Annotated in this window: 220 protein-coding genes, 10 tRNA genes, 1 other RNA gene, 1 pseudogene and 1 riboswitch (1 of these 233 running past the window's edge); of the genes and pseudogenes, 132 read left to right on the top strand and 100 right to left on the bottom strand. The window is 48.4% G+C overall.

Annotated features, from left to right (window positions below; genetic code table 11):
• Positions 1-379 precede the first annotated feature (379 nt).
• From AOA63_RS19790 to AOA63_RS11630, 4 genes are all read right to left on the bottom strand, one after another.
• Positions 380-673 (bottom strand): hypothetical protein, encoded by a 294-nt coding sequence (locus AOA63_RS19790; RefSeq protein WP_053959854.1) that lies wholly within the window; start codon positions 671-673, stop codon positions 380-382.
• Positions 670-1269, bottom strand: a complete 600-nt coding sequence (locus tag AOA63_RS11635; protein WP_278277068.1) for a CoA transferase — start codon at positions 1267-1269, stop codon at positions 670-672. Before AOA63_RS11635 ends, AOA63_RS19790 begins: the two co-directional genes overlap by 4 nt.
• A gap of 110 nt (positions 1270-1379) precedes the next feature.
• Positions 1380-1499 (bottom strand): CoA transferase, encoded by a 120-nt coding sequence (locus tag AOA63_RS20370; protein ID WP_139061578.1) that lies wholly within the window; start codon positions 1497-1499, stop codon positions 1380-1382.
• Positions 1481-2260, bottom strand: a complete 780-nt coding sequence (locus tag AOA63_RS11630; protein ID WP_053959852.1) for an IclR family transcriptional regulator — start codon at positions 2258-2260, stop codon at positions 1481-1483. Before AOA63_RS11630 ends, AOA63_RS20370 begins: the two co-directional genes overlap by 19 nt.
• A gap of 193 nt (positions 2261-2453) precedes the next feature.
• Between AOA63_RS11630 and AOA63_RS11625 the strand changes: the two genes are divergently transcribed.
• Positions 2454-3683 carry an MFS transporter gene (locus AOA63_RS11625; protein ID WP_053959851.1) on the top strand — a complete coding sequence of 410 codons (1230 nt, stop codon included), beginning with the start codon at positions 2454-2456 and terminating at the stop codon, positions 3681-3683.
• A gap of 855 nt (positions 3684-4538) precedes the next feature.
• Here AOA63_RS11625 and AOA63_RS19785 read toward each other — a convergent pair.
• From AOA63_RS19785 to AOA63_RS11605, 5 genes are all read right to left on the bottom strand, one after another.
• On the bottom strand, positions 4539-4703 hold the full coding sequence (locus tag AOA63_RS19785; protein WP_171822697.1) for a hypothetical protein: 165 nt from the start codon (positions 4701-4703) through the stop codon (positions 4539-4541).
• A gap of 52 nt (positions 4704-4755) precedes the next feature.
• Entirely contained in the window at positions 4756-4953 is a 198-nt protein-coding gene (locus AOA63_RS19360) for a CrcB family protein (RefSeq protein WP_053959850.1), read from the bottom strand.
• 4 nt (positions 4954-4957) lie between these two features.
• Positions 4958-5401, bottom strand: coding sequence for a fluoride efflux transporter CrcB (gene crcB, locus AOA63_RS11615; RefSeq protein ID WP_053959849.1), 444 nt, complete (start codon positions 5399-5401; stop codon positions 4958-4960).
• 91 nt (positions 5402-5492) lie between these two features.
• On the bottom strand, positions 5493-6656 hold the full coding sequence (gene fmdA, locus AOA63_RS11610; RefSeq protein WP_053959848.1) for a formamidase: 1164 nt from the start codon (positions 6654-6656) through the stop codon (positions 5493-5495).
• Positions 6657-6711: 55 nt separating this feature from the next.
• Positions 6712-8364, bottom strand: a complete 1653-nt coding sequence (locus AOA63_RS11605) for a purine-cytosine permease family protein (protein ID WP_053959847.1) — start codon at positions 8362-8364, stop codon at positions 6712-6714.
• 1318 nt (positions 8365-9682) lie between these two features.
• Between AOA63_RS11605 and oxlT the strand changes: the two genes are divergently transcribed.
• The 3 genes from oxlT (at position 9683) to AOA63_RS11585 (ending at position 13868) form a co-directional block, all read left to right on the top strand.
• Positions 9683-10960 carry an oxalate/formate MFS antiporter gene (gene oxlT / locus AOA63_RS11600; RefSeq protein WP_053959846.1) on the top strand — a complete coding sequence of 426 codons (1278 nt, stop codon included), beginning with the start codon at positions 9683-9685 and terminating at the stop codon, positions 10958-10960.
• Positions 10961-11083: 123 nt separating this feature from the next.
• A complete protein-coding gene (locus AOA63_RS11595) occupies positions 11084-12748 on the top strand; it encodes an IS1634 family transposase (protein WP_171822752.1) in 1665 nt (554 codons plus the stop codon).
• A gap of 373 nt (positions 12749-13121) precedes the next feature.
• On the top strand, positions 13122-13868 hold the full coding sequence (locus AOA63_RS11585) for a hypothetical protein (RefSeq protein ID WP_053959843.1): 747 nt from the start codon (positions 13122-13124) through the stop codon (positions 13866-13868).
• Between the two features lie 364 nt (positions 13869-14232).
• Here the strand turns inward: AOA63_RS11585 and AOA63_RS11580 are convergent, their stop codons facing one another.
• From AOA63_RS11580 to AOA63_RS11570, 3 genes are all read right to left on the bottom strand, one after another.
• Entirely contained in the window at positions 14233-14817 is a 585-nt protein-coding gene (locus AOA63_RS11580; RefSeq protein ID WP_053959842.1) for a hypothetical protein, read from the bottom strand.
• Positions 14818-14960: 143 nt separating this feature from the next.
• Entirely contained in the window at positions 14961-16112 is a 1152-nt protein-coding gene (locus tag AOA63_RS11575; RefSeq protein ID WP_053959841.1) for a ubiquinone/menaquinone biosynthesis methyltransferase, read from the bottom strand.
• A gap of 670 nt (positions 16113-16782) precedes the next feature.
• Positions 16783-17550, bottom strand: coding sequence for a helix-turn-helix transcriptional regulator (locus tag AOA63_RS11570; RefSeq protein WP_053959840.1), 768 nt, complete (start codon positions 17548-17550; stop codon positions 16783-16785).
• A gap of 823 nt (positions 17551-18373) precedes the next feature.
• Between AOA63_RS11570 and AOA63_RS11565 the strand changes: the two genes are divergently transcribed.
• The 4 genes from AOA63_RS11565 to AOA63_RS11550 all read left to right on the top strand — a co-directional run bounded on the left by AOA63_RS11565 (position 18374) and on the right by AOA63_RS11550 (position 22580).
• A complete protein-coding gene (locus AOA63_RS11565) occupies positions 18374-19387 on the top strand; it encodes a LacI family DNA-binding transcriptional regulator (RefSeq protein WP_053959839.1) in 1014 nt (337 codons plus the stop codon).
• Between the two features lie 104 nt (positions 19388-19491).
• Positions 19492-20772 carry an ABC transporter substrate-binding protein gene (locus AOA63_RS11560; RefSeq protein WP_053959838.1) on the top strand — a complete coding sequence of 427 codons (1281 nt, stop codon included), beginning with the start codon at positions 19492-19494 and terminating at the stop codon, positions 20770-20772.
• A 31-nt stretch (positions 20773-20803) separates the two neighbouring features.
• Positions 20804-21682, top strand: a complete 879-nt coding sequence (locus AOA63_RS11555; protein ID WP_053959837.1) for a carbohydrate ABC transporter permease — start codon at positions 20804-20806, stop codon at positions 21680-21682.
• A 31-nt stretch (positions 21683-21713) separates the two neighbouring features.
• Positions 21714-22580: a carbohydrate ABC transporter permease gene (locus tag AOA63_RS11550; RefSeq protein WP_053959836.1), complete on the top strand. Its 867-nt coding sequence runs from the start codon at positions 21714-21716 to the stop codon at positions 22578-22580.
• Here the strand turns inward: AOA63_RS11550 and AOA63_RS11545 are convergent.
• A complete protein-coding gene (locus AOA63_RS11545) occupies positions 22570-23523 on the bottom strand; it encodes a family 43 glycosylhydrolase (RefSeq protein ID WP_082343922.1) in 954 nt (317 codons plus the stop codon). The two genes, AOA63_RS11550 and AOA63_RS11545, sit on opposite strands and share 11 nt — an antisense overlap.
• Before the next feature lie 93 nt (positions 23524-23616).
• On the opposite strand from AOA63_RS11545, the gene AOA63_RS11540 reads away from it, so the two are divergent.
• Complete coding sequence (locus AOA63_RS11540; RefSeq protein ID WP_053959834.1) at positions 23617-24543, top strand: ribokinase; 927 nt, start codon at positions 23617-23619, stop codon at positions 24541-24543.
• Positions 24544-25007: 464 nt separating this feature from the next.
• Positions 25008-25430, top strand: a complete 423-nt coding sequence (locus AOA63_RS11535) for an OsmC family protein (RefSeq protein ID WP_242848383.1) — start codon at positions 25008-25010, stop codon at positions 25428-25430.
• 595 nt (positions 25431-26025) lie between these two features.
• Here AOA63_RS11535 and AOA63_RS11530 read toward each other — a convergent pair.
• From AOA63_RS11530 to AOA63_RS11515, 4 genes are all read right to left on the bottom strand, one after another.
• Positions 26026-27840, bottom strand: a complete 1815-nt coding sequence (locus AOA63_RS11530) for a flagellar assembly protein A (RefSeq protein ID WP_053959832.1) — start codon at positions 27838-27840, stop codon at positions 26026-26028.
• 235 nt (positions 27841-28075) lie between these two features.
• Positions 28076-29749, bottom strand: coding sequence for a sensor domain-containing protein (locus tag AOA63_RS11525; RefSeq protein WP_053959831.1), 1674 nt, complete (start codon positions 29747-29749; stop codon positions 28076-28078).
• A 204-nt stretch (positions 29750-29953) separates the two neighbouring features.
• Positions 29954-31174, bottom strand: a complete 1221-nt coding sequence (locus AOA63_RS11520) for a diguanylate cyclase domain-containing protein (RefSeq protein ID WP_053959830.1) — start codon at positions 31172-31174, stop codon at positions 29954-29956.
• A complete protein-coding gene (locus tag AOA63_RS11515) occupies positions 31171-31905 on the bottom strand; it encodes a response regulator transcription factor (protein ID WP_053959829.1) in 735 nt (244 codons plus the stop codon). Before AOA63_RS11515 ends, AOA63_RS11520 begins: the two co-directional genes overlap by 4 nt.
• A gap of 651 nt (positions 31906-32556) precedes the next feature.
• Between AOA63_RS11515 and AOA63_RS11505 the strand changes: the two genes are divergently transcribed.
• Positions 32557-33600: a hypothetical protein gene (locus AOA63_RS11505; RefSeq protein ID WP_053959827.1), complete on the top strand. Its 1044-nt coding sequence runs from the start codon at positions 32557-32559 to the stop codon at positions 33598-33600.
• Between the two features lie 133 nt (positions 33601-33733).
• Here AOA63_RS11505 and AOA63_RS19355 read toward each other — a convergent pair whose 3' ends face one another.
• The 4 genes from AOA63_RS19355 to AOA63_RS11490 are packed head-to-tail and all read right to left on the bottom strand — an operon-like array spanning position 33734 to position 37406.
• Entirely contained in the window at positions 33734-34360 is a 627-nt protein-coding gene (locus AOA63_RS19355; protein ID WP_053959826.1) for a response regulator transcription factor, read from the bottom strand.
• The gene (locus AOA63_RS19000; protein ID WP_206742826.1) at positions 34299-35459 is read right to left on the bottom strand and encodes a sensor histidine kinase; all 1161 of its coding nucleotides are present in this window, start codon (positions 35457-35459) and stop codon (positions 34299-34301) included. Before AOA63_RS19000 ends, AOA63_RS19355 begins: the two co-directional genes overlap by 62 nt.
• A 1-nt stretch (position 35460) precedes the next feature.
• Positions 35461-36510, bottom strand: coding sequence for an ABC transporter permease (locus AOA63_RS11495; RefSeq protein ID WP_053959825.1), 1050 nt, complete (start codon positions 36508-36510; stop codon positions 35461-35463).
• Positions 36507-37406, bottom strand: coding sequence for an ABC transporter ATP-binding protein (locus AOA63_RS11490; protein ID WP_053959824.1), 900 nt, complete (start codon positions 37404-37406; stop codon positions 36507-36509). Before AOA63_RS11490 ends, AOA63_RS11495 begins: the two co-directional genes overlap by 4 nt.
• A gap of 199 nt (positions 37407-37605) precedes the next feature.
• On the opposite strand from AOA63_RS11490, the gene AOA63_RS11485 reads away from it, so the two are divergent.
• Positions 37606-39618 carry a GGDEF domain-containing protein gene (locus AOA63_RS11485; RefSeq protein WP_053959823.1) on the top strand — a complete coding sequence of 671 codons (2013 nt, stop codon included), beginning with the start codon at positions 37606-37608 and terminating at the stop codon, positions 39616-39618.
• Positions 39619-39635: 17 nt separating this feature from the next.
• Here the strand turns inward: AOA63_RS11485 and AOA63_RS11480 are convergent, their stop codons facing one another.
• Entirely contained in the window at positions 39636-40355 is a 720-nt protein-coding gene (locus AOA63_RS11480; protein ID WP_053959822.1) for an EAL domain-containing protein, read from the bottom strand.
• A 306-nt stretch (positions 40356-40661) separates the two neighbouring features.
• Between AOA63_RS11480 and AOA63_RS11475 the strand changes: the two genes are divergently transcribed.
• The 7 genes from AOA63_RS11475 (at position 40662) to AOA63_RS11445 (ending at position 46376) form a co-directional block, all read left to right on the top strand.
• Positions 40662-41105 (top strand): hypothetical protein, encoded by a 444-nt coding sequence (locus AOA63_RS11475; protein WP_053959821.1) that lies wholly within the window; start codon positions 40662-40664, stop codon positions 41103-41105.
• 389 nt (positions 41106-41494) lie between these two features.
• A complete protein-coding gene (locus AOA63_RS11470; protein WP_053959820.1) occupies positions 41495-42124 on the top strand; it encodes a hypothetical protein in 630 nt (209 codons plus the stop codon).
• A gap of 114 nt (positions 42125-42238) precedes the next feature.
• On the top strand, positions 42239-42565 hold the full coding sequence (locus AOA63_RS11465) for a hypothetical protein (protein ID WP_053959819.1): 327 nt from the start codon (positions 42239-42241) through the stop codon (positions 42563-42565).
• Positions 42566-42739: 174 nt separating this feature from the next.
• Positions 42740-43318, top strand: coding sequence for a signal peptidase I (locus tag AOA63_RS11460; RefSeq protein WP_053959818.1), 579 nt, complete (start codon positions 42740-42742; stop codon positions 43316-43318).
• Entirely contained in the window at positions 43315-44175 is an 861-nt protein-coding gene (locus AOA63_RS19350) for a hypothetical protein (RefSeq protein WP_139061576.1), read from the top strand. The genes AOA63_RS11460 and AOA63_RS19350 overlap by 4 nt, the downstream gene beginning before the upstream one ends.
• Positions 44176-44228: 53 nt before the next feature.
• Complete coding sequence (locus AOA63_RS11450; RefSeq protein ID WP_171822695.1) at positions 44229-44669, top strand: hypothetical protein; 441 nt, start codon at positions 44229-44231, stop codon at positions 44667-44669.
• A 276-nt stretch (positions 44670-44945) separates the two neighbouring features.
• Positions 44946-46376: a helix-turn-helix domain-containing protein gene (locus tag AOA63_RS11445; protein ID WP_053959815.1), complete on the top strand. Its 1431-nt coding sequence runs from the start codon at positions 44946-44948 to the stop codon at positions 46374-46376.
• A 167-nt stretch (positions 46377-46543) separates the two neighbouring features.
• On the opposite strand, the gene AOA63_RS11440 is transcribed toward AOA63_RS11445, so the two are convergent.
• The gene (locus AOA63_RS11440; RefSeq protein ID WP_053959814.1) at positions 46544-47581 is read right to left on the bottom strand and encodes a ketopantoate reductase family protein; all 1038 of its coding nucleotides are present in this window, start codon (positions 47579-47581) and stop codon (positions 46544-46546) included.
• A gap of 704 nt (positions 47582-48285) precedes the next feature.
• Between AOA63_RS11440 and AOA63_RS11430 the strand changes: the two genes are divergently transcribed.
• The gene (locus AOA63_RS11430) at positions 48286-48720 is read left to right on the top strand and encodes a Fur family transcriptional regulator (protein WP_053959812.1); all 435 of its coding nucleotides are present in this window, start codon (positions 48286-48288) and stop codon (positions 48718-48720) included.
• A gap of 50 nt (positions 48721-48770) precedes the next feature.
• On the opposite strand, the gene AOA63_RS11425 is transcribed toward AOA63_RS11430, so the two are convergent.
• The 16 genes from AOA63_RS11425 to bioF all read right to left on the bottom strand — a co-directional run bounded on the left by AOA63_RS11425 (position 48771) and on the right by bioF (position 69677).
• Positions 48771-49865, bottom strand: coding sequence for an XdhC family protein (locus tag AOA63_RS11425; RefSeq protein ID WP_053959811.1), 1095 nt, complete (start codon positions 49863-49865; stop codon positions 48771-48773).
• Between the two features lie 61 nt (positions 49866-49926).
• Entirely contained in the window at positions 49927-50790 is an 864-nt protein-coding gene (locus AOA63_RS11420; protein ID WP_053959810.1) for an FAD binding domain-containing protein, read from the bottom strand.
• 38 nt (positions 50791-50828) lie between these two features.
• Complete coding sequence (locus tag AOA63_RS11415) at positions 50829-51287, bottom strand: CoxG family protein (protein ID WP_053959809.1); 459 nt, start codon at positions 51285-51287, stop codon at positions 50829-50831.
• Entirely contained in the window at positions 51284-54091 is a 2808-nt protein-coding gene (locus AOA63_RS11410; RefSeq protein WP_242848382.1) for a molybdopterin-dependent oxidoreductase, read from the bottom strand. The genes AOA63_RS11415 and AOA63_RS11410 overlap by 4 nt, the downstream gene beginning before the upstream one ends.
• Positions 54092-54172: 81 nt before the next feature.
• Entirely contained in the window at positions 54173-56119 is a 1947-nt protein-coding gene (locus AOA63_RS11405) for an AAA family ATPase (protein ID WP_053959807.1), read from the bottom strand.
• A 41-nt stretch (positions 56120-56160) separates the two neighbouring features.
• Positions 56161-58458 carry a xanthine dehydrogenase family protein molybdopterin-binding subunit gene (locus AOA63_RS11400; RefSeq protein WP_053959806.1) on the bottom strand — a complete coding sequence of 766 codons (2298 nt, stop codon included), beginning with the start codon at positions 58456-58458 and terminating at the stop codon, positions 56161-56163.
• Positions 58440-58958 carry a (2Fe-2S)-binding protein gene (locus tag AOA63_RS11395; protein WP_242848322.1) on the bottom strand — a complete coding sequence of 173 codons (519 nt, stop codon included), beginning with the start codon at positions 58956-58958 and terminating at the stop codon, positions 58440-58442. Before AOA63_RS11395 ends, AOA63_RS11400 begins: the two co-directional genes overlap by 19 nt.
• Positions 58940-59830 carry an FAD binding domain-containing protein gene (locus AOA63_RS11390; RefSeq protein ID WP_242848321.1) on the bottom strand — a complete coding sequence of 297 codons (891 nt, stop codon included), beginning with the start codon at positions 59828-59830 and terminating at the stop codon, positions 58940-58942. The genes AOA63_RS11395 and AOA63_RS11390 overlap by 19 nt, the downstream gene beginning before the upstream one ends.
• A 12-nt stretch (positions 59831-59842) precedes the next feature.
• Positions 59843-61459: a thiamine pyrophosphate-binding protein gene (locus AOA63_RS11385; protein WP_053959804.1), complete on the bottom strand. Its 1617-nt coding sequence runs from the start codon at positions 61457-61459 to the stop codon at positions 59843-59845.
• Positions 61452-62615, bottom strand: coding sequence for a DUF1116 domain-containing protein (locus AOA63_RS11380; protein ID WP_053959803.1), 1164 nt, complete (start codon positions 62613-62615; stop codon positions 61452-61454). Before AOA63_RS11380 ends, AOA63_RS11385 begins: the two co-directional genes overlap by 8 nt.
• Positions 62616-62622: 7 nt before the next feature.
• Positions 62623-63816, bottom strand: a complete 1194-nt coding sequence (locus tag AOA63_RS11375) for an amidohydrolase/deacetylase family metallohydrolase (protein ID WP_053959802.1) — start codon at positions 63814-63816, stop codon at positions 62623-62625.
• Complete coding sequence (locus AOA63_RS11370; RefSeq protein ID WP_053959801.1) at positions 63816-65291, bottom strand: purine-cytosine permease family protein; 1476 nt, start codon at positions 65289-65291, stop codon at positions 63816-63818. Before AOA63_RS11370 ends, AOA63_RS11375 begins: the two co-directional genes overlap by 1 nt.
• A gap of 495 nt (positions 65292-65786) precedes the next feature.
• Positions 65787-66386 (bottom strand): hypothetical protein, encoded by a 600-nt coding sequence (locus tag AOA63_RS11360; protein ID WP_053959799.1) that lies wholly within the window; start codon positions 66384-66386, stop codon positions 65787-65789.
• Between the two features lie 574 nt (positions 66387-66960).
• Positions 66961-67686: a TenA family transcriptional regulator gene (locus AOA63_RS11355; RefSeq protein ID WP_053959798.1), complete on the bottom strand. Its 726-nt coding sequence runs from the start codon at positions 67684-67686 to the stop codon at positions 66961-66963.
• Positions 67687-67716: 30 nt separating this feature from the next.
• Positions 67717-68463, bottom strand: coding sequence for a 6-carboxyhexanoate--CoA ligase (locus AOA63_RS11350; RefSeq protein WP_053959797.1), 747 nt, complete (start codon positions 68461-68463; stop codon positions 67717-67719).
• Between the two features lie 11 nt (positions 68464-68474).
• Positions 68475-69677, bottom strand: a complete 1203-nt coding sequence (gene bioF, locus AOA63_RS11345) for an 8-amino-7-oxononanoate synthase (RefSeq protein ID WP_053959796.1) — start codon at positions 69675-69677, stop codon at positions 68475-68477.
• A 357-nt stretch (positions 69678-70034) separates the two neighbouring features.
• Here bioF and AOA63_RS11340 point away from each other — a divergent pair, with 357 nt between their 5' ends.
• From AOA63_RS11340 to AOA63_RS11310, 7 genes are all read left to right on the top strand, one after another.
• Positions 70035-70442 carry a metal-sensitive transcriptional regulator gene (locus tag AOA63_RS11340; protein ID WP_020375256.1) on the top strand — a complete coding sequence of 136 codons (408 nt, stop codon included), beginning with the start codon at positions 70035-70037 and terminating at the stop codon, positions 70440-70442.
• Positions 70423-72867, top strand: coding sequence for a heavy metal translocating P-type ATPase (locus AOA63_RS11335; protein WP_053959795.1), 2445 nt, complete (start codon positions 70423-70425; stop codon positions 72865-72867). The genes AOA63_RS11340 and AOA63_RS11335 overlap by 20 nt, the downstream gene beginning before the upstream one ends.
• Positions 72852-73013, top strand: coding sequence for a YHS domain-containing protein (locus tag AOA63_RS18995; protein WP_020375254.1), 162 nt, complete (start codon positions 72852-72854; stop codon positions 73011-73013). The genes AOA63_RS11335 and AOA63_RS18995 overlap by 16 nt, the downstream gene beginning before the upstream one ends.
• 113 nt (positions 73014-73126) lie before the next feature.
• Positions 73127-73576 carry a hypothetical protein gene (locus tag AOA63_RS11330; protein WP_053959794.1) on the top strand — a complete coding sequence of 150 codons (450 nt, stop codon included), beginning with the start codon at positions 73127-73129 and terminating at the stop codon, positions 73574-73576.
• Between the two features lie 87 nt (positions 73577-73663).
• The gene (locus AOA63_RS11325) at positions 73664-74512 is read left to right on the top strand and encodes a DUF4396 domain-containing protein (protein WP_053959793.1); all 849 of its coding nucleotides are present in this window, start codon (positions 73664-73666) and stop codon (positions 74510-74512) included.
• A 732-nt stretch (positions 74513-75244) separates the two neighbouring features.
• Complete coding sequence (locus AOA63_RS11315) at positions 75245-75478, top strand: heavy-metal-associated domain-containing protein (RefSeq protein WP_053959791.1); 234 nt, start codon at positions 75245-75247, stop codon at positions 75476-75478.
• Positions 75475-77763 carry a heavy metal translocating P-type ATPase gene (locus tag AOA63_RS11310; protein WP_053959790.1) on the top strand — a complete coding sequence of 763 codons (2289 nt, stop codon included), beginning with the start codon at positions 75475-75477 and terminating at the stop codon, positions 77761-77763. Before AOA63_RS11315 ends, AOA63_RS11310 begins: the two co-directional genes overlap by 4 nt.
• Positions 77764-77851: 88 nt before the next feature.
• Here the strand turns inward: AOA63_RS11310 and AOA63_RS11305 are convergent, their stop codons facing one another.
• From AOA63_RS11305 to AOA63_RS11295, 3 genes are all read right to left on the bottom strand, one after another.
• Complete coding sequence (locus AOA63_RS11305; protein ID WP_053959789.1) at positions 77852-78289, bottom strand: heavy metal-responsive transcriptional regulator; 438 nt, start codon at positions 78287-78289, stop codon at positions 77852-77854.
• 82 nt (positions 78290-78371) lie between these two features.
• Positions 78372-78611, bottom strand: a complete 240-nt coding sequence (locus AOA63_RS11300; protein WP_053959788.1) for a hypothetical protein — start codon at positions 78609-78611, stop codon at positions 78372-78374.
• An 18-nt stretch (positions 78612-78629) separates the two neighbouring features.
• Positions 78630-79163 carry a glycine/sarcosine/betaine reductase selenoprotein B family protein gene (locus AOA63_RS11295; protein ID WP_053959787.1) on the bottom strand — a complete coding sequence of 178 codons (534 nt, stop codon included), beginning with the start codon at positions 79161-79163 and terminating at the stop codon, positions 78630-78632.
• 390 nt (positions 79164-79553) lie between these two features.
• On the opposite strand from AOA63_RS11295, the gene AOA63_RS11290 reads away from it, so the two are divergent.
• The 4 genes from AOA63_RS11290 (at position 79554) to AOA63_RS11270 (ending at position 83521) form a co-directional block, all read left to right on the top strand.
• Positions 79554-80021 (top strand): hypothetical protein, encoded by a 468-nt coding sequence (locus AOA63_RS11290; protein WP_053959786.1) that lies wholly within the window; start codon positions 79554-79556, stop codon positions 80019-80021.
• A gap of 242 nt (positions 80022-80263) precedes the next feature.
• Positions 80264-80635, top strand: coding sequence for an ArsR/SmtB family transcription factor (locus AOA63_RS11285; protein ID WP_053959785.1), 372 nt, complete (start codon positions 80264-80266; stop codon positions 80633-80635).
• 268 nt (positions 80636-80903) lie between these two features.
• Positions 80904-81545, top strand: coding sequence for a response regulator transcription factor (locus AOA63_RS11280; protein WP_053959784.1), 642 nt, complete (start codon positions 80904-80906; stop codon positions 81543-81545).
• Between the two features lie 419 nt (positions 81546-81964).
• Positions 81965-83521 (top strand): AMP-binding protein, encoded by a 1557-nt coding sequence (locus AOA63_RS11270; protein ID WP_053959782.1) that lies wholly within the window; start codon positions 81965-81967, stop codon positions 83519-83521.
• Positions 83522-83524: 3 nt separating this feature from the next.
• Here the strand turns inward: AOA63_RS11270 and arsC are convergent, their stop codons facing one another.
• Together arsC and AOA63_RS11260 are read right to left on the bottom strand one after the other, a co-directional pair.
• On the bottom strand, positions 83525-83953 hold the full coding sequence (gene arsC / locus AOA63_RS11265) for an arsenate reductase (thioredoxin) (protein WP_431607694.1): 429 nt from the start codon (positions 83951-83953) through the stop codon (positions 83525-83527).
• A 40-nt stretch (positions 83954-83993) separates the two neighbouring features.
• Complete coding sequence (locus tag AOA63_RS11260; RefSeq protein ID WP_431607701.1) at positions 83994-84866, bottom strand: hypothetical protein; 873 nt, start codon at positions 84864-84866, stop codon at positions 83994-83996.
• 480 nt (positions 84867-85346) lie between these two features.
• Between AOA63_RS11260 and AOA63_RS11255 the strand changes: the two genes are divergently transcribed.
• The gene (locus tag AOA63_RS11255; RefSeq protein ID WP_053959779.1) at positions 85347-88373 is read left to right on the top strand and encodes a PQQ-binding-like beta-propeller repeat protein; all 3027 of its coding nucleotides are present in this window, start codon (positions 85347-85349) and stop codon (positions 88371-88373) included.
• 104 nt (positions 88374-88477) lie between these two features.
• Here AOA63_RS11255 and AOA63_RS11250 read toward each other — a convergent pair whose 3' ends face one another.
• Positions 88478-88816, bottom strand: a complete 339-nt coding sequence (locus AOA63_RS11250) for a hypothetical protein (RefSeq protein ID WP_053959778.1) — start codon at positions 88814-88816, stop codon at positions 88478-88480.
• 105 nt (positions 88817-88921) lie between these two features.
• On the opposite strand from AOA63_RS11250, the gene AOA63_RS11245 reads away from it, so the two are divergent.
• The gene (locus tag AOA63_RS11245) at positions 88922-89590 is read left to right on the top strand and encodes a response regulator transcription factor (RefSeq protein WP_053959777.1); all 669 of its coding nucleotides are present in this window, start codon (positions 88922-88924) and stop codon (positions 89588-89590) included.
• Positions 89587-90885, top strand: a complete 1299-nt coding sequence (locus AOA63_RS11240; protein WP_053959776.1) for a sensor histidine kinase — start codon at positions 89587-89589, stop codon at positions 90883-90885. Before AOA63_RS11245 ends, AOA63_RS11240 begins: the two co-directional genes overlap by 4 nt.
• 19 nt (positions 90886-90904) lie before the next feature.
• On the opposite strand, the gene AOA63_RS11235 is transcribed toward AOA63_RS11240, so the two are convergent.
• The gene (locus AOA63_RS11235) at positions 90905-91363 is read right to left on the bottom strand and encodes a GtrA family protein (protein WP_139061572.1); all 459 of its coding nucleotides are present in this window, start codon (positions 91361-91363) and stop codon (positions 90905-90907) included.
• Between the two features lie 321 nt (positions 91364-91684).
• Between AOA63_RS11235 and AOA63_RS11225 the strand changes: the two genes are divergently transcribed.
• The 4 genes from AOA63_RS11225 (at position 91685) to AOA63_RS11210 (ending at position 99215) form a co-directional block, all read left to right on the top strand.
• Positions 91685-93337: a hypothetical protein gene (locus AOA63_RS11225; RefSeq protein ID WP_053959773.1), complete on the top strand. Its 1653-nt coding sequence runs from the start codon at positions 91685-91687 to the stop codon at positions 93335-93337.
• A gap of 37 nt (positions 93338-93374) precedes the next feature.
• Positions 93375-93590: a hypothetical protein gene (locus tag AOA63_RS11220; protein ID WP_053959772.1), complete on the top strand. Its 216-nt coding sequence runs from the start codon at positions 93375-93377 to the stop codon at positions 93588-93590.
• Positions 93591-93851: 261 nt separating this feature from the next.
• A riboswitch (cyclic di-GMP riboswitch) is annotated at positions 93852-93936 on the top strand.
• Positions 93937-94024: 88 nt separating this feature from the next.
• A complete protein-coding gene (locus AOA63_RS11215) occupies positions 94025-96694 on the top strand; it encodes an IPT/TIG domain-containing protein (protein ID WP_053959771.1) in 2670 nt (889 codons plus the stop codon).
• A 316-nt stretch (positions 96695-97010) separates the two neighbouring features.
• Complete coding sequence (locus AOA63_RS11210) at positions 97011-99215, top strand: glycosyltransferase (RefSeq protein WP_053959770.1); 2205 nt, start codon at positions 97011-97013, stop codon at positions 99213-99215.
• 51 nt (positions 99216-99266) lie between these two features.
• Here the strand turns inward: AOA63_RS11210 and AOA63_RS11205 are convergent, their stop codons facing one another.
• The 8 genes from AOA63_RS11205 to AOA63_RS11170 form a co-directional block, all read right to left on the bottom strand.
• The gene (locus AOA63_RS11205; RefSeq protein ID WP_053959769.1) at positions 99267-100970 is read right to left on the bottom strand and encodes a glycoside hydrolase family 13 protein; all 1704 of its coding nucleotides are present in this window, start codon (positions 100968-100970) and stop codon (positions 99267-99269) included.
• 61 nt (positions 100971-101031) lie between these two features.
• Positions 101032-102045 (bottom strand): LacI family DNA-binding transcriptional regulator, encoded by a 1014-nt coding sequence (locus AOA63_RS11200; RefSeq protein WP_053959768.1) that lies wholly within the window; start codon positions 102043-102045, stop codon positions 101032-101034.
• A 66-nt stretch (positions 102046-102111) separates the two neighbouring features.
• Entirely contained in the window at positions 102112-103005 is an 894-nt protein-coding gene (locus AOA63_RS11195) for a sugar ABC transporter permease (protein ID WP_053959767.1), read from the bottom strand.
• Entirely contained in the window at positions 103002-103982 is a 981-nt protein-coding gene (locus tag AOA63_RS11190) for a carbohydrate ABC transporter permease (protein WP_082343911.1), read from the bottom strand. Before AOA63_RS11190 ends, AOA63_RS11195 begins: the two co-directional genes overlap by 4 nt.
• Positions 103983-104066: 84 nt before the next feature.
• Positions 104067-105317, bottom strand: coding sequence for a maltose ABC transporter substrate-binding protein (locus tag AOA63_RS11185; RefSeq protein WP_053959766.1), 1251 nt, complete (start codon positions 105315-105317; stop codon positions 104067-104069).
• A gap of 158 nt (positions 105318-105475) precedes the next feature.
• Positions 105476-106771, bottom strand: coding sequence for a hypothetical protein (locus AOA63_RS11180; protein WP_053959765.1), 1296 nt, complete (start codon positions 106769-106771; stop codon positions 105476-105478).
• Between the two features lie 83 nt (positions 106772-106854).
• Positions 106855-107934 (bottom strand): class D sortase, encoded by a 1080-nt coding sequence (locus tag AOA63_RS11175; protein WP_053959764.1) that lies wholly within the window; start codon positions 107932-107934, stop codon positions 106855-106857.
• Position 107935: 1 nt separating this feature from the next.
• The gene (locus tag AOA63_RS11170) at positions 107936-109009 is read right to left on the bottom strand and encodes a hypothetical protein (RefSeq protein ID WP_053959763.1); all 1074 of its coding nucleotides are present in this window, start codon (positions 109007-109009) and stop codon (positions 107936-107938) included.
• A 967-nt stretch (positions 109010-109976) separates the two neighbouring features.
• On the opposite strand from AOA63_RS11170, the gene AOA63_RS11165 reads away from it, so the two are divergent.
• Positions 109977-110717 (top strand): hypothetical protein, encoded by a 741-nt coding sequence (locus AOA63_RS11165; RefSeq protein ID WP_053959762.1) that lies wholly within the window; start codon positions 109977-109979, stop codon positions 110715-110717.
• A gap of 19 nt (positions 110718-110736) precedes the next feature.
• Here the strand turns inward: AOA63_RS11165 and AOA63_RS11160 are convergent, their stop codons facing one another.
• Positions 110737-111309, bottom strand: coding sequence for a GNAT family N-acetyltransferase (locus tag AOA63_RS11160; RefSeq protein WP_053959761.1), 573 nt, complete (start codon positions 111307-111309; stop codon positions 110737-110739).
• Between the two features lie 51 nt (positions 111310-111360).
• Positions 111361-112098, bottom strand: a complete 738-nt coding sequence (locus AOA63_RS11155; RefSeq protein WP_242848380.1) for an RNA-guided endonuclease InsQ/TnpB family protein — start codon at positions 112096-112098, stop codon at positions 111361-111363.
• Between the two features lie 97 nt (positions 112099-112195).
• On the opposite strand from AOA63_RS11155, the gene tnpA reads away from it, so the two are divergent.
• The 3 genes from tnpA (at position 112196) to tnpC (ending at position 114576) form a co-directional block, all read left to right on the top strand.
• Positions 112196-112510: an IS66 family insertion sequence element accessory protein TnpA gene (gene tnpA, locus AOA63_RS11150; RefSeq protein ID WP_053959759.1), complete on the top strand. Its 315-nt coding sequence runs from the start codon at positions 112196-112198 to the stop codon at positions 112508-112510.
• Positions 112501-112857, top strand: a complete 357-nt coding sequence (gene tnpB / locus AOA63_RS11145; protein WP_053959758.1) for an IS66 family insertion sequence element accessory protein TnpB — start codon at positions 112501-112503, stop codon at positions 112855-112857. Before tnpA ends, tnpB begins: the two co-directional genes overlap by 10 nt.
• 63 nt (positions 112858-112920) lie before the next feature.
• Positions 112921-114576 (top strand): IS66 family transposase, encoded by a 1656-nt coding sequence (gene tnpC / locus AOA63_RS11140; protein WP_139061571.1) that lies wholly within the window; start codon positions 112921-112923, stop codon positions 114574-114576.
• Here the strand turns inward: tnpC and AOA63_RS11135 are convergent.
• Entirely contained in the window at positions 114569-115303 is a 735-nt protein-coding gene (locus tag AOA63_RS11135) for a helix-turn-helix domain-containing protein (RefSeq protein WP_082343909.1), read from the bottom strand. The genes tnpC and AOA63_RS11135 overlap by 8 nt on opposite strands.
• Positions 115304-115369: 66 nt before the next feature.
• On the opposite strand from AOA63_RS11135, the gene AOA63_RS18990 reads away from it, so the two are divergent.
• Positions 115370-115618: a transposase gene (locus tag AOA63_RS18990; RefSeq protein WP_171822694.1), complete on the top strand. Its 249-nt coding sequence runs from the start codon at positions 115370-115372 to the stop codon at positions 115616-115618.
• On the opposite strand, the gene AOA63_RS11130 is transcribed toward AOA63_RS18990, so the two are convergent.
• Positions 115593-115967 (bottom strand): hypothetical protein, encoded by a 375-nt coding sequence (locus AOA63_RS11130; RefSeq protein WP_053959756.1) that lies wholly within the window; start codon positions 115965-115967, stop codon positions 115593-115595. The genes AOA63_RS18990 and AOA63_RS11130 overlap by 26 nt on opposite strands.
• 237 nt (positions 115968-116204) lie before the next feature.
• Here AOA63_RS11130 and AOA63_RS11125 point away from each other — a divergent pair, with 237 nt between their 5' ends.
• Together AOA63_RS11125 and AOA63_RS11120 are read left to right on the top strand one after the other, a co-directional pair.
• The gene (locus AOA63_RS11125; protein ID WP_053959755.1) at positions 116205-117023 is read left to right on the top strand and encodes an undecaprenyl-diphosphate phosphatase; all 819 of its coding nucleotides are present in this window, start codon (positions 116205-116207) and stop codon (positions 117021-117023) included.
• Positions 117024-117149: 126 nt separating this feature from the next.
• The gene (locus AOA63_RS11120; protein ID WP_242848320.1) at positions 117150-119018 is read left to right on the top strand and encodes an ABC transporter ATP-binding protein; all 1869 of its coding nucleotides are present in this window, start codon (positions 117150-117152) and stop codon (positions 119016-119018) included.
• Between the two features lie 15 nt (positions 119019-119033).
• On the opposite strand, the gene rmuC is transcribed toward AOA63_RS11120, so the two are convergent.
• Positions 119034-120524 carry a DNA recombination protein RmuC gene (gene rmuC / locus AOA63_RS11115; protein WP_053959753.1) on the bottom strand — a complete coding sequence of 497 codons (1491 nt, stop codon included), beginning with the start codon at positions 120522-120524 and terminating at the stop codon, positions 119034-119036.
• Between the two features lie 1352 nt (positions 120525-121876).
• On the opposite strand from rmuC, the gene AOA63_RS11100 reads away from it, so the two are divergent.
• The 10 genes from AOA63_RS11100 to AOA63_RS11050 all read left to right on the top strand — a co-directional run bounded on the left by AOA63_RS11100 (position 121877) and on the right by AOA63_RS11050 (position 127819).
• Positions 121877-122305, top strand: a complete 429-nt coding sequence (locus AOA63_RS11100) for a hypothetical protein (protein ID WP_053959750.1) — start codon at positions 121877-121879, stop codon at positions 122303-122305.
• A gap of 878 nt (positions 122306-123183) precedes the next feature.
• Entirely contained in the window at positions 123184-123483 is a 300-nt protein-coding gene (locus AOA63_RS11090; RefSeq protein ID WP_053959748.1) for a hypothetical protein, read from the top strand.
• Between the two features lie 9 nt (positions 123484-123492).
• Positions 123493-124284, top strand: a complete 792-nt coding sequence (locus AOA63_RS11085) for a hypothetical protein (protein ID WP_053959747.1) — start codon at positions 123493-123495, stop codon at positions 124282-124284.
• On the top strand, positions 124281-124499 hold the full coding sequence (locus tag AOA63_RS11080) for a hypothetical protein (protein WP_053959746.1): 219 nt from the start codon (positions 124281-124283) through the stop codon (positions 124497-124499). Before AOA63_RS11085 ends, AOA63_RS11080 begins: the two co-directional genes overlap by 4 nt.
• Before the next feature lie 25 nt (positions 124500-124524).
• Entirely contained in the window at positions 124525-125358 is an 834-nt protein-coding gene (locus tag AOA63_RS11075; protein WP_053959745.1) for an FtsK/SpoIIIE domain-containing protein, read from the top strand.
• Positions 125359-125364: 6 nt separating this feature from the next.
• A complete protein-coding gene (locus AOA63_RS11070) occupies positions 125365-125553 on the top strand; it encodes a hypothetical protein (RefSeq protein ID WP_139061569.1) in 189 nt (62 codons plus the stop codon).
• 20 nt (positions 125554-125573) lie between these two features.
• On the top strand, positions 125574-126146 hold the full coding sequence (locus AOA63_RS11065) for a hypothetical protein (protein ID WP_053959743.1): 573 nt from the start codon (positions 125574-125576) through the stop codon (positions 126144-126146).
• A 131-nt stretch (positions 126147-126277) separates the two neighbouring features.
• The gene (locus tag AOA63_RS20045; RefSeq protein ID WP_053959742.1) at positions 126278-126520 is read left to right on the top strand and encodes a hypothetical protein; all 243 of its coding nucleotides are present in this window, start codon (positions 126278-126280) and stop codon (positions 126518-126520) included.
• A gap of 83 nt (positions 126521-126603) precedes the next feature.
• Complete coding sequence (locus tag AOA63_RS11055; protein WP_082343907.1) at positions 126604-127194, top strand: recombinase family protein; 591 nt, start codon at positions 126604-126606, stop codon at positions 127192-127194.
• A 229-nt stretch (positions 127195-127423) separates the two neighbouring features.
• Entirely contained in the window at positions 127424-127819 is a 396-nt protein-coding gene (locus AOA63_RS11050) for a YjdF family protein (RefSeq protein ID WP_197648391.1), read from the top strand.
• Positions 127820-128122: 303 nt separating this feature from the next.
• Here AOA63_RS11050 and AOA63_RS11045 read toward each other — a convergent pair whose 3' ends face one another.
• The gene (locus tag AOA63_RS11045; RefSeq protein ID WP_053959739.1) at positions 128123-128824 is read right to left on the bottom strand and encodes a hypothetical protein; all 702 of its coding nucleotides are present in this window, start codon (positions 128822-128824) and stop codon (positions 128123-128125) included.
• A gap of 117 nt (positions 128825-128941) precedes the next feature.
• On the bottom strand, positions 128942-129673 hold the full coding sequence (locus AOA63_RS11040) for a G1 family glutamic endopeptidase (protein WP_053959738.1): 732 nt from the start codon (positions 129671-129673) through the stop codon (positions 128942-128944).
• Positions 129674-130978: 1305 nt separating this feature from the next.
• Here AOA63_RS11040 and AOA63_RS20595 point away from each other — a divergent pair.
• On the top strand, positions 130979-131185 hold the full coding sequence (locus tag AOA63_RS20595; protein WP_053959737.1) for a helix-turn-helix domain-containing protein: 207 nt from the start codon (positions 130979-130981) through the stop codon (positions 131183-131185).
• Complete coding sequence (locus tag AOA63_RS11030; RefSeq protein WP_053959736.1) at positions 131186-132373, top strand: tyrosine-type recombinase/integrase; 1188 nt, start codon at positions 131186-131188, stop codon at positions 132371-132373. It begins immediately after the preceding gene.
• A gap of 118 nt (positions 132374-132491) precedes the next feature.
• Here AOA63_RS11030 and AOA63_RS11025 read toward each other — a convergent pair.
• From AOA63_RS11025 to dnaA, 14 genes are all read right to left on the bottom strand, one after another.
• Positions 132492-132567, bottom strand: a tRNA-Arg gene (locus AOA63_RS11025).
• Positions 132568-132606: 39 nt separating this feature from the next.
• Positions 132607-132700, bottom strand: a tRNA-Ser gene (locus AOA63_RS11020).
• 79 nt (positions 132701-132779) lie between these two features.
• Positions 132780-132863, bottom strand: a tRNA-Ser gene (locus AOA63_RS11015).
• A gap of 78 nt (positions 132864-132941) precedes the next feature.
• Positions 132942-134204, bottom strand: a complete 1263-nt coding sequence (gene serS, locus AOA63_RS11010; RefSeq protein WP_053959735.1) for a serine--tRNA ligase — start codon at positions 134202-134204, stop codon at positions 132942-132944.
• A 62-nt stretch (positions 134205-134266) separates the two neighbouring features.
• Entirely contained in the window at positions 134267-135316 is a 1050-nt protein-coding gene (mtnA, locus tag AOA63_RS11005) for an S-methyl-5-thioribose-1-phosphate isomerase (RefSeq protein ID WP_171822691.1), read from the bottom strand.
• A 354-nt stretch (positions 135317-135670) separates the two neighbouring features.
• The gene (gene pdxT / locus AOA63_RS11000) at positions 135671-136264 is read right to left on the bottom strand and encodes a pyridoxal 5'-phosphate synthase glutaminase subunit PdxT (RefSeq protein WP_053959734.1); all 594 of its coding nucleotides are present in this window, start codon (positions 136262-136264) and stop codon (positions 135671-135673) included.
• The gene (gene pdxS / locus AOA63_RS10995; protein WP_020375208.1) at positions 136265-137155 is read right to left on the bottom strand and encodes a pyridoxal 5'-phosphate synthase lyase subunit PdxS; all 891 of its coding nucleotides are present in this window, start codon (positions 137153-137155) and stop codon (positions 136265-136267) included.
• Between the two features lie 66 nt (positions 137156-137221).
• Entirely contained in the window at positions 137222-139666 is a 2445-nt protein-coding gene (gene gyrA, locus AOA63_RS10990; RefSeq protein ID WP_053959733.1) for a DNA gyrase subunit A, read from the bottom strand.
• Between the two features lie 16 nt (positions 139667-139682).
• Positions 139683-141602 (bottom strand): DNA topoisomerase (ATP-hydrolyzing) subunit B, encoded by a 1920-nt coding sequence (gyrB, locus tag AOA63_RS10985; RefSeq protein WP_053959732.1) that lies wholly within the window; start codon positions 141600-141602, stop codon positions 139683-139685.
• A gap of 44 nt (positions 141603-141646) precedes the next feature.
• Entirely contained in the window at positions 141647-141925 is a 279-nt protein-coding gene (gene remB, locus AOA63_RS10980; RefSeq protein ID WP_053959731.1) for an extracellular matrix regulator RemB, read from the bottom strand.
• Positions 141926-141957: 32 nt separating this feature from the next.
• Positions 141958-142479, bottom strand: coding sequence for a DUF721 domain-containing protein (locus tag AOA63_RS10975; protein ID WP_053959730.1), 522 nt, complete (start codon positions 142477-142479; stop codon positions 141958-141960).
• Positions 142476-143579 carry a DNA replication/repair protein RecF gene (recF, locus tag AOA63_RS10970; protein WP_053959729.1) on the bottom strand — a complete coding sequence of 368 codons (1104 nt, stop codon included), beginning with the start codon at positions 143577-143579 and terminating at the stop codon, positions 142476-142478. Before recF ends, AOA63_RS10975 begins: the two co-directional genes overlap by 4 nt.
• Before the next feature lies 1 nt (position 143580).
• Entirely contained in the window at positions 143581-144690 is a 1110-nt protein-coding gene (gene dnaN / locus AOA63_RS10965) for a DNA polymerase III subunit beta (protein ID WP_053959728.1), read from the bottom strand.
• Positions 144691-144975: 285 nt separating this feature from the next.
• Positions 144976-146367 (bottom strand): chromosomal replication initiator protein DnaA, encoded by a 1392-nt coding sequence (dnaA, locus tag AOA63_RS10960; RefSeq protein WP_053959727.1) that lies wholly within the window; start codon positions 146365-146367, stop codon positions 144976-144978.
• Between the two features lie 247 nt (positions 146368-146614).
• Between dnaA and rpmH the strand changes: the two genes are divergently transcribed.
• From rpmH to AOA63_RS10925, 9 genes are all read left to right on the top strand, one after another.
• Complete coding sequence (rpmH, locus tag AOA63_RS18985) at positions 146615-146749, top strand: 50S ribosomal protein L34 (RefSeq protein ID WP_076006773.1); 135 nt, start codon at positions 146615-146617, stop codon at positions 146747-146749.
• 4 nt (positions 146750-146753) lie between these two features.
• Positions 146754-147098 (top strand): ribonuclease P protein component, encoded by a 345-nt coding sequence (gene rnpA / locus AOA63_RS10955; protein ID WP_053959726.1) that lies wholly within the window; start codon positions 146754-146756, stop codon positions 147096-147098.
• Positions 147099-147123: 25 nt separating this feature from the next.
• On the top strand, positions 147124-147333 hold the full coding sequence (gene yidD, locus AOA63_RS18980; protein WP_082343906.1) for a membrane protein insertion efficiency factor YidD: 210 nt from the start codon (positions 147124-147126) through the stop codon (positions 147331-147333).
• 19 nt (positions 147334-147352) lie between these two features.
• The gene (locus AOA63_RS10950; RefSeq protein ID WP_053959725.1) at positions 147353-148027 is read left to right on the top strand and encodes a YidC/Oxa1 family membrane protein insertase; all 675 of its coding nucleotides are present in this window, start codon (positions 147353-147355) and stop codon (positions 148025-148027) included.
• 72 nt (positions 148028-148099) lie between these two features.
• Positions 148100-148813, top strand: coding sequence for a 16S rRNA (guanine(527)-N(7))-methyltransferase RsmG (rsmG, locus tag AOA63_RS10945; RefSeq protein WP_053959724.1), 714 nt, complete (start codon positions 148100-148102; stop codon positions 148811-148813).
• 166 nt (positions 148814-148979) lie between these two features.
• The gene (locus AOA63_RS10940; RefSeq protein WP_053959723.1) at positions 148980-149741 is read left to right on the top strand and encodes a ParA family protein; all 762 of its coding nucleotides are present in this window, start codon (positions 148980-148982) and stop codon (positions 149739-149741) included.
• Positions 149734-150627: a ParB/RepB/Spo0J family partition protein gene (locus AOA63_RS10935; RefSeq protein ID WP_053959722.1), complete on the top strand. Its 894-nt coding sequence runs from the start codon at positions 149734-149736 to the stop codon at positions 150625-150627. The genes AOA63_RS10940 and AOA63_RS10935 overlap by 8 nt, the downstream gene beginning before the upstream one ends.
• 73 nt (positions 150628-150700) lie before the next feature.
• The gene (locus AOA63_RS10930) at positions 150701-151402 is read left to right on the top strand and encodes a DUF554 domain-containing protein (RefSeq protein WP_053959721.1); all 702 of its coding nucleotides are present in this window, start codon (positions 150701-150703) and stop codon (positions 151400-151402) included.
• A gap of 14 nt (positions 151403-151416) precedes the next feature.
• Positions 151417-151953, top strand: a complete 537-nt coding sequence (locus AOA63_RS10925; RefSeq protein WP_082343905.1) for a DUF4446 family protein — start codon at positions 151417-151419, stop codon at positions 151951-151953.
• Here AOA63_RS10925 and yyaC read toward each other — a convergent pair.
• Positions 151945-152511 (bottom strand): spore protease YyaC, encoded by a 567-nt coding sequence (yyaC, locus tag AOA63_RS10920; protein ID WP_082343904.1) that lies wholly within the window; start codon positions 152509-152511, stop codon positions 151945-151947. The two genes, AOA63_RS10925 and yyaC, sit on opposite strands and share 9 nt — an antisense overlap.
• Positions 152512-152584: 73 nt before the next feature.
• Between yyaC and AOA63_RS10915 the strand changes: the two genes are divergently transcribed.
• From AOA63_RS10915 to AOA63_RS10845, 15 genes are all read left to right on the top strand, one after another.
• Positions 152585-153574, top strand: coding sequence for a YkvI family membrane protein (locus AOA63_RS10915; RefSeq protein WP_053959720.1), 990 nt, complete (start codon positions 152585-152587; stop codon positions 153572-153574).
• Positions 153571-154167, top strand: a complete 597-nt coding sequence (locus AOA63_RS10910) for a tetratricopeptide repeat protein (RefSeq protein WP_053959719.1) — start codon at positions 153571-153573, stop codon at positions 154165-154167. The genes AOA63_RS10915 and AOA63_RS10910 overlap by 4 nt, the downstream gene beginning before the upstream one ends.
• A complete protein-coding gene (locus AOA63_RS10905) occupies positions 154164-154526 on the top strand; it encodes a hypothetical protein (protein ID WP_053959718.1) in 363 nt (120 codons plus the stop codon). The genes AOA63_RS10910 and AOA63_RS10905 overlap by 4 nt, the downstream gene beginning before the upstream one ends.
• Positions 154527-154552: 26 nt before the next feature.
• On the top strand, positions 154553-155119 hold the full coding sequence (locus AOA63_RS10900; RefSeq protein ID WP_053959717.1) for a CvpA family protein: 567 nt from the start codon (positions 154553-154555) through the stop codon (positions 155117-155119).
• Positions 155119-155922 carry a mechanosensitive ion channel family protein gene (locus tag AOA63_RS10895; RefSeq protein ID WP_053959716.1) on the top strand — a complete coding sequence of 268 codons (804 nt, stop codon included), beginning with the start codon at positions 155119-155121 and terminating at the stop codon, positions 155920-155922. The genes AOA63_RS10900 and AOA63_RS10895 overlap by 1 nt, the downstream gene beginning before the upstream one ends.
• Positions 155897-156112: a DUF951 domain-containing protein gene (locus AOA63_RS10890; RefSeq protein WP_053959715.1), complete on the top strand. Its 216-nt coding sequence runs from the start codon at positions 155897-155899 to the stop codon at positions 156110-156112. Before AOA63_RS10895 ends, AOA63_RS10890 begins: the two co-directional genes overlap by 26 nt.
• Positions 156113-156211: 99 nt before the next feature.
• Entirely contained in the window at positions 156212-157264 is a 1053-nt protein-coding gene (locus AOA63_RS10885; RefSeq protein WP_053959714.1) for a D-alanine--D-alanine ligase family protein, read from the top strand.
• A gap of 303 nt (positions 157265-157567) precedes the next feature.
• On the top strand, positions 157568-157861 hold the full coding sequence (rpsF, locus tag AOA63_RS10880; protein WP_020375185.1) for a 30S ribosomal protein S6: 294 nt from the start codon (positions 157568-157570) through the stop codon (positions 157859-157861).
• Between the two features lie 15 nt (positions 157862-157876).
• Positions 157877-158281, top strand: coding sequence for a single-stranded DNA-binding protein (locus AOA63_RS10875; protein ID WP_053959713.1), 405 nt, complete (start codon positions 157877-157879; stop codon positions 158279-158281).
• Positions 158282-158362: 81 nt separating this feature from the next.
• Complete coding sequence (rpsR, locus tag AOA63_RS10870; protein WP_020375183.1) at positions 158363-158593, top strand: 30S ribosomal protein S18; 231 nt, start codon at positions 158363-158365, stop codon at positions 158591-158593.
• Positions 158594-158832: 239 nt separating this feature from the next.
• Positions 158833-159810 carry a hypothetical protein gene (locus AOA63_RS10865; RefSeq protein WP_053959712.1) on the top strand — a complete coding sequence of 326 codons (978 nt, stop codon included), beginning with the start codon at positions 158833-158835 and terminating at the stop codon, positions 159808-159810.
• On the top strand, positions 159810-160250 hold the full coding sequence (gene rplI, locus AOA63_RS10860) for a 50S ribosomal protein L9 (RefSeq protein WP_053959711.1): 441 nt from the start codon (positions 159810-159812) through the stop codon (positions 160248-160250). Before AOA63_RS10865 ends, rplI begins: the two co-directional genes overlap by 1 nt.
• Positions 160251-160277: 27 nt before the next feature.
• Entirely contained in the window at positions 160278-162161 is a 1884-nt protein-coding gene (lonC, locus tag AOA63_RS10855; RefSeq protein WP_053959710.1) for a Lon family ATP-dependent protease, read from the top strand.
• On the top strand, positions 162158-163486 hold the full coding sequence (gene dnaB / locus AOA63_RS10850; RefSeq protein ID WP_053959709.1) for a replicative DNA helicase: 1329 nt from the start codon (positions 162158-162160) through the stop codon (positions 163484-163486). The genes lonC and dnaB overlap by 4 nt, the downstream gene beginning before the upstream one ends.
• A gap of 30 nt (positions 163487-163516) precedes the next feature.
• The gene (locus AOA63_RS10845) at positions 163517-164800 is read left to right on the top strand and encodes an adenylosuccinate synthase (RefSeq protein ID WP_053959708.1); all 1284 of its coding nucleotides are present in this window, start codon (positions 163517-163519) and stop codon (positions 164798-164800) included.
• Positions 164801-165097: 297 nt separating this feature from the next.
• On the opposite strand, the gene AOA63_RS10840 is transcribed toward AOA63_RS10845, so the two are convergent.
• Positions 165098-165778, bottom strand: coding sequence for a hypothetical protein (locus AOA63_RS10840; protein ID WP_053959707.1), 681 nt, complete (start codon positions 165776-165778; stop codon positions 165098-165100).
• Between the two features lie 232 nt (positions 165779-166010).
• Between AOA63_RS10840 and AOA63_RS10835 the strand changes: the two genes are divergently transcribed.
• Together AOA63_RS10835 and AOA63_RS10830 are read left to right on the top strand one after the other, a co-directional pair.
• Positions 166011-166086 (top strand) — tRNA-Gly (locus tag AOA63_RS10835).
• Positions 166087-166142: 56 nt separating this feature from the next.
• The gene (locus tag AOA63_RS10830; protein ID WP_053959706.1) at positions 166143-166784 is read left to right on the top strand and encodes a class II aldolase/adducin family protein; all 642 of its coding nucleotides are present in this window, start codon (positions 166143-166145) and stop codon (positions 166782-166784) included.
• Positions 166785-167210: 426 nt separating this feature from the next.
• Here the strand turns inward: AOA63_RS10830 and AOA63_RS10825 are convergent, their stop codons facing one another.
• Positions 167211-167642, bottom strand: coding sequence for a hypothetical protein (locus tag AOA63_RS10825; protein ID WP_053959705.1), 432 nt, complete (start codon positions 167640-167642; stop codon positions 167211-167213).
• 439 nt (positions 167643-168081) lie between these two features.
• Here AOA63_RS10825 and AOA63_RS19980 point away from each other — a divergent pair, with 439 nt between their 5' ends.
• Complete coding sequence (locus tag AOA63_RS19980) at positions 168082-168243, top strand: hypothetical protein (RefSeq protein ID WP_197648389.1); 162 nt, start codon at positions 168082-168084, stop codon at positions 168241-168243.
• A 133-nt stretch (positions 168244-168376) separates the two neighbouring features.
• On the opposite strand, the gene AOA63_RS19775 is transcribed toward AOA63_RS19980, so the two are convergent.
• Positions 168377-168592, bottom strand: coding sequence for a hypothetical protein (locus AOA63_RS19775; protein WP_053959704.1), 216 nt, complete (start codon positions 168590-168592; stop codon positions 168377-168379).
• Positions 168593-168773: 181 nt separating this feature from the next.
• Between AOA63_RS19775 and AOA63_RS10815 the strand changes: the two genes are divergently transcribed.
• The 4 genes from AOA63_RS10815 (at position 168774) to AOA63_RS10800 (ending at position 171157) form a co-directional block, all read left to right on the top strand.
• Positions 168774-169169: a hypothetical protein gene (locus tag AOA63_RS10815; protein ID WP_053959703.1), complete on the top strand. Its 396-nt coding sequence runs from the start codon at positions 168774-168776 to the stop codon at positions 169167-169169.
• Positions 169166-169903, top strand: a complete 738-nt coding sequence (locus AOA63_RS10810; RefSeq protein ID WP_053959702.1) for a L,D-transpeptidase family protein — start codon at positions 169166-169168, stop codon at positions 169901-169903. The genes AOA63_RS10815 and AOA63_RS10810 overlap by 4 nt, the downstream gene beginning before the upstream one ends.
• Positions 169904-169952: 49 nt before the next feature.
• Positions 169953-170028: transfer RNA gene (locus tag AOA63_RS10805), tRNA-Thr, on the top strand.
• Positions 170029-170056: 28 nt separating this feature from the next.
• Positions 170057-171157, top strand: coding sequence for a glycerate kinase (locus tag AOA63_RS10800; RefSeq protein ID WP_053959701.1), 1101 nt, complete (start codon positions 170057-170059; stop codon positions 171155-171157).
• A gap of 1 nt (position 171158) precedes the next feature.
• Here AOA63_RS10800 and AOA63_RS10795 read toward each other — a convergent pair whose 3' ends face one another.
• The 3 genes from AOA63_RS10795 to AOA63_RS10785 all read right to left on the bottom strand — a co-directional run bounded on the left by AOA63_RS10795 (position 171159) and on the right by AOA63_RS10785 (position 173486).
• Positions 171159-172124: an MBL fold metallo-hydrolase gene (locus tag AOA63_RS10795; RefSeq protein ID WP_053959700.1), complete on the bottom strand. Its 966-nt coding sequence runs from the start codon at positions 172122-172124 to the stop codon at positions 171159-171161.
• Positions 172125-172528: 404 nt separating this feature from the next.
• A complete protein-coding gene (locus tag AOA63_RS10790) occupies positions 172529-173134 on the bottom strand; it encodes a DUF1700 domain-containing protein (RefSeq protein ID WP_053959699.1) in 606 nt (201 codons plus the stop codon).
• Positions 173112-173486 (bottom strand): PadR family transcriptional regulator, encoded by a 375-nt coding sequence (locus AOA63_RS10785; RefSeq protein ID WP_053960677.1) that lies wholly within the window; start codon positions 173484-173486, stop codon positions 173112-173114. Before AOA63_RS10785 ends, AOA63_RS10790 begins: the two co-directional genes overlap by 23 nt.
• Before the next feature lie 359 nt (positions 173487-173845).
• On the opposite strand from AOA63_RS10785, the gene AOA63_RS10780 reads away from it, so the two are divergent.
• From AOA63_RS10780 to AOA63_RS10770, 3 genes are all read left to right on the top strand, one after another.
• Positions 173846-174091 carry a hypothetical protein gene (locus AOA63_RS10780; protein ID WP_053959698.1) on the top strand — a complete coding sequence of 82 codons (246 nt, stop codon included), beginning with the start codon at positions 173846-173848 and terminating at the stop codon, positions 174089-174091.
• Between the two features lie 543 nt (positions 174092-174634).
• Positions 174635-175690 (top strand): TSUP family transporter, encoded by a 1056-nt coding sequence (locus AOA63_RS10775; protein WP_053959697.1) that lies wholly within the window; start codon positions 174635-174637, stop codon positions 175688-175690.
• 212 nt (positions 175691-175902) lie between these two features.
• Complete coding sequence (locus AOA63_RS10770) at positions 175903-176913, top strand: S1C family serine protease (protein WP_053959696.1); 1011 nt, start codon at positions 175903-175905, stop codon at positions 176911-176913.
• Here the strand turns inward: AOA63_RS10770 and AOA63_RS20590 are convergent.
• The 5 genes from AOA63_RS20590 to AOA63_RS10745 form a co-directional block, all read right to left on the bottom strand.
• Positions 176885-177088, bottom strand: a complete 204-nt coding sequence (locus tag AOA63_RS20590) for a transposase (RefSeq protein WP_431607700.1) — start codon at positions 177086-177088, stop codon at positions 176885-176887. The genes AOA63_RS10770 and AOA63_RS20590 overlap by 29 nt on opposite strands.
• 540 nt (positions 177089-177628) lie before the next feature.
• Positions 177629-180028, bottom strand: a complete 2400-nt coding sequence (locus tag AOA63_RS10760; protein ID WP_053959694.1) for a DEAD/DEAH box helicase family protein — start codon at positions 180026-180028, stop codon at positions 177629-177631.
• Between the two features lie 5 nt (positions 180029-180033).
• Positions 180034-180252, bottom strand: a complete 219-nt coding sequence (locus AOA63_RS10755; RefSeq protein WP_139061566.1) for a hypothetical protein — start codon at positions 180250-180252, stop codon at positions 180034-180036.
• A 324-nt stretch (positions 180253-180576) separates the two neighbouring features.
• Positions 180577-181956 (bottom strand): MFS transporter, encoded by a 1380-nt coding sequence (locus tag AOA63_RS10750; RefSeq protein ID WP_053959692.1) that lies wholly within the window; start codon positions 181954-181956, stop codon positions 180577-180579.
• Positions 181957-182226: 270 nt separating this feature from the next.
• A complete protein-coding gene (locus AOA63_RS10745) occupies positions 182227-182559 on the bottom strand; it encodes a hypothetical protein (protein ID WP_053959691.1) in 333 nt (110 codons plus the stop codon).
• 280 nt (positions 182560-182839) lie between these two features.
• On the opposite strand from AOA63_RS10745, the gene AOA63_RS10740 reads away from it, so the two are divergent.
• The 12 genes from AOA63_RS10740 (at position 182840) to lipB (ending at position 194881) form a co-directional block, all read left to right on the top strand.
• Entirely contained in the window at positions 182840-183313 is a 474-nt protein-coding gene (locus AOA63_RS10740; protein WP_242848378.1) for a 23S rRNA (pseudouridine(1915)-N(3))-methyltransferase RlmH, read from the top strand.
• A gap of 89 nt (positions 183314-183402) precedes the next feature.
• On the top strand, positions 183403-184443 hold the full coding sequence (locus AOA63_RS10735; protein ID WP_053959689.1) for an NADH:flavin oxidoreductase/NADH oxidase: 1041 nt from the start codon (positions 183403-183405) through the stop codon (positions 184441-184443).
• Between the two features lie 9 nt (positions 184444-184452).
• On the top strand, positions 184453-184815 hold the full coding sequence (locus AOA63_RS10730) for a nucleotide pyrophosphohydrolase (RefSeq protein ID WP_053959688.1): 363 nt from the start codon (positions 184453-184455) through the stop codon (positions 184813-184815).
• A gap of 3 nt (positions 184816-184818) precedes the next feature.
• Positions 184819-185565, top strand: coding sequence for a PIG-L deacetylase family protein (locus AOA63_RS10725; protein WP_053959687.1), 747 nt, complete (start codon positions 184819-184821; stop codon positions 185563-185565).
• A gap of 95 nt (positions 185566-185660) precedes the next feature.
• Complete coding sequence (locus tag AOA63_RS10720) at positions 185661-187259, top strand: gamma-glutamyltransferase family protein (RefSeq protein WP_053959686.1); 1599 nt, start codon at positions 185661-185663, stop codon at positions 187257-187259.
• A gap of 42 nt (positions 187260-187301) precedes the next feature.
• The gene (gene lpdA / locus AOA63_RS10715) at positions 187302-188708 is read left to right on the top strand and encodes a dihydrolipoyl dehydrogenase (RefSeq protein WP_053959685.1); all 1407 of its coding nucleotides are present in this window, start codon (positions 187302-187304) and stop codon (positions 188706-188708) included.
• Positions 188709-188752: 44 nt separating this feature from the next.
• A complete protein-coding gene (locus AOA63_RS10710; protein ID WP_053959684.1) occupies positions 188753-189760 on the top strand; it encodes a thiamine pyrophosphate-dependent dehydrogenase E1 component subunit alpha in 1008 nt (335 codons plus the stop codon).
• Between the two features lie 45 nt (positions 189761-189805).
• Entirely contained in the window at positions 189806-190783 is a 978-nt protein-coding gene (locus AOA63_RS10705; protein ID WP_278276977.1) for a thiamine pyrophosphate-dependent dehydrogenase E1 component subunit alpha, read from the top strand.
• 99 nt (positions 190784-190882) lie between these two features.
• Positions 190883-191866 (top strand): alpha-ketoacid dehydrogenase subunit beta, encoded by a 984-nt coding sequence (locus tag AOA63_RS10700; protein ID WP_053960675.1) that lies wholly within the window; start codon positions 190883-190885, stop codon positions 191864-191866.
• Between the two features lie 42 nt (positions 191867-191908).
• Entirely contained in the window at positions 191909-193246 is a 1338-nt protein-coding gene (locus AOA63_RS10695; protein ID WP_053959683.1) for a dihydrolipoamide acetyltransferase family protein, read from the top strand.
• A gap of 55 nt (positions 193247-193301) precedes the next feature.
• Positions 193302-194198: a lipoyl synthase gene (lipA, locus tag AOA63_RS10690; protein WP_053959682.1), complete on the top strand. Its 897-nt coding sequence runs from the start codon at positions 193302-193304 to the stop codon at positions 194196-194198.
• Complete coding sequence (lipB, locus tag AOA63_RS10685) at positions 194195-194881, top strand: lipoyl(octanoyl) transferase LipB (protein ID WP_053959681.1); 687 nt, start codon at positions 194195-194197, stop codon at positions 194879-194881. Before lipA ends, lipB begins: the two co-directional genes overlap by 4 nt.
• 108 nt (positions 194882-194989) lie before the next feature.
• Here lipB and AOA63_RS10680 read toward each other — a convergent pair.
• Positions 194990-195414, bottom strand: a pseudogene (locus AOA63_RS10680) (DUF4277 domain-containing protein); the annotation flags it as partial.
• Between the two features lie 119 nt (positions 195415-195533).
• On the opposite strand from AOA63_RS10680, the gene AOA63_RS10675 reads away from it, so the two are divergent.
• Positions 195534-196565 carry an MFS transporter gene (locus tag AOA63_RS10675; protein WP_053959679.1) on the top strand — a complete coding sequence of 344 codons (1032 nt, stop codon included), beginning with the start codon at positions 195534-195536 and terminating at the stop codon, positions 196563-196565.
• A gap of 1032 nt (positions 196566-197597) precedes the next feature.
• Here the strand turns inward: AOA63_RS10675 and AOA63_RS19975 are convergent.
• Positions 197598-197735 carry a hypothetical protein gene (locus AOA63_RS19975; protein ID WP_197648388.1) on the bottom strand — a complete coding sequence of 46 codons (138 nt, stop codon included), beginning with the start codon at positions 197733-197735 and terminating at the stop codon, positions 197598-197600.
• 291 nt (positions 197736-198026) lie between these two features.
• On the opposite strand from AOA63_RS19975, the gene AOA63_RS10665 reads away from it, so the two are divergent.
• From AOA63_RS10665 to gltX, 12 genes are all read left to right on the top strand, one after another.
• Positions 198027-198102, top strand: a tRNA-Arg gene (locus AOA63_RS10665).
• The gene (tadA, locus tag AOA63_RS10660) at positions 198070-198573 is read left to right on the top strand and encodes a tRNA adenosine(34) deaminase TadA (RefSeq protein ID WP_347474784.1); all 504 of its coding nucleotides are present in this window, start codon (positions 198070-198072) and stop codon (positions 198571-198573) included. The genes AOA63_RS10665 and tadA overlap by 33 nt, the downstream gene beginning before the upstream one ends.
• Positions 198574-198604: 31 nt before the next feature.
• Positions 198605-198698, top strand: a tRNA-Ser gene (locus AOA63_RS10655).
• A gap of 15 nt (positions 198699-198713) precedes the next feature.
• Positions 198714-198807 (top strand) — tRNA-Ser (locus tag AOA63_RS10650).
• A 53-nt stretch (positions 198808-198860) separates the two neighbouring features.
• An RNA gene (gene ffs, locus AOA63_RS18960) (signal recognition particle sRNA small type) lies at positions 198861-198960 on the top strand.
• A gap of 46 nt (positions 198961-199006) precedes the next feature.
• Positions 199007-200671, top strand: coding sequence for a DNA polymerase III subunit gamma/tau (gene dnaX / locus AOA63_RS10645; RefSeq protein WP_053959677.1), 1665 nt, complete (start codon positions 199007-199009; stop codon positions 200669-200671).
• A gap of 1 nt (position 200672) precedes the next feature.
• Positions 200673-201002 (top strand): YbaB/EbfC family nucleoid-associated protein, encoded by a 330-nt coding sequence (locus tag AOA63_RS10640; RefSeq protein WP_053959676.1) that lies wholly within the window; start codon positions 200673-200675, stop codon positions 201000-201002.
• A gap of 2 nt (positions 201003-201004) precedes the next feature.
• Positions 201005-201601 (top strand): recombination mediator RecR, encoded by a 597-nt coding sequence (gene recR / locus AOA63_RS10635; protein ID WP_053959675.1) that lies wholly within the window; start codon positions 201005-201007, stop codon positions 201599-201601.
• 55 nt (positions 201602-201656) lie between these two features.
• Entirely contained in the window at positions 201657-201947 is a 291-nt protein-coding gene (locus AOA63_RS10630; protein WP_053959674.1) for a hypothetical protein, read from the top strand.
• Positions 201948-202005: 58 nt separating this feature from the next.
• Complete coding sequence (locus tag AOA63_RS19770) at positions 202006-202203, top strand: hypothetical protein (protein WP_053959673.1); 198 nt, start codon at positions 202006-202008, stop codon at positions 202201-202203.
• 151 nt (positions 202204-202354) lie between these two features.
• Complete coding sequence (locus AOA63_RS19765) at positions 202355-202633, top strand: pro-sigmaK processing inhibitor BofA family protein (RefSeq protein ID WP_053959672.1); 279 nt, start codon at positions 202355-202357, stop codon at positions 202631-202633.
• Positions 202634-202723: 90 nt separating this feature from the next.
• Entirely contained in the window at positions 202724-204181 is a 1458-nt protein-coding gene (gene gltX, locus AOA63_RS10615; RefSeq protein ID WP_053959671.1) for a glutamate--tRNA ligase, read from the top strand.
• Here the strand turns inward: gltX and selD are convergent.
• Positions 204165-205187 (bottom strand): selenide, water dikinase SelD, encoded by a 1023-nt coding sequence (selD, locus tag AOA63_RS10610; RefSeq protein ID WP_082344055.1) that lies wholly within the window; start codon positions 205185-205187, stop codon positions 204165-204167. The two genes, gltX and selD, sit on opposite strands and share 17 nt — an antisense overlap.
• Before the next feature lie 243 nt (positions 205188-205430).
• On the opposite strand from selD, the gene AOA63_RS10605 reads away from it, so the two are divergent.
• The 3 genes from AOA63_RS10605 (at position 205431) to AOA63_RS10595 (ending at position 209828) form a co-directional block, all read left to right on the top strand.
• Entirely contained in the window at positions 205431-206963 is a 1533-nt protein-coding gene (locus AOA63_RS10605) for a peptidoglycan-binding protein (RefSeq protein WP_053959669.1), read from the top strand.
• Between the two features lie 159 nt (positions 206964-207122).
• Positions 207123-208292 (top strand): class I SAM-dependent rRNA methyltransferase, encoded by a 1170-nt coding sequence (locus tag AOA63_RS10600; protein WP_171822690.1) that lies wholly within the window; start codon positions 207123-207125, stop codon positions 208290-208292.
• Positions 208293-208421: 129 nt separating this feature from the next.
• Complete coding sequence (locus AOA63_RS10595; RefSeq protein WP_053959667.1) at positions 208422-209828, top strand: MFS transporter; 1407 nt, start codon at positions 208422-208424, stop codon at positions 209826-209828.
• Positions 209829-209944: 116 nt separating this feature from the next.
• Here AOA63_RS10595 and erpA read toward each other — a convergent pair whose 3' ends face one another.
• Together erpA and AOA63_RS10585 are read right to left on the bottom strand one after the other, a co-directional pair.
• Complete coding sequence (gene erpA / locus AOA63_RS10590; RefSeq protein ID WP_242848318.1) at positions 209945-210427, bottom strand: iron-sulfur cluster insertion protein ErpA; 483 nt, start codon at positions 210425-210427, stop codon at positions 209945-209947.
• Positions 210428-210506: 79 nt separating this feature from the next.
• The gene (locus AOA63_RS10585) at positions 210507-210974 is read right to left on the bottom strand and encodes a MarR family winged helix-turn-helix transcriptional regulator (protein ID WP_053959665.1); all 468 of its coding nucleotides are present in this window, start codon (positions 210972-210974) and stop codon (positions 210507-210509) included.
• A gap of 338 nt (positions 210975-211312) precedes the next feature.
• On the opposite strand from AOA63_RS10585, the gene AOA63_RS10580 reads away from it, so the two are divergent.
• The 3 genes from AOA63_RS10580 to AOA63_RS10570 are packed head-to-tail and all read left to right on the top strand — an operon-like array spanning position 211313 to position 214931.
• Positions 211313-212494, top strand: coding sequence for a 3-hydroxyacyl-CoA dehydrogenase (locus tag AOA63_RS10580; protein ID WP_242848317.1), 1182 nt, complete (start codon positions 211313-211315; stop codon positions 212492-212494).
• A gap of 26 nt (positions 212495-212520) precedes the next feature.
• Positions 212521-213273, top strand: a complete 753-nt coding sequence (locus AOA63_RS10575; protein ID WP_053959664.1) for an enoyl-CoA hydratase/isomerase family protein — start codon at positions 212521-212523, stop codon at positions 213271-213273.
• A gap of 2 nt (positions 213274-213275) precedes the next feature.
• Complete coding sequence (locus AOA63_RS10570) at positions 213276-214931, top strand: long-chain-fatty-acid--CoA ligase (RefSeq protein ID WP_053959663.1); 1656 nt, start codon at positions 213276-213278, stop codon at positions 214929-214931.
• On the opposite strand, the gene AOA63_RS10565 is transcribed toward AOA63_RS10570, so the two are convergent.
• Both AOA63_RS10565 and AOA63_RS10560 read right to left on the bottom strand, forming a co-directional pair.
• Positions 214881-215222: a hypothetical protein gene (locus tag AOA63_RS10565; protein ID WP_053959662.1), complete on the bottom strand. Its 342-nt coding sequence runs from the start codon at positions 215220-215222 to the stop codon at positions 214881-214883. The two genes, AOA63_RS10570 and AOA63_RS10565, sit on opposite strands and share 51 nt — an antisense overlap.
• Entirely contained in the window at positions 215219-216547 is a 1329-nt protein-coding gene (locus AOA63_RS10560; protein WP_053959661.1) for a hypothetical protein, read from the bottom strand. The genes AOA63_RS10565 and AOA63_RS10560 overlap by 4 nt, the downstream gene beginning before the upstream one ends.
• Positions 216548-216998: 451 nt before the next feature.
• Here AOA63_RS10560 and AOA63_RS10555 point away from each other — a divergent pair, with 451 nt between their 5' ends.
• Positions 216999-217679, top strand: a complete 681-nt coding sequence (locus AOA63_RS10555) for a response regulator transcription factor (RefSeq protein ID WP_053959660.1) — start codon at positions 216999-217001, stop codon at positions 217677-217679.
• On the top strand, positions 217676-218977 hold the full coding sequence (locus AOA63_RS10550; RefSeq protein WP_053959659.1) for a sensor histidine kinase: 1302 nt from the start codon (positions 217676-217678) through the stop codon (positions 218975-218977). The genes AOA63_RS10555 and AOA63_RS10550 overlap by 4 nt, the downstream gene beginning before the upstream one ends.
• Positions 218978-219009: 32 nt before the next feature.
• Here the strand turns inward: AOA63_RS10550 and AOA63_RS10545 are convergent, their stop codons facing one another.
• Genes AOA63_RS10545 through AOA63_RS10535 form a run of 3 tightly spaced genes read right to left on the bottom strand, consistent with a single transcriptional unit; the run spans position 219010 to position 221311 of the window.
• Entirely contained in the window at positions 219010-219867 is an 858-nt protein-coding gene (locus AOA63_RS10545) for an RnfABCDGE type electron transport complex subunit D (protein WP_053959658.1), read from the bottom strand.
• Entirely contained in the window at positions 219864-220808 is a 945-nt protein-coding gene (locus tag AOA63_RS10540; RefSeq protein WP_053959657.1) for an FAD:protein FMN transferase, read from the bottom strand. Before AOA63_RS10540 ends, AOA63_RS10545 begins: the two co-directional genes overlap by 4 nt.
• 8 nt (positions 220809-220816) lie before the next feature.
• Positions 220817-221311: an FMN-binding protein gene (locus AOA63_RS10535; RefSeq protein WP_053959656.1), complete on the bottom strand. Its 495-nt coding sequence runs from the start codon at positions 221309-221311 to the stop codon at positions 220817-220819.
• 301 nt (positions 221312-221612) lie between these two features.
• Here AOA63_RS10535 and rpoE point away from each other — a divergent pair, with 301 nt between their 5' ends.
• The 3 genes from rpoE to AOA63_RS10520 all read left to right on the top strand — a co-directional run bounded on the left by rpoE (position 221613) and on the right by AOA63_RS10520 (position 224450).
• Positions 221613-221903, top strand: coding sequence for a DNA-directed RNA polymerase subunit delta (gene rpoE, locus AOA63_RS10530; RefSeq protein ID WP_020372956.1), 291 nt, complete (start codon positions 221613-221615; stop codon positions 221901-221903).
• A gap of 81 nt (positions 221904-221984) precedes the next feature.
• A complete protein-coding gene (locus AOA63_RS10525; protein WP_347474803.1) occupies positions 221985-223643 on the top strand; it encodes a CTP synthase in 1659 nt (552 codons plus the stop codon).
• 90 nt (positions 223644-223733) lie between these two features.
• Complete coding sequence (locus AOA63_RS10520; protein ID WP_053959654.1) at positions 223734-224450, top strand: PspA/IM30 family protein; 717 nt, start codon at positions 223734-223736, stop codon at positions 224448-224450.
• A 256-nt stretch (positions 224451-224706) separates the two neighbouring features.
• Here the strand turns inward: AOA63_RS10520 and pspAB are convergent, their stop codons facing one another.
• Both pspAB and htpX read right to left on the bottom strand, forming a co-directional pair.
• Positions 224707-225267: a PspA-associated protein PspAB gene (pspAB, locus tag AOA63_RS10515; RefSeq protein WP_242848316.1), complete on the bottom strand. Its 561-nt coding sequence runs from the start codon at positions 225265-225267 to the stop codon at positions 224707-224709.
• Positions 225268-225294: 27 nt separating this feature from the next.
• Complete coding sequence (gene htpX / locus AOA63_RS10510; protein ID WP_028961955.1) at positions 225295-226200, bottom strand: zinc metalloprotease HtpX; 906 nt, start codon at positions 226198-226200, stop codon at positions 225295-225297.
• Between the two features lie 155 nt (positions 226201-226355).
• On the opposite strand from htpX, the gene AOA63_RS10505 reads away from it, so the two are divergent.
• The 5 genes from AOA63_RS10505 to AOA63_RS10485 all read left to right on the top strand — a co-directional run bounded on the left by AOA63_RS10505 (position 226356) and on the right by AOA63_RS10485 (position 229626).
• Positions 226356-226429: transfer RNA gene (locus AOA63_RS10505), tRNA-Gln, on the top strand.
• 7 nt (positions 226430-226436) lie between these two features.
• Positions 226437-226512 (top strand) — tRNA-Glu (locus AOA63_RS10500).
• A 93-nt stretch (positions 226513-226605) separates the two neighbouring features.
• The gene (locus AOA63_RS10495; protein ID WP_053959652.1) at positions 226606-227028 is read left to right on the top strand and encodes an acyl-CoA thioesterase; all 423 of its coding nucleotides are present in this window, start codon (positions 226606-226608) and stop codon (positions 227026-227028) included.
• 13 nt (positions 227029-227041) lie between these two features.
• A complete protein-coding gene (gene pruA, locus AOA63_RS10490) occupies positions 227042-228592 on the top strand; it encodes an L-glutamate gamma-semialdehyde dehydrogenase (protein WP_053959651.1) in 1551 nt (516 codons plus the stop codon).
• A gap of 176 nt (positions 228593-228768) precedes the next feature.
• Positions 228769-229626: an amidohydrolase family protein gene (locus AOA63_RS10485; RefSeq protein WP_053959650.1), complete on the top strand. Its 858-nt coding sequence runs from the start codon at positions 228769-228771 to the stop codon at positions 229624-229626.
• Between the two features lie 58 nt (positions 229627-229684).
• Here AOA63_RS10485 and AOA63_RS10480 read toward each other — a convergent pair whose 3' ends face one another.
• Positions 229685-230686 carry the 3' portion of an ABC-F family ATP-binding cassette domain-containing protein gene (locus AOA63_RS10480; protein WP_053959649.1) on the bottom strand. The gene runs 588 nt beyond the window's last position, so the window shows 1002 of its 1590 coding nt (coding positions 589-1590); its start codon lies off the right edge, out of view — the gene reads right to left on this strand; its stop codon occupies positions 229685-229687.

The following is a 230686-nucleotide window of genomic DNA, read 5'->3' as shown; positions in this document are numbered from 1 at the left end:
AAATGGATTTGTCATCGTCATGCATATGGCTAGCGAAGAGATATTTACCTTACGCGGTTTTTCCGAATAAATGGGAATGCTATTCCCTTTCATCATACATGAATTGAAGAATCTTCCGCCTGTATTCTTCAAATATCCCAAAAGTCCTATCGCTAGCCATAAACTCTCCGGCTGCCTAATGCCTGCTGTTAAAGTGGGATCGCCGGGATCGTTCGCACCCGAACACTACTGAACTAAAAAAGATAAGGGGATAATGATTGACTCGTGGCAGCGACATGACAACTTGACTTTCGCATCTTCCTTATACACCGTTTTTAGATGTCAATCTATCCGCAAACCCTTGACAGGTCCCATTTTTTCGCCATTCCATTTTGGCGATTTAGGCGGACTTCTTGAAGGCTTGTAATTGATCGCCCAAAAATGACTCCGCAACCATCGCTTTCAGAGCAGCATATGGCGAACGTTGGAATTGAGCCAGGTCGACCGCACCGGATTCGGTGATCGTGATCAAGACGACATTTAAGAGTTCTTCGAACAAGGCCCACAGCCGTTGCGCCAAGTTTTTCTCAGTCAACTCGGCGACAATTCCTTCAAACAGTACTCCGAAGGATTGGTAGGACTCGACGCGACGGAAATATGCCAGAAAGGTGTAGGGAACACAGCACACGGTCACGTGCGCAATTTGAGCATCGTAATCCCGTGATAGGCACTGGTTGAGTTATAAGTGCTGCTACATTTCTTTAAAAACACTTCAATCGTCCAGCGCGTGGCATAGATTTCCATCATGGTCACGAAGGACAGCGAGCAGGATGTCCGTGGATAAAAATGCGTGCCACTCGCCCCGCATTGGTTTGCTATCCGGGATCGTGAAGATACTCTATATGACCAATAACAAAACGTGAAATTACCGCATCGCTGTTGGCCCCAATGGCGAGGAATGGATCCACCCACCATGTTCTCGGTCATCGAGTCCTCGGTCAACGCGACCTGGTCTCCGAGACTGACACCCACGCGCAAGGGTTCGCCCTCTTCGTAGCCTGTGACGGCTCGCAAACCGCCTATCGACTCCGCAATATTGTTGAATTCCTGTCGATTACGATAGGGCCCGGTTTGTCCATACCCCGATGAACTTACCATAATGAGGTTGGGATTCACGGTTTTTAATGCCGCATACCCGATTCCCCATTTGGCCAAGCGTCCCGGACGAAAATTTTCTACCACGAGATCCATCGTTTTGACCTGCTCACGCACTAAGTCGTCATCCTGCAGTGATTTAAATCAACGACAAGCAATTCTTTGTTGCGTAACTGGACAAGAGACCAATGAGATGTTCCCTTTTCGGGGTGAAACCTCCCCCATTGCCGTAAGAGATCTCCCGTTTATGCTTCGACCTTAATGATGCGTACACCAAAATCGTCCATAATGCGAGTGGCAAACGGTGCCGCGATCAGGGATCCGAGCTCCAAGACAGTGATTCCGGTCAATGGTCCGGCGTCCATAGTGCATTCCCTCCTTGCACGGCCAGAGACAGCGCCTGTTCTATTTGCTGCGCGGCATCTTGGGCAATCTTGATGAACTCGCCAAGAGCGAGGGGACCGAAGCGGTGCACTGGTCCGGATAGACTCATGCAGACCCTGGGCAGGCCGGGCACTAAAGCCGCCACGGACGCCAGCCCAGGTTCCCGCTCCTCAATGGAAACGGCATAGCCCAACTGGTAGATGGCGTTCAGTTCATCCTCGCTTACAGGGGCGATCGCGACCTGAGGAAAGCGGGCACGCGTCGCAGCGATGGCCTGTTCCCGTTCGGCGGGTGGCATTGCGCTTAAGAGAAGCTTGCCCGCTGACCCCACTCCCAGGGGAAACACCTGGTCAGGCATGGGAACATGGCGTACTTCTTGCGGACCATCCACGACGACCCAACAGACCCGTCTGTCCCGCAAACCGACAAAAATGCTAGCCGTTTCACGGCTCTTGTCCGCCATCTCACGTAGAATTGGCGGACCGAGCAACTTGAGCCAGCGGTAGGGATCAAACGGGCTATGCCATTTTGCAATCCGTGGTCCAATTGCGTATCCCTGCTGGCTTCTCATCACGATGCTCTCGTGCTCCAAGGTTTGCAGCAAGCGATGGACGGTGGTTTTGGGCAATCCTGTCACTTCAGTAAGGTATGCCAAACTTGCAGGAGACTGCTGGGCCAAGACATCTAATAATGCGCTCACCCGCAAAATGACGTGAACCGAACTCTGCTGTGTTGTTGACAACGGCTGCTCATCCTATCTCTATGTCGTTGATAAACTCAGAATATAATCATTAATCGGTATTGCTTGACGATATCCTATTCTTAGAGTATAACCGAAATTGCATAAGCGTTCCATAATTTGTACCATGATATTCCGCAATACGGAACACACACAGTGAAGGCCATAAACGGAGAGTTCATAAAGGGGGTTGCCCGTGAACAAGAAATGGACCATGCTCATTCTGATCTGGCTCATGATGTTTGTCGCTTACCTGGATCGCATTAACATTTCGGTCGCCGGCCCGATGATGATGAAGGGTCTGCACATGAGTCCCGCCCTTTTTGGTGTGGTGTTATCGGCATTTACGTTTGGGTATGCAATTTTGCAAATACCCGGCGGGTGGTTAGCAGATCGATTTGGCGCCCGAACCTTGTTGGTAGTCGCTCTTGTCTGGTGGTCCGTCTTTACCGGACTCACAGGGCTTGCCATTGGAGCGACCATGCTCATCGTAACTCGGGTGTTGTTTGGAGTGGGTGAAGGCCTGGAAAATGGGGCCCAATTTAAACTTATAGGAGATTTTTTTACCTCGAAAGAACGCAGTTGGGCTAACGGACTCTTCTTGACAGCCATCGCGCTCGGCCCCGCTTTTGTCGCCCCGGTCTCTACCTGGTTGCTAGGCACCGTGGGCTGGCGAGCCTTGTTCTTATTGTTTACGATTCCCGGCATCATTATGGCGGTGCTCATCTACTTTCTTATTCCTGTAAAGCCGCCAGGCGGAGTGGTTCATACCCCCGTTCGCGTGAAGTCTGGCCGACACCTTAATTGGAAGACGGTTTTGGAGCAGCCAGGCATTTGGTTAGTCTTCTTGGCTTATCTGTTCTTTAACGTAGCGTTTTGGGGATTTTTGGGATGGATGCCCAGCTATCTCTCGCTCAGTCGCCACATCGATTTGTCAGCATTAGGATTTGATGCCTCCGTTCCCTATGTCCTGGGATTCTTCGGTCTGGTCATTATCGGGTGGATTGGCACTCGCATTGGCCGATACAAGTCAAGCCTCGTCGCCATTAGCTATTTAGTCTCTGGCATCTTTCTGTATATGGCATATAACGCCCATACCATCGGCGGCACCGTCTTTGCCTTATCCGCCGCGGCCTTCTTCCTGTTCGGCGGGTTTGGTCCTATCTGGGCTATCCCTTTGGACCTCATTCCCGACAGCCTGCGCGGCACATTTACCGGTTTTGTCAACTTCGGGGGCCAAATCGGAGGCTTTTTTGCACCGATTGTTGTGGGTATCATCGTGACTGCCACGCATTCTTTCACCGGCGGGTTTCTCTTTATGATCGGCGGACTTATCGCGTCGGCCATTTGCCTGCTGATTTTGCAGAGTCTCAGCAAAGGACTAGCCGATTCAGCGGAAGTCAGCCCTTTATCCTCAGTCTCTTAATCCGAGAAGTCTACGGGATCACCAGGCGGAATCGGATCACACCGATTCCGCACTTGTCTTGATGAGATGAGAAAATCGATGCCGTATCTTGTGGTAAGGTTGTGGGACAAGGCACATGTCGCCAGTGCGACCATCTTTCGGCACAAATGGTACAATGCATCAAACTTTTTCACCGGAATTCAAACAACAGATTGTCTAAGAAGCTCAACACACGCTAAATGCCACACCAGTCGCTCGTCGCCATCAGCTTATAGTCCGTCGATGGCGCGTTGCTGGGGTGCGTGAGGTGGTAAAAGCCGCGCACTATCCCCGCGATGTCATGACCCTGGTGAATGAGAATGAACGCTTAAAAAAATTACTGAGTGAAAAAATCTGCAGATTGCTATGCCGTGATCTCTCAACATCGACACGGGACATTCAAGGAACGGCTACCGGACTCATGGTTCTTGATCCTGAACTCGTGAGAATGACACAAAGGCACCATAGTAGTCACATTAAGAATTTACGCTGTAACATGGAACTTGGTAACCGAAGTCGTCCCATCACTTTGAGAAGATCGTCAGCGAGCTGATATTAACAACAATCATTCCAATAAGGGGTAGCATACCTTTGAGGAAGAAATGAAGGGATCGTCTATAGCCCCCTGTTATGGAAAGGTTAGGCGATATATTCATATTAGCATCGCGGATATACCAGTGCTGAGTTTATACGTAATGTAAGATGGATGGGGCTAAGAGGCAGATAGGATACAGAGATTATCGAGAGTGTGTTGTAATACGTAGTTGAAGTCGACCAAAACAGCGAGCAACAGGTTAGTGAATTCTGCCCCAACTCTGACATCACTTTCGTTCCAGTTCATACCTCATCCTCAGTATCTTCTAATTGAGTTTGCGATACCGCGATGCGAGCTACTTCGCGAATCACCACCAAGCCCGCAAACGCAGCCGCCAAGCCGGTGAAAAGCGTCCCGGTCAAATACAGCACCGCCAAGCCTTTCGTGCCCTGCCATAACATATACACCCCTAACATAAACGTCGAAAACGTCGTAAATCCCCCCCAAGACGCCCACGCCTCAAAACAAACGCCATTGATTGGCTAAGACACCCAGTTCCGCACTGAGGGCCATGATGATCCCAATGAAGAAGCTGCCCAAGACATTAATGAGAAAGAAATTGACGGGCAGTTGATGATACGTTCCGATTGGCTCCAGACCCGTCCGCGCTAAGGCGCCGAGACCACCGCCTAGGCCTACCCATATCCAATTTTTCATGGGCTTAAACCCTCCCCAGCAGGAGACCGATTTCGACGCCCGCCAGCCCGAGACCGACATTGAACAAAACATTCAAAAACGCCAAACCCAGTAATTTTTCTTCGATAAGCCGCCAGGTTTCATAGCTAAAGGTTGAAAACGTGGTAAAGGCGGCAGTAAAGCCCACATCCAAGAAATTAAAGACGGCTCCTGAGGAAAACCGGGACACAATGAGCCCAATGAAGAGACAACCCAGCGTATTAATGACTAACGTGCCATACGGAAAGCCCCCGCTCGTGCGCTGTCCAACCCATTGTCCAACCTGAAATCGCGCCACCGCTCCCAAAAATCCGCCGATAAAAATAATGACCTCGTTCAGCGCAGCTCCCTTCTCTTGTTGGTAATCTTCTAGGTGACTATAGTAAGCACGAAGAAGTTGTTTTCTGACGGCAACACGAGCATCTTGCAAGCAAAGAGTCGATTTCGGCTCCGTAATAGAGACCGAAATCGACTTTTAAGAAGCTTTTGCCGTGAACATGTTATTTGTCGAACTTTTACTATTACCGAGGTCGAATATCTTGTTCAAAGATTTCAAGGGGAATGCCGAGCGACACACAGGCATTGGGAATATCCACCACACCACCAATACGTCCTTCAATAGGGGCTGCACCGAGCAATAAATAGGCTTGTTCACGCGTGTAACCGAAATTGGTGAGATAATCGATAGCATGCAAAGCAGCCTGACGATAAGCAATGGTGGCATCTAAATAATAATTCCGGCCATTTTCAACAGAAATTCCTTCAAATGTTAGATACTGTGAATAATGAGGTTCCACCGGTCCGGGTTGGAAGAGAGGACTGGTAATGCCGTATCGATTCATTCCGTCCTTGATGATGTCTACACCGAGATCAATCCAACCCGACATTTCGATAGCCCCACAAAACGTGATTTCTCCATCGCCTTGCGAAAAGTGCAAGTCCCCTACAGACAACAACGCGTCACGGACATAGACGGGAAAATAAATGCGAGTTCCCCGAGACAAATTTTTAATATCGACATTCCCTCCGTGTTCGCGCGGCGGAATCGTACGCGCAGCTTCTCGAGCCACACGATCACGCTGAGCACCTTTGAGTGTTCCCAAAAGTGCATTTTCGGCTAGAGGCAAGAGTCCTAAGGGAGGAACGCGATTAGGATCGGTCGCGACAAGTTCTTGTTCTCGTTTGTTCCACTCTTCAAGTAATGCGTGGGATGGCGCACATCCAATGAGTCCAGGATGGGAGATGCCAGCAAATTTTACTCCTGGTAAATGTCTAGAAGTTGCATAGATTCCATGGAAATCCCAAATCGCCTTGCGTGCTTCAGGAAAGATATCTGTCAGAAAACCTCCGCCATTCTCCTTCGCAAAAATACCCGTATATCCCCAGCCTTCAAGTGATCCAATGTCGAGGATGTCCACCACAAGAAGATCCCCAGGTTCAGCACCTTTGATGGCAAAGGGGCCACTTAGCATGTGGGTTCGGGAAAGATCAACCGTGGCCACATCCTCAGGACTGTCAGTATTGTGAATTTGTCCATCGGTCCATTCCATACATTCCACCCGAAAATCTTCACCGGGTTTAACTCCAATTTCCGCTGGAATATCCGGATGCCACCTGTTATGACCGGGTAGATCTTGTTCAGTCATTGATTTCTTCGGATCAACATGAAATAAGACTTTCGCCACGGTTTCATCAATCCTTTCCAAATAAAGATCATGAAATAAAGAGATCCTTCGTCGTTTAGACGCGAGGGCTCATATTTTCCTGCATAGCGGGGGCGATGTGAATATAGCTCCCGGGAACTTTGCAGCGGTCATGACAGTCGGCTTCCAAACTGCAACATAACGAACACACGGTGCCTGCGTGATGGGGACAGTCCACCATATCGTGCGCTTCAAAGCGAAAGTCACACACGGCACAGGCCACGCCGTCGGGACTCTCGGGAATCGTGGGGCTGGTGCGGGCAATGTAATATTTGCCGTGCGTGAGAAGGGCAATAATCGGGGACAGGACGAAGGCGAGCCCGAGCGATAAGAAGGGGGAGAACGCGCTCAGGACTTTGCCAAAGAGGCCAAAGTAGGCCGCAATCGACACGGCGGAGGCGATGACCATGGATCCGAATCCCACCGGATTAAAATTATACAAGTGGCCCCGTTTAAATTCGATATAGCTCGGACTCAGCTTCAACAGCGGCTTATTAATCACCAAATCCGCCACGACGGCACCAATCCACGCCACCGCCACATTGGAATAAAACCCTAAAATACTGCCCAAAAAGCCAAAGACACCGAGTTCCATCAAGGTCAGGGCAATCCCCACATTCAGCACCAGCCAGACCACGCGGCCAGGATGGACATGAAAAATCCGCGAAAAGAAGTTGGACCACGACAGGGATCCCGAATAGGCATTGGTGACATTAATTTTGATTTGCGAAAGGAGGACGAAAAAGGTCCCAAGGGTTAACGCCATGGCGACATTGGGAATCCACAAATGCAACGCATGCAAATACATTTGAATCGGTTCATCGGCTTTGACCGGGCCCACTTGCGGAGCAATATACGACGCGAGTACCGATCCCCCAATTTGTTTGGCCGCGCCTAACACGACCCACCCCGGCCCGGCCAGAATGACCGCCCACCACCACGCCCGCCGATTTTGCGCGGTCAGATTCGGCATAAAGCGGAGGTAATCGACTTGTTCGCCAATTTGTGCAATCAAGGACAACACGACCCCGGCGGCAGACCCGAAGAGCAAGGCATTGAAGCCGGCACGGCCCGCGCTCCCTGCAAAATGGGTCCAGTGGACAAAGGCGTGGGGATCTTTGGTGGCGAGGACAATCAGCGGCAGAATTAAGAGCGCTAACCAGACGGGTTGGGTCCACACTTGCAGCTTCGACAAAAAGGTCATGCCGTAGATGACTAGGGGAATAATGAGCAAAGACGCGATCACATAACTCACTGCTAAGGGAATGCCAAAGTAGGCCGTAATCGCCTGCGACATGACCGAGCCTTCCAACGAGAAGTAAATAAAGGTAAACGAGGCATACACCAGCGAGGTTAAGGTCGATCCATAGTAGCCAAACCCCGCGCCGCGCGTGAGCAAATCCATATCAATGTTATCGCGGGCCGCATAATAGGCGATGGGAATCCCCGTGAGAAAAATGATTACCGCCACAACCAGAATCGCCGTCAAGGCGTTGGTAAAGCCATAACTTAAGGTAATAGAGCCGCCAATCGCAAAGTCGGCTAAGTAGGCAATCCCACCTAAGGCGGAACTGGCCACGGCAAATTCACTCCAGCGGCGAAAGGACTGGGGCGCATACCGCAACGCATAATCTTCCATCACGGGGTTATTCACCAGCGCATTAAATCGTCGTTTGGATGGCTTACTCACATGGGCACCTCCTATAGAGAAGAATGTGAAATTTCCTTGAATCAATATGAAATTATACTGGAAGTTTCTGTAAAATACTTTGGCAAAATAACCAATAATTGTTATCTATTCCGATATTTGGGTGCATAGAAACTAATAACGAGATGTGAATATTCTCTAACTTTATCCTAATAATTAGCCACTCGTTACACGTGATCGGGACCTGTTAGCCGCCATATGCTAACGAAGGGTGAAGTCGTGGATAGCTGTCGAGCCGCCACACCGTTTAGTAAACACAGGTTTGATGCTCACTTTTACTGGCCATTGGCCAACAGTCAAACCGTACATTTGTGACGGGTAAAATACGCATGGAAGCATGATTTTCAATGGTGAGGCCGCAATGGACAATGTCCACTTAGAGGCCGTGAATACTAAGGGGATTTCTAAGGTTTCGCAGATTTCCCATCAAAATGTGGCCAGGTATGTCCATCTATGGATTAGTTGGATGCAAATTCTGTGAGTCTGTCAGACGATAGCGGAATACCAGTATTGTTTCGCCATTGTATATGCAGTGTAATACTTTAGGGTCCCCCAACTTGTCTAGTTTTTCGGCACACACTGTAATCCATTGTCTCATCGCAAAGACAATTATCGATAGTTCCAAACCGATACCATTAACTAGATATAAATCCCGCGGGGGATAACAACTGTTTTATCATGCCGTATCAAGCATGTGTGAGACTCTATTCACCCTTAAAATTATATTAATCTCTATTACCGGGAAAAATGGGCGCCGATCTTTGATTACAATAATCTAACCGTAAACCATAGAGTCTTCGCTCGACAGATCCTTTTACCCCGATGCACATCTCTCAACCAACTCACACAGCGGGGTAGTATGAGTTTAACGTAGCTCTTACCGCATAACTTGCCTAACAGTTCTTTGTAGATCAAACAACCAGGCATTCACTTCAAGCAATAACTTCTCTCCTTGCGACTATTTCCCCGCACGTTCACATTGCGCAAAAACAGGCAAATTCTATTGGTTAGGCAAGATTATGATGATCATTTCTTTTGTCATCTTCCTAATATATTCTCTTCGCTCTGTACAACTGGCCTGATAGCACGTTTGTATTTTTATATAGATTCCGGTCACAAGTTTGTTTGCTCAAATAAACCGCCAACACGGCGGCTTTGTTATTATTTATAATCAATAAACTAAATTTCTAACATAAATTCAGTTAATTCCTTACGTTGTTTTGATATTTTTCCGCTATTTCTATCCATCGGTATATCCTGTAGTGAATAAATCGGCCTTTTTCCAAAGGAGGACTGTGAGATGACACAAATAACGTCCCCATCATTTTCTGCCAAATCCACACAATGGAGACAGCTCGTCCTGGGAATTATTTTGATGATGAGTATTTCGAGTTCTCAATATGTCTGGACACTATTTGTCGATCCGATTCAAAAACATCTAGGTGGGAGTCTCGCCGCAATTCAGGTAACATTTTCGATCTTCGTTGTGCTTCAGACATGGTTTTCTCCATTCCAAGCTTTTTTGATCGAACGTTTTGGACCTCGTCTTCTCATGACCATAGGCTCACTCTTAATTGGAGCGAGTTGGTTCTTTTCTGCTACCGTCTCCAGTATTACTCAACTTTATTTGACATACGGTGTGTTAGGAGGAATTGGTTCTGGCATTATTTATGTCGGTGTCATTGGTTTAATGGTTCGTTGGTTCCCCCACCGCCGTGGACTCGCTACCGGTCTGGCAGCCGCGGGATACGGGGCGGGTGCTATTTTGACGACTTTCCCGATCGCACACATGATCAAGACGTCCGGTTATTCCCACGCCTTATTCCTGTTCGGAATAATCCAAGGTGCAGTGGGATTGATTGCCGCACAAGGACTTGTTAAACCCCCCTCCTATCAACCTAAGGCAACATCCATTGCAAATCGAACGAAATCTTATCGTCCTTCCGAAATGTTGCGAACGGCACCATTTTGGTTATTGTTTATCATGATGTCCATGATGTCTACAAGTGGATTGATGATTGTTTCTGAAGTGGGTCCTATAGCCAAGGATTATGGTGTCAGTCATGCTTTGGTTTTGGGTGTTGCAGCACTTCCTCTATCTCTCACGCTATCCCGATTCACGAATGGTCTTACCCGACCATTTTTCGGGTGGTTATCCGACTCCATTGGTCGAGAGAATACGATGTTTATCGCGTTCTCATTGGAAGCTCTATCCATCGTTCTATTAATCTCCTTTGTTACAAATCCCGCATTATTTGTGGTTTTAACCGGCCTAGCCTTCTTTGGCTGGGGAGAAATCTTCTCATTATTCCCTTCAACACTGACCGATTTTTATGGTAGTGAGCATGCCACACTCAACTATGGGTTACTCTACATGGCTCAAGGTGTGGGCGCGTTATTAGGCGGTCCATTGTCCGCATCCCTAGAAAGTGCCACAGGTAGTTGGACACCTGTCTTTGTTATCGTTGCTTTAATGGACGTGTTGACAGCGATTTTAGCTATTACGGTTCTTAAGCAACTGCATAAACGTTGGACGCCCCTAGCAGAAAATTTATCCAAAGAATCTTTGGCTGAATAAACAGGAAGAAAATCCCCTATCTTACTTTCCGCACGTGGCAGGAACAAAAAAAATTATTTTTTTGGGCTGATCGCAAAGGAGATTGGGTATCGCATGGCGAAGTAATCTCTTATGAACACACCCATGCCGACACCCGTTGTTGTGGGGGCTGGACCGGTCATCCGAGCCCTCTGTGAAGAAATTGGATTCGTCGAGGCCATAAATCAGACCGTTGCGTGGGATTCGCAGCGTTGCCACCTGTCGCCCGGCGAACGGATTTTCGCGCTCGTCGTCAATTTGCTCACCGCTCGTCGACCTCTGTATCGCGTCCACGAGCAATTTCAGTTAACCGATGTGCCCTTGTTGTTTGGATCCGGCCGCACCGCGGCCGATTTTACGGATGATGCCCTCGGACGGGCTCTGGATAAAGTCGCCGCCGCTGGTGGCGCCACCGTCTTCAGTGCCGTTGCAACGCGAGCGCTCTTGCACGACCACGTGTGGACGCCCGATAGTCCGGTGTTTGTCCACTGGGATAGTACGACCCGCTCGGTCTATGGCACGTATCCGGACACCGGATCCGAGACCGGAGTGCATCCCACCTATGGCCATTCCAAGGATCATCGTCCCGATCTGCGTCAAATTCTCCTGACGCTGTTGGGGACCCGAGAAGGCATTCCGGTGGTGGGCACGGTGCAAGACGGGAATCTGAGTGATAAAACCCTCAATGCCGAGATGATTGCGGCCTTAGACGATTACTTTTCGCCTCACCAACTGCAACAACTTGTCTACGTGGCCGATTCCGCTCTCATCACAGGTCCTAACTTAAAGGCAATGGCTGACCGTTCACTCCGCTTTCTCTCGCGTTGTCCGGAGACATTTCGAGCCGCGCACGATGCGAAGACGGCCGCCTTGGCGGCCAACGCCTGGGTTCCCCTCGGCAAAATCGGGGAGCGTGCCGATGCGGCCACCTACGCGGCCGCCGAACAGACCGGCGAAATTGAGGGCCGATCCTATCGGCTCGTGGTTTATCGATCCGATCATCTGGCTGAGCGGAAAGTTCACACCATCGCCCGCCAGATCGAACGGGCCCATAACCAGTTAACCCAGGCGGCGACTCGCCTCGCGGAGACCGTGTTTGCCTGTGCTCATGATGCCGAAGCGGCCGTGGCCGCTTGGCGGGCTACCGCCCAATGGCATCATGTCGAGGCGACGGTTGTCGCGGAAACACAGGTCCCCAAACGCACTACCCGCGGGCGTCCCCGCCACGATGCCCCCGAACCGGCTACCACCACAGTATACCGGGTCCATCCCACCATTGGGGCAGTCGATGCGCAACGCGTGCAGGCGGCACAGGACCGGGCGGCGACGTTTGTCTTAATCACCAATCTGCCGGCCTCCTCCTTTGATGCCCGCCGATTGCTCGAAGAATACAAAGGTCAGACGGTCATCGAACACCGTTTTCGCTTTTTAAAAGACCCGGCCTTTGTGGATGCGCTCTATGTGCAAAAGCCGGAACGGGTGGAAGCCTTAGGTTATGTGCTCTTGCTCGCCGCGTTAGTGCTCAGTCTCATCGAACGTCGGGCCCGGCAGGCCCCGCCCCTTCCCACGCCGACTCGCGGTCTGTTGGCGCGGCCCACCGGGCAGGAGGTGTTACATCATCTGCGCGGACTGATTGTTGTGCCGCTGGATGCCCAGACCCGTCAACTCTTTGTCCCGGCGGTTCATACCCAGTCGGTGGCGGCCATTTTGGCCGCATTGGGTTTTACGGATACGATTTACACGCAGGTGCCCCCTAGACCCTCGGGATAAATTCCACGGCTTTCACCCATCACGTGCGGAAGAGGAGCCCTATAGTGGTCTCTCTTCAACTAACCGTAATTGTTCTGTCATCCCCCAGGCCGCAAAGTGCATCTGGGGGATAATACGCCTCAAATATTTCAGACAACGGTAACCTCTGACTCAGATCAAACATCATTTTCCCGAGAATCTTTCCCACCTCAATATGTTTCATTATCTTTCTAAACATTTGTGGAAGGGAATGTGAGCGGATAGTGATGGAAATGCTCCCAAGAACGTTCAACGAACACTCAGCCTCACGTGACGAATTTTTGCGCTGTTTACATCATATTTGGGAGGAGTTTGCGATAAAGTGAGATTAAATACATGAAATGAGGAATATAAAATGTTAAGCAAAGCCATTGCTATTTGGCAACAAGCCCTTCAGCAAGCGGGAACTTGGACCGCATTAGTATGGACCGCTGCGTTTTCCCTTCTTTTATTTCTCGTTTTGGCCCTCATTGGTGCCGGAGGCATTTTCTCGCTCCTAATCCATCCCGTGTATATGAATAATCCAAGCGGATTGTCTTACAATATGGCACGATTTGCTGGAAGTTTTCTAATTATTGACCTCATCCTATTAGCTGCGGGACCTTTTTTAACGGCGGCCATTTACGGACTTTATGGGCAAGCGGTTCGCGGCGAGCGTGTATCTTGGGAAACATTTTGGATAATGGGACGCCGCTTATATGGACGGGGTTGGGGATTCGTTCTTTATGTTATCTTGTATTTTCTCGCTTTAATGATGTTTGCGGGAATAATTGTGATGCTTTTACACCGCATCGGCGTCATTCTCGTGCTCCTGGCCTTCGTACTATCAATGCCCTGGGTTCTTCGCATGACGGGGGGATTATTTGTTGATCAGCTGACATGGAGTCAAAGCTTGGCTGCCAGTTTTCGCTCTTCTCATTATGGAACCTTATTACTGGGGATTATCCTAACCGGCATTGTCTATGTACTCGCCATGGGACTTGTTTTCTTTGTCATCCATATCCTCGGATTTGTGGGTAGTATATTGATGTTTCTTATTGATCTGATCTTATCCGTAGTGGGCCCCGTTTGGTTACTGTCACTTTATGTCGCCGCTCAATAGTATTGGAACAAGGTCTAAACAGAACACACTATAAAATTTGCTGTGACATCCATCATGTGTTAATTACGATTTATTGAAGTGAACGAAATCTCTTGGGGCATTTAATTTATATGATAAATCATAGGGTCTGGTAGCGCTGCCAATACACCATTGAGCGCAGGATCTTTCTTGATCCACAAACATATACAAACATATAATGTAGACAGCCTACCAGACCTTCTAGCAAGCAAATTTCTCTCTCTGTTCAAGTTACGCTCATAACACTATTGCCATATTAGAAAGTATGGCCAAAGAAAGAATACTATATGTCCTCAGTTTTCCTGTCCCCGGTATCGCATCGGTAATTTTTCAAGAATGTTAAATATCACCTTGAGGCTAATTTGAACATTCGGGGATCCTTCATCCGATGTAACATGGCACCTAGGGTCAGATGCTTGGGATCATCCAGTGCTTCACGCCAGGAATCCGCCGTCACGTCCATCATTGCCAATGTTAACGGCATTATATCGGATTCCATCATGCGCAATAAACTCTGACCCGTTTCTTGAGCTAATGAAGCCATACGTTCAACTGTCCCAGGACCTATAGATTCTTTAAATGCCTTGATAAGATTCACGACATCCATCAGGGCTTCCCAAGTTCCATCAGATTGCCACATCACCAGTTGACTAAATGCCGCAATTAATACTTGTTGATGATCAAAGACATAGGTCAAGGTTTTTAAGGTCTCCGCGTCCGTAATGCGTGACAGCAGTGGACCCATGTCAGCCAATAACGTACCCATGCGCTCAGCCATAGGCCCCGTCGCTGAACTTTGAATAGCGGTTAGAAGCGCCATCCATTGCGTGAGAGCTTCCCATGTTCCATCTTGATGCCACAGGCCAAGCTGCCTAACCAGCTCTTTAAGAGCGTCCTCTCGGTGTAAGGCCTCTTGTAACAATTCTTTCATCTCTGTACAATCATTGTTGTGATGTCAAATTAAACTCGCTGAAATCTTCCGAAAAAACCACGGATAACATGAGCTGGCATCTTGAACCTTCATTAATCTCGACCAACTAATCCGTGGATGACAGAATTTTCATTTTTCTCTGGCTATCTTGTGGCGAAATCCGTAGGAACCATTAAAACCGGAATAGTGGAATGCAGGCTAACATACCGGGAAACACTTTCCTGCCAATAATCGGAGGCAATTTTTCGTTGTTTATTACCAATCACTATCATATTAACGTGATTTCTTTGACAAAATTCCACCAATGTAGGCCCAGGCCGTCCTTCAACCATCGTAGTTTCAACCTGAAATTTTCCCGGCGTCAGAAGATCCTTTGCCATCGAGTGCTGATGATGCCAAAATTGGCGATCAGTCTTTTGAATCTGCTCGGGATAGAGAGATTCCGGAATGACCGTAACAAGATGAATAAGAGTACCGTCCCTAATAAATTCATTAATCCACCGTGCTGCCCGTAATGATGTGACCGAGCCATCCATTGCCCAGACAATGGTTGAACTAACTATAGAAGTCTTGGGGGCGGAAGGTCTTGGCGCTTTGCTTCCGGTTAACATCACGACCAAATCTCCCAACCATTGGCGAGCGGATACCTGAATGAAACCCCTTTGTGTCATCTCACTACGTAATTCCTCAACCGTTGGCGCATGCTGCAATGAAACACGCAACCATTGATAAGGGATTAAAGCAGGATGAGATATAGTTGCTGTAACGGCATCAAGACCTTGCCGCGCCAGAATGCCTAACTGAGTAAGAGGTTGCACCATTTCCAAAATGGTCAATTCGCCTCCATACTTCAAAACTCGCATCATCTCCTGCAATCCTCGTATCCAATCGACCATATTACGTAAGGAGAATTGGGCTGTAACACGATCGAACGTATTATCTTCAAAAGGCAAATGTTCAGCAGATCCCAATATCCATTCAATAGATGCAGCATCCGGATCGATCATCGTTGACTTTGCCACCGTTAACATGCCCTCAGAAGGATCAAGTCCAACCACCTGCCCTTGTGTTCCCAATTTCTTAGCAATAAGCCGTGTGGTAGTTCCTGTCCCGCAACCAACATCTAATACTTTGAGTCCAGAAGACAAATGCATGTCTTCGATGGCAAAATGATGCCATGCTCGAATCCCACCGACAGACAAAAGATTACTCCAACGGTCATAATGCATCGCAATGTTATTAAATAATTCGGGAGTCTCAGCCTGTGGTTGTTGCGACTTTCTATCACTAGGCATAATATTTCCCCTTTGCACTGAGTATTCTATTCAAATTCCATCATCTGTCATAACTATATAAACCAAGATATTGCCCCTAACAGGGCTAAATGGCTCTTCTCCAATGACCACATGACCTGATATAAGGTGACATCATGGATCAGTGATGAACGAAATTCGCTAAATCCACATCGAGCAAGTAGCGGACGCCATTATATAATTCAGAGCTATGATGCTTCAAAAAAATCAGTCTTTGTATGTTAGAAAACCTATGATTACCACAATGACGATGAATTCGCTCGCCATTTGTTTCGTGTTGTCCAGTTAACCTTTATATGGAATAAAGAAATCGAGCCCTCGTAGTCTCGTCTTAGACGTCTCCCAAATTTAGCGCGTTGACTTATGCTCTCCCTCTGTCTTTAGTCGCCATGATGTCCCTTATCTCACAACGTCGTTATTGGGCAGATTGTGCTTACACTGTTAGAATTTCAGTGGTCTCATATCGCTGACGTGGAGCATAATCAGAAACATTCTGCCCCATAGACATAAGAACCCCAAACATCATAACGATGCTGCGGTTATGAATGTTGGATACGATTCGACGAGCTGCAATTGCATTCTGGCGTTTCGGTGTTAAACCATCTGTAGGTCGTTTCTATAGTGGCATGGTATTTTGGGGGTCAGGTATTCATTAGGAGGATGATTCCCGCGGCGTCTTCTTGGTTTCACACTTTTTATCAACTAATAACATCTCAGTCTCTTGGGACTTGTTGGTTGACTCTAAACCCATGTCCAATAGGATGTTAAAGCTACTATATCTGTCATACATTGCAATAGCACTCGCTCGGTTATTTACGCCCAAATATCTAAAAATGTGATGAATCCGATGTTTTGTCTGTGATAGAGAAATTCCGCAATGTTTTGCAATTTGGGGATTAGAATAGCCTCGTACTATCAAGGACCATATTTTGTAATCCAGCAGAGATAATGCATTTCTTCGGGAATATCCTGTTGCTTGCAATTCCGCCACTATATCTTTGGCCATCTCTATGTCAATACTTCCTACGTGATAATACGCCAGACGAATCATACTTACGATCACCGACGCCCGCATGGAACAGGTTAATCCCACTACCCCATAATCAAGCATCCTGATTATACCATTCCCATAGAACGGTTCTTTGCTGACTACCACCATCGCCGTGTTCGGAAACTTTTGATGGAATGTCATGAGTAAATCGCCAAGAATAGTCCATGGCAACATGATTACGGCAACGTCAACAGCATCACGGGGGAACATATTCAATATCTCATCACTGTCCCGCACCACCCACTGACAACAACTCGTCATGTCACTGTGAGCGTTAATTACGCGGCATAATCCTTCCTTCTCCAATTCACAGGACACTAATAAGGCAACTCGGATGCGATTATTCTTGGTTTCGGTCATAGTCATCATAGTGTCCCTCCAGTATGAGGGTTTAAGTGATCCTCATTTAAGGCATCTTCATTCGGCTTTTTATCAAAAAGTTCATACCGAGCCATACAAATTATTGTTTCATCCTCATCAACACTGGAGACAGTCAAGAGCGTCTTGCGAAAATACTAATCTCGTTAACGCTCCACTTTGTTCTCTATTAAGAATAACCAATGGCGATGATTCCAGGCAGGACCACATGGTCCACTTTATAAAGGACCCCTTTGCGTCCCTAACAGTCAGGTTACCTCCGAATCCGCGTCAAGTCAGATCCCATTATCTATGACCCCGATCTACAAACTATCAACAAATGTGAGGGAGAACCCTTTTTATTTGGCTATATACCTATGCCGGCGTGACCCTGTTGAGGAGATACGGATAGCTGGTGTGCGAGGGGATGCGGTGTGCTGCTCAACGGCTCGGATGCCACTCCCCAAAGGCCCATCACCCGCTTATATTTCGTCTTCAAAAAGCACAAAATGTCCGTGAAAGGCTAATCGGTCAATCATGGCAGTATGACTATTTATTCTTGATAACTTTTACTACCACAGTGCTCTATAACAGTCCGCACTTTCGTGTTAAACCGAATCATGCTTAAGCCGTCACAATGAGCATTGTTAACTTTAAATTATGCACTCTATACATTTCGTCCAAGTTGACGAATAGTTAGATACTTCACTGTTTGTATGATATTCTTTTTATTTTGATAATCTTTTGCAAAATTATTGACTTACCACTATATTACATCTATTCTAAAGGTAATCGTTTACGTGTAAACGATTACCTTAGTGATGGGGGAAATTTCATGGCAACCATTCGTGACGTAGCCAAACGTGCTGGTGTATCTACTGCAACGGTATCCCATGTCATCAATGGAACCCGTCCGGTTGCGGAAAAGACGCGTAATCATGTTTTACAGGTCATGAAAGAATTGAACTTTGTCCCATCCGCCTTAGGTCGTGGACTCCGAAAAAATACCTTACGAACTATTGGATTTATTGCAGCTGACATGGCTAACCCATTCTTTGCGCAAGTATTTCGTGGCGTTGAAACTGTTGCTCGCGAAGCGCATTACACCGTCATTGTTAGTCACTCCGATGAAGATGCCAACCATGAAGAAGAAGCGATTCAAAACTTGGTAGCCAAAGGAGTTGACGGCATATTACTGGCCCCGGTTCGGACCGAAAACGATGATACGACCTTCTATGCGCAAATACCGGTACCAGTCGTCACTTTTGACCGACAATTGACGCATCTAGCATTACCTGCCGTCACCACCGATAGCCAACAGGCGGTGGTTGAAGCCGTCGAGTTCTTTAAAAAGCAGGGGCATAAACGTTTTGGTTTTATTACTGGACGACAAGGATTGTCCACAACGAAAAATCGATTAGAAGGCTTTCTCAAAGCGACCCAACACGCTGAACGATGTATCTTTCAAGGAGATTCCCGTTACGACGGAGGGGTTAAAGCAGCTCACTGGTTAGTGCAGCATCCACACATGCCCACGGTTGTGGTTATTAGCAATAATTTAATGGCGATGGGCCTTGTCTATACCATGCAGCATAATTATCCTAACCAGTTAGCAAGTCTCACTCTCGTAGCCTTAGATGATGAACCATGGACATCGTTCATTCAGCCACCACTGTCTGTGATATCACAACCAACATATGACATTGGACGCACGGCAGCTGAATTGTTACTCAAACAGATTACTGGTATTGATGTGCCTTCATGTACCACGCTGTCGTGCACATTTATTCCCCGTCTGCCATCGCAGCGAAACATTGAGGGCACATCCCAAGGATACATCCAAGACTAGCAGACAAGACATTGCAGGCAGAATGTTCTGATGAAATCGAGCCCGTCCATCGACGTATGTCCCGATTGAAAGAGATTATTGAGGAAAAATTGGAGGGATAGATTATGCATGCATCCATGCGCTGGATTTCCGCCTTATGTCTTACCTCAGTTGGCACATTGGCTTTGGCCGGATGCGGAACCAGTCAAAGCACTACCGCGAGTGGCCCCGTGTCATTGACGTTTGAAGAAGGAATTCAGTCACCACAGACCCAGGCCTATGTTCAACAAGAAATTCATGTCTTTGAAAAGCAACATCCAAACATACACATCACGATGCAAAACTATGGGGCTGCAGATTCGGAAATTCCCAAGATCGAAAGTGCTGTTGCTGCGCACAACCCGCCTAATTTACTTTGGATTGCCCCAGCTTATACTGGACAGTTCGCCTCTTCCAACGCCATTGTCGAAGCCCAAAAATACTTTCACAGTGAGAAATTCAATTCTTCCACGATATTTCCGGGACTTCTTAAGACAGGCGTTTACAAAGGCAAAGTATGGACAATGCCTTTTGATGCCAATGATTTGGCCGTGTACTACAATAAAAAGTTATTCAAGCAAGCTGGAATCAAGACGCCTCCAGCAACATGGCAACAATTCCTGACAGATGCCAAAAAGTTGACACACGATGGTACGTACGGCTTTGAAATGCCGATTGGCAATCAGGAGTGGACTGTATGGATATGGGAAACATTACTGTGGCAAGCAGGCGGGCATCTACTTAATAGCACACGGACAAAAGTAACCTTTGACTCTCCGGCCGGGGTGAAAGCACTCAATTACTGGGTCACGCTCATGAAGGATCATGTCGCCACATTTGGTCCTTTAAATCAAGCATATCAACTAGGTGACTTCGAATCCGGAAAAGTGGCGATGATGATCAATGGCCCATGGAATTACAGCGCTCTCCAGCAACAACATCAAGTTGATTATGGAGCATTCCCTCTACCCAAAGACAAAATTGCTGCCACCAATATCGGGGGGGAAAGTTTGTTCATTTTCAATACGACCCCTGCACAAAACAAGGCTGCTTTTCTCTTTGCCAAATTTGTCACGTCACCGCAATTTCAAATCGGATATGATACCGGCAGTGGATATTTACCCGTGTCAATTCCCGCTGAACAATCCACTCAGTATCAACAGTATTTGAAAAAGAATCCGTTTATTCAAGTCTTTGCCAAGGAAATGAGTGTGGGAAAGGCTCGCCCACCGATTCCCGCTTATTCTCAGATATCTGCTGATATCGGCAATGCCATTGAAAACGCGCTCTACGGAAAAATGTCAGCTTCCCAGGCCCTTCACCAAGCAGCAATTGCAGCGCAACAGGCACTAAATAATAACGGTTAACACAGATACGATTTGGTAGGGGGATACGTTCATGGTTGGTCAGCGGCATTTGTGGTGGTGGGCCATGTTATTCCTATTGCCTGCTGTCATCTTAACTCTGGTCTTTTTCTATTACCCGATGGGCTATATTGTCTGGCTTAGCACACATCACTGGAATGGACTATCAACAATCAAACCTTTCTCGGGATTTAGCGAATATACACATCTTTTTCAAGAATCGATTTTTGGACAAGTCATTCGCAACACCGTGATTTTTGTCGTTGGTACAGTCATTCCCAGTATCGTCATCGGTCTTGGCCTGGCTTTATTGGTTAATCGCCCTCTACCATTTCGTTCACTGCTACGGGGCATAAGTTTTGCACCATATCTAGTGTCTTTCGTTTCAGCAGGTCTGGCATGGGTATGGATGGGTAGTTCTAATGGCTTATTTAATCACTTGTTGGGCTTCCTCGGACTGCATCCGGGTAACCTAGTGAGCAATCCAACCTATGCTATGCCTTATGTTATTGCTATGTACACGTGGAAAATGGCAGGATATAACATGGTTTTGTACTTGGCCGGCCTTCAAACCATTCCGCGAGAAATTTATGAAGCGGGTGCAATAGATGGATTAAAGGATGGTTGGACACAATTTCGTATGATTACCTGGCCTCTTCTTCGAGAAACGACATTTTTCGTCATCATAATCAATTTGATATTCAGTTTCCGGGCTTTTTCCGCCATTTATGTCATGACCGGCGGCGGTCCCATCCACGCTACCACAACGTTAGTTTATTACATCTGGCGACTGGCTTTTGTCCACAATTCATGGGGACAAGCCGCTGCCGCGTCCACATTATTGCTAGTTATTGTGTTGTTGTTAACGGTTGGTATGGTCCGCTACTTCACCACAGACGCGACCCCACACTGAATTTGCGTGATCGCTAGGAGGTTTTTGGCACATGATGCGCTTACATCCAATTTCCACGGCTCCTCATCAGAACACCCAAATCCATAAACAAGCATTATGGCGGTATCTTCCGTGGATGATCGCCGCAGCAGTTGTTTTCGGTTTCCCTTTCTATTGGATTATTGTTGGATCGCTCAGTTCTAACACCGCCATAAGCACGGGTTCGATTCCATTGTTCCCATTGCATCCTGACTGGATGAATTATTTGCATGCATGGAAATACACAAATTTCGGCCGTCAATTCCTCAACACCTTAATAATGGCTTTGAGCGTAACCATTGCGCAAGTTCTAACTTCATCGATGGCTGGATTCGCTTTAGCCCACATGAAATTTCCCGGGCGGCAAACCATTTTTATTGGCTTTATTGCCACTCTTATTGTGCCTTTTCAAGTCATAGCCCTTCCCATTTTTGTTCTCATGGCCGATCTTCATTGGATTAATACCTTCGGTGCTTTGATTGTGCCTACGGCAGTCAATGCTTTTGGGATCTTTCTCTATCGTCAGTTTTTCTTAACCATCCCAGAATCCTTTCAAGAGGCCGCAATGCTTGATGGAGCTACCCCGTGGCAAGTATTGTGGCATGTTTATTTGCCGCTTGCGAAGCCTGCTACTGTAACTCTGTCACTACTAACATTTATTGCTGAATGGAATTCCTTTTATTTACCTTTCTTGTTTACAGAAACGAAGTCCATGTATACGGTGCAACTGGGATTAGTAGCCTTTCAAGGAGAATTTTCCACTATTTACAATTTGTTAATGGCCGCTACAGTGTTTATCAGTATTCCTGTTTTCATCCTCTATATTTTGGGACAGCGGGCGATTGTGGAAGGGATCGCAACAACCGGCACTAAAGGTTAATTATTTGCAAGGTATGGTTTGCAGTCTGAATCAAACCTTTGGGATTATCTACACCATACGGAAAAGGATGTTGGGGATATCCTTCTTCCTCACCCATGCGCCATCCCAACAAACCCCACTGGGTTCCCAAGTTAACCGGGCGTAATGCATACCACTTTTCGACAACGATAGGTGGTTTGACAACGACGAAAGGGCCAGTAATGTTTTGGCTACGAAAACATAAAGTGCCGGTAATAGGTCGGCCAAAGGGACTGGACGGATGGAACCATTCAGCTTTGACGGACACAAACAGATACCAGGCATCCTCCCACCAAATAATTGTCGGAACTTCTAAGTGCTGAAACCAACCTGGGCTTAACAGAGGCGGCATTAATGTCCAGTGATATAAATCCTCAGACACAGCGTAGCCAATAGCACCTTGATAGCCTAAAGGACGTGAACGATCATGACACGCAATTAAGAGATAGAACAGCTGGGAATGTGGGTCATATACAACAAAAGGATCCCGCCATGTAAAAGATTCGGGTGTCTCTTCAGAGCCAGTCATATACCACTTAGAATGCGGATAAAGAATGGGCGATTGACCAAATCGAGTCCAAATATCCAGATTATCGGAAACGGCTAGCCCAATATTCTGCGTTCTGGTTCGCGCATCTCGTCCCGTATAAAACATAAACCATTTATCTTGATATCCCATCACGCTCCCTGTCCACAACGACAGATCGTCCCATTGTCCCGCTCGCCCTTTGTGTAACGCATCTTGACGCCGTTGCCAATGAATTAGATCCGAAGAAACCGCATGGCCAATACTAGCCAAATCATGACGGATATATGCGTGTCCAGCTCGAGGTGCTTGTAAAAAATAAAGGTGGTACTGGTGCTTGTCGTGCACCGCCCAAAAATCCCAAATTCGATGGTGAGGATCAAACAACATGACATTCATTCCTTTTTTGCCAAAGGTGTTTTAATCATATCGCGACTACCAGCTCGAAGCTAGTAGATACAAGAAAATTCTAAAGAAATGTGGGGAGTATGCATGTCGACACCTAAAATTGTTGTTATAGGCAGTATTGTGGTAGATTTGCCCTTAAGCCTGCCTCGAGATCCTGTTTTGGGCGAAACATTATTGGTCGATTCTATCGGATTAACTCTCGGCGGAAAAGCCATTAACCAAGGACTCCAAGCGGCTTTATGCGACGAGCCCGTCATCATTATCGGCAAAGTTGGTGAAGATATTTTAGGGCATTGGGTTATTGACCAAATGATCCAAAAAGGATTAGACACCCAAGGGATATTGCATAGCGGAATCACATCATGCGCCGTTCCAGTGATTTTGCCAAATGCTCAGTATATTTTACAAGTTCCCGGCGCTAATAGGTTCGTGACACCTGAAGATATTCTTCTGACTCAAGACTTATGGGAAAACGCTGAGATCTTACTGCTTCAAGGAGAAATCCCCATCGAGGCATCTTTAACCGCTGCGCAAATAGCTAAAAACCGACATATGTTAGTCATTTGCGATCCGGCTCCCGCAACAGCCATCACCGATGAGTTGTTAAAATGGGTTGATGTCCTGACGCCCAATGTGCAAGAACTTGCAGTATTATCTCACCTTGATGGCGCAACAATCGAAGAACAGGCCGAGCAAGTTTGGGTTAACCATTCCCATTTTCGTGCTCTCATTGTCACACTGGGTGATGAGGGAGTATTTATTCAAACTCATGACATTCCTGGCCAAAAAATCCCTGCGCCCACAATTACTGCTCTCGATCCGACAGCTGCCGGAGATGCATTCAATGGTGCCCTAGCACACAGCATTAGACACGGACTATCATGGGACAAGGCTTGCGAAGTCGGCTGTTGTGCAGGAGCTTTAGCAGCAAGCCAAAAAGGCGCTTCTATCAGCCTGCCTCCATTAGCTACAATATCAGAAATGTGGGCTCAATTTTATGCCAATCGATAGACATTCGCTTATCCATCCTGTTCCATGATCAATCGTACGAGAAGTTTCGCAATTAAAATACCCTATAGCAATAAATTTTGTGACAATTCGATCGCAGATCGACGGAGTTACCTATGATGTTCTCCGCGTAACGGCCGTATCATAATCCTCCTTATGCGACCAGTGAAATTGTTTTCAATGAGAAAGATATTGGATTAATTTAACGATTCTCATGATTGGTTATATGAGTTTCAGGATAAGCCATGCGCACCATGGCAATTTCACGTCTCGTTAATACGATAAAACTCTTCCCTTTTAACCACACTATGTGTTAGTTAAAATATTTTTCTCCCATTGCACCATTAATTCCACAACTTTATGACGTCATCGTTCATTTCTAAAAAATATATTGACATCACTGGTTAAAAAATCAATGATTCCTATTAGGTTGATATGAATTATAGGAGTTGAATGCTTTGGCCACGATGACATTTGAAATCCAGACCCATGGAAAGGGTGCAACCGGCTTTCACCGTACTAATACCGCAGAATTTTGGTCTGTTGAACAACGCATGGGCGGCGAAGCCGAAAAACCGAATCCCCTGGAATTGCTATTAGGTTCCCTTACCGGGTGCATGAATGTTGTTCTCCAAATGGTTGCGCACGAAAAGGGATGGACGGATGTGAATTCAGAATTTCATGCGCGCGGCGAACTTGATCCTCGTGGATTACGCGGGGATGCACCTGTGCCGCCATACTTTCACACGGTGACACTAGATATCGCCATCACAGGAATTCCCGAAGCCGAATTGGATTTTGTTCGCAGGGAAGTCGGTAGACGCTGCCCCGTTCACCGCCTTATCGAGCAAGCGGGCATTCCGATTCATGAGTCCTGGCATGTTCGATAACCACCGCTATTCGTGGTCACAAAATCGCCGGACAGGCTAAATTCCTCGCCTGACAACGCTATGCTCGGGTTTATAAAGCAAAAGCCCTCATCTTGATTGCAAAACTTTAGGGTCTCTGTGAAAACGCCTATCATCAACAGATACGGCGTTTTTGTCATGATTGTCATTTGAAACATTTACGGTAGCGTTGCTTTTTAATAACGATTTTGCTTTCAATTGTAAGATTTTCATGAACATCTTCCTCTTCTCACACCACAGACAGTAGCCAAATTCCATCTCCACTAACGTGACAAATCCAGGCATATGACGCGTGGCGATTATCGTGCCGATTAAGCCTCAGGGTCCTCTGCATCCGCCTTGCGGGAATGGCTTAATATGGTTCAGCGTTCGGAAGCGGAAAATATTCACTTCCTCGTTCGGGAAAGTGTTTAACACCACGAAAGATAACAAAGAGACAGTCCCAAATATAGGCCGGTTTATCAACGGCATATCTGTCCACGTAGTCCCAATGCAGGCAAAGGATAAGCTAGGGACCGATCAACGATTCGGATCCCCTAAAGAATCAAACCACTACATTAGCCTACATTAGCCTGCATTAGCCTTGATCGATCACAACATCAGTCATCGCAGTCGTAAAGTCTTCCGTATACGTTCCAATTTGCACCACAGTTTGAGGATGTATCAGGTGACTGCGCACAAAACCACGGGGATTGATAACGGAAACGAAGGTGTCAATGCTTTCTTCTGAGCCCAAAGTGCGTGCCGTTACGCTCTCTTGGGCCGTCACATTCCCTCCAATCATTTGGCCAGTGATATCCACCAAATCGCCCGATTCAATATCGCATAACCGGGCCTCTTGCAGGGTAACAGAACCGGCACTGCGAATCATGGTGTGAATGGCAACTTTCAAAAACACTCCAGATAAGAAGTTTCCTTGCTCTCCATGCTTGACTGTATCAATAAAGTGCTCAATGCCTTGATGAATGCGCTCGAGCAAAGTTACGTCTTCGATGTGAAATAGTTGCTCTCGTCCGATTACTGGCAAAATATCTTCCACCAACAGGCGAAGATCGGGATTTTTCCGGTAAGGAGAACGTGTCTTCATTTTTTCTAACCACTGAACTAATGAACGCCATTCCGGAAATTTGGTTTGAACCAGCCAGGCAAAAATTTTGCCTGGTACGACGTGGCTATCTGGCATCCGTTCACACACTTGGTGATAACCATGTTCCAATATCCAAAGCACTTCATTCAATCGCCGCAACTGCTCAAGGACTTCGGGATAAGAAACGTCTTGATACCCGGAATAAATCACAGCCCCTTGCGTTTCTCCAAAAATCCAAATCTGTTCTTTAGCCACAATTTCCGCGTCCATGACCGATCCCGTGATAATGATATGACCAGACGCGACTGCGGTTACTTTTCCTTGAACGTCCCCTTCAATGACCAAATCTCCATCGTAAGCCAGGGTCGTTCGCACAGGTCCTGTAAAAATTTTTTCCGGGATGACTTGCACATGGCCGGGTTCCCACCGAACCCGCCCACTACGCGTCGCCACCAGATGCATGCCCCGTTCCATCATTTCAACGCCGTCCCCAAGCTTAAAGACATTGGGAGGGGGAGCAGTGGGAAGAATCGGTGTGCCCCACACCGTGATTCCGGGATGAGAGGCTTCACCCGGCACTAAAATTCCGATTATCTCGCCGATTTCTACAAACCCTGGGCGGTCTACCGCAATGCCCTGGTAATACCGAATCTTGGTTTCCACGGGAAGGGGTTGATAGGATTCACTGGTTCCAGAAACAGGTGGGATCCCATGGGCCACCCTCACCGATCCCGACTCCTGGCGAGTGACGAAATCTACGAGAGTTTCGTGATCCACCCGGTCTGGATGAACACCTAAACGGTGTAACTTCTCAAGCACTTCTTCCACCGTAATAGGATCAGGCGCCTCCCATTCAGTTTTCACCGGAATCACCAAGCGGGTGGCAGGTTCCGTGGATTCAATAGTGCGGGTTTTCCCCATACGATATTCGACCGTCAACACAGCGATCATGCCCTCGTCATCAATATGGATGTCGAAACGGGAAAGAGGCGGCTCTGGAATCGTGGCAATCACAATGTGATCAGACGCTTCCACCACAACTTCATTCTCTTCAGCCAAATTGCCGTTTATTTCAACCGTAATCCCACTGTCGGCGGGGGGAACAATGATGATGGGATAGAGTCCATGGAGAGCATGAGGATTTTGCACATGAACTTGACCACCTGAATCAATCCAAATGCGTCCCGATGCTTCATGACGCCCTGGCAACAATGCGGCAAGATGACCTACTTGATGCAATGATGTCTGAACCCCGCGGAACAGATTTTTCACCGTGTCCCGAATGCGCTCAATCCATGTTGCCACATCATCCACCTCATTATTGATCCGTGCTGCTTTAATTTCCTTCTAACCATCAATCGCCTTTTGTCCATTGTGACTATGATCCCCATGAGAAAGCAAAGCCGTATCCGCTTTTCCAATTTTTTCTCGCTCTGGTCATTTTTCCGGTGCATACGCTGAACATGTGTTAGCCTTCACCGGATCGATTTTCAGCGCTCCTTTCCAATTTATGTATTCAGTCTTCTTGGTTGGTCATCTCTCATTGCACTTGTGTTCGCCGCGCGGCATTTTCCCACAACGGTTCTAAGTCCTGAGCAGGTTTCGGGGGACTAACGAAATACCCTTGAGCCACATCACATCCTTCATTCCGTAAGAAGTCGAGTTGTTCGGCGGTCTCTACTCCTTCGGCAATTACATACAAGTTAAGAACCTTGGCCATTTTGAGGATAGCAATCACAATCGCGGCATCCGTTGCACTATCAGGAAGCTGTTGAATAAAGCTGAGATCGATTTTTAAGCCATCCAGGGGAAGATTTTTAAGGTAAGCCAACGAAGAAAATCCCGTCCCGAAATCGTCCAAGACCACATTGATCCCCACATTTTTCAGTTCTCGCAATAAGGAGCGGGTATGGTCAATATCTTGCATGGCCGTTCCTTCGGTAATTTCGAGCTCAATCCATTGCGGATTTAATCCACTGATGGCTAAGGCTTCTTCAACAGCGGCCATCAATGTATTGTCTGAAAACTGTTGGGCAGACACGTTCACAGCGATTTTTACCGGATTTAATCCCGCATCTTGCCACATTTTGTTTTGAACACAGGCAGTTTTCATTACCCAGGTACCAAAAGCGCTTATCAATCCACTTTGTTCCATAACCGGAATGAATTGACCAGGAGGAATTATTCCCCAGCCGGGCTTGTCCCAGCGGGCTAGCGCTTCCATCCCTACCAGTGTTTTCGTCTGAATGTCAATTTGGGGTTGGTAAAACAGGCGAAATTCGTGGTTTTCTAAAGCCTTGGGTATCTGATTGCGCAAGGTCAACCGGAGCATATGACCCGCATGATATTGTGCGTCAAACGAGCAAATCGTGCTTCCCACAACCTCTTTAGCCTGGCACAAGGCCGCTACCGCATGACGGAATAGGGCCTCGATATTGACGCCATCTTCAGGATAACGGACAACGCCCATGGAAACCGTTAACGTCAGGACATCGTTGTCAACGAAATAAGGACGAGTCACGGCGTTGAGGACCGCGTGAGCGACACTTAATGCGTCACGGTCATAAGGAGACCAGAGGGCAAATTCATCGTCCGCTATTCGGGCTATAAGGATGTCCCCGGGGACACTCTGTCGAAGCCGTTCCGCAAACATTTTCAAGATGATGTCACCTACCGAAAAGCCGCGGTCCTTGTTAATATCCATAAAATGGGTAATATCCAACCATAATAAAGTCCCCTGGACGGTAGCAGATAATCCGTCTTGAATTTTTTGTTGGAAGGCATGGCGAGTCATAAACCCTGTCAAGGCATCTCGCTTATCCTCGTCCTCGTCCGGTTGTTGCAGACCTAGCTGACGAGGCTCCGAGAGGTCCTTCCGTTCTCTGACCAAAACAAGCAGCAACAACGCATCAATTCCCCAAAATGGTGTGGCATGGACTTCCAACCTCTTGAACGTTCCGATTTTGTGGCGGAACACTCCCTCAGAAATATCCAGGCGACGTTCCTCCAAGACACGTTGTATATGCGCATCAATTTGGTTTTTGTCACTGACAACAAGGTCGTAGATGGTGAATTCCTTCAGTTCGTCCCAGCGATAACCTAACATCATCAAGAGGGCAGGATTAGTAAAGATTAGACGCTTTGACTGCAGATCCACTAAAGAGACCCCATCGGTCATGTTCATGAGTATCGTCATTATAAAATCTTCCATCATTGTCGAACTCCTTATCCTGTTGCTCTGGGGAGTGTTATTTCAAGACCTCTTCAAGTTTCCATCGTCATCGTGCGCATCAATCCATAGCCGATAATCTGACCTTGTGACCTTCCTCATGCGTTAAGTGGTTCATCGGCATTGCCTGCAGGAAACTGTATAGCCGAACGATCTGGCGGATCAACTAAAGAGAAAGACGGAAAGACTTTAGGGAGACAGCGTCGATAACGAAGAAGAAAGGGGAACATGCTCTAAGGCATCCCACAAAGTACGATCGGCATGCATAAACAAATCCTCGGGAACATTCCCGTGATCCGGTGCCATAGCCATTCCAGCAAGCAATGATCCGAAACCCATATCGGCATCGTTCCGAATTTGTTGTTGCATCATCTTAATCCGTTCCGATATTACTCGGCGATTTGCCTCAAACAGCACTAAATAAAATCGGCCCATTCCGTCGTACGCCACAATATCTGAACGCCGAATCCGAGACTGCAAATACTCTGCGAGACGCCGGATACTCAAATAGGTTCGGCCTGGTTCCGCATCCATGACACTAACACTTCGGGGATCCTCCGTCAGGGCAATGATCCCTAGCCGGGTTTGTTGACGTTGGTTCCGCATAATTTCTTCTTCCAACCGTTCTCGCAAGTAGGCCAACGAATAGAGATCCGTGTAGGGATCCCAAATACTTGATTCTCGTCGTTGATTCACCCGCGCCAATATTCCAAGAATCTGAGCCGTCACGAAGTCGGGGCGTTCAAACGCGGTGATGAGTCCATCAACATGCCGCAACAAATTTATGGGCAGTTCACTCATCTCTGAACGAAAATAGAGATATAATGCGATACCGTCTAATCGGCGGTCATCACGCAAAACGGCACATAATGACTCCAGCTCGCGAAGAGGGCTTCCCGCATGTACCTGCAAAAGAATCATATGAGGGCGGATGATGCGTGCTGTACGCAGCACCTGCGTCGGCGAAAAAGGCATCGTAAATACCGAAATGGCGTGCTGGCGCAAGGCCTTTTCCCACTTAGGTGCCGGCTTATTGTCGACAATGACGACACGATCTCCCCAAGCCATATCTCCGGGAGATTCCAAAGCGCTCGGGGTTTCTCCTGCCATTTGACGGGTTGTTGCCTCAAGAACATAATCGAGACGTTGTTGAAATTCCTCTCCTCCCATGGATCCTTGCCGGACTGTCTCTTCAACCCATTCAAAAAATCCGCGGGCTGCCGGAACGATCTCGGAATAATCGAGAGCAACGCCCGTTCCCGCCAACTGAAATAAATAAAACCACAACGTCCGGACTTCGCGTTCCGTCATGGGGCCCAATGTCCAAAGATTTTTTAGTCGAGTTAAGTGCTGGAGCAATATGCGCGCACGCGCATGAAAGCGATTCGAGTCCCATAATTTGTCATTCATGATGAGATCACCTCCTGGGATGTCACAAAACGTACCCGTAAGACGTCGGAGCGGTACCGATATCCTGTACCGATGACTGTTTCGATTGGGTTGATAGAAAAATGATCTTGAAGCTTTTTTCGCAAACGGGCAATCGCCACGTCAACCGTGCGCACTTCCAAATCTAATGATTCCAAGCCCCAGACCTGATCTAAGAGGCTTTCTCGCGTCAAAATAATCTTGGGGGCCTTAAATAGCACTTCCAATAACTTGGTTTCCCGCGCTGAAAGGGTCAATTCATGTCCTTTAAATGAAACAATTTGTTGGTCAAGATAAATCACGAACTCCTCGGCGTCGCCTACCGGGTCGATTGTATGAGGGCGTTCTCGGGCTAGCCGGTAAATCCGTGAAAGCAAGCGACCAATAGCCACGGGTTTGGTCAGATAATCACTCGCACCCATTCTAAAAGCGGCCACTTCATCCCATTCGTCAAACATATCGGCAATCATGACAATCGGCGTGGCAGAATGTCGTCGCATTTCCTGGCATACCACTAATCCATGGGAATCAGAAACGCGGCGTTCTAAGATGACGACATCAATCCCGCCTTGGCGCAGTTCGCGAATACCGTCATGTCCTGTCGCGACATTAATGACGGTCAGTCCAAAATGCTCCAATGCGGCAGACCACGTCAGCCGGTCCCGTTCGGCTTCGGCCACAACCAAAATGTTGATACTTTGTTGTCCCGCCATGTCAACATTCTCCTAACATTCTTGCTCCATCAAAATAACAGGGAATGATTTCCTGCTTACTACTGGGGAATTACACGCATTTGACAACTCTAACTCGCTAATAAAAGGATAAGACTCATAAATGCATTAACCATTCATGAAATCGTCGAATCCTGTCACCTATAGGGTATACGATAGGGCGGTGTCATCGTCCATCGCCGACACAAATCACATGACTTTTGACCCATGGCTGAGTACAGGCATCGCGTGAAGAATAGGAATATCTTAGGACACGGGCAATAAGGAGCCGGGAGCTCCCGCGGATCACAGCGTGGTTGCAGTCAAGTCATAGCTGTCTACCGTATGTATTCTCATAGAAAGTTCGGGAAAAGGGTATTGGCCAAAAGATCGCAACACTCATGGCTTAGCCCATAGGTTTTCTGTGTTCTTTAAGAGCGGCGCTGTGTTGTAACATGCCGTGAAGCGTTGTCATAACGGTGTAATATTCCTGACACACGACCCGATTATGTTGATGATGATCCTGAAGATTAAGTTGCAAGCAAAAATTATGGAGAGAAAGTTGTTGATAGCATCACAACTCACGGATAAAGCGAAAAACCTCATGATTCCAAGGATTTGTCTAGTCAATGTCACACACGATAGGGATGTCTCATGACCACATATCCTCAAGATTTGCAGACCTTGCTGCTCGAATCAATTGAACGGGCGGAAGAAGCGTTAGACCGGATGAAAGCCGAACTCACCAAAGTGACCAAGAAAAGTGACGAGGCGTTTGACCTCAACGCATACATCCACGACAATCCCACTGCTTTGAATTTATGGGATATCTGGTGTCATCATCTTTTAGAACGCTATTGTGAAGAGGCGGCCGAAACATGTGATGCCTATATGAACACCGATAAGGAAACCGACACTCTGCGACATTCTTTAACGCCCGAAGATCTCCAACAACAAAAAAACCATCACCGGGATTATTTGCGCCACCTGCTATCGTCCCCCTTTCCCTCGTCACCAGAACAGGCTGTAGGCTTTCAGCGAGGCAAAAGGCTTTTTCTCGAAGGATGGCCGGTGAATCTCATGCTAAAATACTTTCAGTTCGAATGGCAGACATTGCAGCGCGTATTGCCCAATACGTCATGGGAACATCAAGGGCTCCGGACCTTGATTACGGACCGGTTAATCAAAGGTTTACATCTTCAGTGGCAAGCCTATCAGGAAATGGAATCATTTCGTTGGACCCTGGTCGAAAATGCCCTCGCAATATCTCATCCATCTTTTAAACCGCTGCACGTCCCTACAATGATTCGAGAAAGGCTTGGCCATCTCTGTCAGAAGGAACAACTCCTCGGTATTGTTCTCATGGATTATCGAAACAACGATCCCAAAGGGCAAGTCCTTGCCGGTGACTTTCCTCAGGTTCCTTCGGAGATTGTGGACATCACTGCCCTCATTCACCGCATACGCAACCAAGGACAGCCCCTTATCCTTAATGGTTTATTGCCTTATCAAGACACTTCTTCCGCATTCCCATCTCGCGCCGTGCGTTCTTTAGGCATATGGACACTACCTTCCCATGGAGCTTTGGGGTCCCCCGCCCTTCTCGTCTATAGTCTCTGGCCAGGGTATTTTATCAACGAAAAGACACAGAAGTTTTGGCACATGTTAAGTCTGATCCTGAGTCATTATGTCTTTTGAGGTCCTTTGCACCCATTCGAAAACGCATCCGTCTGTGAGAGTCTACTGCGGATGTTACGCGTGCCTCATTACCTGCCGGGGAGTGCCGACAAGCTTTCGGAATTAAGTTTTGTACATCGAAGAAGTATTTCGGTTAAATGATGCCTTTTTCCCGGGCAATGGCAATCGCCTCGACGCGATTTTTAGCCGACAGCTTACTGAAGATTTCGGTCCAAAGATTCTTCACCGAGCCTTCGGCTAAAAATAAAGCGGCAGCAATTTGCCGATTTGTCGCCCCATTTTGTGCAAGTTGCAATACCTTTCGCTCCCTTTCGGTCAAGGTCTCTTCCTGAAATAAGTCCGCCAGGCGTGCTTGCATACTGGGCGTAATCCACGTCTTTCCTTGCAAAACGGCTTCAATGGCCCGGACCACTTCATCGGTTGGTGTATCCTTTAATACGTAACCGGAAGCGCCGGCCGCCAGTCCCTGGCGTAAATACTCGTCTTTGGCAAAGGTCGTCAGTAATAAACAGCGCACGCCCGGACAGGTACGGCGGATTTCGCGGGTCGCCCAAATTCCGTCTCCATGAGGCATTTGAATATCTAAGAGGACCACATCTGGTCCCATGGTTCGGGCCAGTTCCACCCCTTCTTGTCCGGATGCTGCATAGCCAAGGACCTCAATAGCTGGCTGCATGGACAGTAAAGCCACGAGAGCTTCACGCACCAGAGATTGGTCTTCGATAATCATAATCCGCATCACAGATTTGTTTGCACACATCGTTTGAGACCTCCACAAGTTGCCCGGTGACCACCAATGATGTGCCCTGTCCGGGACGGCTCTGAATTTCGACTGTACCATTCCATTTCGCTGCCCGATTTTTTATCCCTTGGAGTCCGTGCCCTTCAGCTTGAATAAACCCTGTCCCATTATCCTCAATAACCAAAGTCCATCCGTTGTTATCGCCCTTTAATTGGATTCGAACTGTGCTGGCGTGGGCATGGCGCAAAATATTCGTAATCCCTTCCCGTAAAATCATATCCCAGTCCGTCAACAGCCCGGGACTCGCTGTCACCGGTGGATTCCAATCGAGTGTGGTCTGAATCTGCGCCCGCTTTAGTTCGTTGACCATGTCGAAAACCGGCGTATAGCTTGGCAACGTCTCGACGACCTGCCGCACTTCATCAAGAGATCGGCGAGCGATCCCTAATAATGAATCTGTTTCTTCCCGGCTCGCTGTCCATTGGGCGCGTTTCAAATGTTCCCGGATTAGCTCGGCCTTAAGCACAATCAGAGTGAGAGAATGCCCTAAGATATCATGCAAGTTTTGCGCAATCCGTTCCCGCTCTTGTAATTTAATGAGCTCTTTTTCTTGCTCCTGGGCATGTTGAAGGGCTTGGTACGCCTTTTGTAATGCGCGTGTTTGGCGTGTACTTTGGCTATTGGCCCACATCGCGAAAATAAACACCAGGCCGAAGACCACATCGAACATGACAGCATTGCGCGTGGGATAGCCTACGGCGCAATATGTCGCGACAATTCCCAAATACCCATCAACAATAGCCAGTACCTTATTGGACCAGACACTAAAACCCAAGTCAGTGGCTATCACAAAGGGAGCAAATACGCCCGCGCCTGATATCTTATAGGCTACAAAAGAGGCCATAATCACTTCCGCCAATAACCACCAGCTTGTCAGCGGCTCATGGTCCCACACTTCTAAAAAAGGCGCGATGGCTATCGCCATACTGAGTAGCAAGGTCACGACCCCCACCGGCCAAAAATGCACAGGACCCGTAATCAGCGCGGCAGACAGCGGGAGTAACACAACGGCAAAACGCATAACCCGCCAGAAGGTCAAATTGTCTTTCACCATCATCCTAAACATGGGGCGTTTCCCACCGGAAAAACTTCACAGCCAAGGCCCCTCCTATGAATCCCGTTAATGCAAGTGCCATCAGATCACTTCCTAAGTGGCTCAAAGGCGTCCCATAAAGCACCACCCCACGTAAAGCATGTGTCAGAAATCGCAGCGGCAAGATATTGGCCAATGGCCTGACAAAGGAGGGCAGCTGGCTTACGGGATAAAAGACACCCGCTAAGAACATCATCGGCAAGCTGACGATATTCGTCAATGCCGAAGCCAGTTCCATGGTACTGGCAATGCCCGCAATAAAGAAACCCACACTCATAAACGCCAATTCGCCCAAAATCAAAAAGGGAATCATCGCCCAAAGATTGCCGACGGGCTTAAATTGATACAATAACTCGGCCACACCCAGGATTAAAAACGCTTGTGCCATCGCTATAATCAATTGCGTTGTCATTCGGGCGGCAATAAAGATCGATGTGGATAAAGGCGTGCCGCGGATACGCCGCAATATTCCTTGACTGCGGTAGGTAATGAGAGAAGTACCCGCAAACAAGCCCGTATTCATTAAGGTCATACCTAAAATCCCCGGTGCTAAAAAGTCGATGTACGATGTGCCCTGAACATAGATGTGATGAACTGTTGCCTGAAATATTAAAGGCGCGTGTAAAGCCTCGAGATTCATACGGGTAATAACCCCTTGTAAAATGGATAAAGCCGTCTCGGATGTCGGTGCATTAGTCCTGACTAATGTAAGATGACGACCGGAAATCTCTACGAAGAGGGCAATTTTCCCAGATTTCAATGCCGTTAAGCCGCTTGTCTGAGACATGATACTGACCTTCATGCCCGGCACATGATGTAAAGCCTGAATCAAAGCTTGCTGGGCTATTCCGTGTCCTGTCACACCAACATGTGCGGAAAAGGCGGGACTTTGCCCGAAGGCCGTGCCCAGTAAAATCATAAACACGATGGGAAATGCAAACGTCCAAAATAGCGCATCCCGCGCTCTTAATAACATAAGCATATTAGCCCGGACTAATGCCCCGTAGGCTTTCATACCGCAAGTCTCCTTCCTGTCAACCGCAAGAATACATCCTCTAGGGTTGCTTCATGAATACTGAGCCGGTGAATGGTGCCACCATGCTGCCGAATCGCCTCGAGTAAAGTCCCTAACTGATCCGCAGCGTTAACGACATGCGCTACAAATTGATTATGATCGTGGTGAAAGTTCCAGGGAGCTTGTAATAAAAAATCGAGATCTTCCCCTTCCAAGATCACGGTTTGTTCCGGGGAATAATCCCGGAGCAATTGCTCAACGGTTCCTTGCACCAAAATCTGGCCATGGTCCATAATCACCACAGTATCGGCTAAATAGGACGCTTCCTCCATATAATGCGTGGTTAATAGCACCGTCCGTCCTTCTTGCTGCATAGACTCTATAAGAGCCCAAATATCGCGGCGCGCAGCCGGATCCAGTCCTGTCGTCGGTTCATCTAAAAAGACCAGTTCGGGATTATTAATCAATGCTAACGCCAAGGCCACACGCTGCTTTTGCCTACCGGATAGTTGGGAAACCCGTTGATGACGTTTTTCAAACAACCCCACATATTTCAACAAAGCATCCACAGGCCGGTGATAAGAAAAAAATGCCCCAAACAAGCGCAGCGTTTCCTCGACAGACAGGCGATCAAAAAATGATGTATTTTGTAAACTGATTCCAATGCGGTTTTTAACCTGGCGAGCATTTTTCCGCACGTCTTCACCTAATACGTAAATCTCGCCAGCATCCGCTGGGATTAACCCCTCTAAAATTTCTAGCAGAGTGGTTTTGCCTGCGCCATTGGGTCCTAAAATGGCCACGATTTGGCCTGGGGGAATGGATAGGGAAACATGATTTAAAGCGGTGACAGATTCATATTGTTTGACCACACCGGTGACTTCAATAATGTTCATGAGTGTGCTAAGCCTCCTTATCGTCAACGCTAACGGATTGTTTAATGCAATCATGACGGAAGGGCGGAACCAGCACGAGAACCGAAGGTCATCACTTGTTGTGACTTTCGTCACCGGACTCAAAATTGCCGATAAACTCCATCACAAAACCCACATATCCCATATGAGGAATCAGCGGACAAACAGTATAATAAGCGCTATGAAAACTAATCGTGCGCTATCAACCAAAACACCTATCGCAACTCGAAAGTCTCGAACGTCTACTGGATCCGGGGATGACCCGATTCGGCAATTTGTTTTGGACCTTTATAGCCATTTGCAAGAACATCGTGAGGTCCGAAATTTATGGAACCGGGCCAGTGAGGCTCAAAAGACAGATCTTCTGCAAGTTCACATGCATTATGTGAGAGCCGTGATCCAGGGTTCTGCTGGGAAATCCCGAATAATGCGAGCCAGGCAACTCGCCTTGTCTTATGAACGTCTGGGATTTCCCCGGTGGTGTCTGTCGCAAGCTGCTGCCCGGTTAACCCAGTGGCTCAGCAAACAACCAAGCACCATGCAGAGCGTACTGGAAATACTGCCCTCGCTCATGGATGATTTGTCGCGTCAATATGCCGTACTGTCGCAATGGCAAGATCAGGAATGGAAAATTCTTATGGACGTTACCACATTACTGGAGCGGCATGAGGCCTCCATTGGACTACCTGAGGTCCTGACGTTGTTTACCCAATCCCAAACCATCAGGGGAATCTGGCTGGGATCATGGTCTGAAACTGAAAACCGTCTGTCTACCCAACATCTTATGGGAATCAAAGACCTATCGCTCGATGAGTTGCGAAAATGGTTAACCGATTTGCGTAACCAAGGCCAATGGACCATTGGCCGGGGTATTGCCTGTGACAAAGAAACCCGGGCTTGTCATACCCGCAATATTCCGCTTTCTCCACGCTGGTGGCAATCGGCTTTTGTTCTGCCATTACATACAGATTCACTCGATACCTATACGATTTGCATCTTTTTTAGCCCGATTCCGCGCTATTTTATCCAGCAGCCTCAAAAAGAGACCTGGCAACAACTTGCCCATAAAATCCACTTAGTGATGACCTCTACTCGTCATACGCCCGTCCCGGGCGAACCCACATTACCCGCCGAACGCCTTTATCACGCGTTACTCAATGCGGTGCAAGCCTTATTTCGTCCCCGCAGTGACTTGGCCTTATTGCAAGCCGTCTGTGATCACCTCATTGCCAGTGGCCTTTTTCTTGCGGCGTGGATTGCCCGTCCCGACGCCGCAGGAACCTTTCAACTAGTGGCCGCCGCAGGCTGGGGAACTGAACAATTGCCTCATTATCCCGTCCGTGTTGACGATGAAGAACCGTTAATTGCTAAGGTGTGGAAGCACGGCAGCATCCAACTCCATCAACACCATCATCAATTGCCCGGCAATAATGAATGGCACGCTTTTTTGCAGACCCAAGGCTGGGCAGCAGGAGCTGCCGTCCCTATTGACCGAGGCAAAGAGCGGTATGCGGTATTGTCCTTAACCACATCGAAGCCGCATGTGTTTAATGAAACCGTGGTAGAGCTTATTGTACAAATTGGCCGCCTGATTACCCTGAGTTTGGATGCTTGGGATAACACTCGTAAAATCCAACAAGAAAAACAACATCATCAATGGTTAGCGCAGCATGACACGTTAACCCAGTTATTCAACCGTTCGGCTGTCTATGACCAGTTGCCAACATTATTAGCACGGGCTTCGGACTCCAACTGGGTCGGGATTGCTCTACTCGATCTCGATAATTTTAAAACTATTAACGATACCTGGGGACATGCGGCAGGCGATGCGGTATTGCAGGTCGTGGGACAACGCCTACAAAAGAGCCTTCGTTCCACCGATCTCGTGGCGCGCTGGGGTGGCGATGAGTTTTTAATGGTGTTGACCGATATTCATTCCTATACGGAACTCCATCAGCGTCTCAATCGTTTCAAATCGACCGTTCTTTCCGCGGTTCAAGTCCCGCCACTCCCGTCTCCTTTTCTCCTCGAAGGAAGTCTTGGCATAACACTTTATCCATTAGACGCTGGCCACCCCGATGTCAATCGGCTCATTTCGCATGCCGATGAGGCCCTCTACATCGCTAAACAACATAAAAGAGAACACCGTCCGTGGTGGCAAATCCACCAATCTGCGTCACCAACAACACAATAACTCGGAACAAGAACGAATTAGGAGAAACGCGGCAAAGTTAATTTCGTGAAATCTTGTGCTTCCCAGAATGCCGCCTCTTCGGGACGCCCAAGAGCAAATCCCTGAACTGCATGCACCCCCTCCTCTTCAAGGGTGTGAATCCATTCGCGAGCTTCAATCCCTTCGGCAATAATCAATGCGGAATGCATTTTCGCCCATGTGATCCACTGTCTAAGAGCCTGCGGCAAACCATGAGCCCATTCATGCACAATGGTCAAACTGAGTTTAACGATTTGCGGTCGTAAGATGTCTAAGCGTTGTTTGGTCGAAAATTGTGTACCAGCATCATCCAGTGCGAGCACGTGTCCATGCTGTTTGAGCCAGGAAATGGCCTCCATGCTGTCTTTGGTGAGAGGATGCGTTTCTGTAATTTCCCACACAATCCGGTCATTTTCGGTATACCGGGTCCATAAAGGGATTTGCGCTGTGGATAACGCACTGATATTGACGAATAACTTACCCGGTAAACGGCGGGCACGCTCAATTGCCTGCGTAATCGCAATAGCATCTAAGGTCTCGAGTTCTTTCGCGTTGGTTGCAGCTGAAAAAACTTGATCGGGAGGACATCCATTCCAAAACCGGGTGAGAGCCTCGAATCCTAACCACTGGCCATCCACATTCCAGATGGGCTGAAAAACTGAGCGAACCCTTTGTGTGACTAAGGCATGATTTAATGCGTCACGGGCACAAGAAGTCATGATACGTCCTCCACAAAATTCGACATCCAATACTATAAAATGTTATTCGCCCATTCGACCAAAAATCCTTTTATACGACAATTAATTCTTGTGCTAAGAAATGGTATACCGTAAAAACTGGTCAACGCCACGATGACATCATTTCTGGTCCAATTCTCATTGCAAACGGCTCTAATATCTAGTCCTTGCAAAATCTCGGCAACAAAAACAGGAAATCTCCACGTGCCGTCGAATTTAATCATTTGTTACCAAGGGGTAGACATATCGTCCGAGAAAACCAAGGAGGGTTTAAAGGAGGGTTTATGGATGAAAAAATCACTGGGAATCATGACCGCAGGAGCCATGGTCAGTGTGCTCGCTTTATCTGGAGCCGCTTTTGCGCAAAAGCATCACGACGCCCCCGATCATGCTAAGCATATGGAAACCATTCACGGAGTCTTTGAATCCGGCAGCTTTACGGGATCGGAAATTACCGTCAAAACATCCTCAGGAAAAATGGTAACCATTGATTTAACCGGTTCCACACGCATCTCATTAGAAGCGCAAGGATCAGTCAGTGCCATAATGACCGCTTTACAAAACCATCAACTGCGAATTACTGCGGAAGTCAAACCCGGAACAAATGCCTTGATCGCCAGTAAAATTGAGGCTCATCTCAATGTCGAAAAAGATTCTCACCATAAAGATCAGAAAGATCATCAAGACCATAAAGACGCTGGCAAAAAAGAGACCCATAACAAAGATCATTAAGAAGCCACTTGCTTAATCATAAGTACCGACTATCTACATCTCTAACCCCACAATTGTCACGGGGATTAGAGATGATTTTGTTTTGACGTGCGTCCTTCGTCCTTCATTATAGTCTTTAGCATATTCACTATGAGACGAACACTGAGCCGCGAGCGGTCTGTTTAGTGGCTGCAGGAAAAACATCGTAAGAGACCTAGATTTCTTCATCTCACCCTCCAGGGTGAATCCGGGTATTGCCTAGAAATTCACCGTCCGCGGTGATAGCCCCGTCCCCATTTCTCCTCTACCCTAAAAGTGCGAATCGAATCCTCCTGCATCATATTTGGGATTATTCGCAGGTAATCTTCCTTGTTAACTAGTGAGTAGATCAGAAAAAAGGAGTTGTAATCATGACAGCCAAAACCAAATTGATTGGGGCGGAGGCCGCGATTGCCGCCATGCTCGCCGCCATGGGTGCTTCCAGTTTTGCGCAGTTTAGTTCGACCGCGACGAGTTCGCCCCAAAATTTTATGGCAGGTACCGTAAAAATCGCCTTTAGCCCGGCAGCCTTAAAATACATGGAAAGTGAGCACGCCACGGGCCCAAATAGCATCGATTTGAACATTGACAGTCCCACGAACATGGCTCCGGGTGATACCTGGTCGGCTCCGTTGACAGTGACAAACACTGGCAGTCTGACGGAACTGTTTACGATCGGTTCGAGCGTGGTTTCTGGGGCATTGTTTAGCCCACCTACCCCCGCCACGGTCAAATATACCCTCGCTGGACCGGGACCCCAAACTTCACTACTCTCAAATGATTACATCGTCTTAGCACCCGGCAAATCGGTCACGGTAATGGTCAATGTTCAGCTTCCTTATATGGCGGGCAACGGCTACCAGGCATCCCAGGGTTCTTTTACCATCCAGGCTAAAGCTATACAAGCCGACAACACAACACTCCAACCCGGGCAGCAACTGATTAATCCCAATTCACCGCCTCAAAATCCACCAGCTCCGGGTACTCCTCCTCAGCCATAAAAAAGCCATCCTATTTTTGGGAAGAAAATAGAATGGCCGAGAGATTTTTTATCGCTAAAAATATTGTAATGGCTAGTTTATGAAGAAACAAGGGCTAAAAAGGGGCTAGGGGTCATGCCAACCAAACACGAAAAACGCATTCTTTTCTCACCGTGGCTTGGGTGGCAGCGGTCCCGCTCCGCCCTCAAATTCGGGTTCGTATCAGGATATTGGGGCATTTGGCTAATTCTCACACACCGACTGGCCATGAAACACCCACAAACTCTGATATTCATTGGGATTTTGTCCGTTATTTGGGGTTATGAGATGTACCGGGAAATAAAACATTTCAATCACGTCGTCATTACTCCATTAACTGGAATTGTGTGGAGTGCGTGGATTCTTCTCGCCTTACTGTTTCTTGTATATAGCTTCACACATAAACCGTTACATTCCATGTAATGAGGGAGAACCCATCCCTATGTAAATGTCTGTGTCCCATTTTCTCGCATTTTTATCAGGGAGATCTCTTTCTTCCGATATCAGTTTCTTTCACTGTTAATTGCACCAAATTAATACGCGTGAGCTTATTGGGCCACCTTAGATAAACTTATAAATTTAAAGGAGGCAAAAAATATGCAAGCTCTTGAACCATCAAAATCACGGCGCCATCATAAATCATCACGAGCCAATACGTGGTGGCGCAAGTGGGCATCGTGGTCCCTTATCGGTGTGTTTCTGACGATATTTGCCTTCTTTTTGGTTCTCGATCTCGGGGACATGGGAGTCCCATCTCTGCCCGTGACCTATATTGTGCGCTCAGGCAGCATGGCCCCTGCGTTTAATACCGGATCCTTAATCGTGGACACAAGGTTTACTGCCCATATGCCCTTAAAACCGGGAGAGATCGTAACCTTCGCGAATCCTATTCAACAAGGTGTGCTATTAACGCATCAAATCACCGGAATCATCCACAAAAATGACAAGGTTTTCATCAAAACCAAAGGGGAAGCCAATAAGTATCCCGATGCTTTTCTCACTCCGGAAACCAACATTGTTGGGGTTTATCATTTTGCCATTCCGGACTTAGGCTATGTGATTGTGTTCATTAAGACCCGCTGGCTCTGGCTTCTTGAGATGTTAGCCGGATGGACAGCGATTTCGGTCGTCTTGACCAAGGTTGTTCGTCCCGCGCGAAAGGACATCCAATCATGAAATGGGGAACGGCACTAGGCACTTTGGGTCTGCTTGCTGCGGCAACCTGCGTTGCTCTGCCGCTTTTGAGCACTTATGCATCATTTACCGCACAAGCCTCGACGCCAAGTTTTGATTTTCAGGCCCTATCCATGTCCACAGCTCTACCGCTGAGTGGCCATAGCGGAACTATTTCGCGCCATGGCAGTATCGAATACGGAACCTTAGCCAATCACACAACCCAAATTCTTGGATGCACGGTGGATATCTCCCTCATGTTATCCACAGCTTTTCACCAACCCAAGACAAATACGCCCGGAAAGTCGCCCAAAAATTCTTCCAAGGTCCCGGTCCCAAAGACGCCTGCTCCCTCGTTTGAACCGATGCATTGGAGTATCCCTTTGACCTTAGGCCCAGGTGCTGCCGATACCTTGTCATTCAATGCGCCAACAAACCTCATTCCCGGGCGGTATGAAGCCGTAATCACCGTATATTTAGGAGGATTTAGCGAGCAAACGGCTGATACCTTAATAGTTCCTTTACCGCCATTACCATCCAAGACTTCTGATCAATCCGCTTCATCATCTTCATCTTCATCATCGTCATCGAGCGCATCCTCGTCTTCCTCAGCGTCATCGTCTTCATCACTACCACCATCTTCGTCACCCGCCCCGGCCCCATCCCAAAAAGCCCCAGGGCATTCACCATCGACAACCACGACAAATTCCCAGGTTCCGTCAAAATCTGGGGCTTCTTCGGCACCGGGATCCTCATCTCTTACGTCACCCAAGGCAGCAAGCTCTTCATCCTCGCCGTCCTCATCATCTGCCCCGGTACTGACCATGCCGAGTAGTTCAGCATCTGTCCCATCATCCTAAAAACATCGGAAGTCATGCCGAGCAGCTAATGAAAAGGGAGGTGATGAAATACAATGAAAAATTTCTCTCTGACCCACTTCGGCACGAGAAGACGCCGCCATTCCAGCACAAGTCCTTTAATGCTAAAAATTCTAATTGGAAGTATTCTGATTACAAGCTTGATAATAAGCTCGTTACAGAGTTGGCGGTCGTCTTTCCCTTTGTTCTTTGAACCCGGAACCATTAACTTAGTCGTGAAAAGTCCCCAAATGATCAAGTCCATGACCACTCATAACGGAACGATTGTGATGACGTTGCGTGTATCTTCCGCCCCATTAATGGCCCATGTGCAGTTAATCAATCCGACGGACATTAATGAATTGGTTAGCATCCATGGCACGCATTATGGGAATACACTACGCATTGACCGCCACCAACAAAAATGGATAACGATTCCATTAGGAAACAACCATCACCATCTCGTCATCCGCATTCAATACCAGTTAAGTGCTTGATTTAAATGTCATGAGATTGCCACAAGACTCACTTCCCAGGGTTCTTATCAATATGAAATCCCCATGTCCCGGTCCTAACATGTCTCGGGACATGGCGGGGTTTTCTTCACTTTTACGACCTATATCGATATAGGTCGTAAGAGCCAAGAGCGCCAGCCTATCTTAAGATAGGCCGCACGACGGATAACCAGGAATTCCTGATTATGGCAATATAAATGAACAATCCTAGAAAAAAGTCATCAGGTGAAAATGCAGGGTTAGAAAGGATGGTACATCGTGCCAAGCCCCTTTGCTTCTCTCGCGATGTATTGGAAGAAAGTATGGCAAGACCACCGCCGTTTTTTGCTCTATTCCTTTGCCTTAACGGCCTGGATCAGCGTAACGGTGGCGGCCTTTACCAAAATTTCGGCCCCTTCTTTATATACCGGAATTCCCTTCGCCATCACCGCTGCTTTCTTATTCCTGTACCGCCACCGTCCCTTGTCCCAGATCGCACGTTTTCTCGTCTCCCGCAAATATTTGATAACATGGAATCTCGTTCTTATAGGTGGCCTTTGGCAAGCTCAACATTTATGGTGGCAGACTCTCTTAGGCATACTGACGGTTCCCATCATTAGCCAATGGTTTGACCAGTTACTCGTGCGCGCTGATGGACACATGGGAGTCTTGGCTGCCACCTGGGCATTCGGCGCACTATTTGGCCGTGCCTTGAGCCTGCCTGAAGCCGCCCTTTGGCAATTAACCCATATGATGTGGCTACCCCTAATAGCCGCTGTGGTAATGACAGCCCTCTATCATCCCGTGATGTTGGCATCTCCTCCTGATATGGCGAGCACATCGCGAGAAAACGCAGGACGCGTTTACGTCATGCCTTTTGCAGTTGTGGGGGTCGTCTTAATTATTTCTCAAGCTTTTTCTGAAATTCTGGACCATTCTATCTGGACAAGCCAGGCTCATGTTTACGGGCTAAGTGTCCTCATCATCATGACAGCCTTATTCATTTTTCCGCTGGTATCAGAACCTATCAATGCCCTCTTACTCTATTTCAGTATTACTCTCATTGGGGTTGCCATTATGCTCCTTGAAGCCAAGTCCGCAATTTGGCTCAGTTTCCCGTTTTTCCGGTTGGCCAGGGAATTTATCATCTTTTGGTGGACAGCAGAACTCATCCGGCTTCAGCGCACGCAGGGAAAACATATTCCGCTGATTCTTAGCGTATCAGTTTTGTTAGCCGTGATCGGTCGAGAAATTGGGGTTTGGTGGATCAATTCCTCGGGACAATTTCCGATCGAAGAAATTTCCGGAATTGCCCTGTTTATGGTCATACCCACCACCATTCATTTTGTCTTTGGAAGACCCTCTACTAGAAAATCCGTGGCCGAACCCTTTCAGGAATCCCCGGCCCCTGAGACCTTAAGTGGGACCTCCACGATGAACATGCCGTCTTCGTTGTCAGAAAAGCACCTTGAAATGTGGGCCGAGTCTTTGTCTGTCCATCTTACTCCACAAGAACTCCGCATTTGTCACTGCCTGTTATCCGGACTAAGCCATCCCCAAATAGCCGAGCGATTATATATTTCTCCCAACACATTAAAAACTCATTTACGCAACATTTATCGCAAAACTGCCGTCAAGAACCGTTTCGAGCTCGTCACCTTAATGACCCAGGGCAGCCGTGCCACGCGTCCTCATTCAGTCCCGCAATAACAAGCACAACAACCCTGGTGTTTGTCGGTGCAGGACCCTTACCATTTCGGCGCCTATGATCTTGCCAAGATCCTCTATGGCAATATTAAATAATTTCTCCCTTAAAACGAATTTTTATCGGGATATCATATCTATTTAAGAGGAAATGAATCGGATGAAAGTGTTGATTAGAAGGATTCTTGCGTAAGTAATTCTTTAAAAAAACGAAGATTTCGCGAGAAAGTTGGCAGGCTGTGGGTTTTTTCGGCCTGCCTGACGAGTTTGACCACCAGGTGATTAAAGGGCGTGGGAATCCCCTTTTCCTTTCCCAGACGGGTGATCACACCATTGATATAACTAATCTCCGTGGGGCGATTCTTCTCCAAATCTTGTAATATGCTGGATTTGACGGCCCGGCCTGGACTTATCACACGCCGTAACATTTCCATGTACGGGATGACATCCTTGGTCTGATAAATTTCGCATGATTCAACGTCGAAGCGGAACAGTGGCGCAAACTGCACTGAACAAGCGTGCCCCACCTTGAGGGTTTCATTGGAGAGAAACACCGCGCTCCGAAGCGCCACATCATTATCAATAACCTCTCCAAATGTAGCACCTAGAGCCGCGGACAACCCGCCGAATGTCACATTCAGCCATAATTTGGACCATTTGGTTCCCACGAGGTTTTGTGAAATATGGGTGCCGCCTACATGGGCGAGAATGGACTGGACAACATGAATCCTATCTGTGATCTGGCCATTTAATTCGCCAATTTGAAACGCATATTGCTTTAGATGCTCTAAAGAGGTCGTTAACCGTGACACACCGGGCAGGGTGCCGGTGGCGCCAAATTCGATACTGCCGCCGATAACCCGTTCAGGGCCAACAATAGCTGCAATATCAGCCTCCGGGATACCATTTTGCAATGAGCACACGATGCTTTGGGGTCCTAAATACCCTAGAAGATGTTTTAATACCTCATGATTTTGCCCTTGTTTGGTGAAAAACAAAACCAGATCGTAGGTTCCTTTCATCTGATCGGGCGTTAATGCCCGGACAGGAACGGTCCATTCAGTAGCCCCAGTAATTCTTGCCCCAAATTGATTTAATGCCTCAACCTGTGCCCGATTCCGCGTAATGAGGTCGACATCCAAGCCCTGGGCACTAAGATATGCGCCGACAATAGTCCCAATAGATCCTGCGCCCATCACCGCAATTCTCATCGCGCATTTCTCCCGTCCATCAAAATCAGGCACCATGAGTTATTCGAAAAATCCATCCGCTTAATGCTCCCTGTCCCTTGTTATCCTCGTTCTGTCGAGAAAAAGGAGCATCCTTTGTCTTGAACGCTTTGGTCTAACTCTAAAAATCGTGCAAGCCGTCATGAGGATTCGCAATCAATCCGCCATGATTTTTAACTAATAATGGAAAGGGCATTTCGCATTTATTATACTCATTCTGCCGTTGTCTCGTGATCTTGCGGAGTCAGATCCTGTCCCCCAAAGGCATTGTGTGGTATTAGGTGACGGTATTATGAACACGATCTATAAATTTTTCCTCATATCACTTGCATCATGAACCAGGAAACACCCCACATCGATGATCAGATCATACCCACCGATAACGGTTCTTTTACCCCATGCACACCAACAAGGATCAGAAATCCATAGAGGATTTCTTGCCCAGGCTCTTCACCTTCCTGCCCGTTATGGTATGAATAAAGGCAAAGTGTGCTATCATAAGGGGGATAAAATTGTGCTAAACATTTTTACGGAAAGTGAGAATGTGGCGGAAATGACCGGAGATATTTTATGAGGGTATTAAAGATGGCTGATATCGGCGTCTTCTTTAATACCTTCGCTGCTTTCTTACTGCATTACTCCCCTTTAACCACTTATGTTAGTCACGACGAAAGAAGGTGAGGCCCATGAAAGAAATCATCACGGCGGAATCGTTGCTTCGTGAGCGGGGTTTACGGGTCACGCCACAACGTCAAGGGATTTTGCAAATCTTTTTAAATGATCCCGGCTATCATTGGAGTGCTGACCAAATCCGTGACCGCCTTCTTGGACAAATGCCAGGGCTTGCCCGCGGTACCACCTATAAAGTCTTGAACGAGCTGGTCAATGCCGGCATCTGTGAAGAATTAGCAACTCAAGACGGCATGGCCTTATATGGCCTGCGTCTTAAACCGCATCACCACTTTTTTTGTGCTGTGTGCCATCAATGGTCCGATATTGAAATCACGGGCATTAATTCCTTGACAATTCAAGGCCATTCTCCCGCTGCCACCATCGACCAAATCGATGTGGTCATCCGCGGTGTCTGCATTAAGTGTCACGCTCAAAATTCTCAGGCGTAGACGAAAGTTGCTACCCTTCAGTTGTGCTGATTCCCCATATGTTTTTCCCGTTACACTTCTAAGCGTCTGGAAAGGGGACGATCATCACCGCCGTGAATCTTCTTGCGTCCGGACAAAGGCAAACCATTACTCTTCGAGCGCGCTATCATGAGTTGGCTTACAATGCTCACCGCCACTTCCCTTGGTGTCTCGGCTCCCAAATCGAGCCCCACCGGCGCATAAAGGGGTCCATCAGATAGGACATGACCAATATGCACTAACATCTCGCAAGTTCGGTCATAGGGCCCTAATACCCCGACAAACTGCGGACTCGAGTGCAAAGCCACATGCAAAGCCTCTTCATCAAGAGCCTGATGATGATTCATGATTAACCAAAATTGCTTTTCTTTCATCTGCCCCATTAATTCTCGAGGACGCTTCACAAGCCGCGTCAAAGAACCGACATCCTTCGTGTTCCACTGCGATTTCGGATCTATCATCGTGATCTCAAAACCCACCTGGTCCGCTAACTCCGCCACACATCCTGCGTCATAGCCGGCGCCACAAATCACCAAGGACGCGTCCTCCCCTAAGGGGTCAATCACGTACTCACAAGGCGGGTCAGATAGAGAGAGAACTTTAGGATCCTGAAGCAAAGCTCTTGCCTGCTCGACAATATCCTTTGGAAGAAAATCTCCCCAAACACGCTCGTTTGATACCGCGGATAGATTCATCCGGGTTTTTTCATAGATTAGGGCAAAGGGTTGACGATCGTGAACCACCTGAAGAATATCTTGCCAAAAGGCATTGGCGTCGATGGGCAACAACAGCACGTCAATCACACCTTTGCAACCAATGCCAAGGCCCCAGGGATCATCATTGGCCAAATCATACACCACGATCTTCGGAGTCTTGGAGGTCATCACCTCTTTAGACCATTGCCATAAATCACCTTCCAGGCATCCGCCGCTTAACGTACCGACCATCTTGCCCGCTTTGTCCATCATCATTTTTGCCCCGGGTCTTTGGTAGCTCGAACCCTTCACCCGAAGAATCATGGCCAAAACCGCTGCGTGTCCGTGTTGCCACGAGTCTTCAATGGCCTCAAAGACTTTCTGTGTTTCTTTCCATCTGGAACCTGAAGAGGAATGAGCGATTAATGACATCTGCGTAGACTCCTTTTCGCAATGACAATAGAACCGTGGTCCGGATTGTCCGGGCTAGGCATCATAAGCCTTGAGCCAAAGAAAACGACAACAGCTGCTTTTTAACCAGCGCTTCAATGACCCACTGGCGGTAGTCACTGGAAACCTCAGCATCGGAAAGCGGATCACAAGCATTTTTCACATAGTCAGCAATATCCCTGATGACAGGTTCCCTCAAGATTTGGCCGCTCACGCGTTTAGAAATCCCAGGGATTTGAATCGGCACCACCGAGACCCCACTTAAGGCGATTCGTAAATCCGTTATCTGATGGGAGGGTGTCATTTGAAGCCGCACAGCCATGCCGACAACCGCTAAATCCCCATCATCACGTAACGTATATTTGTCATATGCACTCAACGTACCAAAAGGCATGGGCGGAATGATAAAACCCGTAATGAGTTCTCCCTCTTGAATATCCGTGGTCAGGTAATCCAAAAAGAAATCGTGGATCGCAACAAGCCTGACTGCTCCCCCGCTTCCGGTTAGTTCCACCCGGGCATCTGACACCATCAGAGCAGCAGGGGGATCCGCTCCCGGTTCCCCGTGTGCTATATTTCCGCCCCACGTTCCGAGATTGCGAATTTGTACCGATGCCACTTTTCTGGCTGTGTCCGCTAGTAAAGGGGCATAGCGTCCAATCATTGGATGGGTCGCAATCTCATGATGGGTCAGCATACTGCCAATAAATAAGGAGCCGTCCTCGCGCACCGTGACCCGGTGCAATTCCTTAACGCGTTTTAAACTAATTATCGCCTCAGGCTCAATAACCTTTTGTCGCATCATAGCCAAAAGTGACTGGCCGCCCGCCATGAATTTGCTGTTTGGGCCCAGTCGTGATTGCCATGCTAAAACCTCGTCCACAGTGTCTGGCTGAATAAATTGCACATATCATCCCTCCCTTAGGGCGATTTTTCTCAGATTGGCTAGGTTGACGGTTCTGTCACAAGCCCTTTCAGATTCTTGGCAAAATCTTTCATCAGACTCTTGGCTTTGGGTTGAATCATGCCCCAACCAAGAGATGCCACTTTCCCCCGCACATCGACTTCTGTATCCACGATGATGAGACTCCCATTGCTATCTTCTTTAAGTTGAATGGTCAAGTTCATCGTGGTAGACGATGCCATCTTCGGATCACGGGCTGCACTTTCCATCTTCAAGATTTTGTTTGATGCATCGATGACCTTTACCACCAGTTGCCCGACAAAATTCATAGTCACTGGGCCCACCTTGACCATCATGGCCATGCGATAACGGTTGTCGTCTTCCCCTGTGAATTCCTTGAGTCCGGGCAAACAATAGGCAACCTGTTCAAAGTCTTTGGTTAACATCTCCCACAAGGTATCAATCCCTAAGGGCACAGAAATTTGATCAACAATGTTCATGAGATGCTCTCCTTTGGTTGGAATTCACTTTGAGATTTGAGTGCGCGCAAAATCTTCTCAGGCGTTATCGGTAAATCGGTAATGCGAACCCCTATGGCATCATAAACCGCGTTAGCCACAGCCGGGGCTGTGGGGACCATTCCCATTTCGGCAAGCCCTTTCGACCCATAAAGACCATGGGGATCGTCAGTTTCGACCCATAATGTGTGAATGGGAGGAACGGTCATGACCGTGGGAATCTTGTATTGGCCAAACCGGGTCGAAAGGGGTTGTCCATCGACCACCTTAAAATCTTCATACAAGGCGTAACCGAGTCCTTGCATAATACCCCCTTGCACTTGCCCTTCAGCACCCAAACGATTGATAATGCGCCCGGCATCCGTTGCAGCCACGACCTTTAAAATCGTGATTTTACCGGTATCCGGATCCACTTGCAGGATGACTCCATGGGTGCCAAAGGAATAACTCATGGCAAAATCTCCGACACCGGTTTCCGGATCCGGTAAAGAACAAGGCGCATCAAAGTGCGCACTCGCCATCACGTGGGTGCCTCCGCCATCGCGAAATAGCATGGTGTGCACCAATTCCCCTAAATCAATGCCGTGTTCTTCGTCAGAAGTTGCATACACCTTCTTATTGCGAAATATGACATCCTGGGGTGAACAGCCAAGACGGCTCGCGGCTTCTTCCGCCAGTTGCGTTTTAATCTTGCGGCAGGCTTTTTGCACGGCACGCCCTCCCAAGGTGGTTGCCCGGGATCCGAAAGTGCCGAGGTCAGGAGGTGTCATTTCCGAATCACTTAAAGTAATTTCAATATCATCGAGATCAATGCCCAGTTCTTCAGCCGCCACTTGCGATAACGTCGTAGCGCACCCTGTTCCCATTTCCACAACGCCCGCTAAAATGTTGACCGAACCATCATCATTCACCTTAACCGTAGCTCCGCAAAAATCGGCATTGGCTTCGGGGTGAAACTTCCCGCTGGTAAAATGCGTACCAACCGCAAAACCGATTCCCACATAGGGCGGTTTCTTGATTTGATTATCCGCAGCATTCTTCGGATCATATCCCAGTTCTCGAACCACCAGTTCCAAAGATTCCCGAGCACCATTGGTGCGCAATACCGGTCCTGAAATTGCCCTATCGCCGGCTTGGGTTAAATTGATCCGGCGAAACGTTAACGGGTCCATCCCTAAACGCGCAGCAATCATGTCAGCCTGGCTTTCAGCGGCAAAGGTAAATTGCGGGCTGCCAAATCCCCGGAAAGCGCCGCCAATAGGAGTATTGGTATAGACCACATACCCGTCATAACGGTAATGAGGAATTTTATAAACGGCCCCGCCTAACATCGATTGAGTTAGGGACACGCCCGGTCCATAACTGGTATACGCCCCGTTATCCACAATCACCTTGGCTTGTCTAGCGGTAATGCGCCCATCTTTTTTAACTCCGGTCTTGAGATAAATGATTTCTTTATGGCGGGTCCGGCTGGCGATAAATTCTTCATCCCGGTCATGCGCCATTTTGACGGGTTTTCCCGTCATTTTGGACAGGATTAAAGCACAAACATGAATCGCATGGACCTCACTTTTACTGCCAAATCCGCCGCCGACATAAGGCGCAATCACCCGAATTTTACTGCTAGGAAGGTCAAAAATATTGGCCAGATGGTAACGCATGAAATAGGTCGTTTGGGTCGAATCATACAATGTGATTTTTCCTGAGGACTTCCAATCGGCAATACACACATGGGGTTCTAAACAGGTATGGGCTTGCTTCGACGTGACAAAACGGTCTTCAAAAATAAAATCGGCCTCGTTAAAACCTTGCTGAACATCTCCGCCGATCACTTGATTATGGGCTACAATATTGCGTTCCACATCATGAATCAAAGGCGCATTTTCGGCTAAAGCTTCTTCAGGATCGGTCACATAAGGCAATTCCTCATATTCCACTTCGATTAAAGACAAGGCTTTTCTGGCTGTTTCTTCATCGGTGGCACATACTGCTGCCACCCCGTCGCCCACATAACGTACTTTATCTACCGCCAGCCCGGTTTCGTCTGCCACAAAAGCCCCAAATCCTTTAGACGGCATATCTTTTCCCGTAATCACAGCCATCACGCCATCTAAGGCTAAACAGGCTTCGGTATGGATGGACAGGATACGGCCGTGGGGGATGGGACTGCGCAATATCGCTCCATAGAGCATGCCCGGCAATGTCATGTCGATAACATAAGAGGCTTGTCCACTAACTTTTTCTCGTCCATCCACTCGCAGCACCGGATGCCCCACCACCCTTCTGCCCGCTTCTTCTAAGGCCATCTCTGAACCGTTATGCCGAAAGGGGGATGACGTCTTCGCGGCCGCGGCCTTAATCGCTTCCACAATTTTGACATATCCCGTACAACGGCATAAATTCCCTTTAATGGCCTCTTTGATCTCGTCTTCCGTGGGTTCAGGCTGGTGAGACAACAACGCCTTGGCAGACATAATCATGCCAGGCGTGCACATTCCGCACTGGCTGGCGCCATATTCGATAAAAGCTTGTTGCAAGGGATCTAAGCTCTGATTGGTGCTTAATCCTTCAATGGTCACAACCTCTTCGCCTTTCACATTAAGCGCCAGAACCAAACAGCTTTTCACCGCTTCCCCATTGAGAAGAACCGTACAAGCCCCACAATAACCGTCATTACAAACTTTCTTCGTCCCAGTCATTCCTAAATCCTCACGCAAAACGTCTTGCAGTGTGCGCATCTCAGGGATTAGCAGATGATGTTGCTTGCCATTTACTGTAAGGGTCATTTCTTGCAAAGAAATCTCCTCCTTTTCCTGAACATCAAAGCCATTTCCATTTCCCATGACTTGCTCATCAGTCCCTGTCCCCTAAAGCCACATATCCCGGCCTGAAAGCAAGTCAAAAAACTTGTTGATATCCTCTAGGCTTGTCACCGAACAGAACCGTTTTATGCCAACCCAAGACAATCCCCACAGCCCGTAGAGATCAAGAGTTTCTCGATGATTGCCAATCGTTTTGGAAAAGAAGACATCGGTCGGTTTCGGTACATGACAGAGATATAGATGGGGGATTCTTTGAATCCTACGACGTAATGCCCCATAGGTCTTTTCTCCCCGGGTCGGCATCAAATCGCTGACGACAATGACTTCAAGATCCGGGTCCCCATCGGTTAATTGAGCCGCATATTGAAGGGCTAGGGATAAATCGGTACTGCGGCCTTCTTCCAAATGGATTAAATGATCGATGACCTCATCGAGCGTGCGGTAATCCTTCACCCGTTTAATCTCATGCACCTGTTGATCAAAGACGTAAACACCGTAGGCCATTTTGAGCGTATGCGAAAAATAGGCCAAGACACTCGTAATAGCCAAGGCCACGGCCAATTTCTCTCCAGCCATTGATCCCGAATGATCCACCAGCAAGGCAAAATGACGGGTGCCGGGTCTTAATTCACGCATCATCATCGACGAAATCCATTCACGCGCCGGATCTCGGGCCAAATTATCCATTGTGGCCCCAACGTCCAGTTCTCCCAATCGCTTCTTTTGAAAAGGCACGACGTGATGACCTTGATATCGCCGGCCCCAGGACGTTGAAATCGTGGGCGATAACGGCGCATAATGGGACGATCGCAGGCGTTTTAATATGGCTTCATCGATCCATGGCGTCAAGAGTTTATCCGGAGTTCGCTCCTCGTGCTGAGTGAGTCCAAAGTGCAAAGACGATGGCAAACGCGGGGATTCAGGTAAAGAAGAACGCCCCCGGCTTCCTCCTGTTCCGGCTTGCCATGCCATGTCAATGCGGGTAGAAGCGGACGGAGATGGCGGAAAGTCTTGGGGCATCTCACAAACCGCTTCCGTTATCTTGCCATTGTTGTCTTCCCCGTGACCCCCCTGAATGGCTCGAATGTCTGGCGCATTCTCAGCCCCAGGAAGCTTTGGCAGAGGGGGAACAGGGCGAAAAGGAGGGGAATCAGGCAAGGGCAGAGCTTGCATGATCTCAAGAATAATGTCTTTCACCGGGCGCCCTGTGGACGGACGTGCGGCCACTTTGCTAGATAGGGCAGCAATCCCGACATCCCAAACAATATCATTCCCATCCCAAGACATCTGTTCTAAGATTTTCAGGAAATCAATAGCTCCCCGCACAGACGATCCATAGAGCAAATCTTGATGTTGTCTGGTCCGCCGAATGACATCCACGCTATAGTCGATCCATGGGGTATCGGCACCGGGCACATGCTGACGGACAATTTCTTGTTCTTCGTCTCGCGTTTGGTAATCCAAATAGATGGTGACAAAGCGGTCAAGCAGTGCCCGTGACAAACGTTCGGTTCCCACGTCATCGAGCGGGTTACTAGCCGCTACCACACCAAAAGATTCTGCTGCCTGAATGCGCCCACGCCGGGGAATATCCAAATAACCATCTGACAAGACGGTGAGCAAAGCATTTAACGTTGAACTTTGAGTCCGGTTTAGCTCTTCAATGTATAAAATGCCGCCTTGTTCCATGGCCAGGGTTAAGGGACCCGGGATAAAATACTCAGGCTTGTAGCCTTCTTTCATCACACCGGCGGGATCATAGGTCCCCACTAGGGCCGTTATTGATAATTGATCATCGCCCGTGACCTGGTACACGCCGCCAAACTGCTTAACATCTGTCACCAGCTTTTGCAATAACGTCGTTTTGGACGTCCCCGGAGCTCCCACCAATAACACCGGACGCTTCGCCATTAACGCGGCCATCATCAATTGTCTTTCTTTATCCCGTCCAATCACGGGATATCCCTTGGGGTTCTCATCAGAACAGGCCATATTCTCCCCCTTCTTTCGCATAATGCCTGTCGTGGGGTGTTTTACATTGAGCTCGTCGAAGAGAGTTCACGCCAAATTTTCTCCGCCGTAATAGGCAAGGAGCGCACGCGTAAACGTGAGCCTAAGGCATCCGCAATCGCATTGGCTATGGCAGGAGCGACAGGTGAAATCGCTGGTTCCCCAATTCCCCTGGCATGAAATGGCCCTTTGCCCTCGTGCGACTCAAGAATAATGGCGGTAATGTCAGGCATTTCCTCAGCTGTTGGCACCATATATTGGCTGAACAAGGTGGTCACACACTGTCCTTCTTGATAGACCACCTCTTCCGACAAGGCATAACCGAGCCCTTGCACGACCCCGCCGTGAATTTGTCCCTCCACACTCAAGGGGTTAATCGCCACCCCGACGTCATGACTGGCGACATAGCGCAAGACTTTCACCATACCGGTGTCTTCATCCACTTCCACCACCGCGCCATGACAACCAAAAGTAAAATCGGGAAAGGTTTTATGCGCCCGGCCCTGGCGGTTGTCATATCCTTCGCCAACTTGGGCATGAAACGTTGTGTGCACACTAAGAGGATAGTGTAAGGCACTGGCGGCTTCATAAATTGCCGGAAGGGATATGCTGAGTCCTGAAGCCGAATGAGCAATCCCGTCTTGCCATTGCCATTGTTGTTCGCCCCATGTCATGGTCAGCACATGGTCGATTTTTTCTTGAAGCTCTAAAGCGGCTTGGACTACCGCATTGCCCGACATATACAGTTGGCGGGTTGCAAATGTTCCCCCGGCTAATGGCGTGAGCGCACTGTCGCCATAATAGGGACGCACATCCTCTAATGGCACGTGAAGAATTTCCGCAGCAATTTGACACAAAGACGCCGCTTGGCCCCCACCAATATCCGGCACACCAATGCGCAGAATCACGCTGCCATCGGACTCGAGATTGAGCCAGCAAGAAGCTTGATCATGAAACCAGACGGTCCGGCCATAAGGCTGCATCGTGCAGGCAATGCCCCGTCCAATGCGTTTGGAGGAATCCGCCGGAACCGGATTTTTTGCAAGCTCGGCTAGCACGTTATCCATGGTCTCATTCAGCCACACCGCCGTATCCTGAATTTCGCCTGTTGCCAACCGGTCGCCTTTGCGGATAAAATGACGCCGCCTCAACTCTACGGCATCGATGCCCAATTCCTGGGCAATCTCCTCCATAATTTGTTCATAACCAAAAGCCATTTGCATCGCACCAAACCCGCGAAAAGCACTGGTTGGCACGTTGTGGGTATACACCGCGTGGGATTTGACATCAACGTGATCAATTCGGTAAGGGCCCGTCGCCACGACCGCCGCGGCAAATAAGACCCGCGGAGATAACATGGCATAAGCTCCCGCATCCCCGATAATATCGACTTTCATGGCCACAAGTTCGCCATGAGGCTTGGCCCATACATCATATGTCATAATAAAGGGATGCCGTTTTGGCCGGGCTGAGAGAGACTCTTGCCGGGACCACACCATTTTGACGGGTTTTTGAGTAATCCACGCTGCAATAGCCAAATACGGTTCTACCGTCATGTCTTCTTTCCCGCCAAATCCGCCGCCCACATAGGGACAAATGACCCGGACCCGATTTTCAGGAAGATTTAACATCCGGGCAATATCCCGGTAATGCTCTAGGACTTGCGTAGCACAGCGTAATGTCACAATCCCGTCGTTATCAACCCATCCTACGCCGGATTCCGGTTCCAAATACAAATGATCAACGAACTGAGTGCGGTACGTTCGCTGAATATGGACTAAGCCCGGTTCGGCTATGACGGCGTCCACATCGCCTTTATGCACATTCCACTCGACAACGGTATTACCGTTGGGATGCACTAAAGGGGCATCCTCTTTTAGCGCCTCCAATGGATCATGCACCGAGGGTAAGACGTCGTAATCGACCCAAATCGCCTCAGCCCCTTTTTCCGCCGCTTCCGGGGTCTTGGCAACGACCAAACAAATAGGTTCGCCCACATACCGCACCTCATCATCCTGAAACACTTTGTGTTGGGCAATCTTTTCACCCAACCCGCTCGGATCATCATAAAACTGATTGACGGGAACATCTTTAGCTTCAATCACCCGCACCACTCCAGCCACCTGGTAAGCGCCACGGCTGTCAATTTTCTTGATTTTGGCATGGGGATACATTGCACGCACCAATTTCGCATAGAGCATGCCCGGCATCACCCAATCCCCACTGTAGAGCACCTGTCCTGCAACCTTCTTGCGAACGTCCTCCCGGATGACCTCTTTGCCAATAACCGATGTCTTTGGGCTTAAGACATAACTGGCCATAATGCCATCACCTCCTCGACGGCATCGACAATATGGTGGTAGCCCGTACACCGGCAAATATGGCCAGACAAAGCTTCGCGGATTTGTTGGCGGGTGAGCTTTTCCCCGCGTTGAATTAAAGCAAAACAACTCGCCAACAAACCCGGGGAACAAAATCCGCATTGAGCGGCTTCATGGGCGGCAAAACGGTCTTGTAACAAGGCCCACAAACCCGATGGGTCCGGAGCCTTTACGGTCATAATGTCCGCATTTTCCACGCTGGCACACAAAGTGAGACACGACGCCATCGCTTTGCCGTCCACCAACACCACGCACGCCCCGCATGCACCTTCTCCACATCCGTATTTGACTTCCGTCACTCCGAGCTGATCGCGCAGCACCGCCAGCAACGTTTCATGTCCTGCAATATGACAAACCACTTGCTCATCATTGACTCGAAACGGCACGTGCATCATATCCCCTCCAACTTGAACGTCCTCATTCATTTCGCTATCAGCCACCGGCTATTAACCCCTTCATCAAAAGCTTGACGTAATGCTCTTGCGACCAATGTTCCTGCCAGATGCCGGCGGTAGGATGCATCCGCCAAGATATCGGAAGGCGGGTCTACCGCAGCTTCAATGGCCCGTTTGACGTCATGGATGAGTGCTAGCGATGGGTATTCGTGACACATGGTCATGGCTATAGCGGGGAAGGTGAGCGGTACGTCTGATACGCCGCTTACAGCAATAGACGTCTTGGCAATACGGTCCTGATCCCACAGCACAGACACTCCGGCCGCGACCAAGGCATAATCACCTGGCCGTCTAGACACTTCAACGAACCCGTAACTTGCCGCCTCGGGTAGGGAAATCTCCACGGCTTCAATCAGTTCATCTGGATCCATTGCGGTCATCATTGGCCCCAACAGGTACTGCTGAAAGGAAATTTTGCGCCGTCCTTTGGAAGACGTCAGAATAACCTGGGCATCTAAAAGGGTCATGACCAAAATCCATTCTGCCAACGGATCGGCATGGGCAATGCTGCCGCCTAAGGTTCCTCTTTGGCGGATACGGGGATGGCCAATATGCGATGCAGCCATGAGAAATAACGGACAACGCCGGCCCAACAGGCTCGAGTGCTGAAGTTCCTCATGAGTTAAAAACGAACCGAGAACCACCTGATCTTGTTCCCATTCAAAAAACTTTAAATGGGGGGCTACCTGCTTGAGATCAATGACTCCTTTTATTTCGGCCACATGCAAATTCAGAAGAGGTATCAAACTTTGTCCACCTGCCAAAAACTTCATACCATCCACTTGAGCCAAACCCAACGCGTCTTCCAGTGTTTCCGGGCGGAAATATTCAAAAGGATAGGGATACAAAGAAATCACCTCAAAAACCCATCAGATTTTTTCATGAACAACCCATACACTGGGTCCTGTTTGACTGATAAATTGCTGCCAAATCTGTGCGAATTCCCAGGGGTTTCCCGGAAGTTCAGATTCGAAAACGGAACAGGATAACCCTGTCAAAAGCGGCTGCCAATGAATTGTGGGCCCGCGGATATCGAGCAAGCTATGAGCTCTGGGATTGTCTGGCAGCTGATCTTTAAGAATTTGGTAGCCGTGGTTATCATAGATTAATATCCGCACCGGTAATTGGTATTGAGCTGCAGTCCATAAGGCATATAGACCGAATAGCGCACTTCCGTCGCCCACAATGGCGATGACCGGCTTTTCCTGGTCAAAACACATCCCCACCGCCGCGCCGATGCCCCAGCCCAGTGAACCTCCGGCCTGGGCATAATAGGTTTTCGGCTCTCGGCGCTGAAGATGGCGCAAAAGCGCATTTTGCGCGGAGATACTTTCATCCACGACAATCATGTCAGGAGAAATCCACGATGCTAAAGTGGACCAAAATTGTTCTCGCTCGTCATTTCTCTCCCCGTTCCCATTTTGGGGACGTTCCAAACCGCCTGAAACCGCGGGCGCTTCATGCGTTAGGTTATCAGGAAGATGTTTCCGGACAGCGGAAATGAACGCGTCTAATGAAGTGAGAACACTCGTGGTGCCCGGAGCATAATGAAAATAGCGCACGTCGCTGTCCACTTGAGTGATTATCGCCTGATCCCACCATGGCAGGTGCTCCTTACCGCGGGTAAAGACGCGAAACATTTCGGTACCTAATCCGATAATGTGACGGTACGGCGACAAGCATTGGCTCAGTTCAGCTTCCGCACGGGGAAGACGTCCCTGATAGCAGGGATCAGCCCAAGGTAAGAAGGTTAGCTGAGTCGCAAAGGGCTCACTAAATACATCGCAATGCCCGTAATGCGCGATCCGAGCAAGATCGGCTAACACCTCGGGATTTTGCACGGCCCTATCTCCAACCACCAGTGCCTTGGGCCAAGGACTAACTAAGAGGGAGAGAAACTCCTCGATAATCTCTTGACTCGGCGGACTCCCGGTCCTCAGCGGGAGAACGGGAGCTTGCCATAACGGGTCGTCATGGATTGCAACGGGTTCGGACAAAATATTCATGGGAAGGATCAAAGCAACCGGTCCTGAAGGTTCCACCTGTAGGCGTGCCCAGGCTTGTCGCAAGGAACGCAGAAGATGATCAGGCTCGGTAATATCCCACACATCGACAACTAAAGGCTTTATCATGTCCTTCAGATCGGCGCCAAGAAAAGGTCGCTCATAACGTAGACGGGTATCTTGCTGACCAATCAATAATAGTAGCGGGCTATGGCTAAAAGCGGCATTGTAAATCATGGCTTCGGCATTGGCTAATCCCGGGGCCGCATGGAGTGACACAACCTGAATAGTGCGGGTAAGCCGGGCTAGTCCATCCGCCATGGCACACACGGCGGTTTCATGAATGCCTAAAACATATTCAATCTTGGACTGCCGCGCTAAGGCCTCAATGAGCGGAAGTTCCGTCGTTCCTGGATTTCCAAAAATCCGGGAAACCCCCTGCCTTCCTAGCCACATCAATAGATAATCGGCATAATTAGCCATAACATTCATCCCGCTTCGATCGGTACCAGGGACTCCCCCCCACGCGTCCTGCCCCTAAAAATCCGCCCTCGATGCCCACGCAGGCTGTATCAAATGCCATATGCGGCAAATCCGAAGGACAGGCGCCGCCCCGCAGGGGCGCCTCATCGCCGGCTAAAACAACCGGAAGGTCTTGAGCACACAAGGGAGACCGAAAAAATTCGGATGGGGAAAGAGGCGGAACATAGCCGATATCTTGCCAAAGTGCGGGCGCATTGTGAATAATCTGCCCACCAAATCCCATCACTTCGCACACAAAACTATCCCCAATAATGGGTAGAAAAGATCGACCAATCGGACGTCCCGGTCTGGCCAACGGGGCGGGAACAAGCTGCCAATGGTCCGGATCATCGTGACACCGATAGCCCCAGGCAAATCCATTGGCGCCGATAGCTATAATCATGTTGGACGGAAACTTCTGCTCCGCCCAGTGCTGGAAATAAATTTGGCTCATCGCCATAACAATGTTCAAAAAGGCGAGTGGATTTCCCCATAAAACCTGAAAGAACATCATTTGATCGGTGAGGCTTAAAGCGCCAAACCGTCCCGATGTCAACAAGGGACGCATTAAGAGATTTTGAAACACAAAGGACGCAGCCACCGAGCGCATATGCAGTTCATCGCCCATATACAGGGCTTGTTGGATAATCGGCCAGAGTTGAATATCGAGTACATGCAAAAGTTCTGTCATCACTGGGGCAAAAACCTGGTTGAGCCAATCTTGGCGGTCTAAGATCGCAGAAGATACCTCACCCATTCGAAGACTAGGACCCGTACCTTCGTTTATCGGAGCATACCCCTTAAAATGGGTAATGGGATCTTCGACAACCCACAACAACATTGATGGTGAAACCCATCCCACTAAAGGCGCTGCGACATGAAAATCTTGCGTAGGAAACACCCGAAGAGAGTGTTTCAACCCCGTATCATCCGGCCAATGTTCCCATGCCATCAAGGCCTTCAGTGTTTTTTGTTGTGCAGGATAAAGGCTATCCAACGAATGCGGTAAGGGGGGACCTGGATGAAGCAGCCAAGGGCACTCATAGGGCACGATATCTTTCGCCTGGATCACCCCCACAAGCCGGGGAGTCAAATCCTGACTCTTAATCACGCGCATTTTCCTTTCACACCTCCGATTCCTCCATGACCTGAACCGGATAGCGAACCCCTTGCCGTATCGTCAATTCTGGCACGAGTCTCTTTGTGGCTGGTACACTGACCCCAAAGCGATCCCGAAACGTGAATGATCCCGTTTCCAAGCGAAATAAGGTCAAATCAGCTTGATATCCCGCCTCAATCCGGCCCACTTCCTGATCTAGCCCTAAAATCTTGGCGGGATGATCGGTGACCATGGCAATCAAATCGTTTAGAGGAAGTCCTAAAGCCAGCAAGTGAGATAACGCGCTGAAAAGGCCATAGGTCGCTTGTAAACTGTGAGGCCGATTAAATAGCGCGTGGACATCGCTACTGACGAGATAAGGCATTACGCCCTGGTCTAAGACTTTTTGAGCGATGGCAAAGGAGAAATGCTCCCCGTAGCCCACATCTAAATACACACCATCTTGAGTAGCTTGTCTCACGGATTCGTGTACCTCACCCGTCGTTTTCACAATGCCCCCTGGATGTCCCGTAAAACAGTGGGTCAGAATATCCCCGGGTTCGAGGTATTCCAAAGCTTGGGGCAAAATGGTATCAGGATCCGGCAACTCGAACCCTTCGGCTGGAATCAGTTTCCCCGTATGAACATAGCAGGGTACGCCCGCATTTTTGGCCGCCTCTTTGGCTTTTTGCAAAACACGAAAACCCCACCGGGCAACTCCGCCCATTTCAGCATGGGTTTTAATCCCTTTAATAATGTGGGGATATTTGGCGATCGTCTCAACCACAGCCCCCACATCCACGGTATCTGGCCCATGTAAGGGCGGTAACATGCTGCCTTTAATCGTGCCAACTGCCCCGATATTTAAATAGGACAACACCCGGGTCGCACTATGTTTCACCATAAATTCGTGGAAGGCGGGAAAAGTTAAATATCCCGCACTTCCTTGATCGACAACTGTCGTCACCCCCGAGCGCACACCGACGTCATCTGGGTAGGTACCGTAATCGGTAAAATAGGCAAAACCATGAACATGAAAATCGATAAAACCGGGACTTAGTAGATAACCTCTGCCATCAATTTCTTCTCTGGCGGTATTCCCCTGTTCGAATGGACCGACATGCTCAATGCGCGTGCCCGTCACACTGACATCTGTTACCATATCAAGGCCATTGGCCGGAGAGAGAACCCGGGCCCCACGGATTACCAAATCCACCATTATGCTTCGCCTTCTTCCTTGATAGCCGCCCACGGTTCAATCGCAACGCGGTGAGTGGCCAGACGGGTCTGGTACCACTGCCAATACAGCACAAATCCCAAAATGGGCCCTACAAACGCACTTAAATCCATGCCTCCTAGCAAGTTTTTCGATACAGGACTCACCCACAACGTCGAATCCACAAACCAAAAGGCCATGAATGCTGACAAGAGAAAAATGATAATGGCCGGCCAGTTGATGCCCCCTTGGAACCAGTAGCGGCTCTGTGGAGTTTCCATGACCAAACTGGGCGCATCATATTCCCCTTTTGCCGCAAAGTAATGCGCCAAAAACATGCCCGTCCACGGACCGATAACCAAGACCGCTAAATCTAAAAAGTTTTGAAAAAACGTCAGGAAGGCGGGAGCCAAAAACAGGGCGTATAACGTAATAGCCACTGCAATCCCACTATCGAGAAGGGCTGAGGCTAACCGGTGGATTTTCGCACCCATGGCTAAAAAGCTCATGGACGAACTGTAAGAGTTGAGATAGTTACCGGTCACAAGACCTGCAATCACCACAAGTAAAAAGGGAATGTCATACCATCCCGGTAAGATTTTGACAATCGCCGTCACCGGATTGGCCGCATAGGCCTGGGAATTCACCAGCGTACCCACAATACTTCCGAGTCCCAACATCACAATGGCCGCAATCCCTGAGCCCAGCCAAGTGTATCCCACCACGGCTTTCGCCGACACGTTTTTGGGAAGATAACGGGAATAGTCGGATCCATAATTGGTCCACGACAGCACCGTGGACATCAAGCCGACCGACAGGCCGAAAATGAAGGTTAGGGTGTTGTTAGCCGCCCAAGGATGCGCCGAGGCCGCGTAATTCCAAGGCACGTGCGGCAACACCACGAAGAATAAGCCAAGAGACAACAAAGCCAGCCCGTATGCCAAAATGCGTTGCATCACCACCACCGTTTGATGGCCTAAAATCGGCACAATATAGGTCAACAAGAGACTGATTACCAGAGCTGCAATCGTCACTCCTACTCCTTGATGCGGGAGTCCAATCAAACCAAACAGTTCCACGAGGGCAAACACCGTGAGGACCGTATTGACCGCTTCCCAACCCACGGTATCAATCCAGCTAAACAAGGCGGGTAGGCGATTGCCTTTAATGCCAAATATCGCCCGCGAAATCGTGAGTGTCGCAGTGCCCGCTTTAGGTCCTGCCAAGCTCATCCACCCTAAAATGACATAAGCCACGGCACAAAAGAGGTCAATCGCTAGCGCTTCCCATAAACTGAGACCCATTTGAATAAAGAGATCGCCGATAACAAATTCCCCAAAGGTGAGGTTTCCCGCAATCCACACCCAAAATAAATCTTTGGGCGATCCGTGGCGCTGATTTTCAGGAATAATATCAATCCCATGGGTTTCAACATGAAACGCCTTATCCTGTTCCACAACCATTTCCTCAACGGCCATTGTTGTCTCTCCTTTCTTCATGTCAAGAATTTGTAATGAACTGACCAAACTTTAAGACTAAAGAAACACAATATTGACATAATGCAAAAATCTTTTGGAGGATTAACCGATAACTTCGAGGAGTTTTGTCGCATTTCACATTGATCATAGCAGATCTCTAACATAAACGATTTGTATTCTGACATAAAAATCGGCGAAAAACTTGTCCTCCCACACGAAAATAAGCCTCAATAGGCCCGCGGTGCTGAAGATAATTGAGAGTTTTTCTCTTGGAAACCCAGGACTCACTCGGATGGTGGTTGCATGTAAACACAAACACGTAAATACAAAGAATACGGCAACCACCATGATTGTCGCCATTATCCTTTTGCGTATGGGGCCTCTAATGAGGAGAGTTGCTCACGATTACAAAATCCTCGCCAAGGGTACGCTAAATAGCTTGTCTCATGCGCATTCGCGTGTCCCAAGGCGAGGAGAAAGATTCTTTGAGCAGATTTAAACCATGTGGACACGTGCGGACCGTCGCCACCATAAAGCGCCTATCCCAAGCGCCAACAACGGCAATCCAGCCGCCCACGGGACCTCTGGCAACTGACCAAAAGGCAATTTTTCGGGTAAAGTAGCCCCACCCAATGCCAGTTCCGGGTTAACCCCTGGCGACTGTGACTGATGTGGCAGCCATTCACTGGCAGTCAAGTTAACACCGCCCAATGATAAATTCCCTAATGGCGTTCCTTGTTTCACATTCAGTGGCACAAACCATGTACCGTAATTCGGTGAACCTGGCGCTACCGACACCGTGAAGTCTGACTGAATGCCGAATCCCGGAGCATTCCCCAAGTCAAATTCCAGCGTATCGGCTGGTGAGCCACTACTCGGCACCACAAGATTCGATACTTTTATAATCAAGCCATCTGTTCCCGCCTTATTTTGATGCAGGCCAACATAATTAATCGTCAAGGACGCCGGCTGCGTGGTCGGCGCACCCGGCAATTGTCCAAGCGGATCGGCTGCAAAGGCTGAACTTCCCAGAAATAGGGCCGAGCCCATTGCAAGTAGGCCACTATTCGTTAACCACCGTAAATATTTTTGCAATTTACACACCTCCTCACATATGACGTCTGGCTCATCATATCGAAGGTTCATTTTAGGCACAGTATCAACGTCTGTCTCACAGGACCTCGCATTAGGATAACGGTCTAAAATGGCAGCAAACCAGGTCACAATGAAACCCCAGGGAAGCCATCGCAGAGCAGATAAACAAATTTGTGCACAGTTTTCGGATAGTGACTAACGGAGACGAACACATGAGTCCGGTTACCAGAACCCTGATCATGTCACGTCATCTCGTCATATTGACAGTAATTCACATGAGAATAAATTGCGTTTGCGTCGTTGACCAGTTCAGTTTTTGTTCGAATTCCTAACAGGCTTGCATTCCCGGTACTGTTGGGGCCTTTGCATACCAGCCTTTATGTGGGATACGAATAATAGCTAATGTCATCGTTCTGGGAAGTGTAGCCCATGGCAACAAACGGAGTTTGGAAGACATCTCCTCCGAATAAATGTCCTGCTATTTGTCATATATTCCCTTACCAACCCCCGGGACTTCCCGGGGGTTTTCTCTCTCTCTGCACTCTCTATTTCGTGATGTTTGCTCGAAGACTAATTAGATCCCGTGCGACAAAGCTTCTTGATAGATACCGTCATACATGCTAGCTTCCGATCCCGCAATATATTGACCAATCTCCAAAATATGTTGATAGGAATCCGCTGGCGTTTCTTTCAGAAGGACCGTGCGACATAGTGCATAATGACGGGGTTCATCATGGCGAGCATGCACCTCCCAAAATGTCGTATTCACCGAAGATTTTTGTTGATACTGAGGGTGACGTAGTCCTTGACCAATCGTTCCCATAATTTGATCAGCAAAAAATTCGGAACCTAATCCCACAGCCGCCATGGCTTCAAGCGGCGTCGCCTTGTAAAAGAAATTGATAAAGTCTTTTACGGCTTGCGAAACACTCGGTCCCATAGATGGCCACTTTTGACGATTGTCATATAGCTTATGCGCCTTTGGATCAACACTTTCTAAAAAGGTGCGATACAAGACGGCATGGGAATGTCCCGGTATTCCCCGTCCCGCTTCATCCCACAAATTATCTGCTAAGGGAATCCACCAATCATCTTCAGGAGCCATAGCGGAGATAGCCGCTCCAAGTATCCGGGGAAAATTCGCACTGTAATGGGCATATTGCCACGCAAAATAGTGCAACGTGTGAGCAGTCCACTCGCCTTGTAGCAGTGTCTTGAAGAACGGTTGTCCTAAAAATCTTTCGTCAATAAACTGTTGCATCGATTTTTCCACGTCTTCTAAGGACAGCAATCTATTCATGTTATCTTCCCCATTTCTCGCCAATTTGATTCAAACCGTGACCCAAATCGGAATTTGCTGAAGCCGTTTGATTAATTCTGCCGTATCCTCGTCTTCTTCCACAAAATAAATGCGTCCCCCTACGTTCACGCCAGCTTCTTTGATTCCTTCGAACCGCCAATAAGTCCCCTTTGTTGCCACAAAACCCGTCGTATAATCCGGATCATCTGACCAGCCTAATTCGGCAATCACCCCGGCCCATAAGGTCTTAGTCGCTAAAATCAAAGCGTCTTGAGTTCGGGGATGAGGAAATCCTTGTTGAACTAAGGCCACATGTAGACGTTCGCGGTCCTCGGGGTGAATGTCTACCCGCAAGGTTCTGACACCCCGGTCCTTGTCGGGCTCTAAACGCCGCCCGCTTCGCTTCGTCAATAAGACAGCTCCCCGCATATTCCCTCCACCTGCGGCTGGCCCCTGGTCTAGGAGAGAAAAAGCATAATCGATGACATCCATTTCAATATGCGCGTCCAGCAAAATTTCTCGTGCTTGGTTTCGTACCCCAGATCTGCTAGACGACGTATGGATCTCGCTTCGAATGCGCAGGACGGGAACCACAGTGATCTCCTGGTCGATCTTCTCAACAGTGATGTATACGTTATGGGGTTCGTAATGCCATGCCCGTTGATACAATGCTTGAAGCGTCATGGAAACGTCTTCTTCAAAGATTAAACGCTCCATTCCCGAAAGATGGCGTCCTTGCCCATCTGTCGCTCGCATTCGAACACTATAAATATTCACGGGGTGTCTCCTCATTTCGTGCCATCAAAGCCGACAAGGTCATCTTTGATGCGGCGAAAGGCTGCTAATGTTCTGGCGATATCCTCCTCATGATGAGCAGCGCTAACGGCTAGCCGCAAGCGACTCGTCCCTGGCGGCACGGTCGGCGGCTTAATAGCTGGCGCATAAATATCTTGGTCCCATAATGCCTGGGCCACCTTCAGCGTCTCCGTATTGGACCCGATGAGCACAGGAACAATGGGTGTCGCAAGGATACCGGATGCAAAGACATGATAGCCCAAATCCTTGAGTCCCTGACGCAGGGACTCAGCCCCGCGTTGGATGTGCTCTCGCCGCCACTCTTCTTCTTGGGCAATATGAATCGCTTCCAAAGCCGCCCCAGCTGCAGCAGGATTGAGACCGGTTGAAAAAATAAAGGCGCGGGCCTTATTCACCAGATAATCGATCAGGGACCGGGGTCCGGCTACAAAACCTCCTTGGGCCGCCACGGCCTTGCTTAATGTTCCAATTTGCCACACGTTATCACTTTGCAGCTGAAAAGCCGCAAGTGTTCCCCGTCCTTTAATCCCCATGACCCCTGTACCGTGTGCATCATCAAGCACGACAACCGCTTCATATTCTTCGGCTAAGTCCAGCAAATCCGGAAGCGGAGCAACATCGCCGTCCATGCTAAATACGCCTTCGGTCACAATAAATCGGCGGTCGGCACCTACCGATGCGGCTAATAACTGTCGCAAATGATCCAGATCATTGTGCCGGTAAATGAATGTTTTCGCCCGACTCAAGCGACATCCGTCAATAATGCTAGCGTGATTAGCGGCATCAGAAAAGATATGGCTTAACTCCGTTGTCACAGCCGCTAACACACTAATATTGACGTGATAGCCACTAGGAAAGACCAAAGCCGCTTCCGTCCCTTTCCACACCGCCAAAGCACGTTCCAACTCGGTAAGAATTTTTGAATTCCCGGTTAACAATCTTGATCCGGTCGATCCCGTGCCATATGTCTTAAGAGCCTGTTGTGCCTGCTCTATCACAGCTGGATGATGTGCTAATCCCAGATAATCATTACTGGCAAAACTTAATATTTTATGATTCGCATTCTGGACAATGCGTCCTGGTGCCGTGCCTTGATTTGAAGGCAGGATCCGCCAATTGTCCTGTTGCCGCAAGCGCTCCTCTTCCTTCGCGATCCACTCTTTCCAATAACTCATGACCTCTTCCCTTCATGGCATGATATCCCTTGAGAATAATACCGTTGAGTCCCCGCTCCCATTTTCGGCACAACCTGTCATACGTTGTAAAAGCCCTCTCATTATAAAACCGGTTAAAACGCCAAGAAAAGGTTTCACTTCGATGCTTAACTTGGTCCCAATCATTCGCACTCAAAATGCATAGAACCGCCAAATTCACACATCTTAAGAAAAAATCGCCTCATGAATGATTATTGTTATCCGCTTTATGGTTCCCGCCATGGAATCCTAATGATTGATGATGGGGTTGACAAATCAAAAACGCGGGTTCACACTGTAAACAAGTACCCCACCGGGGGTGGGGAGGGAGGTAAGTTTATGGATCCGGAATTGAAAAAGGATGCTGCCTTACGCTTGAAAGTGGCCGCAGGACACTTGGAAAGCATTCGGCGCATGGTCGATCAAGACATCTACTGTGTGAACATCATGAAACAGGTTTCAGCGGTTCAGGCAAGTCTAGAGCAAGTCCAGCGAATTTTATTACGCAATCATCTTTTGACTTGTGTGGCCGATGCAATGCGCGAAGGCATGGGCACACCCATCGTCGACGAACTCATCGGGGCGATGAAATACATGCCGTTCACAGCAGGGGAAGCCATTGGACCGGATCATGCGTTATCCCCGTTAATCGAACACCCGCTGTGCCATTGTCATAGTGATGAAACACCTGAGACGGTTCAAAAAATTATGAAAGAAGGTGAGAGTGATGGCCACTCATCCGATTGATCAAGAACAGTCTGCTCAGTCCATCAATTTAGATATCGGTGGCATGACGTGTGCTACCTGCGTCAATAGTATCGAAAAAGCGTTGCACCAGTTAGACGGTGTCGATGCCCATGTGAATCTGGCATTGGAACGGGCCAATATTACTTTTGATCCGAGCCTTGTGACCATGCCGCGACTCGTTGAAACCATCACCGAATTAGGTTATAGCGTGCGGAAAGATCATGTGTCATGGGTATTAGCTGGTATGGATGAAGAACCCTTGCGTAAACGCGCGATCGAAGCGGCAGAGTCCGTTACAGGAGTAGAAAATGTGCAAGTTAACGCCGTCACCGGTGTGCTCTCCCTTGACCTTATTCGCGGCGTCGCCGATGCTCAACAAGTCACAGATGCCCTTCAGGCCGCGGGCTTTGCTCCAAAACAACAAACCACGGATGAACCGAATCCGCGCTCACATGAAATGCAAGTGGCAAGACGCCGCTTGACCTGGTCCATTGTCTTCTCCATTCCGATCTGGATTGATATGGTGCATATGCTATTTCATGTCGGACCCTCCTGGCTCGATAATGGCATTATGTTGGCACTGTTTGCCACCGTCGTCGAGTGGGGACCCGGATGGGGATTCATTCACCGGGCATGGATGAATTTACGGCACAAAAATGCCAACATGGATGTGTTGGTCGCAACGGGTACACTCGCTGCCTGGGGATTATCCCTGTATGATCTCCTGGTGCATGGCCCTCTATATTTCGACTCCTCAGCCACCGTCATCACTCTTGTACTGGTTGGAAAATATTTGGAAGCCGTCGCTAAAGGACGCACCAGTCAAGCTATTGAAGAATTGTTAGCCCTGCGTCCCCAAGAAACCCGCCGAAAAACGGCCCAAGGAGACTGGGAAAATGTGGCCGTTGACGCCATTCACCCCGGGGACATTTTGCAGGTCTTAGCTGGCGAGCGTTTTCCGGTCGACGGCAAAGTCGTAGCGGGACAAGGCACGGCCGACGAATCCATGCTAACGGGAGAACCTTTGCCCCAGGATAAAAAGCCTGGTGACATGGTCACAGCCGGAACACTCAATGGGTCCTCAACCCTCGAAATCGAGGCGGAACGGGTCGGGCATGATACCACATTGGCGCAAATCGTCAAAACCGTCGAGGAGGCGCAAGCAACCAAAGCCCCGGTTCAACGGTTCGCCGATACGATTGCTAATGTGTTCGTCCCCGTAGTTATCGGCATCGCCATTGTTACCTTTATTATTTGGGGATCGATTACGGGTCACTGGCGAATGGCTGCATTAGATGGCGTAGCGGTTTTAGTGGTCGCTTGTCCTTGCGCCTTAGGATTAGCAACGCCGACTGCGGTAATGGTCGGATCAGGCATTGGAGCCAAGCGCGGTATTCTTTTCCGCAACGGCGCAGCCTTGGAAACCGCCAGCCGCATCAATTTGGTCGCATTTGACAAAACCGGTACCTTAACCCGCGGAAAGCCTGCTATGCAGCAGGTCATCGCCTATGGTGATTTTACCGAGGATACCGTTTTAGCATTGGCTGCGGCGATTGAGCGCGAATCGACCCATCCTCTCGCCCAAGCCGTCGTGCGGGGAGCGAAATTGCAAGGCGTTCCTGAACTCCAGGCGGAAGATGTTTATACCGAAGCCGGCTTGGGGATGGTTGGATATATTAACGATCAAGAAGTCGTCGTCGGAAACTTGCGTCTGATGGAACAATATCATGTCAGTGTTCCCGAGGATATCCAACACACTGTAAATACCTGGCAAGAACAAGGAGCCAGCGTGATATGGGTAGGACAATCTGAGCACTTAGCCGGCGCTATTATTGTGGCGGATACGATTCGCGATGATGCGCCAGCCACTATCCAAGCGTTGCACGAACGAGGTATTCAAGTGGCGATGCTAACTGGTGATCAAGAGCGAGCAGCCAAGGCGATTGGAACCAAGTTAAACGTCGACCGGATTTATGGCGGCCTTCTCCCGGCTGACAAATCCAAGATTGTGAGCCAACTTAAAGAAGAAGGATTTCGGGTACTCATGGTTGGTGACGGGATTAATGATGCCCCGGCATTAGCTACTGCAGATCTCGGTCTCGCTGTGGGCTCAGGAACCGACGCCGCATTGGAAACGGCAGAGGTCGCCTTGTTATCCCCAGAAATTTTCGGGGTGGTTCGGGCATTAGCCTTAGGACGGAAGACACTCGGAAAGATTCATCAAAACTTATTCTGGTCTCTCATCTACAATGTCATGATGATTCCTTTGGCGGCTTTTGGCATCATTTCCCCTGTATTAGCAGGTGCTGCCATGGCGATGAGTTCCGTATCTGTCGTCTCGAACTCCCTGCTATTAAAAACAGCAAAACTTCCCGCCACACCACTTCCAACGGAAGGAGGTGAAATCCCATGGCACAAGCCGTAGACGTTGTCTGTCAAATGACTGTTGACGTAGCCGACACAACGCCCCATGTTGACTATGAGGGTACTCGCTACTACTTTTGCTGCGCCGGATGCGCCAAGAGCTTTCAAGAAAATCCGGCCCAGTATGTGAACCAAAACAAGGCTTAAACCCCCGATCTCATCACGCCGGGTATGTCTTCTCCGAAGAACATACCCGGAATTCTTACCCAGGACTTCACAACAAGAGTAGTTCAGTCTGGAATAATAAAGGAGGCCCCGTAATGATAAACCGTTCTGTATCCGCACAAAACCCCATCCAGGCTTTTTCTGGTATAATGGTTGGCTTATTGCTCATTCAATTTGTCTTGGGTATGTATACCAATCTTTACATCACCCTTCCCACCATGAATTCACAAAATCAAGGCATTCCTATGGGATTCCATATGATGATTAGCCGAGGTTTTAGTTCTCCAGTCTTTATGATTCATATGATGTTGGGAGTGTTTTTAGTCGTGTTTTCTCTTATTACCGCATTGAGATCGCTGTCAAGTGCCGGATCGGCACCCAAATTGTGGGCCGGAATCGGACTCATTGCGGTTATCATCGCAGGCTATAGCGGGCTAACCTTTTTTATGGATGGGCAACATAATAGTGATTCACTCACCATGGCTATCGCCTGGGTTATTGCGCTAAGTGCGTACTTTATCGCTATGACTCAAAAATCTACGTAGTAATTCCGTTTCTTAGGCAGCAGGCTTTTTGGGGATTGTCGAAAAAATGTCCGGCCAATATATAAACAATCAGGAGGAAAAAGCCCAATGGGGGACGCCGTCTTGCTTTGGTGGATCCTTTCCCTGCTATCCGTGCTGTTTATAATTCTCGACTGGTCCCATGCGCCCATTGACACCACCATGCATATGGCTTTTCTCCTGGTTACAATATTTATGGGCCCTTTAGGGCTCATATTGTACATATTAACCGTGCGAGAACCCTTGCCTGGCACGCACCGCCAATATATTGCACCTTTGTGGAAACAAGCGGTCGGATCCACCCTGCATTGTGTTGCCGGAGACAGTGTCGGCATAATTGGAGCTGCCGTCATCATTGGTCTTCTTCATCCGGTGCACATATCGATGATACTCAATCTCTTAATTGAATATATCGCTGGATTTCTTGTTGGATGGCTTATTTTCCAATCGCTATTCATGAAAGATATGGTTGGTGGCAGCTACCTCATGGCTCTTCGAAAAATGTTCCTGGCTGAATGGTTATCCATGAATGGCGTGATGGCTGGGATGATTGCGGTCATGGTTCCCTGGATCCGGCTTCATCCTGCCGCGTCCTCACCGCATCACGGCGAGTTTTGGTTTATGATGTCACTCGCCCTCATTGCCGGAGCCATTCTCGCTTATCCTTTAAATTGGTGGATGGTTGCGGCTCACTTAAAACATGGATTAATGAGTACAGCGCACAAGACAACATCCCAACAAGGGCACGTTAATGATCACTTGGAACAGCATCACCATCTTGAGCCTGGCCATGATCATCATGAGGCACCCATGTCGACCGACATGAACGGACATCGGACACAACCCAAAAAAATCTGGTATATCACCATGTGGAGTTTGGGAATATTAGCCACATCTCTTGGCGCGGTTTTTCTCTAAGGTCTGTATCACATCAACTCTCCTTGAGACGTAAAGAAGACCGTATCGCCGTTGACTTTGGCCCACTGTGAATCAAAGAATCTTCATCCCAACTTACCGGGCAGTGTCATATCACCTTGGCGATTTGAAGGAAGACCAATCACTGCCGTCTTAACTGTGCCCCCTAAAGGTAGTGAGATATAATCCAAAGTATTCATGTTAGGCGCTATGCTCACTGACACGGATGTCATCTTGTTAAATATCGATACGATAAGCAACAATCAAATCATATCGGCATTTCATTGCGCTTACTACGCTTAGGCTACAATCGTCTTTTTGACCCAATAATCGACGGAAGACCTAACGGCACCTCCGGGCCTTTGGGAAAGGCTTTCGCAGAAATTCTCCCCCTTCAGCTAGCACTGAACCCTGATTGAGTTCGGGGGAAGCCAATCATAGACATTGGCTGGCGGGCATCCATCCAACGCTGAATCTCTCTACCTTGATAAATCATCTTAAGTCCGCCAGTGTGCGAGACCGCCCTGGGCCTAATCTCCTCTTGGCTATCACCGAATAAGGAAAATGCACGGCTCTTATTGCGTACCACGACACGTCCCCTGCGTCAAGAATCTCACATCACAGAAATTGCGTGCGAAAAATCGCTTGACATTCCAGTTAACAGGAGGGTTTACGATGTCTGTGCGGTGACAGGGAAAAAATCACCGCACACATAAATCCTTAGGGGTGATATCCATGGTCAAGGTTCAAACATTTCTCATAATTGGCGAAGAAAAACTCCATTGTGTGAGTTGTGAAGCTCGGGTAGGAAATGCTTTAAAGCGCATTGCCGGTGTTCACGAGGTTACGGCCAATCACCAGACGCAGAAGATTGAAGTCACCTTTTCCCTGAAGGAGACCTCAGAAGAGGTGATTCAAAACCGTTTAGAAGCTTTGGGTTACCAGGTGAAACCGGAGGTGTCATCATGACTGAAGAAACTCAGCAAGTACAATACAAAGTTGGGGGCATGGCTTGCTCTTTTTGTGCAACCAGTATTACCAAAGGACTCGCACGCATGCCTGGCATAATCAATGCCAGTGTATCCTTAGCCCATGAAGAAGCCCTGATTGAGTTTAATCCTAAGGTGCTAACAGGTGATCAGATTCGGCAGACGCTGTTAGACTTGGGATACACTATCCGCGATCCCAGACGGGTTAAGGCGTACGAGGAACAACAAAAAGAGATTGATTTGGAACGTAGACGTTTGGGGATTGCCGGAACAATGACCGGGCTTGCTCTGATCCTTATGAGTTTCCTATGGTTTCATTTGATTGCCCTGGACAAAATTCGTCTCCTCATGACGATCATTATGCCTCTTTTAGCCGTAATAACCATGTTCGGCCCCGGACTTTATATCTTACGTATGGCGTGGCATTCACTGAAACGTGGAATTCTGAACCAACACGTGCTTTTGGAATTTGGCGCGTTCAGCGGATTTTTAGGCGGCACATTGGGACTTGTGGGAACATATGCTCATATCTCCACCTTGGCATTTCCTGCTCCTGACTTCTTTGCCGTCGCTACGTTTATTACGACATATCATATCCTTTCCGGATACGCGTCGCTACTAGTACGAACCAAGGCATCGCGTTCCGTTATGAAACTTCTTGCGCTGCAACCAGCCATGGCTACCGTGATCCGCAATGGTGTCGAACAAACGGTTCCGGTAGAGTCAGTCGAGGTAGAAGACATGATCCGCGTTCGACCGGGCGAGGCCTTTCCGCTTGATGGCGTAGTTGTCGAGGGCTCCTCAAGCGTTAATGAAAGTCTTGTCACAGGCGAATCCCTGCCCGTAGACAAAACCGTAGGAACTGAAGTTATCGGGGGTTCGATCAATCTTACGGGATCTTTGATCGTCTTGGTAACCCGTGTTGGCGAACAAAGCTTTCTCCAACAGATCGCCCACCAAATTGAAGAAGCTCGGGCCAAAAAACCGGGAATCTTGCAATTGGTTGACCAGGTTCTTGCGGTCTATGTGCCTGGTGTGCTGGCGGCTGCGGCATTGGCGATTCTTATCTGGACACTCGGAGATTATGTAGTATCGGGACATATAGACATGACACGCGGCATTTTTGCCATGCTGGCCGTCTTTGTCATGGGCTATCCTTGCGCTTTAGGTATGGCTACACCGCTGGCCATGATTCGTGGAGGCGGCATGGCGGCAGAACACGGCATATTGATTCGCGGAGGAGAAGCCTTTCAAACTTTAAGGGATATAACATGGGTTGCGCTAGATAAAACGGGGACACTGACAGAAGGACGTCCATCGGTTACCCAGATTCTGCCACTTAATGGCGTATCTGAAGAATATCTATTGAAATTAGCCGCCTTGGCTGAAACCCTATCGGAACATCCTTTGTCCCGAGCCATTGTCCAGTACGCCGAACAAAAACATATTGATATTCCCAAGGCGCAAAATTTTGAAGCCATTGCGGGCAAAGGATTGCGCGCAATTTGGGAGGAGCGATACATCAGGGTCGGATCCCCTCGCTTTTTGCACGATGAAGGGATAACTCTTAACGATCACGAAACCCGGCTTAAATCCTTGCTGGAAAGCGGGAATACTGTGGTGGCAGTCGCAGAAAATAACAGGCTAGTGGGCTTTATCGCGATCGCTGATACCATTAAGCCTGATGCCCAAGAAGCTGTAGGGCGACTTAAAGCCCTTGGCATTACCCCCATCATGCTGACGGGAGATAACATGTACACAGCCCGAGCCGTGGCCCAAGCCGTAGGAATTGATGAATTTCGCGCCGAAATATTACCAGATGAAAAGGGCCATGAGGTGCAAAAATTGCAGCAAAATGGTCACCGCGTCATGATGGTGGGAGACGGAATTAATGATGCTCCGGCCCTGACTCAAGCTGACGTAGGTATTGCAATTGGGGCAGGCACCGATATTGCCATGGAATCAGCAGATGTCGTGATTATGGGTGAACGCCTTGGTGCCGTTGTGCAAGCCTTGGCTATTGGTCGCAACGCTTACCGCAAAACAGCCCAAAATATCGCCTTGGCATTGGCTTTTAATGGGATAGGCATTCCTTTAGCTATTACCGGATTCATCGGCCCATCCTGGGCGATGTTGGCGATGGTCACGAGCGTCAGCACGGTTTTGGCTAACTCGTTTTTGGGTGGCAAGTTGAAATCGCCTCATCAAGAATCCCTTAATAACGTTCCTACATATCCCATTGGCGAAAGGCGAACGTCACGATGAGTTCCCTGAACCTAAAACATTCCGTTTCCGTTTTGGTAATCCTTCTGGCTTACCTGAAGACAGGAAAAGCAGAAGGATTATCGCTTTCTCAAGGCATGTCGTTACCGCTCATGGCGTCATGATGCTCAATGATTTCACAAACGCAAGCTTCGCACGGCGGTAATGCGTCAGCTTCTTTTTGCATAGTGCGTAATTCGATCTCTAAATCTCGCAGGGCTTGGATTTGAGAATTAATTTCCTCCAATTTCCGATTGATTAACGCTTTAACATGATCGCAGGGCACTTCTCCATGATTGCGCAAGGCTAGAATTGAACGAATCTCACTCAACGAAAAACCGACGGTTTTGGCTTTTTGGATAAACCGCAGTCGATCCAAATCGTTCCACGAATATAACCGGTATCCTGACTCACTGCGGGTACTGGCCGGCAATAAACCAAAGTCCTCATAATAACGAAGAGTTTTTGGGGTAATCCCGGCGACTTTGGCGAGTTCTCCAATGCGCATCGTATCATGTTGACGGGTCATTTTTCCTTCTCCCTTCCCATCCGCACATTACCCTAAAAATCAACAGGCAAGGCATGAAGTATTCGCCGCTTTGTCAGCGATTTCACTTCTCGGACAATGCAACGACCACGCCACCCTGGTTAGCTGTCTCTAACAAGTCAAGAGCCTTTTGAACCCGAATCATTTGCTGGTTAATGTCGTGGGGATTCCCCACCAGTTTTCCGAGTGTCGCCCGAACCCATAAAGTCCGAGGAGGTTTGATGGTTTCCAACATGGGTTTAAGAGCGCCCATGACCACGGTGGCAATTCCTTCATTTTCTAAATAGCGGGCAAACAGTCCCACGGACTGATGACATACCGGTCATCCAGGAATTAACAGCACCGCATCTACTTCTTGCGCTCGCAATCCCTCTAATATCTTTCCAGCGGAGTCTTCGTAAAACAAACGGGGATCCGGTTGATATCCCATGAACGTGTAATTTTCTTTTGCAAGCGATCCAATATTTCCATTGTGAGCTAATTGCCGCAATATATCCAAGGGAAATACGGTATTGTAATCAATTTGCGCCGAAGACGTATCATAATGCCCATGATGAACTTGCCAGCTTGGTAAAGGACTCTGGGCGTCAATGATCCGAAAACTGTGATCCCCAAAGGGATCCTCCGCATCATAAGGAGGCTGGGTCGTTAATGACACACCTGCCGAACTTATTAAAGCAATCCGAGACAAATTGAGGGGTTTAGAAAAGGCAATAAAAGGACTATCGGTAAAAGAAATCCAAGGGTAATCACTAAATGCCGTCTTCCAGTCCTTTTCTAGCAAAGATGGTAGACGTGTTTGTTTCCACTGCTCATATGATGCATTCCAGGATGGCGGAATGAGTGAACTAGTCATATAGAATGACCTCATTTCATCACTTGTGTTTTTATAGTTTTTTATCATTATGAACTAATAATAGTCCCATTTCAATCATCGATATTGGAGGCCCTTCTTTCTAAACTTTTCTACGCGACTTAATGATCTTCTTATGAGAAACGAAATCGACACAGATAACCTGCTTTTTCGCCAAGTCTCTTTCGTTCTTCTGATCCATATTTCAGTCGCCATTGAGCTTAGTTGTCTAACTTGTTGGCCATGAAGCAATATCCCAGGGGCCATAAGACTTATAGCAATTCTCGCCCTTTGGGTCCTGATTTATGGACCATATGCCCTCTGTGGTCTCTGTCATAAGGTGGTAGCATGATAAGTGAAATAATTCACGAATAAGAAAGGATGTGTCGTCTTATGGGTACACGATTTGAAACGGTTTCTGGAGATGGGTTAGACCTGGACGTAAAACGCCTCCGGATGGTTCATACATTGCGTTTATCATTGGTATTCTTTGCATTATTGGACGTGGCAGCTCATCTCTTTGCCACTCCCGGCTCGACGCCCATTGTCTCATATTGGATTGATATTGAAACAGCATCCTACGGGTTGATCGCTGTCATTTATCTCTTAGGACTGCGATCATATTACGGGCCTCCTATAATTTTCACCGCCTATAATATGACCATGTTCTTTATTTCCGGCATTACCGCCTTACCATTCGGAATTAATAAAGCACCGTTAGTCGGACACATTGAATTTCTCCAATATTCCTTTGGTCGCGGATTTTCCATGGCAGCATGGCTTTACCTTCTCATTGTTGGGAGCATTATGCTCAAAATCGATAAGGGGAGTCGGTTGAATGACTTGCTCAAAAACAGTTAAGCGACTGACCGTGTTATTCCCCCGTTCCTTATGGCCCTTGACGGTATTTGGCCGGCCAATTCATGAATAAATACCGTCTTCGTGCTCACCAAAGACGCTGACAAGGCGATTTCTTTTTAATCTGTCGACCTAAATGATGATCAGGGCGATAAATAGGTCCATTGGTTAGTTGAGCGAAACGTTTGAACTCTGTACAATTTTATTAGAATCAATTTATTCGGTGACAAAAAGAGGAGAGCCGCATGTTTTTTACGACAAGTCAGACCCAACACGAAGATTTGTTGGCTTCATTTTGGCAAGCCCTGAGCCATCCCATTCGCCTCCGCATTCTAGAGAGTTTGCGCGAAGAGGGTTCGTTAAATGTCGGTGAGCTCGTCAAACGTCTAGATATTGGCCAGGGCCACTTATCGAACCATCTGGCCTGTCTAAAGAGTTGCGGCTTGGTTCAAGCCCAGTCACAAGGGCGATTCGTCTATTACCGGATTAGCGACGAACGGGTGATTACTTTATTGGACCTAGGCAGTGCCGTCTTACAAGATCATATCGCTGGCGTTGCTTCTTGTAGTGTTGTCCGACCTAAAAATAACTCTGAACAAAACTCCCAACCGTCATAACTCGGCAACGCAGTGTATAGCCAAGGAATAATGAGTAGCTGGCCTAGCTGATTATCAGGCCAGTTAATTTTTATTGCCATAATCCGACAGCAAAAAGATCTATGAATCTATTTTGTGGAATTCTCTTCCATCGTATTCGTTTTGGTATAAATGGATAAGCAACAGCTGAGACAAAATTGAGACGTATTACGAAGTTCGAGGTTGTATGCTAAAAAGGGAAAAATATCCACATAATTTTCTGTAATCTCTCAAAAAGGGGGCCACTTCCGTGAATGTTATTACGATCGGGATTGTCAGCCATTCTCCAATTTTTGCGGCCGGCATTCGTGCGGTATTAGAAAAGGAAGCCGATACGGAAGTCGTCATACTGGATGGAAATAATAGCCGGTCAACAGGCATGCATGCTGTGCTGATAGAATCCGATAATCTTCTTCATATCCAACATACCCTAAACACATGCAAAAGTCTCAATCCTTATGTGAAATCGGCCGTGTTTTTGTCGCCTATGACATTTCATTTAACGGGATCCGTCATGAAATTAGGCATTGACATGCTGCTTGATAAAACCCAGTGCTGCGATCAATTAGTGGATTTAATCCGCACAGTTCTATCCTCTCAATGCGTCTTGATCAGTCAATCCTTTTGGCAGGGCATAATGAAAAACAGCTTGTCTCAAGCGGAAACAAATCCTCGAGGACTCACACCGCGAGAACGCGAAGTGTTATGGCTGCTTGACCAAAATTATTCCAATGCTCAAATCGCGGACGCATTGCAAATTTCTGTCCATACCGTTAAACGACATGTGGAACATCTCTTGCACAAATTAAATGCTTCCAATCGGCATGATTGCGCTCGCCTCGGTCACCAAATGGGTCTACTACGGATGCCCAGAACAAGCCGGCTCGCGTGACATAGATTTGGGATTGGGACCTTATAAAAGCCAATACGCCGCGAAGGGCAGATCTCTGCGGTTAAGCGTCCAAATTTTTCAGGTTTATTTGATCATCCTCCGTAATCTCATGGTGAGCCATAGCGCCTTCATTCGAGTCCATCACAAACCTTGTCACCATTACGTGTTTTCCCACAGATCTTTTCGATCCCTGGGGTTGACCTGTATTTCCTAAATCCTTGAGTATGATATTATTGGTAATAATTCGTTTACCTGGACGGTTCCGCATAACATTTACGGCTATCCCTGAATGTATTTCTGTCACTATGCTTCACCGTGCTCATGTAACACCATTTACGTTAAAAATGTTCAAGAACTCCAGGTATCTCGCTCAAGGGATAGATATCCCAGTGGCAGGGGGCGGAAGGGATGAGCCGACCATGGATCAATTAATTATTTCTCAAGTCTTATTGGAAGCCAATCGCAAATATCCGCAGCAAGGCATCTGGTATGACAGTCAATTCACCCGGTATTCAGATCTCTTAATGCGCGTACTGAAGTTGGCGGACAGCTTACAACAAATGGGCATAGGCCGAGGAACCGTTGTGGGTATTTTAGATGCCAATTCGCAAAATTTTCTGGAACTCCATTATGCCCTCGCTTTTGTCGGCGCTATTATGCATCCATTAAATTTCCGGTTATCCTTAAATGACCTTGAATACACCGTACGCCAAGCCCGTGATACCTGGCTCTTTGTCGGAGCTGAATTTTTATCATTAGCCGACACCTTAAAAAGTTTGGTTCCTCAACAAATCGTCATGCCTACCCAATATGATGCCTTAATCCGGCAAGGTCGGACGAATTTCCCGCGTATTGCCATTCAAGAGACCGATCCCTTTTCTATAGGATTTACCACGGGCACAACCGGCAGACCCCATGCCGTCATGTATCGCCACCGTGATCTGCTATTAAGTTCATGGCAAATCGTTCACCATCTCGCGTTACAAGATACGCCTGCAAGGTTAGGACCCGATGAAACCCTATTGCCCTTGATCCCCTTTTTCCACATTCACGGCTGGGGAATTCCCTTTATCGCACCATATATTGGCGCGTCTTTGGTTTTATCCCCTAAACTGAGCCCGAGAGAACAAGTCGAGTTAATTGCTCGACATCATGTGACATGGGCCAATATGGTTCCCACCCAGCTTTATCGACTCTTAGAGGAGTTATCCGGTCCCTTGGACGATCCCTTAAAAGTCTTAACCGGAGGCAGCGCATTAACCTATGGCTTAGCCAAAAAAGCCTCTCATTTCCACGTGGACATTTCCGTCATTTATGGGGGTACCGATCAATTAGCCTCGGCCATCTCCTCCATTCCTCCCCATTCCGTGCTTTCCTCGCCCGAGCGTGAAAAAATCCTGAGTGGCCGCGTCATGCCCCTTCCCATGGTCGAAATCTCCCTTCACGATGACCACGGCCGGGAAATGGATGCCAATGGCCTCAATATCGGAGAAATTTGGATAAAAAGCCCCTGGCTTCCCAAAGAATACCTGGGCGATCCCGAAGCCTCACGCCACGCTTTTCGGGACGGATATTTTGCCAGTGGCGATCTCGGAATTTTATATCCGGATGGCACTTTGGCTATTGTGGACCGCTTGAAAGATGCCATCAAAAGCGGAGGAGAATGGATCGCCGTAAATGTTCTGGAAACCATCCTCTCCGAAATTGACGGCATTGACCAGGTGGCCATTTTAACGGCACCTGATCCGAAATGGGGAGAGCGGCCCGTTGCTGTCATTCAAACCCGTCAAGCCATTGATCCTGAGATGATCCTCGATTACCTTGTCCATCAAGTACATGCTGGACGAATACCCAAATTTTGGATTCCTGATCATATTTTCTATATCAAAGAAATGCCCTTGACGAGTGCTGGCAAAATTCACAAGCAGAATCTCGCCGCAAAACTGGATATGTTGCCGCAAGATCCTCACGCTTAGATTTTAAACGTCTTCCCGCAACAGGTTTTGCTCGGCTAAAAACGCTTTGACCTGATCACGAATGCCATCTCGCACCCGGCGAAACACCGCCATAATTTCCTCTTCCGTACCTTCCGCCCGGGCGGGATCCTCAAAACCCCAGTGAAGCCGTGTAACCTCTGGGGGTGTAATGGGACAACGATCGCGGGCATCGCCACATAATGTTATTGCAAAATCCGCCCGGCGCAATAACTGGTTGTCAATCAGTTTGGAGTGGTGCGTTGAGATGTCAATGCCGACTTCTTTCATCACCTGAACGGCCCGAGGATTTAAACCATGAGCCTCGATCCCCGCGCTTTCCACCTGTACCCCATCTTTGGCCATCACCCGCGCAAATCCCTCGGCGATTTGAGAACGACAAGAATTACCCGTACACAAAAAATAAATGATCACGATGTACTTCGCTCCTTTACTTCCATTCGCTATTGATTCCTTAAGATACATGCCAAACGTCTCGGTAAAACGGCTCTACAGGTCCTTCTATAACATAAGGGGCGAGCTTCTTGGCCGCTTCCAAAAACCTTGGATCGGCATGCGAATTTTCGTGATCCCACTCCGTGCGCCACACGCCATGCATTAGATAAGCCCTCACCCCATTTACGGGCGTCAGCGCCCGAAGAATCTCGGTAGAGAGCGCCTTGCGGTAAAATACGTTATCCGGTCCGCCAGCAAGTCCATCGCCGCTAGCAGATGAAGACGGCTGAAAGGTTACTTGAGCCACCTTCAATAGTTGACCCACGAGCTGATCAAAAACCACAGAGTTCTTATCTTCCACCAACACATGATTTAAGACCGTGATATGGTCATCCGGGCTGGCATCCTTACCGTCCTTAACGGCTAGAGATTTGAGCGTATCGTCCTGGTTCAGAGAACCGCCGCCGGCATGAATGGTGGTAAACAGATCTCCAAAAAAATTCCTGGCTTCCGGGCAAACCTCTTTTGCCAAGGTTTCTATCGACTGGTCAATGGTAGATAGGAGGCCTGGCAATCCTGGTGATGTGAATCGGACCAACACCAAAAAGAACGCAGGAATATTAGTCGGATTTGTTAATGAGATATTGTCATAGGCATGAGCCAGCATCCCTTTATATTGGAGTGGCAGGTTTTTAACCATCGTCGAAAGCCCAATGAGTTGCTTGACATGGATTTCCCTAATGCACGAGCGATCGACCCATTGTTGCGCCAGGGCATACAGTTTCGTTGTAAATTCCTGGGCACATACAGCATTTAGCTGTAATTCATACACCAGTGTGATGACATCGAGCAAGTTGAACCGCGTAATCTCGTCTATTTTCTCCTTCGACATCACATCACGCGATATAGATCCAAGAAATCCGGTATCTCCCAATCCTAATCGTATGGTTATCCCTCCCCTCCGAATCAAATCCTTTAGTTCATTATCATATCACTATATGGTTATATTTATGAAGATCCTAAGGCCATTTGCGCGCCGCACCCAAGATGTTGCCTTCTCATCCGAACGAATTCCTTGGATTTTTGACCGGCTTTTTGAATTGCTAATCAAAAACTATCCCCTTGGTTGATGGTACGCAAAAATTTTTCATTTTATTGTAGGTATTCATGGATAGCCAAGATTCGATACCAATGGCCCTATTTTGACATGATTTTTCTCATTTTCTATGGTTCGCGTAAAAGAGGTCGAACGATTTTTCTATGAAAACTCCAAATATACGAAATAACCAGAATGATTATATTTTTTAATCGTCGAATACATGGCAACCACACTTTTAGTGATGGTAAATACATTGAGATTGGAGGAATTGGCATGGCAATCAAAAAATCTTTGGCTCTTTTGGCTATATCTAGTCTTTTGACTTTGGCCGCCCCACCACCGGTCCAGGCCCAATCTTCCACTTCCTCATCCTTTGGCCCTAGCATTTTTCAGACGCCAACGGAACTGCAATTAGCGCATAAACCCAAACACTTTGGAACAGCACCCCAGCACATACACGCGTTCTTTCCCACGTCATGGGATCAGTTACAAGCCAACCAGCAACATGATCCCGTATTTCAAGGTCCCGCAGCATCTCACCTGCCATCGATTTTGGCGCATGGGAGTTTCTGGGTCGCACCATTGACGGGCGATGAGTTTTTGCGCCTCGCCCGGGCTTTTAACCGTTATCCTCAAGATGGGGGACAAGCCTGGGGTGCGGAAGCTGCCCAGTGGTTAGGTAATGTCACGGGAATAAGCATGGTGGACGGGATCGTCTATATCGAGGAGAGTAACAATCAAATTTTTGCCGTGAATGCGTTAAGGGGGGTACCGATCTGGCGAACGCAAACCGTGAATTCGGATATGGGTGATGCCATTGCCACGTCCATCAATGGCCGTCCCATATTGTTTATCGGCGCTGGAGACGTGGGCTTCACCCTGCAGCACGCCGTGGATTTTGCCAACAACGGGAATCCACCAGGACCCACAGTACGTGGCGCGAACTTCTCAGCGGTCTATGCCATCGATGGTCTCACGGGAAAAGTCCGCTGGCGTTTTGATACGGCCGGTGAAGCCATGCCCACCCCGGTTTACCATAATGGCGTGGTGTTTTTTAATACAGGCGATGGCCATCTCTATGCTGTGAATGCGCAAACGGGTCAATTATTATCGGCTTTTAGCAATCCCGGCTTTAGCAGCATGTCTTCTGGCAACTGGTATATTCCTACCCAAGGACCTTATAAAGGCCAGTTTTTGATGATTTACGGAACACAAGATCCCAATTATTTAATGGCGGTCGATGAGACAAATCCCCAAGATCCCCACTTAGCGTGGGAATATCAAGTACCGAACTCGATTAACACGGGACTCGGTGATGTTCCTCCTGTGGTGGATCCGAAACGGGGCGTGGTGTTAACCGATGCCTTAGTGAATGATGTCGCGGCCGGCGGCACCCTAAGCCATCCCGTTTTAAATTTAGATATCTTTGCCTTAAACGCCAACACCGGGCAACTCCTTTGGAGCCACTTCGGTGGTAATGGGCTAGTGGCCAAACCCGTAGCATTTAAAGGGAGTGTACCCATGGTCCATGGAGGAAACCTTTATGTCGGCGATTTGCTCAATGAAACTTATCAGTCTTACAACGAAAAAACAGGACGTCTGCGCTGGGTGACCTCCATCGCCCAACCTGGGGAAGTCAATGAACCCCGGGCGGGCGGCGTTTATTATGACCACCGCGTCCTATTTGCTGAGGGACAGCATATTTACACGCTCAATCCGAAAACGGGGGCGATTGTCAACAAGTTCTCCAGCCATGGCTACTTCTTTGGGGTCTGGGGTATATCGAGCCCCGTCATCGTTGACAATGAATTGTATATCGGCTCCATTTCGGGTTGGATTTTTGCCGCCCCTGCCCATTACATTATGACCCATCCAGGTGGCGTTCCCGCCATCCCGAATAATTTTCCGAGCAACCTCTCTGTCCCGGATAAAGCCGCACGTTATGACAACCCGCTCGCCTTACCGACACCGAGTCAGGCCGCCAACTTTCCTTCTGTCTGGGAATATTATGCGGGGGGAACAGATCATGAAGGATATTCGTCCGTAGGACCAAGTGGCGTCAACTGGGCTGCACCGCTTAACGATGCCTTGCCATTAAATAGTCCTCCCAGGGACACGGCTATTTTCGGACCACAAGTGGCATCAGAGATGACATCACTGGCATTTGGCGTAGGCAGTGGAGTCAGTCCCGCACAGGGCATCGTGTACGCGGGCAGTAGCCGCTATTCGGTCAATGCCCTGAATGCCACCACTGGCCAACTCATTTGGCGTTTTGACACGATTAACGCCAATGCAGGACAACCTCTGGTTACGCCAAATGCTGTTATCGAAAGTTCTGGAGATCCCTGGTTTAATTTTGCCGCCGTCCAGGATTTTGCCAAAAATAGTCCCGCTGTGCATATCGGCGCGAGTTTTCAAAACATCCATGCTTTAAATCCCAAAACAGGACGGGAAATGTGGACGTTTTATACCCGTGGTACCGATGCCATGACCCCGTTATATTACCAGGGCACGCTGTATTGGGTAGATGGATCCGGCAATGTGTGGGCCATTAATGCGCAAAATGGCACTCCCGTTAAACCCTTTGTCGATACTAACGGAAATCCTGTGCTCCACCTGACCGGATTTAATACCCAAGATTCTGCAACCTTGGCTTTGACCTCTCAAGGTCCGATCATGGTTGTGGGCACATCAACTCCAAATGTGTTATATGGAATTAATTTGAACACCGCACAAATTCTCTGGAAACAGACCTTTTCGTCAACCACCTTGCAGTATTCCGGTTTTGCGTTTGCGACTCCTGTGTATGATGGGGTCGATCACTTAGTCATTTCCGATGTTCTCGTTAACCCGCAAGGTAATGAGGCGAGCCTGGACGCATTTGCCGTGAATCCCTTAACAGGGCAAGTCATCTGGAGCCAAACGCTCGGTACTGGACCCGTACCCGATGGATTTGGGGGATCGACACCCGTTTTTGGTCCCCAAACCAATTCCGTCTTTTTCGGTAATCCCCTCACTCACAGCGAAATCGCACTGAATGCCGTCAGTGGCCATGTGTTGTGGAATACCTCTTTGGGACAGGATATTTCCGCGCCTGGGGCTGTGGTATCACATCACTTAATTGTTGCAGGAGGCCCTGATATCTTTAGCCTTAATACCCGCACCGGACATATTCAACACACAACGGTGATTGGCGGAGACTTCTTGAATAATAATCCGACCGTTGAAGGCAAAACCGTGTACATTGGTAATGCCTGGGGTTGGGTGCTCGCCTTACCGCTTAACGAGATTACCGGATAACCCTGAGATTATCTCGACGTCGTCTCGGCTCTTCATCTCATAATGAGGAGCCGAGACGACGCTATGGATATCGGTCTTGCGGAAAACAACACCGGAAGTCCCATCTATTTATTCACACGAACGGTCGTGGTTTTTGATCCTTGCTGGACTGTGAAAATCCATTGCCGCGCATTTCCACTTACCTGTGTAATCATCCCGCCACCCGCACGCGCCAACGCCTGTTCCCGCGCAAAGAGAAGCTGCTCCGATAATGAAATTTGAGGTTTTGGACCCAAAACCTCATGGCGTTCGGGAATTACAGTTTCCGGTGCGGTCACCGGCACAGATTTGGCTGGTATTTTGTTACCCGCCACCATGGTATGCGATGTTGCCAAGAAACTCAAAGCTGATACAATAACTACAGCTAATCCCCATAATTTTAATGATTGATGGGTGATAGACATCTGGATTAACCTCCTTGGTCAAGGGTAATTTATCGTCGGTACGTTTAGATTACTTGGTGATTATGATCGCTTCGTGATCACCTCATATCCGAGGAGGTTAGTTTTATGAAAATCTTATTGGTGGAAGACGACGAAAAGCTCGGCAAGCTTTTACGTCTGGCTCTTATGCGTCATGCCCACATCGTCGATTGGAGCCAAAGTGGCCACGACAGTAGCCAAAAAATTCACGACAACCCATATGACGCGGTAATTTTAGATGTTTCCCTGCCTGATACCGATGGCTTTTCCCTATGCCGTCTTTGGCGCCAAGAACACATTGACACGCCCGTTTTGTTTCTGACAGCCCGTGATACCGTCAATGACAAGGTCGAAGGCTTGTATAGCGGGGGAGACGATTACGTGACCAAACCCTTTGCCTTAGAAGAAGTGATGGCACGTCTTCATTCCCTGACCCGCCGTGGAGAATTGGCGATACGACCGGACAGCTTTCAAATTGGCAATTTGCAGATCGACTTGGCCACCAAATCATTATTCTGTGGGACACGTCCGATTTCTTTAGCACCCAAAGAATGGGCGGTCCTCGAAATTCTTCTACGGCACCACCGTCAAGTCGTAACCCGCGAGGACCTCTTGGAACGAGCATGGCCTTCTGAAGTCGATTTTAAAGCGAACGTGGTTGATGCCGTGATAGCCCGTTTACGCAAGCAACTCCATAGCTGCCGAGGCGGGCCAAAACTGCAAACATTGAGGGGACAGGGGTTCATGCTGTCATGACCATTAAAAATCCTCATGTTCTTCCAGAACAGCCGCTATTAGCCCGGTTACAACGCAATCTTATTGGAATCTTTCTTATCAGTTTTCTGCTGCTCGATGGATTAACGTTCGCCGTAACCGATACGTTATTTCGTCATGATTTACTGGTCCATGCAAAACAAAACATGAGCCAGATCTGGCAAAAACAACAGGATGACGAAACCCAGGAAATTCTTCGCGACGATTTCTCATTCCGGCGAACTTCGGACAATTTCATCACCACGTGGGATATCGCTGCCTCAGGGCACATCGTCCAGTCCGTCGCCTATGGCCCTGGTATTCCTTTTCCCCTCAAAAACATTTTGCCCTTTTATGCTCATTTAAAACCTACGCACCACGCATCCTTCGTGATTATCAAACGAGGTTCGCTGCAGATTTTGATTGGAACGGATCCCTTATGGCACCATGGTCGGTTTGTGGGATGGATCCAATCAGTGTATTCCCTAGGAGAAATGCAGATTGCCTCGCGGGTGCTGGGAAAAACGTCTCTCATCGTCGCAGGGATTATGGGCGTTTTAGCGGTTGTATTGGCTTATGGATTATCTAAAAGGAACATTATGCCGATTAAACACGCCTTGCAACGCCAGCGTGATTTTGTTCACAATGCCTCCCATGAATTGCGAACACCCTTATCCATCATTCAAACGAGCCTGGAGTTGGCCCAAGAAGATGCCCAGGGCGAAGTAAAAAGCTTCATTGATAGCAGTCTTTTGGAAGTGCATTATCTAACCCGGTTATTAACCCATCTTCAGCGTTTAGCACAACAAGATTCGGGAATCCTCGCCCTCGATTATCAATGGTTTAATTCGGCATCAGTGATCGAAGATGTGATAAATTCCTTCCGGGACTCTCTTCAACAGGCCCAGATGACGCTCACATCACATCTAACGAAACCGTTGATGATCTATGCCGATCCGACGTTGTTCAAAGAATTGTTGATTATTCTCATCGATAATGCCATTAAATATGGCCAGCAGGGGGGCAACCAAATTGTAGTAGAATCGCAAGCCACCGGACGAAGCATTCGTATTAAAGTGAGTGACAACGGCGCGGGCATTCCTCCCGCACTGCAAACCCGGATTTTTGAACGGTTTTTTCGGGCTTCTCCCCAAAAGAGTCACGGGTTTGGTTTAGGATTATCCATGGCCGCATGGATTGTGCACATGCATCAAGCCCACATTCACGTGCATAGCGAACCTTACCAACAAACAATGTTTGTGGTCGAATTTCCCCTTCCTCGCAGCGGATCTTCTTAATTTGAAAGTGTATCAGCTATCATTTCTCAAGTCCTTGAAACACTGCCGATTCACGCAGCCTTCCCCTGCGCCATACCTTGGATTTGTGATGATTCGCGAACCAATAATAGCCGCTGTAGGTAACGACCGAAGACAGGCCGATACCCACGGCCTTCCCCCATATGGCGCCTATATGACTCATAGTGGCCGTGCCCACGGCCACACAGGTCATCTGCAAGATGACCCCAAGCATAGTGACGGCATAAAATCCAGTCCACGACAGTTTTTCGCGATAAGTGATATGAGAATGGAGGGAGTAGCCTATCATACTCGCTACAGCCCAAGCTATCATCGCCTCGAGGGCCGCTTGAAGTCCGTTGCGTCCCGGGTTCCAATAATGAATCAATAATCCAAACACGCTGATATCAATTAAGGTGTTTATGGAGCCCACCGCCATAAATCGGAGCAGTTGGGCATAATGATGCAATATTCTTGTCAATGGTCCCTATTCCTTCCTAAAGACGCCGATTAAGAAACCAATTATGTTCACACTCAAAGGGCACATCATCGATTTCGTCTAATAGGACCATATCACCAAATTATTTGGATTGGCAGTTTCAAGGATTATCGCATATAGCGTCTCAGCGTTGTCGGTTATCGGCTTTGAAAATCGATTAAGATTAGCGCTTTTTTGAATCTCAAAGAATATGAGACCCTTCTTAAGACCCCACGCGACACGGTCAAAGATTGCCACTCCCATTACCATAAATGACAGCATTCATCACGGGTCCTCACCTATGAGGATAAAGAGGAGAAAATCGTGAGTACCGCACGCCTTGTTCCAACAACGACTTCTCGAGAGGATAATGTTGCTCGGGCGCATTCTAAATCGCATTTATTGGGCTCCCTAAAGCTTATGGCTCTCGGGTTGTGGCTCATCTATATGTCCTTAGGAGTCTATCTCACTGTCCACCTTCATTACTACGCAGGCGACGCGGTATCCCGTGTCGCCAATGCGTATTACGTCTTATTTGGTCGTAACCCACATCTAGGCGCTATCGGCTTTATTTGGAATCCTCTCCCCAGTTTGTTTGAGCTGCCGCTTATTACTCTCTACCCACTTTTCCCAGCCATTGTAACCAAAGGTCTTGCAGGAATTTGTGTGAGTGCACTCTTTGCCGCGTGGGGGGCCGTCCATCTTCACCGCATTCTCGTTAATTTTGCTGTACCCAAGCCGTGGAATTATGTCATCACTCTGATCTTTGCACTAAATCCCCTTATCGTCCTGTATGGAGCGAATGGCATGTCCGATATCATGCTCTTAAGTTGCCTTTTAGGCACTTACAGCGGTGTATTAGATTTTTTAAGCACGCATGCCCTTTCCCGCCTCGTCAGTGCAGGAATTTGGTTGGCATTAGCTCTTGGCATGCGATATGAAGCGGTGCCTTTTGGTACTCTAATGATTCTCAGTCTGATGATGGCACAATGGAAAACCATCAAAACCGCAATGTGGGCGGGATCAGCCATTATCCTAGGAGCTCCCGTGGTGTTTTCCGGGGGATTATGGATTTACTTTAACTGGGCTATTATGAAAAATCCTTTATACTTCTTAAATTCTAACTATGGTAATTTGGCACAAACCCGAACCGGTGCCTATCTAACGCCAGCCTTAGAACATGCTTATCATAATGTGGCGGGAACAATCGAATATGTCGCCCATTTCCTGTTATTAAGTTGGCCTCTGGGCATCGCGGCCGCAACAATTATAATCTTTTTTCTCAGGGGAAAACATGCGGATTCTAAAGCTATCATCTTGCTCTGTGGAGCCTTAGGCGCCATCTTACTGGAAATCGCTTTCGCTTATCTCGGCCATTTAGGATCATGGGACCGTTATTTTATCAGTTTCATTGCTGATAGTGCGTTAATGGTCTCCTTTGTTGCGTCAAAAATCGCCCAGCGTTTCGTTCAACGTAAAGGGCTAACGAATCTTTGGTGGACCCTTATCACAATAATTCTGCTGTCGGCAAATGTGGGAACCTATCTTGCGTCTCAAAATCCTGTCATCGGCCATCCCGATGGCGCCATCATGGATTATGCCCTGCAAAATCGTTCCATGCAACATGTTAGTAACCCCTTTACCTTGACCGACACGGTCATTCACTATCTTAATCGCCACCCGCACATGACCGTATTAGCCGATGCCTTCAATGCCTGGCCCATCATTATTAGGTCGAAAAATTTTAACCGCTTTATTATCACATCCGATTATGATTTTGCCTCCATTTTGCATAATCCCAAAGGTCGGGTTACCGCGATTTTAGTTCCAGAACCATCTGGTGTCGCCGCATTAGATGCGGTCAACCGGGTTTGGCCTCAAATGTGGGCAGGACACGTACCATGGGTTACGCTTCTCAAAGCGTTTCCCGGAGGAGGAAACTGGCGCCTTTATGAAGTCACCCCACAAGCTCCTTAAAAAATAACACATCAGCCTGCATGGGAGGATAAAGAGGATGAAACGATGGGTTAATATCATGAAAGGCGTGGCTGTCGCAGCCCTGGCATTAGTGATGATGTTAGGACAGTTTTGGATTCTCTATTTAGCTCCTTTATTAATCTTCCTGGGAATGGGTATAGCCTATGGATTCTTATCCTCCCAAGGGTCCCAAAAACAATCTTCCATGCCCTCCGATTCTTCTTCCGCCAACCCTCCCGTCCATAATGCCTAAGTTTGTTTCAGGATTGGATGGAATTTAGAGCGAATGGACGGAACCGAACCATTTTAGTGACTAGAGTCTCTTGTTTCTAATAATGGAGGACAAGATAGCGGCTTGCAGCATAGCATCGGGTCCTAATCATGCTGTGTATGATTCCAAAAATTCTTCTAATAAATAGATTTTCCATGGTCGCACGCATATACTGAGTGTAAAGATTGCAGTAAAAAGGACTGTTGTCCTTTAATCAACCGGAGCATCGTTGAACATAGAACACATCGATAAAGGCAAAACTACCGAAAGATAGTGACGCAAAACTACAGGGGCTTCCCGTGAAAACGGTTGCCAGCCAGTTGCCGAAATGGGATTGTCTTGTTGAAAAAGAGCAGGATCCCGATTCGGGATTCCTGCTCTTTTTCAACGTCTCCGACAGTCGAAGGATGAGATTAATGACAATTAATCGCACACTCTTGTCGTGGGCTGTGACTGTGGGTATCATCATCAGTATTTCGTTATGGATGAATCCCGTTCTTATGTCCGCAAATGGTGAACAAACCCGCTTAGCTCCCTTCACGTCAACCCCGCTCACGACATCCGTCAGCCGTACCGATTTCGGCATCAATGTCTTCTCTTATGACAATCAGTTAAACGCGCCTTCTACGGTACCGACATTAAACACGTTAGATATGGGTATGCAACAATTTCCCAATGCGAATGAATGGAGTTGGACCACAAATACCTTCCGTGATGGCGGAACCGCCCCCGTTTCCCTTAAGGATTGGGGGCACATTCTTGAGCAAACCAATAATCAAGGGCTATTTATCTTTAATTATGATGAAAATCCGACGTTTACCGGGGGCGGCACTCCGCACGATGCGACAGTCCTTACTCAATATATTATGCAGCAGCATTTGCCCATTTCTGCTATAGTCATCGGCAGCGAAGAATATGGCAATTGGGACCATTACGCCAATATGAATCCCTCATTCTCTGCCCAGTATTATGCAAAACAAGCCGCATTAATAGCCCAAGCAATTCATCGAGTGGATCCCGCCATGAGGGTAGGAGTCTCTTTCGCCCTGGGCGATGGACCTCATAGCATCATGTGGGATCAAACCGTATTGCGGGAAGATGCCCCGTATATCAATTTTGTTAGCGTACATGATTATCCTAATCAAAAACTTTTATCCAATGCCCAATTGCTGGCTGCACTGCCTCAAGAAATCACTTCAGCGATGCAACTGATTCGCAATGAAATTACCGCCAATGTACCTCCAGCCATCGCACACCACATTCAAATTTGGGTGACTGAATTCAACCCCTATGGCGAACCCGGTCCCCAATCGCTTCATAGCATCTACGGTGCTGCCATGGTGGAAAGTGCTATTTTATGGCGGGCCGAGGGAGCGAACCGTCTATTTATTTGGAGTTTTGATGGGCAGGCTCACATCACCAACGCCGTGGCTAATGCGAACTGGCCTTTAGCGTCCAATAGTTCGCAGTCCTATGGCTTGTTTGCCCTCGTTGGAGACGGTATCGCTCCGGAATTACCCCTCAACCAGTTATATCCCTCAGGGATCCTTCTCTCTCATTTCATGCAAGCCATTGGCTCGGGAGCGTCTTTGAACACTTGGATAAGCCCTTCTGTAATCATAAGCGAAGTCTCTCATCATAACCTCAATGACTGGTTTCTCATCAACGAAACCGCGAGTGTCCAAACCATTGCGATTAACAATCAATCCCTTACTCTAGATCCCGCGAGTTTAACCGAGATGCCTAATCAAAATGCCATTCATGAGATCACCATTCAAGCCATGGCTTTCACATCAACTTCCCTGGTTCACTATCAAGGGGGATTACCTACGTTCTCTATCCCAAGCCAGCCTGTCTATGCGGGCGAAGTTGTAACCTTAACAGGAGAAAACTTTGCTAATGAGGGCCCAGGATCACGAATTATTCTCCTGCAAAACGGTACGAGTTATGGAGCTCCCGGTGATGCCTATCATGTGCACATCCTTCAGTGGACTCCAAACACGATCCAGTTCATGATGCCGAACGGCTCAAGTGGTCCGGCATTAATTCCAGGCTTCGCCCAAATTCAAGTAGAGACAACTAACCAGGTGCTTTCGCCCGAAGAAACCTTATCAGTGAGCAGCATACCCACTTTACCTGTCGTAAACATCAGCCCCAGTCAAGCTTCACCCGGGTCATCCATGACCATCTTCGGCAACTCTTTTGGCCAAACTCAAGGAACCGGATATGTCATGATTAGCCAAAATGGGGTGAATTACGGGGGTCCCGGTGATGCGTATCACGTAACCATTAGCCAGTGGTCCAACCACCAAGTGACCTTCACGGTGCCAGATGGGTCATCTGGACCCGCATTGATTCCCGGACCGGCTACGGTAAAAATTGTTAATGCCCAAGGCCTGTCCTCATCCATTATGTCGGTTACAATTACTTCATCATTGGCATCCCAACCTCCCATGCCCTCTTTCACACTAACGCCGCCAACACCGTATCCTGGCCAAGACGTAACGGTTACGGGTCAAAATTTCGGAAACAGTCAAGGAACAGGTTACATCATGATTAGCCAAAACGGTATCAATTATGGTGGTCCGGGTGATGCGTATCATGTCTCAATTTCGCAGTGGTCGAATCAAAAAATCGTATTTGCGGTGCCCAACGGAACATCTGGTCCCCCGCTTTCTCCTGGAACAGCCCAAATCGTCGTGGTCAATAACCAAGGACAAAGTCTTGGCACCCTGACGTTAACGATCGTCCCAGCACCTGAAATACCCATATCACTTTTAGGCACACCAGTCTTTACGCCTGGTCAGTGGGTTACGGTAACCGGTCAAGATTTTGGAGCCATCCAAGGCCAAGGATATGTTTTCATTACTCAAGACGGGGTAAATTATGGTGCACCGACGGATTCCTACCCCGTTGCCATCCGGTCATGGTCCAATACGCAGATTTCATTTCTTGTTCCCACCAGTGCCTTTTTAGTTGACGGTCATTGGGAACGATCCTTAAGTCCCGGACAAACCGCCATGCTGAGGATTGTCACATCATCGGGACTAACATCGCAGGCCCTACATGTCATAGTAACGTCTTAAGTCCGAAGACAGGTCCCAAATCATCTCAACAGAAGTCGTAATGCGACTCTACAGCTATAGCCTGTGGAGTCGTTTTTATATTGGAGGTGATAGTTTAGGATTTTAAGACAGCAGCTATGCTCGCCTGTGCTCTTCTTGGATTTTAAGTTCGGACCTGTGTACTGAACATGTTAAGAGACTTTATTTGATACTATGGGGGGCACTGTCATGGCAATGAACAATTCGTAGAATGACTTTACCATATAGAGTGAATTCCTTAGCATCCCAAAAGTCAGATACCTAACCACTTTGGCATATCGAACAAGGAGTATTGATAGTGAACCCATTGAATATTTCGCAGTTAAATGACTTCGAGGATATCAATCTCATTGACAATTGGGGAAGAGATAATCCTTTAGCCAATCGTATTGACCCCGCCGCTTTTTACATGCTTGAACCTCATCTCGCTAAAAAGACAGGCCTTTTTCCCTTTGCATGGGACCAAGGGGTCTTATGTGTAGCCATTTCTCGGCCATTACAGGCAGAATATTCCCCCATTTTGGATAAAATCGGCCCCGTGCGCTTTTACCGAACTCACCCTTTAGATATTATGTTGGCGCAACAGCACATCTTTAGACATTCGCAACGGCACAAAAAATTCGGGGAAATTGCGCTTGAACAACGTCGCCTTTTACCTGAACAGCTCAATCATGCATTAACGGTGCAAAACCAATCCGGGGCGAAATTGGGGCAAATCTGTGTCGCTGCCAATTATCTTACCGCATGGGATGTCTGCGAGATTCTTCATTATCAAACGGGAATAGCTACCATCTCTTTACTGAACCACAGGGAAGCGCCGCATGATCCTCGGTTAAATGCCATTTGGGATCTTATGGAGGAAAATAATTGGCGACAATATGAGATGGTTCCTGTGCGCTTAAGCGATGATGACATCGTCGTGGCCGTCACCAATCCCTTTGATGGAGCTGGACGCGCCCATTTCAGTCAACTGGCCCAAAAACGCGTTCGGACTCTGCTCACAGGACGACGGGACATTGAATACGTATTGTCTATGCATTATCAGGAGAAAAATTTGCGTGTGAGCAAATCCTATTTGGTTGAAAAAGATCCCGATAACTCTGCCATCAAGACCGTGACCAAACCGCAAATGGGCTGGTTTCTTGGAATAGCGGTGGTTATCATAGGATTTTTGATCTGGCAACTCACCACGACCTTAACCGTCATCAGCAGCCTTTTTATTACCCTGTATGCGTTCTTGGTGGGATACCGCGTGTGGATTATTCTTCAAGGCGCACGCGATGACAATGAAATTCATATTACGGACGAGGAAATTGCTCAGCTTGATGAGAAAACCTTGCCAGCCTATACCATATTAATTCCGGTCCGGGATGAAGTTTCCGTGCTTCCGACCTTAATGCAAGCTTTAGACCGCCTGGATTATCCCAAAGACCGTCTGGATGTCAAATTACTACTAGAGGAAGATGATATCGCTACGATTAGGGCTGCCCGCGAGATCGATTTACCTCATTATGTGGATCTCGTCGTCGTGCCGGTCAGTGAACCACGCACCAAGCCCAAAGCGTGCAATTTTGGTCTGCAAAAGGCGCGGGGAGAATTCATTACAATATATGACGCCGAAGATGTTCCTGAACCCCGGCAACTAAAAAAGGCCTTGGTAGCGTTTCAGCACTATCCTCAACAATTAGCATGCGTGCAGGCCAAACTTTCCTATTTTAATGCTGAGCAAAATATTTTAACTCGCTGGTTTACGGCGGAATATGGGTCGTGGTTTGATCTATTTCTGCCAGCCCTCTACCGAAGTAAGTTGCCCATTCCCCTGGGAGGAACCTCCAATCATTTTCGTACAACGCTGTTACACCAAGTGGGAGCATGGGATCCTTTTAACGTCACTGAAGATGCCGATTTAGGAATCCGCTTACATAAAGCAGGATACCGCACGGCAGTCATTGATTCTCTCACCTATGAAGAGGCTAATTCCGAATTTGTCAATTGGATTCGACAACGTTCCCGGTGGATTAAAGGTTATTTACAAACATGGCTCGTCCATATGCGCCACCCTCGCAAACTGCGACGCGAGCTAGGATGGCGCGGATTTATCGGGTTTCAAATGTCTATTTTAGGAACGCCATTAATGTTCATTTTAAATCCCTTTTATTGGTTTATCACTTCCCTGTGGTTTATGACTCACTGGCAGTTTATTCCCGCTCTTTTCCCGCCTGGCATTTATTATTTAGGCATGTTGAATTTGTTGGTCGGCAATTTCATATTTACCTACCTAAATGCGATCGGTGCGGCTAAGCGGGGTAATTGGCACCTCATCCCGTATACGTTATTTGCCCCAGTTTATTGGAGCATGATGTCCTTAGCTTCATGGAAAGCCGTTATACAACTTATCACTCGACCATCACATTGGGAAAAAACCATCCATGGATTAGTCGATTGGCACAAGGTGGTGCCTGAAGACAACCCTGAATCCTTGGGTGCTGTCGATAGCAAATAAACCAAGGGGTGTCGGTCCATACTGCTATGCAAAAATCTGGTGATAAAAGGACTAAGGAAGAATCCAGATTTCTGCCTGTCCTGGGGGTAACTGAGTGAGCGTCTTATCCCCAGTGGATAACAAGGTATGCCGGTTTGAAGGCAACGTCCATGCTTGTTGGCCTAAATTGATTGTGACACGCACTGTTTGAACACCCGCTCGTCGTTCATACTCTAAAATGTCGTGGGATGTCCATTCATGATGAATGTGTAAATCCCCTGCGCTTAATGCCCTATAATGCTGCCGGAGATAAATTAAACGCTGAATAAAGTCAAAGAAAGCAGGGTTTGGAGCCTCCCAGTTCATTCCTCCCCGGCACAAGGGATCGCCCTCGCCTGTCATCCCCCATTCATCACCGTAATAGATCATGGGAATTCCTATCCAGGTCATCTGAATCAGAAAGAGCAATTTGAGACGCGACAAATCCTCCTTTAACAGCGTTAAGATTCTCGGAGTATCGTGTGTCCCTAAAAGATTCCATGACGCTCGTGTAGCTTTGTCTGTATATTTCCACTGCCAGCGGTCTAGGTGATGGGCCAGTTCCGAAACCGACCGTCTTTGTTCGACAAAGTAGTCTAACAATATATGCCGCCATGGATAGTTCATAGTGCCATCGAACTGATCTCCCCCCAACCAAGGCGTCGCATCATGCCACACTTCTCCGATGATTAAGGCGCCCGGTTTGAGTGATTTCATCTCTTGCCGAAACCTTCGCCAAAAATCATGATCGACTTCATTGGCGACATCCAGGCGCCAGCCATCAATATCGGCCTGCTCTATCCAATACCGTCCCACGTTCAACAGGTACTGTTGGACTTCAGGGTGTGACACATTGAGTTTCGGCATCGTTGCAATCTGAGTCCCAAACGTTTCATAATTGGGAGGATTTCCCTCAACCGGGAATCCATGAACAAAATACCAGTCCCAAAAACGAGAATTAGGGCCGTTGCGAACAATATCTTGAAACGCAAAAAATTCGCGGCTAGTATGATTAAACACGGCATCGAGTATAAGTTTCATATGACGTTGATGGAGTTTTTGAACGAGTGCCTGTAAGTCCGCCATGGTTCCTAATAAAGGATCAATACGAAAATAATCCACGATATCATAGCGGTGATTACTCGGAGATAAAAAAATGGGCGTAAGATAAATAACATTGACGCCCAAATCAGCTAAATACTCTATTTTCTCTTCAATTCCCTTCAGTGTTCCCCCAAAGAAACTCGTCGGGGTCGGCTCTGAAGACCAAGGGCTCAGCGTCACATGACTGGGGCGCGTCGCCCCCAGATGACGGGAAAACCGGTCCGGAAAAATCTGATAGCAAATTGCCTGGTTAACCCAAGAGACATCATCTGATGACCATTCATTGGGCTGAATATAAGCATATTGAAAGGGTTCGTCATGATCCACGTCCTGACCTAGCCCATCCGCACCGAATGTCCAGGATTGTAATTCGTCAGTGATAATCTCAAAAAGATATTGAAAACGTCCTGTGTGAAGCGGAAGGGACGCCTGAAAAATGTCCTCGCTGGCATTTTGACCGACTTTAGCCAAGGCCATACGATAACTCCGTTTGCCGTACCGATCGCCATAGTAAACACGTACTGCTTTGGCTAAATCCTGTTGCGTATAAAGGGTTACCCGTAATGTGTGTGCATTAAGAGGATAGGCATCCGGGATCCACGGCTCATGTCTTGCCCATAAGAGATTATTCACGATCATCATCCTTTTGTTAAAGTCCGTGACAGAAACACTCTGTCTTTTCCGTTCCCAACCATCACGCAATGACTGGGGCTGTGGACTGTCGAACCACCAAACTGGTACGTATGACCGCAAGTTGCTGCGGTAAAGACGGCTGAGCGATTCTCTTCAGCAGCAAATCCGCGGCCTTAAATCCCAATTCGTGGATGTGAATACGCATAGATGTCAAAGGGGGAATAGTTAGACTGCTGATAGCGAGATCGTTAAAGCCAACAATAGATAAATCTTTGGGCACGCGTAAATGGGCATCATGAGCTGCTTGCATAGCTCCAATCGCCATAATATCATCGGATGCCACGATCGCTGTAGGCGGCTTGGACAACCCAAGAAGTTCTTGTCCGACGGCATAACCGCTGTTCTTTTTATAGTGACCCGTGCGAATATACGGTTCATGAATCGGCATATCATATTCCCGCAAAGCTTTTTGATATCCCTTAATCCGATCTTGCGTTACCACAAGATGCTTACCGCCGCCCATAAACGCGACCCGTCGATGCCCCAATTGAATTAAATGAGTGGTGGCTTGGTACGCCGCGTCAACATTATCATTATCAACATAATCAATTGGTTGATTATGTGCAGGTCGGCCTAATAAGACAGCAGGGAAACCTTCCCCGACGACAAGGTCAATCGCGGGATCATCTAACCGACTCCGCAACAAAATAATACCGTCGACTCGTCCTCCTCGAATCCAATTCGTTAATACTTCGATTTCATCCGACCCGGACGTGGATAAGAGAACATCATAATGTGCCGACAATGCTTTATGACTAATGCCATTGAGAACATCCGTGAAAAATGGGTTCGAGAAAAATTCACTGATACCCGTTAAGACCATCAGTCCAATAGCCTTTGTTGTCTTCGTCACCAAACCACTGGCTGCAATATTGGGACGATAGTTTAATTCCGTTATGGCCTGTTGAATTCGTCGCCGGGCATTCTCGGAGATATGAGGAAACCCATTGATATACCGGGACACCGTGGCAACCGATACTCCGGCTCTTTCCGCAACATCCTTAATTGTATACATAAAAGAGGCTATATAACCTTCCTTCTACTCCAACTGCTTCAACAAACGCTTTGGCTCGAACCAAAATTATCCTTTAACGGAACCAGCCATCAGACCCGAAGCGATAAACCGTTGAAGTAACCCGAAAATAATCGTAAGGGGTACTGCAGACAATAAGGCGGCAGCAGCAAATTCTCCCCAGTTTTTCGCAAATTGCGCACTGATTAAGCTATACATGCCTAGACCCAACGTATAATGATTGGGTGTTTGAAGAATCGTTCCCGCTAAAATATACTCACTGAAGGCTCCCATCAGCGTAAAGATGAAAATGACGACCAACATGGGCAACGATAAAGGAAGAATAATTCGAGTAAATCGTTGCCATGGTGTGGCACCATCAACTAAAGCGGCTTCGTCTAGCTCTCTAGGAATCGAATCAAAATACCGTTTTAATAACCAAATATTGTAGGCACTCCCACCTAATAAGACAAGGATATAAGCCCATAAATCATTGATCAGATTTAATTTCGCCAAAGCTGAGTAAATCGCCGCAATAGCCAGGAAGTTTGGAAACATTTGGAGAATAATTAGCGTCATCAATCCATACTTTCGACCCCAAAACCGTAACCGGGAAAAAGCATATGCAGCTAAAGCGGTAATGATAACCTGTCCCGTCGCAACGGTAATACTGACTATCAAGCTATTTTTAACCCAGATAAAAAATTGTGTATGCTGAAAGAGATATTGGTAATTATACAATGACGGATGAATAGGAAACAGGCTTACACTAAAATAAGCATTGGATGGATTAAAAGATGCCTCCGCCACAAACCATAGCGGAATAATGCTTAAGATCATCACCAACCAAATCACAAATCGAGAAAACCATAGGAAGATACGCTCATGAGAAGACAAGGCAGAATGATGTTTCGAAGATGCCGCTGGCTTCTTATGAAGCCATGCCGGATTAAGATGAGTCATGAAATATCACTCTCCTCAAAAGCGTGAGTATAGTGCATTTGCAACCAGCTTAAGATCCCCACGATAATGAATAACACAACGGAGATGGCTGCCGCCCAATCATACTTGTTGAAGGTTAGTGTCATCTTATACGCGGCTGACGCCAAAATATCCGTGTAGCCAGCGAATTGATTGGTGGGTCGCGGCGGTCCGCCACCTGTCAACAAATAAACCGCGTTAAAATTATTAAAGTTAAAGGCAAACGATGGAATGACTAATGGCAAAGTCATTTTCCATATGGCAGGAATCGTAATGTAACGAAATTGCTGAGTTCGATTGGCCCCATCAATCGCCGCGGCTTCGTATAACTCCGGTCCAATAGCTTGCAAAGCACCGAGACACACTGTCATCATATAAGGAAACCCTGCCCACAAATTGACCATTAATATAGAAATTCGGGCCCAAAACGGATTTCCCAGCCAATCTACCCCTGGAATTCCTAGAAGATGCAAAAATCCGTTAATCTGACCATACGAATGATTGAGTAATCCTTGCCATGCCAATAAGCTGATTAAAGATGGAACAGCCCAGGGAATAATCAGGATTGCCCGGTATATGGGGGCTTCCCGCATATTCTTGTTATTCAATAACACAGCAAGCACTAATCCCACAAAATAATTAACCGAGGTCGTAATAATGGCAAAGGCAAACGTCCAAATCAATGTCGGGATGAATACTCCCGATAACGGATCATTGGGATTAAACAGCGCAATGAAATTTTGGAGACCAACAAATTGATACTCCATAAAATGAAAGGCATCAAAATTCGTAAAGGAAATATAAATGGTGTATCCAATAGGCGCTAAACTAATCAATGCCATGGTTATTAAAGCGGGTGCTAAAAACGCATAAGCCACGGGTTTTTCTCGCAATCTTTGTCTCGACACTTTGGGCTTAGGATGTTCAGAACGTGGTGCAGTTATCTCCGCTTGTGCCATTGTCATTTTCACCTACTTCTCACGAGGATAGCAATGGGGTATCCACATCCTGTAGATACCCTCATTGAGGCCTTGGCGGCGATTTTACGATTGGGCAACCTTAATGCCTTGTTTGATATCTTTGACAAAATCGTTGGCTCCCGTTGTGGGAGTTAACTTACCATTGATAATATCTTCAATCACGCTCATGGCCGACCATACTGCTTGCATTTGAGGTATGTTCGGCATCGGTACCGCATAGCGCACTTCGTCGGAAAACGCTTTGAAACTCGCATTATTTTGAATGGTGGGTGACTCTCGTAAACTTGTTAGTGCGGGGATCTGTTGTTCGAGCTTGAAATATTCCATTTGTGCATTGGATGAACTGAGCGCTTTCGCTAGACTCCAATCAGCCGCTTGATAAGGGCTTCGCGCATTAACAAAAGTCGTAATAACTCCCAAGAAAGGTGTCATAGGATGCCCATTAGGCAATGTGGGCAATGGCGCCACGCCAAAAGGAATTTTAGCGGCCTGAAAACTGGGAATATCCCACGGTCCATTTATCGTCATGCCAATTTTTCCGGCGGTGAATTTTGATAGAGATACGGCACTATCTGTGCTAGGAGTCATCCAGTGATACTTTGAATCCATGTCTCGCATCAACGTAAAGCCTTGAATTGCACCCGGTGTATTTAACCCAATATTTTGCGGGTCCAATTTGCCATTCTGATATTTGAAGACATATCCACCCATACCACCTATGACCGCGAAATTAAAATATAGATTGTGCTGGGGATACATAAAACCGTATTTATTAGCATCGTGAACAAATTGTGCCCATGTTTGGGGAGGAGTCTTAATCATGGATTTGTTATAATATAATGCCGTAGTTTGAACAAAATCCGGAAGTGAATAGACTTTATCGTTAATAGTTACAGCTTCATCAACCGATGAATTATAATCAGCCGGATTAAAATCACCTTGCGGCACTGGAGAAATGAGGCCTTCTTCGGCAAACAGTCCATTATTATCATGTGGCATACCAAATACAACATCAGGTCCCTTACCACTGCGAGCGGCTGTAGCATAAAATTGAAATCCATTGGGATTATTACTTTGATTGACAACTTTTACCGTATCGCCATGCGCTTTAGCCCATGCATCAGCAATCTTTACCACTTGGTTATAAATAGGTCCCCCTTGCCATGACCATACTGTAATAGTTTGTCCTTTGGGAATAGCCGTGGATGATGAAGACGATGCATTTGTTGTTGTGGGAGCCGAACCACATCCAGCTAATGATGCCGTCAAAAAACTCATAGCTGCTCCGACAACAATAATCTTATTTTTCATCATGACTCCTCCTGAAAACGTTTTCAATAACAGGCAAAAATGCCCTTTAAAATCACGATCCGATTATACCGTAAATTTTTCTGTTTTTTGTGGGATTAACGAAAAAGATTTAATAATCAGATATATTTAGAGGATTGTGATGCCTTGTGCTTCACGTGTCTTTATTCCTTCCGAAGAATGACAATATGTTCTTCGGTCATGGTTTCGGCTTTTTGACCAGTGCGATTTGTGGGACTGTTTTCTTTGGGCATCCGTTTATTAGGAATTCGGCGCCGAATCGTGGCCACATGCGATAATCCATAAGGCTCCGACAATTCACAAATCATCTGGTCTGTTCGTAATTGCACTTCCTTAACCCGGCGATTTCCTACGACCCAGCATTGAAATCCTCCAGGACGCATCACTCGGGCAATTTCCTTCAGGCTACGGTCTAAATCAAGATAAAAGGCCAACACATCACGGGCACGGCGGGAATCACGCTGGGCAATTACCGATAGCGCTTGATTTAACGTCGGTGAAGGTAACAAGGACCAACAATTTACCGCTTTTACGGTTTTACCTCCCAATAAGGATTGATCTACCCGGTGGGGTTCTATTGAGTCAGCAGGCAAGTTCAGCCATTGCAAGGACAACCGGGAGAATTGCCCATAGGCTACGGTTGTTCGACTATCGCCATAGGGAGGCGATGTTAACATCAAATCAACACTGCTATCCTCCACCGACCGCAAATCCATCGCGTTATCTTGCAGTAGTCTAACCGAGGGTAGAGGCTGCCGTTGCCATAGCTCTTTATTGCCTAATAGATTGCGTTGTACAATACGGCCAAATGTCTCGAGCACATCGGGATTCCATAACGCCAATCGTTTTTCGTCCAAGCGGTACAGTTTAAATTCCTGGTTACGGCTGTTTGAGACATGACGCACCGTTGCCGAAAATGCTACCCAGAAAAAGGCACGAACCTCTTCGTCACACCCTTCAATGCTTTTTTTCAATCGGGTGAGATCATCAATCACTGGCGGTTTAAACCAGTACAATAGGTTCTCAAATTGAGGCCAATCGGTTTCTGTCACGCCCTGAGACCGGTAGTAGGTCACAATTTTGGCAAAAGCTGTTTGCAGAACATCAGGATCCCATACCCTGGTTTTCACAGACGCTAGCAAATGGGATAAAGGATTTAAGTCGGATCCCGTCACCTCAAGACCGGCAACAAGCCCTTCGACTAAACTCGTGCCACTGCCCATAAAAGGATCGAACAAGCGTTTGGTGCGCGGTTGATGTTTGAGGATTAGATGAATCAACGATCTCGCCACTTGCGGGATCATCATGGCCGGATATGGATGGTAGCCATGTGTCCATTCTTTGGTATTGGCCGACGAAAAATCCCAATAATTTTGCTCTAACTGGGAAATTTCCCGCCGAATCGCGTCATCTGGCGTCAAGCAGACAAAGGCTGCCACCCGCATCCCTCCACCAACATTATCGTCTTTAGTGTATGCGCTAAATTAATCGGCGTCCACCGTGGACTCAAGTTTCGGGGATTTTAGACGTTTTGAACCATCACCTCGTCCAAATATAATTCATGCTGGATTATAGTGATCTGCCAACTTATAGCGACATGATGAGTGTCCACCAGCACATTAGGAGCATTGACCGTTACGGCCGTGGCAATTCCTTGTGCATTTAAGGTGATCTGGTAATTGACCCGGTCAATATATTGCACCGAGGTTGCGTTCCAAAAAGGATTCACCCCCGGGGCTTGACCTGGAAGAAATAAACTCTGCAACAAATGTTTTTGTCCATGCTGACTGGTATCTTGATATGCCAAAATCATGTGAACGGCTTGTGACACCAGCTCAAGCGGTTTTTCAGAGGTCACAAACTCCCTATAGACATTGGGTGAAGCATAACTGCGATAAGTTAAAGTTCCTTGCGGTAGGTTATTATCGGCTAAATGCAAATTGTATTGTTGGGCAATCACAGGGTCCATATGCGCGTAATAACTTCCCGTTGTTAACGTCTTTGGAGAGGCAAACGTGCGAGCAGGCCGTTCTTTTACCAATTTGGCAAACACAATATCACGTTTTGAAGTGAGATATAAAGCATTAAGAGGATAACACGCTTCTAAGGCCAATGTCGGAGCCGAAGAATCCGGTAAATTGGCATTGGCAGGCCAAATCGCTTGCGTGGTTTCTTTAAAGATAAATTGGCCTTGTTGTGTTGTTACGATAATCGGATCTTGCGGGGTCAAACGGTTTAAAAAATGAAAATAGGTGGCATTATGCGCTGCAATCACACTTAGGCCACTTTCTCCAGGCAGTACCGAACCCATAAAATGACCGGGGGCTCCGAGCAACAGGCTATCTGTTGTCCCTTGAACTACGGCCGCATTCACATGAATAGCGGGAATATTAATCGTCCCAATTACAGTCCCAAGAGGTGGCTCCGGCTCTAAAGCCGCGGGTTTAAGATCAACGTGGCGACTCTTAACCAACATAGGATGCGGCGCTTCCACCAGTAATGCGTTTTGGGTCACACGATCATAAACGTGAAGAAGCAGGGGGCTCAATAGCAAGAGCCCCCCTAAAACGATGAGTCCCGCGCCCCAAAGACGCTGCCTCATGTTAGTGGACAGCACCTTTCCGAACAACGAGATATAATCCCGCAAGCACCATCACCGCACCGCCGCCAAGAATCGGCGCAATCGGCAATCCCGTTACGGGACTGGTGGCTTGGTGCACGGCAGGCGACGTGATAACCCAACCGACTGCGGCCGCATCAATTGGATGACTTAAGGTATCTCCCATTATGGTTGGAGCAATCGGGTTGGCTTGGTAGGTTCCATTCGGAGTAATATCCCAATATTTCGACGCACTATTGATTTGACTGTTGGTGATCTTAGCAACCACTGCCGCGTTGAACTTCCCAACAAGAGCCCCCGTTTGATTATTAATCACTTTGAACGCAAAATCGGTGACAGGTGCCTGAGAGCTTGGAGCTGCCGCCGTGAAATTGGCAATAGGACCTTGGAGTAACTCGAAAGTCACGGGTGTGCTAAAGGTGTTAGCCGGAATATCCACGGTAATTCCATTGGCTGAGACACTGGTCGCTTGTCCTGGCGTGAATGTGGTTTTAGCGATCACGTTGGTAAACCCATGTTGTGTAAAGTCGGGAACAGTAGGATCCGCCACTGCCCAAGCCACCGTGTCTGCCTTAATTGCGTGAGACAACGTTGTCCCACTAATCGTTGCCGGAATAGGATTTAAAGCATATTGGCCGGAAGGGCTGATGTCGTAGTATTCCGTGTCCGCATTCACAGCTGGATTGGTAATTGAGAAAATCACCGGCTTATTAAAGGTTGTCACTAAGGTATTATTCGATGTCTCGGTGACCTTAAAGGCAAAGTCGGCAAAAGTTTGCATGCCAGCAGGTTCATTCATCGCAATTTTGGATACCGGACCTTCTAATAGACTAAAGTTGACCGGTTGCGAGAAAGTCCCCGCGGGAATGGAAATCGTAATATCTCCAGCTTTAATCGTTGCGGCCGCAGTTGGGGTTACGGTAATTGTTTTCACTACCGTAGGAAACCCATCTTGGGTAAAATCTGGTGCGGAAGCCGCGAAACTTAGACCAGTTGGAATCGTTAAAGCTAATAGTGTTGCCGCAGCACTTAACGCAACAACGTGTTTTGTCTGCATAGATCGTCACCTTCACCTCTAAAGTCTCTTCATAACGCTTTGCATATAGATTTACGTGAGTTAGGATGCGCTTGGATGCATTATTGTCATAAGAATTTTTCAGCTTGTTAAGAAAGACCCCATAGGTAACCGTGAGGCAAGAGCACTATAATGCCCCAGCACACCCCGAGAGGATTTCATACCGTGGACCATTCCTGTAGATTCTGCTCTTCTGCACCCTTTACTGGATGACTAGAGAGTGAATGGCTAGCGTTTCGCTATTGGCCCCTGTACCGACCCTTGACTCCATGTTCTGACATATTCAAATTCACATGCCAAATCTGCCACAATCATCTTAAGCGCATTGAGTTCATAAGAATGGTCAATGTGGAATTTCAAAAACCTCATAGATTGGGCTTTCAGAGGGAAGCCATGCAGTTCTCACTAGTCTGTCATTAACAGATAATCCACAGATTTGGTCGTTTTGTGGATTAATTGTGGATTTCTATGCTTGATTTCACGCGCATTTTGTGGATTCGACAAGATTGTTCACGATTTGTCACCATGTTATCCACAAATTGTGAACAAATCTGAGGATAAATCACGATTCTAATCTATTCGACAGATTCATCCATTCTTATCACAATAGCCCATAATCTTCTTTAATCCGACAGAATCAAGCGCCACAAATTCGATAAAAACTCTTTTCACATACTAAGTCATCCAGAAATTCGCCGCGTAATCCCTTTCAAGACATGAGATAAAACCAGTCATAATTACACAGTGAACAAGTTATCCCCAACTTTTCTCGCAACACCTGGCATTGCGAGACTTTGGTGCGTTATATTGCTTCTTCTATGAAACTGCCATGTTTATTGCAAAGATTTGGTATCATGAGAAAGACACAATAATTGATCTGGCGTTACCATAACGAGGACCTATCGATATGGAAGGGACGTTATGATATTTGCCTTAAGGGAGCTTATTCGTGACGGATTCATCATTTCACTCATTATTGGCCATAATGCATACTCTATTCGACCAACATGCTACGCAAATAGTTACAGCAGAGCTTAAAGAACATACCGGACGTATACGCGCTTGGAATCAGCATCAACTAGGGATTTCCTATGATTTAGGGCCTGGTGAATGGCATGGGCAACTCTGGCGATCATGGTGGCAAGCACCAGACTTGTGGCGCCACGAATGTCTCGTCGACGATTCCACGCAAGTCATTAGCGGGTTATTAATCCATCAAACCCAGTGGTGGTCCTACCGGTCTCTGCCACAAAATTACAAGGAACAGTCCAATACTCCTGTGGCCATTACCCACGGCCAGCAGTTCTCCACAAAAGTCCCGCTATTAAGCGGCATAGGCGGAGAAAACGCACGGGAAAACGCGCAGAAATGGCCATGGATTGATCCGATAACTGCTATTGAAACCATGAATTGGACTTATCTTGATGAGATCATGATTGATGCTCGCCCCTTTTGGCATGGACAAGCCCTGCCTAGTGTGGATAACTCCGCACATCTATCCACAACCATCTATTCCTTATTTCACACCGGTGAGGTGTTAGAATGCTGGATTGATAAAGGCACCGGGTGGCCTTGGCGTTTTGCAGGATTCGCCGCGGGACAACCCCTTTGGAAATTGACCGTTACCGAACGGCACCTCTCTGAAGAGATTTCCCCCAAAGTGTTTCAGCCATCATGGATATTCTCCTAGAAGCGTCATGCTGTAAAAGCTAATATGGCTGAATCTCTGGGCAGACTTGGGCTAAAAGCAGATGATCTTGCCATACGCCGTGGATTTTCAAATACTGGGGAGACAATCCAATCAGACGAAATCCCGTTTTCTCCGCTACCCGTAATGACGGTGTATTGGTTGGGATAATGGCAACTTGAATCCGGTGAAGGTTGATGTCATTAAAAGCAAAATCTATGGCTTCTTTCACAGCGGCCGTCATAACTCCCTGGTTTCTCAGATCATAATCGATGGCGTAACCCATGTCACAATTGTGAAAAACACCCCGGATTACATTATTGAGATTGACATAACCGAGTAAAGGCCCTTCATCTAAATCCCCGGCTGGAAAAATGCCTAAGAGATAGCGACGGTCCTCTTGCATATCACGATATCCCTTGGTCAGCACCTCTAATTGATGCGCCAAGGTGAACTCGGACTCGTGCAATAGGGGCATATAAGGTTCAAGAAAGGACCGATTTTTTAAGAAAAATGCGAGTCTTTGTGACGCATCGCTTGGCAGCAAAGGCCGTAATGCGTACAGGTCATGATAAAAATAACGAATCCATTGCAACAGTCTCTATCCTCTTTCGATAAATAAAATCGTCATGAACTCTCCCGCCGCCTAACCCTCGCGGGTTGAGGCGGGGGGTTCCGGGATCGCTCCCGGAAGTTCCTGGCTCATGGATCGCTGCGCCGGGGCCGTTGGCCCCAGACGTCTTACGCTGATCTCCCCAGGCGTGACTTCGGACCGTTCCGGCCCTAGAGAACGAAAAATACGAGTTTTTCTGCGGGGTTTGGTCAGCGGTTCTCCCGATAACAGTTTCTGAACACCACGTGCAGCAATGACAACGGCTGCGTTGTGGTCCGCGTTGTCTGCGTGTCCACAGCGGAGACAGACGAACTCAGCCTGGCTTGGCCGGTTGTCCGGGGATACGTGACCGCAAACGGCACACGTCTGTGAACTGTACGCCGGTGGAACCAGAATCACCAACTTTTCCGTCCGCAGTGCCTTGTATTCCGTAAATTTTACCACTTGTCCCCAAGCGGACGATAAAATCGCGCGGTTTAACCCGGCCTTCGCCCGAGCGCCGTTCCGCCCCCAGCGTCCGTGTTCATCCTTCCGGGGCTTCAGACGGCGGGTTATGTGGGAGATCGCCAAATCTTCGAAAACCATAATATCGGCTTCGTCGCTAGCCACCAATCGATGGCTCGTTTGGTGTGCGTAATCCCATCGGACATTAGCTTCATAGCGCGCATACAGGGCAACTTTTCGATAGGCTTTCTTTTGATTCCGGGAGCCTTTTTGTCGCCGCGCCGACCGTCGCTGCCACTTTGCCCGCTGGCGGCGGCTTTTTTGTATCCGCTCTTTTTGGAGTAAGCGTCAAATAGGTCACACCTAGTCTGTCCTGGCTATCTTCGGGATAATGTCCCTAGAGCAAGACAAGGGGGTCTTAACGATGACGAAGATAGAACGTGAACATCGAGCCCGTGAATGGGCATCTCGAATTGAGGCGTTTCGCGCGAGTGGAATGACGCAGCGTCGCTGGGCGGCGGAACAAGGCCTCAGTGAGGATCGAGTGAGCTATTGGTATAGAAAACTCGGGCGACCGCCCGAGTCCCTAGCGGAACCCTCCTGGGTTCCGTTGACTGCAACCCCGCAGGACGTATCGTCCCTGCGGCTCCGGGTGGGGCCGGTGGAAATCGATGTGGCGACCGGCTTCGATCCCCAGTTGCTCCAAGCCGTGATTCAGACGGTGGCGTCATGTGGTTAGGGGATCGAAGTCGATCGGTGCATCTCGCCTGTGGGGTGACAGATCTGCGGAAATCCATTGACGGGCTCGCGACCCTGGTCCAACTCCACTTTGGCGAGAACCCGACGGGGTCCGCGCTCTTTGTGTTCTGCAATCGCGGTCGGGACAAGCTCAAGATTCTCGAGTGGGACCACAACGGATTTTGGCTCCATTACCGGCGGCTCGAACGTGGCCGATTCGTCTGGCCCGCAGTAGGAGACACTGCGACGCAGGCCATCACCGTTCGCCAATTGCAATGGCTCTTGGATGGCCTCGCGCTGGATCAGCCGCTGGCCCACCGGCCCATGGCGGGCCGGCGCGTCGGCTAAAAATATTTGATTTACGGCGGCTTGGGACCAGGAGTTTGGCCACTCGATGTCGAATACGTCTTTATGGTCATCAACATCACTCAGAAGCAAGACGAATGGGATCGGGAGCGCGAACACCTGCTCCTACACATTGCAGAACTGACCCGCCAGGTGGAATGGTGGCAGGCGCAATGGCGCCTGCTGACTCACCACCGCTTTGGGGCGTCCCAAGAGCGATCCGATCCGGTCCAATTGAACCTCTTTAATGAAGCCCAGATGCTCGCGGGCGACGATCCCGATCCCGTGGACGAGGCGGAGGGCCAGGTGATCACCTATCGCCGGAAAAAGCACCGGGGTCAGCGGGAGCTCGATCTGGCAGGTTTGCCGGTGGTTCGGATCCTCCACGAGCTGCCCAAAGAGGAGCAACAGTGCCCCGAAGGTCATGGCCTGATGCATATCATGAGCGAAGACGTGCATCGGGAGTTGGACTTCGTCCCCGAGCAACTCCGCGTAATCGAACACGTGAAGTGGGTCTATAGCTGCCGCACCTGTGAGCGCGAGGCACTCACCGTCCCGATCGTCACCGCGCCGGCACCGCCTCGCTTATACCCCGGTAGCCTGTTGTCAGCGTCCGTGCTGACGGAGATTTTGCACAGCAAATACGTCTTGGGCGTGCCTCTCTATCGCCAGGAACAGGACTGGGCACGCCGGGGCGTGTGGCTGTCACGCCAAACGATGGCCAATTGGGTGCTGATCGGGGCCGACCAGTGGCTGGCACCCCTGTGGGACGTACTCCACCAGGAACTGGTGCAGCGGTCGATTCTGCAGGCCGACGAGACGACCCTGCAAGTGATCCATGAAACCGGTCGGGCGGCCAATCAAAAGTCCTATCTCTGGTTATACCGAACGGGGGAGACTCCCGTGGACGAGGGGGGTGAGGGAGGCGCCGCTATCGTGCTCTATGACTATCAACCATCGCGAAGCGGCGAGCATCCCAAGGCCTTTCTTACCGGTTTCCAGGGGTATCTCCAGGTGGATGGATACAGCGGATACCACAGTCTGGAGGGGGTGACGTTGGCGGGGTGCTGGGCGCACGCCCGGCGAAAATTTCAGGAAGCGTTGGAGGGACTACCCGCTCAGGCCCGCGACGGGCCGAACCTGATCCGGCAAGGATTGGATTTTTGTAATCGGTTGTTTGCGGTGGAACGCGACATTCGGGCGTTGTCGCCCGAGCAACGGACTGAGGCGCGGCGGGTGCGGAGTCGCCCTATCTTGGCCGCCTTTCTCCGATGGCTCCGGGCCCAGAACCGGGTAATCTTGCCCAAGAGTCTCTTGGGCAAGGCAGTCACCTATTGCCTGAATCAGTGGCAACCGCTCACCACCTTTCTGCAGGATGGCCGATTGGCCATCGACAATAATCGTGCGGAACGGAGCATCAAGCCCTTCGTCATCGGACGAAAAAATTGGCTGTTCGCCAACACCGCGAAGGGGGCACGCGCGAGTGCCGTCATCTACAGTATCGTGGAAACGGCCAAAGAAAATGGGCTCAATCCCCGCGCCTACCTCCAATATCTGTTGGAGCAGTTGCCCCACCGCGATCTGAAAGATCCCCCGACATGGGCCGACCTGTTGCCGTGGGCCACGACGTTGCCCGCCCATGTACGCACGCCGCGACGGGCCCGACCAGCATGGACCGACCGTTCCTCCGTAGTCCCCACCTCGCCGGTGGGGCCTATTTGACGCTTACTTTTTGGATGGGACGGAGATCAAACATCCGCCCATCGGATATGGCGAGCGGTTTGGCTACCCCGCGATCCGCGCCCAGGGTCCGGGCGAAAAGTTGGTCCTCCGACATCCGCCGAAAGTTCTCGGCGATGCGTTCGATCCCCTGATCCGGATCACCGTCCGGTAACGCGACGGCCTCATCCTCGGCACTGAACGCAACGAACCATCGGCCCCCTTCGACGGAAATGTGGATGGATGCGGGAATCCGATGCGGGCGGTGTGCGTTGTAAGAGATGACGCCTACAGGAAATTTCGGCGTGCCAACATGCAAGTGATAGTGAAGACCGTCTCCGGTATTTGGGTTGGTTTCTGGAGCAAAAGTGAACAATTCCCGCGTAAGCCATACCGACTGCTTTCCGCCGCGCCTTTTGATGGTGGGCCGCCCGCCCAATCCCTGAAAAAATCGGGTGTAGGCTTGCTGCCAGCGGACCGCGCCGTTGCGCAAAACCTGGGAGGGCACTTCCCGGAGAAAAGCGGTCTGTTCTGTGATGAAATGGCTGTACCGCTGATCGACCGGGGGCTTCTCTCCCGCGAGACCAACCATCCGGCGCTGAAATTTGCGGAAGTAACGATCTTCTTGCACTTTGGCGTGATAGATGAGACGCTGGCATCCGATCCAGCGCAATAAAATGTTCTCTTGTTCTTTGCTGGGATAGAGACGGAATTTATATCCCTTGTACAGGTGCTCACCCCCTTGTTCTGCCTGCTAATACCCTTGTATCATTAAGTTCCCATGGACGAAAATATTATGATGTCAGCTTCTCACGCTGTTTATTCCCTTCGGTTGCATATCGTTTTTGTGACCAAATACCGCCGTAAGACACTCACGCCGGCAATGCTGGAAGTCCTGCGAGAGGTATTCCGGGAAATTTTTAGCGGTTGGCGCTGCCCACGAGGGGGAATGCGCGAGTGGTTTGTTCAAGCATGGGTGATGTATTCGCATCATGGGCTCTCGGCTTTTGACAAAACGATTAGTCAAGGCCCTCCATCAAAATAATAACCAAGGCATCAAAGCCCAAAACCGCAAAGATTCCCACTTGATGAGCAATCAGTCCAGCAATCAAAAGAAGCGGAATGGAGAGCGCCATAATAGCGGACACATGACCTAATCGCGAGTGTTTTCGTTTCATAAACGGGCGAAGAAGCTTTTTACGCTCTTTTTCAGGCAATTGCTGCAGATAATGCATCAGCGTATCTGGCGTCAATTCACGAGTCCCTGCAGTTTTTTGAATCAAATCATAAATTTGATCGGCCGTGTGTTCATCATAATCTGCTCCCAAGGCTCGATTCGCTTGAATAATAGCGAGAATATCATTTTTATTGACCATAGCTCTGGTGGGCGGCATATATCCTCCATTTCTGGGTGCCAACAAACCGTACCGATACATTTATGGTTCTGTGTTGAGCTTATCATAATGCATCACGGCGGACTCGGGTAAAAAGAGATTCGCCTCACTTTCTTCGGGAATTTTGCTTTCATCAATCATCCTGTCAAAATTTAATTTCGTTTCATATACGTCGAATATTGTAATATGGAGGACATTATGTTGTTTTGATGAAACTGCCTAAAGGAGTCGGTAAGTGTGCCATTAATCAGTGCAGTCATTTTGGGTTTGATTCAAGGATTTGCTGAACTGTTTCCGTTTTCGTCGTTGGGATTGTTAGTGATCTTGCCCCATGTTATCCATCTTCAAGTTCCCACACAAGGTTCTCGATATTTGCCTTTCTTAGTGGCCTTGCACGCAGGAACGGCCATTGCCCTGTTGTTGCTGTTTCGTCACGAGTGGATTCGTATCGTGCGTGGCTGGTTTTTATGGCTGAAAGGCACGCACACTGATGATGGGCGTCTAGCCTGGTTGCTTATTTGGGGTACGATTCCCACAGGGCTGGTCGGTCTGATTTTAAAACATCCCTTGGAACACCTCTTTTCCAAGCCCCTGCTTGCGGCAATTTTTCTCGTTGTCAATGGTCTCATTATGTTTGGGGGAGACCGGTGGTATCAAAATCGCCGCAGTCGAAAGATTCCTTTGCAGCGCTTAAGTGTGGGCTCCGCCTTTAAGATTGGATTGTTCCAAATTTTAGCCTTAATTCCTGGATTGTCCCGTTCTGGCGCAACGATGACCGGTGGAGTGGGTCAAGGGCTATCCTTTGAAGACGCTGCTCACTTTAGCTTCTTGCTAGCCACTCCCATTATCCTAGCCGCAAGCGTCTTAGAATTGCCCAAATTGCACGGGGGACTCCATGGATTGCTTGTTCCGTCCTTAATTGGCGGTGTCTTAGCCGGGATTACTGCCTGGTTCTCGGCAAAATTTTTGTTGCGATATTTTCGCCTGCACAATCTTTCCCAGTTTGCTTGGATCTCTATTGCTGTGGGACTCCTAGGAGTTATCCTCATTCATTAAACCCCTGTGGACTCAAAGATTACGGGTTTTGGTCTCATGTCACAACCTGCTAAGGGTATGATAGACAAAAGAACGTAACCAAAGAGGTGACACGAGGTGGGTATGCACGGATTTGGCGGGGGTCCCATGCATTCCATTTGGGAACAACGTCATTCATTAGATTATATGAAAGATGGCGAAAAACCTGGGCTTGAGACAGCAAAACGGTTGTGGAGAACACTTCGCCCGCACCGAGGAAAACTGTTTATAGTCTTGGGATTAACGGCACTGGGCGTAATCTTATCGCTTATCCCGCCTTTAATTATCCGGGCCATTATTGACCGGGCGTTAGCCCACCACCATCTCCATTTACTGTTTGCCCTAGCCAGCCTGCTTGTTATCATACCTGCTACACGAGCAATCATCACCGTGGCCCAAAATTATCTCAATACGGTCGTGGCTCAAGGCATTATTTTTGACTTGCGTACAGCTTTATACAATCACGCACAGGACTTGGGCCTTGATTTTTTTACCCATACCATGGCCGGCGACATTCACTCGCGCCTCATTAATGATCTCAATGCCGTCCAGCGCGTTCTGAGCCGCACATTAAGTGGCTTGTTCATCAATGTCTTAACGATTGTATTAACCCTCGGGACCATGTTCTATTTAAATGCTCGTTTAGCGATTATTGCTCTTTTTATCCTGCCTGCTTTTGCCTGGCCGGTAATGGCCTATGGACAGAAATCCTACCGCGTCATAACCAAGGCGCAGCGGGCGCTTAGCCAATTGACAGCCCATCTAGAAGAAACCTTAACCCTGTCAGGGATTTTGGTGGTAAAAAGTTTTGGCACCAAAGAGCGGGAGGCCCGTCAATTTCGCGCCTTGAGCGATGCGGTGCGGCACACCCAAATTCAACAAAGTTTAGTGGGGCAATGGTTAGGTTTAGTTGTTCAGATTCTCTCCGCTTTTGGTCCAGCCTTACTTTATGGGTATGGGGGCTACCTGGTCTTAACGCATCAAGCCGAATTAGGCACGATTGTCGCGTTTGCTACCTATCTCGGCCAATTATTTACTCCTGCCTCCGCGTTAGCCGGAGCCAATACCACCCTTATCGGCGGGTTAGCGGTATTTGATCGTATTTTTCGCTTTATCGATCTCAAAATTTCCGTTCCGGAACCTTTGGTATCAGCTCCCGAACCCGGTCCCACGCCTCACAGTCCTGTAGGCCTTATTTTCGAACATGTGTCCTTTTCCTACCCGTCGTTATCACCTCTCTCTTTGGATGCCAACACAAGAGCTTCTGAGCAGGTCCTAAGAGATATCCATTTTGAGGCACCAGCAGGCCAATTAACGGCTTTAGTCGGTCCGAGCGGCGCAGGCAAGAGTACGATTTTAGCCTTGGCGGCACGGTTCTATGATCCCGATGAAGGTCATGTGCTCTTAGGTCATCATCCCTTATCCCAGTACCGGGAAGACGTATTGCGCCGGGTCATTGCTGTTGTAACCCAGGAAGTCTTTTTATTTCACACGACATTAGAAGACAATATCCGCTATGGTCTACCCACAGCCAGTGAGCGTGATGTGCAAGAAGCCATCGAGGCGGCACAATTAGGCGATGTGGTCAAAAGCCTTCCACAAGGACTCAAGACGATAGTAGGTGAGCGGGGATATCGTTTATCGGGAGGCGAAAAACAGCGCGTGGCGATTGCCCGCGCCATATTGCGTAATCCCCGCATTTTGCTGTTAGATGAGGCAACCAGCTCGTTGGACAGTCACGCCGAACGGCTCATTGGAGAAGCTTTGGTCAGGCTCTTTCAGGGCCGCACTGTTATCGCTATTGCCCACAGATTATCCACAATTTTGGCGGCTGACCAAATTCTCGTAATCAACCAGGGTCAAATTGTCGAACGCGGGACGCACCATGAGTTGCTGGCCACAAATCCCCAAGGCTTATATGCCCAGTTATACCATGAACAATTTGATCCCCAAATGCCTTTAAGCACAGCGCCATAAGCCAGACCCCTAGAATTAATCCGGCAGTCCGACATCCACATTCTCTAAGAGAGAAGCGGCTTCGCCAAGAGGAACGGCTTCGACATTTCGTAATTTGCGTTCAATAGTACGCGAACGGGCTGCTGCAGTATCTATCGTATTACTGGCTTCTTGCAGTTTCTTTTGCGTTTTCTCCAAGATATCGCCGAATTTGCCAAATTCAGTTTTGACTGCTCCAAGAAGTTTCCACACTTCACTGGAACGCTTTTGAATTGCCAAGGTGCGAAAGCCCATCTGCAAGCTGTTTAACAAGGCCGTAATGGTGGTGGGACCTGTCACCACCACTCGGTACTCCCGTTGTAACATTTCCCAGAGTCCAGGCCTTCGTAAGACTTCGGCAAACAAGCCTTCAATGGGTAAAAACATTAAAGCAAAATCCGTCGTGTGGGGAGGATTAATATATTTCTCCTGAATACTTTTTGCTTCCGCCTTGATGCGGTTCTCCAACATTTTGGCAGATTCCATAGCTAAAGCCACGTCACCGGATTCTTCTGCCTCTACCAATCGCTGGTAATCTTCCAACGGAAATTTTGCGTCGATGGGTAGGAACACCGTATCATGGACATCTTCTTTACCCGGAAGACGAATGGCAAAATCCACGCGTTCTAGGCTGCCCTTTTTCACCGCAACTTTCTGCTCATACTGCTCGGGCGTGAGGATCTGCTCCAAAAGATGATCTAGTTGAATTTCTCCCAGCGTTCCCCGTGTTTTCACATTACTTAAGACTTTTTTCAAATCACCCACACCAGACGCCAGACTCTGCATTTCCCCTAATCCTTTTTGCACTTGTTCTAGCCTCTCGCTCACCAGCTTAAAAGATTCTCCTAATCGTTGTTCTAAGGTCTGGTGAAGTTTTTCATCTACTGTCGCCCGCATTTGTTCCAGCTTTTCGCTATTGTCTTTTTGTAAAGTAATAAGTTGGGTCTCGACGGTTTCGCGAACTTGTTCTAATTTGGTGGCATTCATCTGTGTTAATTCACTCAGTTGTTTCATAAAAGAATCGAGTTGATTCTTTTGTTGAACCGCCATTTCTTGAAGCTGGGCACGCAAATATTTATCTTGCTGGTTGGATAATTGCAGTGCTTCTCGGGCAAAATTGTCAAACCGTTCTTTTGCTGTGTCACTCATGTGCGTCAATGTATTTCCCAGCAAATCACGCAAATTTTCTAATTGGTTTTGCTGGCTTTTAGCTTGATGCTCCAAATCACTCACGAGTCTCTCTCTCAACGCGTTGAAATTATTCGTGACTTCGTCTCGCAACATTTTTTGTGCCTTGAGAGATTCGTCTCGAGTCAGAGCCATTTCCTCGCGCAATGTTTTTTCAAGGCGTTCCTGTCCTTTTTCCAATGTCGTCATCTGATGGGCAATAAAGTCTTGGACATTTTTGGCCAAATTGCCGGTCAACCATAAAATGAGCATGACTAAATTTAAGAGCAGCGACAATGAGACCATAATGTCTAGAACCATTGGCAATCCCCCACGTTTTCTCCATAATTAGATCCGGAAAATTGTTCCTCCCGAATCCACTAACTCTTCCCATTATACTGGGAGATCCATTTACTAATCGCCGAGAATCTTATGACTGTCGTGACTACCAAAGCATCAGCATAAGTCGGTCCGAATGACTGGGGGCGTCTCATCTTCCCACGCGAATTCAAATCTGTGACAACCTGGTTAGCAGCAACGAGTTGTCCATCACCGGCCGTAATAAATTCACGGAATCATTCCAAGGACTTGCCCTTCGACCGTTGTTGTGCCATTCGTGATCCAGATATAACCCGGGCGGTGGGAGCAATAGTGTGGAAAGCCATTAGGACTGATTTGCCACAGGTTGGTATTATCGCTTCCCCTAAATGATTGTTCACTTTTTTGTCGATAATTTACACTGCTTTCGCTTTCATTTTTTTCGTAGGGTGTACATACATATTTAGTGGGGTATGCACGTCTCGCTATGTTCCCGCCATAGACGTTCGACAATGGTATTTATAGTCAGCAGCGTAAATTGTTGCACTATTGCCGCGCCACACACGCTCTTCAGCGCTTTTATCCGCGGCCGATAGCCTGCAATGGATTTCGCGCTAATCTTTTTTGTCCCAGACCCAGTGCCCCTGATCCAGTGCTTTTGGCCCTTTACCATTTTTCTGGTAGTTCCGTTACCGTGATTTTTTCCGCATAGGGAAAACCCTGCCCGCAATGAACCAGTTTCGCAATCTTCTTCCTCAGTCATTCGCCCATACACGGCGTGCTTAGGGCGCATTCGTTTTCCAGTTAGCGGATCCCTGTAATCTAGCTGGACCTCTCACTTTTTGGGGTCATCCGTGGTATAAATATACTCCCTTGGCTTGGTTTGTTTTGGCATGTTCTTTATGAAAGAGAGATGCTATTTGCCTTGCTCAAAGCCGAACAAGCAAATCCAAACATAGCCATCTAATTGTTTTGTTCGATGCGAACGATCTGAAAAAAACCGAACGACGAACGGGGACGACGTGGCAAATTTCGGAAAACTACTCATAAAGTGTTGCGAGGCAATGATTGCAATGATTGTGGTCCAGAGAACACTAAAAGCAGCAATTGTGGTGAATGGCGGATTGGTTACACCGTCCCCGAACGCTGTGGACGTAAACGTTGTTCGGAATAGGATGACCCAGAGCATAACGGTGGTCACACCCACAGGCGAAGAACCGGCGTAGCAGGGCGATCCGATACGTTCTGGTCCGTGTTTGGGGTACTGGTGACCCGTGGCATGATGACGGGATTGCATCGGGTTTTGTAATGTATTAATAATATTAACAATGATAACAAGTGCCGGGGGGGTTATTATGGCAAAAGGGAATTGTGCTGCTAATCAGGTGGCGTGGGTGGCTTTGGTGCAACTGTTAAACGGAAATGCACTTTTTGAGTCAGACACGATTGATGGTATTCCGACCGTATACTACAGCACTTTAAATAAATTCCTTGCAAGTCAAGGCACCCCTGTCGGTGGCGATCGAAAAGTGGGCCCTGCCGCATTGGATTGCATTGAGCTATATTGTTTAAACCATAATCTACCTGATCTGACTGCATTGGTTATACGGAAAGACACACTAATACCCGGTGATGGCTTTTTTGAAATGAACCGAATATCCTCGACGAGCCCGGAACAGTTACGACCAAAATGGCTATCAATTGCCATTAAAGTTATGCAACACAAAGGCAAATTTAGCATTAAGTCACCCACTGATCTTTGCCATTACGGAAACTGCGTTTAAGTTCCATTACAGAGAGAACAATGCTACAGATCTCGTTGCATTGTCCAATAGTACGTAGCGCTAAATAATTATCGAACCACTGTACGGTGGAACTTAAAATTCCCACTAACTGTGCGGAGCCTTTATACCACGCACAAAGTAATGATTGCCACGGCTATAAGGTTGCCGAGCAATTCTTGTTCACGCGGTTTTCTAGACATATTTGTCATCCTTTCTTTTTTAGATTTTTGGAGCGGAAAAACGACCAATTTACCTAACGTAAAGTCCTATCCGGATCACTGGAAAGTCGTCTTTCGTGCGTCGGCCCCTGTGCGTCGGGCTGTGCGGAATCGTCCGCTGGAATAATCCTTTTTAGGCTAGGCAGTACAGTGTCTCTGCCGTATAATCCCCCAAGACCATATTGGGGGGATTTTTATGACTTATTACGCCAAATTCTTGGATAATTATCGGATGAATCCCGATTCACTCTGGACTATTCCAGACGATCAGTGGAAGAGTGACGGCGTGTTTGAGTTTTGCAAGCTAGCCGACGCCCTTTGGGTGGGCCGTATGACATTTTGCAATGACATATATTACGCAATCGGTAAGTCGATGCAAAATGTGCGAATTGCCTTAGAACAATGGTGATCACACTTAGCCCACAATAGCGCGGGCTAATACTTGTGCCACAAAGCTCGCTAGATTCCAGACCACCAGACCACCAGCCCACCGGCCAGCAAACCGATGAGCCATGTCCGATTCGCACGAAGTTCGGCGCGGAGAAAATTTTTCATATGGTCACCTCCTGTTTTTTCTTTTCTTTTCTCTTCTCTATTCGGGAAAAAAATGAAAAAAATTGCACCAAAGCGGTCACAAATAGATTTTTTTGACGAATAATCGTGTGTCTGAAAAAACAGTACCGCACAGGAGGAAAACAAAAAAATGGAGAAAAAGAAAGAAATTATACAAAAATTTTTCATCATTTAGAACGGCGGTTTGTGATTATTGCCGTGATCATGGTCGTTTTTAATATCATTCAAGCATGGCTCCCTGTTTGGCTGACCGTGTTCTTTCCGCTTTTGGCGTTGACCGCGTTGGTGGGCTGGAATTTTGTGCCGTGGACACAGGTAAAAGGGCAATGGGTGCAAGGCAAAGCCCAATGGGACAAAAACATGGAACAAGTAAACAGCGTAAAATAGGCGGTGGTGTTGTCGAACGCTGGAGAACTGCAACAGATCGTCGACAATTTTGATTATGCGTCGGCGCCTCTTTATTCGAAAGATCATTTCCAACGGAATTGGACCCTCGCCCTGTTTGCCGTGGTGCTGATCAGTCCGGCTTTTTTACATCATGATATTTTTGGCTATATTGCGTTAGGCGTCGCATTCTTCGGTGTAACTTATCTCGCCGTGGTCAAGCACAATCGCGCTGTCCACGCGCTCCAAGAGGCGTTTCCCTATATTCCATGGCAAAATGATCAATGGAAACCGTTTCGATCCGTGGGCATTCAAACAATTAAAGCCAAACAAGACATTTACCAAGCGTTGCCGTTTGTGCCACCGACCGTTTGGACACGGGACGATATGCTAGAGGCCCTAGAAAAAATGTGGCACAAAATCTTTTACGACGAAATGTTCTCCAAAACACACAATCTGATGACCGAATTTCAACGCGTGTTTGACGAATCCGAAGCAAATTTTACGATACAAAAAGAACAGCGCACTCGCACAAAAACCGACGGGACGAAAGAAACCTATTGGGACGAAGTACAAGAAAAACTTCTCACATTTCGTTTAGACAACAAGGGCTTTGGTTATCAGTTGTCGAACAGCGCGCCTGCTGGCCATATAAACAAGTTCGCCAGATTGGTGCAGAGCGAACGCCTACAAGCCTTGCTAGCAGAAATCAACGCCTCGACGACCATTGCGCGTTGGACATTTAACATTGAGCACATGCGCATGGATGTTCAATTTCAGCCCGACGCAGCGATGAACATTTGAAACAGTCGCTAGGGTATCCCACTGACGCCGAAGTCCCGGTAGGCGAAGAAGAAGAGACTTTGGACTTTGATACGCTGAACGAAGTCCCCACATCCATTGCCCGATTTTATCATGACGGACCGGGATTGGATCTTCTCACCCCACCCAATACCCATTTGGTAGGGCGCAAAAACGAAGGCGTTGGGGCACAAAAAGCCTTGGGCCCAAGCACTTAACGCCCAAGGCTTTGAAGGCTGCACAGTGACCGTGGATGGCGTGGGGCTAACCTTCATTTCTCTTTCTATCGTTCCACCGAAAAACGGGAACCCCGGTAAAATTATTAACGCGACAGAAAACCTCAAAATTGTGGCGCAAGGAAAACTGCCCAACCTCAGAATTTATTCTGATAACACGGGGCTAAAAGCGGAAGTGTTGCGCAAACATCGCGAAATGGTGGCGTTTTCCCAAGTTCTTCCCGCACTAGGCGATAAAAAATTTGCGTTGCCCGTTGCGTTAGGTGCCGATAGCCAAGGAAAACCAGTCGTTTTCGATCTCGCGGAAGCGCCGCACCTTTTGATCGCCGGCACGACAGGCAGTGGAAAAAGTGTCGCCGCGCACGCGATTCTCTGTTCTCTGCTCTTCACCCTGCCCTCGAAAGACCTACAACTTATTGTGGTTGATCCGAAGAAAGTTGAAATGGCCGTTTATAAAAATGCTCCCCAGGTAACATTTTTGCATCGTGCTGAGGATGTTGTAGAAGTGCTCGATAATCTTGTAAATCAAATGGAAGAGCGCAATGAAAAATTTGAGGCCGTGGGGGCGCGCAATCTCGCATCGTACAACGCCAAAGTCGCGCCTGATCAGCGTTTGCCGCGCATTGTCTGTTATGTCGATGAAACTTTTGATCTGTTCCTTGGTGCGGAAACAAGCGTTGAAGACAAAAAAGAAGGCAAAGAACTTCGTGGGCGCATTGAAAACGCCCTGACACGGCTTGCCCAAAAAGCAAGATCCGCAGGAATTCACCTGGCACTTGCTACACAGAAACCCACCGTGGAGGCCGTGCCATCTTTGCTCCGAGGCAATCTCCCATCGTGATTGGCCATGACTGTCGGTACGACGGCAGAAAGTTTGGTTGCGCTGGATGAAATGGGTGCAGAAACCTTGGCCGGCAAAGGGGATGCGCTGTTGAAATTGAACAGCGCACGCGCACTCGTGCGCGTTCAGACGGTATTCATTTCTGAAGATGAAGTGCACCTATTGGTCAATGCGTTAAAAACCGCTTGGAAATAAAAACAGAGGAGAAACATCCAATGAAAATAAACCAAAAAACTCTTATGATTTCCGGAAGCATAATAGCTCTATTAAGCAGTGGCACGGTATTTGCCGCGTCACAACCCACACAACATCTGGTGAAAATTTCTCGTGCAAGTGTGGGCAAATACGCAGAAACGGGCACGGCCTTTGGGAACACGAACCAAGTGTATGGTGGCGCGGGAACCTATTTCTTGGTTGAATATCCCCAACCTTTTTATGTGGGAGATAAAATTTTCGTTCAGATCATCACGCAGAACACAACCCATTGGACTGTTGGTTTTTCTCGCCCTGTTCAAATTCATTTGGTTGCACCAGAGATTGCTAGCGGATTCCCGACCGCTGCGGGAAATGATTTTACCACAGAATATGTGGCCCAAGCCATTCGCCCTCAGATCAGCCCCACAGCCATCGTGGATCAAGTCAAAAATATATATGGAAACTGGGCCACGCACGCTGACTTTTTGGTAACGCCCAACACCACCGATACCACGATGACCGTAACGGATACAAAATCCCATGCCCAGTGGAGTATTGTCTTGCCAACACCTCAACAACCCCCTCATGGCTAGCGTTTTGGCGTGAAACCCTTGCAACAAGCCCTCAAAATTGGCGGATCGTTTTCTGTCGTCTCAAAAAATCCGACGCAAGCAGCACAACGGCCCAATGGGTAAAACCCCAGGTGGGGCAGTCCGTAGGGTTTATGCTTACGCAAACGGGGGCCACGCCACAAATCACATCGAGCTTTAAAACCCAACTCATTCCCGTCTTAGGAATTACGGCACAACAAGTAGAAACCCCCAGCCAAATTTCTGAAGGTGTATCAAAAACTGTATCAAAAGTCGGAGAACGCTTTCTGTTTCTGTGGTGGTTATTATTGGCATTAATCGCGTTGTTTTTCATCCTGTTTTGGTATGTGCGGCGACGTCGCAACCGAAAAAAATGAACAAGAGGCCCAATAAATGCATGACAAAAAATCATTGCGCATTGCGCTGTATGCCCGTGTGAGCACGCGGGACAAAAACCAAAATCCCGAAACGCATAACCCCACTCAGAGAATTTTTCCAAGCCAATGGTTGGGAGAACATTCTAGAATATGTGGATACCGCCAGTGCTAAGGATTTTAAACATCGGACCGCATGGCAACAATTGATGACGCACTGTTCTAAGAGAAAAATAGATTATGTGCTGGACTGGAAATTAGATCGGGCGTTCCGTAGTGTGCTCGATGCAGCCAATACCTTAGAAAATTTTAAGAACTGGGGCGTAGCTTTTCGGTCTTATCAGGAGCAATGGCTGGATACAGGGTCTGCGTTGGGTGAAGTCCTTTTCTACATTACCGCCGCCTATGCGCAATTAGAACGATCCATGATCCAAGAACACGTCAAAGCGGGCTTGGATCGGGCCAAACGCGAAAGCAAAAAGCTGGGGCGACCACAAGTGGATGAAAAAAAGCTGAAAAAACTCCAACCCTACTTGCCAAAAATCGTCGCTGGCGAAATGAGTTACCGCAAAGTCGCGCAAGAAACGGGGATCAGTGTGGGGACGATTCAACGGCAAATAAAAAAAGTGGCATGCCACATAAAAAATGCCTGTATCAAAAACCCTCGCAAAATGTGAAAAAATAATAAACACTTTCTAAAACGCGAAAAGCCTTGTGGGAAAAGGCTTTCCACACAATTTTTCCGAAACGATCTCCCACAGAAAAACCTAGGAGACAAGTGTACCACAAAGATGTCTTTTTAACACACATAAAGAACATTATGATATTATGAATTTTTGTTTAGGTTATTATTCGCTTTTAGTCCTCACACTTTCTTTAAGGGGAATTTCGTTGAAACTAACCATTATGCATGACGGACAATTTTGGATCGGAATCCTCGAAGCCGAAAACTCAGGCCAGCTAAAAGCTGCCAGAATTCTCTTCGGGTCCGAACCGAAGGACACGGAGGTATTAGAGTTCATCAATAGAAAAATGTTATGGATTCTAGACACAGTAAAGACATCTATTCCCGCTGATCGGTCTATCGAACGCCGCATCAACCCGAAGCGCAAGATTCGAAAAGCTCAAAAAGAGATGATGTCTCGATCAGTCAACACAAAAGCACAATTAGCCATGCAAGAAGAGTTGGAATCCAAGAAAAAAGCACGTCAGGTACGGTCCAAAGCACAACGGGAAGCAGAAGCAGAATATAAGCGCGAGATTGCCAAGACAAAAGCAAAAGAGAAACATCGAGGGCATTAATCTGCAACATTGGCTTACTGTAGCGGCTACAGGAGATTACATCATGACCAGATCATGTCCTGTCAAGTGGTGTAAAAGCTAATGTATAAATAAGCTCAATAAGCGACATAGAGGTTATCTGGGAATGTATGAAACGAAATAATACATCGGAAACTGTACGCAGGTCCCTTCTGTAAGTTTTATCCAAATAAGACTGTCCCTACAACCTGACTTATCTGGGATGCATGTCACAAAATCCGTTTTGGCCACCCCATATCAAGCGCCCTGTAAACCTACGTATCCATCACAAATCCCGCGTACCCTCTAACTTTTAAGGATTTTGCTCTCTTTCGATTGCGCGAATAATACAACGAGAGCGGGTAAAGCGATACCCGCTGACACGGTGAGGATGATTATATAGGTTGACCATGGGAAGATCAATCCAGAAGCTGGGATCCCCCACGACTGGCTAAGTCCCGCTCCACCTATTGTGATGTTATAGAAAACACGCAAGGGCAATAAATAAGGCTGGAGGCTCAGTCCTTCGATGACCATCAGGGTTAGAGCAGCGAGGATGCCTGCCACCATGCGATATCGGCCAACCCAACGAGCCATGGTGCCAAGAAATACTCCCGCCACAGTACTCGCCGTTCCAAGAAATAAAGTAGCCGAAAACCCGCCGAGAGCGAACAGCAGAGGCTCTGGAGCTTGGGCGGCGATGCGACCGCGACTTTGAATCACCAAGATCAGCCAGATCATGGTGGCTGATAGAACAAAGGTGAAAAGAAGACTACGCCAGGTGTTCCAGAAAGCACGCCAAGGAGAGTCGACCAATAGAGCCATGAAGATGCTGAGGAACGGATTCACAATCGCCGACATTCCCCATGTGGCTTCAACAAATCGCCATGGGAGGGAGGGAGTATTAATCCCTAAGCCGCTGGAGTCTCGGAGAACCCCCGCTAGGATTACAATGGTCACCATGAAAAGGGATACCGCCAACCATGGCCGGGTAACCAGACGCGGCATCGATCTGCCTCCTCTCTTGAATGCTAAGAGATCTCGGTTAAAGATCCTCTAATCTATCCTATGCTACACCGTTCCGTGTTGCATAGGATAGATCCGAAACCGCCGCGGTGAAGTGCTTTAAGTCGCACTATTCCACCACACTGCGAATCCATCTTCACTTGTCTGAATGCTTCCAGGATAGGCCATTTCATTTCCAGAGTTGTCTTCCATAATATATTTTTCGTAATTTTGTTGATCAAAATTGCCGGTCCCCGTCCCATTATTCCACACCATGGAGCAATTCGAAAATTGTGTACCGACGAAATTAGGTAGGTACGCGCCTTGCGTTTCAACAATAAAGTCGGCAGAAGCTCCGGAGTAATCTGGCGAGTAATTTGCAAAGGATGAGTACTGGCCAGTCGTTTCATTTTCAAGAAAGTAGGAGGTGGAGCTGTCGCCCTTATACGTGACCTCGACAAACACTTGATTGTCAGCATTTACCACCGGGCCTTCATAGACTGGGTTTTGGTAGGGAGCATCTTCTGTCCAAAAGCGATACTGAGCGGTTGCTGTCGCAATATCGGCCGTACCGGCCTGAACGAGACCAGAGTTTGATGATGCGGTGCCTCCGAGTCCGGTCCACATACCGACTTTTGGCGCATTCTGCCAATCAGAGTTCGAATAGCTAGAATTGCTAGGAATATTGGACACATTCCAACTAGACATTACGTTATCATAGGTGATATTGCCGTTGTTAGACGCGAGATTAGCATATCCAGCCCAGTTTCCGGCACTTGTCCCAGATAGACTCGCCCATTTTTGTGTTCCAACTACAGGATTTGATGCTACTTCCTGTTTAGCTCGGGTCATAGCCTGTTTCCCTGATTGTAACGAGGCCGCATTGGATGGCTTCTTTGGAAATCCGTATTGTGCGAGTTCCTGATTGGAAGCAGTCAGAGGATTAAAACCTTTCGGTGGATGGGAAAAGATCTTGAGCGGTTGTGCTCACGATGGGATGGTTGCAGCAAATGTTGTACTACCCAACGCAACCACATTGAATCCTAAAACCAAGCCCATGGTCATAGTTCCTGCCAGAAACCGTATAATCATATTTTTCATGTAAATTCATCTCCTGATCGTTAAGGTAGTCATAATAGTTAGTACCTACTCAGCCTCGTCATAAATCATGCTGGCCATTTATTTGTGGTGCCGTCGGTCCCCACTGAGTCGTTACCCCATGCGAATATTTCGCTGGCTCTTCTCTACACATACCGTGGATAAGTTCACTGGCATCATATCGTGAGGAATCACATGTGATTCCTCACGATAATACAAATATTTTAACACGGTAAGATTTTAAGGGCTGGTACTTTAAAATATTTTCAGAAGTGTTTTCCGTACCATCGTACCTTGCGGGCGGTAAAAATCCACGAAAAAATCTCCGGTACCTTCTACAGCGTGCACGGCGCGGTACAGTCACGTTTGTCTTAACCAAATAAACGTATTTTTACCGGGAGAAATCCGCGTTTTGTTGGCGGGACTCCCTACCGGTTTAATCGGCGGCGCTTTGGTACACGTCTCGCGGACCGCCTCCTGATGGATTGTTTCACGGCCTCGCCCCACCCCTACGAGACGTGACCAACCGCCTGACATAAGGTGTCATCGGCCAACAAACGCACACGAAGGATTCGTCATAAAGTAGAGAAGGTAGATAGAAGATACTCATTGCTATACACGATATGCATGCTATACACGATGTACCTATGAGAAAAGTCAGCAAAAATCTCGCAAGACTTTGGTGGGAATAAATAGCGGGTATCACAACGTCGGGAATGTCACAACTGCTATGGTTGCCATTTTCCGCCAAATGGAGCCGTCCCTGCCACCTGAGTTATCTGGGGATGTATGATAAGCGATGATAAAAATCTCGAATCCCATGATGTTGAGACTGTAAAACTACGGAATGGTTTCGTGTGATGGGGTTCTTTTGTTCTCTTATGGCTCCTTGTGCTGAATGGCTTACCTCTTGATGCGAATTGTCACTATGATTCCATAATTGCCAATTATGTGATATAATTAACCTATTAAAGCTATTTTCATCGCAGATCTTCTCAAAACTTCTCATATCCGTCTGCCGTAATAAACGAATCAATCCATGAAAGGAACTTTCAATCTATGCAAAATCTCAAAATAAATATATTGGATTCTTCCACCTGGCCAGAATTCTTGACAGTTCAAGAGGTGTGCCAGATTCTACGCACTTCCCGCAACACTGTATACAACTTGATCGCATTAGAACAATTACAATCCTTGCGCTTAGGAACTACCCATCGGATTCCCAAAGACTCATTACTTCAGTTCATCGAAAGAGAGGAACACTAAATGGCACAAAAGAAGAAAATTGTCGCGGAGAAGAAGATTGGCAACATTCGGGGAACCATTTGGTCTACGGACGTTCAAAAGCGTTGGTTAATCAAGTGGTCGTATCCCCAGCCCGGCAAACGCTACCTCACGCGAGAGCAAAAAGTTGTGGTGGGGCTAAAAATTGAGGCAGAAAAGTTTTTGGATAATGTGCTTCGGGAAATTGACCAAGGACACTATCGATCTCGACAATGCAAAACCACATTAGCGCAATTTCTTCAGACATGGTTGGAATCAAAAGTTTCAGGCGTCGATGGAAAGGTGCTAAAACCCAAAACAATACTAAGCTACCAAAACATACTGACGCACATTCTCGCACACAATATCGCACACATGGTTGTGCAAGACATTACACCAAGTGACATTCGTCAATTTGCCAATGATCTAATGCAAACAGAGTTAAGCCCGCGCACAAAGCAATATACATTGCGCCTACTGAAATCCGCGTTAGATAACGCAGCGGAATTAGAACTCATCAACAAAAATCCCGCGCACACTTTAAAAATCGGAAAAAACGCGAGTCCCAAACGCACACCGCTATCGCACGATGAATTACAACGAATTTTTAAGGAACTTTCCGACGAACATTACGGCATTGTTTTAGAATTCATCGCGGTTTCAGGCGTTCGCGTAGGCGAGTGTTTAGGATTAACTTGGGACAGCGTAGATTGGGAACACAACACCGTTACCATTTGTCAACAAGTTATTAACATTGGCAATCGTGTGGTCGTAGAAGACACATTAAAAACTCAATCTAGTCAACGCACGATTGCGCTTCCCACCACATTCATGGCAAAACTTCGGCAACACAAGAGACACCAAATGCTCACGCGCCTAAACAATCCGGGTGAGGCGTGGAGTACCAATTTGGTGTTTGCTACGCGCCATGGCACACCCATCGATCCCAATCATTTGCGACGCACATTTCGACGAGTGTTAAAGCACTGCAGTCTGTCGGACGGCTACCACATTCACGATCTTAGACATACTTACGCGACGCTTTTGTACGCAAAAACGCGAGACATTAAGCTCGTGTCTAGCGTCCTAGGGCATGCCAATATTCAAATTACGTTAGATATCTACACACACACAACGGAAACCGCAAAAAAAGAAATCGCCCAAATTGCGGACGACATTTTCTACCACTAACAAAAATCTTATTGCCTTAGCTTGTGGCAACTTTTCGGCAACATCGTGTATTGCCTGTTAACTTTTGCTAATTTTTCCTTTAAGTAAGTCCCAAAAACCTTATGAAATCAAGGTTTTTTGGTGCGCCCGTGAGGATTTGAACCTCAGGCCTCCTGATTCGTAGTCAGGCGCTCTATCCACTGAGCTACGGGCGCAACATTCTTATTATACTCAACCAGTGAGTTTTTCACAAGTGGCGGAGGGAGTGGGATTCGAACCCACGCTAGGCTTGATAGCCTACTAACGGTTTAGCAAACCGCCCTCTTCGGCCAACTTGAGTATCCCTCCACATGCAAACGCTATAATAGCATATTCCCAATTAGCCAAGCAAGCCTGGATTAATTGGATCCATTGCCATTCAAAAAAATGGCGGAGGGGACAGGACTCGAACCTGCAAGCCCGAAGGCGGTGGTTTTCAAGACCACTGCGTTACCAATTACGCTACCCCTCCAAGGACACATAATAGTTTACTCTAAAAATGCTGAGAAATAAAGAGGCAATGTCTAGAAAAGACATGCCTCCTTGGTTCCTAAATCTGTTCTGTCCCGCCCAAATAGGGTACTAATGCGTCGGGAACTTGGACATGCCCATTCGGCAATTGATAATTTTCTAAGATCGCAGCGATCGTTCGACCTACTGCTAAGGCACTGCCATTCAAAGTATGCACCAATTCCGTTTTTTTAGCCCCCTTTGGACGGTAGCGAATATTGGCACGTCTGGCTTGAAAATCAGTCATATTACTCACCGAGGAGATCTCCACATATTTGCCGTAGCTCGGCATCCATACCTCAATGTCATAGGTTAATGCCTGACCAAATCCCATGTCTCCCCCACATAACATCACGGTGCGGTAGGGCAAGTTAAGATCTTCCAAGACTGTTTCGGCATCGCGCAACATTTCTTCCAAGGCGTCTTGAGAGTTATTGGGTTCTTCAAAACGGACTAGTTCCACTTTATCAAACTGATGCTGACGAATGAGCCCTCGCGTATCGCGTCCAGCGGCCCCAGCTTCGGCCCGAAAGGACGCGGTATATGCCGTAAACTTCAACGGCAAAGAATCTTGAATAATCTCATCCCGGTATAAGTTGGTCAAGGGAACTTCTGCCGTCGGAATCAAATAATAATCATGGGGCACCACGTGAAAAACGTCTTCCACAAATTTGGGAAATTGGCCCGTTCCAAACATGGAGGCTTCGTTCACCAAATAAGGCGTCGCCATCTCCATATAGCCTCGGTTCCGGGCATGATCGAGCATAAAATTTATGAGGGCGCGGCTTAGGCGAGCTCCCATTCCCGCCAACACATTGAAGCGTGACCCACTAATTTTACGCGCGCGTTCAAAATCGATAATCCCGAGATTTTCACCAATATCCCAGTGGGCTTTAGCAGGGAAGGAGAAATTGGGCACTTGGCCAAACTTGTGTATTTCCACATTGTCATCAGCCGATTCACCTTCGGGCACTTGCGGCAACGGAGTATTAGGTACAGTCAGTAAGAAGTCTTGCAGTTCCTGATCAATAGGAGCCACAGAAGCTTCTAATTCTTTGATTTGTTCCCCCACCCGGCGCGTTTCCGCTATCAAGTCCGAGGCGTCTTCGCCCCGCTTCTTGCGTTGCGATACTTCTTCCGATGCCTGATTCCGGCGCGCTTTAAGACGCTCTATTTCCAAGGTAATTTCGCGCTTTTTGGCATCTAGCCGCTTGACGATGTCAAGATCCACATGAACATGCTTTTTTGCCAAGAGTTGTGCAACCACTTCAGGTTCTTGCCGAATTCTGCGTATGTCGAGCATAATGCTCTCCTGCCTTTCACTGAGAAAATATGTTCTAAAAAAAGCAATCTTTTCGTATCAAGCTACACGGCGTTCCCGCCTACAATTGTCGGGATTGTCTTGTCAAAAGGTGGACGTATCACACCTTTTTCCGTAATAAAAGCCGTGATGAGATGTCCTGGGGTAATGTCAAAAGCTGGATTATAGCTTTCAATGTCTTCCGGCGCAATATTCACTCCACGGAGCTGGCGAATCTCATCCGGATTGCGCATTTCAATGGGAATATCCCTCCCAGACAACGCATTGACATCAAAAGTACTCAAAGGGGCCGCAACGTAAAAGGGAATCTGATGGTAATGCGCTAACACGGCCACGCTATAGGTTCCAATTTTGTTGGCCGTATCCCCATTAAGGGCAATCCGGTCTGCTCCAACGATGACACCATCGACAAGGTGTTGAGCCATGACACTGCCGGCCATACTATCGGTGATAAGGCGGGCAGGTATTTTTTCTTGACTTAATTCCCAGGCTGTAAGTCGCGCGCCTTGAAGTAACGGACGGGTTTCATCCACAAAGACCTCACGGAGGCGGTGTTCGCGAAATAAGGACCGGATAACCCCAAGTGCCGTACCATATCCGCCTGTAGCAAGGCTTCCGGTATTGCAATGAGTGAGAAGACTCACCGTATCGTCAAACAGGGATAAGCCGTAATCACCAATCTGACGATTTAATGCAACATCTTCAGCCAGTAGCTGATCGGCTATCTGCTTTAACGTCCTTATCGTGTCGTCGACACCCAAGCTTTGGACATGACTCAACGCATAATGAATCGCCCATGAAAGATTGACCGCCGTAGGACGAGCCGTTTGAATCTGCTCCGCACTTTTTCTTAATTCGTGGTGAAAATTTGGGGTATGCCGAAGGCGCCTGGATTCAAGCCAAAGTCCATAAGCACCCGCAATGCCAATGGCCGGGGCACCCCGGACCGCTAAGACTTGAATGGCTCGTATCACATCCTGGCCGGTGGTACTCCGTAAATACTCGACAGCATCCGGTAATTGCCGTTGGTCTAGAAGATATAGCGCTTCATCCGTCGCGCGTATGGCCTCCACTAATTCGAAAGTGGGATCCACGTTATTATCCTCCTTCGGTAAATTGCGCAAATAAAAAACTCCTCCCTCATCGGGGACGAGTTATTACCCGCGGTGCCACCCCAGTTGACGCTGATGCGTCCGGCTTGAATCCCTGTTAACGGAGGGATCCGCCGACTCTTCGCCGGGACTGTGGAAAGCGGAAAACGGAAACCTTCACGTGCCGAATTTCCACCCTCATCGGCTCTCTGATAAAACGACGATTTCCGTATGTTCTTTCCTCACATAAAAACCTGACAAAATATTATCCTATGTCGATTTTGCCGTACCCATATGCCCTTGTCAATAAAAAATCAGAGGCTTGTCTGCATGCCCAAGCCTCTGATGTGAACACGCCTACACGTTAAGAGTTTTCCTCACTTTATTGACAAAATACTCATGAATTCGAACGTCCCCACTCATTTCGGGATGGAAAGCTGAGACTAAGAGCGGACCTTCTTCCGCCATGACCACTTGTCCATCATATGTCGCCAACGGGATAACCTGAGGGCCATATTGACGAATTTGTGGAGCCCGAATGAAGACTGCTGGAAACTCGGGACCATCAGCCAGGAATTTAATAGGGATTTTGGTTTCAAAAGAAGCCAGTTGCCGACCATAAGCATTGCGATCGGCAGTAATGTCCATCAAACCAAGACGCGCTGGAGAGGGTCCGATCACCTCTTTGGCCAGTAAAATTAATCCCGCACAAGTCCCGTAAACCGGAAATTGTTCTTCATTTACCCGCTTGCGAATAGCGTCAATAAGACCTTCTTCCGCCATGAGCATGCCGATGGTCGTACTTTCCCCACCAGGAATGATTAGACCTTGCACGTTTTCCAAATCCCTGACGGTACGGACTTCGACGGGATTGGCCCCGACTTTTGCCAAGTGATTTTTATGTTCGCGGACATCTCCTTGAATGGCTAAGACACCGATGTTCAGAGTCATTTAAATCCCCCGGTCCTGCATCCGGTCTGCTGGCGTTAAGGTTGCCATTTCCAATCCCGGCATCGCCTCTCCGATATTTTCAGAGACTTCGGCAATCACCTTGGGATCATTGTAGTGTAAGGTGGCACGGACAATAGCACGGGCAAAGGCTTCCGGATTTTGCGACTTAAAGATACCCGAACCCACAAAGATTCCATCAGCGCCTAATTGCATCATCAATGCAGCATCCGCTGGACTGGCAATTCCTCCGGCGCTAAAGTTAACAACCGGTAACCGTCCTAATTCCTTGACTTTCCGTACCAGTTCCAAGGGGGCCCGCAGTTCTTTGGCCAAGTCTGGTAATTCATCATCCGGTGTATTCACTAAACGCCGCACTTGCGCATTGACAGCACGAAGATGTCTGACCGCTTCCACCACATTTCCGGTTCCAGGCTCCCCTTTAGTCCGCAGCATGGCTGCTCCTTCTGCAATGCGGCGCAAGGCTTCTCCTAAATCGCGGGCTCCACAGACAAAGGGAACTTTAAACGCCCATTTATCAATGTGATATTGTTCATCAGCCGGAGTTAAGACTTCGCTTTCATCAATATAGTCAACTTCCAACGCTTCCAATACTTGTGCTTCGACAAAATGTCCAATCCGAACTTTGGCCATAACGGGAATCGAAACCGCTTGCTGAATGCTTTTCACAATGTGCGGATCCGCCATGCGGGCCACACCACCCGCAGCACGAATGTCCGCAGGTACGCGTTCCAACGCCATAACCGCCACAGCACCGGCTTTTTCCGCAATCACGGCTTGTTCAGGTGTTGTGACATCCATAATCACGCCGCCTTTTAGCATTTCTGCTAATCCAGCCTTCACGTTAAAGGTTCCCACTTGTCTTTCTTCCATCTTTCAGTAAATCCTCCCTTGCCATAGTGCGATCAGTCCAAGGTGGCTGGATCGTTAATTTTAAGTTTAGCTACTTTCCTCGTTCTCGTCATCAGCTGACACACGAGTAAATGCCGCGACAGTCTGCCCTTCTTCTAGTCTCATGACCAGAACACCTCGGGAATCTCTTCCCTGTTTCGAGACACTGGCTACATCCATCCGAATTAATGTGCCATCGCTGGAAATAACCATGCATTGTTCATTGCCCTCCACAGGCACAATTCCTACCAGTTGTCCAGTTTTCGCAGTAATGCGCAAGCCTAACACACCTTGGCCACCACGGCCTGTTACCCGAAATTGATCGGTCGACGTGCGTTTGCCATAACCATTTTCCGTAAGTAAGAGCAACTCTCCTTGATCACTAACGACTGCTAATGATACGACACGATCCCCAGGCCGCAAGTGAATGCCCCGCACCCCGCGGGCGGATCGGCCCATCGCGCGCACTAACTCTTCGTTAAAGCGAATGACTTGTCCATGGGCTGTGGCCAAAAGAATATCACTTTGACCGCTAGTTTGCTCTACCCCAATGAGTTCATCACCGGGATCAAGGTTGATGGCGATAATGCCACCCCCACGCCATGAACTATAATCCGATAACGCCGTGCGTTTGACGACACCTTGCTTGGTGGCGAAAACCCAATAAGAGTCTTCCGCAACCGTTTGTGGCAAGGTTTGAACAGCGGCAATGCGCTCATCAGCTTCCATCGCAATCAGATTGGCTACAGAAATTCCTTTGGCCTGCCGACTGGCTTCAGGGACTTCGTGAACCTTGACCCGGTAAATCCGTCCCTTATTAGTGAAGAAACACAAATAAGCATGGGTGGAAGCAATGAACAGATGATTAATAAAATCATCTTCCCGAACAGTACTACCCGTCACTCCCCGGCCACCACGCTTCTGCGCGCGGTATACTGATGTTTGCGAGCGTTTGATATAGCCCCGGTGCGTTAAAGTGACAACCATGTCTTCTTCAGGGATCAAATCCTCGTCACTCATATCTTTGACCGCAGGACCGATCTTGGTTCGGCGCTCATCCCCATATTTATCTTGGATTTCCACAAGGTCATCTTTAATGATTTGATAGACCAGCCGTTCATCCGCCAAAATTTCTCGTAAATGCGCAATTAACGCTTGAATCTGCTGGTATTCCTCTTCGATCTTAGCTTGTTCCAACTGGGTTAAGCGCTGGAGTCGCATTTCCAAAATGGCATTGGCTTGCAGCTCGCTCAGCCCAAAGCGTTCCATGAGACCGGAACGTGCTTGATCGACACTCGAAGAACCGCGAATTAGCGCAATCACTTCATCGAGAAATTGCAACGCAATCCGCAAACCTTCTAAAATGTGCGCCCGGGCTTCAGCTTTTTTGAGATCATATTGCGTACGCCGGACGATAATTTCTTTCCTGTGCGCAATAAAGTAATGGAGAATCTCTTTCAACGATAAAACTTGCGGGCGATTATCCACCAGGGCTAATAAGATAATGCCAAAGGTTTGCTGTAACGGCGTGTATTTATACAGCTTGTTTAAAATCACCTTCGGGACCCCGTCCCGTTTCAAATCGATAACAATTCGCACGCCATGACGGTCCGATTCATCCCGCAAATCGGCAATTCCTTCGATTTTGTGCTCGTGGACCAATTCCGCGATTTTCTCTAACAACCGTGCCTTGTTTACCTGGTAGGGAATTTCGCTAATGATGATGCGCGCTCGCCCAGTATCGGATTCATCGACTTTAGCAATTCCACGCATGACAATTATTCCTCGTCCTGTGGCGTAGGCCTGGTGAATTCCTTCGCGACCCATAATCATGCCACCAGTGGGAAAATCGGGACCAGGGATATGTTTTAGCAGATCTTCTAATGTGGCTTCAGGATGATCGATGAGATAGACGGCAGCATGCGCAACCTCCGTTAAGTTGTGAGGAGGAATGTTTGTCGCCATTCCGACAGCAATTCCTGAGGATCCGTTAATAAGCAAATTCGGAATACGAGCTGGCAATACGACAGGTTCTTCTGTGGTTTCATCGAAGTTTGGGATGAAATCCACGGTTTCTTTATCAATATCCACCAGCATTTCCATGGCAATCGGCGATAGTCGCACCTCGGTATAACGCATGGCCGCTGGCGAATCCCCATCCATAGACCCAAAGTTCCCATGACCGTCAACCAGGGGATAGCGAATCGAAAAATCTTGCGCCATGCGTACCATCGCATCATAAACGGCTACGTCGCCATGGGGATGGTAACGACCAAGAACTTCTCCAACAATACGCGCGGATTTTTTATAGGGGTGATTGGGTGTGTTACTCAGTTCGTTCATCGCGTAAAGAATTCGGCGGTGAACGGGTTTCAAACCATCCCGAACATCGGGTAATGCCCGGCTAACGATAACGCTCATGGCATAGTCGATGTAGGATTTCTTCATTTCGTCTTGGATATCAATGGGCAAAACATGCCCGACATTAGCCATTTATCGTTTCCTCGCTTTATCCTACGGTGTCAAGATTTCTCACTAAGTGGGCGTTCTCTTGGATAAACTCACGCCGGGATTCCACTTTTTCTCCCATCAGCACACTAAAAATCCAGTCGGCCGCAACGGCATCTTCCAGTTCGACCTGTAAAAGTGTGCGGGTTTCGGGATTCATGGTTGTCTCCCATAACTGCTCGGCATTCATTTCTCCAAGCCCTTTATAGCGCTGAATATTGACTTCTTTGCCGTGCCCTAACTCATTTAATACCCGTTCTAATTGGGCATCATCATACACATATTGTTCCACTTTACCCTTTTTAACCAGGTAAAGCGGCGGTTGGGCAATGTAAACATATCCGGCCTCAATTAACGGCGTCATGTAGCGATAAAAGAACGTGAGCAACAAGGTTCGAATATGAGAACCATCGACGTCAGCATCTGTCATAATCACAATCCGGTGATAACGAGCTTTATCCAGAACAAATTCATCGCCAATACCTGTCCCGATGGCGGTAATCATGGCCCGAATTTCTTCATTCGCCAAAATTTTATCCACACGAGCCCGTTCCACGTTCAAAATTTTTCCACGCAACGGCAAAATGGCTTGGTACCGCCGGTCTCGTCCTTGTTTTGCCGATCCTCCTGCAGAATCTCCTTCTACCAAGTAAAGTTCGGATTCTTTGGGATCACGCGAACTGCAATCTGTCAGTTTGCCCGGCAATGCGGAAGATTCCAGCACACTTTTTCGCCGGGTTAATTCTCTGGCCTTCCGGGCTGCTTCGCGAGCTCTGGCAGCCTGGACCGATTTTTCCAAAATCCGTTTGGCCACCGAAGGATTCTCCTCGAAAAAGGTAGCCAATCCATCGGCCGTAATTCCTTCCGTAATTCCCCGCACTTCGGAATTGCCTAATTTCGTTTTGGTCTGGCCTTCAAATTGGGGTTCAGGCAATTTGACTGAAACAATGGCCGTGATTCCTTCGCGCACATCTTCCCCTGACAAGTTGGCATCCTGATCTTTGAGAAGACCAAGTTTCCTGGCGTAATCATTGCAAACACGGGTTAATGCCGATTTAAAACCGGCTTCATGCGATCCACCTTCATGCGTGCGGATCGTATTGGCAAAAGTAAAAATCGTCTCGTTGTAGCTATCGTTGTATTGCAGGGCTACATCGACCATCACCCCGTCTTTAGATCCCGAAAAGGCAATGGGCTTTGGATGCAGCACATCTCGACTTAAATTCAAATATTCAACAAAAGATTCGACGCCGCCTTGAAACTCAAATTGGATGGAACGTCCTGTCGCTTCTTCATATAAGGACAAAAATACCCCAGCATTTAAAAACGCTTGTTCGCGCATCCGGTTGGCTAAAGTATCAAACGAGAAATGAACATCTTCAAAAATTTCCGCATCAGGCCGGAATATCACTTCAAATCCCGTTTCTGTCGTGGTTCCGACCTGAGTTACCGCATCTAGCGGTTTGCCTTTTGCATAGTGCTGAACAAACACACCGCCATTGAAACGGCTCGTGGCTGTTAGTTCAGAAGATAGAGCATTGACAACTGAAAGACCGACCCCGTGAAGTCCTCCTGAAACCTTGTATCCGCCACCGCCAAATTTGCCTCCGGCATGCAAGATGGTCAAGACCACTTGGAGTGTCGGGATTCCCGCTTTGGGATGGATTCCCGTGGGCACTCCACGACCGTTATCTCGCACGCCGACGCGGCCATCTTTATAGAGAGTTACCCAGATATGATCGCAGACCCCGGCTAACGCTTCATCGATGGAGTTATCGACGATTTCATAGACCAAATGATGGAGACCCCTGGGACCTGTGGAACCAATATACATTCCCGGGCGTTTTCGGACGGCCTCAAGGCCTTCTAATACCTGAATATCACTCTCGTTGTAACTTCCCGGTTGGGTGTCTTCCGTCATATACAATGGTCCTCCTTGAAAAACTAGTCAAAGGCAAAAAAGCCCTATATTTCAGTATACCACACCGAGCTGGTTCCCTCTTTGGACGAGGTTCGAGCCGCCCGCTTGTAAAGGGTGGCTGGCGAAATGTTCGATAAAATTACGCCGTTTGAGGTAAAGATCAGAGATTTGGCTTCGTTCAAATCACCTTGTAACTGGCCTTCCGCATAAAACCGGTGGATCATTTGCCGCACTTCAGGAGAATAATCCATCAAGTTTCTGTTTAATATCGCAATAATGGTTTCCGCATCGATCATCATATCGTGGCCAATATGTAAATACACCGAGGTCTCCTCTCCTCAACTCACCAAATATTTTACGATTTCTTCTCGCAAACACTACAGAGACGATAGGGTTTTAGTGTGGGGCTTCCACACGACACACACGGTTGATACCCCTCGTTTAACCATTGTTTGACAGCCAAATGGTAATTGGTCTCTACTTGGTTAACCAGATCCTTAAGATTGTCGGTTCGTGGTTTAACACGGCCGACACGAACAGAAATTTCTCCCGTGCCCATACGATAAACTGGTGGCCGAAAGGCCTTCCAAAAAATGCGCGTGTGAATATCCTCAACAAAAACGGAGCCTAAGAGGTCATTAATCTTTTGCTTTAACTCAGGAATAAAAAATTGTAGTTCTTGAGCCCATGACGACGATTTGACAGCGACTGTCAATATTTTCGGTTTATATCCGATGACACGCGTATTTTTTGCAATATACTCGCCAGCCACATCATTCCAGCTTGTTTCCAAAATCCATAACGATTTCGCAGGTTGCCAGGAGTATGTTTCCACCAGTCTATCCAGAATATGTTGCAGATGTTCGTCCTTGTTCATCGGATCTCCTGTTGACTTAAAATGCCGTGATTGACGTGATAAATCATGGGTTCCAAGTTTTCATAATTACGGGCCTCGGTATCGGTTATCACCGTCTGCGGCCGACTTACGGCAATAAACTGTAGTAATCGTGAACGTTTCATAGGATCCAATTCGGATAATACGTCATCTAACAATACGATGGGTGTCATTCCGGTTTCCTGTTCTAAAATCTCGAAACTTGCCAATTTCAGACTTAGCGCGATAGCCCGGTGCTGCCCTTGGGATGCGTAATCGATGGCAAGAAAGCCATCGATTGTGAATATGAGATCATCGCGGTGCGGTCCCATTAAAGTCATTCCCCGTTGTTGGTCGGTTTTTTGATGAGCCTTTAGCAGTTCCTCATAGCTCCCAGGATCTGTCATAGCATTTTGGGTTCCCCCCGGAGCCAATTGGACGCTCAGCTGAAGTCCTGTTAAATCCGCAAAGATTTTTTGGGCAACTGGAATAATTTCCCGTAAGATTTGTAACCGTCTATTCCACAAATAACTGCCCGATTGTGCCAACAACGGATTAAAGCTGGTAACCGTTGATGCCATTCGTGGATCTTTAAGCGCCCTATTCCGTTGCAACAAGGCGCGGTGGTATTGCCTGAAAAGCCTTAAATACCGAGAATCAATCGGAGCAATAAGCCAATCAAGAAATCTCCTCCGACCTTGCGGAGAACCTTTTGATAACTGCACATCATCTGGCGAGAAAATGACAACAGGTAATACCGGGCCTTCATGTTTTTTTCGCAGCGGGTTAAGCTGCATACGATGATGTAATCTTAGTATTCGCTCAGAGTCTTGGTGCACGACCCCCTCAAGACTCATGATGTCCAACTCCAGTTCTGAGCCCTCTTGGAACTTTTCGGGGCTGTTCTTATTGGATGACATGATGAGTTCTTGGTCTTTACCCGACCGAAATGATGTTCCTGTCAACAGGACGTGGACCGCTTCCAATGTATTCGTTTTGCCTTGCCCATTATCCCCAACCAACAATGTCAGCTGGGGAGAAAACTGAATCGATGCTTGGGCAATATTACGAAATTTTACAATGGTAATTTGATCAAGCCACATTTCAGACCAATTGCCTTAAGGGCAAAAGAATGTGAAAATAGGACGAATTGTCTGCCGACCGAATTTTCGCCGGCGACTGTACGCCGGAAAACTCGATGATGACCTCTTCGCCATCTAACGATTTAATGGCTTCCAGAATATATGTGGGATTAAACAAAATGTCTAAATTTTGACCTTCCGTGGGGCAATCAATGATTTCCTCGGCCTGACCAATTTCTGCCGCTTGGGTGGATAATTCGATACTTCCAGATTCGATGCGAATGCGTAAGGGCGTGGACCGTTCCTTCGCCGCGATTAAACTGACGCGTTCCACAGCTCCCCGAAAGTCCCCGGTAGCAGCCCGGCACTGACTGATGTATTCCGTGGGAATAACGCGATCATAGTCGGGATATTGACCGTCTAGAAGGCGACCCGTGAAAGTCATGCCGGGTGCGGAGAGTTCGATCAACCCCTGGCCCATCCTCAGCGACACAGCTTGAGTGGCGTTAATGCGGGCGCCCTCAGCCAGCACTTTGGGTGAGATTACCACCGATTCTTCGATTCCCCGGTAATCAGGAACGGGTAGCCAGCTATGAGAGAGCCGGCTGCCGTCAGTGGCTACCATGACTAAACGGCCATTGGCGAGTTTGACATAGACGCCTTTTAATATGGGCCGGGTATCATCTTTGGAACATGCAAATAAGAGTTGACGACTTAAGGTCGCTAAAGTCCCCGCTGGTAATTCAATTGCCTGTTTGTCAGCGTTCATCGCTGGAAAATTAGGGAGCATTTCGCGGCCGAATCCATTGATCACGGCTTTATTGCGTCCATAGCGAATCGTCGCACGTCCGCTGGCTTCTTCAGTCGATAATTCGAATGTGGCTGTCGGCAGACGGTGAATTAAGTCACTCAATGTGGAAGCAGGCAGAACAACATAGCCAGGTTCCAAGACGTCGCAGGGAATTTCTGCCACAATATGACTTGATAAGTCCGTAGCCGACAAACGCAAGACGCCCATATCAGCCTGGAGTTGCACACCGGTCAAAATAGCCATGGTATTTTGCGGTTGAATTACACGAATAACTTGTTGTAAAGCTGACGCTGTTTGATCTTGTGCCGCACTAAACCGCATTAGTTGCTGTCCTCCTTCGTAATCGTCACCCAGTTTTCCCCATGCTTATGATGATCATGATTTTGATCGATCAAAACCGTAGTCGTAATAAGGGCTGGGGATAACGGGGATAAGTCCCATAAGTCCTTATAAATCGCGCTGATCCGACACCAAAAAACCGTGAATAACTGGTGTATCAAAACGGGGATAAATGGGGACAGATGGCAGAAAAATTCTAGGCCTGTGTATGACTCGACATTGTTCCACAAAGAGTCCCCTGTTTATCCAGACTTTATCCCCACCTTTTCAACGTGATTTGATCCGTTTTGTCAGAGCTTCCAATAATTGAGCAAGTTGTGTATCCGTATGTCGTTCTTGCTCGATTTTTTCGCAGGCATGAATGACCGTTGTATGGTCTCGTCCGCCAAACTCCTCGCCAATGCGGGGAAGACTGGAGTCGGTTAATTGCCTTGCCATATACATCGCGACTTGTCTCGGAAATGCTACCGTTCGCGTTCGTTTTTTGGCCTTAAGATCTTCAACCCGGAGATCGAAGTGTTTGGCAACCTCTTCTTGAATTAGGCGAATCGTAATCGGCTTCGGCCGTGAATTAGGGATGACGTCTTTCAAGGCTTCCATGGCGAGTTCTGCTGTCAATGGCTGACGCGTGATCGAACCATAGGCCATGACGCGGATTAAGGCGCCTTCGAGTTCCCGAATGTTGGTATCAATGCGAGTGGCAATAAATTGCAACACCGAATCGGGCACCGATAAGTCCTCCAGCTGCGCCTTTTTGGCCAAAATAGCAATTCGGGTTTCAAGATCGGGTGGTTGAATATCCGTGATGAGGCCCCACTCGAAGCGTGAACGGAGACGCTCTTCGAGGGTGGGGATATCTTTCGGAGGACGATCACTTGAAATGACAATTTGTTTATGTGCCCCGTGTAGTGCTTCGAATGTGTGGAAAAACTCTTCCTGAGTTCGTTCTTTTCCCGCAACGAATTGAATATCATCGATTAGCAAAACATCAATATTTCGGTAACGTTGGCGAAAACGCACCATTTTATCGTCACGAATAGCGTTTATCATCTCATTGGTAAAATTTTCTGATGATACGTATAATACACGCGCTTTAGGCGACCCGGCTAAGACATGGTGGCCAATGGCGTGCATTAAGTGAGTTTTTCCAAGGCCCACGCCGCCGTATAGGAATAACGGGTTGTAAGCTCTGGCCGGCATTTCTGCCACCGCTTGACATGCCGCGTGGGCAAAGCGGTTAGAGACCCCGACAACAAAAGCCTCGAAAACATATTTGGGATTAAGACGGGTATGAAATTCTGATTCTGTGGTTTCGGAGGGCTCTTTGTTCACCGACGGTCGGGATTCTTGACTGACAGAAATCGGTACCGGTACGGGTTTTTCGTTATAGACTGTCTCCGATGATTTAGGAGTGAGGATTAAATGCACATCAATAGGACGTCCAGCAGATTTTGCCAAGACATCACGCAACAGGCCTGTGTAGCGGCTGGCGATAATTTGGCGCACAAAATCACTCGGTACGGCCAGCTCCAGCACACCATCATCCAAAGACAGTGGGAATACTTGCCTCACCCAAGTCTCAATGCTGGGTGTGGATAATTCGCTTTCGAGTCGTGCAACCGTGTCTGCCCACAGGCTTTCCAAGCCGACCTCAAGCATGAAACAATTCCCCCTAATATACACAAGAAATCCACAAAGTTATCCACAAATTGTTGATAACTCACCTATAAATAATGAATGCCCCCGCCGCGCGGAGGAGTGGGTTTATGATAACAAATTCGGACAAGGCTCTCAATGAACTAAGGAAGAAAATCTAAGGGTTAAATAACCGGTTGGTTCCTTGACCCTTAACCACGAAGTGGATATAATTAAAGCACATTTGCGCTAGAGTCGGGGGGTGACTAATGTGAAGCGCACGTACCAACCGAACCGTCGTCACCGGGCAAAAGTCCATGGTTTCAGAAAACGTATGTCCACGAAAGCTGGCCGTATGGTCCTCAAAAGGCGCCGACTTAAGGGTCGTAAACGTTTAGCTGGATAATATCATGGCACAATTTCAGCGTCTTAAAAGGCGCGCCGATTTTGGTCGGGTTTTCCGATTTGGACGCACCGTAGGGGACCGTTATATGGTCCTTTTCATTCTGTCTAATGACAGTGTAGCACCGCGAATAGGTTTTACGACCCAGCGCTCTGCGGGTTCGGCCGTTAAACGGAACCGTATTCGCCGGCGACTGCGAGCACTTTTTTCTCTTTTTGCGGAAAACGTGACGCCGTGCGGAGATTTAATTATTTTGGGCAAGAAACCTGTCTTAACTGAGGATTGGGACCGGCTTGTTCACTCCTTGCACAAATTATTAGTGAGAGCGGGATGTCTTAAAAAGCAGCTGTAAGATGTTATGAGGTAGGCGAAGACGGATGAGAACAATTGTGATTGGGTTAATTCACCTGTATCAGAGATATATCTCTCCGATGACCCCGCCGAGCTGCCGTTACATGCCGACCTGTTCGCAATATGCTGTAGAAGCCGTTGCGAAGTATGGGGTGCCAAAAGGCGGGTATTTAGCTGTTCGACGAATTTTACGGTGTCACCCTTTACACGAGGGCGGCTATGACCCAGTTCCATAGATCGTTAAGGAGGCTATAAATGGGTATTTGGGGCGGGTTTTTAAGCCTAATCCGGGGAGCCTTTGTGGTGTTCACGGGATGGACCCATAATTACGTGTTAGGGATTATCCTTTTGACACTGATGGTGCGGTTGATTCTGTTGCCGCTAGGTATTTATCAGGCCCGTTCGATGCAAAAAATGGCCAAAGTGGGACCGAAGCAACGGGAAATTCAGCAGCGTCATAAGGGCAATCCACAGGCCATGCAAGCGGAATTAGCCAAGCTATACAAAGAAGAAGGGGTCAATCCGGCATCGGGATGTTTGCCTCTTTTACTGCAGATTCCTGTTATGTATGGTCTGTTTGATGTTTTGGAACGCTTCAAATACGTCCATCACAATTATGGGTTTTGGGTATGGCAGAATTTGGCCAAGCCTGACCCCACGTACATCCTTCCGATTCTGGTTGCGGTCAGCACATTTTTCATGCAAAAACAAACCATGATGATGACTCCGCAGCAACCGGAAATGCAACAAAGTCAAAAACTCATGTTGTGGATGATGCCGATTGTGTTTGGATATGTGGCTTCCAGATTTCCGGCGGGCTTGTCAGTCTACTATGTTGTCTCTAACTTGTTCCAATTGGGTCAAACCATGTGGCTATTGCGAAGACCTGTAGATGGGGCAACCGGCGGAGGCGCTCAAGCGACACGTTAATGAAAAATGTGGTGACCGCGCATAACGCGCGGTCATTTTCGTAAGATATGGATTGCATTTGTGGGAGGCATTATGATAGAAAAGCCATCGTGGCTGAATGGGGATCTTGTGGGGCGTCTTGACGAACACGGAATTCAGGAACGTCTTGAAGCATTAATTACATTAATTCGTGAAGCGCCATTTAACATAACGGGATTTAGAACACCCGAGGAGTTGTGGGTGCATGGGGTGTTTGATGCGCTGCAAACCGTGCAGGGCGTGAGCCTATCAGAAATACATACAGCCGTTGATATTGGAAGTGGTGGCGGTTTTCCTGGCTTAGTGTTGGCCATTTTGATGAATTCCACAACCTGGTACTTAATTGAAGCCCGGCAAAAACGTGCGGAATATTTGGGGCATATGGTTGAAGTTTTGAACCTCAGCAATACACAAATTATCAATGAGCGGGCTGAAGATTTCATTCGTCACTACGAGGATTTCAGAGAACGAGCCGACATTGTGACGGCCCGTGCGGTAGGGTCATTACGTATAACCCTGGAGTTAAGCCTGCCCTTTTTAAAAATCGGTGGGAGCGGTCTTTTTCCCAAGGGACGGGCACATGCTCTCGCTGAAGTGGATGAGGCAAGGGCATTATGCCAAAAGCTGGGAGGGTCCATTGAGGCTATTTCCGAGCCCTATGGCGATAATGGATCCTCACAGGTAGTACGGGTGGCTAAAGTGCGGACAACGCCGCCACAATTTCCTCGCCGAGCCAAATGGTTAGGTATGGATATCACCAAAGAGTAAAAGATTGATAGGGACTACAGGCCATTGCACATGAGAAATCGTTTATAATTCGGTGTAGAGTCGCTAGGACAAGCAGATTCAAGGACGGAAGATAAGAAATTCTCCGTTGCATCCTTTTGGGCTTGAGCATTACCTTCGAGAATGAATCAACAGGAGGCACTGACGAATGGGCCGAATTATCGCAGTGGCCAACCAAAAGGGCGGAGTTGGCAAAACAACCACCGTGATAAATCTTGCCGCGTATCTCGCAGATTCCGGAAAACGGGTCTTGGCCGTTGACATTGATCCCCAAGGCAACACGACGACAGGACTGGGTATCGATAAGCAAGGGATGGATGTGTCGATTTATGATGTTTTGTTAGAATCACAGCCGGTAATGGAAGCTTTGGTGCCCACCGATGTTGTCGGACTTCATTTAATTCCGGCAACGTTGGATTTAGCTGGAGCGGAAGTGGATTTATCTCAAGCTGTAGAGCGGGAATTGCGTCTCAAGAAAGCGTTGCAACCTGTTAAAGATCGTTACGATTACATTTTTGTCGACTGCCCGCCGTCCTTGGGTTTGTTAACCATTAATGCCTTATGTGCGGCTGACCGTGTTATGATTCCTATGCAGTGCGAATTTTTTGCGTTGGAAGGATTATCGCAATTATTGTCAACAATTGATTTAGTGACGGCACGGTTAAATCCCCATTTGGAATTGGAAGGCATTGTTTTAACAATGTATGATGGACGGACCAATTTGGCCGGACAGGTCGCGCAAGAGGTTCGACAACATTTTGCTTCCAAGGTATATCAGGCTGTTATTCCCAGGACAGTGCGTCTCAGTGAAGCTCCTAGTCATGGGCTGCCTATTATGCGATATGATCCGAAGTCACGAGGCGCTGAAGGATATCGAGCATTGGCAGAGGAGGTGATGGCAAATGGCTAAAAGCCGCGGACTTGGTCGGGGATTGTCGTCTTTAATTCCGGATGGGTCGCATAATGGGGGTAGTGTTGGCGCTGATATGACATCGGGAGTCGAACAAATTCCGATTGAGCGGATTCATTCCAGTCCGTTTCAACCCCGGCGTCATTTTGCTGAAGAAGAGTTAAATGAACTGTCGGCATCAATCCGGGTTCACGGCGTTATTCAACCCATTGTGGTTCGTCCATCGAGTGCAGGCGGTGGTTATGAATTAGTAGCCGGAGAAAGGCGATACCGGGCTGCCAAAAGTGCGCAAATGGATAAGATTCCCGCCATTATTCGCACTATGTCGGATCAAGAAGCGATGGAGATCGCCTTGGTGGAAAATCTCCAGCGCAGTGATTTAAATCCAATGGAAGAATCATGGGCCTATCACAAGTTAACCCAAGAGTTAGGCTGGACGCAGGAGCAAATTGGCGAACGGGTGGGTAAGTCCCGCTCCCATATTGCAAATTATTTACGGTTGTTGAGTTTAGAACCACAGATTCAGGAGTGGGTGGCTGAACAAAAATTAACCGTAGCCCACGCTAAATTTTTGTTGTCTTTAGATCCCGGTCAACGGTTGATTTGGGCGGAACGGGCTGTGAAGGAGGAATGGACTCTCCGTCAGCTCGAAACCCATGTAGCGATGCTGGCGGTGACAAAAGAGCGTCCAATCAAAAAACCGGATGCGCATATTGCAGTGACAGAAGAACAATTGCGACGCCGGTTTGGAACAAAAGTCCGCGTTAAAGGCGATCTCAATAAAGGTCGGATTGAAATTCCCTACCATACGGTTGAGGAACTGGAGCGGATATTAGAAATTCTTGAAGAGAATCCTCAAGCAGCATCCGGGGATTTTGTCGTCTAATGTTCCTTGAGGAACATTATTTATGAGGAACAAGACATCATGTGAATTCGAGAGGAGTGTTCCTTGAGGAACAATGCAGCAAGTTGCTGGCTCGTTAATGAATGGGTTGGGTATTATTGTCGGATCGTTGATTGGCATTTTTGGAGGACGTAACCTCAGCGAACAATTTCGAGATCAGGCGCTGCGAATTATTGGGGTTGTGGTGATTTTGATTGGTTTGAAAATGGCTTGGCCACTGCCTGATGCCATCAATACTTTGTTGTCCATGGTCTTGGGCCTGTGGTTAGGATCGTGGCTTCGCATTGATGATCGGCTTGAACAATTTGGTAAATGGGCCGAATCGCGCGTAGGTCGATCGGGTTTTGCCAAGGGATTTATCGCCGGTACTTTAATTTTTAATATCGGAGCCATGTCGATATTAGGGTCATTACAAAATGGATTGACCGGAACGTACAGCATTCTTGCGACTAAAGCGGTATTAGATGGCACCACCGCCATGATTTTGACCTCGGTTGCGGGTTGGGGTGTCATCGCAGCTTCAGTGGTGACTGTGGTCTATGAAGGCGGCCTATCTCTGTTGGCATCGGATTTAGCGCCCGTCCTCAGAGGTATCTTATTGACCGACATCACTGTGGTTGGCGGATTAATGATTGCCGCCATCGGTATCAATTTTATTTTGAACAACAATACCATTAAAATCGGCAATTTGTTGCCAGCCTTATTCTTTCCCGTTCTGCTTTTGTGGCTAAAAAATCATGGCATATACTTTCTATGATTGGAGGAACATCGATGCTGTCGACCATACCCGTCGAGTGGATTGCACTCGGTAGTGCCGCTATCGCGATCATATCCCTGCTTATAGCATTTTCTTCGTGGGCATCCGCTGCACGCCTGAAAAAAAGGCTAAACCGGGTATTGCGCGGAGGAGGTATTAATCTTGAGGAATCTCTAGCGAAAACCTATGGGGAAGCCATGGACGCTAAGCACGTTGCTGCACAATTTGACGAACGCATCGCCTTATTAGAAACAAAACATGCTCAAACCCTCACCAAATTCGGTCTCGTACGCTTTAATCCTTTTGATGATACCGGCGCGGACTTATCCTTTTCTTTAGCTCTATTAAATGATTTTGGTGATGGAATTGTCTTGACGAGTTTATGGGCTCGTAATGAAGTCCGTTTATATGCCAAGCCGGTCAAAGAACGTGATAGTCGTTATGCCTTAAGTCAAGAAGAACGCCGGGCCATCGATTTAGCGATGACGACACGATTAGCCAAAGGACCCGATGACATTCGAAATGCCCCGTCTTCTGTTTCTTCAACTTAATCCCAAACTCTGCACAAAGGCCTCCGCAATACAGGAGGCCATTTTCATGACCACATTAAGGCGTGTGTTTTGTAGAACAAAAAACTCCATAAACCCTCCGACATTGACAGTTCCCGTTAAATGATAGCGTCCTAATGCCGGAAGTTGCTTATTCACTCCGGCTCCGGGCTTAAGAGGTCCTAAAGCCGCGGTCAGGGTCCCGACATCAGGAAGGCGTCCTAAGGAGGCGTCAATGGCGAATACTCGGCTCGTGAGCAATGATGGATACGCCCGAATATAGTCGGTGAGATTTGCTGCGTGAACGGGATCTTCCAATGTTCCGAAAATACGGATGGGCCCAAGCCGTTTTTGACTCAATGTCGTGCCGACCAACGGACCGAGCGCATCCCCTGTGGACCGGTCTGTCCCGATACATAAAACGGTTTCCGGAATGCCTTCCCGTCGCCATAACCATTTTAAGGCCGCGCTCAACTCGAGCACAGCACCGGGTGCATCGTATTGGACCCGCTTTTCTTGATATCCCCCCGACGCCCGGTTTACCCCAACAATATCCGCCACACAGATTCCCCCCAACTCTCTATGACTATTTTATCCAACTCACGTCATAGATGTACTAAAAAGGAGGAAATCTATGCGACTGGCTGTGATTCTTAGTGTAGCGTTAGCTTATGTAGGTACTGTTGTGGGGGCAGGTTTTGCAAGTGGGCAAGAAATATGGCAGTTTTTTAGTCGTTTTGGCTCTCCCGGCATGATGGGGATCATTATCTCATCAGGCGTTTTTAGTATCGTGGGCGCGATTGCGCTGGAAAAAGGACGCCAAGGGATTACGGATTTCGGACACCTACTCAGTAATGTCTATTCGCCTAATATGGCCCGTATGGGCGAAGGCATGACCGATGTTTTTTTGCTACTGGGATTGATCGTAGTGATCGCAGGCGGTGGCAGTACGTTGTCCAATTTTCATGTGAATCCATGGATAGGCAAGATCTTTACCCTGGCTATCATCCTCTACGTGGGATATTGGGGTGTGGATGGCATTACCAAAGCCAATGGCGTGATAGTTCCCTATCTCATTTTGATTACTCTGCTCACGAGCGTGTTATCCCCCTTACCATCCTCCCTTGCGCTGGATGCGAGAGAACCCGGCGCATGGCTTTTGTCAGCGGTCCTTTATGTGTCGTATAATTTATTTACAGCGGTGATGGTTCTGTTAGGTTTGGGGTCCAAGCTACACTCAAGCCGGGAAGCATGGTATGCTGCCACTTTAGGTGGCGTCATTCTTGGGTTATTACTCACCTTAGAACACCATGTCCTAGTGGGGCTATCACACGTCAATGATTTGCCGATGTTAACGGTTGCCTACCGCATCAACACGCATCTGGGCATTTTCTATGCCCTAAGCCTGTGGTTGGCGCTCTTAACAACGGGTATTGGGATCGTCTTTGTGTTGCGCGAACGATACGGAAAACGGTATCTCGTTGGGTTATGGATTGTGTTAGCGTTCACTCAATGGAGTTTTCAAGCACTTGTGAAAAACCTCTATCCGGTTATGGGATCATTAGCGATAATGTTGTGGTTACCATTGTTTGTGTCTTCAAGAGGGGCGGATAATAGGCATTGAATAACTCAAATGGTACCGGACCAAAAACATGGGACGCTGAAGGTCAATTATGGTTGGCACAAGGGACTAAGGCTTGGGAATCGGGCGACCGGGATGAAGCGATGAAAATTTTTAACCGGATAATGGATGTCTATCCTGAGCGTCCTGAAGGATATAACAAGTTAGGGGTTATTTATGCGGAAACCGGCCAACTCGATCACGCTGAAAAATATTTTCTTTATGCCTTATCCAAGGAAAAAATGCATGTGCCTTCGCTAACCAACTTAGGCAATATTTATCTGGAACGCGGACAGATTGACGAAGCCATAAAACATTATACCTTGGCATTACAAGGTGATCCGGAATATCCTCCAGCGCACAGGAACCTTGCCATCGCTTATCGCCGCATGGGGCGTATTGGCCAATCTGTCGCTCACTTGAAGCGATCACAACGATTAGAAACGCGGCAATTGGCGAAAGAACGCCCGCTGATGCCAATGGGCAAACTAGGTAAAAAAGAATGGATTCCAGTGGGCGTGTTCCTGCGTCAATGGATCTGGGTTATTCTCGGCATTATCCTCGCCATCTGGCTATTAGGACGGGGGAAACTGTGAGGCAAAAAAAGTCAAAACGGCTTAGCAGGATTTTGGGTGTAGCCGTATCCATTGTACTTCCCATTGTCGTCTTAGAAGTGTGGACCTCTCACGTCACTTCTGGCGTCATGGTGGCGCGCTTTCTGGCCGAATTTATCTTGGCGGTGCTGGCCGTTCAAGTAGGGATTGCATTGTGGAAACCTCGATCGAGCCGAATGATTATCGAAGACATTGGGATAGCCGCTGTTGCGGGGATCGGCGCTTTTATCGCCGCCAAATTATCTCTTGCTCAAGGAGGGGCGAAGGTTGATCCTGGATTGTTAGCTCTTTTAACAGCCTATATATTATGGTTGTGGCCGCATCCTCACCGCCGGGTATAAATGCCGAAGATAGGGGGAACTTGGGAGTGCATTGGATAGACCTAGCCATCCTCTTGTATATTGCAATTGGTGCCGTCAGTGGATTGAGGCGGGGGCTTGTTACTGTTCTCTTTAGCTTGGCGGGATATATCATGGGTATAATCATTGCCACTCAATACCAAGCAGCGCTTACCCAATCATTGATGACCACCTTGCCGATTGCCCGGTGGACAAGGCATTTATTACCCGGACCCGCATCCACGGTTCCCGGATACACCATCCAAGCCGACAATCTCATCCACATGCTTGTGGCCCTCCTCGTATTTCTGGTCATCGTCGGCGCCGTAGAATTTATCGGCCGTTTAATAGGAGAATTTTTGACCCGGGTTGTGAAAACCTTGCGTATTACCGGTTTTCTTAACAAATTAGGGGGCGCTATTGCTGGATTAGCCGAGCATGGGATCCTGATCGGCTTATTGGTGACGATAATTTTTGCTTTACCATTATTAAATCATAGTCCATTAACGACGGCGTTACGCCATGATCGATTGGTCATGACCCTCGCAGGGTTATTTGGCCACATCGCCAAATTACCAGGAGGGACATTTCTCTAATGCATTTACCCCACCATTTTCTTTCAGATTCGATTGAAGCCGCCGTCATTATTATCCTAGCCAGCATTTTTATCAGGGTCGTCGGCAGGATTTTTAAACGTTTAGAACAGGGAAAAAGTGCACAGAGCCAACGGCGTATTACTCTTTATCGGTTGTTAACCTCCGTGGTTCGTTATGTAACCGATTTTGTTGTGGTGGTGATGGTTTTAGCACGGTTTCATGTGCAGACAACCTCGTTAATCGCGGGGGCTGGGATTTTTGGATTAGCCATCAGTTTTGGCGCGCAAGGATTTGTCCAGGATGTCGTCACGGGTATGTTTTTACTTTATGAAGACCAGTTTGGTGTCGGTGATTATGTGACATTTCCAGCTCTTAGCCTATCTGGGTTGGTTCAAGAGGTAGGGATTCGTATCACGCGCTTAACCGGTTCAACTGGGGAGACCGTCATTATTCCTAATCGTCTCATCTTGGAAGTGAAAAACCATAGCCGCGGAACCTTATCAGTGACCGTTACAATTCCGGTTGATGCGGGAGAAGACCCTAAGACGGTTCAAAAAGCGCTAGAAGAAGCCGTTAATACGGCACAATCCCAAGTACCCGGCACCTCGTTATCCGGCATTACCGCCTTTACCAGCGGTACGATAACATGGAGTATTACGGCACCGGCCACCCTGAGTACACAAAGCCGCGTCGATCATTGGATTCGACAATGTGTCGTGGAATCCTTTTACCGTCATTCGATACGATTTGCAGGAACAGGGAAAGGATTGGCGAGCAATGGGACCAATACAGTATCATCTTAACGATGTGGTCGAGTTGAAAAAACCTCATCCATGTGGGAATAAATTGTGGATAATCACACGCACCGGGATTGATTTTGGCCTAAAATGTCAAAAATGTGGGCACCGGATTATGATTCCCCGTAAGACGTTTGAGCGTGCGGTGAAGCGCATCGTGAGTGTCGCGGAGAATGCCGCCGATTCGAATCACTGAAGCATGAGATTGGCGCATAAATATAATAAGTAATGTGCCCAACAAACCGTTATTGAAGAAACAAAGATCCAAAGATCCCAGGGTCAAGGAGGCATTTTAATGACAAAACCGCACGTCATGGTCTTAATGGGGGGACCCTCGGCTGAATACAGCGTATCGATGTCGAGTGGACGCATGGTGTTTAATGCTTTAGCGAGTTTAGATGATTTTTGTGTGGATGCTATTGTGATTCATGAAAATGGTGAGTGGGAAAAAACCCGACACCTTCCCGAAAATGCGATGCATCCATCGGCCTTAATTCATTCTGCGCCACCCCGGCAAAAAACCTTAAAGGGACTTCAATTGTTAGAAGATGCCGATGTGGTGTTTATCGCACTTCATGGTGCCTTCGGGGAAGACGGAACAATTCAAGCGGTGCTCGACACCTTACACATTCCTTATACGGGTAGTGGTCCTTTGGCCTCGGCCTTGGCGATGAACAAACACCGAGCCAAAGAGTTGTTCCAATTTCACCGTTTACCAACAGCTCCTGAATTTTATATTCCTCCCACTAAGGCCGAATCGATTGAGCGGCTGATTCCGCAAATTGAAACGCGTCTTGGTTATCCGTTAGTTGTGAAACCTAACGAAGGCGGATCGAGTGTTGGCATTCATATGACAGATAACCGCGACGCTTTACGGCAAGCTTTGGAAGAACATGCGGACGTGGGGGTGCCCCTGTTGGTGGAAAAAAAATTAGTGGGCCGAGAATTGACGTGTGCTGTCTTAGAGGATTATGACGGTTCTGTGACGGCATTACCGGTAATTGAGATTGTTCCTCATGCCGGGAACTTCTTCGATTTTACTTCGAAGTATGCGGATGGCGGCTCGGATGAAATCTGCCCAGCCCAGATCGATCACAAAAGTGCCCGCCGCGTTCAAGACTTCGCCGTCCGGGCTCATCAAATTCTTGGATGCCGCGGCTTTTCTCGTAGTGATTTTATTCTCACCAATGAAGGACCGATCCTTCTGGAAGTCAATACGATTCCTGGCATGACGCCGAATTCATTGTTACCCAAAGCGGCCAAAGCGTATGGCTTGGAATTTTCGCAGTTAATGAAACGGCTGATTTACTTGGCCATGGGCATTACGCCTCAACCCATGAATGCGTAACGAAGGTTATGACCCGCCTCACATTTTCTTGAAACCCATCGACCTGCCGGATTTTCTCTCTCGATAACGGGACTACACCAGAAAATCTGCAGGCTTTTTCTTTTTGACCTAGACAGGTCGATATCGCTTGGAGCGTTTTGACGATAACATACAACGCGCTATAGCAGCAGATGTAGCTTGTTCATTGCCAATATGATGATTAGCTGTTACACTATGTCTGTTTGAGCGAATGCTCACACCACCCTGCTCCGGTGGAATACGGAGCCCCCGCGAGGGCGGGTGACCGTGGAGGAGGTGAAAAGTTTGGCTCATTATGAGCTCATGTACATTTTGAAACCGGATTTAGGCGAAGAGCAAACCCAAGCCGACATAGATCGGTTCAACGATGTGATTACCCAACAACAGGGAACAATCACAAAAGTGGACAAGTGGGGTCGCCGCAAGCTAGCCTACGAGATTAACGGACTGACCGAAGGTTTCTACATGGTCGTCGACTTCGATTACGACGGTTCCGAAGATATCGCGAACGAAATTACCCGTGTACTAAAGATCCATGATGATGTGGTGAGGTCCATCATTGTACGTCTTGACGATTAGAAGGGGAGGAGCCGAATGCTAAACCGCATTATTCTCATCGGTCGTTTAACCCGCGATCCCGAATTGCGCTACACGCCTCAGGGAGTGCCTGTGGCTTCATTCACTCTTGCGGTCGATCGTCCGTTCGCCAATCAACAAGGACAACGGGAAGCTGATTTTATCGACTGTGTAGCCTGGCGAAAATTAGGGGAGACCGTGGGCAACCATTTAACGAAGGGGCGACTCATAGCCCTAGAAGGCCGCCTACAAATTCGAAGCTACGAAGCGCAAGACGGAAGTAAGCGGCGGGTGGCAGAAGTGATTGCGGATAGCGTACGGTTTTTAGATCGACCCAAAGATGGTCAAGGTTCGAGCTCTAATCCCTTGCCAGACGTGGCGATGACGGATGATGTGGCATTTCCAGACGATCTACCCTTCTAACCAGCATAGCTAACGGAACAACCCAAACGAGTTTGTCCTAGACAAGAAGACACTACGACAGTATGAAAGGAGGTTGTGCCTATGCGTAAAGAACGAGGCCGGCGGCCCAAGAAAAAGGTCTGTGGATTTTGTGTGGATAAAGTGGAGTACGTCGATTTCAAGGAAGCATCTCGGCTAAGACGGTATATTACCGAACGTGGCAAGATTCTTCCCCGGAGAATTTCCGGAAACTGTGCCAAGCACCAACGGCAAATGACGGTAGCCATTAAGCGTGCTCGGAATATGGCGCTCTTGCCCTTCACCATTGAATAAACAGACAAAAGAGCACGCCACGCGTGCTCTTTTATTCTTCATCGACCCTTGTTATATCGGTACAAGATTGCTTGCTAAGGTATTGTAGGGTATAACAAGGGTTATGAAGATCATGATGCCATGGAATGCAGAAATTGCGAGACGATTCCTGTTGCGATCATTATCACCCCGTTCTCATATGGTCCCGGGGACTGAATATGTGATAAGCAGTTACTAACGTAAAGGCAGGAGTGTCAGGCATGATCTGGAGTCCGGAACCGATTGAAACGGCTTTGCAAACCGTAGAAGGTCAACGCCGGATGACGGCCTATTTAAGGCGACTCGAACTCATCAGCGAAATCGCCTTTTTATCTTCCCTGGCCGTTATGCTCAGTGGATGGCTGGTCATCGCCCCTGAATGGCAGCCGTTAGTCCGCGCCATCATGCCGCTTGGGTTAAGTCTTACGGTAATGCGCCGGGCCTGGCGGTTTACCTTTTTGATGGTCCTTCTTGAAATTGCAGCTATTCCTTTATTTCCCGGAGGATCGGCGTGGGATGTTTTCTTTGTTTTAGCGGCAGTACCCGTCACGGTGGCTACGGGTTGGGCTTATCGTACGCATAAAAAAGCGGCTTGGCGGTGGGTCGGCACGGTCCTCGCGATGGGGCTGAGTCAATACCTGATTGCCCAAACGTACTATCCTCATCCACTTCATACCTTAATGATGTGGAGCATAAGACCGATGAGGTTATTGGCTCCATGGTTCGGCTTGAATGCATGGTTAGGCTGGATTCCCCAATACTGGTTTTTAGGATTTATGGCCGATCAAGTATTTTGGGGTACAGGAATCTTTCTGGTTCTGGCGTTTTTCGCAGAATTAGTAGAATTGCCTATCGCTCAAGTTCCCTTTTTCGGCCGTTGGCGCATGCCGAAGTGGGTCTTGTGGATTACTGCAGCGGATTTGGCGGCGCTGGTTGTCAGTCAAGTAGTGGATCATCATGTTCCCGTCGGTATCGTCGAAATTTTTATCGTGGCCATGGCGGCTTACCTCGTTTTGGGAGTCAATGTGCTATGGCGAATTGGTGAATTATCCGGATTACCGAAATTTTACCGGGTTGGCCTACTAGGACTGTGGTCTTTAGGGTCATGGGTCGGGATGGCACTGCTTAGTCTTTTAGGATTATATGAAAGCATTTGGAATTTACGCGACTATCTGTTGACGTTAAGGAGGCCCATGTAATGCGAGTGATTCTGTTGCAAGATGTGCGAGGCAGTGGTAATAAAGGGGACATTATTGAAGTCAAAGATGGGTACGCAAGGAACTTTTTGATACCCAAAGGATTGGCTGCTGAAGCAACAAAATCGCGGGAAGAGCAGATAAAGCGCGAACAAGCCCGGCAACAAGCTCAACATCAAAAAGAGCTCGACCAATATCGCCGGCTTGCGAAAGAGCTCAAAGGGCAAAGTTTCATTCTGCGGGCGAAGAGCGGAGATCAAGGCCGGTTGTTTGGCGCCATTACCACGCAAGACGTGGCAGATTTACTTAATAGCCGAGGATATCACATTGACAAAAAGAAACTAGAAATCGAGCCCATTCGTCATGTGGGCACGTATACCGTACATTGTCACTTTTACCAGGATATTAGCGCAGAGTTTACTTTGCAGGTACTCCCGGAATAAGTGTCTAGCGGGGTAAGGAGGGTGAGTATGGCAGATAACGCAAAGAAACCAGAACCCAAAGCACGGAAACAGGCAAATACTCTAGAACGCCGGGTTGCAGCATTGCATGAAATTTTGATGCAAATTTATGGTCCAGAACGGTTAATATTGCGGGCCGGAAAATTGCAGGCTCTCAAATATCTGCGCTCTGACGATCTAGGGTTAAGGACCCTGGCTCTGGCGAAATTAGTCCGGGAAGATCCCTCGTTTAATGAAGTGCCAACCAAAAAAGAAATCGGACCTTTACTGGACGAGTTGGAAGATGAACTCGCCGATATTTTAGCCCGCCGAACCCTGGAAGACGACCTCGAAAAACGCATTGCTGAAAAAATGCAAGAACGGCATGAGGATTACGTACGGGATATACGCAATCAAATTCTGAAAGAAGATGGTGGTCCTGAAACACCTGAAACCTTAAAGAAATTTGCCCAGTTGGTGAAACTTGACCAGGGCGGTTTGACCCAGTCGGCCTTAGAGGTGATGCGCCCCGAACGACTCGAGGAAGTCATCGGCCAAGAAGACGCTATTGACAGCCTCTTAGCCAAATTGGCTTCCCCCTATCCGCAGCATGTCTTGTTATATGGACCTCCTGGTGTCGGGAAGACAACCGTGGCGCGCTTGGTTTTGCAAGTGGCCCGGACGGTTCCGCAGAGTCCTTTTAATGAGGATGCCCCTTTTGTGGAGGCGGATGGAACAACTCTAAGGTGGGATCCGCGCGAGATTACCAATCCCTTGTTGGGCTCGGTTCATGATCCCATATATCAAGGAGCGCGCCGGGACCTTGCTGAAAGTGGCATTCCTGAACCGAAGACGGGATTGGTCACGGATAGTCATGGGGGCGTGCTCTTTATCGACGAAATTGGGGAAATGGATCCGATTTTGCAAAATAAACTCCTTAAAGTACTGGAGGATAAGCGCGTTTATTTTGATTCCCCGTACTATGATCCAACGGATCCCAATGTTCCAAAGTATGTGCACAAATTATTTTCCGAAGGCGCACCCGCTGATTTCATTCTGATTGGGGCGACCACACGTAGCCCCGAGGAAATCTCCCCGGCCTTGCGCTCGCGTTGCGCCGAAATTTATTTTGATCCGTTAACACCTGATGATATCAAACGGATTGTCATGCAAGCGGCAGAGAAATTACAGGTGGCGATTACGCCAGATGCGGCCAATTTGATTGGTCAATATACCCTGGAAGGTCGCAAAGCGGTGGGATTGTTGGCGGATGCCTTTTCGGTCGCTTACCTGCGCCGCAATGAACGACCTAAGATTATCGATGTCGACGTCATGAAAGATGTGATTAGTCGCTCTAGGCTCGTTCCCGTTCGCCCGTCGATTTCCCGGGAGCCCATTGTGGGACGATCTTTAGGGCTAGCAGTCGCCGGATTTCAAGGACTGGTTTTAGAAATCGAAGCAACGGTCTTTCCCCGTGAAAAAGACGGTGAAGGGCGCTGGCGATTCAACGATACCGCGGGATCGATGGCCAAAGATTCGGTCTTTAACGCGGCGACTGTTCTCAGGCAATTGACGGGGCGGGACCTCACCCAATATGATGTTCATGTTAATGTCGTGGGTGGAGGCAATATTGATGGCCCCTCGGCCGGAGTCGCCATTTTTACGGCCATTTATAGTGCTCTAACCCAAATTCCCATCCGGCCCACGGTAGCGATTACTGGCGAATTGTCGTTATCCGGACGGATTAAGCCCGTGGGGGGGATCCCCGAAAAGATTTTTGGGGCCCGCCAACAAGGGTTGTCGACAGTGTTGGTTCCCAAGGACAATGCCGGTGATGTTCCTCCGGGCATTGGGGATATGAAAATTCTTTTTGTCAGTACGGTCGAAGAGGTATTAGCTGAGGTGTTAGTGTGAGTATTGATGCTGTTAGGACGCCGCCGCACAATCCGGATGCCGAAATTTCGGTCTTAGGCTCTATGCTCATTCATCCCGAAGCGGTGGCCAAGGCTGTAGAAATTTTGCAGCCCGGTGATTTTTATCATGAACCTCACCGCAAAATCTTTGAGGCGGCTATGGAGCTTTTTAACCAAGCCAAGCCCCTCGATGTCGTCGTTGTGGGTGAACAACTCCGGCAAAAGGGACAACTTGAAGCCGTAGGCGGTTTAGCATATCTTATGGAGCTCGCCTCGGCGGTTCCCACCGCAGCCCATGTCGAATACTATGCGCGGATTGTCAAGGAATCGTCGATCACTCGCCGCATTATTTCGGTTTCTACCAAGCTCGTGGCGGATGCCTATCAAAATGAGCTTCCGGCGCAAGAGTTAGTCGACCGGGCGCAAAAAGAACTGTTTGCGTTGGCACAAACAGGACAACGTGATTATGTGAGTCTACATCAAGTGCTCTTAGAGACATTTACCCGTCTCGAGGTGCTTTACGCCAATAAAGGCAAACTCGTAGGATTGCCTACTGGATTTCATGATTTAGACCGCATGACGGCGGGTCTTCAAAAATCCGATCTCATCATTGTAGCGGCTCGTCCGTCAATGGGAAAAACCATGCTGTGTTTGAACTTAGCGCGGTATGTGGCCCTGCATGATCATACTCCGGTGGCTATTTTTAGCCTGGAAATGTCACGAGAACAGCTGGCGCTGCGGTTATTAAGCGCAGAAGCGGAATTGCCGTCGCAACGATTGCGAACGGGTGAAATGGATGACAATATGTGGGCTGTCGTGAGCCATGCGCTCGGACGCTTAGGTGAAGCTCCCATTTACATTGATGACACCCCCGGCATTTCAGCCTTGGAACTGCGAGCCAAGGCTCGGCAAATGAAGGCACAGCATAACATTGGTCTGATTATTATAGACTATATGCAGCTTATGTCAGGACGGCGTGCAGAGAACCGGCAACAAGAAATTTCCGATATATCCCGGTCTTTAAAGGCTCTAGCACGCGAACTCGATGTTCCAGTGATGGCGTTATCCCAGTTGTCTCGGGCTGTTGAAAGCCGGCAGGACAAACGCCCCATGTTATCAGACCTTCGCGAATCGGGTGCTATTGAACAAGATGCGGACATCGTCGCATTTCTATACCGGGAAGATTACTATACGAAGGACGCAGCCAATCCCGATATTACTGAATTGATCGTAGCCAAACAGCGCAATGGACCGACAGGCACCGTCAATCTGTTGTTTAAAAAAGATATTGGTAAATTCTTTAATACGACGCCTGTCGAAGTGTAGACGTATTTTAAGTCAGAAGGGACGAGAAAAATGGCAGCAGTGGTCGTGGTGGGGACCCAATGGGGCGATGAGGGTAAAGGCAAAATTATTGATTATTTAGCCCAACAAGCAGATATGGTGGTTCGCCATCAAGGAGGAAACAACGCCGGGCATACCGTTGTCGTGGGCGATGAGGAATATCGTTTGCACCTGATACCTTCCGGGATTTTTTATCCCGATACGCTTTGCGTCATTGCTAACGGCGTGGTTGTTGATCCCCGCGTTTTGTTTGAGGAAATTGACTATCTTCATCGCCGCGGAATCCAAACGGATAGGTTGCGCATTTCATCGCAAGCCCATTTGATTATGCCCTATCACGGCCGCATGGATGCTTTAGCAGAAGACCGCCTCGGTGTGAATAAGTTGGGGACAACCTTACGCGGCATTGGGCCCGCTTATATGGACAAAGCCGCTCGTACTGGCCTGAGAGTGGGTGATCTTCTCCATCCAGCACAATTTGCCATGCGGCTTAAACGGGTCTTGGACGAGAAGAACCGGGTATTTTCTAAAGCTTACGATGTCGAAGGCTTTGACTATGACGAACTGCTCCAACAATATTTGTCGTATGGGGAGCGGATGCGGCCCTATATTGCGAATACGTCGGTGGTGATTAACGATGCCATCGACAATGGTGAACGGGTCTTGTTTGAAGGCGCCCAAGGCACTATGTTAGATATTGACCATGGGACTTACCCATTTGTCACGTCATCTCATCCCATTGCCGGAGGAGCATGTATTGGAGCAGGCGTGGGTCCGACCAAAATTACCCAGGTTTATGGCGTGGTCAAAGCTTACACGAGTCGTGTTGGCGATGGGCCATTTCCTACCGAGTTACAGGACCAATTAGGTCATGAAATTCGGGAACGGGGCCATGAATATGGTACCACTACCGGGCGTCCCCGCCGCGTGGGTTGGATTGATGCGGTGGTACTGCGTCATGCCGCTCGCGTCAATGGCTTAACCGGTTTAGCCGTCACACGCCTTGATGTCCTCGATGACTTGCCTGAGGTGAAAATTGCTACGGCCTATCGCTATCACGGGGAACTCATTCATGAACTGCCTGATTCCGTGGAAGTATTAGCTGAAGTGGAACCGGAATATGAAACCTTCCCGGGATGGAAAGGCAAGATTACGCAAGCCAAACGATTAGAAGACTTGCCCAAGGAAGCCCGGACCTATCTGGAGCGCATTGCAGAACTGATAAATGTGCCGTTGGTGCTGGTATCCGTAGGGCGCGAGCGTACCAATACTATAGTGCTTAAAGAGCTCTTTTAAGCCCGTGGACATCCTAAGGAATTGCGGTACGGTAACGGTGAGGACTTATTCTTCATGAAATGAGGAACAAGTCCTCATTTTTGTCCGCTTCGGTCTCAGGTATTGTCTTACAGTTGGGATTTAGTGTCGTACATGCTGTGAGACACATGTTTCAGAAATCTAGAAGTCCGTAATCTTTGTCACATACTTGGTATACAGGGACCCAGTGAGCCATGCTGCCTTCTTTTGGCCTTGGCGTTTTAAAGCCGCACTCGTGGTAAACCTAAACAAGTGCGGCTTTGCTGGCTAGGGGAAAGATTAGCGAATTTGTGAACGGGGAACGAAATATACAGTTTGGGTATAGACATTACCTAAAATGGGATCATGGACAGGATGTCCCGCCTTTTGGTCATACCACGGGTTCCAACCGTATTTGGCGGGTACCGCCATAATACCGCCGACAACTTTTTCATGGCGACTAAGAATAATGCGCAGAGCTGGTCCATCAGGTCCCCAGATGGAACCCACTCCAGGTTGGAATTTTTTGATTTGGAAATAGGGAATAACATGAGAACCATTAACTTTCTTAAATTGATCAAAACTGCTGAGATCTGACGGCACATTGGCGGACATCGAGGGAGTAATCTGGCTTGGGGGCACAAACATCAGGTGTTGACTGTAGAACGCCCGACCCGCATTGTATTCCGTGGTTTTGGGATCCATCCAGCTGTGATACGGAAGAGTAGAAGGAAACGTTTGTTCCATTCCTACCACTTGATGATGATTATTAATCATCAAGACTAAAGATGGAGCCAAGCGTCCTTCATGAATTCCCATGCCCGGAACCCACATGCTCAGTTTTTTATAATCCTTGACATCGGAATTGAGATGTTGAATGGTCGCAAATGATGGTAATTTGCTAGAAGCTTGGGCATTAACGACTTGAACAGGTAAGACCGTGAGTAGCGCAGCAGCACTGAAGACCTTAACCAATCCCATTTTTTCAATCCTCCACATTTTCCAAGGTCACTCCATTGGCAGAGTGTAATGGCTAAAGTATGTGTGAGGGAAAAAATTTTATACGGTTCTGGCGGACCTTTAGCCAAAGGGCACAAGGCTTATGATAAACGGCTGTTCATCATCGTAAAGACGAACGAAGGCGATGATGTGGAAGTGAGTTCTTGCGTGTCTTGATTTCACGCACGGAACGTGCTATCGTTAACACGTAAACGCGGAAGTAGTTCAGTTGGTAGAACGTCGGCTTCCCAAGCCGAAAGTCGCGGGTTCGAGTCCCGTCTTCCGCTCCATTTATCTCGCCCAGGAGGCGAGCTATTTTTTATGATGTTCCTCATGGAGGCAGCACATGACTGTGGTAAATGATCTCGTCTTGTATGCTCACCGGATGATAGGGGATCACCTCGCGTTTGGTACTACCGGTAATTTGAGTGTGCGAGATGAGAATGTGTTATGGATCACACCTTCCGGGGTGCCCTTTGAGGATGTCGACAGTGACAATGTCGTCGGGGTCGATATCGCTTCTGGAAACATTATTGAAGGTCGTGCGCGTCCTTCATCAGAACTGCCCTTACACCTGACGTTGTACCGGCAACGGTCCGATATTGGCGCTATTGTACACACTCATTCTGAATACGCCACAATTTTCGCTGCCTTAGGCGAACCTATTGTGCCTGTACACTACCAAATGGCTTTATCCGCTTATCAAGTCAATTGTGCAGAATACGCCACATATGGAACCGAGCAACTAGCGCATAATGCATTGGCTGCTTTAGGTCCGAATGACCGTGCGGTTTTGCTCAAGAACCATGGGTTAGTAACGGTGGGCCCGACACTATCATCCGCTTACCAAGCGGCACTCGATGTGGAATGGATGGCGCGGTTATTGTTTCGGGCTCGCTGTGTCGGCAATCCCCGAGTCCTAACCCTTGAGGAAGTTGACCACGTTCGTGAACAATTCCGTCACTACGGGCAAAACCCTCAAGATTAAGTTATCCCTAGAATTTTGGCTTGTCTTAGAACCCAAATGGCCATAATCCATAACCTGCCCTGGTCAGCTCGGCGAAACTCTTTGACAATTCTGGCACCAGCGTACGGCTTCTGGGAATTAGTCGCAGATTATATACCGATCGTCTTCTGGTTTTAACTGTAATGCCTCAATTAATGCGCCAAATAACTCCCGATAAACCTTTAACATCCGGATTCGAAACGGGCCAGAATTTTAACGGCCGTAGCTGGCAGACGCAAAACACGGGCCGCTTTTTGTTCGTCGAGACTAATCCACATCGCGCCGTTCCAAAACCATTCTTTGCCCGTACCCGATCCGGAATTGGCCGGAGCGCGGTCTTGAGGCCGTCAGGCGTGGCCTTTTGGATGAGGAAGAGAAATACACCTCCACCGAATACTTTAGATCGTATCAAGGACTTGGAAAAGCTAGTAACATTTGTCCTGTTGTGGCACTAATAATCTCATTCATATGGGTATAGGTGGGAACGTGTTGAGTTGGGGGCACAAACGGCGTCTGTAAGGACGTCTTCTCACGCCATGTCATTAACCAGGCGGGCTGTGGTTTTGATAAAAATGGCCCATGCGAATTCGAGAACATGAGTAATTCCGCCACCATTGGCGTAGTGGGGGGAAGCTGAGAGAAATTACGGAATACCTGATTTTTAGCTTGTCTAATAGAAATGGGAACGTGGGACGGAGGTAATAGACTTACGTTCAGTCCATATGAACGCAACAGTGCCGGTGTGGGTGCTGCAACGGTCGGTTGCGCGCTGGAACTTGCTAATGTTAGGTCTAACACGCTAAGGCTCATGCCACGAATCCATCTTTTCGCCCTTTTCATATCGTTAACCTTCCTTCACTAATTTAGGACATGCGCTCGACGGCTTGGCGTATTCATAAAAAACGTCTGAGATTGTGACGATTCTTGAACAAGTCCAATTTGACCAAAATCTGTTGTTCCGGTCATTGCCGTATTTATCAACATGGGCTAAACGGATACGAAGTGGCACACATTGGCTGAAGGATCTGTGAGAATATGGGTTTCTACTTCATATCAACAAGTGGAACTATCCGTCGCCTCTGGCCCCATAAATCCATGATAACTAATAACGATGCAACGGGTTGGACAAAAACACCCGTGATCCGCGAACGCTAACATAAGATTTGTTATTACGGGATCCCCCATGAAATCCGCATTGGCCCTGAGAGCCGATAAAAGGCCCCAACCACGCTCCGGGTGAGAAGTGGTTTTGGCGGACTTTGACATCGGAGGGGTGGACGTGGCCCAAGGCTGGCATGACATCCAGTGGCTATTGCTGAACGGGTTGTCGGCAGGTCACCCGATGCGGTTTGACAATAATCGGATCGGGTTTGACGCGATGTGGGCCCGGCGTCCCGCCGGGAGCCGCGTCGTCATAGGGCTCCAATCCACTGGCGCATAGTGGCTGCCGCTAGCGCATTGGTTCCACCAACAACCCGGTGTGACCGTCGTCTTGGTCAATGCGCTGCACACACACAAACTCAAAGAAGTGGACGATCACATTCCCTCGAAAAACAATGCCAAAGACGCCGGGATTAGTTTAAGATGGCAAAAGTCTGCGTAATGGTTGCGCCAATCAGTTTTGAAAAAATCCCGGGCCAGACCGTACCAATTCGGTCGCGGTGAAAAACGAAACCAAGCAAGCCATCAACAGGCATGAAGTGATGTTTAAGATACTGACAAATTGATGCGGGACGCTTAAAGCCAAAAACAACGATAAGACCTAAATAAAATTGCGTTGCCCACAGCAATCATCACACATTGGGAGTATAGCGTTGCTCCGCCATTATTTTTCGCCGAGACGAGCCCGCGTCTTATGCGCTATATTAATTGCCTTTATTCCGGAAATCTGGTCTTTCATGTCTTTATACTGGTTGAGACTTTGTCATAGACAACACCTTGGCCACATAAGGTGAATCGAGGTGGCTTGTCATGATACGGAAAGTTGCGATAATCGTGTCGTCGTTATTGATGATATGGGGCTTGGTTATCCTCAGCTGGGGGTTTCGGGATTTGCCCATTGATGAACGGCCAGAGTGGATGGCGTGGCAAATGGTATTGTGGCCCGTCATTGTGCTCGGTTTGGCTGAAGTGAGTCGTCTTGTGGGATATGTCAAGAAGGGGTGGAGCGTACGCGCTGACCGCTTCAAAATCATTATGCATGGGCTTCCGGCGTTAGTGGTCGCGGTGGCGCCAGCTGGAACTTTTACCAACCTATTCGGACCACAAAGTCTATGGTCCTTGTTGGATTTTCCTACGGCCAAGGTGATGGCAGCGGTATGGCTAGCATTTACCTTATGGACAGCGTGGGAGGTTGAGGCTTTATGAAAGCTGAAGGCAGGTCGTCCCTCAGCTGGCCGTGGTTCTTAATCCTAACGGGGATATTGCTGGTGGGCATTTATGGGGGACTCATTTGGAGTATGCCTCACCGCGCTGTCAACGCTGCAGCGGCCAAGGTTCCGACCAAAATCGTGATTAATGTGGTTCAACGAAAATTATATCTTTACCGCAATAACAAATTGTTTCATGTTTATCCCGTTGCTGTCGGTAAGCCAGAAACACCAAGTCCCCGCGGTGAATTTGTGGTGACGCAAAAAGCAATTTGGGGCGATGGATTTGGAACTCGTTGGATTCGTTTTTCGGCCCCCTGGGGTATTTACGGTATTCATGGCACGAATAAACCATGGTCAGTCGGAACGGTGGCCTCCCATGGATGTTTTCGGATGTATAATCATGATGTTGAGCAAGTCTATGCACTCATTAGTTTAGGGACGCCGGTGATTGTGGAAGGGATTACGCCTTATGTGAAAATTCGCCGTACGATAAATCCCGGGCAAATTGGGCAAGATGTTGTTGAGCTTCAGCGTTTATTGCGATTGGCCAAAGTATATTCCGGACCTCTCAATGGGGTCTATACGCCAGAGGTGAAGCAGGCGGTCGAACGTTTTCAAGTCATGGTTCATTTGCCAATCACCGGAGTGGCGTCATTGGAAACAACACAAAAGCTCTTAGATTATACCAATCAGGCTGGGCAGAAGCCGGGGTATTTATCACGAGATTAAATTGCGAGTTGTCAAATACAAAAAATCCGTGTATAATGCCCTATGGATCGCTAACGTAGCTCAGTTGGTAGAGCAACGGTTTCGTAAACCGTAGGTCGTGGGTTCGAGTCCCACCGCTAGCTCCATTGTATTTTGCGCACAACGGAGTCTAACATGGACATATTAATTGCCCCAACAAGGTTTTTGCCGAATGTCGGGTCCCAAGCTGTGGCGGATGCCTTAGAACGGGGAATTCGCCAATGTCGTTGTGCATCCCGGGTCATTGTGCGTCCAGTGCCCGAAGGTGGACGTGGTACGATGGATATCGTAGTTCGTGCACTTTCGGGGCGGATTCGCCGGTCCCATACATGGAATGCAGCGGGGCGTGAAGTGGATAGCCGGTGGGCGCTATTGCCCGATGGGAGCGCGATGATTGATGCTGCTGAAATACTGGGAGCGAGTGAAATCGTGGATGTAATGCGGGCCAGTTCTTGGGGATTAGGCCCGTTAATTGCGGATGTGATGCGCTATCATCCTCGCCAAATCATCATTACACTTGGCGACGTGATGGTGCATGATGGGGGCATGGGCTTACTCGAGTACTTTGGTTTGCGCTTTGTCGATGAACAGGGTGCAGATGTTCCCAGAGGTTTACGAGGGTTAGAACGTGTACATCACATTATCCAAACAGAGTTGCACATTCCTCCCGTTCCGCTGGTAATGTTATACCCTAGGGCGCTGCCTTTGACAGGTAAAGAGGGCGTGACATTTTACGATGGCAGTGTCAAAGGGTTGTCACCGTATCAATTACCGGTTATCGATCTGCAAATGCAGCATTATGCACAGCTCCTGGAAGAATTCTTTTCGACACCGTTATTGGATCAACCTGGTACTGGTGAAGGGGGCGGGCTCGGATTAGCGCTTCTGGGACTGGGTGCTCAGGGCAGACCCGCAGCGGACTATTTGCTGGATCTTTTACATTTGGACACCTATTGGACTAATGTGCAGTGGGTGCTGACAGCTCAAATGACGCTCGACAAGACCCAAAATCTCAGTTTGGTTGCCACTTTATCCCGACGTCTTGCCCCTTTGGCCGTACCCTTGGTCGCTATTATTGAACGGTTGGGCGATCAATATATGCAGTTTTATAATCCAGCATTAAAAGGCATCTATCCTTTAGTTGATAAACCTCGCAGTGCTCGTGAAGTGGAACGAATGCGCATCCACTTGCTCGAACAAGCAGCTTTTCGCATTGCTATGTGGATGGCGTCTTAAATTAGTGTGGAACCATATAGAGGCCGTGAGTTTTGACATCCTCAAACATAATGCGATGGCGTCGCCGCAGATATTCTAAATGGGCTAGGGTTTCACTGACGGCGAACCGCCACTGGAAGCGCGTCAGCGGACGAGTAAAGAGGTGCTGGGCGACGTCGAAAGCGGTTTGCGGCGTGGTCAATAATTCGACGATGCGCTGCGCTCTGTCCTCATGATGGACTAAGATCTCCTGAATACGCCTCGGTACATCTTCGATAAGTTCTTCATGGGCTGCACATCCCAAGGTGACGGGTAAGGCTTCGAGTTCATGAAGGGATTGTAAATATGAGGCGAGCGGATCAGGATCGGCATCAGGCCAGTAGCTAATATTTGGTGTAATACGTGATAGCACTTGATCTCCAGTAAACAATAACTTGCGTTCGGGCCAATACAGTAATAATTGATGATCGGTATGTCCCGCTTGGTCAAGTAACTGGAAAGGTCCCCAATTCTGAGAAGGATCAAGGGATTGAATCGGTGGATTATGAGGCAATTTGACAACCCATCTGGTTAGCCACCGTTCTTGATCCAAATATTCGGCTAGATCCCGAGGCATGCCGTTATAGATGAAAAAAGGAGTGAGACTGGCCGGGGATTGGTCAAAAACCTGATAAACGGTTTGCATTTCCTTTTCCCACATAAAAATGGGTGTATCCCACAATTGACTAGCAAACTGCGCCAAACCAACATGGTCGGGATGAAAGTGGGTAATAAAGACGGCTTTTACGCGCCCGGGTTTGAGACCAAGATATTGGCTGGCTTCCTTCCATGCCTGTTGGGCATCTTCCGTATCCATTCCTAAATCCAAAATGAGATATTCGGAACCTAGATGGATGGCGTAACTATAGAGATACTTTAACGGCAAGGGCACGGGAATTGGGATGCGAAAGACGCCTTCTACCGGTTCCGTTATCTTGGTATTATCCATAAGGCGCATCCTCCTCTTCCTTATTACCCTACTTGAAAAATTTGATTCGCGCAAGTATTTTAGGGCAAGCAAGAGGAACGAAAATGACAGAGAATTCATTTTAATAATGGAAGGTTATATCTGAAGATGAGAACATAGTGAGTCGTTTCCGGTTATTTAACAGGCTTTATCTAATGGATGTTAACGATATTCTGGTACTGGTGTTTGTACGACAGGATTTTCCGGTGCATGAGGAGAATGGTGATAGATTTCGATTTCGTTTTGACCAGGAGTGAATCAATAGGTACGTTGCCGGCCAATATGAGGACGTTATCTGAAAGAATTGGCAGGTGATTATCCTGAAAAAGTTGAGTCAACAGGCGACATTCATGCGACTTGGCAGATATGGATTTGTTGAACGGAGTTTATGTCAAAACGCTACGATGAGAAACCTTGATTAAGTGCATTGTAATCCAAATAGGTGCCAGTATTTCTAGAATCAAAAGAGGCAAGCCTATCGCCGGAGGGAGATGAAATCCCGAGGTGCTAGTGACACAATGAACGGTTCCGTTCGCTAAACTGGAACATGATTGTGTCGTTGCGCCTGCTGGTAGTCCTAGTTCCATAAAAACTGTCGCAAGACCTCCGGGCCAGATGAATGTGCCCAAAATTTTATCACGTATCCGCCAAGTTGACGATCGCCATAGGAGAATTACTCCCGCAATCCATCCGATTACAAACAAAAATCCTCCAAACAATAAGAGCCAGGGCACCCAGCGGTCAAAGCCGTTGGAGGGGTGCGAGGGATCCATAGCTTCTTCGCGAATGACTTCAGGGTCACCGAGATTTTGGAGGATTTGACGGATGCTTGCTTCGTTTTCCTGGTTCAATTGCTTTCGTGCAGTCCGAATGTGTTCAGCAATATCCTCTAAAATTTGTTGTCGCCGAGACGGAGGCAAATCCTTTAACGCCCGCCTCATTTTGTCCATATATTGTTGAACAAGTTTGTCATTTTGGTTCGAGGTGGTCATGGTGTTCCTCCCGGGTCCCTTCATCGAGAAACTGGTCAACGGATTCTTTGAATTGTTGCCACTGATTGCGAAAAAGTTGCAACGATTGTTTTCCAGATGTTGTCAAAACATAATAGCGGCGCGGAGGACCTTCTGCCGATTCACGCCAAAGGGTTTCGACCAAACCATCGCGGCGGAGTCGAGCTAATAGCGGATAAATGGTTCCTTCGCTGGCAATTAGATTGGCTGCTGACAGTGTTTTAGCCAACTCAAAACCATATCTTTCGTGATGTTGTAACAGTGCTAAAACGCACCATTCAACAATTCCACGCCGCAATTGTCCTAATCCGAATGTATCACCTTTATCTATCATATTTTGCATGGTACCATCTTAAACAAGATACCGTCAAGATTTGGCAAGAATACATGAAGGACAGAACCACAGAGATGAACACTTTTCATCTTTTTTTGTTCTAAAAGGAAACATGGATGGACGCCAATCGTTATAGGATTAACCACAATGAACCACATCCGCTGCAGGGTTCACCTTTGTAACTTTATTGGTTCAAAAGACGTTATAAAGAGAGAGAGACATTACGCATTCATCCCGAATATGCTTTTTTCGGTTTGCCGCGTTATGTCGACAATTTCTTCGAGGACGTCCGAAAGGACACACGACTTCCGAAACTATGCCTGGCCATTCCATTAGGCCTTTTCAAGGAGGAGATAATCTTGTCTTATGCTGATGACCTTATGCGGCAATTGGTTAAACCGACTCCTGTGATTACACCCGCCGACCAGGTGTGTGCCGACCACCGGGCGTGGGAACGGGATCAGTGGTTTCGGAAGAAATATCCGAAGTACCGCCAGTCCGTTCCTGAATGGCCGGAACCGGATCTCTCGGATCTTGATCCTGATGAGACCACTGGTTATTGGCGCGCCTTTTTACTTCTTCGCCAGCAACAGCCCCGACAATAAGTGCCGTGGTAAATATCGTAGCCACGAGCACAGTGTGACGCCACTTTCGGAAACGGTGCCGATTTTCGTTTGTTCATAGGTTCCAAATGATTCATTGTATAATTCTAATGAGCTCCTAAGTGGAATATTATGCGTGAGCAGTGGGAGACAGTGCCAGCCTGTTGAGAGGATGTCAAACCGTATCGAGAAGTGAATCTGATAAGGCAAGCCTCGGCGAAACAATAAAACTACCATGGGAAAATTTTGAAATTCCTGGCATTTAATATGAGATGATGTCAAGGTGTTTGAATAGCAGATAGAGGAACCGGCGGGCTTTGCAAAAACATTGTTTCGAGGATCCTAGTTTGGCCGTTAACATAAACGTAAAACAGAGGCCATTCATTAAACAATATGCCCAAATCATTGCCCTGTTGGAATCCCATCGCGCGTTATCGCCCATATTGCGGAAGGACGGACGGTAGCGATCAGCGCAGTCTGGGGCAATGCGTTAAAACAGGCCGCGCAAGCCTTAGTCATAAAAGTCACCGAAGCGGACAAAAAAGTGTGTTATGCTACGGGGAGAATCGGCGTGCCACCGTTGCCGCCGCGGAGCACGCCTCGCTGTTAACAACTGCAGAAGTGGGGGCTATTCCGCCTTTTTCCTTTCATCCCGCGCTGTCTGTGCTCGTCGACGACGAATTGTGTGGTGAAAGGGAAATCGTGTTTAATGCGGGCCGATTGGATCGGTCCATTCAATTAGTCACCGAGGATTATTTACGCATTGCCATGCTCCGAAGAGCCTCGGTAACGGAAAAAACAGACTCGCAAAGGAGGATGGCAGCCCTGCTGCTTCCCTGGAGCCACATTTTACTTCTGACCTGCGGCGGATTGGCTGCGGGCATCGTCGATACGATTGTGGGTGGGGGCGGGATGTTTACGGTGCCAGCACTCTTTCTCGTCAGCCTACCCGCCCCCATGGTCCTCGGCACCAATCAGTTTGCGTTGTCGTTTGGCGCGTTAACGGGGACCGTTCGTTTTGCTCAGAGCCGGTCGATTAAATGGTGGCCGGAAACGGCCATTGCGCTGGGCGGATCGGTTCCCGGTGCGATTCTGGGCGGTGTGACCGCCATCACGATTCCCCCCGCCATCCTCCACATCGTGATTATCGGGCTGCTCGCGATGACCGGCTTGTTAATGTTGGGGAGGAAGCCGGCGGATCACGATGCGTGGGTGCCCACTCCCATGACGGACCGACGGGTCCTGATGCTCTTGGCGGTTGGGGGTATGCTAGGGTTTTACGAAGGATTTTTTGGCCCCGGGACGGGTCTTTTAATCACCTTTGCCTTTGTCACCTGGTTTCGGTTTAGTTACCTCATGGCCAGTGGCACGGCGAAGGTCTTAAGCTTGTTCGGCAATGTGGTCGCTTTTCTTACGTATGCCGTGCATGGCGATGTTCGGTGGGAATTAGGACTTATCATGGCCGTGTCGGTCGCTGTCGGCGCATACCTCGGCGCCCGCTTGGCGCATCGGCGCGGAGCGCGCATTATCCGACCGATGATGATGGGAATGACAGGGCTCCTATTCCTGGATATGGTGTTGTCGGTCATCCGCTCACGTTAAGCTTCCTTTAGCGCACAGCACATGGCACCGTCGGGACATATTAAGCCAGAGATTCTTAAACACTTCCATAGCTTCATGGGAAAGAACATGACTGTTTCCGGTCAATGCGGAGTTCGCGTTTGTCGGATGTCCCGTGTCCTTAGGTTGTGCCAGTGACGTCATAACCTGTCCCGCTTAGACATAGTCTGTCGTGACGGGAGGAATGAGCAAGCATGTGGCGGCGGATAGAGTGGACGTCTTTTCTATTTGGACTCTTTGGGGTATTTTTGGGCGCTCTTATCGTGTATCAGACCCTAAGCCGTACTCCCAGAGCGCTGAATTGGCCGGTTGTCAGTATTGCCAAGAAAGTGGATCCTTCGGTGGTCATTGTCTTAAACAAGCAAAAAGATCAGGGACAATTACAGACAAAGGGGATTGGTTCCGGCGTCATCCTGAATCGTCAAGGAGATATTGTCACCAATTATCATGTGGTGGCTAATGCGCAGACATTAATCGTCGTGTTGTCGAACGGGCAACGCTACCACGCCCAGATCGTGGGTGAAGATCCGCCCACGGATTTAGCGGTGATCCGTATTCGTGCGAACCATTTACGCCCCATTGAGTTTGCTTCCTCGCGCACCATTGAACCAGGCGAATTGGTGGTTGCCATTGGCAATGCTTTGGGATTATCCCATACCGTGACCACTGGTATTATTTCGGCCAAAGACCGGGTCATGTTTCGTGATGGCTGGGAGTATCATCTGATCCAAACTGATGCGGCGATTAATCCCGGTAATAGTGGCGGTGCTCTAGTGAATTCCCAAGGTCAACTCATTGGCATCAATGCGAGCAAAATTGCTCAAACAGGAGTGGAAGGTATTGGATTTGCCATACCTAGTGATACAGTCAAAGTGATTACTCAGCAGCTCATTGCATATGGTCATGTGCGGCGTCCGTGGCTTGGTGCTACGGTGCAGTCAGCGGGTTCACAATCGGTAGGGTTATTGGTGATTCGGGTTATTCCGGGAAGTCCTGCAGCCAAAGCAGGCATTCGGCCTGGAGACTTTATCGTTTCTGTCAACGGAATTCGCGTGCATCAACTTCAAGACATGATTCCTGTGATTCAAAGAGCTGGGGTGGGAACAATGATCCGTGTTGGCTTATTGCGCGGTAGTGAGTCCTTAACAGTGCTTTTAAAATTAGGGGAGCTTCCAGTCACGAACCGGGCGTTGGCGACTGGATAATGCTTATTAAACATAACGCCCGCGCATTCCCCTTCTTAGGCGAAAGCCAAGAGGCGGTCAAGCGGGTAGCGGCCGTTTCTTGGGCGGCGACGTAGCGTTTCACCGTCTTTAGAGTCGCATTCCCAACGCTTCCCACGTAGTATGCCCGGGGCCAAAAGGACGGTTTGCCATACAATTTTCGCAAGGGATCGGCGACACACGGAGAATGCCGACCACAATGCTGCGGTCGTGATCAAGAAACGGGGCATTCAGAAACTCCTGGCGGGAAAACCGCTCGCTCGACTGAACCAGTGGAGGCGGCTTTTTCGCCAGCGAGGACCGGAACGGTCCGAAGGCACGCCTGAGGAGATCAGCGGCAGATGTCTGGAGCCAACGGCCCTGACGCAGCGGTCAATGAGACAGGAACTTCCGGGAGCGATCCCGGAACTTGCCGCCTCAACCCGTGAGGGTTAGGCGGTGGGAGAGTTCATTCCGCCTTGCTCCATGCTGATAGAGATTTCTTACGCGTCAGTAACTCGGTTTGTGATTATGCGACTCTTAATGGTGGAATAAGGCGGACTACATCACAAGGTGAATTATCCTGCTAAATAGCGTTGAGAAAGGTTATGACGAAATGGTAGATGGGTTCTTGTAGGATACATAAATCCGAACGGTACGAACGCTTTGAGTCACGAATAGCGGAACCAGTATTGAAATCCAAAGCTCGATCAAATGTTTACTGTGACTGCGAGCGAAAATAGACATACAAGCGATAGTCGATTATCTCCTGTGTCCATTCTCTGACAAAAGCTCTCGCCTTTTCGTCGAAGGTGCCGGGGTGAATGACCAATGTATCTTGGGACAAGGAAAAATAGGTTGGATGAGATGTGGCGAGATAATGCATGGGATTTCTAACAATAAGTTGTGTAACTGCTTTCGCGTCATAGGTGCCCTGAAAAATTTTCTGCCGCTGCCGCTCTTTCATCCAGAGGGAATTGTCATGCAAGTAACGATAGAAAGGTTCGGAAGCCTCGGAGGCGGTGATCGGCATGTCCCACTGACTTTCCCCGCGGGCCAACAGGATATGTAGCAAAACCATTTTGTAGCTTTGGCTCATAGCAGTTTTTTCTACGGTTTCCAGCCATCCCCGAACCTGAGCGTATGCGTGGGATTCGACGAGCGATAAATCTCCCGCTTCTTCTAAAAATCCAACATACGAATGAAATTCCTGTCGAATGATGCGGCTATCGGCTCCACTTTTCAAATGAAACTCCAGATAAGATGGCCGGCGCCCTAGTTCGTCACGAACCCTGTGCAAAGCCTCTAGAAGCCGGGTTTTCCGAGGGGTTCGCCGCTCACGTAGTTTTTTTAGGACGTCAATTACCGCCAAATCCAAGTGCACCATACAGCCTGCCGGCAAGTCTTTTGAAATGGCTTGTGTATCACGAAGGGCTGCGGACACATTGTTAATGCCTAAAAGTGCGAGTCTGTGATCGGCATTCCGGTAGTTACCCACAAAATCGATAATCGTACAATAAGATTTCTTAGAAAATGGGCGAAGACCCCGGCCAATTTGTTGGAGAAATATTACAGAGGAATCGGTGGGACGAATTAGTAAAATGGTATCGGTGGCAGGGATATCCAAGCCTTCGTTGAACAGATTCACCGAAAAAATGACGGCTATTCGACCCTCCTGAAACGCTTTCAACGTTTCGCGACGAACATTGAAGGCCGTTGTCGCTGTCAAGGCACAAGCGGTGATCCCACGTTCTGTAAAATATTGAGCAAAATAATGAGCTTGCTCTACTCCGGCACAAAAAGCTAATGTTCGCGAATTGTGGTGTTCAAGCCACCCGTCGAAGACCATATTGGCAAAAGACGCTTTCATCTGGACACGGGCCAAGATATCTTCATCATAGTGGGTGCCACGCCACGGTATGGCTTGGTAATCAGTGGGATCATAAATGCCATAGTAATGAAATGGCACCAGCCACTGTTGATTGATTGCGTCCGCGAGTGTCACTTGATAAACCAAGTTGCCATCGCATAAAGCGTATACATCTTTATTGTCCATTCTTTCGGGCGTGGCGGTTAATCCTAACAAAAATTGTGGATGGAAATAGCTTAATAGGGCGTCATATGAGGGGGCTGCGGCATGGTGAAATTCGTCTACCACGATTAGATCAAATTGGCCTGGAAGAAACCGGACTCGGTTGCGGCGTGACGATAGCGTAAAGACAGAGGCAAACACGATGTCAGCGAGCCCTTTCTCATAGCCCGTATAAAAAGCTTGCGTCCGTTCTGGCATGATGTTTCGAAATGTCTTCGCGGCCTGATGAAGAATTTCATCGCGGTGAGCGACGAATAGAATCCGGCCAAAACGCCGGGCAAAAAATGCTGCGACATAGGTTTTACCAAGACCTGTGGGCAAGACGACCATTCCTCGTCGATGGCCTTCTTCTTGGGAAGCCAGTAGGGCGTCTAATGCCTCTTTTTGGGCTGGACGGAGCAGAATTTCTGGTGTTGCGTTTGTTTCGGGTTCTAACGGGGGAAGCTCATTTGAATCCGATTGGGGACCGGGAGCACTCTCTGTCCATGCGTCACGAATATGAGGAAAGGTATTAACGTATTGGTCTCGGCGCCGGCGGTATTCGGCGACCGTTACGCGGTTTACGGGAATGGTCTGATCGGCATAAAAAAGTCTCATAAATTCGGTGATGGGATCTTGGTTATCCAAGTACGCTTCTTCGACCAATAAATTCCATTCGACCCCTGTCGTAAGGGCGCTGCGGGATAAGTTCGAAGACCCTACCACAATATCGGTATGGCCTTGTGACTCAAAAAGATATGCTTTGGGATGGAACGTTTCTCCAGATGTTAGCCACATCCGCATCTCGATACCCGCGCCTAACTGCAATAATGTCTCAAGGGCATCAGGGTCGGTAATGAAAAGATAATCGCCGGTAAGAATTTTAATTTCCGCTTGGTGTTTCAGGGCAACATCTAACGCGGGGAGCAGTTCTTGGACTCCTGAGGATTTCATGAAGGCTAACAGTAAATAAATACCTTGCGCATCATGGAGTAACCGAGTTATGTGTTGTTCGAGATGGTGAGTGACCAAAATGGGTTTATTCATCGGTCTCAATGAGCCAAAGCCAAAAGTTTTTGGGAAACGCCGCCGCGCCTTGGTGATTTATCTCGCCGCAAACTCTTTAAATTCTTTCCCGTATCGTCATAGGCTTCCGCGACATAAGAAATGACCTTTAATACATCGGCGAATTCCTTTAATGGTTTGAATGCAGCCATCGCTAAGGGGTATTCACTGACCCCTTCTTGCCGTGTAGTGGTTGAATGCGCCACGAATTGCTCCCTGAGGCGATGAATCCGGCAAGTTTCCCCGATCTTTTGAATTATGTTTGGAATGCGGTCGTGAACCAACTGGTTATATGGCACTATGAACAACACCTCGTATTCCTATTCGCCATCCATCGACGATTTTCCTGTCTAGATCCTGCACGTCATGGGTCATTTCACCAGCTTGGCGTGGGAACCCAGATTAGCATGAATCGGCTGCTGTGATCAGGAACGGGGCAGAACATCAAACCCCTGAAATGCACGGGAAGCATTCGTGCTTTCAGGGGTTTTGCGATGAATATGAAAGCCTTGTTTAAATCCGGTTGGAACTTATGCGCGTTTCGAGAGAATAGGCGGCTGGGGACTGCTGATTTCCTCAAGAGTTTGGCGGCTGGGTTCTGGTAAGAGCATGGTGAGAAGGATACCCAACATCGAGAAACCCGCGGTAATGAGAAGGGTACCATTGAGTCCTAAGGCTTTGCTCATAACCGGGAAGATAAACACACCGATAAAGGCTCCCACCTTGGCCAGTCCCGCGGAGATCCCGTGACCTGTGGTTCTGACACTGGTGGGATAGACCTCACTAGCCATGACGAAAGTGGTGGTGTTGGGACCAAATTCTGCGAAGAAGTAGCTTAACCCAAAGATGAGAAGGAAGGGTAGCACATCGTGGGTAATATTCGGGACTAGACCTAAGGTGGCAAAGGACAATCCCATAACCAAAAAGCCGATCCACTGTAATTTTTTGTGACCGATCGAGTCGATGGTCAAGAAGGCTAAAATATAACCGGGCACTGCGGCGACAGCAAAGATAATTAAGGACCAGGCAATCGATGTCATGGCAGAACTATGGGGAGCTACCATTTTCAGCACTAAGGGCAAGGAAATGGAATTGCCATAGTATGCATAGTCGAAAACAGCCCAACTGCCGGCGGTGCCGAGAAGAAGTAACCAATAGCGACCTTGCGACAACATTTGTCCCAAACTGAGTTTTTGACGAGGATTAACCTCATCGATGGCTTGAGCTTCCTGACCCGCGTAGCCTTTGAGACTGATGACAGCCTCTTTGGTTTTGCCTTTGACTTGGGCCACATACCGAGGAGATTCCGGCATGCGTCGGCGTAAAATAATCACTGCTAAGGCGGGCACGGCACCTAAACCTAACATCAACCGCCAAGCAATATCGGCTTGAATTCCCGAAGCGAGTAAAGTCAAAGCGACGATGGGACCCGCAATGAGTCCTAAGGCTTGCATGGAGAAGACTAAACTGACCAGTTTACCCCGGTCTTTGGCATTGGCATATTCACTCATTAAGACGGCCGATACCGGATAATCGCCTCCAATACCAATACCCATAATGAAGCGAAACACAATAAGCCAAAAAATATTGGGAGAGAATGCCGAGAGAATTGCCCCTAATGCCATTAATCCTGCTTCCAATCCATAAATACTTTTCCGACCGAAGACGTCTGCTAAGCGACCAAAAACAAAGGCGCCAACAAAAGCTGCGATCAGAGCGGTAGATCCGAGAAGACCCGTCATGGTGGCCGATGGATGCCATTGTCCTTTAATCAGAATGAGAGCCGCCCCAATAATGAACAGGTCATAGGCATCAGTAAAAAAGCCCATACCAGCGGTAAGAACAGCGCGTAAATGAAATAAATTGAGCGGTGCCTCATTGAGAGTTTCACTAACAGTTTTCGTGGACATAAAAACCTCCCTGGCGAGTTAGCTATCCTTTTTACACAAATGTGACATGATTAGTATGTGGCATAGAGGTTAAGACAGTGGGAAGATTGTATGAACGAGATGTTAATCCTATGTTAACGTCTTGTTAAAAAAGGACCAGGATTTTCATGACATTCGCCAGGGGAAAGAGCCGGGCGAGAGGATTCTGATCATGCCCAAAGGTCTTGGAGCAACGAATGGATGGTTACCGTGGAAGGAGGATGAGGAAGAAGCGAGATTACCTTGACGTACTTAATAACGAGAAGGGAAGGCCCAGTGCCAGAATACGGGCCAGATTGTGGTGGCAAAAATCGTTGTTGCCACTGCCAACACCGAAATCCACAGAATGTGGCGATTAAGTGACCATGTCCTTTCGGGACGACCGGACCAAATCACCGATAACAATAAAATGCTAGCTAAAGCAGTCAAGACAAAGGTAATCACCTCGGAGAGGGGAAGAGATTTGTGCCATAAAGCCGCGCGGATTAAATGCAGGGCTGCGCCCCCGCCAAACGTGGTGGCTAGTGCGAAAAATAACGCATGGGCTGCGGTTTGCCGGTTTTCAATCGGATTATCATCATGCATCACACATTCCTTCTTTCTGTCTCTCCGTCTTTCCTATATTTTGTTCTAAAAAAGGGAAGCAAACTTTTGCCATGATAGGAGCGCTGCCTTTGTCTTTGCCATTAAAGAGTCTGCTGGATCTCCCATGTAGTCCCTGGCTTCCCACGTACTTCATATTTATTTCCCCAAAGCCTGCAATAGTACAAGCCAAATCGAGGTATCTGGTTCTTGTTTGAGAAAATCGGTACACTAATATTGGCGGGGAGTTTATTTCGTCTATTTCAAGGAAAGGCAGCGAGTGATGGCACAACATTGGCGCCTTTTAACGGTGGGCCGGCCTAAAGACCGTGCGATATCCCAGATGATTGATGAATACCGGATGCGTCTTGGATCATGGCAGCCGCTTGATTGGGTGGTGGCGCCAGAAATTGGCTATAAAAGTGGTCAGGAAAGCGAAACGCTAGAACGCGAAGCCAAAGCGATTACTAAACATCTGGACCCCACCGACTTTGTTATTCTTTTGGATATTGAAGGTCAACAAGTGACATCTGAAGCCTTGAGCCGGCAATTAGCCCGCTATCAGGAACAAAGTTTTGCGGTTGTTTTTGTGATCGGTGGCAGCCTTGGGGTCTCTCCGCGGGTGCGTGAGCGAGCTAATTGGCGATGGTCTCTTTCACCTTTGACATTACCTCATGCTCTGGCTCAGTTAATTACGGTCGAACAGATTTACCGGGCCTTTAGCATAATTCATCATCATCCCTATCACAAAGTTTGATGTAAGATGACAAGTCCGTCCAAAGGGCTAGGCCTGACGACAAAAATTGGGGATCAAACACATCGTAGCGAGAAAGGCAGGCAGATCAAATGGCTAAATTGTTTGAACCGTTTACCCTCAAAGATTTAACGTTAAAAAACCGGATTATGATGTCGCCCATGTGTCAGTACTCTGTATGGGATGAAGATGGCAAGCCCAATGAGTGGCATTATGTTCATTACATATCGCGCGCTGTCGGGGGCACGGGTCTCATTATGATGGAAATGACCGATGTTGATCCTAATGGCCGTATTACCGTAAGAGATTTAGGGTTGTGGTCTGATGATCAAATTCCGGCATTTCGCCGGATTATTGACCAGGTTCATCGTTATGGTGCCAAAATTGGGATACAAATTGCGCATGCTGGCCGCAAAACGGAATCGCCCAGTTTAAAGCCCGTGGCCCCGTCAGCCATTGCGTTTTCAGAACGTTACCGGGTTCCCCAGGCTTTGAGCATCGATGAGATTCACCGCTTGATCGACAACTTTGGGCTTGCTGCCAAGCGTGCGGTTAAAGCGGGGGTCGATACCATCGAAATTCATGGAGCGCATGGGTATTTGATTCACCAGTTTATGTCGCCCTTATCCAATCGTCGTAGCGATGTTTATGGAGAACCGACCCGTTTTGGTGTAGAGGTGATTGAATCGGTCAAAAGTCACATACCTCACGGTATGCCTCTGATCATGCGACTGTCAGCGACCGAGTATGTTGATGGGGGCTATGATTTCCTGGCGCTTGAAAAAATGGCTCAGGTTTACCGCGATCATGGTGTCGATATGTTTGATATTTCTTCTGGCGGAAATGCTTCCGTTGTGCCCAAGATGTATCCGGGGTACCAAGTTCCCTATGCCGCCACATTACGTGAGCATCTCAATGTGCCGGTGATTGCGGTCGGCATGTTGGAAACGCCTGAACTCGCCGAATTTGTGTTGGAGCAACAGCAAGCCGACTTGATTGCGATTGCGCGGGGAATGTTGCGCAATCCTTATTGGGCCAATTTCGCAGCGCAAGCCCTAGGGGGAACGATTCAAGTGCCTCCTGAATACGACCGCGCCTTTCCTAAAGACTTTGTGCAGCGAGCGCACGAGTGAGATGGCGCCATGACAATCCAAGAGATGCAGCAACAAGTTGATGCCTGGATAAGCCAGTTTGAAGAAGGATATTTCTCACCCTCGACGATGATTTTGCGCTTGGCCGAAGAATTAGGTGAGCTTGCACGTGAAGTGAACCATGTTTATGGAGAAAAACCAAAAAAGGCCTCAGAGCCCGATGGATCCATTGCTATGGAACTGGGGGACATGCTGTTTGTTTTGGTGTCCTTCGCCAATTCCCTGCACCTGGATTTAACGGACGTTTTTCAAGCCGTCATGACCAAATTTCAAACGCGGGATCAAAATCGGTGGACGAAAAAATCTGCTGAGAGTGCAAACCCCAGTCATTTCGATGTTCAGAAAGGCGGGTAGATTATGGATTTATCCTCGTTACTGCCCATTCCCGATTTGTTGCAGGCAAAAAGACTGGTGGCTTTTGCTCCCCACCCCGATGACAACGAGGTGGGGGCAGGTGCCACCATTGCGCGCCTAAGACGGCAAGGATGTGAAGTGATTTACGTCATTGCTACGAAGGGAGATGCAGGCAGTGACGATCCCCAGATGGCAGCCGGTGAGCTAACACGGTTACGCCAGCAAGAACAGCGGCACGCTTTGCAAATCTTGGGGGATGGCCCTATTATTTTTTGGGAGTATCCCGATACGTTGCTCAGAGATCATGAAAAAGCACTCCAACAAGACGTGTTGAAAGTGATTCGAGAATATCAACCGGATTTCGTGATGGCCCCCGATCCGTGGTTGCCTTATGAAGCCCATCCTGATCACCGCACCTTGGGGCATGCTGTGGCCACGGGCGTGATTATGGCGCCTTTTGCCCGTGCCTTCGCCCAAAGCGTTACGCCAGTATCCTCCCCGGCTATTGCATTTTATGGGAGTGCCTGGCCCAACACCTATATCGATGTTACCGAGACCTTTGATCTGAAATTAGCCGCGTTGGCGGCTCATGAAAGCCAGTTTGGCCCCCCGCTAGGGCCTCAGCTGATGATGTATTTGACATTATACGCCGAAGAAAATGGGCAAAAGATTGGAGCCAAACGCGCGGAACCGTTTAAAGTGTTAACGCCCCATCATTTGCACTTTAATGCCTATACCTGGCGCTGTTAAAATACCAGAATGGGGGCAATATTTTGTAAAATAACCAGGCTTGCCAGGGGTAGAGCAAAGCGGTAGGCTACTAATAGTCTGAAAGGATGGAGAGTATGAATGTAAAGGCTCAGTGTCCGAACGCCAGTGTGTGGGCGTCCCATGCTATGGTGGCATCAGGGCATCCCTTGGCTAGTCAAGCCGGACTAAAGATGCTGCATCAAGGTGGTAATGCAGTGGATGCGGCCATTGCCATGGCCTTTGCTACCGGGGTATTAATGCCGGATATGGCGGGACTCGGAGGGGAAGCATTCGTTCTCTATCAAGCTCCTAATCGCGAGATCACAGCCTATTTAGGGAGTGGATGGTTGCCCATAGGATATGATGAGTCGAAACTTCCCAAGTCGCTCACGTTACCGCTCCATCAAGGCGCATCGGTTTCTGTCCCGGGAGCCCTCGATTTATATTGGCGCTTGCACCAAGATGGGGGTCGCCTTCCGTGGTCGCTGGTTATCGAACCGGCCAAAAGATTGGCGGAAGAGGGGTTTCCGGTCGATACCCGCTTAGCGCAATCTCTTCAGGAGATGACGGTGTTGCAAGAAGAGGCGCCGTCTTGTCAAAGCGTATTTTTCCCCCAGGGCCAACCGCTTGCTGAAGGAGAATTACTGAAGCAGCCCGCGTTGGCAAACACCTTGCAGCTTCTTCAGGAACAAGGTCGAGATGGTTTTTACCGGGGAGAGATCGCTCATGACATTGTCCAGGCGGTCGCAGAAGCCGGTGGCTTTCTTGACTATAGGGATCTTCATACGCATGAAACCGAAACGGCCAAACCGCTTTCGCTGTCTTTCGGACCTTATACCATCTATCAGACACCGCCGCCCTCGCAAGGAGTTGTCATGTTAGAGGCACTGGCTATGCTGGGACCAGATTTTCCCAAGGATTGGCGGCAAACGGGGTCTAACGTTCACCGGGTAATTGAATCCCTCCGCTGGGCTTTTTATGACCGCCGTGAATACCTTGGAGATCCGCTCTGGCAGCATTTCGATCCGTACCAATTATTAACGGAACAGTGGATTGACAAACGGCGGGCGGGCATCTCATCGCGGGCCTCGTCCATTGACACCCATCTGAAAGAGGGGGACACCACCTCCTTATTAGCGGTGGACGACGAGGGACACGTGGTCTCATTTATTCATAGTCTGGCTCTGTCCTTCGGGTCGTATGTTTTCGTGCCCCAACGCGGTTTCTTTTTAAATAATCGTGCTGGTCGGTCCTTTAACCGGATTGTGGGGCACCCCAATCAAGCAACTCCAGGGAAACGGCCTATGCACACCTTAAACACCTATATTGTTACCTCGGGAGATCAATTCTATCTAGCTGGCAATACCCCAGGAGGGGACGGACAACCACAATGGAATTTGATGATTCTACTCGATTTATTGCAAGCACAGGCCTTACCCCATGAGGCGGTGAGCGCTCCGAGGCTAACGATTGGACCAGCGACCGATGCCCATACCCTAAGTCAACAATCCTATGTGGCCCTGGAATCACGTTTTGCTCCTCACGTGATCGACGATTTGCGAAAGCGCGGTCACAATGTGCGCGTTCTTGGACCGTTAAGCGGGGGCGGATCGGCACAAGTGATTATGCGGCGTTCTGGAAATTGGGTCGGCGCATCGGATCCTCGTGGCATTGGCCAAACCTTAGGGTATTAAGGGCAAAAGACACAGACGAAGATGAGGAGGACCTCTATCATCATGGCAGAAACGCAATTTGATCTCATTGTATTGGGCGGTGGCACCGGCGGATATGTTGCCGCCATTCGTGCCGCCCAATTAGGACTTAAAACCGCTTTGGTTGATAAAGCAAAGGTGGGAGGAACCTGCTTGCACCAGGGGTGTATTCCCACTAAAGCCTTGTTGAACACGGCAGAAGTGCTACATACCTTTAAACATGCGGGCGATTATGGGCTTGTAGCTCAAGACGTGGCATTAGATTATCCCAAAGCGGTAGCGAGAAAGAACAAAGTCGTCGATCAACTGTACCGGGGCGTACAGTTTTTGTTGAAAAAGAACAAAGTGAGTGTATTTGAAGGCTACGGACGGCTTAAAGGAGCTCAGCGGGTTGAAGTGTTAGCTCAAGACGGCACAACTACCCTCTTAGAGGCTAAGGATATTCTCATTGCCACAGGTTCTGTTCCGCGCCAATTACCGAATGTACCTTTTGATGGTCAGCGGGTTTTAAGCTCGGATGATGTGTTAAGTCGTTCCGATATCCCGTCCTCGGTGGTCATTTTAGGCGGGGGCGCTATTGGCGTGGAGTTTGCTTCCATGTACAATGATTTTGGCTCTCAGGTCACCATTGTGGAAATGTTACCGCATATTTTACCGCAAGATGATGAAGAAGTGGCTGAGCAATTAACCAAGCTGTTAACCCGGCGCGGCATTAAGATTTACACCTCTGCAAGTTTTGATCCATCTTCATTGAAGATTGAAGACAACAAAATTCATGCAGACGTCGTAAAAGCCGATCAAAGTCGAGTCCCAGTCGATGGCGATGTCCTATTAGTGGCTATTGGCCGCAAAGCTGTCACGGAAAATCTGGGATTAGAAGACGTCGGTGTCGAGATCCAACGCGGCTTTATTGTCGTGGATGATCACTACCGCACCAATGTCCCCCACGTCTATGCCATCGGCGATGTGATTGGAGGATATTTGTTAGCGCACGTGGCGGCCCATGAAGGCATGATTGCTGTCGAGACGATTGCCGGTAAAAATCCTGAATTGCTCAATCCACACCGGGTTCCGCGGGTCACTTATTCCCGTCCCGAAGTCGCATCCGTGGGCCTCAGTGAGCAAGAAGCCAGGACGCAAGGTTATGAAGTGAAAGTGGGCATATTCCCATTTCGCGCCAATGGCAAATCCCTGATTTTGGGAGAGGCCGATGGCATGGTAAAATTAGTCGCTGACAAAAAAACGGATGCGCTGCTTGGAGCACATATCGTGGGTCCTCACGCGTCGGACCTCATTAATGAGATGGCCCTGGCCAAGTTTTTGGAAGCGACAGCATGGGAAGTGGCTGAAAGCGTACATGCTCATCCGACCGTTTCGGAAGTGCTTCATGAAGCGGCTTTGGCAGTGGATGGCATGGCCATTCATATCTAATAAACAACGATGGACGCGTGCGGTTTGGGAGGGAGGCAGACGTCATGGCGCAGAGAGAAACACTCTCTGGGCTCCACATTGACTGGCAAAAATTAAAGACCATGTACTATTACATGGTACTAAGTCGGAAGCTTGACGAACGCATGTGGATTTTGAATCGTCAAGGGAAGGCGCCGTTTGTGATTTCTTGCCAAGGACAAGAAGGCGCACAAGCTGGTGTGGCAATGGCATTAGATCCATCGGTGGATTGGATTGCACCATATTATCGCGATTTAGGTGTGGTGTTGGCTTTCGGCATGACGCCCAGGGAAGTCATGTTAGGGCTTTTGGCGAAAAAGGACGACCCGAGCTCGGGGGGCCGCCAAATGCCTGCCCATTATGGTCACCGGGCCAAGCGGATTTTTACAGGATCGTCACCGGTTACAACACAGGTGACTCACGCTGCAGGCCTGGCCTTGGCGATTAAATTACGCCACCAACCCGGCATTGCCGCGGTGTTTTTGGGTGAAGGCTCAACGAGTCAGGGTGAATTTCACGAAGCCTTAAATTTTGCTGCGGTGCACAAATTGCCGTTGATTGTCGTGGTAGAAAACAATGGATATGCCATATCGGTGCCCCAAGCCCATCAAATGGCGGTATTAAATGTGGCCGATAAGGCGCAAGGATATGGGATTCCAGGAGTGGTGGTTCAAGGGTCGGATCCCCTCGCGGTCTATGAAGCGACGTTGGCTGCGCGCGAAAGAGCACTTCTTGGGGAAGGGCCGACACTTATTGAGGCCAAAACACACCGTTATACTCCGCATTCCAGTGACGACGACGACAAGACGTACCGTCCTGAAGGGGAATTAGCCCGGGAAAAAGCTGATGATCCCCTGGTGGTTTTTCGGCAATGGCTCACTAATCAAGGGCAGTGGGATGATCAGCAAGAACAGGAGCTTCTTCACCAGGTGCGCCAAATCGTGGATGATGCCACGGATTACGCGTTAAATGCGGAAGATCCTGATCCCAAGACCTTGATGGATCATGTCTATTTTTCACCGCCGTCATCCTAAATAAGGATAAAATCTGGCGGGGATTGCGAAAGGAGTGGGGAAGTTGTGGCTAGTATTAATTTAACTCCCGAACTGTTGAAGGAAATGTATTATTATATGGCGTTATCACGGGCCTTGGATGATCGGATGTGGATTTTAAACCGCCAAGGCCGGGCGCCAGTAGTATACTCGGCCAATGGCCATGAAGCCGCCCAAGTCGGGTCGGTGATGGCTTTAAACCGCGGCGAAGACTGGATTGTTCCCTATTACCGGGATTTAGCAATGGTCTTAGCTTATGGGGAGACGCCGCGTGAAGTCATGTTGCACTTGTTGGGACGCGCTGATGATCCCAATTCCGGAGGACGGCAGATGCCTGCCCACTGGGGACTCAAACGGCGGCACATTTTTACGACTGGGTCTGTGGTGGCAACCCAGGATGTGCATGCGACGGGTCTGGCACTGGCTTCGAAAATTCTCAAAGATGGTCGGGTGGCAATGGCTTCCTTTGGGGAAGGCTCAACGAGTCAAGGTGAATTCCATGAAGCGTTGAATTTTGCGGCAGTTCACAAACTTCCTGTCATTTTTCTCAACGAAAATAATGGATATGCCATTTCGGTCCCGGCACGGAAGCAAATGGCCATTATGGATGTGGCTGCCCGGGCCCAAGGCTATGGCATGCCGGGGGTCATCGTCGATGGCAATGACCCGGTCAAGGTCTATGAAGTGACTGCTGAAGCCGTGGAACGGGCACGACGCGGTGAAGGGCCGACGTTAATTGAGGCCAAAACTTACCGCTTTGTTCCGCATTCGAGTGATGATGACGACCGGGCTTATAGATCCCGGGAAGAAGTGGCGGAATGGAAGAAGCGAGATCCCGTTATTACTTTTGAAAAACGGTTGCTGGATGAAAAGATTATGACGCCAGATGAACTCAAAGCCATGCAGCAACGGATTAAGGACGAGGTCAATGATGCCACGGATTTTGCCGAGAAGGCTCCATTACCCGATCCCAGTACATTAGGACGGTATGTTTACGCCGAATAAATTTTCACTCATTTCCCTTGGATGCTCATATGAGCAATCACCAGAAGGAGGGTAGCCCCGGCGAAATAGGGAAATGGGTTCATGATGCCGGGAGTCACAATGGCCGTGATGAGTTATTTAGAAGCAATCCGGGAAACGTTACGACAAGAAATGCGTCGGGATAGCCGCATTATCATTTATGGAGAAGATGTGGGTGTACGGGGTGGCGTGTTTCGTGTTACCGAAGGATTGCAAAAAGAATTTGGAGAAGAGAGGGTCATCGACTCCCCGCTGGCGGAGGCGGCTATCGTAGGAACCGCTATTGGCGCCGCAGTCAACGGGTTGAGACCTATCCCTGAAATTCAGTTTGCTGACTTTATTTTTCCTGCCATGAACCAAATTATTCAGGAAGCAGCACGTATCCGGTACCGCTCGAATGGAGCCTTTGGAGTGCCCATGGTGATTCGTGCGCCTTTTGGAGGCGGAGTGCACGGCGCCTTATACCATTCGCAGAGTGTCGAAGCATTTTTTGCGCATGTGCCGGGCCTCAAAGTGGTTATCCCTAGCACTCCCTATGATGCCAAAGGTTTGCTGGCGGCGGCTATTGAAGATGAAGATCCCGTTCTCTATTTTGAGCACAAGGCTGCCTACCGCTCGCTAAAAGGGGAAGTGCCTGAGGAACGATATCTAATTCCTATTGGCAAGGCCGATCTCAAACGGACAGGAAAAGATTTGTCCATCATCACCTACGGTTTAACCGTGACGTATGCTTTGAAGGCTGCGGAAACCCTGGAGCAGGAAGGAATTTCAGTTGAAGTTCTCGATTTGCGCACAATTCGACCTTTGGACGTGGAAATGATTTTGGATACGGCCAAAAAAACAGGAAAAGTGCTCATTGTTCATGAGGACAACTTAACAGGGGGAGTCGGTGGCGAAGTGAGTGCGCTTATTGCTGAGCATGCCCTGTTCTATCTGGACGCACCCATTCGACGGCTAGCGGGTCCCGACGTACCAGCCATGCCCTATAGTCCGCCGTTAGAGCACGCCTTTATGGTGACGACTGACAAAATTACCGAGGCCGCGAGAGATTTAGCGAAATTTTAACCAGGATCGGACTCACGACCTTGGAACGCAAGGAGGAGAACAATGGCAGAAGTCGTATTGATGCCGCAATTAGGGGAGTCAGTAACCGAAGGGACGATCGGACAGTGGTTAAAAAAAGTGGGCGATCCGGTCGAAAAATACGAGTCGTTGCTTGAGGTGTTGACGGACAAAGTCAATGCCGAGGTTCCGGCTCCCGTTGGCGGTACCGTCAGCAAAATTTTGGTGGAAGAGGGTCAAACCGTTGCCGTAGGGACGCCCATCTGCGAAATTACGGTCGAGGGCGAAGAGACGGGTGATCATAGCGCTACAGCAGACACCCAGCAAACAGCACCCACATCGCAAGGGGATAGCACGCCAACTCCAAACAAGACCGTCCCCTCTGGTGCTTCAAGCGGGGAGACTACCGAGGTTGCCAGTGAATCATTGCGGGGACGGTATTCTCCTGCGGTGCGCCGGTTGGCTATGGAAAATCACATTAATCCCGATACTATTACGGGTTCGGGCGCCAAAGGAAGGGTGACCCGCCAAGATATATTGAATGCGGTGGCTAAACAAGCTGAGGCGCCTAAGGTCAGCAGAAGTGAACACGAAGCGCCGGTGGTTGAAAAGCCTGCGCCACAACAGCCTGCTCCGGCTATGGGATCCGTTTCCGTCGTCAATGGTGCGCCCGCCGTCATCGATCCAGAAGATGAGATTATCCCACTCTCCTCCATCCGCAAGGTCATTGCCGAGCGAATGGTGCGGTCAAAGACAACGGTTCCCCATGCCTGGCTGATGATGGAAGTCGATGTAAGTGGCCTCGTGGCTTTGCGCGAACAGTTGAAGGACGCATTCAAAGCTAAAGAAGGGGTATCCTTAACCTACATGCCATTTATGCTGCGCGCGGTGGTCCAAGCGCTTAAAGCGGTCCCGGAAATGAATGCGCAATGGAATGGCGACAGCGTTGTGATGAAAAAGCGGATTAACATCGGCATGGCTACCGCCACGGACCGGGGTTTAGTGGTCCCGGTTATTAAAGATGCTGATCAAAAGAATATTGTGGGATTGGCTAAAGCGTCGCAAGATCTCGTCAAGCGGGCCCGGACAGGACGTCTGACCATGGATGATTTGACAGGAGGGACCTTTACCGTCGACAATACCGGGGCCATTGGCACCGTCTTAACCTATCCGATTATCAACGCGCCAGAAGTCGGAATCATTACCATGGAATCCATCGTCAAACGCCCGGTTGTGATTCAGGATATGGTGGCGATTCGGCCCATGATGAATATCTGCATTTCCTTTGATCACCGGGTGGTGGATGGGGCTGAAGCCGGAAAATTTGTCCGGTTGGTCAAAGAAAATCTTGAAGCCATTGGCCCGTCCACATCGATATATTAAGATGAGCAGGTAGACATTGGCTGGAGAGGGATTTAGGGAAAGGAGGTCCGAAGACATGGAACCATTACCGTTACACTCGGACCGCAAAGCGCCATCGAAACCGTTGCCACCGTGGCTGAAAGTCCGGTTGACACAGGGAAAAAATTATCTCGATCTGAAAAACTTGATGCGCGAACAGACATTGCACACGGTCTGTGAAGAAGCTTTATGCCCCAATATTTACGAATGCTGGGAAAGCCGAACGGCAACATTCTTGATTCTTGGGGATATTTGCACCCGCAATTGCGGCTTTTGTGCCATCACGACGGGCCGTCCCACCCATCTCGACTGGGAAGAACCCAAGCGGGTGGCGGAAACGGTAGAACACATGGGTCTTCGGCATGTGGTGATTACCTCTGTGACCCGTGACGATGTAGAAGATGGGGGCGCGGCGATTTTCGCGGCAACCATTAGGGCGATTCGTGAGCGAGTACCAGAGTGCAGTATTGAGGTTCTAACCCCTGACTTCATGGGAAATTGGGATGCGTTACAAACAGTAGTCAAAGCCCATCCGGAAATCTTTAACCATAATACGGAAACTGTTCCTCGTTTGTACCGGCATGTCCGTCCCAAAGCCCAGTATGAACGAACCATGGAATTCTTACGCCGGATTAAAGAACAGGACCCGACGATTGTCACCAAGTCTGGAATTATGGTGGGCCTTGGCGAGACGCGCGAGGAAATCCACCAGGTCTTTGTGGATATGCGTGCTAATCAAGTCGATGTCCTGACGGTGGGGCAATATTTAAGGCCGGATATGAAGCATTTGCCCGTAGAACGTTACTACACGCCGGAAGAATTTGCCGAGATTAAAGAGGAAGCCTTAGCATTAGGATTTGCGCATGTGGAATCGGGACCTTTGGTCCGCAGTTCCTATCATGCCGCATCACAAGTTCCTGAGGTTAGTCGATGAATTCCGGAGTTGTGGTGGATCTCGGCAAGATGGAATATCGCAAGGCTTGGGATTTGCAGCGCCGTATCGGCCAGGCGCTGTTTCAAAACCAAATCCCCGATGTTCTCTTGCTTGTTGAGCATCCTCCAGTCTATACGCTCGGCAAAGGCGCTCACGGATCTTATCAAAATTTGGTCTGGGATGAAGCCAAACGCGCTCAGGAAGGCATTGCGTTCGTTGAGGTCGACCGTGGGGGGGATATCACCTATCACGGTCCAGGCCAATTGGTCGGCTATCCAATTTTAAACCTGACCCGGTACGGGCGTGATTTGCACCAATATTTACGCAATCTGGAAGAAGCGTTAATCAGGGCTCTCGGAGACTTTGGCATCACGGCTGGACGTTACCCGCCTAATACGGGTGTTTGGGTGGGCGATGAAAAAATTGCGGCGATTGGTGTCAAAGCGAGCCGTTGGATTACGCAGCATGGCTTCGCGTTAAATGTTGCGCCCAATCTTGAGCATTTTTCTGGGATCATTCCCTGTGGAATCCAGGATAAGGGGGTTACGTCCATGGAAAAAATACTGGGTAAACATTTGACATTAGATGAGGTGAAACCGACCGTCGTTCAGCATCTTTCTTCGGTCTTTGAGATTGATTTTGAAGAGGTGTCGCTGTCTTCACTCATCGATTATGCCTCCTGATCATTGAGTTCCCGGTGAATAAAACCGCCTGTTAAGCATGACAGGCGGTTTTTGACATGCGTAATCACAGCCGCATTGAATCGTTGAGGAGGTGGACAATGTTAAAACCGTGCCATAGACTGAGCGGGTCGTACTATCCCAGTGCACAAAACACCGGGCGGGCTATCCGGCGTCCACACGTGGTCGTGTAAGAGAGCCCGCGCAGCGACGGCACTGAAGATGCTGACGTCGTCGGCGGCGGCAACTTTGTCCAGAGTCCGTCCGAGAGCATCATAATCGTCCGTGGTGCACCCGACTCCAAACAACAAGGGCACATCGGTCAACTGACATGGCTCGTGTACGCGATACAGTGGTTGGCGAGCTGTGAGCAAATTGAGGACGAGTGCGAAAATCCTTTCTCCGGGCGACAGGTGGCAACGCTGTAGATCCCAGGCAACCGTCTGATTCACCGAGTTGACGAATCCGACTTCATCACAGAGGGTACGGATGACTTCCAAAACTAGTGTCCGAAGGGATACGTGTGACTTTAGCAATTACCCCCGTGAATACTGTACTATGAAAACAGAATGATGCAGTTAGCTACAACGATTTGGAAAGATTGCCCTACGACGAGCTTGACGCTCTCACCATACGATCCATTGTGAGGTTAAGTGTGATAATTAATAGTCAATTTAGTCGGCTCTTTTTTGCTAGCGTGATAAATGTTCTAGGGTCCAACTTGACGTACATTGCGATTTACTGGGTCTATTCGAAAGAGATCGGCGTCACATACCTAGCCGTGCTCATTGCATTGACGTACTTTTCGCGATTTGTTTTTAATCTGTTGTTGGGCCCTGTAGCAGACCATATTGAATCTAAACAATTGATGCAAACCATGATATTTGCACGAGGCTGTTTACTACTGGCGTTCGGTTTGTTGATTACCCTCGTTCACATATCCTTGCTGTGGCTCATTTTGATGTCGATGATTTTGGTAGCCCTAGGGGTAATGTATGAACTCGCCAGTACAAAGTTGATTCTAGACATCGTTGAAGAGAAGGATTTATCACGAGCGAATGCCCTGATAAGTCTTGTTTATCAGTTTGGTAGCATGATTGGATTGGCTTTGGGAGGTGTTATGGCGTCCTTCCTTCGTATAGGCCATATTCTTTTTTTCGAGAGCTTTGGCTACTTTATTGGATTCGGTCTGCTCTGGAGTTTGCGGATAAAGAACGACAATGTGGCAACCATCCGCAAAACAGGATTTATTGCTAACTGGATTGAAGGTATATCTTTTGTCTTGCGCCACAAATGGTTGTTTGCTGTGCTTGGTTTGGCGCTATTCTCCAACATAGCGATTACACCCACTATTACTTTGGAGGCCCCCTACGCGTTAGATGTCCTCCATGGCGGCGCTCAACAGTACGCCTACTTGGAGATAGCAGTAACGGGAGGAGGAATCTTGTGCGGATTGGTGTTCAGTAAACTACGCATTGCCGGCTCGTTGCTGCCGCTTTACTTAGGAGTGGCAACCGTTAGTGAATCGGTATTTATGGTCGTTTTTGGTTTAAGTGGCTATATATACTACAGTGTCATCGCCTTGATATTTGTGGGCGGGGCAATCAGTTTATTTAACATTCCTTTTACCACTATTCTTCAACAATATACGCCCAAAGACAAATTAGGCGCGTGCGTGCCTTTTTAGTGGCCGCTTCGGCAGGCGTGTCAAGCATTAGTTACTTTTGTTCGGGGATTTTGGCCCATCTGCTTGGGGTGCAATCGGCGGTTTTAGTATTTGCTGCACTAGGCTTTGTCGGAGTAGTGACTATCCTACTTACCCGACCGTTTCACCGATTGAATTTCACTTAAATCGAATCAGCGTAATATTTAGGGATGCGAGCGGTGTTGGAAATCTTTTCGTCTTATCTGCCCTGGCACACGGTGCATGCCGCCGCGCGATGAGCGTGTGATATTATCGGTTGCCCCGTCTTCTTGGCGAAGCCCAAGTCTCTAAGCAAGACGGTCGCTTATTAGCCTGGCTCCAAGGATTAGCCCGCCGGGATCTCTTACTCGGGGATGATGGGGGCTTTACCATGCCAACGTGGCCGAATGTTAGGATTTGTTTGAAATTGTGGATGACCGCTATCAAGCAAGGGGATCGCCATGGCAAGCCAAGTCCTCATAGATCAGTGCCATGCCCTATTTCCGGATCCCATGTTAACGGAAGCCTCTGGCCCGCTGAGGCTCGAATCAACATCTGGCGCATACGAGCCCGTGTAATTTAGCTGGAGCTGCTCAGGAAATGAGGCGCCACTCTATAGAATTGTTAGTTGATAAAATGATTATTTCTGCTGAAGTCGATTCTGGCCCAGAATAGGCTATTTATCCCTAAAATCAAAAGTCGACATAACCGGTAACTTCTTTGCGAGATATTCCTAGCGATGTGATGCTATTCATAAGAGTTAACGTAGCGCAAAAGATGTGACTAATGATTAGCCTTAAAACTTGGAGTGTGAGAATATGCGAATAATGGAGACGGTCATTGGGAATCGAACCCAACCAATCTCTACCCGAGACTGCCAACCGGTTTGCAGCCGGTGGGGAACCCAGTTCCATGACCGTCATTCATAATATGTATTATGAAGAATCTAATATACATATATAGAATATCACGAGATGAGACCCCAAAAAATAGCCCGACCGAATGACGGCGGGCTTTGAAAAGTTCCCCTGTAGTTTAGGATAATTTTAGATGTTCTTTAAGACTACGAATTTGAAAGCCGATCACGACATGTTGTTGTCCGTTATCATCTTCAATGACCGTAGTCGGAGTCGCTTGCGAACCTAAAGCCACGACTTCATCGATGTAGGACACATTATGACGAATGTTGCGCTCTTCAAACTCGACATGCTGTTGGGAAAGCCACGCTTTCTCCTCGGTACACGCGTGTCAGCCCGGTTGCGTATAGACAATCACTTTCATCATACATCCCCCTTATAAGTTCCCCATATTCTAAAAAAAGATGACGGGTAAACGCGAGATACTTGCACGATAACGTGTTTTTCATAAAATGTCGATGTCTTTGACCAGAAAAGTCGAGGCACTTTGTCTTGACACGAACAGTGAGGCCCGGTAATATTAATCGTTGTGCAAGGTCAAGAATCTGCGCCCGTAGCTCAGGGGATAGAGCAGAGGTTTCCTAAACCTTGTGTCGGTGGTTCGAGTCCTCCCGGGCGCACCAAAAAATGGGGATTGTGTCACGCTAGATTATGAACCCTTTATGGAGCTGGCCCTACAGGAAGCCAAAAACGCCGCTCAATCGGGGGAAGTCCCGGTTGGAGCGGTCTTAATTCGCGACGACGGTACGGTTCTAGCAAAAAACCATAACCGTCGAGAACAGGACCATGATCCCACGGCACATGCAGAATTATTGGTTATTCGCGAAGCTGCCCAGAAATTGGGTGGATGGCGACTTAATGGAACGACATTGCTGGTTACCCTTGAGCCTTGTATAATGTGTGCAGGAGCGATTCTTTTGAGCCGGATTGATCGGCTGATTTATGCAACGCCTGATCCCAAAGGTGGGGCAGTGCATAGTCTATATCAGACGCTAAATGATGCGCGATTAAACCATCAAGTTGAAGTGATGTCAGGTCTTCAACAGGAAGCGGCACAAAATCTTTTACGAGAATTTTTTCGTGCCCGGCGGTAACCGGATCGCCAACGCAAATTGAATAGAGTGTGGAGAGGTGTCTGAGTTGGTCGAAGGAGCCCGACTCGAAATCGGGTAGGCGGTTTAACCCCGTCTCGTGGGTTCGAATCCCACCCTCTCCGCCACGAATTATTTAACCTGGAGGGGTGGCCGAGCGGTTTAAGGCGCACGCCTGGAAAGCGTGTTGGTGGGCCAAATCCTGCCTCGAGGGTTCGAATCCCTCCTCCTCCGCCATTAATTACATGAAAAATTGGGAATCGTATTTGCGTAGGCCATGGAGCCGCATCGATTGGGTCCCGCGCGGACAACACCTGTGAACCCCGTCAGGCCCGGAAGGGAGCAGCGGTAAGCGGGAACGTTGTGGTGCCGCGGAGTCGCCTGATCGGTGCCGCCCTGTGGCCTCAATCTTTTCATTCGGGGAAGGGGGCTCTTGGTGGCACACCAAGCACTGTACCGAGTTTATCGGCCTCGATCATTTGACGAGGTGATCGGGCAAAGTCGGGTGGTTGAGACTTTGCGCCAGGCGGTGCGCCAGTCTCGCCTTACCCACGCCTATTTATTTGCCGGTCCCCGCGGAACGGGGAAGACCAGTGTGGCCCGTATTTTAGCCAAGGCGATTCAATGTGAAGCCTTAACCGCGGAGGGAGAACCGTGTCTTCAGTGTCCGGCATGCATAGCCGTCGAAAAAGGCCAGCACTTGGATGTTCTGGAAATTGACGCGGCTTCTAATCGTGGCATCGATGAAATTCGAGAAATTAAAGAGCGTATTGACCAATCTCCGGTTATGGGACGCTACCGAATTTATATTATCGACGAAGTGCACATGCTGACGACCGAAGCGTTTAACGCCCTGCTTAAGACGCTGGAGGAGCCACCACCGCATGTTATTTTTGTCTTGGCCACGACCGAGCCGCAAAAGCTTCCGGTGACCGTCTTGTCCCGCTGCCAACGCTATGAATTTCAGCGGTTGACGGTGGGGTTAATCGAGGAGCGGCTTAGGCAAGTGATTGCGGAAGAAAATGTTGAGGTTGAACCCGCAGCGCTCGAGCTCATTGCGGAATATGCCGATGGCGCTATGCGAGATGCCTTGAGCTTGCTCGATCAAACCATTGCGGTAGGCGGCAAGCACATTACCTATCAAACCGTTAGCGAACTGGTGGGGACGGTGGAACCGGTCATGATGGAACAGATTATGACGGCTTTAACATCGCCCACGGATTTAGGCGACGTGATGCGAACATTGGATGACATTTACCGTCAAGGTAAAGATTACCGCACAGTCTTGCGTAGTATAGCGCAACAGATTCGCGACATCGTTATTTGGCGCCAGGCGGGAAAAGACCTCTTTCCCCAATACCGGCGGGAATGGCTTGAACAATTGGACGCGAGGCTGCCTGCCAAAATTTCGGCCGCGTCATGGTTTCATGCTTTAGAACTGTTAGCGGAAGCGGATACCCGGCTGCGTAGTGGATTTCCCGCGCAGTTATCGGTGGAGTTGGCGCTGTTGAAAATTCGAGAAGAATTAGCTTATCGAAAAGAGCCCGCGGACGTCTTGCAGGAAAGAGAGCAGGCCCATTTTGTGGCCGCGCCATCAAAACCCGCCTCTATAGTTCATGCTGAAGAGGCGGCGCCTAGTCCTGAACAAGTTTCGGGTTCTTTTCAATCATCGGCAGAGAAGATCACGGACAATGAAATCACTCCAGTCGATTTTAGCGACATGGGCCAAGATGAGCGCCTCAAACGGTTTTTGGAGGCGATTCGTCAAGAGCGGCCGTCCACCTATGCCTTATTGCAAGAAGCCCGCCTGCAAGTGACGTCAAAGGCGCTTGAAGTGATCTTTTCCTTTCCGGCCCATCGTGATTTAATGATGGCATCACATCATAAAGCGTTATTAGAGCAAGTTTTGCACAAGGTTTATGGGCCTGAAATGCAGTATTATTTATTGGTAGGCAATGAGCGTCCTGTGAGGTTGTCTAAGCCACCTGCATCAAAATTATCGCGCAATGACAACGCAGAACTTGTCGAGGAAATTCGATCATGGTTCGGGGCCGATGTTCCGGTAAAGAATATCGAAGAATCCAACGAAGGAGGACAATAACATGGGATTTAACCCCAATAATATGCAGAAGATGATGAAGCAAGTGCAGAAAATGCAACAAGATATGGCGCGGGTCCAAGAAGAGTTACAGTATGAAATGGTGGAAGTGGAGACAGGCGGTGTCGTCAAAGCGGTGTTTAATGGACATGGCGAAATTCAATCGATCACCATCCAACCGGAGGCTGTGGATCCGAGTGATGTAGAAATGCTGCAAGATTTAATATTGGCGGCTGTGCGGGAAGGGCAGAAAAAAGCTCAAGAACTGGCAAGCAGTCGGTTAAACGATGTGACTAAGGGTATGAATCTACCAAATATTCCCGGGCTTATGTAGATATGATTTATCCAGAACCTATTTCAGATCTTATCAGTCAATTAGCCAAATTGCCCGGGGTAGGTCCAAAGACCGCCCAGCGTTTGGCTTTTTTCTTGTTGAATATGCCTCAAGGCGAGGCCGAATTATTAGCCACAGCTATTGTGAATGCCCGTACCAAAATCCGCTACTGTTCCGTCTGTTTTAATTTTACCGATAGTGATCCTTGTGCTATTTGTCGAAATAGTGCCCGCGATAATCGGATCATTATGGTTGTGGAACAGCCCAAAGACGTCGTGGCGATGGAGAAAACACGGGAATTTAAAGGGCGCTACCACGTGCTCCATGGGGCCATATCTCCTATGGAGGGCATAGGACCAGATGATCTCCGCATTAAAGAATTGTTGATGCGCATCCAACAAAATCCCCCGCAGGAAATTGTGTTGGCCACGAGTTCCAGCTTAGAAGGAGAAGCGACGGCTTTGTATTTGGGACGGTTGTTAAAGCCGATGGGCTTTAAGGTGACCCGGATCGCCCGCGGTTTGCCTATGGGTGGCGACCTCGACTATACCGATGAGGTGACATTGCTTAAAGCGCTAGAAGGACGACAAGAAGTCTAAACGTGAGACACCTCCCGCAGATTTTTGGCATATTATGCCGCATGGGGGCGATGTTATGGGTGATATCTTTCTTACCTTATTTGAGTGGGTAGATTTAGGTGTCGAAACGATGGTTCTCGTCATCTTGGTGCAAGGATACCGCAAGAAATATTTAATTGTGCGCACACTGTGGTGGATTCGGGCTCGCTACCGACAATTATGGATAGAAAAGTTTATTCATGCTGCTCAAGCTGCGGGCGTCGAACATCCTGTGGACCGGTTAAAAGAGGTGATCCAACAAGTGGGTCAACCGCTGTCTCAAGCTGAACTCACGTTCGCAGAACTTGTGGCTCAATCCCAAGATTGATGTTAATGATTGCCAAATGTGAATGGTGACGCATACCCTAGCATTGAGGGGGATCGCCATGATGAGACGAAATCGGCAGGATTTCATGCATCCCGGTTGGGACGAAAACGACTTACGGGATGTTTCCCAAAAATGGGGATGGGATGCTCTTGGTCACATTAAAGCGTCCCAAGGTTTGTCCTTGCGGAACCCTGAGGATTACTATCAATCTGCGGCCAAGAAATATCATCATTATTGTCGGCGTGCTAAACCCTAAGATCCAGAGGATCCGCGCTGTTGTGTCTTTCAAAGTCTTTGGTTCTAAGCATGTCCTTTTTGGGCATATCCATGGTTTTAGCCAAATAACCGGAGATTGTCTTCTCCTGCGACCTTTTAACCGACAACTCAGCAAAAAAGGGGCCAGAGATATGCAAGGACTGTTAGCCACAGGCTTTATCCTTTTCGTTCTCATCATATTCGGACGAGCTATCTTTGCGATTGTAACAAGAGGTTTATTTATCCCGCGTTGGCGGCGATTTGCTATACGAAGTCTTGCAGGTGCTGGGCTTATTTTCGCGTGGAATGTGATGGCGTCTTGGACGGGACTTGGGCACATTGGGTTCAATATCCTGACCTTGGCGATTACAGGAGTCCTTGGAGTGCCGGGATTACTTTCGTTAGTGACGATCCGGTACGGACTTTCTTGACCCGCTGTAAGTCCTTAGCTACACTTAACGCATGTCATAACTATCAACAGAGCGGCTTGTTCTTAGCAAAGCTTTTCAGGAGGGACACACGTGGTTAGGGTACGTTATGCGCCGAGTCCCACTGGTACCTTACATATCGGTGGGGCCAGAACGGCGCTCTTTAATTATTTATTTGCAAAGCATCATCATGGGCGCTTCATCTTGCGAGTGGAAGATACGGACCGGGCCCGTTTAGTGCCGGGTTCAGAAGAGGCCATGATGAAAGGTCTACGGTCCTTGGGAATTATTTGGGATGAGGGACCGGATGTGGGAGGCGATTATGGGCCTTATAGGCAATCGGAACGGGTTAAGCGGCACCAACAGGCCTTAGAGCAACTTCTGGCCCAAGGCTTGGCGTACCGCTGTTATTGTACACCGGAGGAACTCGAGGCGGAGAAAAAACGGCTGGCGGCACTCAAATTACCGCCCCGGTATAGCGGAAAATGCCGGTTACGTCCACCTGATGATCCCATTTACCAATCGGATAAGCCGTTTGTTGTGCGGATGAAGGTGCCCACAGAGGGAGAGACGGTCGTTCACGATTTGATTCGAGGCACGGTAGTCTTTGAAAATCGCATTTTAGATGATTTTGTGTTGGCCAAATCCGATGGGACTCCTGTCTATAATTTTGCGGTAGTGTTAGATGATCATGACATGGGGATTACGCATGTGATTCGGGGAGAAGAACATCTATCGAATACTCCCAAACAAATTCTTATTTACCAGGCGTTGAATTTGCCGACGCCACAATTTGCGCATGTTCCCATGATTTTAGCTCCCGACCGGTCCAAGTTGTCCAAACGCCATGGCGCGACATCGGTGGAAGAATACCGCCAGCAAGGAATTTTGCCCGAAGCCTTGGTCAATTATCTTTTGCTTCTGGGTTGGTCTGCGCCAGATGAAACGGAAATTATGACGCTTGATGAAGCTGCCCAGTGGTTTGATCTTGACCGGGTACAGCATACGGCGGCTATTTACGATTATAAAAAGCTGGAATGGATGAACAGCCAGTACTTGCGGTTGTTGCCTATTGACAAGGTCATTGAGTACTTAATGCCTTTTCTTGAAGAGCTCCATCTGGATCTGTCTAAGGGTCCAGCATTGCCGGTAGCTGTCGAACTGGTCCGGGAACGCTCTCATACTCTAAAGGAGCTGGCGGAAAGTTTGGTCTTTCTCTATCAACGGCCGACGAGTTTTGACCCCAAAGGTATGGCCAAGCATTTTCACGTTGAGAGCACGCCTGCCCGCTTGAGAACATTGGCAGACCGTTTACAAGAACTGAGGGTATGGGATCATGATCATCTTGTGGCCTTGTATGATGAGGAAGCTGCACGGGAAAATATTAAACGGGCCGAGCTTATTCATCCCACCCGTTTAGCTGTTACGGGTAAGACGGTAGGACCGGGATTGTTTGAACTCCTCGAGGTCTTAGGGCAAAAGGAAACCGTGGCCCGCCTCAATGAGGTGGCCACGGCTATTGAAGAACAACGCCTTATCCCAACACCCTAACGTGTGCCGGGCCCGGTAAAACGCGCCCGATGCGGTAGAGAGGAACGTGTTGATCAGAAAACGTCGCTTCAAACGAGGCGGCGTTTTCTTCTTTTACCGTGAAGAGCAATCCGCCTGAGGTCACTGCATCGGCCAATAAGGTCAGAATATTATGATCGAATCCGGAATCTACCTCAAGATGCGGCCCGACATATTCCAAATTGCGCTTGCTTCCTGAGGGGAATTTTCCTTGTTGCGCCAATTCCTTGGCACCAGGAAGGGTCGGAACTGACGATGCATACAGTTCAATAGTCACATTGGCACCCTGAGCCATTTCCCACGAGTGTCCAAGCAGCCCAAAGCCGGTGACATCAGTGCAAGCCGTGGGATCGCCGACGCGTTTGATCGTTTCGCTGGCCTTTTTGTTTAGCGTTAACATCATGGCAATCACCCCGTCTATCATTTCTTGGCTCGCTTCCCCGTCTTTGATCGCTTTAATCACGACCCCGCTCCCAATGGGTTTGGAAAGATAAAGCACATCACCAGGACGCGCCGTGCTGTTACGCCAAATGTGATCAGGATGCACCAAGCCCGTCACCGAATACCCCATTTTAGGTTCGTTGTCATCGATGGAATGCCCGCCTAAAAGACGGCATTCGGCTTCATCTAAAATACTCTGTCCCCCGCGCAACATGGCACCGACTTCTTCTGCCGATAAGACGCCTTCGGGAACCGCCAATAAGTTCAATGCGGTGATCGGAATCCCACCCATGGCATAGACATCGGATAAGGAATTGGCCGCCGCCACTTTACCGAATAATTCGGGATCGTCCACAACCGGAGTTAAAAAGTCTACGGTTTGAACGAGAGCTTGATCCGGACTTAACCGGTAGATTCCCGCATCATCGTGTGTCTCATTACCGACCAGGACATCTTCATCCCGAACCTTAGCAGGCGGGATAAAGCTTAAAGCGCTCGTTAGGTCCTCCGGACCTAATTTGCACCCTCACCCGGATTTGCTGGTCATTTGCGTTAATCGTGGGTGCACCCGGATCACCTCCTCTAAAACCCGCAATTTACCATTGCGGTGAAAATTTTTATAAAGCTGGTTTCCCGCGGCTTAGAAAGAGATTACCTTGCGGAAATGAGCTTCCCGAGTATGATAGCACATCTGACAAGTTTTAGGAGAATCGCTATGGTAAAAGGGTATTTCAATGCTTTCCAAAGATACCAAATCGCGTAAAATATGGCACTTCTCGGAGGAAATGGAATGAAGATTTTCCCGTTGGTCGCGGTCCTGTCCACGGCCTGTTCGTTGTTAACCTTGTCTTCTCCCGCCCGTGCCGCATCTCCAAGCATCTCTTTACTACAGCAAGGGAGCGTTGGCTGGTCGGTGAGTGTTATGCAGCAAGAACTGCGGGATTTAGGCTACAATCCCGGGTCTAGCCGGGGATATTTTAATGCTCAGACAGCATTCGCCCTGGCAAAATTTCAATCACAAGCTCATCTGCAAGTTGATGGCATCTTAGGGCCTTTAACGCGTAGGGCATTAATCCGTGCCCTGAAAAGGCACTACGATTATATTCGTGCACCGCTCGGCCAAGGGGATTTGACATACGGGGATTACGGACCGGGGGTCGTCACCCTGCAAGGGGATTTAAGCCAGTTAGGTTACAATCCCGGTCCCGCTGATGGCGTGTTTAATCGGCAAACAGGACAAGCTGTCATGGCTTTTCAAGCCCATGAAGGTCTCGTGGTCGATGAGATTGTGGGCCCTGAAACCTATCAGGCACTTTGTCATGCCTTAGGGTATTCTTCTGAGCCTGTGGCGCCAGCACCCATCACTTCCCCTTCATCTCAGGTATCCTCAAGCCCTTGGGTCTTAGGGTATTACACGCAATATACCCCAAACTCCATGAGTTCCCAAATGAGTTTAGCACAACATCTTCATACGATTTCGGCTATTGCTCCTTTGTGGTATACCTACCGTGCTGATGGCACCTTAATTAAGCACGGATATCACCGGTCATGGGTCAGAGCGTATGCACGCGAACATCATATTGCACTGTATCCCGTGATTACGAATGCTTACGGCAACGACCGGATTTTAACCAATCAGACCTTGCGGCAAGAGATTGTGAATCAATTGGCTGCAATGGCTCAAGAAGATGGATATCAAGGATACAATATTGATTTCGAAGGATTAAACTACTGGGACGAAAGACCTTTAACCGCCTTTGTCAAAGCGTTGTCCGAAAAATTGACGCCGCTTGGCAAAACACTGACCATTGCGGTGATCCCAAGAACCGCCAAAGATCCGTATAATCGCGCCTATAACTACCAGGCTTTAGCACCTTACGTCAGCAAAATTGTGTTGATGACTTACGACTATCATGATATTGGCAGTGCGCCGGGCCCTGTGGCTCCCATCAATTGGGTTAATCAGGCGGTTCAGTATGCGATCACGCGGGTGAATCCCCAAAAAATTGTACTAGGATTAGCCGTCTATGGATACAATTGGGCCAGTAATGGACAAACTGTGGAGATTCACGCCAATCAAGCCCGGGCTTTAGCGGCTCAATACGGTGTGCCCATAAAGTGGAATCCGGTGAGTGACGAACCCGAATTCAGCTATCAAAGTCAGGGGATGACCCACAGGGTCTATTTTGAAAATGGGTATAGTGACGCTTTTAAATTACAATTGGTGAAACAATATCACTTGGGTGGGATAGCCATCTGGCGTTTAGGTGATGAAGATCATCATTTGTGGACGGTTTTATCGCGCATGGGATTTAGCCATTAACGGCAAATGATTACAAACGCCCGGGGAAACCTTGTTGGTCGTCTCGGGCGTTTTTGCTGTGCTTTTTGGTGACGCTAAGTGCAAGGGCAAGGAATCCGTGATATGGTCAAAGTTGTCCAATTAGGCCTATACTACGGAAGATGAATGGAGGCGCTTTACGTGGCAGATGTTTTACGGTTAAAACCGGGACCTCACCGGATACTGGAGGGCGCACCTTGGGTATACCGGGGCGAATTGTATCATTCAAATCTTCAACCTGGCGCGATTGTTGCCTTGGAAGAGTCTAACGGTCGGTTTGTCGGCCGCGGATTTTTTAATCCCGCGTCCTTAATTGCGTTTCGTTTGTTGACCCGCAGTGTCCATGACGTCATTGATGATCAGTGGTTTCAAAGGCGGATAAGGGAAGCCGCACGGTTGCGTTTTGCGTTATTAAGGGACCGAGAAGCTTACCGGGTCATCAATTCCGAAGCCGACCAATTGCCCGGACTGATTGTCGACAAATACGGGCCCATGTTGGTTATGGAAATTTTAAGTCTCGGCTTGCAAGCCTTTCGCCAAGCGATTGTTGAAGCCTTAGTAGATATCTACCACCCTCAGGGGATTTATGAACGTGGCGATGTGGCGGTGCGCGCTAAAGAAGGATTGCCGCGAGAAGACCAACTCCTATATGGCACGCTTTTGAGTCCGGTGAAGATTTTAGAAAATGGTGTGAGTTTAACGATTGATGTGGCAGGAGGGCAAAAAACCGGTCACTTTCTTGACCAATATGCGAACCGTAAGCGTACGGCTGAATTGGCTGAGGGTAAAGAGGTCTTTGATGCCTTTTGCCATACCGGAGCTTTTGGTTTAACCTGTGCAAAATACGGAGCAAAGCATGTGGTCGGGATTGATATCGATGGTAATGCTATCGCCCGGGCTCAAGAAAATGCCCGGCAAAACGGCTTGGAACAACAAATGGAATTCGTCACGGCTAATGCCTTTGATTGGCTCCGTCAGGAAAGTGATAAGGGACCGCAATATGATCTGGGTATTTTGGATCCGCCGGCGTTTACCAAATCCAAAGATGCAGTGGCCGGAGCACTCCGGGGATATAAAGAAATCAACCTTCGGGGCATTAAGTTGATTAAACCCGGGGGAATCTTAGTCACATCCAGTTGTTCGTATCACATTTCTGAAACACAGTTTATTGAAGTGATCCGGGATGCGGCTAAGGACGCCAAGCGTCCCGTTAAAATTTTGGAAATTCGGGGTCAAGGACTCGATCATCCGATGGCGCCGGGGCTGCCAGAATCCCGATATCTTAAGTGTCTTGTCTGTGCTGTAGATTAATTGCAAATAGTCTGGGTTTTGTTAATGCAACCTTAACAAGGGCTTAAACCACTCATAATGTGACGGTGGCATGATAAAGCTAAAGAAAATAATTCGTTGACGCCAAGAAGGCGGCAGGAGGAGCTTGAAATGCCATCTGAGTCTACAGGTTTCCAGTCGGCCCTAGATCATGCGAAGTTAAAAGGGGTGCATTGGAAGGTTTGGTTTTTGTCGGCGATGGGGGTTTTTCTCGACGGATTTGATTTGTTTATTATTGGTGTCGCCTTACCTCTCATTGCTCATCAAATGCACGTGACAAAAACCGGAATTGGACTAATCGGAGCGGCGGCTCCTCTTGGTGCCATGATTGGTGCGTTTACCTTGGGACGGTTTACGGATAAGTTGGGTCGAAAAGCAATGTATCTTTTTGACCTGCTTTTTTTTGTCGTCTTCGCCGGATTATCCGCGTTGTCATGGAATCCCACGTCGTTGTTAGTGTTTCGGTTTTTGCTGGGAATTGGTATCGGAGCAGATTATCCTATCAGTTCAACATATGTCTCGGAATTAATGCCGAAAAAGATTCGTGGACGGATGCTTTCGGGAGCCTTTAGTTTTCAGGCACTCGGTGCTTTATTTGGCGCAGCGGTGGGACTGTCAATTCTCATGTTAAATCCAGCACCCGATGCATGGCGTATTATGTTGGCCATTGGGGTCGTGCCGGCTGTGGCGGTAATGATTCTTCGCACCAGTGTTCCCGAAAGTCCCCGTTGGAAGATGGAACACGGGGATGCAGAAGGAGCGCGGGTCTTAGCAGAGGAAATTACGGGACAAAGTATTGCCACGGAAAAATCGCATTCCCGCAAAATGGTTTATAAAGATTTGTTTCGGGGCCGCTATTTGACCCGGACGATTTTAGTAACCGTGCCATGGTTTTTGATGGATATTGGTCTCTATGGTATCGGCATCTTTACCCCCACCATTTTGTCGGTTATGGCTTTTGCTGGTCATGGAAATTTCATTCATAAAGATATTTTATCCACGCAAGGTGCGATTTTTCTCGATGTATTCTTGGTCATTGGGTTTGCGTTGAGTATCTTGCTGATTGAAAAACTCGGTCGCATTCGACTTCAGCTTCTGGGTTTCGCTGGCATGGGCATTGCAATGACATTGCTGGCTTTTGTGGGAGTTCCTAAGGGAGCTACGGGGTCTTTGACGACAGTGATATTCATTGGGTTTGCCTTATTCAACCTGGCTGTCAACACCGGCCCTAACGCTACCACATGGATTTTACCGACCGAGGTATTCCCCACAAGCTTGAGAGCATCGGGACATGGATTAGCGGCGGCATCCGGAAAATTCGGGGCGGCAGTCGGCATTTTCCTCTTACCGGTGATTGAACAAGCGTGGGGACTAGGCTTGACCTTAGGCATGATTGCAGCGGCCTCCTTTTTAGGATTTTTCGTGACATGGATCTTTGGTTTTGAAACAGCGGGTAAATCATTGGAAGAAGCGGGAGAGGGTGGTTCAGACCCTCAGTCCCACCAAGTTACCGCGTAGACGAAAAGCCTAGTGAGAAAAAAGCTCACTAGGCTTTCATGAAATGATCTTGTCATGGCAAAACGATTTAAAAAGCCTTCGGATTCCGAAGGCTTTTGGTATATCTAAATCTTGCGTTAATGGCTGCAGGAGTTGGCTGCGCCCGCATCGTCTTTGGTTCGGAAGGAGTGACCGCAACCACAAGAAGATACGGCGTTGGGGTTTGTGATCGAAAAACCGCCACCCATCATGGAATTGACGTAATCGACTTCAATGCCGTCAAGATAAGGCGCACTCTGTGGGTCGATAACGACCTTAATGCCATTAAATTCATAGACATTATCATCTTCTTGAGCCGCATCAAGAGCCATACCGTAACTAAATCCGCTGCAGCCGCCTTTGCTCACATAAATTCGGAGCGCCAGATCGGGGTGATTCTTCGATGCCATAAACTCTTTAACCTTGTCCGTTGCCGTCTCAGTCAGGGTAATCAAATGTGTCACCTCCACAACATCAATACAAATTAAGATAGTAATACTGTACCATATTCTTAAAAATTTGATGCGGTCAATTTGGCCAGTACCGGATTTTTGTTGAACCTGATGGGAAGTCTTTCTCAACCCATGACGTTAAGAAATTAATTTCTTGGGTAAACGCTCCTCTATCAAATCTCATGTTGGAGAGGGATTAAGGACTCCTCTATTTCTTTTGCGCTTTAGATTCTTGTTCAAGGCGTTGAAACACGTCGAGCAAGTCCGATAGACCGCGGATGAGGGCGTCGCGCGAGTCTTGGGGTAAGCGTTCGGCAAATCGGGTCACTTGAGCTTGGCGGCGTTCAAACACGAGTTCGGCAAGTTGTTTGCCATAAGAGGACAAACGCACGCGGACGACCCGCCGATCCTGATCGTCGCGTTCGCGTCTCACCAAGTTCATATTGATGAGCCGGTCGACTAAGCGTGTGGCGGCACTTTCCGTTAATCCAAGCTGGTCTGCTAATTCGCCCATTGGCATATTCCTGACCCCGTAGAGCGCAAACAGCGCATTCATTTGGGACGGTGTCACCTCAAGCCCTATTAATTCGCGGCTGGCTTCAGCTTCTAGATATCGCATAATGCGCGGAAAGAGTTTTTGAATCTCATCAATAAAGGCCTGAAGCTGACGGTCCATTAATGTCCCCCCTGTATCCTTTCCATTTATTTCATCATAGCAAAGATTTCGCTAGTCGATAATAAACTTGTCGTTGACAAATATTGCATATAGGCGATATACTGGCCGTGCACAATGCTATACTTAAAAGGAATGATTGCCATGATCCCGAATTGTCGGAAATATGGGATTTCTAAAACGACACACCGGGACCTTGGCCTGTTTTTATCCTGAAGATGGTGACGGGAAATTGGGAGAAGGCCATAACAATATCGAGCGGATCTCCGGCTCATCCAGACAAGGAGGATGGCAGGGAACCGCTGGTGAAAATACGGCGAAAGGCAGGGCTTTTCATGTACGTGAAAAAAGTTGCCGTAGTGGGGGCAGGAACCATGGGGGCAGACATTGCTTATAGCCTGGCGATGGCGAATATTCCCGTGGTTTTAAGAGATGTCGATGAAAATGCTTTGCAGCGGGCTCAAGAACATATTCGCAATGTCATAGAGAGCCGCATTGCCAAAGGGCGACTCAGTCCAAAGGACGCGGAAATACGGTTTGCCCAAATCCGGTTTAGCTCGCAAGATAAGGACCTCTATGATGTGTCGGTGGCGATTGAAGCCGTACCAGAAAAAATGGCATTGAAACAGCAAGTCTTTCGCGAATTAGATCGGATTTTACCACCCTTGGCGATTTTAGCTAGTAATACATCAGCACTCAGTATATCCGAAATGGCCAATGCCACTACGAGACCCGAGCGCGTGGCAGGCATGCACTTTTTCTATCCCGCACATACCATGAAGCTCGTTGAAATTATCGCCGGCGAGAATACCGATCAAGATGTTCTTGATACGCTAACCCGCCTGAGTGAAGAACTGCGGAAGATCCCTGTGGTGGTCAAAGAGTGTCCGGGATTTGTCGTTAACCGGATTTTAACGGCATCTATGGCTGAAGTGATGCGGTTTAAAGCCGAGCATCATGTTTCGGCTCACGATATTGACGCTGTCATTACCAAAAACCACTTAGCACCCATGGGTCCCTTTGTGTTAGCCGATGCCTTGGGACTTGACATTGCATGGGACGTGGCGCAAACCTTGCAAAAGGCGTATGGCGACCGTTTTTATCCCGGGCCTGAACTTGGAGAATTAGTCCAGCAACATCATTTGGGTGTTAAAACGGGTCAAGGCTTCTATTCCTATACGACGCCTGAGGCCGCTGCTTCAGCCACCTCATCGCTAACGCCCGAACAAGAACAAGACCTGATTGATCAATTCACCATGGCAACCTTTATGGAAGCGGCCCGGGTCTTTGAAGAAGGTATTGCCAGCGCACGGGCTATAGACATTGCCATGCGAGCAGGCGCGGGTCTCCCCATGGGTCCTCTAGCCTTGGCGGATTCTATGGGTTTAGATGTGGTCTATAACAAGCTCACACAAATGTCCAAGCGCATAGGGGAGCGCTTTACACCGCCAGCGTCACTTAAGGAGCGTGTAGAACGCGGACAACTTGGTGTCAAAACTTCCCGCGGGTACTTTAATTATTAGTCGACAACCCGAAAGAGGTGAAAAAAATGGCTCTTGTTTCACAAGAACAACGTGATCATGTCATGCTTTTCGAATTAAATCACCCTCCGGTAAATTCCTTAAGTTTTCCCCTTCTCCAAGAACTATCTGAAGCCCTGGATATGGCCTTGGCCAATGACGACATTCGGGCTATGGTCATTACAGGACATGGTTCATTTTTTGCTGCTGGCGCGGACATCCCGAGCTTTTTGCAGTTAGGCAGCGACGTTAATGAATTTCTTCGCTATGGGGTTAAATTATTTGACCGCATTGAACAGAGTTCCAAACCGATCATTGCTGCCGTTAATGGCCCAGCCTTGGGCGGGGGAAATGAAATGGCAATGGCCTGTGATTTGCGCATTGCTTGTCCCGATGCCCGCTTTGGTCAACCCGAGGTCAATCTAGGCATTATTCCTGGCTGGGGAGGCACTGTCCGCCTACCGAAATTAATTGGTCGCTCCCAGGCTACGCGCTTATTGTTAACGGGGGATGCGATTGATGCCGATGAGGCACTGCGGATTGGCTTGATTCATTATATTGTCCCCAGTCATTTACTAGTCGAATACGCGTTGAACCAGGCTGACAGGCTTGCCAGTCTCCCGCCTTTAGCGCTTGGAGCCATCAAGGAATTATTAGCCAACCCGGGATTAGGGCAAGCCGGGGAAAGCGACAAAATGGCCCAGCTCATGCGAACTGACGATGCCACAGAAGGCATCACAGCCTTTTTGCAAAAAAGGCGACCACAATTTCGGGGGCGGTAATCATGTCCGTGTATGATCAAAAACCGTGGATCCATCACTACGGTACTGTGCCGGAAGCCATCGATTGCCGGCCCGTACCCCTATACGATATTATCGCACGCTGGAAAAACTGTGATGGCCGCATTGCCATCGTGTTAGAGGACAAAGACGTCACGTATAAAGAGTTATGGAATATGGTGCAGCGCGTGGCGGAAGGTCTTCGGCGACTGGGAGTTAAGCCTCATGACCGGGTAGCATTAATATTGCCCAATAGTTTGGCATTTGTTCAAGCCTATTTTGCGACGTTACTCGTTGGTGCCACTGTGGTGGCCTTAAATCCATTGTATACGCTGCCTGAATTAACCAGGCTCTTACAAGATGCCGAACCCCAAGCGTTGATCGTGCCCCCTGAAATTGTCGCTAAAGTGCCCTCCGCGCTATTACCCCTGCCATGGCCCGTGGTGATTGCATCGGCCAATAACGACCCTAAACAAGAGCAAGAAACCCTAAGCGTATACCCCGAGTCTCACAGACTTACGGAATGGCTCAGCTTACCGCCTATTCAAGATAGGGATGTGCCTGCTATAGATCCCCAAACAGATTTAGCCCTATTACAATACACCGGAGGCACGACGGGATGGCCTAAAGGTGCCATGTTGACCCATTGGAACCTATTAGCCAACGCGGAACAATCCCGTTTGTGGATGGCAAATCTTTTGTCGCGGGGACAGGATACCGTGTTAATTGCCTTGCCCTTGTTTCACGCCTATGCCATGACGGTGGGGATGAATCTCGGGTTGTTGATTGGTGCTCGTCTGGTATTAATGCCCAGGTTTAATCCCGAACAAGCGGCTCTATGGATTGCCCGCACCAAGCCGACATTACTCCCTGGAGCGCCAACAATGTACGTTGCGCTTACGCAGTATGCTCTGGCCCATGATTTGGATTTGACATCAATTAAAGGCTGTATTAGCGGTTCGGCGCCCCTGCCCCGGCATGTTCAAGAAAATTTTGAGAAATTGACGCATGGCCGCATCGTCGAAGGTTATGGGCTAACGGAAGCGTCGCCAGTGACTCATTGCCAGCCTTTGTGGCCGGTGGATTATCAAGCACCTGGCATTGGCTTACCCTACCCGTCAACCAAGGTGCGCATTGTGGATAATATGGGATACGATGTGGAGCCTGGGGAAGTGGGCGAACTTATTATTCAAGGCCCCCAAGTCATGCAGGGATACTGGCGGCGTCCTGAGGAGACAGCTCAGGTCTTAAAGCAGGGATGGCTTTATACGGGGGACTTAGCCATTATGGACTCCGAGGGCTTTTTTGCCATTCAAGACCGCAAAAAAGACTTGATTATCTATTCGGGCTTTAATGTCTATCCGCGGGAAGTGGAAGAAGTATTGTATCATCACCCGGCCGTCAAAGAGGCGTGTGTCGTCGGGGTGCCCGATGCTTACCACGGTGAACGGGTCAAAGCCTATATTGTTCCTAAAGAGGGCGTCACGCCCGATCTTGAGGATATTGACCGCTTTTGCCAGCAAAACTTGGCGTCCTATAAGCGGCCCCGGTCCTATCAAGTCGTCGATCAGTTGCCGAAATCAGCGATCGGGAAAATCCTGCGCCGGGAACTAGCCCGCCAAGCGGCGGAAGACCAAGGCGAAATAGCTCACGAACAATAATGTCATGGGAATAATCCCATAGAGAAACGGGATAATGCCCACATGCACAAAGGCTAAAAAGATCAGGCCGATCGATCCCAACCACGGACCAATCGGCCTCATGTTGTTTCCACTTAGGGTAATAAGTACGGCTGTGAGAAGGGAAAAACCAATCCACCACGACAAGCCGTGTCCTAACGCTAATAGTGCGAAAACTACGGCCACGATTAATAACCGCAAGAGACCGTAAGGATTGACGCGCCGAGAGGATTTGCGCCGGATGCCTGTTAACGCGATTTTTTCCGGTGTCATAGCTGGGTAACCTCCTGGGGGTTGGGCCATTGCCCGTGAATAGAAATTTTTCCGATAATGGCGGATGCCACCGCCCCAAATGCTCCGAGTTGACTATCAAAATTGGTTAAACCAGTGGCATCACGGGGCAGTAAAAATAGATCGGCCGGGTGATTCATGGCCACGCCAAGGGGTCTTGGCTGGCACAAGGGAAATAATAAGGACTGATTTAAATGGTGCCAGGCATCATTGAGATGGATGACAAGCGGGACGGAACTTTTTTGGCTCTTCAGGTGAATGTGAAAGAGATCTCTAACATCAGGATCGATATCAAGGCAGTGATAAAACGCCAGGTGCTGTTGTAACAATGATTTCAAGGGAGACGGCTTGCCAAATTCAATCAGGCCAAATTCTTGAGTGCCGGCCTTAGGAGAATAGATAGGACCGGTGTGGACGAGGGCGTGATTCCAAATATTTTGCGCCCATTGTTTAATGGGCCGCTGGCTCACCTCTAGACTCCATGAGAAGGGCGGCTTGGATTCCTTCAGCATCCGGATGCGTGTCAAGGCCGAATAGATTTTCCGTTTGGATACATGATGGCGGTTCATCTCAACGAGTAATGTCCGGTATGATTCATTGATATCGGCATCGGCGGGTAAGATAATCATATCAAGCCCCTGTGCAATGCTGGCGGGGATAAGATTCACATCAAAATGTGTTAACCGGAGATCATGGACTAAAAGTCCGCGAAAATTCAAAGAGTCCCGCCATAATGATGCGTTGACGGGCTCGTGTCCCCCTAGGATGGCTGCGCCTAAGCCGCTATCAATGGTTGCAATGAGGACATCACTTACATCCGTTGCGGAAGGCGTTGGGATAATACGCATAAAAGGATGGAGACCTGCTTGACGCAATTCTCTAACCCATAACTGCAAATATTTTGTCCGCTTGTCTGTCCAAGGACTAGGTGTCTTGTCGCCCACCCCAAGTGTGGGACCTATAACGCCGGTAATGCCCATTTGCCGCCAAATTAAAGCCATAGTGTTTAAAAGACGGTGTACATCATCGGTTAACCCGGCTACAGCCATCGATCGCAGGGACGGCAACGGCCATAATGAGGATACCGAATCGGTAACGTCAAGGAGGATAAGGGGTGCAGGCTGCTTCCCCAATTTGGCGGTATCATGCAGAAGCCAAATCATGTCTTGTAAGGACTCAGCATTCGGAAGGACTGCGGGATTGAGTACAATGCCCCCAACATATCCTAAGCGAATAGCTGCTAGGAGAGATGGTGACACCTGAGGTTCTTCACATGTCATCAGCAATAGTTGCCCCAGATGCTTCACCGGTGACTTAACCCCTTTGAGTTAATCAACACAAATATCCATGACTAGTGTAACCAATTGCGATGAAAATGGTCAATTTATTATGAATATAATGCCTTCACATTGTCCTTTTGCTGCGATCTAACAGGCAGTTAGCATATGATGGTGTTGCGATTTTTTGCGGGTTTCGATGGGCCTGTATGAAGTTTCGCCTTCACACGACTCCTAAAAAAGTCCGTTAAAGCGCTTCTGATGGTATTGGAGAGCCACTGCAGATTTTTTGCCAGGGAACTGTTTGATTTCATCAAGCCGACTGTTCCCTTTGAGAAGCTTGCTAAATGCTCCTACGGCCAAAACCTCACTAGACGAGTGACTATCAACGCGGATACACTAAACATGTTGATATGATAGTCAAGCGCGGTGGACAATTGGGTTCGTGCTAAGCTTGAGTAACGAAGACAAGGAGCGGTGAATGCCGAGGATTTTGTTGGCAGAAGATGATCATACCTTGCGCGTGGCCCTTTGTGACATGTTGCAAGCGGAGAATTATGATGTATATGCGTGTTCTCATGGCGAGAATGCGTTAGACCAGGCCTTGAATGGATCCTATGACCTTATCCTGTTAGATGTCCTCCTGCCTGGCCTCAACGGGTATGATATTGCGGTACAGGTTAGACAGCATAAAATTCGCACCCCGATTATTATGATTACGGCTAAAGACCGGGTCGATGACCGTGTGCAAGGTCTTGATGCCGGAGCCGATGATTATTTAGTCAAACCCTTTGCCTCGACAGAGCTCCATGCCCGAATTCGGGCACAACTGCGACGCAGTGCTTTAGGATATCAAGAAAGTGACATCTTAGAATTTGACAATATGCGGTACCGGTTTACAACACGTGAGCTTACCATTGGCTCCCACACCTTAGCATTGTCTCCCAAAGAGGCACTGCTGATGGAACTTTTCTTGCGTTATCCCCACTGGGTTTTAACGCGGCAGCAGTTAATGGACCGGTTATGGGGAGAAGGGACGGAAATTCTGGACAATGCGTTGGAAGCCCATATTTCCAAACTCCGGAGGCGCCTTGCGGCCTACGGCGGACCAGATATTGTTGCAGTCCGTGGCCTAGGCTACCGTTTAGGCGTAAAGCCATGAATACCCGGCAATGGTTAAAGTTTAAGCGGTTCGAAGAACGGGAGATGATTCGCCACCGTATATCCGTGGCTTTCATTAATATGGCGGTTCTCGCAGTGATTTGGACGGTGTTGGCAGGGTTTGTCTACAGTATGGATCAGAGACAATATCTTGAGGCTGTCGATCATCAACTTGAGAACATTGCCTGGCACATGGGACATTTATGTCCTCCGTGTCAAAAGGCTGTGGTGGCCGAAATGGAGCATGAATCCTTGACCAAGGTCTCTGACGTGCATCTTCTTTTATGGGATTCCTCGCATCCGCCACACGTCGTGGCCTCGTATCACCCCTTTCCCCAAGCCAGCAAACCGGAAATCCAATCGCTATTTGATGCTCACGCGTCTATACACCCAGTCTTTTATTCGGTGCGAATCTTAAGCGTACCCTACCGGGTCATGCAATGGCCCATCAATCCAGGTTTAACAGGCCAACTGTTTGAAAATATCCAAGACGATGACTCCCGTTTAGCCAGGTTGCTCACCTTATTAGTGTGGGGCGGTGCCATCGGCCTCATTTTGTCAGTATTTGGGGGATTTCTTATGGGCTTGTGGACACTTCGGCCGATCTTAGCGGTGAGGCGCCGGGAACAAGAGTTTCTTTCGGATGTATCGCATGAACTGCGAACACCCCTTTTTGCTATGACGGCACATGTCGAATTGCTCCTTTCCCATTCCCACGACCGGATTGAGGAACATCTTCCCTGGATTGAGGCGCTCTATAGCGAGTCCCAGCGTATGGCCAATTTGGTCAAGGATTTGTTAGAGATAGGGCATTTGGAGGAAGGGCCTGGCTCCTTAAATCTCCGCGCCATCTCATTGAAAGAGGTTTGTGAGGATGTCTATGCGATTTATCAACCCGTTTGTGAGCTCTCGGGCCTTAATTTGACGCTAGACATTGCGGAGGATGCCATCGTCCATGCCGATGCCCAGCGCCTTCGCCAATTACTCCTCATTTTTTTGGATAATGCGCACAAATATACCCAACAAGGCGGATGCACGATTCGGGTCAGGGTGCGCAGACATCACGCTGAAATCGATCTGGAAGATACCGGGAGCGGAATGTCGGCGGCCATGCTTCGCAAAGCCACACGGCGGTTTGTCCGCGGGGATGGGGAAGCGTCCTATAAAGGATCGGGTCTGGGCTTGGCTATTGCCCAAAAAATTGTCCAAGCCCACCGGGCCAAATTGATTCTATCGAGTGTTCCTGGACAAGGGACCCGTGTTACGGTGATTTTTCGCCGGGTTCCGATGAAATCGTAACCAAAAACGAGGTCGGGGGTAGCGCGTATGATCTAGGGCAACAGGGCTTGCTTGGGTTGAGAGGCAGGGACATGAGGCTTTTTGCGTGCCATCCATGTGGTCCAACTGTTACCCACAAGAAGCCCAATGAACAGATAGGCGAGTCCTCCAAACACCGCGAAGATCGCGACAGCAATACTGGCTACGATAACGCTAAATGGGATTTGATTGCGAATTGATGACGGGGTTGTCGGTGGATCCGTTACCATGAAAAATGCCATAAAGAGAGCGGAATTGACAAATGGGACACGCAAGGCGTCGCCCGGTGTATCGGAGGGAAGCCCCACGTGGAATAGAGCCATAATCAATAAGAGGCTAAAATAGGTTCCCAAAAACGCCAGGACCTGCACATATTTTTTGACGCGAACGGCCACAACAATTCCTGCGATTAATAAAATGAGCACGGAGTAGGGCGGAAGAAGACTCAACGCTGCCCACCAACTTTGTGGGGTGTGAAACAACAGCAGGGAACACAGTAAGCCAAATGCCGCCGGATTAAAAAATGGTTTGCGTCCGCGTTTTAAGAGATGTTTGGAACCCAGGGCTATGACGGTGGTCAACATCACGAGATAAAGAGGAGTTACAACACTCAAAACATCACTAATGATGAGCGCCGTAATGAGCGCACTGGTGGATAGAGTGACGCTGCGGTGAAGGGCCAACGCGATCACAGCTTCTGTGATCAGCGCGGTTGCGCTGGCAGTGAAGATCAAAAGCCATTCTTGTGGTCCCGGGGAAAAAATGCCCGCGATTATGCTGAGGACGATCAAGGCCACCAATACGTAACCTTTCGGGGTTTTGAAAAACCGGATCCAAGATGGCTGTGGAATCTTTTTTGCGGGACGTGTCACGGCAAATACTCCTTTATTGTCATGTGTGGTGTGCTCAGGCGTTCCAGTTGTTCTGTGATGAATAGACCGGCGAATCCCATATCCGTCAAAAAGCTCAAGCCGTCTTGCGGACCGAGCAAAAAGGCTGCCGTCGCATAACTATCGGCAACAATGGCTAAAGGGGCCATGACCGTACAGCTTAAAAGCCCAGTCGCTACGTGATCCGTTATGGGATTGTAGAGGTGATGGACAAGCGGGTTGCTTGGACTGCGCCGTTTATAATTTCCCGAGGTGCAAACGGCCATATTGGTAACCTGAACCGTACCGATAAGAGCGTGGGGATTTAAGGGATTTTCGATGCCAATGGTCCAGAGATCTCCTGTGGGATCATGGCCAAAGACGTAAATGTCCCCGCCGGCATTAATCGCGAACCCGTCATACTCTTCGAGTTCTTTGGCAGCGAGATCGATGGCGAGCCCTTTGGCAATGCCCCCGAGATCGAGCTGCATAGGTTTGTTCAGTCGCACGGATAAATCATCTTCGAATAACGAAATATCCCGGTAACTAGCATTTTCATCAGACGACCGGGACGTTGTATGGACGATTTGGTCCGTCAAATAATGCCGGTTAAATCCCAACTGCTCCAACTTGGAACCGACACTGGGATCGAAGACCCCGTTCGTAATGGAAGCGAGCTCGCAGCTAATACGCAAGACATGAAAGAGAATTGGGGGAACCGCGACTTTCTTTCCTGGTTGTTGACATAACTGGTTAAGTGCGCTGTTTTCATCAAACCGGCTGCAAACCTGCTCCACGGTGGTCATAGCCTTAAGCGCCCGCTGGATACTCTGTTGGATGTCATTGACAGGGCCATGACCTACGACCTGAAATGTGACGGTGGTGCCCATTAATAGGAAGGATTCGGTGACATGGGATAAAGCATAATGGCCAGAATGTTTCATGAAATTCTCTACCCTTTCGCTTTTTGTAAAGCGTTATAGACCGCTTCGGCAAAGTTGTAGGTGCTAGCGGTAGCCCCAGTGACAACATAAATGCGCCATGTTTGCATCGATATCACTTCTTGGGGGAGTGTGGGATCGATAATCGACTCGGGATAGTGCATGTTGTATTGCGTAATTTGTACCCGACTAATTTTGCCATGCACGATTTCGACGGTTACTGATAAGGTGCCATAGGGATTAGCCCCAGAACCGGTATAGGTTCCGTCTTTATAAACGGGAGATGGACTCGGTGTCGTTGTGGGCACAGAGGGATTTTGTGTGCCAGACGAGCTATGAGATGGTGTAGACGGAGCGGACAACGCCTTATGAGACGACGTGGGGGCTTGCGCGCTTAAGGGATTAGCCTTGGCAGAGGGTTGTGTATAGGCATACCCGGCGGCATAGATGGCTCCGACTGCTACCGTACATAAGCTTAAAAATTTTGCACCGGTAAGATTCGGCAAAACATGACCCTCCTAGATGTTGTCATCAGCAATGTTTATTGTGTAGTCAAGGCTAACAAAAGATCCTGACGTTATCCTGACGTGTCCCTATGCGCCATGAGGCGGAATTTGCGTCAAAGTGCCAAAAATTCCTTTAGCCTGGAGCCGATATGGATCAAACTGAGTAATGAGCGTGTTGGCCTAAGCCAGACGGAAAAAACAATGCCGGAAGAACCCATGTTTTTGGTTCGAGCAGAATATTACGTTTTAAAATTGTAGATGGTATAATACTGGAGAATTTAGTGCGACGGGGGTAATTGCCATGCAAGTCACCGATGCAGCCTATGAAGTTCTTAAGGAACATGGACAACCCATGGAGGTTCAAGATTTACTTGATGAAACTCTCCGCAAATTGGGACTGGATCGGGAACCCAAGCGGGCAGCGCGAATTTATACGGACATCAATCTCGACGTTCGATTTCAGTACCGCGGCAATGCGATGTGGGGTCTAAAGGAGTGGCTACCGAAATCGGTAGCAAAAGGTTCCACATCTCGTGGCAATGAGCTGTCTTACGACGACGACAATGGTGACAGTGAGGAGGACGAAGGGTAACCTTCGGACCTCCTTCTCCTTTTAGCATTACGAGTTCGGTAAATTCATACAACGGCTATCTGTGAACATTAAGGGGAGGACATTGTGGCAAAGTTTGTGTTTATTACGGGTGGCGTGGTTTCATCATTAGGAAAGGGAATCACGGCCGCATCTTTGGGACGTATTTTAAAAAGCCGAGGGGTCAAGGTAACGGCTTTGAAATTGGATCCCTATATTAATGTGGATCCCGGCACGATGAGCCCTCTTCAACACGGTGAGGTCTTTGTCACCCAAGATGGCGCAGAGACCGATTTGGACTTGGGCCATTATGAACGATTTATGGATGTGAACTTGGGTCAAGCCAATAATGTAACAACCGGACGCATATATTGGTCTATCCTCACCAAAGAACGCCGGGGTGATTTTCTGGGGGGAACTATTCAAGTCATTCCCCATATTACAAACGAAATCAAAGAGCGCATCCACCGGGTCGCCGAGGCATCAGGAGCTGATGTGATCATTGTGGAAATTGGGGGTACGGTTGGCGACATTGAGAGTCTCCCCTTCTTAGAAGCCATCCGTCAAATGCGATCGGATGTTGGTCGGGACTCCGTGATGTATCTTCATGTGACCCTGGTACCGTATTTAAATGCTGCCGGGGAAGCGAAAACCAAGCCGACTCAGCACTCTGTTAAGGAGTTGCGATCGATTGGGATTCAGCCGGATGTCATTGTGTGCCGGACACAAAAACCGTTATCGCGGGATTTACGGGACAAAATTGCCTTGATGTGTGATGTTGACAGGCGTGCGGTCATTCAAAACGTAGACGCGGAATCGATTTATCAACTTCCAGTCATGCTAGCGGAAGAAGGGCTGGACGACATCGTGTTGGACCGGCTGAAAATCAAAGCGCCGCCAGCTGATTTAGAAGAGTGGGCGCAGGTCGCCAAACGGGCGACAAAGCTTCAAGGTGACGTCACCATTGCTGTAGTCGGAAAATATGTGGCGTTACATGATGCCTATATGAGTGTGGCTGAAGGGCTCTTTCATGGAGGCTTGACGCATCAAGTGCATGTAAATATTCGCTGGGTGGACTCTGAAGACATCGAATTGCACGGGGCCGAACAAGCTTTAGAAGGTGTGGATGGCGTTTTGGTGCCCGGAAGTTTTGGCTACCGCGGTGTAGAAGGCAAAATTCAAGCGATCACGTGGGCACGTGAAACCAAGACCCCTTATTTTGGTATTTGTATGGGCATGCAAGCTGCCGCCATTGAAATTGCCCGCAATGTCGCAGGCCTAAAAGAAGCGAATTCGACGGAATTTGTTCCCGATACGCCTTATCCCGTTATCGACTTGATGCCCGAACAACAAGGCGTTGTTGATATGGGAGGAACCATGCGTTTAGGAAGTTATCCCTGTGCCTTGCGTGTGGGAACCAAAACCCAAGCCATTTATCAAGACACGCTAATTTTTGAACGGCACCGTCACCGATTTGAATTAAATAACCAATACCGGGATGTGTTAGAACAAGCCGGATTTATCGCCTCGGGATTATCACCCGATGAACGCTTGGTGGAAATTATGGAATTAAAAGATCATCCCTGGTTTGTGGGAACCCAGTTCCATCCTGAGTTTCAATCCCGGCCCAACCGTCCCCATCCCTTGTTTGCCAGCTTTGTTGGGGCGGCAGTGGAAGCCAAATCCCGAAAATTGGAAGACGAGCTAGTGAAAGAAAATACGGGTCCGGTCGCCCATTCCTAAGATTTGTCGAGCATAGTCCATGGGGAACCTTTTGACAACGATTTCGCCAACAGAATATACTGAAAGTAAACAGGAGAGGAGGCTCGACACATGGGTCTGATTGCACGGGTGTCTACCATATTTAAATCAAAAGTCAATAATTTGCTGGATAAAGCTGAAGACCCCCGCGAAACCTTGGAATATTCTTATCAAAAACAGGTAGAGCAATTGCAGCAGGTACGGCGTGGTGTGGCCGAAGTTGTCACGGCGAAAAAACGGATTGAACTGCAATTAAATAAGCTGCAGCAAATGGCCAACCAGTGGGATCAGGATGCCCGTGATGCCGTCGCAGCAGGTCGTGACGATCTGGCGCAAGAAGCATTGACACGTAAGCAAAGTGTTCTGAGTCAAATGCAGAGTTTACAGACGCAGATCGCGGATCTGGAAAAAGAGGAGCACCGGCTGCAAGATGCCCAACAAAAACTCTCACTGAAAGTGGAAACGTTCCGGACCCAAAAAGAAGTAATTAAGGCGCAATACTCCGCAGCGCAAGCTCAAGTGAAAATTGGGGAGGCTTTCTCTGGCCTTGGGGAAGACATGGCTGATGTGAATATGGCATTGCAACGGGCTCAAGACAAAACGGCAGCCCTTCAAGCCCGGGCTCAGGCCATCGATTCTCTCACAGAAGGTTCCCCTCTTTTGCAATTAAATGAACCGTCGACTGGCGATGCAATACGTGATGAACTCAATCGGCTCAAAGGAAGTACATCAGTAACGGATGAATTGGCCCGGCTCAAGGCAGAAATGGGGAAAACTGACCCGTCTTAAAGCAGATTTCTGCCTAGAATGGTTTGATATTGATTTTGTACTGTCTTCAGCTCTATTATTGTGTACAAAATTTTTACGAAACGTGATGTCTTGTGTCTTCGGAATTTCTCCATTTTCCGTGTCTTCTAACTCCATTATGTGGGTAAGAGGGCAAAAATCCCACCGCGGTAACGCGGCGGGAAAATTCTAGTGGCAACTCAAACGCTTTCAAGACGTTTACCGCGGACAAAAGATCAAATTAATTGCCCAAACGAAATTAAAACGGAGGGTCCCAGAGCGCGTACCAACGCTCCGGGTCTTTTTCTATGGGCATATAAGGTTTGAGGGTTTGAGCAATACGAAATTCCCGGGCAGAATCCCTGGTATGCGATAATTTGGGAACAAACGGATAAAAAGCCGCGCGCCGATACGTATAAATCAAATACCAAGGAGGATCAAAGGCAAACATCGCAGCAAGAAGGCTGTCACCATAGCCGGCCTCTTTTAGCATATCCGCTGTAAGGTGTAGCGCATTGATGACATCTTCGGGGTCTTTGCCAGTAAAAACGATCCAGCGGTATCCTTGGTTATCATCAATGTGCTCGGCGGTGACCGGCATATCCTTGCCCCCTAAGGTCAAGATTTGCTGCACATCGCGTTCTAATGCATCATAAGATGAGTTATCAACCGTCCGAAGAATAATGGCTGCCTTGCCCGCGAACGTGCTAGACAATCGGGTTTGAATGTCGAGCAACGCCGTGGATAGGGCAAAAAGTTGATCGGTTTTGCCTTCCGGTATTTTCGTTCGCCCAAACAACGCATCGAAAAATCCCATCATGACCTCCTTATAGCCTGCAGAACCTGCCTATTTTTCCATCTCTTCCTGCAATTTTTCGAGGCGATCGATCCGGTGCTCCAACGATGGATGGGTTGCAAAGAGTTCCATTATGCTGTCCTTGCGGATAGCTGGCATAATAAAGAATGCGTTGAAATTCTCCGCCTGGCGCAAATCTCTTTGCGGAGTTCGGTTGATGTTGGCGCTGATACGCCGTAACGCGCTCGCTAAATATCCCGGATGTCCCGTCAAAATGGCTGAACCGCGGTCTGCTGCATATTCGCGGTACCGGGATAGGGTCCGAATTAACACATAACTCAAAGCCCATACCACTAACGAGGCAAACCACACGAATATAATGGCCTGACCGCCACGCCGGTCGCGGTCATCTTCGGCCATTAAGCCAAAGAAGAAAAATTGTTGCACGATGAATGAAGCAATCATCGCAAAAAAGCTGGCAATTGTGATGACGGCCACGTCACGGTTCTTAATATGGGTTAGTTCGTGCGCTAACACGGCTTCCAGTTCCTGGTCTGATAATTGGTCCACTAATCCTTGAGTTACCGTAATGACAGCGTGTTTAGGATTGCGCCCTGTTGCGAATGCATTAGGCATCCGTGTTGGCATGACGGCCAAACGCGGAACAGGCACATCGGCCAGCTGTGCCAGACGCTCAACCATGCTGGTTAATCGGGGCGCTTGCTGCGGTGTTAAAATTTGAGAACCTGTGGAGAGGAGAACTAAGTCATCTGAAAAATAGTATTGGCTCAGAGCCAATCCACCAATGATTAGGATCAATAAAAAGAGACTCACATGCAATTGCCATAGAACTACGATGAACGCGAGATATAAGGCGGCCAATAGGAACATGGTGATAAACATCCTAAACGATAGACCAAAATCATGACCGTACCAGGCCGCATTTTTTTTTGCCATGGACAATGCACTCCTTTCCTATTATCATAGTCTACGTCGATATGATTCGTGTCACAAGCCTTTTTGGTCTAGTGTCTGTGTATGGTACTGGAAATATCCACACATCGGTATCTCTTGCAATGATATTATCAGGCGAGTATAATAAGTGCTGCTGCTGGGGGATGATGTAGCGGTAGCATAGGTGACTCTGGATCACCTCGCCTAGGTTCGAATCCTGGTCCCCCAGCCAAATTTGTGGCCCCATAGTCTAGAGGCCTAGGACGCCGGACCCTCATTCCGGAAACAGCGGTTCGAATCCGCTTGGGGCTACCATGTTTTTACGAATAAAGGACAAATATTATACCGCGAGAGTCGCGGTTTTTTTATTATGATTTTGACCTATTCCCATTTAAACGGGGGCTTTGTATGCTCATATGGAGAACCCAGGTACGCTGGGCCGAGTGCGATGTGGCTGCTATCATCTATCATGCTCATGTTTTTGATTGGTTTTCTGAAAGTCGAATTCAATGGCTTATGGCTCATGATTTGGACTATTATAAGATCTTGAGATCGCGTGGTATTGAGTTGTTAGTCAGACATGCTGAAGCACAGTTTTTTCATGCGATGCATCCTGGGGATTTGGTGGCAGTGGACGTAGAATTGACGGGATTAAGTTCCACGAGAGCTCAATTTACTTATCGCGTCCTAAGGGATGACATAACGCAACAAGAAACAAGCCGAGGCATGACGGAACATATTTTTGTCCAACAAGGCCATGCGTCTCGCATTGATCGTCGCAACCCGGACCTCTTTGCCCGGTTTCAAGCAGCATATAGTCAATCACATTAGGAGGAACCTAATTATGGCGATTAAACCTTATCATTATGAGCCATTGACGGACTTTTCTGTCCCAGAAAATCGCAAGGCCATGGAAGAGGCATTACGTGAGGTACGGTCGCAATTTGGATTATCCTATCCGCTAGTCATTGGCGCGGATCGAATAGATACCGAAAAGAAAATTGTATCAGTGAATCCATCAAATCCCCAGCAAGTCATCGGATCGGTCTCTAAAGCCGATACGAGCCATATCGATATGGCTCTTGAAACCGGATGGAAAGCCTTTGCCGAGTGGAAAAAAGTTCCAGGGCCGATGCGTGCCCGCTATCTTTATAAAGCGGCAGCGATTATGCGGCGTCGTAAATTGTTTTTATCTGCATTAGAAGTGTATGAAGCAGGGAAAACATGGACAGAAGCGGAAGCTGATGTGGCCGAGGCCATCGATTTCTTGGAATATTATGGACGACAAATGGAAAGACTGTCTGAGCCCGTACCGCTAATTCCCTTAGAAGATGAAGAGGACCGCGCGTTTTATGTGCCTTTGGGTGTGGGCGCGATTATTCCACCATGGAACTTTCCGCTTGCTATTTTGACCGGTATGACCTCCGCGGCTATTGTCACGGGGAACTGTGTCATTTTAAAACCGGCAAGCGCGACGCCCATTATCGGGGCCCATTTTGCAGAGATTATGCGGGAAGCAGGCTTACCATCAGGGGTTTTGAACTTTGTTCCCGGTGATGGGGGCACGATTGGTGATTATATTGTGACGCATCCCTTAACCCGGTTTATTAGCTTTACGGGTTCTCGTGAAGTGGGATTACGCATTAATCACCTAGCGGCCCAGGTATCCCCTGGTCAAAAATGGATAAAGCGGGTGATCGCCGAAATGGGCGGCAAAGATGCCATTTTGGTTGATGAAACGGCTGACTTGGATGCCGCCGCAGAAGGCATTGTCACGTCAGCATTTGGATTTCAAGGACAAAAATGCTCGGCGTGTTCTCGTGCTATTATTGTCGATGATGTTTATGATTTGCTCTTGTCCAAGATTGTTGAGCGCACGAAAAAATTGCGTGTGGGACCTGCAGAGAACTTGAATAATAACATGGGTCCAGTCATCGATGAAAAAGCGTACGAAAAAATCTTTGGCTATATCCAGTGGGGCAAAGAAAACGCCAAATTACAAACAGGTGGAACGACATTAGATGGTGATGGATATTTTATCCCGCCGACGATTTTCTCTGATGTCGCCCCCGGCAGCAAGCTCGAACAAGAAGAAGTGTTTGGACCTGTTCTTGCTGTCATTCGGGCTAAGGACTGGTCCGATGCCCTGAAGATCGCGAATGATACAGAATATGGTTTAACGGGTTCGGTGTATACGGCTCGCAGAGAGCGGATTGAACAAGCGGCTGACGAATTTGAAGTTGGTAACTTATATATTAACCGCAAATGTACCGGAGCCATCGTAGGTGCCCATCCCTTTGGTGGATTCAATATGTCAGGAACCGATTCGAAAACGGGAAGTCCCGACTACTTGCTGCTCTTTATGCAAATGAAGGTGGTTGCGGAACGATTTTAATAAAGATCCCATGAGCTCATGAGAAAGGCGCTGCCGTGAGGCGGCGCTTTTTTAGTGGCATGCGTAAGGAGTACTAGGAAAGAAAATTTGACAATAGAGATAAACATAGTATAATGACTTTCTGCTCAGGATAATAAATCCTGGATACTGAAAAAATATCATAAAGGGATGATTCAATGGCCACACAGCAGATTATTGACATGCGAAATCGTCCTACTTTTTTACACCCATTTTATGGGAAAAATGGCCAAGGGCCAGAGGTAGAAGTTGTTCGCTGGCTTGGGAAACGAGTCGGTGCCCGTGACATCGATCATTTTCTCGCCCACTCGGATGTCAATGCCTACCTCTCTGCCTTGGATGCCGCCGGAATTACGCACGCAGTGATTACGGGACGAAGTACACCAGCTGTGCGTATTCCAAATGACGACGTGCGTGCTGTAGTGCAAAAGGTTCCGACCCGTTTCATCGGGATTGGAGCCATAGATCCATTAGCCCTTGGTGTTTCGGGATCAGTGGATGAGGTGCGGCGCATCAAAGACATGGGGTTACAGGGAGTTAATATGGATCCGGCATTTTTAACAGAGCCGCTTCAAGCGGATGATGCTCGGTTATTTCCGGTCTACGAAGAATGCCAGCGCTTATCCCTACCAGTCTTTTTGATGACAGGGCCAACTTCTCCGGACTTGCGATATGCTCATCCCGCCAATATTGGAGCAGTGGCAAAGGCTTTTCCTCGTTTGAAACTTGTGGTCTCTCATGGCGGTTATCCATTTGTTGATGAAATGATTGGTGTCGCCTTTAAACATGAAAATGTTTTGGTGTCACCAGACTTCTACATTTTCGTGGCTGGATCACATACGTTTGTTGAGGCCGCAAATGGTTTTATGCGTTATCAGCTATTATTTGGCACAGGCTATCCGTTTCGGCCGATGAAGCAAACCGTAGATGACTTTTTGCGTTTAGGATTTCAGGACGAAATTTTGCCGGATGTACTCTATAACAATGCGGCACGCCTTTTGGGATTGGCGAATTAAAGAAGATGTCTGATATCTCAAGATAACTATGGCTCCCCAGAAAGGGGAGCCATAGTTATTAGGATTGAGGCATACTCCGCCCAACTTGATACGATTCTTTATCCCAGACAAATTCCTGCCCTGTCGACCATAATGTGTGTGTGCTGGTAGCCTGCAAAAACGCCCTGTCATGACTCGCGATAATCACGGAGCCGGGATAATCTTGAATCAGGGATTCTAAAGCTAAACGCATGGTAATATCCAGATGGTTGGTGGGTTCGTCTAACAGGAGTAAGTGACTTGGCGCCATTAAGGTTTCGAGGAGCTTCAAGCGGATTCGTTCACCGCCTGACCAATTATCCAGAGAAGTTTCTAGCAATTCCCGGGACAAACCAAAATGATGACCGACAAAATAGATTTCTTCGCGTTCGAACCCTTGCTGGTACAAATAGTCCATCGCCGTAATTCCTTCGGGCAATTGCAATACGGCTTCTTGCTTCAGATAGGCGATCTGAACGTCTTGGTGCCAATGGACTTCGGGGGGCGACTGATAAATGGTGTCCATTAATGAGGATTTTCCGGTGCCATTGGCTCCCACTAAGGCAATTTTGGCGCCGTGTGGAATTTTAAAGGTTAATGGCTGCCACGTACGATGAGGCCGTCTGATGATGAGGTTTTGTATGGTGGCCAAAGGTTCCCGGCTATTTTTGGCGAGACTGTTGTGTAATAACTGGGGACTCCGATTTTCAGTAGGAGTCGGTTTGTTGACTTCCATCTTATCTAAACGCTTCATCCGGCTTTGGGCAAGTTTGGCACGACTGCCACTACGGTAGCGGGTAATATAGTCTTCCAGCCGTTTTTGTTCTTCTAATAACCGTTGATACCGATTGATTTCATTACGTAGGCGTTCTTCCCGCAGATGATGATATTTACTCCAACCCCCAGATACCGACCAAAAGAAACCATCTTCCCATGAAATAATCCGGGTGGTCGTGCGATCGAGAAAGGCTCGGTCATGGGATACGAGGATAACAGCTCCTTGAAAGGTGCGGATTTGCTGTTCTAACCATTCTATCGTGTT

This window comes from Sulfobacillus thermosulfidooxidans (assembly GCF_001280565.1).
GTDB lineage: Bacteria > Bacillota > Sulfobacillia > Sulfobacillales > Sulfobacillaceae > Sulfobacillus > Sulfobacillus thermosulfidooxidans_A.
Note: the sequence above shows the minus strand (reverse complement) of the source record. Positions and strands in the feature narration are given on the sequence as shown.

Bases quoted from the DNA above. Each gene is read 5' to 3' on its own strand.
- AOA63_RS19765 (WP_053959672.1), top strand. From the start codon at position 202,355: ATGCAAGGACTGTTAGCCACAGGCTTTATCCTTTTCGTTCTCATCATA.
- AOA63_RS11340 (WP_020375256.1), top strand. From the start codon at position 70,035: ATGGATCCGGAATTGAAAAAGGATGCTGCCTTACGCTTGAAAGTGGCC.
- AOA63_RS11250 (WP_053959778.1), bottom strand. From the start codon at position 88,816: ATGTCTATCACCCATCAATCATTAAAATTATGGGGATTAGCTGTAGTT.
- AOA63_RS11315 (WP_053959791.1), top strand. From the start codon at position 75,245: ATGGTCAAGGTTCAAACATTTCTCATAATTGGCGAAGAAAAACTCCAT.
- AOA63_RS18995 (WP_020375254.1), top strand. From the start codon at position 72,852: ATGGCACAAGCCGTAGACGTTGTCTGTCAAATGACTGTTGACGTAGCC.
- AOA63_RS11255 (WP_053959779.1), top strand. From the start codon at position 85,347: ATGGCAATCAAAAAATCTTTGGCTCTTTTGGCTATATCTAGTCTTTTG.
- AOA63_RS11415 (WP_053959809.1), bottom strand. From the start codon at position 51,287: ATGAACATTGTTGATCAAATTTCTGTGCCCTTAGGGATTGATACCTTG.
- AOA63_RS11190 (WP_082343911.1), bottom strand. From the start codon at position 103,982: ATGGCACAAGCGGAGATAACTGCACCACGTTCTGAACATCCTAAGCCC.
- AOA63_RS11475 (WP_053959821.1), top strand. From the start codon at position 40,662: ATGAAAAAATCACTGGGAATCATGACCGCAGGAGCCATGGTCAGTGTG.
- recR (WP_053959675.1), top strand. From the start codon at position 201,005: ATGATTTATCCAGAACCTATTTCAGATCTTATCAGTCAATTAGCCAAA.
- AOA63_RS10925 (WP_082343905.1), top strand. From the start codon at position 151,417: ATGCTGTCGACCATACCCGTCGAGTGGATTGCACTCGGTAGTGCCGCT.
- AOA63_RS10585 (WP_053959665.1), bottom strand. From the start codon at position 210,974: ATGGACCGTCAGCTTCAGGCCTTTATTGATGAGATTCAAAAACTCTTT.
- AOA63_RS11520 (WP_053959830.1), bottom strand. From the start codon at position 31,174: ATGAATGACAAATTATGGGACTCGAATCGCTTTCATGCGCGTGCGCGC.
- AOA63_RS11570 (WP_053959840.1), bottom strand. From the start codon at position 17,550: ATGATGACTATGACCGAAACCAAGAATAATCGCATCCGAGTTGCCTTA.
- AOA63_RS18990 (WP_171822694.1), top strand. From the start codon at position 115,370: ATGATGTCAGCTTCTCACGCTGTTTATTCCCTTCGGTTGCATATCGTT.
- AOA63_RS11410 (WP_242848382.1), bottom strand. From the start codon at position 54,091: ATGACCCTTACAGTAAATGGCAAGCAACATCATCTGCTAATCCCTGAG.
- AOA63_RS10570 (WP_053959663.1), top strand. From the start codon at position 213,276: ATGTCCGTGTATGATCAAAAACCGTGGATCCATCACTACGGTACTGTG.
- AOA63_RS11260 (WP_431607701.1), bottom strand. From the start codon at position 84,866: ATGTCGAAGGAGAAAATAGACGAGATTACGCGGTTCAACTTGCTCGAT.
- AOA63_RS10630 (WP_053959674.1), top strand. From the start codon at position 201,657: ATGGGTGATATCTTTCTTACCTTATTTGAGTGGGTAGATTTAGGTGTC.
- AOA63_RS10640 (WP_053959676.1), top strand. From the start codon at position 200,673: ATGGGATTTAACCCCAATAATATGCAGAAGATGATGAAGCAAGTGCAG.
- AOA63_RS11245 (WP_053959777.1), top strand. From the start codon at position 88,922: ATGAAAATCTTATTGGTGGAAGACGACGAAAAGCTCGGCAAGCTTTTA.
- AOA63_RS11405 (WP_053959807.1), bottom strand. From the start codon at position 56,119: ATGGCCTGTTCTGATGAGAACCCCAAGGGATATCCCGTGATTGGACGG.
- pruA (WP_053959651.1), top strand. From the start codon at position 227,042: ATGGCGATTAAACCTTATCATTATGAGCCATTGACGGACTTTTCTGTC.
- dnaN (WP_053959728.1), bottom strand. From the start codon at position 144,690: ATGCGGTTTAGTGCGGCACAAGATCAAACAGCGTCAGCTTTACAACAA.
- AOA63_RS10940 (WP_053959723.1), top strand. From the start codon at position 148,980: ATGGGCCGAATTATCGCAGTGGCCAACCAAAAGGGCGGAGTTGGCAAA.
- AOA63_RS11460 (WP_053959818.1), top strand. From the start codon at position 42,740: ATGCAAGCTCTTGAACCATCAAAATCACGGCGCCATCATAAATCATCA.
- AOA63_RS10890 (WP_053959715.1), top strand. From the start codon at position 155,897: ATGGGACCAATACAGTATCATCTTAACGATGTGGTCGAGTTGAAAAAA.
- oxlT (WP_053959846.1), top strand. From the start codon at position 9,683: ATGACACAAATAACGTCCCCATCATTTTCTGCCAAATCCACACAATGG.
- AOA63_RS11425 (WP_053959811.1), bottom strand. From the start codon at position 49,865: ATGTCATTAATCGCTCATTCCTCTTCAGGTTCCAGATGGAAAGAAACA.
- AOA63_RS11120 (WP_242848320.1), top strand. From the start codon at position 117,150: ATGCATTCCATTTGGGAACAACGTCATTCATTAGATTATATGAAAGAT.
- AOA63_RS11580 (WP_053959842.1), bottom strand. From the start codon at position 14,817: ATGAAAGAATTGTTACAAGAGGCCTTACACCGAGAGGACGCTCTTAAA.
- AOA63_RS10825 (WP_053959705.1), bottom strand. From the start codon at position 167,642: ATGAAAAGGGCGAAAAGATGGATTCGTGGCATGAGCCTTAGCGTGTTA.
- AOA63_RS10595 (WP_053959667.1), top strand. From the start codon at position 208,422: ATGCCATCTGAGTCTACAGGTTTCCAGTCGGCCCTAGATCATGCGAAG.
- AOA63_RS11215 (WP_053959771.1), top strand. From the start codon at position 94,025: ATGACAATTAATCGCACACTCTTGTCGTGGGCTGTGACTGTGGGTATC.
- AOA63_RS10745 (WP_053959691.1), bottom strand. From the start codon at position 182,559: ATGCATGATGATAATCCGATTGAAAACCGGCAAACCGCAGCCCATGCG.
- AOA63_RS11400 (WP_053959806.1), bottom strand. From the start codon at position 58,458: ATGGCCAGTTATGTCTTAAGCCCAAAGACATCGGTTATTGGCAAAGAG.
- AOA63_RS11130 (WP_053959756.1), bottom strand. From the start codon at position 115,967: ATGCCGCCCACCAGAGCTATGGTCAATAAAAATGATATTCTCGCTATT.
- AOA63_RS19770 (WP_053959673.1), top strand. From the start codon at position 202,006: ATGATGAGACGAAATCGGCAGGATTTCATGCATCCCGGTTGGGACGAA.
- AOA63_RS10975 (WP_053959730.1), bottom strand. From the start codon at position 142,479: ATGAACAAGGACGAACATCTGCAACATATTCTGGATAGACTGGTGGAA.
- AOA63_RS19000 (WP_206742826.1), bottom strand. From the start codon at position 35,459: ATGATGGTGAAAGACAATTTGACCTTCTGGCGGGTTATGCGTTTTGCC.
- AOA63_RS11515 (WP_053959829.1), bottom strand. From the start codon at position 31,905: ATGGCGGGACAACAAAGTATCAACATTTTGGTTGTGGCCGAAGCCGAA.
- AOA63_RS10540 (WP_053959657.1), bottom strand. From the start codon at position 220,808: ATGAAACATTCTGGCCATTATGCTTTATCCCATGTCACCGAATCCTTC.
- tnpB (WP_053959758.1), top strand. From the start codon at position 112,501: ATGTGGTTAGGGGATCGAAGTCGATCGGTGCATCTCGCCTGTGGGGTG.
- AOA63_RS19350 (WP_139061576.1), top strand. From the start codon at position 43,315: ATGAAATGGGGAACGGCACTAGGCACTTTGGGTCTGCTTGCTGCGGCA.
- AOA63_RS10885 (WP_053959714.1), top strand. From the start codon at position 156,212: ATGACAAAACCGCACGTCATGGTCTTAATGGGGGGACCCTCGGCTGAA.
- AOA63_RS11505 (WP_053959827.1), top strand. From the start codon at position 32,557: ATGACCACATATCCTCAAGATTTGCAGACCTTGCTGCTCGAATCAATT.
- AOA63_RS10810 (WP_053959702.1), top strand. From the start codon at position 169,166: ATGAAAGCTGAAGGCAGGTCGTCCCTCAGCTGGCCGTGGTTCTTAATC.
- AOA63_RS11490 (WP_053959824.1), bottom strand. From the start codon at position 37,406: ATGAACATTATTGAAGTCACCGGTGTGGTCAAACAATATGAATCTGTC.
- AOA63_RS10735 (WP_053959689.1), top strand. From the start codon at position 183,403: ATGGCTAAATTGTTTGAACCGTTTACCCTCAAAGATTTAACGTTAAAA.
- AOA63_RS11305 (WP_053959789.1), bottom strand. From the start codon at position 78,289: ATGACCCGTCAACATGATACGATGCGCATTGGAGAACTCGCCAAAGTC.
- AOA63_RS11470 (WP_053959820.1), top strand. From the start codon at position 41,495: ATGACAGCCAAAACCAAATTGATTGGGGCGGAGGCCGCGATTGCCGCC.
- yidD (WP_082343906.1), top strand. From the start codon at position 147,124: ATGAGAACAATTGTGATTGGGTTAATTCACCTGTATCAGAGATATATC.
- tnpC (WP_139061571.1), top strand. From the start codon at position 112,921: ATGGTCATCAACATCACTCAGAAGCAAGACGAATGGGATCGGGAGCGC.
- AOA63_RS10750 (WP_053959692.1), bottom strand. From the start codon at position 181,956: ATGTCCACGAAAACTGTTAGTGAAACTCTCAATGAGGCACCGCTCAAT.
- AOA63_RS11355 (WP_053959798.1), bottom strand. From the start codon at position 67,686: ATGAATAGATTGCTGTCCTTAGAAGACGTGGAAAAATCGATGCAACAG.
- AOA63_RS11560 (WP_053959838.1), top strand. From the start codon at position 19,492: ATGCATGCATCCATGCGCTGGATTTCCGCCTTATGTCTTACCTCAGTT.
- AOA63_RS11555 (WP_053959837.1), top strand. From the start codon at position 20,804: ATGGTTGGTCAGCGGCATTTGTGGTGGTGGGCCATGTTATTCCTATTG.
- AOA63_RS10795 (WP_053959700.1), bottom strand. From the start codon at position 172,124: ATGGATAATACCAAGATAACGGAACCGGTAGAAGGCGTCTTTCGCATC.
- AOA63_RS11385 (WP_053959804.1), bottom strand. From the start codon at position 61,459: ATGGCTAATTATGCCGATTATCTATTGATGTGGCTAGGAAGGCAGGGG.
- AOA63_RS11175 (WP_053959764.1), bottom strand. From the start codon at position 107,934: ATGAGGCAGCGTCTTTGGGGCGCGGGACTCATCGTTTTAGGGGGGCTC.
- gyrB (WP_053959732.1), bottom strand. From the start codon at position 141,602: ATGACGGAAGACACCCAACCGGGAAGTTACAACGAGAGTGATATTCAG.
- AOA63_RS11185 (WP_053959766.1), bottom strand. From the start codon at position 105,317: ATGATGAAAAATAAGATTATTGTTGTCGGAGCAGCTATGAGTTTTTTG.
- AOA63_RS11575 (WP_053959841.1), bottom strand. From the start codon at position 16,112: ATGCCTAGTGATAGAAAGTCGCAACAACCACAGGCTGAGACTCCCGAA.
- bioF (WP_053959796.1), bottom strand. From the start codon at position 69,677: ATGAGTTATTGGAAAGAGTGGATCGCGAAGGAAGAGGAGCGCTTGCGG.
- pdxT (WP_053959734.1), bottom strand. From the start codon at position 136,264: ATGACTCTGAACATCGGTGTCTTAGCCATTCAAGGAGATGTCCGCGAA.
- serS (WP_053959735.1), bottom strand. From the start codon at position 134,204: ATGCTCGACATACGCAGAATTCGGCAAGAACCTGAAGTGGTTGCACAA.
- lipB (WP_053959681.1), top strand. From the start codon at position 194,195: ATGAATTCCGGAGTTGTGGTGGATCTCGGCAAGATGGAATATCGCAAG.
- AOA63_RS11465 (WP_053959819.1), top strand. From the start codon at position 42,239: ATGCCAACCAAACACGAAAAACGCATTCTTTTCTCACCGTGGCTTGGG.
- rpoE (WP_020372956.1), top strand. From the start codon at position 221,613: ATGCAAGTCACCGATGCAGCCTATGAAGTTCTTAAGGAACATGGACAA.
- AOA63_RS10565 (WP_053959662.1), bottom strand. From the start codon at position 215,222: ATGACACCGGAAAAAATCGCGTTAACAGGCATCCGGCGCAAATCCTCT.
- AOA63_RS20370 (WP_139061578.1), bottom strand. From the start codon at position 1,499: ATGGACGCCGGACCATTGACCGGAATCACTGTCTTGGAGCTCGGATCC.
- AOA63_RS10800 (WP_053959701.1), top strand. From the start codon at position 170,057: ATGGACATATTAATTGCCCCAACAAGGTTTTTGCCGAATGTCGGGTCC.
- tnpA (WP_053959759.1), top strand. From the start codon at position 112,196: ATGACGAAGATAGAACGTGAACATCGAGCCCGTGAATGGGCATCTCGA.
- AOA63_RS10935 (WP_053959722.1), top strand. From the start codon at position 149,734: ATGGCTAAAAGCCGCGGACTTGGTCGGGGATTGTCGTCTTTAATTCCG.
- AOA63_RS10555 (WP_053959660.1), top strand. From the start codon at position 216,999: ATGCCGAGGATTTTGTTGGCAGAAGATGATCATACCTTGCGCGTGGCC.
- lipA (WP_053959682.1), top strand. From the start codon at position 193,302: ATGGAACCATTACCGTTACACTCGGACCGCAAAGCGCCATCGAAACCG.
- AOA63_RS10520 (WP_053959654.1), top strand. From the start codon at position 223,734: ATGGGTCTGATTGCACGGGTGTCTACCATATTTAAATCAAAAGTCAAT.
- rmuC (WP_053959753.1), bottom strand. From the start codon at position 120,524: ATGGTTCTAGACATTATGGTCTCATTGTCGCTGCTCTTAAATTTAGTC.
- AOA63_RS11295 (WP_053959787.1), bottom strand. From the start codon at position 79,163: ATGACTAGTTCACTCATTCCGCCATCCTGGAATGCATCATATGAGCAG.
- AOA63_RS11100 (WP_053959750.1), top strand. From the start codon at position 121,877: ATGGCAAAAGGGAATTGTGCTGCTAATCAGGTGGCGTGGGTGGCTTTG.
- AOA63_RS11380 (WP_053959803.1), bottom strand. From the start codon at position 62,615: ATGCGCGTGATTAAGAGTCAGGATTTGACTCCCCGGCTTGTGGGGGTG.
- AOA63_RS10720 (WP_053959686.1), top strand. From the start codon at position 185,661: ATGAATGTAAAGGCTCAGTGTCCGAACGCCAGTGTGTGGGCGTCCCAT.
- AOA63_RS11195 (WP_053959767.1), bottom strand. From the start codon at position 103,005: ATGACTCATCTTAATCCGGCATGGCTTCATAAGAAGCCAGCGGCATCT.
- AOA63_RS11525 (WP_053959831.1), bottom strand. From the start codon at position 29,749: ATGATGGAAGATTTTATAATGACGATACTCATGAACATGACCGATGGG.
- AOA63_RS10770 (WP_053959696.1), top strand. From the start codon at position 175,903: ATGTGGCGGCGGATAGAGTGGACGTCTTTTCTATTTGGACTCTTTGGG.
- AOA63_RS10495 (WP_053959652.1), top strand. From the start codon at position 226,606: ATGCTCATATGGAGAACCCAGGTACGCTGGGCCGAGTGCGATGTGGCT.
- AOA63_RS11485 (WP_053959823.1), top strand. From the start codon at position 37,606: ATGAAAACTAATCGTGCGCTATCAACCAAAACACCTATCGCAACTCGA.
- AOA63_RS19355 (WP_053959826.1), bottom strand. From the start codon at position 34,360: ATGTGTGCAAACAAATCTGTGATGCGGATTATGATTATCGAAGACCAA.
- AOA63_RS11375 (WP_053959802.1), bottom strand. From the start codon at position 63,816: ATGGTGGATTTGGTAATCCGTGGGGCCCGGGTTCTCTCTCCGGCCAAT.
- AOA63_RS11595 (WP_171822752.1), top strand. From the start codon at position 11,084: ATGCCGACACCCGTTGTTGTGGGGGCTGGACCGGTCATCCGAGCCCTC.
- AOA63_RS19360 (WP_053959850.1), bottom strand. From the start codon at position 4,953: ATGAAAAATTGGATATGGGTAGGCCTAGGCGGTGGTCTCGGCGCCTTA.
- AOA63_RS11325 (WP_053959793.1), top strand. From the start codon at position 73,664: ATGGGGGACGCCGTCTTGCTTTGGTGGATCCTTTCCCTGCTATCCGTG.
- AOA63_RS11240 (WP_053959776.1), top strand. From the start codon at position 89,587: ATGACCATTAAAAATCCTCATGTTCTTCCAGAACAGCCGCTATTAGCC.
- AOA63_RS10740 (WP_242848378.1), top strand. From the start codon at position 182,840: ATGGCACAACATTGGCGCCTTTTAACGGTGGGCCGGCCTAAAGACCGT.
- pspAB (WP_242848316.1), bottom strand. From the start codon at position 225,267: ATGATGGGATTTTTCGATGCGTTGTTTGGGCGAACGAAAATACCGGAA.
- AOA63_RS11585 (WP_053959843.1), top strand. From the start codon at position 13,122: ATGTTAAGCAAAGCCATTGCTATTTGGCAACAAGCCCTTCAGCAAGCG.
- AOA63_RS11050 (WP_197648391.1), top strand. From the start codon at position 127,424: ATGCATGACGGACAATTTTGGATCGGAATCCTCGAAGCCGAAAACTCA.
- AOA63_RS10865 (WP_053959712.1), top strand. From the start codon at position 158,833: ATGATCTGGAGTCCGGAACCGATTGAAACGGCTTTGCAAACCGTAGAA.
- rnpA (WP_053959726.1), top strand. From the start codon at position 146,754: ATGGCACAATTTCAGCGTCTTAAAAGGCGCGCCGATTTTGGTCGGGTT.
- AOA63_RS11440 (WP_053959814.1), bottom strand. From the start codon at position 47,581: ATGAGAATTGCGGTGATGGGCGCAGGATCTATTGGGACTATTGTCGGC.
- AOA63_RS10915 (WP_053959720.1), top strand. From the start codon at position 152,585: ATGCGACTGGCTGTGATTCTTAGTGTAGCGTTAGCTTATGTAGGTACT.
- AOA63_RS10845 (WP_053959708.1), top strand. From the start codon at position 163,517: ATGGCAGCAGTGGTCGTGGTGGGGACCCAATGGGGCGATGAGGGTAAA.
- AOA63_RS11430 (WP_053959812.1), top strand. From the start codon at position 48,286: ATGAAAGAAATCATCACGGCGGAATCGTTGCTTCGTGAGCGGGGTTTA.
- dnaA (WP_053959727.1), bottom strand. From the start codon at position 146,367: ATGCTTGAGGTCGGCTTGGAAAGCCTGTGGGCAGACACGGTTGCACGA.
- AOA63_RS11065 (WP_053959743.1), top strand. From the start codon at position 125,574: ATGAAAATAAACCAAAAAACTCTTATGATTTCCGGAAGCATAATAGCT.
- AOA63_RS10700 (WP_053960675.1), top strand. From the start codon at position 190,883: ATGGCCGTGATGAGTTATTTAGAAGCAATCCGGGAAACGTTACGACAA.
- AOA63_RS11370 (WP_053959801.1), bottom strand. From the start codon at position 65,291: ATGGCCGTTGAGGAAATGGTTGTGGAACAGGATAAGGCGTTTCATGTT.
- AOA63_RS11550 (WP_053959836.1), top strand. From the start codon at position 21,714: ATGATGCGCTTACATCCAATTTCCACGGCTCCTCATCAGAACACCCAA.
- AOA63_RS10710 (WP_053959684.1), top strand. From the start codon at position 188,753: ATGGCGCAGAGAGAAACACTCTCTGGGCTCCACATTGACTGGCAAAAA.
- AOA63_RS11540 (WP_053959834.1), top strand. From the start codon at position 23,617: ATGTCGACACCTAAAATTGTTGTTATAGGCAGTATTGTGGTAGATTTG.
- AOA63_RS11070 (WP_139061569.1), top strand. From the start codon at position 125,365: ATGACTGTCGGTACGACGGCAGAAAGTTTGGTTGCGCTGGATGAAATG.
- AOA63_RS11335 (WP_053959795.1), top strand. From the start codon at position 70,423: ATGGCCACTCATCCGATTGATCAAGAACAGTCTGCTCAGTCCATCAAT.
- recF (WP_053959729.1), bottom strand. From the start codon at position 143,579: ATGTGGCTTGATCAAATTACCATTGTAAAATTTCGTAATATTGCCCAA.
- AOA63_RS11285 (WP_053959785.1), top strand. From the start codon at position 80,264: ATGTTTTTTACGACAAGTCAGACCCAACACGAAGATTTGTTGGCTTCA.
- rsmG (WP_053959724.1), top strand. From the start codon at position 148,100: ATGATAGAAAAGCCATCGTGGCTGAATGGGGATCTTGTGGGGCGTCTT.
- AOA63_RS10785 (WP_053960677.1), bottom strand. From the start codon at position 173,486: ATGATAGATAAAGGTGATACATTCGGATTAGGACAATTGCGGCGTGGA.
- AOA63_RS11330 (WP_053959794.1), top strand. From the start codon at position 73,127: ATGATAAACCGTTCTGTATCCGCACAAAACCCCATCCAGGCTTTTTCT.
- AOA63_RS10725 (WP_053959687.1), top strand. From the start codon at position 184,819: ATGGATTTATCCTCGTTACTGCCCATTCCCGATTTGTTGCAGGCAAAA.
- AOA63_RS10830 (WP_053959706.1), top strand. From the start codon at position 166,143: ATGACTGTGGTAAATGATCTCGTCTTGTATGCTCACCGGATGATAGGG.
- AOA63_RS11495 (WP_053959825.1), bottom strand. From the start codon at position 36,510: ATGAAAGCCTACGGGGCATTAGTCCGGGCTAATATGCTTATGTTATTA.
- lpdA (WP_053959685.1), top strand. From the start codon at position 187,302: ATGGCAGAAACGCAATTTGATCTCATTGTATTGGGCGGTGGCACCGGC.
- gyrA (WP_053959733.1), bottom strand. From the start codon at position 139,666: ATGGCTAATGTCGGGCATGTTTTGCCCATTGATATCCAAGACGAAATG.
- AOA63_RS11535 (WP_242848383.1), top strand. From the start codon at position 25,008: ATGACATTTGAAATCCAGACCCATGGAAAGGGTGCAACCGGCTTTCAC.
- AOA63_RS11480 (WP_053959822.1), bottom strand. From the start codon at position 40,355: ATGACTTCTTGTGCCCGTGACGCATTAAATCATGCCTTAGTCACACAA.
- htpX (WP_028961955.1), bottom strand. From the start codon at position 226,200: ATGGCAAAAAAAAATGCGGCCTGGTACGGTCATGATTTTGGTCTATCG.
- AOA63_RS10840 (WP_053959707.1), bottom strand. From the start codon at position 165,778: ATGGGATTGGTTAAGGTCTTCAGTGCTGCTGCGCTACTCACGGTCTTA.
- pdxS (WP_020375208.1), bottom strand. From the start codon at position 137,155: ATGGAAGAAAGACAAGTGGGAACCTTTAACGTGAAGGCTGGATTAGCA.
- AOA63_RS11045 (WP_053959739.1), bottom strand. From the start codon at position 128,824: ATGCCGCGTCTGGTTACCCGGCCATGGTTGGCGGTATCCCTTTTCATG.
- AOA63_RS11310 (WP_053959790.1), top strand. From the start codon at position 75,475: ATGACTGAAGAAACTCAGCAAGTACAATACAAAGTTGGGGGCATGGCT.
- AOA63_RS11565 (WP_053959839.1), top strand. From the start codon at position 18,374: ATGGCAACCATTCGTGACGTAGCCAAACGTGCTGGTGTATCTACTGCA.
- AOA63_RS11200 (WP_053959768.1), bottom strand. From the start codon at position 102,045: ATGTATACAATTAAGGATGTTGCGGAAAGAGCCGGAGTATCGGTTGCC.
- AOA63_RS20595 (WP_053959737.1), top strand. From the start codon at position 130,979: ATGCAAAATCTCAAAATAAATATATTGGATTCTTCCACCTGGCCAGAA.
- AOA63_RS10790 (WP_053959699.1), bottom strand. From the start codon at position 173,134: ATGACCACCTCGAACCAAAATGACAAACTTGTTCAACAATATATGGAC.
- AOA63_RS11030 (WP_053959736.1), top strand. From the start codon at position 131,186: ATGGCACAAAAGAAGAAAATTGTCGCGGAGAAGAAGATTGGCAACATT.
- AOA63_RS10730 (WP_053959688.1), top strand. From the start codon at position 184,453: ATGACAATCCAAGAGATGCAGCAACAAGTTGATGCCTGGATAAGCCAG.
- rpsR (WP_020375183.1), top strand. From the start codon at position 158,363: ATGCGTAAAGAACGAGGCCGGCGGCCCAAGAAAAAGGTCTGTGGATTT.
- AOA63_RS20045 (WP_053959742.1), top strand. From the start codon at position 126,278: ATGCTTACGCAAACGGGGGCCACGCCACAAATCACATCGAGCTTTAAA.
- AOA63_RS10485 (WP_053959650.1), top strand. From the start codon at position 228,769: ATGGCCACACAGCAGATTATTGACATGCGAAATCGTCCTACTTTTTTA.
- AOA63_RS10575 (WP_053959664.1), top strand. From the start codon at position 212,521: ATGGCTCTTGTTTCACAAGAACAACGTGATCATGTCATGCTTTTCGAA.
- AOA63_RS10760 (WP_053959694.1), bottom strand. From the start codon at position 180,028: ATGAATAAACCCATTTTGGTCACTCACCATCTCGAACAACACATAACT.
- AOA63_RS11220 (WP_053959772.1), top strand. From the start codon at position 93,375: ATGAAACGATGGGTTAATATCATGAAAGGCGTGGCTGTCGCAGCCCTG.
- AOA63_RS11170 (WP_053959763.1), bottom strand. From the start codon at position 109,009: ATGCAGACAAAACACGTTGTTGCGTTAAGTGCTGCGGCAACACTATTA.
- AOA63_RS10605 (WP_053959669.1), top strand. From the start codon at position 205,431: ATGAAGATTTTCCCGTTGGTCGCGGTCCTGTCCACGGCCTGTTCGTTG.
- AOA63_RS11270 (WP_053959782.1), top strand. From the start codon at position 81,965: ATGGATCAATTAATTATTTCTCAAGTCTTATTGGAAGCCAATCGCAAA.
- AOA63_RS10895 (WP_053959716.1), top strand. From the start codon at position 155,119: ATGCATTTACCCCACCATTTTCTTTCAGATTCGATTGAAGCCGCCGTC.
- rplI (WP_053959711.1), top strand. From the start codon at position 159,810: ATGCGAGTGATTCTGTTGCAAGATGTGCGAGGCAGTGGTAATAAAGGG.
- AOA63_RS11545 (WP_082343922.1), bottom strand. From the start codon at position 23,523: ATGAATGTCATGTTGTTTGATCCTCACCATCGAATTTGGGATTTTTGG.
- AOA63_RS10930 (WP_053959721.1), top strand. From the start codon at position 150,701: ATGCAGCAAGTTGCTGGCTCGTTAATGAATGGGTTGGGTATTATTGTC.
- AOA63_RS10550 (WP_053959659.1), top strand. From the start codon at position 217,676: ATGAATACCCGGCAATGGTTAAAGTTTAAGCGGTTCGAAGAACGGGAG.
- AOA63_RS11290 (WP_053959786.1), top strand. From the start codon at position 79,554: ATGGGTACACGATTTGAAACGGTTTCTGGAGATGGGTTAGACCTGGAC.
- AOA63_RS10815 (WP_053959703.1), top strand. From the start codon at position 168,774: ATGATACGGAAAGTTGCGATAATCGTGTCGTCGTTATTGATGATATGG.
- AOA63_RS11040 (WP_053959738.1), bottom strand. From the start codon at position 129,673: ATGACCCGAGCTAAACAGGAAGTAGCATCAAATCCTGTAGTTGGAACA.
- AOA63_RS10695 (WP_053959683.1), top strand. From the start codon at position 191,909: ATGGCAGAAGTCGTATTGATGCCGCAATTAGGGGAGTCAGTAACCGAA.
- AOA63_RS10875 (WP_053959713.1), top strand. From the start codon at position 157,877: ATGCTAAACCGCATTATTCTCATCGGTCGTTTAACCCGCGATCCCGAA.
- lonC (WP_053959710.1), top strand. From the start codon at position 160,278: ATGGCAGATAACGCAAAGAAACCAGAACCCAAAGCACGGAAACAGGCA.
- AOA63_RS11450 (WP_171822695.1), top strand. From the start codon at position 44,229: ATGAAAAATTTCTCTCTGACCCACTTCGGCACGAGAAGACGCCGCCAT.
- AOA63_RS10950 (WP_053959725.1), top strand. From the start codon at position 147,353: ATGGGTATTTGGGGCGGGTTTTTAAGCCTAATCCGGGGAGCCTTTGTG.